Genomic DNA, 222,774 nt, shown 5'->3' with positions numbered 1-222,774 from the left:
CCGTCGCATCGCCGCCTTCGTCGACGCGCATGTCCTGCCGCTCGAAGCCGACCGCGCGAATTACGATGCGCATGAAAACATCCGCATCGACGTGCTCGACGCCGTGCGCGAGAAGGCGAAGGCCGAGGGCCTCTGGTGCCTCCAGTTGAAGAAGGAGACGGGCGGGCAGGAACTCGGCCGCATGGGCATGGCGGTCTGCTACGAGGCGATGAACCGCTCGCTCTTCGGCCCTGCCGTCTTCAATTCCGCCGCGCCCGATGACGGCAACATGATGGTGCTCGAAGCCGTCGGCACGCCCTATCAGAAGGAGCGCTGGCTGCAGCCCATCGTCGAGGGCAAGGTGCGCTCGGCCTTCGCCATGACCGAACCTTCGCCCGGTTCCGGCTCCGATCCGTCGATGATGCTGACCAAGGCCGAGAAGCACGGCGACAAATATGTCGTCACGGGCAAAAAATGGTTCATCACCGGCGCAGAGGAGGCGCAGCATTTCATCCTTCTCGCCCGCACCTCGGACGACCCGCGCAAGGGCCTCACCGCCTTCCTTTTCGACCGCGACCAGCCGGGCTGGAAGATCGACCGCCGCATCGAGATCATGGGCCCGGAGGAGCATGGCGGCCATTGCGAACTCACCTTCGACGGTCTCGAGATCCCGGCCCGCGACGTGATGCTGAACGAGGGTGACGGCCTCAAGGTCACGCAGATCCGGCTCGGGCCGGCACGGCTGACGCACTGCATGCGCTGGCTGGGCCTGTCCAAGCGCTGCGTCGAGATCGCCACCGAATATGCGGCCCGCCGCGAAGGTTTCGGCCAGCGCCTCGCCGACCGCGAGAGCGTGCAGTTGATGCTCGGCGATCTTGCCATGAAGATCGAGATCGCCCGGCTTCTGGTGATGAAGGCCGCCTGGGCGCTCGACCAGGGTTCGTTCGCCCGCAAGGAAGTCTCGATGGCCAAGATCCAGGTGGCGAACGTCCTCCATCAGGCCGCCGACACGGCGTTGCAGATTAACGGCGCCCGCGGCTATTCCAAGGACACGGCGATCGAGTGGATCTACCGCTACGCCCGTCAGGCCCGCCTCGTCGACGGCGCCGACGAGGTTCACAAGATGGTGCTGAACCGGCACCTGAACGAAGAGGGCCAGGATTTCTGGCGTTGGCCCGTCGAGGCCTGATCGGCCTGAGAAATGAAAAAGCCCGGCATCGCTGCCGGGCTTTTTTTCTTGGCTTATTCCGCCCGCGCGGCCCAGTCGGGGATCGAGCCGACTTCGACGCCGAAGAACGTCGTCAGCACCGCATAGCCGAGCGTCGAGATGACGACGATGGCGGCGAGGTTGAGCCAGATGCCCTGCGTCGCCATTTGCGGGATCGTCACATGGCCCGAACCGAAGACGAGCGCATTGGGCGGCGTCGCCACCGGCAGCATGAACGCCATCGAGGCCGCGAGTGCAGCCGGCACCGCCAGCATCAGCGGGTTCTCGCCGAGCGAGATGGCGAGCGCGGCCACGAGCGGCAGGAAGGTCGCCGCCGTCGCCGTGTTCGAGGTGAACTCCGTCAGGAGCAGGATCACGCCCGCCACCAGCACCACGATGCCGATCAGCGGCAGCACGCCGGCGATGGTGCCGACCTGGCCGCCGATCCACTGGTCGAGCCCGGTCGAGACGACCGCCGCGGCAAGGCTCAGCCCGCCGCCGAACAGCACCAGCACGCCCCAGGGCAGACGCAGCGCGTGCTTCCACTCGATCAGCGCGCCGCCCTTGCCGTCGCCGGCCGGCAGCACGAACAGCACCAAAGCGGCGAGAATGGCGATCGACGTGTCGTTGAGGCCGGGAATGTAGTCGTCGAGGATGGTGCGGAACACCCAGGCAAATGCGGTGACGACGAACACGACGGCGACGCGCTTTTCCGGCACCGACCAGGCGCCCAGCTTGGCGATCTCGGAGCGGAAGAGCTCGGCCGCGCCCGCGACCTCGCCCTTGTCGAGCCGGATCGTCAGCTTGGTCAGGAACAGCCAAGCGGCCAGAAGCATCAGCACCGCCACCGGCACGCCGATGATCATCCAGCGGCCGAAACCGATGTCGTAGCCATAGGTCTGGTTGAGCGCACCGGCCAGAAGCGCGTTGGGCGGCGTGCCGATCAGCGTCGCGACGCCGCCGATCGAGGCCGCGTAGGCGACGCCCAGCAGCAGGGCGAGCGGAAATTTCGACTTCGCTTCGCCGGTGTCGTCCTCCAGGAGGCCGACCACGGAAAGCGCGACGGGCAGCATCATCACGACGGTCGCGGTGTTCGACACCCACATCGACACGAAAGCGGTCGCGAGCATGAAGCCGGCGACGATCCGGCCCTGCTGCGTGCCGGTGCGCGCGACGATGTTGAGCGCGATGCGCCGGTGAAGGTTCCAGCGCTCCATGGCGAGCGCCAGGATGAAGCCGCCCATGAAGAGAAAGATGATCGGGTCGCCATAGGGCGACGTCGCCGCACCGCCCGTCGTCGCGCCGGTGATCGGGAACAGCGCGATCGGCGCCAGCGCCGTCGCCGGCACCGGGATCGCCTCGGTGATCCACCACACGATCATCAGGCTCGCCACCGCGACCACGCGCCAGCCTTCGACCGAAAGGCCTTCGGGGGCGGGAAGGACGAGGAGAAGGATGAAGAGAGCCAGTCCCGCGAAGATCGGGATGGGCTTCAGGGGAAATCGTTCGTTTCCGGTCGCAGCTTCGCTCAAGCTCGGATGCCTCCTTAAGGTTGCGTTGCGCCCGTATTCAACAGGAAGCGCGTGGGATCAACCCCATGGGTCGAACCGACCTCAAGCGAGACCCGCATCGCGAACCGGCTTCAGGTAGCTGCGGCTGACCGGAATTTCGCTTCCGTCCGCCAGATGGAGATACAGTCTGCCGTCCCTCCGCGCGCTGCGCAGCACCGCGTCTTTCGCCACCCAGTGGGAGCGATGGACCTGCAGGCCGTCGGCTCCGTCGGTCTCGGCTATGGCGTCCGAAAGGCGCATCAGCAGCATGTGCCGCCCCTTCTCGGTCCGCACCTCGACATAGTGGTCCTGCACCGAAAGATGCGTGAGCCGACCGCGCACCTCCAGCGGCAGCCGGTCGAGAAGGCTCGGCCTTCGTGGCGCTACGGACGGAACCGGCTGCGAAGCGAGCGAGCGCGTGAAGGTCGCGATCAGAGCGGAGCCGACCGCCGCGATGACGGTCGCATAGGCAAGGAGCGGCCAGAAACCGATCGCCGACCCGCCGAAGACGAGGCGGTTGAAAAGCCAGACGAACAGCGCGATGGGCACGCCGCCCGCCGCGCCGAACAGCGCATAGGTCGGAACCGAACCGCGCGGATGCCACGCCCGTTCGAGGCCGGCGATGACGGCAACGCAGATCAGGTAGGTGACGACGACGGTCGCGCCCCAATAGCCGAGCCGTGGCAGGAGGGGCAGCGCCGAATAGGTGCCGAATGGTCCCGCCAGTCCCAGCACGGCCGACACGCCACACAGCGCGGCCCACAGAAGCGGCGCGCGCAGATGGCGTTGCAGTTCGCGTATCGTGAAGTGCAGGTCGTTGCTGGCCACGAAGCAATCCGGTCGTTGACGAAGTCGCCGTTGAGAAAAGGCCGCGGCCGCCGGAAAGGTCAAGCCATTCGATGCCCGGCAGAACAGGAGACGCCGTCTTGAACCTCGAACCGCTCGCCCAGGCCGATTTCGCCATCCAGCTTCATGTCGCGGCCGCGACGGGCGCGCTCGCCCTGGGGTCGGTCGTGCTCTTCCGCCGCAAGGGGGACCGCTTGCACAGGCTTGGCGGCCGCGTCTGGGTTGCACTCATGGTCATCGTCGCGCTGTCGTCCTTCTTCATCCACGAACTGCGCGTCTTCGGTCCCTGGAGTCCGATCCACCTCGTTTCGCTCGCCACGCTCTGGTTCCTGGCCGGCGGCGTCCGGCTTGCCCGGCAACGGCGCATCGTCGCCCATCGCCGAACCATGCAGGGGACGTTCTTCGGCGGCCTGATCGTCGCCGGCGGTTTCACCTTCCTGCCCGGCCGGCTGATGCACGAGGTCATGCTGACCGACCTTGACGGCTCTTGGGCGGCGGTGCTGGCAATCGTGATATGCGTCTGCGCGTTTTGGACCTACCGATCTTCGCAACGGACGCAGATATGAAAAAGGGCGGCCCGCAAGGACCGCCCCTTCATCAGATCCGCCGCATGGGATCAGAAAGGCGAATCCGGATAGTAGTACTGCTCCGCATTGTCGGCGGTGATCAGGACCGAGCCGATGATGAAGGTACCCGATACCGGTGCATTGCCGACGAAGTTCAGCGCGGTCAGCTCGATCGCCGTGCCGATCATCGCCGGCGGATAGGTCACGTCGGCCGGGACCATCTCGTCGCCGTCCATCACGCGCTGGATCATCTCCTTCATGCCGGCGCCGCCGAGCACCCACATCTCGCCTTCGCGGCCCGCCTGGTTGATCGCCTCGATGGCGCCGACGGCCATGTCGTCATCGGAAGCCCAGACGGCGACCACGTCGGAGTTGCGCGACAGCAGATCCTGCGTGACCTCGAAAGCGTCGTCGCGGTTCCAGTTGCCGTGCTCCATGCCGACGATCTCGATGCCCGAGCCCTCGATGGCTGCCTCGAAGGCCTCGACGCGCTCATTGTCGATCGTGGTCGGAATACCGCGCAGGACGATGATGTTGCCGCCCTCGGGCAGCTTCTCCTTGAAGAACTCGCCCGCAACGCGTCCGAAGCCCGGATTGTCGCCGGCGACGTAAAGGTCTTCGATGTTCTCCTGGCTGAGCCCGCGGTCGACGACCGTCACCCACTTGCCGGCTTCCTTGACGCGCGCGACGGGGCCGGTCAGCGGCTCGGATTCGAACGGCAGGACGACCAGCGCGTCGATGTTGCGCGTCGCCATCATGTCCTCGATATCGGAGACCTGCTGGCCCGGATCGGAGGCCGTCGACAGGACGAAGTCGAGATTTTCGTAGCGCTCTTCCAGCGCGTCGATGGTCGCCTGCGCGTGGAAGTTCATGCCGCCGGCCCAGCCATGCGTCGCCGCCGGGATCGAGACGCCGATCACGGCCGTCTCGGCGTCCTGCGCGTAGAGCGGGGTGGCAAATGCGACGCCGAGCGCCAATACGCCGGCCAATGCTTTCAGTTTCATGGTCTCTCTCCCTTGGTTAGCTCTGCTTTTCGAGCGCTTTTGCCCGTCACCGTTCCGCCTTGCGCTGGCGTTGCAGGACGACGGCCAAAATGATGATCACGCCCTGGATCGCCCCGTTGAGATAGGGACTGACCAGGTTCGCGAGATTGAGGATGTTGCCGATCAGGCTGAGAATGAGGACACCGACGACGGTGCCCCACACACGGCCGAAACCGCCCTTGAGAACCGTGCCGCCGATGATGACGGCAGCGATCGCCTCCAGTTCCCACAGAACGCCGGTCGAGCTCGAGGCCGAGCCGAGGCGCGGCACGTACATGATGGTCGCGACGCCGACGAGAACGCCGAGCAGAACGTAGGTCATCAGGCGGACGCGGTCGACATGGACGGCCGAATAGCGCGCGACCTGCTCGTTGGAGCCGATCGCCGCGCAGTGCCGGCCGAACGGCGTCTTGCGCATGATGATCTCGCCCAGGATCGCGACCAGCGCGAAGACGATGATCGGCCAGGCGACGCCCAGGATGCCGCCATAATAGACCGGCCGGTAGACCTCGCGCACCGCATAGTCGAGCGACAGCGTGCCGCCGTCTGCAAGCCAGGTGATCAGCGAGCGGAAGATGCCCATCGTGCCGAGCGTGACGATGAAGGCCTCAATCCGCGCCTGTGTGATCAGCAGCCCGTTGACGAGGCCCGCGACGAGCCCGACGACGAGCGCCGCCGCCATGCCGACGAGGATCACGCCCCAGCCGACGCCCATCGACGGCACCAGCGCGTTCATCACCAAGATCATCACCCCGGCGATGAAGGCTGCCATCGAGCCGACCGAGAGGTCGAGCCCGCCCGACGTGATGACGAAGGTCATCCCGACCGCGATGATGCCGATGAAGGCCGAGCGCGCGAGAACGTTGGTGACGTTGCCGTAGCTGAGGAAATTCGGGTTGAGGAATGCGCCGAGCGCGATCAGCGCCAGCAGGGCAATGACCGGCCCCCAGATGTGGAAGTCGATGCGCAGGCCCGACCGGGCGGGTGCGGCGGATGCGGTTTCGCTGGTCATGCTGCGGCCCTGCCTTCAAGTCCCATTGCGTGGCGCACGATCTGGTCCTCGTTGATTTCGTCAGCCTGAAGCACGCCAGTGATGCGGCCCGAGCGCATCACGACGACCCGGTGGGCGAGCCCGATGATCTCGGCCATCTCCGACGAGATGACGATCACGCTCTTGCCCGAGGCGGCGAGCTTCTGGATGAATTCGTAGATCTGCTGTTTGGTGCCGATGTCGATGCCGCGGGTCGGCTCGTCGATGATGACGATGTCCGGCTCGGCCAGCATGGTCTTGGCCAGAAGCAGCTTCTGCTGGTTGCCGCCCGAAAGATTCCCGACGCGGATGTCGCGGCTTGGTGCGCGCACGTCGAATTCGGAAATTGCCTTCGTCAGAGCCGCGTCTTCCGCCTTGGCGTCGATCGAATAGCGGCCGAACCGGTCGAGCGCGAGGAGCGTCAGATTCTCGCGCATTCCCTGCGTCAGCACGAGACCGCGCCCCTTGCGATCCTCGGTCAGGTAGACGATGCCCGCACGCCGCGCATCCTTGACCGAGCCGATCGCAATATCTTTGCCGCCGACCTCGACCCGGCCCTGCGCGTCCCGCACGCCGATCAGCCCTTCCATCAGCTCCGTCCGGCCCGCGCCGACGAGCCCGGCAAAGCCGAGAATTTCGCCGCGCTTCAGATCGAAGGAAGCGTCGCGGACGATGTTCCCGACCGAAAAATTCGTCACCGAAAGCACGACATCGCCATCGGCCGGGATATGCTTTTGCGGAAACAGATTGGAGAGTTCGCGGCCCACCATGGCCTGCGCCATCTGGTCCTCGTTCATCTCCCCGGCGCCCGCCACCGCGACGCGCGCGCCATCGCGGAAGACGGTGATCCGATCGGCGATCTTCGCCACTTCATCGAGCTTGTGCGAGGTGTAGAGGATCGCGGTGCCCGTCGCCTTCAGCCGCTCGATCTGGCGGAACAGCACTGCCGCCTCGCGATTGGTCAGCACCGCCGTCGGCTCGTCCATGATGAGCACGCGCGCATTGCGCGACAACGCCTTGGCAATCTCCACCATCTGCTTGTCGGAGACGGAGATGTCGGAGACGCGGGCATTGGGGCTCACCCGCGTCTCCAATTCGGACAGAAGCCGTTCCGCCTCCGCCCGCATCGCCTTCTTGTCGAGAAAGAAGCCGCGCTTCAGTTCCCGACCGAGAAAGATGTTCTCCTCGACGCTCAATTGCTCGGCGAGGTTGAATTCCTGATGGATGAGGATGACGCCCTGGTCCTCGGCATCTTCGCTGGACGAAAAGGCGACCGGCTTGCCGTCGAGCAGCAATTCGCCCTTGGTCGGCGCCAGATAGCCCGACAGGATCTTCATCATCGTCGACTTGCCGGCGCCGTTCTCGCCGATCAGCGCATGGACCTCGCCCGCATGCAGCGCCAGCCCGACCTCGTGCAGCACCTCGATCGGCCCGAAGGACCGTGAAACGTCGCGTGCCTCGAGGATCGGAGTGCCGCTCACAGCTTGACGAAGCTCCCGTTCTTTGCCGACGAACGAACGCAGGCGTCGATGAATTTCAGCCCTTCGACGCCGTCCTCGACGGTCGGATAGACGACGTCGGCCGGCACGGATTCACCGGCCGTTCTCGCGCGGATCGCGCGCGCGGCCTCGGCATAGATGTTGGCAAAGCCCTCGAGATAGCCTTCGGGATGGCCGGGCGGAATGCGGCTGACCCGTGCCGCTGCCGCGCCCGCGCCAGCGCCGTTGCGGGTGATGAGGCGCTTCGGCTCGCCGAACGGCGTGTACCAGAGCTTGTTCGGCTCTTCCTGGCACCATTCGATGCCGCCCTTGTCGCCGAAGACGCGCAGCTTCAACCCGTTCTCGCAGCCGGGCGCAACCTGGCTCGACCAGAGCATCCCGCGCGCGCCGCCGTCGAAACGCAGCAGGATATGCGCATTGTCGTCAACCCGCCGGCCCGGCACGAAGCGATGCAGTTCGGCGGCAAGCTCCTCGGTCTTCAGTCCGGTCACGAAGGACAGGAGGTTGTAGGCATGCGTGCCGATGTCGCCGATCGAGCCGCCCGCGCCCGACTGCGCCGGGTCGGTGCGCCACGCCGCCTGCTTGGAGCCCGTCTCTTCGGCGGCTTCCGTCAGCCAGTCCTGCGCATATTCGGCCTGCACCACGCGGATCGCGCCTAGGTCGCCATTGGCGATCATCTCGCGCGCCTGCCGCACCATCGGATAGCCGGTATAGTTGTGCGTCAGCACGAACAGCGCATCGCTCTCGCTTGCAAGCCTGGCGAGCTTCTTCGCATCCGCCAGCGTCGACGTCAGCGGCTTGTCGCAGATGACGTGAATGCCGCGCTTCAGGAATTCGCGCGCGATCGGAAAATGCATGTGGTTCGGCGTGACGATGGCGACGGCCTCGATGCCATCCTTGCGTCGCGCCTCGCGTGAAGCCATGTCGCGGAAGGAGCCATAGATGCGCTTGTCGTCGAGCCCAAGCGCACGGCCGGACTCCAGCGCCCGCTGCGGCGTCGAGGAGAGCGCGCCCGCGACGAGCTGGAACTCGCCGTCGATGCGCGCTGCAATGCGATGTACCGCGCCGATGAACGCGTCCTTGCCGCCGCCCACCATGCCGAGCCGGATCGGCCCTGCGCGTTTTTCGGAGGTTCCGGTGATCGCCATTATGCGCCGAGCCCCAGCATGCGCCGGTTGGCCGCTTCGTCGGTCCCGCCATCGGCGAAATCGTCGAACGCCTTTTCCGTCACGCGGATGATGTGGTGCTTGACGAACTCCGCGCCCTCGCGCGCGCCGTCCTCGGGGTGCTTGAGGCAGCATTCCCATTCGACCACGGCCCAGCCGTCGAAATCGTTCGCCGTCAGCTTGGAGAACACCGCGCCGAAATCGACCTGCCCGTCGCCCAGCGAGCGGAAGCGGCCGGCGCGGTTGACCCAGGGCTGAAAGCCGGAATAAACGCCCTGCCGACCGGTCGGATTGAACTCCGCATCCTTGACGTGGAACATGCGGATGCGCTCGGCATAGATGTCGATATTGTCGAGATAGTCGAGGCACTGAAGGACATAGTGCGACGGGTCGTAGAGCATGTTCGCGCGGGGGTGGTTACCGACGCGCTCCAAAAACATTTCGAAGGTCGTGCCGTCGAACAAATCCTCGCCTGGATGAATCTCATAACAGACGTCGACGCCGCATTCGTCGGCATGGTCGAGGATCGGCTTCCAGCGCCGCGCGAGTTCGTCGAACGCCGTCTCGATCAGACCCGCCGGGCGCTGCGGCCACGGATACATGTAGGGCCAGGCGAGCGCGCCGGAGAAGGACGCCATCGCGCCGATGCCGAGATGCTTCGACGCGGTCAGCGCCTTCTTCACCTGGTCGACCGCCCATTCCTGCCGCGCCTTGGGGTTGCCGCGCATCGCCGGAACGGTGAAGCCATCGAAGCCTTCGTCATAGGCCGGGTGGACGGCGACGAGCTGGCCCTGCAGATGCGTCGAAAGCTCGGTCACCTCGACGCCGTTCTCGCGCGCCTTGCCCGCAAACTCGTCGCAATAATCCTTGGAGGATGCGGCCTTGTCGAGATCGATCAGGCGCGCGTCCCAGCTTGGAACCTGCACGCCGGCATAGCCGGTGTCGGCCGCCCATTTGGTGATCGAATCCCAGGAATTGAACGGCGCTTCGTCGCCTGCGAACTGCGCCAGAAAGAGCGCTGGGCCCTTGATCGTCTTCATGCCTCTCCTCCCGGACGCCTCCACGCCCGTCTGCCGATTTTCGCAATTGCAGCGCAAAACTGCTGCGTTGCAGCGATGTAATCGATTGCATGAAACTAAAACAGAGAATGTAATGGATTACAAGCGGCTTTCGTCGCGCCGCTGAAATCGCCGATTGCCAAGTGCGGCGAAGCCTTGCACAAGCCCTTTCATATGAGGGCGGGAGAGAAGATGAAGGGGTTTGCCCAGAACAGTCCGAGGATCAGGGACGTGGCGGATGCCGCGGGCGTCTCGACGGCCACCGTCAGCCGCGCGCTGTCCGCGCCCGATCGCGTCTCGGCCGATACCCGGGCGATCGTCCTGAAGGCGATCGAGGAAACCGGCTACCGGGTCAATCACGCCGCGCGCAATCTGCGCCGCCGTCAGGCAGGCGGCATCGTCGTGCTCGTCCCGAACCTTGCCAATCCGTTCTTCTCGCAGATCCTGTCGGGCATCACCTTCGCCATGGCGACCTCCGGCTACAACGTCCTGATCGCCGATACGCGACAGGCGCCGAATGCCGAGCACCGCATTCTCGACTATCTCCACAACAACCGCGCCGACGGGCTGATCGTGCTCGACGCCAATTTGCCCGAAGACGTCCTGTCGGCCGGCGACACGCCGAACCACCACCCGCCGATCGTCTTCGCTTGCGAATGGCTCGACGCTGATCCGCGCCCGACCGTCACGATCGACAACGAGGAGGGCGCAAAGCTCGCCATCCGCCATCTCGCCGACCTCGGCCATACGCGCATCGGCCATCTGATGGGCCCGCCCGACAACATCCTGACCATCACGCGGGCGAAGGGCGCCCGTGCCGCGCTCGCCGAACTCGACCTTGCGATCCGCCAGGACTGGTTCTTCGATGGCGACTTCTCGCTCGCCTCCGGCGCCGCCGCCGCCCATGCCTGGCTGGCCCTGAACGACCGCCCGACGGCTGTCTTCTGCGCCTCCGACGCAATGGCCTGCGGCTTCATCGGCGAACTGCACCACAAGGGCGTGCGCGTGCCGGACGAAGTCTCGGTCGTCGGCTTCGACGACATCGAGATCGCCGCCCATTTCGTCCCCTCGCTCACCACCATCGCCCAGCCCCGCGCGCTGATCGGCGAGACGGCAGCGCGCAAGCTGCTGGCGCTCATCGCCGAAGGCCGCGAAAACGGCAGCGCCACCGGCGCATCCGATATCCTGCCCGTCCAGCTCGTCGCCCGCGAAAGCTCCGCTCCGCCGCGCTGAATCATCTGGGTTGGAAAACAATTCCCGAGTCGGACCGATAATCGGATCGAAATTCTCGGTGACGCCGGCAGATTGAACGGCGCATACCCCTCTCCGCGCCGTTGCATCGCCTATATTGAGCCTGGAAATTTCACTTTCTCAGGAGAGACGGCAATGCGCATCGCAGCTCTGGCCATGACCCTTGCACTCGGCGCCGCCGCGCCCGCCTTCGCCCAGACCGCAGAGGTGACGCCGCTCGTCACCGCCGAATGGCTGAAGACCAATGCCGGCGGCGAGAACGTCGTCGTGCTCGACATCCGCGACGAGATCGAAGGCACCGACCTCGGCGAGACGCCCTATATCGAGAACGCCGTCGTCGCGCCCTATGCCTCGGCCGGCTGGCGCACCGAAGTCGACGGCGTCCCGGGCCAGCTTCCGCCGCTTGAGAACATCACCAAGCTGATCGGCTCGCTCGGCATCGACAATGATGACCATGTCGTCATCGTGCCCTGGGGCACGGATTCGTCCGAATTCGGCGGCGCGACCCGCGTCTACTGGACCTTCAAGCATCTCGGCCACGACGCCGTATCGATCCTCGACGGCGGCTGGCGCCAGTACGACGCCGCCGGCCTGCCGCGCGTCGCGGAAGCCGCGACGCCGGAAGCGGCCGAATTCACCGCCGAAATCAATGACGACATCCTCGCCACGACCGAAGAGGTCCAGGCCGCGCTCGACGCCGGCGTCACCCTCGTCGACGGCCGCCCGGCCGAGCAGTATGAGGGCAAGTCGAAGAGCCCGGTCGTGCGCACCGAAGGCACCATTCCCGGCGCCGTGAACATCGAGCATTCCAAGCTCTACAGCGCCGAATACGCGACCTTCGCCAAGCCCGAGACCGTCGAAGCCCTGTCGACCGCCGTCGGCCTCGCCAAGGACCAGGAAAACATCGCCTTCTGCAACACCGGCCACTGGGCCTCGATCGCCTGGTTCGGCCTGTCGGAAGTGCTCGGCAACAAGCAGACCGCCATGTATGACGGCTCGATGGCCGAATGGACCGTCGACGAAAGCCGCCCGGTCGAGAACAAGTCGGGTACGTAAGAGCGGCGCGCGACGCCCCCTCCGGCCCTCCGGGCCACCTCCCCCGTAAACGGAGGAGGAGCCCCGTTGCGGACGGCCGCGACCTAAATCCTCCCCTGCGAAGCGGGGGAGGGGGACCGCCGAAGGCGGTGGAGGGGGCGCTGCACTAACGGCCCCTCCCTTGCCCAATCCGCCAAACAAGCCGAATGTGCTAAATGTCCGGCCCCGCCGGGCATTCGCTTTTTGACCGAGACCAACCGGACATCATGACCGACGCCGCCTTTCCCCGCCCGAACTACCTGCCACCCGCCATTCCCGACCGCGCGCCGATGCTCGTCGCGGCGACCGCGCTCGTCGCCGGCTTCCTGCTGATCGCCTGGCTGGTCGACCTGCGCCAGGCCTCGCTCTTCGTCCTCGGCGGCCTTCTCGGCGCGACGCTCTACCACGCCTCGTTCGGTTTCACCGGCGGCTGGCGGCGCATGGTCGTCGAAAAGCGCGGACGCGGCATGCGCGCGCAGATGCTGATGATCGCAGTCGCGGCGGTCGCGATGATCCCGCTTCTCGCCGCCGGCAGCCTCGGCGGCCAGGCGCTCGCGCCTGCGACCGCCCCGGTGGGCGTCTCGGTCCTCGTCGGCGCCGCGATCTTCGGCCTTGGCATGCAGCTTGGCGGCGGCTGCGGCTCGGGCACGCTGTTCACCGTCGGCGGCGGCTCCTCGCGCATGCTCGTCACGCTGGCCTTCTTCATCGTCGGCGCGGTCATCGGCACCGCGCACCTTCCCTGGTGGCTGGCGCAGCCTTCCCTGCCCGCCATCAGCCTCGGCAACGAGATCGGCATCGGCTCGGCGATCCTCGCCACCCTCGCCGCACTCGGCCTCGTCGCGCTGGTGACCGCGCTGATCGAGCACCGCGCCCATGGCAATCTCGAAGCCGAGCCCGCGCCGGCCCGGCCCGGCTGGACGTGGATACTCTCCGGCCCCTGGCCGCTCGTCGGCGCTGGCGTGCTGCTCGCGCTCCTCAACATCGCGACGCTGCTCCTTGCCGGCCACCCCTGGTCCGTCACCTTCGGCTTCGGCCTGTGGGGCGCAAAGGCGGCGCAGGTCGCCGGCATCCCGGTCGAGACCTGGGAATTCTGGAACTGGCCGGGACCGCAGCGCGCACTCTCGTCCTCCGTCCTCGCCGACACCGTCTCGGTGATGAATTTCGGCATCATCCTCGGCGCCGGCCTTGCCGCGAGCCTCGCCGGCAAGTTCGCGCCCAAGGTCGCCGTGCCGTTCCTGTCCATGCTGGCAGCCGCCATCGGCGGCATCCTGATGGGCTATGGCGCGCGGCTGTCCTTCGGCTGCAACATCGGCGCGCTCTTTTCCGGCATCGCCTCGGGCAGCCTTCACGGCTGGCTCTGGTTCGCCGCCGCCTTCGCCGGCTCATGGGTCGGCGTCTGGGCCCGTCCCCTCTTCGGCCTCGACGGATTCGCGAAGAAATGAGCGCCCGCAACACCGTCCTCTTCGGCGCCGCCCTCGCCGCCGCCACCGCGGCGATCGCCGTCGATCACGTCAACCATCCGGTCCAGCGCGCACCAGCGCCCGTCGCGGGTCAGGCCCAAACCGGCGCCGCCCCCTGCGCCGCGGCAGCGCCATGTGCGGCAGCAGCCCCGTGTGCAGCGGCAGCCCCTTGCGCTGCCGGCGCGCCGCTGGCCGCACCTCCACCGCCGCCCGCTCAAGCACCCTGCGCCGCTGCCGCTCCATGCGCGGCCGCCGCACCGCAGGCCCTGCGCGCACCGCCACCGCCGCCCGCCGCACCACAGGCAGAAGCACCCCAACTCGCGCCCCCGCCTCCGCCGCCGACGCCCCTGCCGGACCCGAACGCGGAAGCGCCCGACCTCGTGGTGGACTGATGACCGACGCGAAAGCCCGCGCGCGCGACGAGATCGCCTTTTGCGAAGCGATCCTCGCCAAGGGCGGGCAGAACGTCCTGACGGAAACCTTCCGCGACGCATCCGGCGTCACGGTCTGGGATCATTACCCGCAAGGCGACGTCTTCGACCCCGCCTCCGGCGCGCAATGGTTCTACCACTGCCACCCGGCGGAAGAGGGAGCGGCCGAGCACGGCCATTTCCACTGCTTCCTGCGGCCAGACGGCATCGCGGGCCCGATCCATCACCTCGCCGCCATCGGCGTCGATGCTTACGGAAAACGCCTGCGCATCTTCACGGTCAACCAGTGGGTGGTCGGCGACGACTGGCTGGACGCCGAAGCGACGATCCCGCTCGCCCGCCGCTTCGACATGCAGATGCCGCGCCCGTCCTATCTCGTGAACCGCTGGCTGACCGCGATCTTCGCCGCCTATGAGGACGAAATCGCGCGCCTGATCGCCGAGCGCGACCGCGTCCTCGCCGCCCACGTGCCGCCGCAGGGCATCGCTGCGCGCGAAGACCGCGCGCTCGAAGTCACCTCCGAGCTACTGCTCGCCGAGCTTCATTGACGGGTCGTATTCGACGCCCGGCACGTCCTTGATCACCGCCTGCCCGCACCGCATCGCCTTGGCCTCCGCGTCATAGGCATAGGTCGGCGAGCCGTGGAGATGCCAGCCCCTGGCGAGCGCGTTCGATACCTTGTGGCAGAAGCTCGAATCGTCGGGTCCGGTCAGCAATCGATAAAGCCGCATGGGTCTTCCTTATTTTCCAGCCTTGGCGAGCAACCGCTCGGCCTGTTCCAGATGAAGCCGCTCGACCATCTTTCCGTCGAGCGAAATGACGCCCCTGTCGCGATTTTCCGGCAGGGCGAAGGCAGCGCGGATAGCTTGCGCCTCCGCAACCGCCGCCTCGCTCGGCGAAAACGCCGCATTGGCCGGATCGATCTGCGCGGGATGAATCAGCGTTTTGCCGTCGAAACCCATATTCGCGCCCTCACGGCACTCGGCGCCGAACGCGTCGAGATCGCGAAAATCGTTCGACACGCCGTCGAGAACGTCGAGCCCGCCCGCGCGCGCCGCAAGCACCATCTGCATCAGCCAAGGCGTCAGGTATCGCCTGTCCGGGGTGGCCAACACGCCGGTATCCTTGACGAGATCATTGGTGCCCGCGACGAGGCAGGCGAGCCGCGCCGCATTGTCCCGCCCGAGTTCGGCGATGGCGCCGAGATTGAGCATCGCGCGCGGCGTTTCGATCATCGCCCACAGCCAGCATTCGGTATCGCCCCGATCGAGCAGCCGGTCGGCGTCGAGAACGTCGCGCGGCCCGTCGACCTTGGGCAGCAGCACCGCATCGGGCGAAGCCTCGCGCGCGGCGCGCAGATCGTCCCGCCCCCATTCGGTGGAAAGCGCGTTGATCCGCAGCACAGTCTCTTTCGCGCCCGCTCCCCGCTCCGCGATGAACCGGCACGCCGCCTCCCGCGCCTCGATCTTCTGCGACGGCGCGACCGCATCCTCGAGGTCGATCACCACCGCGTCGCAGGCAAGCGTCGCGATCTTGGCGAGCGCCTTGGCGTTTGTGGCGGGAACATAAAGCACCGAGCGGCGTGGGCGGTTGGGTCGCATGGTCATGCCGCTTTGTGGCTTAGCATCGCAGTCACTGCAAGGGCTTGCCCACACCGTGCGAACCTGATTCCTTCCTGCCAAACGGGAACCCATTCATGCACCGCGACATCGTCATCGTCGGAGGCGCGATCGTCGGCGCATCCATCGCCTATTTCCTGCGCGAGGAAGGCTATCGCGGCACCATCGCCGTCATCGAGCGCGACCCAAGCTTCGCGCAGGCCGCGACGACGCTCTCCTGCGCCTCCATCCGCCAGCAATTCTCGATCCCCGAAAACATCCGCCTGTCGCGCTTCACGCTCCGGTTCTTTCACGAGCTTCAGGCCCGGTTCGGAGCTTCGGCCGACATCGCCTTCCGCGAAAAAGGCTATCTCATCCTTGCCAGCGATGAAGGCCGCGACATCCTCGCCGCCAATCATCGCGTGCAAATAGCCGAGGGCGCAGACATCGCGCTCCTGTCAGCCGCCGAACTCGAAGCCCGCTTCGCCTGGCTCTCGGCCGATGGCGTCGCCGCCGGCGCCTATGGGTTGAGCGGCGAGGGCTGGTTCGACGCTCACGCTTTGCTCGCCCTTCTGCGCACCGCGCTCAAATCCCGCGACATCGACCTCGTGAAGGGCGACGTCGCCGACATCGCCCGCAGCGGCGACCGCATCACCGGCGTCACGCTCGCCAACGGCACCACCATCGAGACTGGCCTTGTCATAAACGCTGCCGGCCCCAATGCCGGAAACGTCGCCGCACTTGCCGGCCTCGGGCTTCCCGTCGAGCCACGCAAGCGCTCGGTCTTCGTGTTCGAAGCCGCGGATCGGTTTGACGACATGCCGCTCCTCGTCGATCCGTCCGGCGTCTATGTCCGCCCCGAAGGCTCCGTCTACATCACCGGCGGCGCCGAAGACGCCGCGACGGACGGCCCGGCCGATCCCGCGGATTTCGAGCCCGACTGGCCGCTCTTCGAAGAAAGAATCTGGCCGGTCCTGGCCACGCGCATCCCTGCCTTCGAGGCGCTGAAGCCCGGCCGCGCCTGGGCCGGACACTACGACTACAACAGCCTCGACCAGAACGCCGTCATCGGCCCCCATCCCGACGTCGCGAACTTCCTCTTCGCCAACGGCTTTTCCGGCCACGGCCTGCAGCAGGCGCCGGCCGTCGGCAAGGCGCTCGCCGAATGGATCGTCCACGGCGAATACCGCTCCATCGACTGCACCGCCTTCGGCTACGCCCGCATCGCCGAAGGGCGGCCGTTCCGCGAATTGAACGTGATCTGAGAGGCTTTGCGTTGCCGCGCCGCTTTGTGTAAAGCAGGCGCAACAATCGAAACGAATATGGACTTCGGAAGATGGAAAAGTTCACGAAACTGACGGGCGTCGCCGCCCCCCTGCCCATCGTCAATGTCGACACCGACATGATCATCCCGAAGGATTATCTGAAGACGATCAAGCGCACCGGCCTCTCCAAGGGCTTGTTCGCCGAGATGCGCTTCAACGAGGACGGCACCGAGAACCCGGACTTCGTCCTCAACAAGCCGGCCTACCGCAATGCGCAGATCCTCGTCGCGGGCGACAATTTCGGCTGCGGTTCCTCGCGTGAACACGCTCCGTGGGCATTGCTCGATTTCGGCATCCGCTGCGTGATTTCGACGTCGTTCGCCGACATTTTCTACAACAACTGCTTCAAGAACGGCATCCTGCCGATCACGGTCAGCCCGGAAGACCTCGACAAGCTCCTGGACGACGCTTCGCGCGGCGCCAACGCGACGCTGACGATCGACCTCGAGGCCTGCGAGATCCGCGGCCCCGACGGCGGCATGATCAAGTTCGACCTCGACGCCTTCAAGCGCCATTGCCTCCTGAACGGCCTCGACGATATCGGCCTGACGATGGAAAAGGCGCCGTCGATCGAAGGCTTCGAGAAGAGCTACGCCGAGACCCGTCCCTGGGCCTGACCGCACATATGGCGCCCTTTGTCCCCAAGCGTCTGGAGCCGGTCGCCTTCGGCCTGTTCCTCACATTCTTCATGACCTTCATCATCACCGGCATCTCGACGGTGCTGGTGGCGAGCGTGGATGCGCCCGGCTTTGCGGCGCTCTGGTTCCGGGCATGGATGTCGTCCTGGGCCGTCGCCTTCCCCGCCGTCCTCGTCGTCGCGCCCTTCGTGCGGCGCATCCTGCGGGTCATCGTCCGGCCCGCCTGAACCGTGAAAACCGCCCCTGAAGGCGGATTTCCTTGTTCCGCCACGAAAAACGGCTAAACCGTCGCCAAAGCTCTCCAATCGAGGATCGCACGCGTGACGAACCAGACCCTGACCCGCTTTCTCGTCGAACAGCAGCGCCAGCAGGATGCACTCCCCGGCCAGCTTCGCCTCCTGATCGAAATCGTCGCCCGCGCCTGCAAGGCGATCAGCCATTCGGTCAACAAGGGCGCGCTCGGCGGCATGCTGGGCGATCTCGGCAGCGAGAACGTGCAGGGCGAAGTCCAGAAAAAGCTCGACGTCATCGCCAACGAAATCCTGCTCGAGGCCAATGAATGGGGCGGCCACCTCGCCGCCATGGCGTCGGAGGAAATGGAATCGATCTATGCGATCCCGAACCGCTTCCCGCGGGGCGAGTATCTCCTGCTCTTCGATCCGATCGACGGCTCGTCCAATATCGACGTCGACATCTCGGTCGGCACCATCTTCTCGGTCCTCAAGGCCCCGGCGGGCGCGGAAGGCCGCGAGATCGACGAGCACGACTTCCTGCAGAAAGGCGCGACGCAGGTCGCCGCCGGCTACGCCATCTATGGCCCGCAGACGCTGCTCGTACTGACCGTCGGCACCGGCGTCTACGAATTCGCGCTCGACCGCGACATGGGCTCCTGGCGCATGACGCAAAAGGACATCAAGCTGCCGAATGGCTATGCCGAATTCGCCATCAACATGTCGAACTACCGCCACTGGGCCCCGCCAATGCGCCGCTATGTCGACGAGTGCCTGGCCGGCAAGGACGGCGCGCGCGGTAAGAATTTCAACATGCGCTGGACCGCCTCCATGGTGGCGGACGTCCACCGCATTTTGAAGCGCGGCGGCATCTTCATGTACCCTTGGGACGCCCGCAAACCCGAGATGCCCGGCAAGCTGCGCCTGATGTACGAGGCCAATCCGATGGCGTTCCTGATCGAGCAGGCCGGCGGCGCCGCCTATGACGGGCGCACCCGGATCATGGACATCGACGCGACGGCGCTGCACCAGCGCGTCGGCGTGGTGCTCGGCGATCCCGACGAAGTCGCCCGCGTCGTCGACTACCACCGCGAGGCGGACGCCGTGCCCACCCCCGCACCGGCCGCGCCGCGCGCCTGATCGGGGAACCGATCGGCATCGCCGGGCTTAAACCCCTGCCATGCCGATCGCCCGCCGCCTGCCCGAACTCGCCCTTCTTCGCATCAAGTCCCTTTTCGCGCGCTGTCGCCGCGTGCGACCGCTGGCGCGCCTCGCCGCCCTGCTCGGCACGTTGGGCGTCGCCGTCCTCGCCGCGCTGACCTTCATCCCGGACCACATCCTCTTTCGCCAGAGGCTCGCCTTCTCGATCCTGGAGATGAGCAGCGCCCGCGAGATGATCGCGCTCGACCAGCGCACCCATGACGGCCTGACGCTGCGCTCCTGGTACGTCGCACCGCAGGAAGGGCGGCCGGTCATCGTCTATTTCGCCGGCCGCGACGGCGACATTCTGCGCAAGCCCGCTCACTTGGTGGAGCGCGTCGAGGACGGGTTCGGCCTCGTCCTCGTCGGCTATCGCGGCTATGGCGGCAATCCCGGCCTGCCGCGCGAGATCGACATGCACCGCGACATCCAGGGCCTCGTCGCGCGCCTGCGGTCCGACAATCTCGCCGGCAGCGGCCTGGTCTTCTACGGCTATTCGATGGGCTCCGCCTTCGCCGCCAATGCCGCCGCGCAGGTCGATCCGCTGGCGGTGATCCTCGAGGCGCCGCTGTCGAACTTCCTCGCCGCCGTGCGCCAGCAGGCCGGTTACGTGCCGGGCTTCCTCGTGCGAACAAGGCTCGACAATCTGTCGCGCATTCCGCAGATCCGTGCGCCGATCCTGCTTCTGGCCGGCGGCCGCGATGCGGTGACGCCACCCTCCTTTGCTCATGCACTGGCCGCCGCAAATCCAACCTTCGCGTCCGTCGAGACCTTCCCCGAGGCCAATCATTTCAGCATCGTCCGTCACGGCGGCCGCGAGGCGATCGGCGCCTTTCTCCAGGCGATCGAGAACCGGACGATGGCGTCGGCGGCCGCGTCTGGACCAGTCCGTAGCTGACGGAAAGGCTGGACGGATCGGCGCTCGCGCAATATCAGCGACGGCGACACAATCTGTCGCGGCGCATGCGTGCCGGGCAATCTTTCACGATCGGAGGTTCTTCATGGCATCGCGCAAGCTTCTTCTTCTCCCCGGCGACGGTATCGGCCCCGAGGCCATGGCCGAGGTCCGCAAGCTGATCGCGGTCATGAACGACGAGATGGGTGCCGGCTTCGAGATCGAGGAAGGCCTGGTCGGCGGCGGCGCCTACGACACGCACGGCCAGTCCATCTCCGATGCCGACATGGAAAAGGCGATGGCGGCCGATGCCGTTCTGTTCGGCGCCGTCGGCGGGCCGAAGTGGGACGGCGTGCCCTATGACGTGCGCCCCGAGGCGGGCCTCCTGCGCCTGCGCAAGGACATGGAGCTCTTTGCGAACCTGCGCCCGGCGATCTGCTATCCCGCTCTGGCGCAGTCCTCGTCTCTGAAGCCCGAAGTCGTCGAAGGCCTCGACATCCTCATCATCCGCGAACTGACCGGCGGCGTCTATTTCGGCGAGCCGAAGACCATCACCGATCTCGGCAACGGCCAGAAGCGCGCCATCGACACGCAGGTCTACGACACGTTCGAGATCGAGCGCATCTCCGGCGTCGCCTTCGAGCTCGCGCGCACCCGCCGCAACGAAGTCTGCTCGATGGAAAAGCGCAACGTCATGAAGTCGGGCGTCCTGTGGAACGAGGTCGTCACCGCAACCCACAAGGCGAAATATTCCGACGTCAAGCTCACCCACATGCTGGCCGATGCCGGCGGCATGCAGCTCGTGCGCTGGCCCAAGCAGTTCGACGTCATCGTCACCGACAACCTCTTCGGCGACATGCTCTCCGACGTCGCCGCGATGCTGACCGGCTCGCTCGGCATGCTGCCCTCCGCCTCGCTCGGCGCACCGGACGCCAGGACCGGCAAGCGCAAGGCGCTTTACGAGCCCGTCCACGGCTCGGCGCCCGACATTGCCGGCCAGGGCATCGCCAACCCGATCGCGATGATCGCCTCCTTCGCCATGTGCCTGCGCTATTCCTTCGAGATGATCGCCGAGGCCGATCGTCTCGAGGCGGCGATCTCCGCCGTGCTCGACGACGGCATCCGCACGAAGGACATCGCGTCCGAAGGCATGGACACCGTCTCGACCTCCGAGATGGGCGACGCCATCGTGGCCAAATTCCGCGCCGCTTCGGCCTGATTCCAAGCCGCGCCGGTTTGGCGAAACAAACAGGTCGCGCATGGCGCGATCCGCGGCAAAGCGATCCTTTCCGGCCGATTGACCCCTGATCGGCCGGAATGCTATTCCAACGGCAACTGTCCGCGCCCGCCACGCGTTTGATCGCGAAGCCGCCCGAGCGCTCCTCACAACAGCCTCAAGGATGATCATGCAGACCGCAGCACTTGCCGTGACGACCGACGAGGCTCACGCGTTTCCGATCCCGGCGAACACCTATGCCGAGCGCGTGGTCTCGGTCACGCATTACACCGACAGCCTGTTCTCCTTCCGCATCACGCGCCCGGCCGCCTTCCGCTTCCGCTCGGGCGAGTTCGTCATGATCGGCCTGCCCAATGCCGAGCGCCCGGTCTTCCGCGCCTATTCGATCGCCAGCCCCGCCTGGGACGAGGAGGTCGAGTTCTATTCGATCAAGGTGGCCGACGGCCCGCTGACCCAGCACCTGCAGAAGATCCAGCCGGGCGACACGGTGCTGATGAAGCACAAGTCGACGGGCACGTTGGTGCTCGACGCGCTGACGCCGGCCAGGCGCCTGTGGATGGTCGCGACCGGCACCGGCTTTGCGCCCTGGGCGAGCCTCCTGCGCGATCCGGAAACCTATGAGAAGTTCGACGAGATCGTCGTCACCAACACCTGCCGCGACGTCGCCGATCTCGCCTATGGCGACCAGCTCGTCGCCTCTCTCGAAAACGACCCGCTGATCGGCGAACTGACGGCCGGTCGCGTCAGATATGTCGCCACCACCACGCGCGAGACCTCGCCGCAGATGGGCCGCATCACCACGCTGATCGAGAATGGCGACCTCTTCCGCATCGTCGGCTGCGCGCCCTTCGACCGCGAAACGGACCGCGTCATGATCTGCGGTTCGATGGCGATGCTGAAAGACGTCAAGGCGCTGGTCGAGGCGCATGGGCTGGAGGAAGGCTCAAACAACAAGCCGGCCGATTTCGTCGTCGAGCGCGCCTTCGTCGGCTGACGGGATTCCACTTGGGTCGGCAGCGGAACCGCCAATCGGACCGCACGTTTTCCTTGACGCTCAAGGAGAACAATTATGAGAATCGACGATATCCGCGTCTCGCGCGCCGCCAGTGACGGCGGTTCCGCAGAAGTCTTCCTTCGCGACGACGATGGTGCGGAAATCCGCGTCGGCCTGCCGCTCGGCCCCGCCTCCAGCGACGACCGCGCCTCAATCCTCGACGAGGTGCGCAGCCTCTTGAATGCCGCCGTCGAGGCGATCGGCGCGACCACCGCGCTTCCCGACGGGCTGACGCCGGCCAACGGCAACGAGGAGGTTTCCCTCGATTCGCTGGACATGCCGAATGACGGCCGCCCGCTCGAATCGCTCGAGGAAGACGACGACAATGCCTACCAGGAATCGGATGAGGCGCTGCCCGACGAACGAGCCGAGCAAGCCCTTGCTGCAGGCCTGACGCGCGGACGCTTCGGCGATCCCGCCTAGCGACAGTTCACGTTCGGACCTTGTCGCGCCGGTGATGGCGGATACCGCAATCCGCTTCGCCGCATCTTGCCTCAGGCAGGCTCGACGCTTTTGGTCGTGCGCATGACGAGAGCGTCGCCGAGTTCTTCGGCAAGCGTCGTCAAAGCCGTCGGCACGGCTTCCTGTTCGATCGGCGTCATCAGGAAGCCGAGTTCGCCGACCGCATCCTGATCCTGATTGCGCTTGGGGGTGTCCAGCATGCCGGGCACTCTCTTTTTAACATATGTTAGTCGCCTTCAAACGCAGCTATAGGCGGAATGATCCCGCCCTCAAACCGCCGAAGCGCGTTTTTCACGCAAAAGTCAGGGCTGCGGACGCAAAAGGCGCCCGGATGGGGCGCCTCTGCAACAGTCGGCGAAAGCCTGGGTCAGCCAATGGCTGGCAGATGTTCGAGCAAATCTTCCATGTGGATCGGGAATTTGCGCACGCGATGGCCGGTCGCGGCGAACACCGCATTGGCAATCGCCGGTCCCGCGCCGCAGATGCCGAGTTCACCGATACCCTTGGAGCCCAGCGGATTCGAGTTCTCGTCGAAGCCTTCGATCATGTGAACGTCGAGCCGCGGCACGTCGCGATTGACTGCCACGTGATACTCGGCGAGGTCACGGTTCATGAACGCGCCATAGCGCTCGTCCATCAGGCTTTCTTCCATCAGCGCCGCACCGATGCCGAAGATCATGCCGCCCATGAGCTGCGAGCGGGCAGTCTTTTCGTTGAGGATGAGGCCGGCATCGAAGACGCCGGTCAGCCGCCGCAGCCGGATTTCGCCGGTCACGGCATCGACGGCCACTTCGGCGAACTGCGCGCCGTAGGAATACTGCGCCATCGTCTTGTATTCCTTGCCCGGCTTCGCCGCGCCCTTGGCGGAAATTCCGCCCGAACCGTCGCCGAGTTGCGCGATCGGCAGCGAGCGGTTGCCGAGGGCGATGTTCGCGCCATCGATCCGCAGCTCCTTCGAATTCGTGCCCTTCCACTCGCTGTCGGCCTTGGCCGCGCGCTTGAGAAGATCGTCCTTCAGCGCCTTGGCGGCCTCGAACACGGCCGTGCCGGTCGAACCCGCGCCGAATGAGCCGCCCGAACCGCACGTCTCGGGGAAATCCGTATCGCCGAGCTTCACCGTCACATGCTCGGGCGCAACGCCCATCGCCTCGGCGGCGATCTGCGTCAGGATCGTATAGGTGCCTGTCCCGATATCGGTCATGTCGAGCCGCACCGTCAGATGACCATCGGTCGAAAGCTCGATTTCGGCCTCGGCCTCCTGCATCAGGTTTGGTCGGATGGCAGCAGCCATGCCGTGACCGATCAGCCAGTCGCCTTCGCGACGCGAAACCGGTCCCTTCCAGCCGAATTTCTCCGCGCCTTCCTGCAGGCAGCGGCGCATCTTGCGCGTGGAAAAGGGCTTGCCCGAATGCGGGTCCTTTTCCGGCTCGTTGCGTACCCGGAACTCCACCGGATCGACCCCGCAGGAATGCGCCAGCTCGTCGATCATGCTCTCGAATGTCAGCGTCCCGACCGCTTCACCCGGCGCGCGCATCGAATCCGCCTTCGGAATGTCGCCCTCGACCACGCGATGGCTGGTGCGCATCGCCTTGGTGGCATAGCTCGCGCGCGTCGGCGAGGCGGCTGCCTCGGCAAAGGGGTAGTCGCGGGCCATGATCGACAAGGTGGCATGGTCGATCGCGACGATCTTGCCATTGGCGTCGGCACCCAGTTTCAGCCTTTGCCGATGACGGGGCCGGTGCGGCCCGTTGGAAAAGACGTTTCGGCGGTGCTGCGCGATGCGCACCGGCTTTCCCGTCAGCTTTGCGCCATGCGCGGCGAGGATCGCCTCGTTGTGGACGCCGAGCTTCGAGCCGAACCCGCCGCCGATATAGGGCGAGACGATTCGCACGTCCTCGGGGTCAATGTCGAACGTGTTGGCGAAGGCCTTGCGCCCATCGCCGAGGATCTGGATCGACATGTGGACGGTCAGCTTGTCGCCATCCCACTGCGCCACCGTCGCATGCGGCTCCATCGCGGCGGCATGCTGGCTCGGCGTGTGGAACTCGCCCTCGACCTGATGCGCTGCCTTCCCATATTCGGCCTCGAAATCACCCGCCTCGGTGTCGACCTCGGGCGTGCCGTCCAGCTCGTCCGGCTTGACCGCCTGATCTTCGTGCTTTTCGGGGTTGAAGACACCATCTTCCGCCGCGATTTCGCAACGGACGAGCGAGGCGGCATGCCGTGCCTGCTCGAATGTTTGCGCGACGACAAGCGCCACAGGATAGCCGAGATGGCGAATCGCGTCGGTTCGCATCATGGCATGCGATTGCGCGAAGCGGCCTCCTTTTGCGCGCTCGCCGAACGGGATCTGCTTCGGCGTGTTTTCATGCGTCACGACAGCCTCGACGCCCGCACAAGCCTCGGCCGCCTTGGTATCGATGGACACGATGCGTCCTTTCGCGACCGGCGATTCCACGATGAAGCCGATGAGGTGAGGCTTGTCGCCGCGCCAGTCCGCGGCATAGGTCGCCCGTCCCGACACTTTCAGCGGGCCTTCGACGCGGTCGAGCGGCTGGCCGATCAGGCCCTTGAACTCGTGTTCGCTCATGCCGCCTTCTCCTGCTTTTGCGTCATCTCGGTGAGGCTGGCGACGATCAGCCGGCGCATCAGCGGAATCTTGAAATCGTTGTCGCCCTGCCCCTTCGCCTCGGCGAGTTCGGCGTCGGCCGCTTCTTCGAACAGCGCCCGCGAAGGCTTCTTGCCTTCCAGCACCTCCTCGGCCCGCGCTGCCCGCCAGGGCTTGTGCGCGACGCCGCCGAGGCCGATCCTGATTTTCAGGAAATGCCCTTCCAGAAGATCGAAGGCGATGCCGATCGAGACGACCGCGAAGGCGTAGGACGAGCGGTCGCGCACCTTGCGGTACATCTGGAATTCCTGCGCCTTGTGCAGGACGACATGCGTGATGAGTTCGCCCTGGCCAAGCTGATGATCGACATGCGGCGTATCGCCCGGCAAGCGGTGCAGCGCATCCGCCGGGATGGTCCGCACGCCGCCCTGTGGCAGCACCGTCTCGATATCCGCGCCGAGCGCGACCATCGCCACTGCCATGTCCGACGGATGGACGGCAATGCAGTTCTCGCTCGCGCCGAGGATTGCGTGGAAGCGGTTCAGGCCGCCGATCGCGTCGCAGCCCGAGCCGGGTTCGCGCTTGTTGCAGGCGCGCTGCGTGTCGTAAAAGTATTGGCAGCGCGTGCGTTGGAGGAAATTGCCGCCGGTCGTCGCCCGGTTCCGCAATTGCTGCGTCGCGCCCGACAGGAGTGCGGTCGAGAGAAGCGGATATTTCTCCCGCACCACCGGATCGGCCGCAAGCGCGCTGTTGGTCACCGCCGCGCCTATGCGCAGCCCGTTCTCCGTCTCTTCGATTTCCTCATGCGGCAGGCGCGAGACGTCGACCAGCGTCTCCGGTCGCTCGATCTCGTGCTTCATCAGGTCGACGAGATTGGTGCCGCCACCGAGGAATTTGGCGTTCTTCGCACTGGCGGCGGCGACTGCCGCCTTGTCGTCGGAAACGCGGGAATAGCTGAACGGCGTCATGTCCGCGCCTCCGCAACTTCCATGATCGCATCGACGATGTTGTTGTAGGCACCGCAGCGGCAGAGGTTGCCCGACATGCGCTCGCGGATTTCCTCGTCGATCAACTCGACCTTTTCCTTGGTTACCACACTTGGCTCACCGCGCTTCAGTTCGTCCAGGAGAGCAGTCGCGGAGCAGATCTGCCCCGGCGTGCAATAGCCGCACTGGAACGCGTCGTGTTTGACGAACGCGGCCTGCAGCGGCGACAGCGCCTCGCCATCGGCCATGCCCTCGATCGTCGTCACCTCGTCGCCTTCATGCGCGACGGCGAGCGACAGGCACGAATTGATCCGCCGCCCGTTGACGATCACCGTGCACGCGCCGCACTGGCCGTGGTCGCAGCCCTTCTTGGAGCCGGTCATGGCAAGGTTTTCGCGCAGGAGGTCGAGGAGGCTCACCCTTGGATCGATCTTCAGATCGTGGGGCGTGCCGTTGACGGTCAGTCGTAACGGGTGCATCCGCTGCCTTTCGTGGTTCCGCGCGCAAGGCGCGCGGCGATGGGTGGCACAGGCATGGCGCGGACGGGACGTGAGGCTCGTCTGCCATTTCGTTGGCCGAGGCGGGAAATCGGGAAAATCGCCTCGTTCCCCGGTACCGTCGTGCCCGATTGACACGCGCCATGCCTGCTTCGACGGACTAACCGCCAAGCGCCGGTCAATGTTCCTGCGGAAATTTTAAACTGCTTGGATCACCAGTTCGAAAGTGATCAGAACGGCGACATCGCGGGCAAGCCGGCCATGGCCGACCGCCCCGTCGAGACCGACGATGGCGACGTCGAGATGGCAGCGTCCATCCTGATACCGACCATCGGTGACGAGGAGTTCGGTCGCGTAGGACGCGACCTCCGGGCCGTCCTCGAACAGGGCCCCGACCGTGCTTCCGACCCCGAAAATTCGGGCTCGTTCGACCGAATTTCGAACGCAAACTGCCTCGATCGAGGCAAGAACGGGCTCATTCGGGCGCAGAACGAGCGCAAAACCACCCGGTTTGGAGGTGGTTTCAGCCCGCTTTGGAGCGAATAATCGGAAATTGGTCTCGGAATTATCCCCGACCTCGAACCGCGCACCGTCCATTTCGAGGCCGGTGACGACGCAGTCCGAGGCGACGATGCTGTTGAGCGGCAGGAGGTGACCCATCCGCCCCGCCCACTCTCCATGGCAGTGCAGGAATGGCTCTCCATCGCGGATTCCGACGATCGCGCCGGCCCGCTCGATGGTCGCCGCTTGAAGCGTATGGGTCTGCGAATACCAGGCGACATGATCGGCATCCGGCGCGGCGCCGGGAATGACGTAGTCGAGCGGCGCAAGGGCTAAGCCCGAAAGGTCTACATAGCCGGAAAACCCTTGCATTCCATGAGCTTGGGCTATCGCGTCATTGACCGTCAGCCCGGCCTTTAGATGCAATTCGACCGGCTCGATCCGGCACGGAACGGCGACCGCGCGCTCCGCCGCGACAGGTCCGGGCTGGCGCATCGTCCGCATTCAGACCGCCAACCCCGCATTGACGAACCCGCCATCGACCGCCAGCACCTGCCCATTGACGTAACTCGCCTCCTCGGAGAGCAGAAACGCCACCGCCTGCGCGATTTCGCGCGGCTGGCCATAGCGCCCCTGCGGCACGCGCTCGCTCCATTGCCGACGCACGTCCTCGGTATGGACCGAACGGGCGAGCGGCGTGTCGATCGGGCCGGGCGCGACGGCGTTGACGCGGATGCCGTGACGGCCGAGTTCGGTCGCCATGATCATGGTCATCAGATTGACCGCGCCCTTCGACGAGCCGTAAGCGACGCGGCCCTTGTTGCCGGTGAGGCCGGAGACCGAGCTGATGTTGACGATCGACCCCGACGCGCCGGCGGCAAGCCATTGCCGCGCGGCGGCGCGCGCGACGATGAAGGAGCCGGTCAGATTGACGTCGACGATGCGGCGGAAATCGGCGACTTCAGTGTCGACGGCCGGCTTGTCCATGCCGATGCCGGCCGAATTGACGACGCCTGTAAGCGCGCCGGCCTTGGCAAAAGCCTGTTCGACATCCGCTTCGTCGGCGACATTCCCAGCAGCGCCTGAAGCCTTCGGCCCGAGCTTTTCGCAGGCGGCGTCGATAGCATCCTGCTTCAAGTCGAAAAGAAAGACGGGAATGCCGCGCTCGACGAGGATCGCGGCGGTGTCGAGGCCGATGCCAGACGCGCCGCCGGTGATGAAGACCGCGCCCGCCATCAGCTTGCCTTCGCGGTGAGGGCGGCAAGGTCGCCGCGCTTTTCGAGTTCCTCGCGGATCAGCTTCTTGGCGATCTTGCCATAGGCCGATTTCGGCATTTCGTCCCAGAAGACGAAGAGCTTCGGCATCTTGTAGCGCGCGATCTTCGGCTCGAGGAAGGCGCGCATGTCGATGGTCCTCGCGTCGGCGCCTGGCCGGGCGACGCAGACGGCAACGCCGATCTCGCCCCACATCGGATCGGGCACGCCGAGGACGGCGGTCTCGGAAATCTCCGGATGGGTCAGTATCTTCTCCTCGATCTCGCGCGGATAGATGTTGGAGCCGCCCGAAATGTACATATCCGAGGCGCGGCCGGTGAGGTAGACGAAGCCGTGCGCGTCCATGTGACCGAGGTCGCCGGTGCGGAACCAGCCATTACGGAACGACTTGGCGTTGGCTTCCGGATTGTCCCAATAGCCGGCGAAGACAGCCGGTCCGACGACGCAGATCTCGCCCGTCTCGCCAATTCCGACCGCCTCGCCCGCATCGTTCTGGATCTCGACCTCGATGCCGGTGCGCTCGAAGCCGCACGAGCCGATCCGCGCGAGCGAATCGTCAACCGAATGATGCGCGGGCGGCAGGACGGTGATGTTGCCGGTGACCTCGCCGAGGCCGAAATACTGGACGATGACCGGACCGAGCTTCTCCAGCGCCTTGATCTGATCCGTCCGGTACATCGGCGCCCCGGCATAGATGACGTAGCGCAGCGAGGAATGATCGAAACGGTCGACCGACGGGTCCTCGACGAGCAGTTTCAGGATGGTCGGAACGGTGAAGGCATTCGACACCTTCCACTTTTCGACCAGTTGCCAGACGGTTGGAACATCGAGCTTGTCGGTCGGCAAAAGCACCGTCTTTACGCCATGCGCGACCTGCGCGAGTTGGTGAACGCCGGCGCCATGCGACAGAGGCGCGACCACGATCGAGGCGTCCTCATGAGTCGTTCCGGGCATCAGGTCGCAAAGGTGATTGGTGACGACGAAACCCATCTGGCCATGCGTCAGCACCGCAGCCTTGGGACGTCCGGTCGTGCCGGAGGTGAAGAAGAACCAGCATGGATCGTCGCGGTCGACGACGGCCATCGGGACTTTCCGGCCTTCGTTGCGGGCGACGATGGCGTCGTAATCCTCGCCGAATTCGGCCTCGCCGATGGCAATGAAGAAGCGCGCGTCCGGCGCCTGCTCGCGCACGGCCTGCGCGTGGCCGGCGAAAGGGGCGGCGCAGATCATGCCGACCGCACCGCTCGCATTCGCCAGATAGGCAACCTCGTCTGGCGACTGCCGGTAATTGGTCGGGACCCACACCGCGCCGATGCGAAAGCAGGCGAACATGGATTCGAACATCTGGTTGTTGTTGGCCGACTGGACCAGCACCCGGTCGCCCTTCTGAACACCGAATTCCGTTGTCAGGGCATACGCGAAAGCCTCGACGCGCGCCTGCATCGCCGCCCAGGTCCATGTCTCATCGCGCCAAACGAAGCCGATTTCATCGGGGTGCCGCCGGGCAGACTGGGCGAGGAAATTCGCAAGGTTCATCGCGCGGGTGGTGACTGGTTTCATCGAGGAATCCTGAAGGCTCATGCGGTTTTGCGCCCGGCCTCTGGCACGGGCGTGAAATAGACGGACTGGCGCTGGGCCAGCTTCTGCTCGACCCGGGTGGCCTCTGCGGCCAGCAGTGCACCGATCTCGGCCTGCCGGGGTCCTTGCAGGCGGCTGTCGATCGCGGCGATGGAAAGCGCCCCGATCGCGCGGCCGAACGGATCGCGGATGGCGACCCCCACCCCCCAGGAATTGGCGACGATCAGGCCGGGATTGAGGGCATAGCCCTGCGCGCGCGTCTCGGCGACGTCGGCGCGGATGCGTTCGGGCGGATAGAGCGGGTAGCTTGCCGCCAGCACCGCCGCATTGGCTTCCAGCACGGCTTCGATCTCCGCGTCGGGGAGGGCTGCCAGAATGGCGAGCGAGCCCGCGCCGCAGCCGAGCGGATGCTCGAAGCCCGTCTGGAGCGCGTGGGTACGGACTGGATAGGTGCCCTCCTCGCGGTGCAGGCAGACCGAGACGAGGTCGCGGCGGACCGAGACGAAGGCGGAATCCTGCGTCTGGCGCGACAGGCGCACGACGCTGTCCATGGCGAATTGCAAAAGGCCGTAGCGCGGCGCGGCGAGCGAGCCGAGAACATAGGATTCGGCGCCGAGATAATAGCGCCGCGTCGCCTCATCCTGTTCGACGAAGCCGGCGCGTATCAGTGCCAGCAGCAGGCGGCGGGCGGTCGGCTTGTTGAGCCCGGATTCCTCGACCAGCGACGACAGGGCTGCGCCGCGCCCGGCATGACGCCCCACCAGGGCCAGAAGGCCTAGCGCCCGATCCACGCTCTGGGCTCCGCCGAAATCCAACCGATGCTCCTCCCGTCCCGCATCAGCGCGGTCCACATCATGGATAGGCAGCGTAGTCAGCTCCTCGCCGGCTGTAAAGCCGCAACGAATTTCGCCTTGCAATCTCGCCCCGCATCCGTATCGTCACTCCGTTCGCGGCAGGATGCTGCGGTCCATATCGTGGACCACATCGTCGGCGGGAGAGAGAAACCCGGCGGTGTGGTTCAATTAACGGAGGAAAACCAATGAACTTCCTGAAGACGGGCGCGACCGCGCTCACCTCGGTTCTGGCGGGTCTCGCCATGATGTCGGCCGCATCGGCCGAGACGTTCCGCCTGTCGCACAACACCGGCGACACCACGACCTGGCATCGCGGCGCCGAGAAGTTCAACGAACTCGTCAAGGCGGCGACCGGCGACGAGATGGATGTGCGCACGTTTCCGAATGCCCAGCTCTCCGGCGGCGACCAGATGCGCCAGGCCGAAATGGTCGGCCGTGGCGCAATCGATTTCGTGATGACCTCGGCGATCAACGTGACGCCGCTCGAGCCGCAGATGGCGGTCTTCTCGCTGCCCTATCTCTATTCCTCCTACGAGGAAGTCGACGCCACGGTCGATGGCGCGCCGGGCGACGCGATGAAGGAAATCATGCTCAAGCACAACATCGTCGTGCTGGCATGGGGCGAGAACGGCTTTCGCGAGGTGACCAACAGCAAGCAGCCGATCACCAAGCCGGAAGACCTGGCCGGCCTCAAGATGCGTGTCGCGGGTCCGATGTATATCGACGTGATGAATGCGCTCGGCGCCAACCCGCAGCAGATGCAGTGGACGGAAACCTTCACCGCGCTTCAGCAGGGCGTGGTGGACGGCCAGGAAAACCCGGTCGGCGCGGTGATCATCCCGCAGCGCGTCTATGAAGTGCAGAAATACCTGACCACCTGGAAATATTCGTACGACCCGGTGTTCCTCGGCGTTTCCAAGCAGCTCTGGGATTCGTGGGACGCGGAAACCCAGGAAAAGATGCAGACGGCGGCCACCGAGGCGATGGCCTATCAGAAGCAGATCACGCGCGAGGACACCGACAAGGGCCTCGACACGCTGCGCGAGAACGGCATGGAAGTCTACGAGCCGACGGCCGAAGAACTTCAGGCCTTCCGCGATGCGACCAAGCCCGCCTTCGACACCTGGGCCGAAAAGGTCGGCACGGACCTGGTGCAGACCTTCCAGGATGCGATTTCGGCGAATTGAGCTGAGGCTTGACGGGCAGAGGGAAGCGCCTTGCCGCGCCCCCCTCTGCCTTGGCGGGCATCTCCCCCGCATGGGAGGAGATCACGCGGTGTCGTCGACGAGACTAATCTCCCCCCTCGCGGGGCGTCCGAAGGACGGGCCGAGACAAGTGGCTCGGGCCAGGGCGGGCGGCAGCCCAGAGGGGGGCGCCATGGAGCGCCTCCATTTCCGATCCGCGAAACGAAAGCGAGCGCATGAACTTCATCCTGCGTGACTTCGAGAAGATCGTCTGCGTGGCGATCTTCGCGGCCATGACGGCCCTCGGCTTCGTCAACGTCGTCGTGCGTTACTTGACGAGCTATTCGCTGGCCTCGTCCGAGGAACTCCTGACCAACGGCTTCCTGCTGCTGACCATTTTCGGCGCGGCGATCGCCGCGCGCAGCGGCGACCATCTGGCAGTGACGCTTCTCTACGATCTCGTCCCGGCGCCGGCGCGCAAGGCGATCCTGCTGCTTGCCACGGCTCTTTCGGCGCTGCTTCTGGCGCTGTCGGCCTGGTTCTGCTGGCAACTCGTCACCAACCAGATGTCGAGCGGCATCCGCTCCTACGCCCTGCAGATTCCGGCGTGGTACTACAGCGTCGGCCTGCCGTTCGGCTTTGCGCTGATCCTGATCCGCTACCTGCAATATGCGCAGGAGGTGTGGACCGGCCGCGCCGGGACGGAGGTGGCCAATGGCTGAGATGTTCGACATGGGCGCCGGCACACAGATGGTCATCGTCTTCTTCGTGCTGCTGTTTCTCAAGGTTCCCGTTGCCTTCGCGCTCGGCCTGTCGGCGATCTATGCGATGTGGGTTCTGGGCTTCGGGCTCGACCTCGTCGGCGATCTGATCGCCACCGGCATCGCCAAATTCTCCCTGCTCGCCATCCCCTTTTTCATCCTCGCCGGAACGTTGATGGGCTCACTCGGCATCGCCGAGCGCATGATCCGCTTCTTCCGCGTGCTGATCGGCGGCCTGCCGGGTGGCATGGGCGTGGTGGGAACCGTCGTCTGCCTGTTCTGGGGCGCGGTCTCGGGCTCGGGCCCCGCATCGGTGGCGGCGATCGGCCCGCTGATCATCAAGGGCATGCACGAGGACGGCTATTCGCGCTCCTTCGCCGCCGGTCTCGTCTGCACCGGCGCAGCGCTGTCGATCGTCATCCCGCCCTCGATCGGCCTCGTCATCTACGGCGTCATCGCCGAAACCTCGATCTCGCAGCTCTTCATCGCCGCGATCATTCCCGGCCTCTTCCTCGGCGTGCTGATGCTGGCGACGCTGCCCTTCGCGAAGAAATCGTCGCCAGCGGCCGGCAGCCCCAGCGTCGAGGCGCTGATGCCGATGCCGGACGCCGGCCTGCCCTATGGAAAGCGCCTGTGGCGCTCCTTCATCGATTCCTTCTGGGGCCTGGTGACGCCGGTCGTCATTCTCGGCGGCATCTATTCGGGCGCCTTCACGCCGACCGAAGCGGCGATCGTCGCGACGGTCTATGCGGTCCTTGTCGGCGGCCTCGCCTATCGCACCTTGACCATCACGAGGCTCTACGAGGCGACCGTCGCGGCGAGTGCGTCCTCGGCGGTCGTCATGCTCGTCGTCGCCTATGCCAGCCTCTTCGGCTGGGTCGTGACCGTGGACGATCTGGTCGGCCAGTATTCGAGTGCGCTGCTGGGCCTGTCCGACAATCAATGGGTGATCCTCGCCGTCATCATGCTGATCCTCCTGATCGCCGGCATGTTCATGGACGCGATCACCATCATGTTCATCGCGCTGCCGATCTTCCTGCCGGTGTCGCGCGAACTCGGCTGGGACCCGGTCTGGTTCGGCGTGCTGGTGATGGTGAACCTCGCCATCGGCCTGTTCACGCCGCCGGTCGGCATCAATCTCTATGTCGCGGCCAACATCACCAAGCTGCCGCTGGAGCGGATCGCCTATGGTGCACTGCCGTTCCTGCTGACCTGCACCATCGGCCTTGCCATCATCGCGGCCTTTCCGCAGATGTCGCAGTTCCTCGTCAATGTCCTAAGGTAATGAGCGTTTCCAATGGGTTGTAGGGCGGGCCAGAATGACGCAGGCACAATTGCATGGCTGCCATGCAATTTGTTGCATTGCACCATCGAGGCGGTGCTCCTATCTTCGGATTGTCAACGGCCAACCTCCTCCCTGGCCCGAGACAATGACTGCGGTGCACCTCCTCCCGCACCGCACGAAATCAGGCCCGTCGGATCTCCTCCCCCGACGGGCCTTCTTTTTTGCCGAAATTCCAGTCATCGCCGGCCGCTCTTCGGGGTGGCTCTCGCGCGCGTTCGGCTTTATGAACGGCGCCGACGCAAGATTGTGACCGTGCGCAGCCGCCGCAGCGATGTTTCGTTGCCCGGTCGCGCGATGAGGAGATTCTGATGCCCCCCTACCGTTCCAGAACCACCACCCATGGCCGCAACATGGCCGGCGCGCGCGGACTGTGGCGCGCGACCGGCATGAAGGATTCCGATTTCGGCAAGCCGATCATCGCGGTGGTGAACTCGTTCACGCAGTTCGTGCCGGGCCACGTCCACCTTAAGGACCTCGGCCAGCTCGTCGCGCGCGAGATCGAGGCGGCCGGCGGCGTCGCCAAGGAGTTCAACACCATCGCCGTCGACGACGGCATCGCGATGGGCCATGACGGCATGCTCTATTCGCTGCCGAGCCGCGAGATCATCGCCGATTCGGTCGAGTACATGGTCAACGCGCACTGCGCCGACGCTATGGTCTGCATCTCGAACTGCGACAAGATCACGCCCGGCATGCTGATGGCCTCGCTGCGCCTCAACATCCCGACCATCTTCGTTTCCGGCGGGCCGATGGAGGCCGGCAAGGTGAAGCTGTCGGACGGCAAGATCCACGCGCTCGACCTCGTCGACGCGATGGTCGCCGCCGCCGACGACACGATGTCGGACGAGGACGTGGCCGTCATCGAGCGCTCGGCCTGCCCGACCTGCGGCTCGTGCTCGGGTATGTTCACCGCCAACTCGATGAACTGCCTGACCGAGGCGCTCGGCCTGTCGCTGCCCGGCAACGGCTCGACGCTCGCCACCCATGCCGACCGCAAGCGGCTGTTCCTCGAGGCCGGCCAGCGCATCGTCAGCCTCGCCAAGCGCCATTACGAGAGCGACGACGCGACCGCGCTGCCGCGCAACATCGCCTCGAAGGGCGCGTTCGAGAATGCGATGGCGCTCGACATCGCCATGGGCGGTTCCACCAACACGGTCCTGCACATCCTCGCCGCCGCGCATGAGGGCGAGATCGACTTCACGATGGACGACATCGACCGGCTGTCGCGCAAGGTGCCGTGCCTGTCGAAGGTCGCGCCGGCGAAGTCGGACGTCCATATGGAAGACGTTCATCGCGCCGGCGGCATCATGGCGATCCTCGGTGAACTCGACCGCGCGGGGCTGATCCACCGCGACCTGCCGACCGTTCACGAGCCCACGCTTGGCGATGCGATCGACCGCTGGGACATCGCGGTCACCGACAATCCGGCCGCGCTCGAGCTCTTCTCGGCCGCGCCCGGCGGCGTGCCGACGCAGGTTGCGTTCAGCCAGAGCGCGCGCTGGAACGAGCTCGACCTCGACCGTGAAAAGGGCGTCATCCGCGACGCGCAGCACCCGTTCTCCAAGGATGGCGGCCTCGCGGTGCTGAAGGGCAACGTCGCGCTCGACGGCTGCATCGTGAAGACGGCGGGCGTCGACGAATCGATCCTGAAATTCTCTGGGCCGGCGCGCGTCTTCGAAAGCCAGGACGACACGGTCAACGCGATCCTGACGAACAAGATCAATCCGGGCGACGTCGTGGTGATCCGCTATGAAGGGCCGCGCGGCGGGCCGGGCATGCAGGAAATGCTCTACCCGACCAGCTATCTGAAGTCGAAGGGCCTCGGAAAGGCCTGTGCGCTCCTCACCGACGGCCGCTTTTCGGGCGGAACGTCGGGGCTGTCGATCGGCCACGTCTCGCCGGAAGCGGCCGAGGGCGGCACGATCGGCCTGGTGCGCGAAGGTGACCGGATCGAGATCGACATCCCGAACCGCACCATCCACCTTGCCGTCGACGATGCCGAACTGGATGCACGCCGCAAGGCGCAGGCCGAAGCGGGCTGGAAGCCGGCCGAGAAGCGCAAGCGCAACGTGACGCCGGCACTGAAGGCCTACGCCGCCTTTGCAACGAGCGCCGCGAAAGGCGCGGTGCGGCAGGTGCCGGAGATCGACTGAACCAGCGCCGCGGCGGGCGACTTTCCTTTTGAAAGCCCGCCCGCCAGACGCTAGACGAAAAGCCCATGCCGGCGGGAGGATTTCGCACGGCATCGATTTCAAGGAACGACGCAGCCCGGAAGGCTGCGCCATCAACAGGGAGGACTACGCATGAACCTGACCAGAACCCACCTCGCCGGGCTGACCGCGCTTCTGGCCGGCTCGCTTCTCGCCGGCTCGGCGCTGGCGCAGACCGAAGTGAAGCTCGGCTACGCACTCGCCGTCGATTCGCATTACGGCGTCGCCGCCAACAAGTGGCAGGAAGTCGTCGAGGCCGGCACGGACGGCCGCTACACCTTCACCCATTTCCCCTCGTCCGGCCTCGGCGGCGAGCGTGAAGTGCTCGAAGGCCTGCAGATCGGCACCGTCGAGGCAACGATCGTCTCCTCGGGCACGCTGTCGAACTTCGTGCCGGAAGCCGGCGTCTTCGACATTCCCTTCCTGTTCCGCAATCTCGAACATGCCCGCGCAGTGATGGACGGCGAGGTCGGCGACGAGCTTTTGACCAAGTTCGCCGATGCCGGCATGATCGCTGTCGCCTGGGGCGAACAGGGCTTCCGCCACATCACCAACAATCGCGGCGCGATCGACGGCCCGGACGACATGGCCGGCCTGAAGCTGCGCACGATGGAAAACCCGGTGCACATCACCGCCTTCGAGACGCTGGGCGCGGCGCCGACCCCGATGGCCTGGCCCGAAGTGATCGGCGCGCTGCAGCAGGGCACGATCGACGGACAGGAGAACCCGCTTTCGGTCATCACTTCCGCCAAGCTTTCGGAGGTGCAGAAGCATTTGACGCTGTCGGGCCACGTCTATTCGCCGGCCATGCTGCTGGTCTCGCCGGATCTGTGGAACGCCATGTCGGACGAGGACAAGGCCGTCTTCACCGATGGCGCGACCCAGGCCGTCACCGCCATGCGCGGCTTCGTCGACGAGGTCGAGGCGAGCGGCGTCGAGGAACTGCGTGCCGCGGGCATGGAAGTCGGCGAACTCTCCGACGAGCAGAAGGCGCAGTTCCAGGAAGCGCTGGCGACCGCCTATGAGCAGTATTACGGCCAATACGACCGCGCCCTGATCGAAAAGATCACCGCGGTCGAGTAAAGCCCGTGCATTGACCGGGCCGGCTCCGACCGGCCCGGCTTTCACCCTCGTAGGGATGCGCCCATGCGGACCGCCGAAACCATCTTCGTCGAAGCGAACAAATGGGCGCTCGTCCTGATCCTCGCCGCCATGTCGGCCATCGTCTTCGCCAACGTCACCCTGCGCTACACAACCAATTTCTCGATCGTCTGGGCCGAGGAGGTCGCGCGCTATCTGATGGTGTGGATGACGTTTCTCGGCGCGGGCCTGGCGCTGCGCACCGGCGGCCTCGTCGCGATCACCAATCTGCATGACGCCATGCCCGACAAGCCGCAGCGTGCCCTGCGTGCCATCATCGTCGCCGGCCTCCTGGTCTTTTTCGCGGTGATGATCTGGGTCGGCTATTCCTATGCGCTGCGCATGCGCTTTCAGATGACGCCTGCGACCCGCATCCCCTTCTCGGCCATCTATGCGGCAATGCCGATCGGCTTCGCGCTGATGACGATCCATCTCCTGCTCATCGCCCGCCGCTTCATCGGCGACAACGCCTTCGACCGCATCGCCGGCGTCGACGAAAACTCGGCTGCCGGTGGCTGACGCATCATGACCACGATCCTCTTCTCCTCGTTTCTGATCCTCCTCGTCATCGGCTTTCCGATCGCGTTCGTGCTGGCGATTTCGGCCTTCCTGGCGGTCTCCTTCGGCTCGAACTATCCGATGCTCGTCATCGTCAAGGAGATGTTCTCGGGGCTCGATTCCTTCCCGCTGATGGCGGTGCCGTTCTTCGTGCTGGCGGCCGAGCTGATGACCGGCGGCGCGATGACGATGGTGCTGCTGCGCTTCGCCGCGCAGTTCGTCGGCCATCTGCGCGGCGGGCTCGGCTACGCCAACGTCATGTCGTCGGCGATGTTCTCGGGCATTTCGGGCTCGGCGCTCGCCGACGCCGCCGGACCCGGCGCGATGATGACGCGGATGATGGAACGGAGCGGCTACGACAAGGCATATGCCGGCGCGCTGACCGCATCCTCCGCCGTCATGGGGCCCATCATCCCGCCCTCGATCATCATGATCATCTACGCGCTGCAGGTGCAGGAGGTTTCGGTCGGCGGGCTCTTCGTCGCCGGCATCGTGCCCGGCCTCATCATCGCGCTGGCACTGTGCGGGACAAATTTCCTCGTCAGCCGCAAGCGCGGCTACAAGAGCGACGAGCCGCGCCCGCCGGTGCGCGACATGATCCGCACGACCATCCACGCCATCCCCGCCCTGCTCCTGATCGTCATCATCATCGGCGGCATCCGCTTCGGCGTCTTCACGCCGACGGAAGCCTCGGTCGTTGCGGTGTTCTATGCGCTTTTGTGCGGCATGTTCGTATACCGCACGCTGAAGATCCGCGCCTTGCCTGAGATCATCCTGCGCGCCGCGCTGGTCAGCGTCTCGGTCCTGCTCATCCTCGCGGCCGCGCGCGCATTCGCCTGGGTTCTGATTATCCAGAGCGTGCCGCAGACGCTCGCCGCCGCGATCATCGCGATGGAATTGTCGCCGATCGTCTTCCTGCTCGCCGTCAACGTGCTGCTGCTCGCCTTCGGCCTGTTCATGGACCCACTGCCGGGCGTCATGGTGCTGGTGCCGATCCTGGCGCCGATCGCGACGACGCTCGGCATCGACCCGACCCATTTCGCCATCGTCGTGATTCTGAACCTGACGATCGGCCTGATCACGCCGCCGGTAGGGAGCCTCCTTTTCGTCGTCTCATCGGCGGTCGATCTGAAGGTCAGCCGGCTGGTCCGCGAGATGCCGCCCTTTCTCGCGACGCATCTGATCGTGCTCCTGCTCATCACATTCATCCCGGCCCTCTCGACCTGGGCGCCGCGCGTGAGCGGATTTTGATCGCCGTCACCAATTCGCCATCTTGACGGGAACTTAATTTCACGGAAAGCATTACAACGACATAAAGCGTGAAATGGCGCGAGGAGGCTTCATGACCGCGACGAACGTCCAGTTTCCCGAACCCGTCGTGCTGCGAACCGGCGACCGCGTGCTCGAAATCCGCGATGCCATGCAGGCGGCACAGACGCTCGCCGAGGCGTGGCCGGCGACGCGGGGCAAATGGTATCATGCCGCCAATCGCGCCTGCCGCAGCGCTGTCAGGGGCGAAACCTCGCCGCAGCTTGCGCGCAACATGTTCGTCCAGGCGGTCGATGAATCGCGCCTCGGCGCGTGAGCGTATCGGCCCTGACAGATTGTCGCAGACGGTTTTGCATGGCTTCCATGCGATTTTTTCGATTGCCGAAATAAATCGGAATACCTAGATAAGGGAAGTCGACGGATCGACCTCCTCCCCGATCCCGAGACGTCGGCGACGCACCTCCTCCCGCGTCGCCTGGAAATCGGCCCGCCGGACCTCCTCCCCCGGCGGGCCTTTTTTGTGCGCGGTCCGCGGCGCGGCTTACGCCCTCTTAAGGGTCTGCCGACATAATCGCGGCATGGCACGACGCAGGAAATCGAAGTCCGGAAAATGGATCGTCACCGGCGCGCTCACGGCAGCGCTGGCGGGCGGGGCCTATCTCTGGCTCGGCGACGACGCGGCGCGACGGATGCACGATGCGGCGCAAACGCCACCGGCGAAGATCGAGCGGCCGGCGGAGAAGAAGGCGGTGCGACCGCCGGCGAAGGTTCAGCGTGCGGCGCTGCCGAAAGCTTCCGTCGAGCAGGGGCCGAAGCCGGTGGCGCCGGTCTCGATGCCCGTCGACCGGCCACGCAAGGCTGCCATCCCGAGGCCTTCCCTGGCCGTCGGGAACTAGCGCGGCGGGCATTCTGGCGAATGCCGCGATGCCGCCCTAGTATTCTTTTCCAGCCGCATTTGTGCGACGCCGGACGATACCGTCCGGCTGCAAAATGCTAGTCCGCGTTTTCCTCGATCTTTTCCATGTCGTCGTCCGACAAGCCGAAATGATGTCCGATCTCGTGGATCAGGACATGACTGACGATGTCGCCCAGCGTCTCCTCATTCTCCGACCAGTAATCGAGAATGGCGCGGCGGTAGAGGGTGATGCGGTTCGGGCCTTCGCCCGATTGCGGGTTCCATCGCTCGGCGATGCCCTTGCCCTCGAACAGGCCGAGCAGATCGAACGGCGTTTCGAGCGCCAGATCGTCCATGATCTCGTCGGTCGGAAATTCCGCGATGAGAATGACGATCTCGCCCGTCAGTTGCCTGAAGGTTTCCGGAAGGTGTGCGTAGGTTTCCAGCGCCAGCAGTTCGAACTCTTCCAGCGAGGGGGAGAGCTGATCGTGCCAGGCGCGCGTTTTGTAGATGCGGCCCATGCAGCGCCATATAGACCTTTTGCAGGCCGATTTCGACCCCCGCCGGAAATCAGCGCCGTTCGTCGTCTTCGAGCGCCCGCGCCTCCGATGGCAGCATGACCGCGATGCCGTCGCGGATCGGATAGGCAAGCCGCGCATGGCGCGAGACGAGCTCCTGCCGCGCCTCGTCATATTCCAGGCCGCCCTTGGTCAGCGGGCAGACCAGAAGCTCCAGCAGCTTCGGATCGGTGAGGCGGCTGCGGACGGGGGGATGGGTCGTCACTGGAGGCTCCCGCCGCCCAGATCCCCGTCGCGGGCGAGCGCCATCTCGGTGATCGCGATCAGCGTCTCGGCGCGGGTCTTGAGATCCGGCGCTTCGAGCAGCGCCTGCTTTTCCGCCGCGCCATAAGGCGCCATCATCGACAGCGCGTTGACCAGCGACCGGTTTTCGGCCCGCCGGATCGAATCCCAGTCCGCCTCGAGGTCGTTCGCCTGCAGATAGGCCTGGAAAGCGCGCAGCAGCGCGGGACGGTCGAGTTCGCTCGTGTCCGACGCCTCGTCGAGATCGGCGACGAAGGGCAGGATGCGGCACTGCCGGTAGGCGGTCTTGACATGCGCCTCGTGGTCGAGCCGAAAGCGGCAGACGCCCTGGAGCGAGATCAGATAGCGGCCGTCCCCCGTCTCGGCGAAGGATGTCAGCCGGCCAAGGCAGCCGACCTCGCAAAGCTGCGGCTCTCCATCCTCGCGCAGGCTGCCGTCGAGCGCGGGCTGGATCATGCCGACGAGGCGGCTCTTGGACAGGATCGCGTCGATCATCGCCAGATAGCGCGGCTCGAAGATGTTGAGCGGCATGCGCCCGCCCGGCAGGAGCAGTGCGCCGGCGAGCGGAAACACCGGCACCATCTCCGGTATGTCCCTCGCGCTGCGATAACGTGCGTTTCCCGCCTGCACGGCTGCTCCCTCATTGGCCCGGGCCGGTTCCACTCGGCCGGTTCCGCTTCCACGATTTATGTGGTGCAGCGGCGGTGAACCTCAAGGCCGGAGGATCAGGAGAAGAGCACGGAGGAGAGCTTGCGCCGCGCGGCAAGCGTCGCCGGGTCGGTCATGCCCCAGGCCTCGAAGAACTTGAGGAGCTGCGCCCGCGCGCCGTCCTCGCGCCATTCCCGGTCGGCCTTGACGATGGCGAGGAGCGATTCGGTCGCTGCCGCCCGGTCGCCGCGCGCGTTCTGGATCAAGGCGAGGTCGAAGCGCGCCTCGTGGTCCGCCGGATCGGCGGCGAGGCGGCGTTCGAGCGCTGCCGGATCGCCGAGCCCGGCGACCTGCGCGTCGAGATCGAGCCGCGCCTTGACGGCGAGCATGTCGGCATGGCCGGCCTTGTCGGCGGGAACCTGTTCGAGCACCGACAGCGCATCGTCCTTCTGGCCGGCGTCGAGGAGAAGCGTCGCGAGCGCGGCGCTGGCCTGCGGATGGCCGGGCTCCTCGGCGAGGACGGCCGAATAGATGCCGACAGCGCCCTGCAGATCGCCCGCCGCGCGCGCCTCGCCGGCCGCCGCCAGCGCATCCTCGATCGCCGCGCCGGCATTGCCCGGGCCGGCCACCTTGTCGATGAACTCGACGATCTTGCTTTCCGGCACCGCGCCCATGAAGCCATCGACCGGCTGGCCGTCCTTGAAGGCGATGACGGCGGGGATCGACTGGATGCCGAGCTGCCCGGCGATGGAGGGGTGGTCGTCGATGTTCATCTTGACGAGCTTGACCCGTCCCTTGGCGGCCGCGACGACCTTTTCCAGCGCCGGCTGGAGCTGCTTGCAAGGCCCGCACCATGGCGCCCAGAAATCGACGAGAACGGGCTGCTTGCGCGATTCCTGCACGACGTCGGCGCCGAAGCTTGCGGTCGTCGTGTCCTTGATCAACCCGTCCGCCGGCGCGGCTTGGGCGCCGACGAGACCGGCGCCCCCTTCCATGGAGGCGGCGAAGTCGGGCTGTGCGGGATCGCGGTGCATGGGAACTGTCCTTTCAAGATAAGCGTGCGCGGCGCGGCGTGTCGTCAATGTGGCGAAACGGCCGAAACATTCAAGATCAGCGGCTCATGTCCGGCGGCGCGCAGGAATTTGACGAGGTCGTCGGCGCGGATCGAGGTGGTGGCGGTGTTGACCAGCGGATGGGCGTTGATCGTCTCATGCGCCATCAGCGCGGCATCGAGGACGAAGGTGACGTTGCCGCCCGCATCGTTGATCGCTCCGAAGGCCGTCACCGCGCCGGGAATGACGCCGAGATACTCCATCAGCTTCTCCGGCTTGCCGAACGAAACGCGCGACGACGCGCCGATGACGTGGTGGACCTGTTTCAGGTCGACCTCGGCCGTCTCCTCGACCGTCAGGAGAAAGAAGCGATCCTTCTTGTCCTTGAGGAAGAGGTTCTTCGTATGCCCGCCCGCGATCTGCCCGCGCAGCGACTGCGATTCATCGACGGTGAAGAGCGGCGGATGCTCGACGGTCTCGACCGGAATGCCGAGTTCGGCAAGCATGTTGAAGAGGTCGTCCTGTGTCTTCGGCATGGGTGCTCGCAAGGGGAGTTCGAGATGCGTCCTCATAGTCGGCGAGGCTCCGTTGCGAAAGCTGGTTCGGCGATATTTCCCTGTTGCAATCACAATCGAGTTCGGCCATATAAGCCCCGTTCCCGGCGATGCCGGGTGCGAGCGGGTGTAGCTCAGGGGTAGAGCACAACCTTGCCAAGGTTGGGGTCGAGCGTTCGAATCGCTTCACCCGCTCCAGTTATCCCCACCGAAAAGCCGCGGTTCTCCGCGGCTTTCGTGTTTTCAAGGCTCAGTTTTCGTCGATTTCCCGCGCGAGTGCGTCCAGATGCGCCTGCGCGGCGCTCGATGCTGCGCGCTCGATGGCGCGGTAGCGGGTGACGAGGGCAAGGCCGAGCGGGGTGAGTTCGGCGCCGCCGCCACCGGAACCGCCCTTTTGCGCAAGGATGACCGGCCGGCCGAAAAGCTGGGTCAGTTCCTCGACCAGCGACCACGCCTGGCGGTAGGACATCTTCATCTCGCGCGCGCCGGCCGAGATCGAGCCCGTGGCCGCGATGTGCTCCAGAAGCGCGATCTTCCCCGGCCCGATCCGACCTTTCGGCGGCAGGTCGATGCGCAGGCTGAGGCGCGGCGGTTCCAGCATGGCTCAGCTCTCCTTCAGGCGAACGGTCTTGACGATGGCGTGGACGGCCATGCCCTCGGCCAGATCGAGCCGGGCGGCCGAATGACGGGTGATGCGGGCGGTGAGACGGTCGCCATTGCAATCGAGATCGACCAGAAGGTCATGCGCATGCGCGGGTCGCAGCCCAACGACGCGGCCCGCAAAGACGTTGAGTGCGCTGATGCCTTCGGGCGGCTGCGTGGCGAGAAGGATGTCGGAGGCGCGCACGAAGATCGGCACACGGTCGCCGGGCCTGTGGGTGGAGGGCGGCAGGTGCCACAGGCCCGCGGGCGAGCGGAAGAGCGACAGGCCGCTTGCCGCGTCGAGGCGTTCGAAGTCCAGCACCAGACGCGAGCCGCCTTCGTCTCCGGCAGCACCCGGCAGAAGGTCGAGCCCGGCAAGGACGTCGCGCGCCGGGCCCGTCGCGCTGACGCGGCCGCGATCGAGCACGACGATATCGGTGGCGAGCCGGGCGACCTCGGCGACGGAATGGCTGACATAGACGATCGGCACGCGCGCTTCATCGCGCAGACGCTCGATGAAAGGCAGGATTTCCGCCTTGCGGGCGTCGTCGAGCGAGGCGAGCGGCTCGTCCATCAGGATCAGGCGCGGACTGGCAATGAGCGCGCGTCCGATGGCGACGCGCTGCTTCTCCCCGCCGGAAAGCCTGGCCGGCTTGCGGTCGAGCAGGTGCCCGATGCCGAGAAGATCGACCGCCTCGGAAAAATCGCCGTAGCGCTCGGCCTGCGGCACGAAGCGACGGCCATAGACGAGGTTCTGGCGCACGGTGAGGTGCGGGAAGAGGCGGGCATCCTGGAAGACGTAGCCGATGCGGCGCTTGTGCGGCGGCAGGAACGTGCCCGTTCCGGTGTCGACCAGCACACGGTCATCCGTCGATATCCGGCCCGAATCGGGTCGCACCAGCCCGCCGATCATGTTGACGACGGACGTCTTGCCCGACCCGGACGGGCCGAAGAGGGCGGTCAGGCCACCGGCCGAGCGGAACGCGATGTCGAGCGCGAAATCGCCCATGGTGTGGCGCAGCGCGACGTCGAGGCTCATGCGCCCTCCATCCGGCGCGACACGCGGCGCGCCAGGATTTCGCTGGCGACGAGCGCGGACATGGCGACGGCGATGGCGATGAGCGTCAGGCGCATCGCGCCGGTGCCGCCGCCGGGAACCTGCGTGAATGTGTAGATGGCGGACGGCAAGGTCTGCGTCTGGCCGGGAATGTTGGAGACGAAGGTGATCGTCGCGCCGAACTCGCCCATCGCCTTGGCGAAGGCGAGGATGGTGCCGGCGATGATGCCGGGCAGCGCGAGCGGCAGGGTGATCGTGGCGAAGACGAAGGCCGGATGGGCGCCGAGCGTGCCGGCCGCCTGTTCGAGCTTTGGGTCCACCGCCTCGATGGAGAGCCGGATCGCCCGCACCATCAGAGGAAATGCCATGATGGCGCCGGCCAGCGCGGCGCCGGTCCAGCGAAACGAGAAGACGAGGCCGAACACCGTTTCGAAGAACTGGCCGAGCGGCCCGCGACGGCCGAATGCGAGCAGCAGGAGATAGCCGGTGACGACGGGCGGCAGGATCAGCGGCAGATGGACGAGGCCGTTGAGCAGCGCCTTGCCGGGGAAGGACCATCGGGCGAGCGCATAGGCGACGAGGATGCCGAAGGGCAGGCTGAAAACGGTCGCCCAGGTCGAGACCCAGATCGACAGGCGCACAGCGGTCCATTCGTCAGGTGAAAGCTGCAGCCACTCCATTCCCGGTCAGTCGCCGGCGAGGACGGTAAAGCCCTGTTCCTCGAAGATGCCCCGCGCTTCATCGCCCTGTAGATAATCGAGGAAGGCGGCGGCGTCGGGATTGGCGCTCGCGACCGTCAGCGCGGCGGGATAGATGATCGGGTCATGACTGTCTTCGGGGAAGGTCCCGACGACGCGCACGCCGGGCTCGGCCGTCGCGTCGGTCTGGTAGACGATGCCGAGCGGCGCTTCGCCGAGCGCGACGAGTTGGAGCGCGGCGCGGACGTTCTCGGCTTGCGCGACCTTGTCGGCCACGTCGTCCCAGACGCCAAGCGTTTCGAGCGCGGCCTTGCCGTAGCGGCCGGCGGGAACGGCGTCGATATTGGCCATGGCAAGTCGTCCATCGCCGAGCGCGCCGGCAAGGTCGAACCCGGGCGCGATGGAAAGCTCGACCGAGGAGTCTGTCGGTGCGACGAGGACAATGCGATTGCCGAGAAGGCGGCGCTCGCTTGCCGTGTCGATGAGGTCGCGATCGGCGAGATAGGCCATCCAGTCGAGATCTGCGGAGATGAACAGATCGGCCGGCGCGCCTTCCTCGATCTGCCTGGCAAGCGCGGAACTGCCGGCGTAGGAAACCGTGGCTTGCCTGCCCTCTTCCTGCGACCAAGACTCACTGATCGCGTCGAGAGCGGTCTTGAGGCTGGCGGCGGCAAAGACAGTGACCGGTTCCTGCCCGCGCGCCGGCAAAGCGACGCACAGGGAAATCGCAATGGCCGCAAGAAATCTGCGCATCTGAAACCTCCCACCGCAATGGCGATGGTGTCAGATGAACATAACGTATCGCTTCGTGCAAGGCATCGAGGAGCCGAGGGCGACGGTCGATATGTCCGGACCGGCTCAGCGGTCCGGAATGATCTCGATTTCCGAGCGCCGCGCCTTGACGGCCGGCAAGCCGAGGATGAACTCTGCGAGATCGTGCGGCAGCGACAAAGTAACGTGTTCCTTGCCGTCGCTTTCGGTCTCGGCGAGATCGGCGATCATGCCGCCGGCGACCGTGTTGTTGGTCTTCGGGCTGATCAGAATGAAGGCGCCGGTGTCGCGGCAATCGGAAAAACGGTCGAAGATTGCATCTTCCGCAAAGTGCAGGCGGACCCGGCCAATGGCATTGACGGGCAGCGCGGTCGATTTCGTCCAGCGTCCGGCGCCGAGATCGTAAGCCTCGTCGATGGACACGCGGACGCGCTTCATCCGGCCGGCAGCCTTGAGCCAGAGGCGCGCGCCATCCTTCAGGCCGTCCGTTTGCAGCGTGACCAATGTCGCCGTGAAATCGCGGCCGGTGAGCGGCGTGGCATCCGCAGCCGTCAGCACGTCCCCCCGCGCGGCGTCGACCTTCCGGTCGAAGACGAGGGTGACGGCAGCGCCGGCTTCGGCGCGTTCCACGTCCCCGTCGAAGGTGACGATGCGCGCAACCGAGACCGTCTGACCCGACGGCGCGACCACGACGCGGTCGCCGACAGCGACAGAGCCGGCCGCGACCGTGCCCTGATAGCCGCGAAAGGTTTCGCCCGGGCGCGAGACACGCTGGATCGGCATGCGGAAGGACAGGCCCGAAAGCTGCGCCGTCGGGGCCGTCTCCAGAGCTTCGATCAATGTCGGGCCGGAATACCAGCCGAGATTTTCACGCGCCGACGTGACGATGTTCTCACCCTTGAGCGCGGAAAGGGGGATTGCGGTGATCGCCATCTCGCCGAGCCGGGCGGCATAGGCGCGAAATTCGAGTTCGATATCGTCGAAGACAGCGCGATCGTAGCCGACGAGGTCGATCTTGTTGACCGCAAGCACCACCTGCCGGATGCCCATCAGATGGACGATGGCGGCATGGCGGCGCGTCTGTTCGAGAAGGCCGGCGCGCGCGTCGACCAGAAGCACCGCGAGGTCCGCCGTCGAGGCACCGGTCGCCATGTTGCGCGTGTATTGCTCATGGCCGGGCGTGTCGGCCACGATGAAGGCGCGCCTCGGCGTCTGGAAATAGCGGTAGGCGACGTCGATCGTAATGCCCTGTTCCTGCTCGGCCTTGAGCCCGTCAAGGAGCAGGCCGAAATCGGGCAGTGACAGATCGTTCTGCTTCGAGCCTTTGGCGATCAACGCCGCGCGGTGATCCTCGGCGACGGATTTGGTGTCCCACAGCAGGCGGCCGATCAGCGTCGACTTGCCGTCGTCGACGCTGCCGCAGACGAGAAAGCGCAGCCGGCGGCCGTCTTCATGATCGGTGGCGACGGGCTCGCCGTCACGCTCGAACTCGGATTCGAGCGGCAGGATTTCGGCGTCGAGGCTCATGGTCAGAAATATCCTTCGAGCTTCTTCTTTTCCATCGATCCCGCCTCGTCGCGGTCGATGGCGCGGCCCTGGCGCTCGGAAACGGTTGCGGTGGTGATCTCGTCGATGATGTCGTCGATGGTCTCGGCTTCGGAGAAGATGCCGCCGGAAAGCGCGAAGCAGCCGAGGGTGCGGAAGCGGATCGAGCCTTCCTGGCGCACCTCGCCGGGCCAGAGTTCCAGGCGCTCGTCCTCGGCGAGGATGATCATGCCATCGCGCAGCACGAAGGGCCGGCGTTTGGCGAAATAGAGATTGACGATCGGGATTTCCTCGGCCTTGATGTACTGCCAGACGTCGAGCTCGGTCCAGTTGGAGAGCGGGAAGACACGGACGCTTTCGCCGCGCGCGATGCGGCCATTGTAGAGGTTCCACAATTCGGGCCGCTGGTTGCGCGCGTCCCAGCGATGGTCGGGTGAGCGGAAGGAGAAGATGCGTTCCTTGGAGCGCGAGGCGTCCTCGTCGCGCCGCGCACCGCCGAAGGCTGCGTCGTAACGGCCGGCATCGAGCGCCTGGCGCAGCGCCTCGGTCTTCATGACGTCGGTGAAGTAGGAAGAGCCGTGCTTGAACGGGCTCAGCCCCTCGGCCGCGCCACGCGGATTGGTATGGACGTTGAGGTCGAGGCCGAGGTCGCGCGCGGTCTGGTCGCGAAAGGCGATCATCTGCGAGAACTTCCAGCCCGTATCGACATGGAGCAGGGGAAAGGGGATCGGTTCGGGCCAGAAGGCCTTGCGCGCGACATGCAGCAGGACGGACGAATCCTTGCCGACCGAATAGAGCATCACCGGCCGCTCGAACTCTGCCGCGACCTCGCGGAAGATATGGATCGCTTCGTTCTCGAGGGCCTGGAGATGCGGCGAAAGGCGGCTGGAGTGGCTGTTGTCGTCGGTGGTCTGGAGGCGGGCTGCTGCTGCGGTCATGTTGCGGGCACTTGCACTTTCGGGGAGGAGATCGGGGTGATCGGCGAGGCGGCTTCCTTGACGTGGAGCCCGCATTCGCGGGTCTGGTCCTGTTCCCACCACCATCGGCCGGCGCGTTCGGGCTCGCCGGACTTGATCGCGCGGGTGCACGGCTCGCAGCCGATCGAGGGATAGCCGCGCGCGTGGAGCGGGTTGAGCGGCACGTCATGGCGCGCCGCATAGGCATTGATCGCGTCGAGCGTGACGTCCGCGAGCGGATTGACCTTGAGAAGGCCGCGCTGCGCGTCCCATTCGACGAGCGGCGTTTCCGCGCGCGCGCCGGACTGTCCGCGCCGCACGCCGGTGATCCAGATTTCAGCCCGATCGAGGGCCAGCGAAAGCGGGCGCAGTTTGCGGATGTCGCAGCAGGCGTGACGCGCCTCGACGCTGTCGTAGAAGCCGTTGAGGCCGTAGCGCGCGGTGTAGGTCTCGATGTCGATGGGTGCCGGGCGGTAGCGCTCGATGGCAAGGGCGAAGCGGCGCTCGGTCTCGTCGATCAGCGCGCGTGTCTCGTCGAACAGGCGGCCGGTGTCGAGCGTGACGATCTCGATCGAGCCCGCCGTACCGGAACGCGCGATGGCCGCCGTAATGATTTGGTCCTCGATGCCGAGCGAGGTCGTGAACACCTTGCGGCCGGCAAAGCGCGCCACGCGTTGAAGCCTCGCTTCCAGATCGAGGGAGCTGAGTTCGTCGGCGAGGGCGGCAATGGCGGCAGGTGCGTGCGTCATGCCTGCAAAGATGCGGGATCGGGCCGCGCCGCGACAGGAAACGGGCTCTCATTTTGCCGCGGATGCGAGCAAATTCGAACCCGTTTCGCCGCCAGCGCGCAATTGCCGGCCTCAATGGGCGGGGAAGAGCTTCCATGCGCGCGGCCTGAACGCGATGCGCGTGCCCTCCGCGACCGGGCTGTCGGCCGGCAATTCGATCTCGACCCGGTGGCCGGGGCCGCCAACGGCAAGCTCGATGCGCCGGCGCGCCTCGACGCGGCGCGTGGCGGTGACGGTGCCCGCGATGCAGCCGCCGCAGCCTTCCAGCACGTCGATGTCGTGCGGGCGGAAATAGAGCTCGGCCGGACCGGCTGGCGCATTGTGCGCCTCGAGGCCGATGGTCCGGTCCTCCAGCCACACCTGCCCGTCCTCGACACGCACCGGCAGCCGGCTCGATTCGCCGATGAAGCCGTAGACGAAGGGCGAGTTCGGCGTGTCGTAGATGTCGTCGGCCGAGCCGACCTGCTCGATCCGGCCGCGGCTCATGACGACGACACGGTCGGCAAGTTCCAGCGCTTCCTCCTGGTCGTGCGTGACGAAGACGGTGGTGTGGCCGGTGCGGTCGTGGATCTCGCGCAGCCAGCGGCGCAGATCGCGGCGCACCTGCGCGTCGAGGGCGCCGAAGGGTTCGTCGAGGAGCAGCACCTTCGGCTCGATGGCGAGCGCGCGGGCGAGCGCGACGCGCTGGCGCTGGCCGCCGGAGAGCTGGTTGGGGAAGCGCTTCTCGAGGCCCGAAAGCTGGACGAGGTCGAGCAGTTCGAGCGCGCGGCGGCGGATTTCCGATTTCGGCGGACGGGTGGCAGCGGGCCGCACCTTCAGCCCGAAGCCGATATTGTCGAGGACGTTCATGTGCCGGAAAAGCGCGTAGTGCTGGAAGACGAAGCCGACATTGCGCTCCTGCACGCTCTTGCGAGAGGCGTCCTCGTCGCCGAAATGGATCGCCCCGCCGGTCGGGAAGTCGAGCCCGGCGATGAGGCGCAGGAGCGTCGTCTTGCCGGAGCCGGATGGTCCCAGAAGCGCGATCAGTTCGCCGGAGCGGATGTCGAGCGAGACGTTGTCGAGCGCATGGAAGCCCGAGAAGGTCTTGTCGATGGAGTTGACGCGAAGTTCCATTGAGGGATTCCCGATTAATGTCCGCGCAGGCCGTCGCCGCGACCGTAGACGCGTTCGAGAACGGCTTTGAGGACGAGCGTGACGAGGGCGAGGACGGCAAGGAGCGAGGCGACCGCGAAGGCGGCGACGAAATTGTACTCGTTGTAGAGAATCTCGACCTGCAGCGGCATGGTGACGGTCTCGCCGCGCAGCCGGCCGGAGACGACCGACACGGCGCCGAACTCGCCCATGGCACGGGCGTTGCAGAGGAGAACGCCGTAGAGCAGGCCCCATTTGATGTTGGGCAGCGTGACCAGCCGGAAGGCCTGCCAGCCCGACGCGCCGAGCGAGATCGCAGCCTCCTCGTCGCCGGTGCCCTGGTCCTGCATCAGCGGGATCAGTTCGCGGGCGATGAACGGGAAGGTGACGAAGATCGTCGCCAGCACCACGCCCGGAACGGCAAAGAGGATCTGCAGCCCGTAGGAGTTGAGGAGCGGGCCGAAATAGCTCTGCGCATTGAAGAGCAGCACGTAGACGAGGCCGGCGATCACCGGCGAGACCGAGAAGGGCAGGTCGATGAGCGTGATGAGGAACGCCTTGCCCTTGAACTCGAACTTGGCGATTGCCCACGCGGCCGCGACGCCGAAGACGAGATTGGCCGGCACGGCGATGGCCGCGACGAGCAGCGTCAGCCTGATCGCGGCGAGCGCATCCGGCTCGACGATGGAGGCGAGCGCCACCTGCCAGCCGCGCCGCAGCGCCTCGGCGAAGACGGCGACGAGCGGCATGAAGAGAACCAGCGCCAGAAAGGCGACGGCGATCGAGATCAGCACCCATTTCGCCGCCGGGCTCTCGCCGGTCGGATCGCGAAAGGGCGTCTCGGGGGTGGCTGCGAACGAGCCCTGCAAGGCCAGACTATCCGCCATAACCGAACCTCCTGCGGCTCCAGGCCTGGATGAGATTGATGGTGAGGAGCACCACGAAGGCGAGCACCAGCATGATCGCGCCGATGGCGGTCGCGGCCGGATAGTTGAATTCCTCCAGCCGGATGACGATCAGCAGGGGTGCGATCTCCGAGACGAACGGGATGTTGCCCGCGATGAACAGCACCGAGCCGTATTCGCCGACGGCGCGGCCGAAGGCGAGGGCGAAGCCGGTGAGGATCGCCGGCAGGAGGCCCGGAAGAATGACCCGCCAGACCGTCTGGAACCGGTTGGCGCCGAGCGTCGCGGCGGCTTCCTCGACCTCGCGGCTGATCTCCTCCATCACCGGCTGGACGGTGCGCACGACGAAGGGCAGGCCGATGAAGATCAGCGCGATCACGATGCCGGTCGGCGTATAGGCGATGCGGATGTCATAGGGCTGAAGCCACTGCCCGACCCAGCCATTCGGCGCGTAGATGGCGGTGAGCGCGATGCCCGCCACCGCCGTCGGCAGCGCGAAGGGCAGGTCGACCGCCGCATCGATCAGCCGCCGGCCGGGGAAACGGTAGCGCACCAGCACCCAGGCGACGATGACGCCGAAGACGACATTGACGCTCGCCGCGAAAGCCGACGTCCAGAACGAGGTTCGCAGCGCGGCGACGACGCGCGGGTCGGTCGCCAGCCGCCAGAACTCGGTCCAGCCGAGCGACGCCGATTTCCAGCCCAGCCCCGCGAGCGGGATCAGGATCAGGAGTGAGAGATAGAAGATGGTGAAACCGAATGTGATCCCGAAACCCGGGATCACGCTCGGCTCCTTCCAGCGCCAGCGCGCCGGCGCTGAAAGCACCGCACTCATCGATCAGCGACCCGGCAGGTAGATCTGGTCGAAGACGCCGCCGTCGCCGAAGAAGCGCGGCTGCGCCTCCCGCCATCCGCCGAGATCGTCGATGGTGACGAGTTCGAGATCGGGAAAGCGCTCCAGTTCGGCCGGTTCCACCACGTCCGGTTTTGCCGGGCGGTAGAAGTTGCGCGCCGCGATGTTCTGGCCGACATCCGAATAGAGATATTCGAGATAGGCGGTCGCGACCTCGCGGGTGCCCTTGGCGTCGACATTGGCGTCGACCACCGCCACCGGGGGCTCGGCGAGGATCGAGAGAGACGGGACGACGATGTCGAACTGGTCGGGCCCGAGCTCCTCGATGGCGAGGAAGGCCTCGTTCTCCCAAGCGAGCAGCACGTCGCCGATCCCGCGCTGGACGAAGGTCGTGGTCGAGCCCCGCGCGGCGCCGTCGAGGACAGGCACGTGCTTGAAGAGTTCGGTGACGTATTCGGTCGCCTTCGCTTCATCGCCGCCATGTTCCTTCAGTGCCCATGCCCAGGCGGCAAGGAAGTTCCAGCGCGCGCCACCCGAGGATTTCGGATTGGGCGTGATGACCTCGACACCCTCGCCGACGAGATCGCCCCAATCGGTCAGGTTCTTCGGATTGCCCTTGCGCACCAGGAAAACGATGGTCGAGGTGTAGGGCGCGTTGTTGTTGTCGAGCGTGCCGCGCCAGTCTTCGCGGATCTTGCCGGTATTCGACACGATGGCGTCGATATCGGCTTCGAGCGCCAGCGTGACGACGTCCGCCTCGAGCCCGTCGATGACGGTGCGCGCCTGGCTGCCCGAGCCGCCATGCGTGGTCTGGATGTTGACCGTTTCCCCTTTTTCCCCCTGCCAATGCTCGGCAAAGGCCGCATTGAACTCACGGTAGAGTTCGCGCGTCGGATCGTAGGAGACGTTGATGATGGTCTGTTGCGCATAGGCGAAACCCAATCCGCCAAATTGCACCGATGCGGCCAGAGCCGCCGTGAAGAGAAGATGTCTTCGCGTGAACATGTCGACTGCCTCCGTTGACAGCCCCAATCCTACGCATGTCGCCGCCCAGCGGAACGCAGCCCGCGACCAAACTTGGCGGGCTTTGCGAATGGTCGTTCCAAATTGCGGCGGAATGACGCAAAAAGCGCGCCGGAGTTCAGGCGCGTGCGAAGACGTCCTTGAAAGTCGAGACAGGCGCGTTGCGGTCGGCAAGGCCGTAGATCTCGTCTATCAGGCCGTGTGCGGCGCCGGCATCGAAATCGGCGAGGCCCAGAAGCTCCACCGCCTTGACCGTCAGTTCTTCGCGGTCGAGCGGATTTTCCGGATCGCCCTTGCAGGCCTCGCGGCGCTCCTCGAGCCAGACGTCGCCGACGCGCGCCTTGACGCTTGCTCCCCAGGCCGCCGGATAGGCGGCTTCGATCGCCGGGTCGACGTCGAGCGACGTGATGGCGCGCAACTCGCGCGCAGCGGCGCGGTGATCGCCGTCGAAGGACGATGTCGTGACGGCGCCGGCTCGGATCGCCTCGGCGACGCAGTGCTGGAGCGAGAATTTTGCGCCATAGGGCTCGGTCGGGTCCGGCCGGTCGCACACGTCGAGCGCAGCGCGATAGGTTTCGACGCGGATCTCATCGGGCATCGCGCCGTCGAGACGCGCATTGAGCGCCAGCGCGGCGTCGATGGCCGGATGCGTATGGCGGCAGCAGGGCCATGGCTTGATCGAGGTCTGGACGAGTTCCCACGGGCCGTCCGCATCGGCCAGCACGGCATCGGGAACAGGGTCCGGGCAGAGTGCCGCGAAGAAGCCCTTCTCGCCTTCCAGGATCGTGTCGGCGCCGGTGAAGCCTTCGCGTGCCAGAAGCGCGGCGATGACGCCGGATTCGGCCGCCCGCGCCGTGTGAAGGTGCTTGCTCATCGCCCCCGCCGACAAGAATTCCCAGACGCCGCCCGATTGCGTGCCGGCATTGCCGAGCGCCCAGACGGCCTCATCTTCGGAAAGGTCAAGAAGATGGGCAGCCGCCATCGCCGCGCCGAACGTGCCGCAGGTCGCGGTGTTATGCCAGACGCGGTAATGCGCCTTGCCGACCGCATTGCCGACCCGGCAGCAGGCCTCGTATCCGTGAAGCACCGAAATCAGGAAGTCCCGGCCGCTCGCCAGCAGCGTCTCCGCCAGGGCGGCAGCGGCGGGCACGACGACGGTGCCCGGATGGGTGACGGACGTACGATGAAGGTCGTCGAGTTCGAGAATGTGCGCCAGGCCGCCGAAATAGAAGGCGCGCCGGCCGGCATCGGGCGTCGACCACGATGACAGCGTCGCGATCGCCTTGGCAGGCGCGGTGTCGCGCGCGGCGAGGGCGCAGGCGAGCGTGTCCACGACGAAGCCGGCGGCGCGTTCGAGGTCGGCGTCGGTGACGGGCTTGCTGCGGATCAGCCGGACGAGTTCGCGGGTCAGCGTCATGGGTCAGAATTCCGTGGTCGAGATCATGATGAGGCGATCGTCCCTATCGCGGGCTTCCAGCGCAAGACCGGTCTCGCCGGCCACTTCCGCAAGACGGATTTCGGTGCCGCAGAAGACCGGTGACATCGCCCGGAACGAAAAGGCGGACGGCCGCTTGCCGGCGATCCTGCGGGCGCGCTCGAAGAGCAGCATGGCGACCAGCGGGCCATGGACGATCAATCCGGGATAATGCTCGACGCCCGTCACATAAGGCTGGTCGTAGTGGATGCGGTGGCCGTTATAGGTGAGCGCGGAGAAGCGGAAGAGCGTCACCTCGTCGGGCGTCACGGTTTCCTCGGACAGAACCGGCTTGTCGGCGCGCGGGGCGGGCGGTTTGGGCGCCGCCGGGTCCTCCGCCTCGCGATAGACGATGTCGTGCTCCTCGGTGGCGACGACATTGCCGCCCTGCACGATCTCGTGCCGCACGGTGACGAAAGCGAGCGGGCCGGAGCGGCCCTGCTTTTGCGTCACCGACAGGATGGTCGAGCGCTTCTCGGCCTCGGCCCTGAAGGCAAGATCGCCGGGAAAGGTGAAGCGCCCGCCGGCATACATGCGCCGCGGCAGCGCGATCGGCGGCAGGAACCCGCCTTTCGCCGCGTGACCGTCGAGGCCGGTCTCATCGCGCGGGGTCGCTTCGAGAAAATAGAACCAGTGCCAGAGCGGCGGCAGGCTCGCATCACCTTCGGCGAACGCGGTGGACCAGTCGCCGAGCATGGCGCGGGCGCGCGTCGCGGGCGAGCGCACGATGTCGTCTGTGACGCTGCGGGTCCGGCCGACCCAGTCTCTGGTATCCGTCATGATCGCCTTCAGAACGAGCGGGGCAGGCCGAGCACTTTCTCGGCCACGTTGGAGAGGATCAGATTGGTCGAGATCGGCGCGATCTGGTAGAGGCGCGTCTCGCGGAACTTGCGTTCCACATCATATTCCTCGGCGAAGCCGAAGCCGCCATGCGTCTGCAGGCAGGTGTCGGCGGCGCGCCACGAGGCTTCTGAAGCCAGCATCTTGGCCATGTTCGCCTCCGGCCCGCACGGCTCGCCGCGGTCGAACATTTCGGCGGCGTGGCGCACGGCGAGGCGCGCGGCGTGAAGCTCGACGTGGTTGCGCGCGATCGGAAACTGGATGCCCTGGTTCTGGCCGATCGGGCGGCCGAACACCTTGCGCTCCTTGGCGTAATTCGTCGCCCGCTCGATGAACCAGCGGCAATCGCCGATACATTCGGCGGCGATCAGGATGCGCTCGGCATTCATGCCGTCGAGAATGTAGCGAAAACCCTTGTGCTCCTCGCCGATCAGTGCGTCGGCCGGAATTTCGAGATTGTCGAAGAAGATTTCCGTCGTCGCGTGGTTGATCATCGTCGCGATCGGCGTGATCCGCATCTGCTCCTTCGGCGCCGCCTTCATGTCGACGATGAAGACCGACAGCCCGTCCGTGCGGGAGGGAAGCGAGCCCTTCGGGGCGGTTCGGGCGAGGAGGATCATCAGGTCGGAATGCTCGGCCCGGCTGGTCCAGACCTTCTGGCCGTTGACGACATAAGTGTCGCCGCGCCTCTCGGCCGTCGTCGCGATCGACAGCGTGTCGGTGCCCGCGCCTGGTTCGGTGACGCCGAACGCCTGCAGGCGCAATTCGCCGCTCGCGATCTTCGGCAGGTATTTCTGCTTCTGCGCCTCGCTGCCATGACGCAGCAGCGTGCCCATCGTGTACATCTGGGCGTGGCACGCGGCCCCGTTGGCGCCGGAGGCATGGACTTCGGCGAGGATGGCCGCCGCGGCACGCAAGGGCAGGCCGCTGCCGCCATATTCCGCCGGGATCAGCGCGGCGAGCAGCCCGGCTTCGGCCATCGCGGTGACGAACTCGGTCGGGTATTCGCGGGCCCGGTCGACCTTGCGCCAATAGGCGTCGGGAAAGCGCCGGCAGAGCGCGCGCGTCGTCTCGCGAATGGGCTCGAGGTCGTCGTCGGAAATGGGCTGAACGGAATCCATCGGTCTCACTGAAGTGGGGCTCGGAGCCTGCAAACTGTGCCCGATCGGGCTCTAAGGCAAAGATAATTTCCTTTTAGCGACGATAGGTTTTCATTATATCGTGCCGGCATGGACATGCGGCATCTGCGCTATTTCATCGCCATCGCCGAGGAAGGTTCGCTGTCGAAGGCGGCCGAGCGGCTGAACGTCGCGCAGCCGGCGCTGAGCCAGCACATGCGCAATATCGAGGAGGACCTGAAGGTCACGCTCCTCTTCCGCTCCTCGCGCGGCGTGCAGTTGACCGAAGCCGGCAAGCGGCTTCTCGAGCATGGCCGGCTGGTGGTCGAATCCTTCGAGCAGCTCTTCGACATCGTCGGCGGCACGGAGGTCGAACTCTCCGGCGAGGTCCGGTTCGGCCTGCCGGGAACGGTGAGCCAGGTGCTCTCCGCGCGGCTGATCGACGAGGCTTCGCGGCGCTACCCGAAGATCAGGCTGAGGATCGCCGAGGCGATGAGCGGCTTCATCTTCGACTGGTTGCGCGAGGGCAAGGTCGACATCGCCGTCCTTTACCGCGCCCGCGAGACGCGCGGACTTGCATTGACGCCGGTGCTTTCGGAAGAACTGCGCCTGTTCGCGGCCCCGGGCATGGCCGTCGGCAATCGGCGGCCGGGAGCGGACGCCGTGCGCTACGCCGATGCGATCGCCCTGCCTTTGATCGTCCCGAGCCCCGGCCACGGCCTGCGCGACCTGCTCGACGAAATGGCGCTCAGCCATTGCGAGACGCCGCTCAACGCCCGCACGGAAATCGATTCCTATGCGCCGATCAAGACACTGGTCGAACAGGGACTGGGCTATTCGATCCTGCCGGCGATGGCGATCAAGGCCGAGACGGAGGCCGGAAGGCTGGTGTCGTGGCGCATCTGCGAGCCCGATCTGCGCCGCCAGCTTCTGGTCGCGACGCCGGCCGACCGGCCGATGAGCAGTGCGACGAAGGCGATCGAGAACCTGACGATGGAGATGCTGTCGCGGCTCGTCGGCGAAGGCGTCTGGGACGCAAGGTTCCTCGGCGCCGTCAAGGCGCCCGCCGGCTCATGACGCCTTGCGGCCGCGCTTCGGACTGAATTCGTCGCGCAGTTTCTCGGTATGGCTGCCAAGCGGCGGCACGGGGCCGGGCGCGCGCACCTCGCCATCGAAACTCGCCGCGCGCGAGAACATGCGGATCGCGCCACCGGGCACGGCCAGGTCGACGAAACGCGCCTGCGGATGATCCTCGATATCGGCCACTTCCGACACCTTGCCATAGGCGATCGACGCCGCCTGCAAGCGCTCGACGACCTCGTCGCCGGCCAGCCGCCCGAGCGCGTCCTGAACGGCGGCGTCGGTGTCAGCCCTGCGCGCCACGCGGTCGTTGTTGGTGGCGAAGCAGGGGTCGGCCGCCAGATCCGGGCGGGCGAGGACGGCAATGCAGAGCTTTTGCCATTCGACATCGTTCTGGATCGAGATCAGGAAGGATTCGCCATCGGCCGCGTCGAAGATGCCGTAGGGCGCGATGGACGGATGGGCGAGGCCGAGCCGCTTCGGAGCCGAATTGCCGTAGCGATGCGCGATCCACGGCACGTTCATCCAGTCCATCAGCGAATGGAAGAGCGACACCTCGATATGGGTGCCCTCGCCTGTCCGTCCGCGCAGGATCAGCGCCTCGAGAATGGCCTCGTAGGCGTGCATCCCGGTGGCGATGTCGCAGACCGAGACCCCGACCCGGGCCGGGCCGTGTTCGGTTCCGGTGATCGAGGACAGGCCGCTTTCGGCCTGGACGAGAAGATCGTAGGCCTTGCGCGTCGCCATCGGTCCCTCTGCGCCGTAGCCGGAGATCGAGCAGGTTACGAGGCGCGGATTGGCCGCGCGCAGCAAATCGTGGCCGAGCCCCAGCCGGGCCGCCGCGCCGGGCGCGAGATTCTGGATGAAGATGTCGGCACCAGCGAGCATCTCGCGCACCATGGCGACATCGTCTTCGGCGCGCAGGTCGACGACGCAGCTTTCCTTGCCGCCATTCAGCCAGACGAAATAGGATGACGAGCCTTCGGCGAAGCGGTCGTATTTGCGCGCGAAATCGCCCTCGGCGCGCTCCAGCTTGATGACGCGTGCCCCTGCCTCCGCCAGCCGTTCGGAGGCATAAGGGGCTGCGACCGCCTGTTCGAGCGCGACGACGAGAAGACCGTCGAGTGGCCTCATACGATTGTACCTCCGATTTTTCCGGCTTCGATGGTGGTCGCCAAAGCCCTCCGGCGCCAATACTTATGCGCTATCTGGCCTATAACATTCTGTTTTGACGGGAGCGACGGAGCTGCTGCTATGCCGATAGGAGGAGCGTGGACATGACGGACGGACGACGCAAGGTCGCCCTGATCACCGGCGGCGGAACCGGCGTCGGCGCGGCATCCGCCCACGCGCTGGCGGCACGCGGCTTCGACGTCGCGATCAATTACAGTCGCAGCGCGAGCGAGGCGGAAACGACGGTCGGCACCGTGCGCGATGCCGGCGCGCAGGCGATCGCGATGCAAGGTTCGGTCGCCGACGACGCCGACTGCCGGCGGCTGGTCGCGGATACGCTGTCGCGGTTCGGACGGCTCGACGCCCTCGTCAACAGCGCCGGCGCGACGCAGTTCGCCGCGCTCGACGACCTCGAGGTGCAGAATGCGGAGGATTTCCAGCGCGTCTATGCTGTCAACCTGATCGGCCCCTACCAGATGATGCGCGCGGCGGCAGATCCGTTGCGCGCAAGCGGAGCGGGCGCGGTGGTGAATGTCTCGTCCATCGCCGGCGTCAACGGCAATGGCAGTTCAATCGCCTACATCGCCTCGAAGGGCGCGCTGAACACGCTGACGCTGACCATGGCGCGGCTTCTGGCGCCGAAGGTGCGGGTGAATACCGTGCTGCCGGGCCTTCTCGACACGCGGTGGCTCGAGGCGGGGCTGGGCAGCGAGGCCTTCGCGAAGGTGAAGGAGAGCTTCGCCGCGCAATCGGTGCTGGACGACATCTGCACAGCCGACGATGTCGCGGACGCCATCGCCTTCCTCGTCTGCGACGCCCGCAAGATGACGGGCCAACTGATGCCGGTGGATGCCGGCTTCCTGCTCGGCCGCGGCGCGAAGGTCTCGAAATGAACCCGTTGTCGGACATTCCGACTTAGCCTAGCTTCTGCACGGACGCGCCGGAACGGAGGAACAGATGGCCTATCCGCAGACCCGCCACGAGGTGCATTACGGCAGCCGGGTGGTGCGCGCCTTCGTCGACCGGCCGGCGCATATCGACGCGATGTTCCGAGCCGCGGTCGCCGCCTCGCCGGAGCGCGACGCGATCGTGATGGACGCGAAGCGCATGAGCTATGCGGCGCTCGATGCGCGTGTGGAGGCCGTCGCCGCCAATCTGGTCGCGCAGGGACTGGGAAAGGGGGACCGGGTCGCGCTTCTTCTCGACAACGGCTTCGCCTTCCTCGAATGCGTGCTGGCTGCGGCGCGGGCGGGCCTGATCGTGGTGCCGATGAACACGCGGCAGCGGCGGCCGGAAATCGAGTTCGTTCTGAACCAGTGCCGCGCTGCGGCACTGGTCTATGACGCCGAGCACGCCGCCAACCTTCCGACCGAGGATGCGGTGCCGGATCTGCGGGCGCGCTTCGTTGTCGGGCAGGGACCGGACGTGCCCTACGAGTATCTGGCGCGGCTGGCCGCTGTCGCGTCGTTCCCGCAGGTGGCCGAAGACGACGTCTTTTGCCTGCTCTACACATCCGGGACGACGGGACGGCCGAAGGGCGCGAAGCTGACCCACTTCTCGACCATCCACTCGACGATCAACTACGCCTCCGCGCTGGCGCTGACCCCGGCCGATGTCGGGCTGCTCGCCGTTCCGGCCTCGCACGTCACCGGTCTCGTCGCCGTTCTTCTGACCATGATCCGTGCCGGCGGCACGACGGTGATGCTGCCGGCCTTCAAGGCGCGGCATTTTCTCGAAGTGGCGGCGCGCGAGAGGGCGACCTTCACCATCATGGTTCCGGCCATGTACAATCTGTGCCTGCTCGACCCCGACTTCGCCGGCTTCGACCTGTCGCACTGGCGCATTGCCGGCTTCGGCGGGGCACCGATGCCGCAGGCGACGATCGACCGCCTTACCGACACGGCGCCTTCCCTCAATCTCGTCAATTGCTACGGCTCGACCGAAACCACGTCTCCGGCGACGATCCTGCCGGTCGGCGACATCGCCGCACATCCGAAATCGGTAGGCAGGCCGGTCGCCGGTTGCGACATCCTCATCGTCGACGAGCACGGCCGCGAAGTGGCGCCGGGCGAAAGCGGCGAACTGATGATCGCGGGCGCGATGGTGGTGCCCGGCTACTGGGAAAATCCGGAGGCCGACGCCGCCGGCTTCATCGATGGCTACTGGGTGTCCGGCGATGTCGGCTCGGTGGATGCGGAGGGGTATGTGCACGTCTTCGACCGCAAGAAGGACATGATCAACCGGGCCGGCTTCAAGGTCTATTGCATCGAGGTCGAGAGCGTCCTGTCGCGCCATCCGGCGGTGATCGAGAGCGCGGTCGTCGGCCACCCCGATCCGGTTCTCGGCGAGAAGGTCCACGCCTTCATCGTCGCGCGGCCGGGGGCTGCGGATACGCAAGCCATCCGCGCCTACTGCGCCGAGCGCCTGTCCGACTACAAGGTGCCGGACGCGATCACGTTCCTCGAAGCCCCCCTGCCGCGCAACCCGAACGGCAAGATTCTGAAGACGTCGCTGCGCCAGATGCTGCCGGCGGACGATGTCGCTGCCGCGCGTTGACAAGTCGCGAGGCCGGGTGTCAATGTTGGAATGTCGGACATTCCGATAAGTGCCTCTGGGAGGAGGCGGCGACGCTTGCAGGCCGGGAGAGGCGCACTTCCGAGACGGAAATGACGCGCGATCGGGCCTTGATCACGTGAAGGCGGGAAAAGACCCGCAATCTGTCACTCAGGGAGGAAACATGACGAAACTCGCGAAATTGGCGGTGCTTGCCTCCGCCACCTTGTTGTCCGGCGCCGCACTCGCGCAGACCAATCTGATGATCTCGGCCTCGCTGCCGCAGGTTCATTTCTGGGTCGGCCAGCACATGGACCCCTTCGCCGACGCCATCGAGGCCGAGACCAATGGCGAGATCGCCTTCACGCGGTTCTATGCGGGCGAACTGACCTCTGTCGGCCGCGAGCTCGACGCGCTGCAGGGCGGGACAGTCGCCGTCGCGGCGCCGCTGCTGGCGCCCTATCACGAGGGGACCTTTCCGCTTTCCGACGTGACCCAGCTTCCCACCATCGGCACCAATTCCGAGCTGATGACGCGGGCCTTCCTGAAGCTGATGGACGACGACACCGAACTGGCGGACGGCAAGACCTTCTATCAGTACGAGATCGAGCCGAAGGAAATCCGCGCCTGGCCGGTGGCGACGACCGCCGCCTATGCGATTTCCTTTGCCGGCGAAAATCCGGATTCGGTCTCCGGGTTGAGCGGCAAGCCGATGCGTGCCGGGTCGGCGCTGCACACCATCTTCCTCAACGAACTGGGCGTCACGCCGGTGACGATGCCGTCTTCAGCATCCTATGAGGCGCTGTCGCGCGGGACGGTCGAAGGTACGATCCTGTCGATCGGCGACTGGCGCTCCTATTCGCTCCAGGACGTGCTGACCCACACGATCACCGGTGTCGCCGTCGGCCACTGGGGCAGCTATCTGGCGATCAACAACGCGACCTGGGAGACGCTGACGCCCGAGCAGCAGGAAACCTGGGACCGCGTCGCGCGCGACATCGCCATGCAGAACGCCGCCGGCATCGACGCACAGGACATCGAGGTGCAGGAAGAGGCCGCGGGCGCAGGCTCGGTCTTCACGCCGATCACCGACATGTCGCAGGAAATGCAGGACCACATCGCCATGGCTTCGACCAACACCTGGCAGACCTGGGTCGAGCAGACGGAGGCTGCCGGTCACCCCGGCCGCGCCACCGCCAAGCGCTGGGCCGAACTGGTGGTCGAGGAGGGCGGCGAACTGCCCGCGGGCGTCGCCGAATTCCTCGAGCTTTGACGTCTTGAAGGCGGCGCTCCGGCGCCGTCTCCTTCCCTCGACCAACGGATGATGCCAAGTGTCGCACAGCCTCGCCTTGTGGTTCGTCGCCTTCTGGTTCGCAGCCTTCCTCCTTCTCGGGCAGAACGTCGCCACGGTGCTGTTCGGCGCCGGCCTTCTGGGCATGTATCTGTGGGTCGGACTGCAGCTCTTCCAGGGCATTTTGGGCCAGGACATCTTCTTCACCGCCTCGTCCTATTCGCTGTCGATCATCCCGCTCTACCTCCTGATGGCGCAGCTCTTGATGCGCGGCGGGCTGATCGTCGATCTCTTCCGCGTCGGTCATCGACTGTCCGGCTACCGGCGGTTTCCGCTCGGGGTGGCGACGCTGGTGACGGGTGGCATGCTGGGCGCGGTGTCGGGATCGGGTTCGGCCAGCGCGGCGGCGCTGGCGACGCTCGCCGGTCCGGAGCTTGAACGCGTCGGCTATACCCGCCGCTTCGCGATCGGGCTTGCGGCCGTCGCCGGCTCGCTGTCGGCCGTCATACCGCCGAGCCTGATCGTCATCATCTACGGATCGATCACCACAGTGCCGATCGGCCAGCTCTTCATCGGCCTTCTCGGACCGGGCCTCCTGTGCATGCTGGTCTATGTCGTCTGCACCCGCCTGTTCGGCGAGGTGACGCCCGGAGCAACAGAAGGGGTCGCGCCGACCGGGCCCGATCACGTCGGCGGATCGAGCTTTGCGGCGAGCGCCTTCCTCGTCTTCCTGATGGTGGTCGTCTTCGGCGGCATCTATGGTGGCGTCATCACGGTCGGCGAGGCAGGCGCCATCGGCGCCTTCACCGCGCTCGTCGGCCTGACATTCATGCGCCGCATCGGCATCGGCGATCTGGCCCATGCACTCGCCGATTCGGTCAAGATCACCGCGATGCTGATGATGCTGGTGATCGGCGCACAGATCTTCGCCCGCTTCCTGTCGATCTCGCGCGTGCCGCGCGAATTGCTCGCCCTTGCCGAGCCGCTTCTGGCGAGCCCCGGCATCATCGCGGCGCTGCTCCTGTTCCTGCTCTTTATCGCCGGGATGATCCTCGAATCGGCCGCGGTCATCCTTTTGATCGTCCCCATCGTCCTGCCGATCCTGCAGGCGGCGGGCATAGATCTCCTCTGGTTCGGCGTGATGGCGAGCTTCATGATCGCGCTCGGCCTCCTGACACCGCCGGTCGGCCTGTCCGCCTATGCGGCATCGGCCGCTGCGCGCTATCCGGTGGCGCAGGTGTTCCGGCCGGCGACCCAGTTCGCCGTCGTCGCGGCGATCGTCGTCGGCGGCGCGATGATCCTCGTGCCGGGCCTCGTCACCTGGCTGCCGAGCCACATCCGCTAGGAGCTTTCGATGAACCTCTATCGCGGCCTTGGAAAGTTCGAATGGGGCATGGCCTCGATCGGAGCGGGCCTGTGCCTGTTCGTGATGATGATGATCACCGTGATCAGCGTCTTCGGCCGCTACGTGCTCCAGACCGACCTCGTGCCGGGGGCCTACAACATCATCGAGCGGGTGGTCTTCCCGCTATTGATCTTCTGGGCACTGCCGCTGGCCCACCGCGAGGGCGTGTTCCCGAAGCTCGAAATCCTCGCCGACGCCCTTCCCTTTGCGGCCCGCAAGCTTCTCGCGCTCTTCGTCGTCGCGATCGAACTCGCGATCTTCCTTCTTTTGACCTGGTATGTCGGCAAATTCGCCTGGGCGGGCTTCACGAGCGCCCGCACCATGCAGATCGGCTCGGACTACTATCCGCTCTGGCCGCTCTTGATGATGGTGCCGCTGGCCTTCGGGCTGATGATCATCGAGATGATCGCGACGCTCGTTCGAGACGGCCGGGCGCTGGCGCGCGGGCGCGAGGACGATGCCGCGAGCGGGAACGCCCCTACGGGGTGACGCCCGGCTCGATGCGCTGGTCGATGCTGAGCCCGGCGAGTTCCCAGCCGCGTTTCAAATCCGCGACATGCTTGCGCATCCACAATTCGGCATGGGCTCCGTCGCGCCGTTCGATGCCCGCCACCACCTCGCGATGGGCATCCACCAGCCGGCGTGCCGCCTGCGGCAACTGCATCTGGAAGGTCTCGAAGGCGGGGTAAAGCAGGAGCCCGACCGGCTCGCGCGACAGGAGCAGAACCTTGTTCGCGGCCGCCGCCGAAACAAGCGAATGGAATTCGAGGTCGAGCTTGCCGGGCGAGATGCCGCGCTCGACGATGGCGGCAGTGGCGTCGAGATTGGCCTTGAGGGCGGCGATCTGCGCGTCGCTCGCCGCGTCCGCCGCAAGCTGCGCGGCCAGCGGCTCGAGCACCATCGCGACTTCCCACAATTCATGGAACGTCACCTCGTGCATGACGAGCGCCCGCGTCGTGCGCGGGGCGAGATCGGCCGAATGCGGCACCGTGACGAGAAGCCGCTTGCGCCCCTCGCGCCGCACCAGTCCCTCGCTTTCGAGCTGGCGGATGCCCTCGCGCACCGTCGAGCGGTTGACGCCGAACTTCGCCGCGAGCTCGATTTCGCTCGGCAAGGGCTCGCCTGGCTTCAGCGCGCCCGAAAGAATGTGCTTCTGCAGTTCCGTCGATACGGCCTGGTAGGCCGGCGGCACTTTCAGTTTCTCGATTTCCAACGCGTCCCGCTCCGCACTCGATCCGGATTCGATCTAGCATGAATCCGGGTGCAGCAGGCAAGTTTTTGTCCGACAATCGGTCAGCTTGGAGTGAGGAGGGCGGCCGTGTCGGGCCGCCCTGCCGCGATCTATCGAATGGCCGTCGGGTTGATGATGGCCTGAACGCCGCCCGTCATCTTCGAATGGCCGAGAACGAACATGAATTCGGAGACGCCGTCAGCGACGAGTTCCTCGGTGTTCATGTTCTCCAGGATGTAGATGCCGTTCTTCGCGATCAACTCCTGATGGACCTCGAAGACGCCGGTGCCTTCCTCGAAGGGAATGACCTCCAGCCCCCAGGTATCGGCGCCGACCGCGATCACGTTCTGCTCGGCGAGCCAGCGCGCGCCGTCGAGGCCGAGGCCGGGTTCGGAGGTGATGTAGCGCTCATTGTCATTGCCGACGAGCGACAGCCAGCCGGTATAGAACAGCACCACGTCGCCCTCGCGGATCTCGACGCCCTGCTTTTCCGCCTGCGCCTGGATTTCGGCGCTGTTGAAGGCGGTGCCTTCGGCCAGTACCTCCTCGCCGAAATGGTCGGTCATGTCGAGCACGACGCCGCGCGTGACGATGTTCGGCACCTTCTCGATGCCGAGCTTCGTCAGCCCGTCGGCCTGCACGAAGAGGCTGTTCTTGTGGCAATTATAGTAGACGTTGTTGACGCCGATATGCCCCAGCCCGTCGATCTGCGAGCCGGTGCCGACATAGCCCATATAGATGTCGTCATTGTAGTTGGTGTTGGTCGGCCCGAGCCCGACGCCGCCGGTCTGGCCAGGCTGGTTGATGACCAGCGCCCAGGAGCGCGGACCGAAGGCGGGCGTGTCCTTGTTGACCTCGACGCCGAGCGAATAGGTCTTGCCTTCGGTGACGAGTTCGGCGGCCGCAAGCGCGAGTTCCGGCGACAGCAGATTGGCCGCGCCGATCTGGTCCTCCGGCCCCCATTTCGACTTGCACCATTCTGGCGCGTCGGGCGCGTTGGCGGGCCATTCCTCGGCGGCAGCGGCATCTGCCGGCGCCGCGCTTTCTTCCTGCGCGGCCTCGGGCGCCGCGTCGTCTTCGGTATCGGTGTCCTGCGCAAGCGCGCCGGTCGAGATCAGCGCCGCGGATGCGAGCGCCAGAAGGGGCAGGCGGTATGAATGCGAAAACATGTTCGTCCTCCCTGACGAAATCATGGCGGGGAGGCGGTAGCCGGCCCCGCAAGGCTAGTCGATTGGCATTTTCGTCTTCGTTCCTGTCTGTGCCTGCCCTCCTCGCTTCTCGTCAGATCGTGCGGCCGCCATCCACTTCGAGGATGACGCCGGTGATGAACTCGGCCTCGTCGGATGCCAGATAGAGGCACGCATTGGCGATGTCCTTCGGCGTCGACATGCGGCCGAGCGGAATGGTCGAGACGAATTTCGCGCGGTTTTCCGGCGTGTCCTCGACGCCCATGAAGGCGGACAGGAGACCGGTCGCGCCCATGACCGGAGCGACGCAGTTCACGCGGATCTTGTCGGGCGCAAGCTCGACGGCCATCGAACGCGACAGGAGGTTCACCGCGCCCTTGGTCGAATTGTACCAGGTGAGGCCCGGACGCGGCCGGATGCCGGCGGTCGAGCCGACATTGATGATCGCCCCGCCGCCCTGCGCGCGCATGACCGGAATGGTCGCCGCCGTCATGTGGAAGATCGACTTGACGTTGATCGCGTAGACCTTGTCGAACTCGTCTTCCGTCACCTCCATGATCGGCTTGTTGCGGTGGGTCCAGCCGGCATTGTTGACGACGATGTCGAGCCGGCCGCCCTGCGTGGCGGCTTCCACGGCACGCTTGATGTCGGCCGCCTTCGTCACGTCGCCGCCGACGGCGACCGCGCCATTGCCGCAGGCTTCGGCCTGCGCTTTCGCACCGGCTTCGTTCAGATCCATGATGGTGACGCGGGCGCCCTCACGCGCGAATGTCGCCGCGATCTCCGCCCCGAAGCCGGAGGCTCCGCCCGTCACCAGTGCCGTCTTTCCCTGCAAACGCATAATCAGTTCTTTCCTTCAAAATCGATGGTGGAGCGGCACGCCGCCGCCCGAAACGATGGCATCTAGTCGTGCTTGACGACGATGGTCTTGACCACGGAGAGGTCCTTCAGCGCCTCGAAGCCCTTCTCGCGGCCATGGCCGGACTTCTTCATGCCGCCGAAGGGAAGCTCGATGCCGCCGCCTGCGCCATAGGCGTTGACGTAGACCTGGCCGGCGCGGACCTTGCGAGCGACGCGGGTCGCGCGATTGGCGTTCTGGGTCCACACGCCGGCGACGAGGCCGTAATCGGTGCCGTTGGCGAGCGCCACGCCGTCCGCCTCATCCTCGAACGGGATGACGGAAAGAACCGGGCCGAATACTTCGTCGAGCGCCAGCGCATTGTCGCGCGGCACCTGGCCGAACATCTTCGGCGCGACATAGTAGCCGCCTTCGGGAACGCCATCGGCGATGCTGCCCTCGGCGATCACCTCGATGCCGTCATTGCCGGCATTGCCGCAGAAGCGCTCGACGCGGCGCTTCTGGCCGGGATTGATGACCGGGCCGAGGTCGAGGTCCATGTCCGGCGTGCCCGCGGTGAGCTTGGCGAACCGTTCGGCGACGGCGCCAACGATGCGGTCATAGCCGGATTTTTCGACCAAGAGACGCGAGCCGGCCGAGCAGGTCTGGCCGGCATTCTGGACGATGGCGTTGACGAGAGAGGGCAGCGCCGCGTCGAGATCGACATCGGCGAAGACCACTTGGGGCGACTTGCCGCCCAGTTCCAGCGTACAGCCGATATGGTTCTTGGCCGCCGCGATCTGCACCATGGTGCCGACTTCCGGGCTGCCGGTGAAGGACAGGAAGTCGAAGCCGCGATGGGCGGTGAGCGCCGCGCCGGCCTCCTCTCCCGTGCCCGGCACGATGTTGATCGCGCCTTCCGGAAAGCCGACTTCGGCGGCAAGTTCGGCCAGCCGCAACGGCGTCAGGCAGGCGTCTTCCGCCGGCTTCATGACGGTGGCGTTGCCGACCGCGAGCGCCGGGCCGAGCGTGCGGCCGAACATCTGCGCGGGATAGTTCCAGGGAATGATCTGTCCGGTGACGCCGTGCGGCACGCGCTCGGTCAGCGCCAGATAGCCGTTGAGGAACGGGATCGTGTCGCCATGCACCTTGTCGGCGGCGCCGCCATAGAACTCGAAATAGCGCGCGCAGGCGACGATGTCGGCGCGGGCCTGCTTCAGCGGCTTGCCGCAGTCGAGCGCCTCGAGCGCGGTGAGTTCGTCGGCATGGTCCTCGATCGCGCGCGACAGCTTCAAAAGAAGCCGCCCGCGCTCGACGGCGGTGAGCCGCCCCCAGGCACCTTCCTCGAAGGCACGGCGGGCGGCCTTGTAGGCACGGTCGACATCGCCCGCGCTGCCGGCCGCGATGCGCGCGACGACGGCGCCGGTCGCCGGCGCGTAGACGTCGACCGTCCCGCCCGTTTCGTTCGCGTGCCATTTGTTGTCGACGAAGATGCCCTTGGCTTCCATGATCTGGCCGGCGGCGGGTTTGGACTGGATGTTCATCAGTGAACGGCCTCCACGAGTTCGGACTGCTGGATCTCGCCGCGCTCGATCGTGACGATCCGCTCGGCGAAACTCTTGAGCAGGCCCGGATTGGATTCGGTGATGATCAGGGACAAGGACCTGTCCTGATCGCGCAAGGCCCGCAGGGCCTCCGCATAGCGATTGGCGAGAACCGGGGCTAGGCCCTGAAAGGGTTCGTCGAGTAGCACAAGCTTGGTGCCGAGCATCAGCGCCCGGCCGAGCGCCACCATCTTGCCCTGCCCGCCCGAAACCGAGCCGGCGGGGCGAGGGCCCATCTCCTTCAGCTCCGGCAGGATCGAATAGACGCGGTCGAGCCGGCGCTTCGTCTCGTCGCCAGACAGATTGGCCACGCGCGCGGGCAGGCGGATGTTCTCTTCCACCGTGAAAGCGGAGAAGAGGCGCCGATCCTCCGGCGCGTAGCCGATGCCGAGGCCGGGACGCTCATGCGCGGGGACCTTGTCGATCGCCCTGCCGTCGAGCACGATGTCTCCTGTCGAGGCGACGAGACCCATCGTCGCGCGCAGCGTCGTCGTCTTGCCAGCGCCGTTTCGGCCGACGAACGCGACCGTTTCGCCATGGCCGACCGTCAGGTTGACGCCGCGCAGGATCGGCGTCGAGGCGATCGAGACGTGAAGGTTCTTCAGATCCAGCATGATCAGCTCCCGATCACGGTGCGGATGACTTCGGGGTCGGTCAGAACTTCGTCCGGCGGGCCTTCCTTCTGGATGCGGCCCGAACTCCACACCGCGACGCGATTGGCGTAGCGCGAGACCATTTCCATGTCGTGCTCGACGAAGACGGAGGTGACCTTCTGCGCCCGCAAGGCGCCGATCAGCGTGTCCATGATGGCGAATTTCTCCGACGACGCGACGCCGGAGGTCGGCTCGTCCATCAGGAGCACGGCAGGTTTCAGCGCCAGAGCCAGCGCGATATCGACGAGCTTGCGCTTGCCTTCGGGGAGTTCGGACGCGACGCGGTCCTTGACGTCGGAACAGCCGACCTGTTCCAGGATCGCCTCGGCTTCGGCGCGCTGGGGAATGTCGGCAAGGCGCGTGAACATACCGAGCCGGCCCGCCCGGGACGCCGACGCCAGAAGCATGTTCTCCAGCACGGTCTGCTCGGCGAAGAGCTGCGGAATCTGGAAGGCGCGGGCGATGCCGAGCCGCGTGATGGCGCGGGGCGAGGAACCGAGCAGCTCCCTGCCCTTGAAGGTGACGCGGCCTGCCTGCGGCTTCAGATAGCCGGTGCAGATGTTGAGGAAGGTGGTCTTGCCGGCGCCGTTCGGGCCGATGATGGCCAGATTGTCGCCCTCGAAGACGTCGAGCGCGACGCCGTCGGCCGCCACCACGCCGCCGAAGCGGATTTCGATGTCGCGTGCGGACAGAAGCGCATTCATCGCACCGCCTCCTTGGCTTCGCCGAGCGGGCTCGGCTTCTCCCTCGTGCGCCGGCCGCGCCAGCGATTGCCGACATTGACGAGCGAACCGACGATGCCGGCGGGCGCGAAGAGGATGATGCCGAGCAGCATCAGGCCGAGCGTAAGCTGCCACGTATCGCCCAGATAGGCGGCGGCGGTGACGCGGATGAACTCGAACGAGAACGACCCGGCGAGCGCGCCCAGCACCTGTCCCGCACCGCCGAGGATGGCGACGAAGACGAACTCGCCCGAGCGCGTCCAATAGGCGTAGTCGGGCGTGGCGATGCCCTGGAAGACGCCCACCAGCGCCCCGCCGACACCGGCAAGCGCAGCCGAGGCGACATAGACGACGAGCAGGGTGCGACGCGGCGAGATGCCGAGATATTCGACCCGCGTCTCGTTGCTCTTGATCGCCTTCATGGCATGGCCGACCGGGCTGTCCATCAGCCGCCAGGCGCCGAAGATGGCGAGCGCGAGAAGGGCGAGGGAGACGTAGTAGATGCCAAACTCGTAATTGGCGCGCGACATCTCCTGTCCCAGCAGTGTGGGACGCGAAATCCGCAGCCCGTCCGACCCGCCGGTGATGTGGATGAACTTCTCCAAAAGCGAGAACAGCACCATCGAGAAGGCGAGGTTGAGCATGGCGAAGAAGATGTAACGGTAGCGCACGACGAAGATGCCGACGAAGAGGCCGGCGACCACCGAAGCGGCGAGCGCGGCGAGAAGCAGCAGGAAAAGCTCGCCCCCGCCCCCCATCCAGCGGCCGACGAAGCCGGCCGTATAGGCGCCGATGGCGAAGAACATCGCATGGCCGAACGAAACCTGTCCCGCCTGCAGCAGAAGGATGATGCCGATCACCGGCAGCGCCTTGGCGAAGACGATCGTCAGGAACGCGTCCCATTGCGGAAAGACCAGCGGATTGAGCGCGGCGAGGAGAACGATCGCAGGAAAGATCACGCGCATCAGCATCAGATCTTCCTCGCCGTCGTCTTGCCGAAGAGACCTTCGGGCCGGATCAGGAGAACGAGGACCATGATGAGGTAGGGCATGACGACCTCGAATTCGGGTGCGAAGAACACCGCCATCGACCGGCCGAGCCCGATGAGCAGCGCCGCGATGGCCGCACCCTCGATCTGGCCGAGACCGGCGGTTGCCGCGACGGCGAAGGACAGCACGATCATCTCCGCCCCCATGCCCGGAAGGACGGAAGTGGTGGGCGAGGCGAGCGCGCCGCCGAGCGAGGCGAGCGTCACGCCGATGACGAAGGTGAGGAAGAAGACGCGCCGCGCATTGATGCCGATCGCCGTCGCCGCCTCGCGGTCCTCCGTCACCGCGACGATGACCGAGCCGGCGAGCGTGTAGCGCAGGAAGAACCGCAGGCCGAACAGCACGGCGAGCGCGACCAGCGGCAGGAACAGTGTCTGGTAGGCGGTGTAGGTGATGCCGGCGACATTGACGTTGCCGAGCTGGCGCAGCGGATCGGAATAGAAATAGGGCTGCACGCCCCAGACGAGACGCTGGACGTTTTCCAGCATCATGAAGACGGCGAAGGTGACGAGGAGCTGCAGCGTCTCCTCGTAGCCGTAGATGCGCTGGAGCAGGAACCGCTCCATCAGCCCGCCGACCGTGATGCCGACCACCGCCGCCGCGACGATGAACATCGGAAAGGCGAGCCAGGGCGACAGGCCCATGCCGGCCATGGCGATGCCGAGGCTGGCGGCCGCGTAGGCGCCGAGCGCGTAGAACGAGCCATGCGCCACGTTGAGGATGCGCATGACGCCGAAGACGAGCGTCATGCCGACGGCGACGAGGAAGACGAGCGCTCCGTAGGCGATGCCGTCAAGCGCGGCGAGAACGAGAATCTGCAGGGACATGGGCCGTTCGGGGCCTTTGCACAAATGAGCGGGAACGATGCGGCCGCCGCGCCTTCGCATGCGGGGATGCGATGGCGCGGCGGTGCGGGAGGACTATTCCTCGTGCTTGTATTCGCTCGCCTCGGTCTCGATGAAGGACGCATCGAGCGTGCCGATCCATTCGAGCGAGTTTTCGCCGGGCGGCGCCATGATGCCTTCCGCGTCGAAGATCATCATGTCGTCGATGATCGGGAAGTCATAGCCCTCGACGGTGCGCGACACGCCCATCAACTGCGCTTCGAGCGCCTGGTTGTCCTCGCGGATGGTGAGCGGTCGGCCATAGCCCTTGAATTCGAGCCCTTCCATCGCCGCGATGACCTGGGCGCGATCCGGGAAGTCGCCACCATTGGCCTCGGCCGCCTTGTCGTAGGCCGCCTGCAACGCGGCGAAAGCCTGCGCCATGTGGAACACCGAGTAGATCGGGTAGGCGCCCGTCTTCTCCCTGAACTTGTCGACGAAGGCCTTCATGTCCTCGTCGTCCTTGGTCTCGGGATGCAGGAAGTAGTGGTCGCCGCGTGCGCCGACGATGACGCCATCCGGCAGAACGCCGCCCAGACGCTGGATCGACGATTCGGCCAGCGGCAGCACGAAGGTCGAGTTGTTGAAGAGACCGCGCTGGTTGGCCTGCTGCACGAACGTGTCGAGATCGCCGCCCCACGAGGTCGACAGGATGACGTCGGGCTGGGTGGCGAGAAGGCGCGAAATCTCGGCCGAGAAATCCGGTGCGCCGAGGCGCGGGAAGAGCTCGGCCACGATCTCGACTTCGGGCTTCAGCTTCTTCAGCGCCGCCGAGAACAGCTCCCAGCTATCGCGGCCCCAGGCATAGTCCTGGTTGACGACGGCGATCGTCTCGAAATCCGGCTTGGTCTTCAGGAGATAGAGCAGCGCCGCCATCATCTCGGGCGTCGCATTGGCCTGCGTGCGGAAATTGTAGGTCGATTCCTCTTCCTCGAAGATGCGCTGCGTGCCGCAATCCCAAAGGATGTTGAGGACTTCGAGATCTTCCATCAGCGGCGTCAGGTTGATGCAGTTGCCCGACGAGATCGAGGCCATCATCACGTCGACGTCCTCGTCCTGGACGAGGCGGCGCACTTCGGTGGTCAGCGCCTCGGCGCCCGCGCCTTCATCGACGAAGAAGAGCTGCACCTGCGCGCCCTGGATACCGCCGGCGGCGTTGATGTCCTCGGCAATCATCTGCGCCGCGGCCTGGGCCGGCACGCCGAACACCGACGCTGCGCCCGAGGTGAACGTCGTGATGCCGATCTTGATGTTTTCCGGCGCGTCCTGCGCCATTGCGGGTTGTGCCACGGCAAGCGCGAACGCGGCTGCCAGCGACGATAGGACGAGTTTGCCTTTCACGAATTCCTCCCAGAATTTGCGACGGCGCATCTGCTGCGCACGTTCCTCCACTTCAGGATGGTTCCCGGTTTGAAATTGGAACGCAAAGACAGATTTGCTTGAATCGCTATAACGGCTTCTTATGGCGGACCCGACGTCGCCCCCATGCCTGGCTTATGGCTTCCATATCGCTTTCCTATTGGCGCCGGGCGCCGTGAACGGCAATCCTGCGCGTCGGCACAAGGGAGGGACATCATGGCCGCCGTCACATCGGGATCGACGACACGCACACGCGCGACCGTGCTTCGCAACGCCCCCGCAACCCGCCCCTATGCACAGTCACGCCCCCTCTCGGTCGAGGAGATCGAACTCGACGCGCCGGGCCCCGGCGAGGTTATCGTCGCAATCAAGGCGGCCGGGCTTTGCCATTCGGACCTGTCCGTCATCAGTGGCGACCGACCGCGTTCGCTGCCGATGGCGCTCGGCCATGAGGCGGCCGGCATCGTCGAACAGCTCGGCGAAGGCGTGCGCGACCTCGAAGTGGGCGACCACGTGGTGATGGTTTTCATGCCATCATGCGGCCATTGCGTCCCTTGCGCGGAAGGCCGGCCCGCGCTGTGCGAACCGGGGGCGGCGGCAAACGGCGCCGGCACGCTGCTGGGCGGCGCGATACGGCTCAGGAGCCACGGCCAACCGATGTTCCACCATGTCGGCGTTTCGGCATTCGCCGGACACGCCGTCGTATCGCGCACCTCGCTGGTCCGCATCGACAAGGACATTGCCTTCGAGCATGCCGCGCTTTTCGGGTGCGCGGTGCTGACCGGCGTCGGCGCCGTCGTCAACACGTCGGGCCTCAAGGCCGGCCAGTCCGTCGCGATCGTCGGCCTTGGCGGCGTAGGGCTCGCCGCCTTGCTGGGTGCACGAGCCGCCGGTGCCTCCATCATCGTTGCAGCCGACCTGATGCCCGAAAAGCTGGCGCTGGCCCGCGAACTCGGCGCCACCCACACGGTCGATCCGCGCGACGAGGCAGCAATGGAGCACATCAGGACCATCACGCGCGGCGGTGTCGACGTAGCAGTCGAACTCGCCGGCTCCGTGCCTGCCCTCGAATTTGCCTACCGCATCACCCGGCGGGGCGGAACGACGGTGACCGGCGGGCTCGCCAATCCGGCGAGCCGGGTGTCGATCCAGCAGGTCTCGCTCGTCGCCGAAGAGCGGACGCTCAAGGGCAGCTATATCGGGAGTTGCATCCCTTCGCGTGACATCCCGCGCTACATCGAGATGTTCCGGCGCGGCATCCTGCCGGTCGACAGGCTCATGTCCGGCACCGGGCCGCTCGAAGGCATCAACGAGACCCTGGACGAGCTCGAGGCCGGCCGGGTCATCCGCTATATCTTCCTGCCTTGATGCCGGCGATCCAGCAGATATCTAGCCGGCGAACGATCTCGCGATGATGATCTTCTGGATATCGGACGTGCCCTCGTAGATCTGGCACACCCGCGCATCGCGATAGATGCGCTCGAGCGGGAAATCGGCCATGTAGCCATACCCGCCAAAGGTCTGCAGCGCCCCCGAAATGACCCGTTCTGCGGCCTCGGACGCAAACAGCTTCGCGATCGCCGCTTCGGTGAGGCACGGCTCGCCGGCATCCTTCATCCGCGCCGCATTCAGGACGAGCTGGCGTCCGGCCTCGATCTGCGTCCGCATGTCGGCGAGACGGAAGGCGACGGCCTGGTGCTCCATCAGCGTCTTGCCGAAAGAGCGGCGCTCCGCGGCATAGGCGACGGCGAGGTCGAAGGCGGCCTGCGCCATGCCGACCGATTGGGCGGCGATGCCGATGCGCCCCGTCTCGAGGCTCGACAACGCGATGCGGTAGCCCTCGCCCTCGGCACCGATCCGGTTTTCCTCCGGAATCTCGAGATTCTCGAATCGAAGCGAGCATGTGTCGGAGCAGCGCTGGCCAAGCTTTTCCTCGACTTTCGCAACGACATAGCCAGGCGCGTCGGTCGGTGTCAGGAATGCGGTTATGCCGCCCTTCGGCCCGGCATCTTCCATGCGGGCGAAGAGGATCGTCCAGCCGCCGATCTTGCCCGACGTGATGAATTCCTTCGACCCGTCGATGACGTAGCGGTCGCCCTGCCTGCGAGCGCGGGACTTGAGCGAGCCGGCATCCGAGCCTGCCTCGGCCTCGGTGAGCGCAAAGGCGCCGATGAACGCACCCGCCGCTGCGGGGCGCAGCACGCGCTCCTTCTGGTCGGCATTGCCGTATCGCTGCAGGATCGCGTTGAACGGAGCGTTGTGAACGCTCATGACCGTCGAGATCGCGCCATCGCCGGCCGCGATTTCCATCAGCGCCAAGGCATAAGACACATAGTCCGCACCGACGCCGCCATCGGCCTCGGGAACGGTCATGCCCATGAAACCGAGTTCGGCAAGGCCCGCAACGATTTCGGGCTCGATCGTCTTGTTGCGATCGCGCTGCGCCGCGCCGGGCGCCAGAACCTCGCGGGCAAAGGCGCGCGCGGTATCGCGGATCATCGTCTGTTCGTCGGTCAGGGTCATCGTTCAGCTCTCATTCGCCGGCAAAATCCGGCTTGCGCTTGGTCAGAAAGGCAGTGACGCCTTCGCGGAAATCCGCCGTTCGCGTGCCCGCCAGAAAGGCCGCGCGTTCGGCTTCGAGATGTTCGGCGAGTGGCCGCTCGAGCGCCTGGTCGGTCAATCGTTTGAACTGGCCGAATGCCCGCGTTGGACCACTGGCGACCCGTGCCGCGATCTCGTCCGTAGCAGCGCTCAGTTCGCCGGCCGCGACCACGCGGTTGACGATGCCTGCGGCAAGAGCCTGACCGGCATCGAGCGCCTCGCCCAGAAACATCAGTTCCGCCGCCTTGGCCCGCCCGACCTTGCGCGGCAGGAACCACGTCCCGCCGCAATCCGGCGACGATCCGACCTTGTCGTAGGCGACGACGAAACGCGTGCCTTTTTCGGCGATTACCAGATCCGCATTCAGCACCAGCGAAAGCCCGGCCCCGGCCGCGACGCCCTTCACCGCTGCAATGACCGGCGCATCGATCGCCCTCAGGCGCAGGAGCGCGGGATGAAGCGCATCGAGAAGAGCGTTGACCACTTCGGCCGAGCGGGTGAAATCCGCGCCGAACGCGGCGACATCGCCGCCCGCAACGAACGCCCTCCCCTCGGCGGCAAGGGTGACGGCGCGCACGCCGCCCGCCCGCGCCACATCTTCGACGGCGTCGCGAAACGCCTCGGCAAGCGGCACGTCCAGCGCATTGAGGACGTCGGGTCGGTTGAGGACGAGACGGACGATGCCCGCGGCGTCGTTTCGTTCGACCCTTACAAGCTCGCTCATCTGTTCCTCGCTCGATATCCGGGCCGCGCAGGTGCCGACGAACCTATTCTAGGGAATGGCGGCCGGGTCAAGCCGCGCGGCCCCGGCAACCGGCGCCCGCTCTTGACAGAGGCCGCGATTCTTGGCCCCTAGCGTCAGCAGGAAGCGGGAATTATGGCACAGAAAAAGGCCCACGAAGTCGACGGTTGGCTGGCGCGGCCGCAGGGCGCGTTTCCGGTCGTGCTGATCTATGGTCCCGACCGGGGGCTCGTTTCCGAACGCGCCACGCTTTACGCGCGCCAGGCCGGGTTCCGGCTTGACGACCCGTTTTCCGTCACGCGCCTCGACGCCGGCGAGATCGAATCCGACCCCGGGCGTCTCATGGACGAGGCCAATACGGTGGCGATGTTCGCCGACCGGCGGCTGATCTGGGTCAAGGGCGCCGGCACGCACAAGGCGCTGGGCGCATCGCTGAAGGATTTGTGCGCAAGCCCGCCGGAGGCGACCATTATCCTCGTCGAAGGCGGCGACCTGAAGAAGGGCGCACCGGTGCGCGCAGCCGTGGAGCAGGGTTCGGCCGGAATGGCGCTGCCCTGCTATGTCGACCAGGCGCGAGCGATCGAGGGCGTGATCGACGAGGTGCTGGGGAGGGACGGCATCACCATTGCGCCCGACGCGCGTCAGGCCCTCAAGGCATCGCTCGGCGGCGACCGGCTCGCCACCCGATCGGAGATCGAGAAGCTGGCGCTCTATGCCGGTCGCGACGGCCGGATCGAACTCGCTCATGTCACTGAGATCGTCGGCGATGTTTCGGCAAAGTCCCTCGACGACGCGACAGATGCGATTCTGGCAGGCGATGTCGCCGGCTTCGACCGCGCTTATTCGGGCTGGGTGAATGCGGGAAACGCGCCTTTCCAGCTCGTCTCAGCGGTGATGCGGCAGTTTCAGCAACTCGAGATGCTCCGCGCAGCAGTTGATGGCGGCGCAAGCGCCTCCACGGCAGTCGCGGCCGCGCGGCCACCTGTATTCTTTAGCCGGCGAAACAACGTCGAGAGGGCGGTTCAGAAGTGGACGTCATCGTCGATCTCGCGCGGGCTCGAAAGGCTGCAGGCGACGGTTCTTGCCATGCGAACTCGATCGCAACTCGATGAGCCGACCGCCCGCCAGGCGATGCTGGCAATCGCCATCGAGGCCCGGCGCCTGCGATAGGCAAGCCGGGTGTTTCACGTGAGTCCAGTCAGTGACGCTGCAGACGGTGGCAGATCGTGTCGAGTTGCTCGAGGCTCGAATATCGAATCTTGATGTCCCCGCCACGCTGGCCATGCGTGATAGAAACCCTCAGACCCAGCGCGTCGGACAACGTTTTTTCGAGCGCGATCGTGTCGGCATCCTTCTCGGCCGCGGCATGCCGCTCGGCCTTGGCCGATTCCTGTCTGGCGGGCTGCTGCGCCAAGGCCTCCGCCTGCCGCACTGACAAGCCCTCATCGACAATCCGCCGCGCAAGACCGGCCGGGTCGAGCGCCGTCACCAGCGTGCGCGCATGGCCCGCCGACAACGAGCCGTCGGTCACGAGCGACCGGACGTGATCAGGCAGCTTGAGCAGGCGCAACGTGTTGGCAACGTGGCTGCGGCTCTTGCCGATGACCTGGCCAAGATCGGCCTGGGTATACTGGTGCTCATCGATAAGCTGCTGATATCCTTGCGCTTCCTCGACCGCGTTAAGGTCTGCGCGCTGGACGTTTTCGATGATGGCAAGCTCGAGGGCGACCCGATCCGTCACGTCCCGAATGACGATCGGGACGGCCGTCAGCCCCGCGCGTTGCGCCGCCCGCCACCGGCGCTCGCCGGCAATGATCTCGTAGTGTCCGTCCGGCATCGTCCGTACGACGACGGGTTGAACGATCCCATGCTCGCGAATCGACTGCGTCAGATCCTCGAGATCGCTTTCCGCGAAGCTACGCCGCGGATTGCGCGGGTTGGGCGACACATGCTCGATCGGCGCCGTGCGGTCCGCACGAACCGGCAATTGTTCGGAGGGCGTCGCTGGCCTGTCGAGATCGCCGATAAGGGCGGCCAGGCCGCGGCCAAGCCGCTTTCGGGACAGATCTTCGTTCATCTCGCTCTCCCTTCAAGCGGCGCGCAATACGCGTTCGCGCCGGATCACTTCCGACGCCAATTGCAGATAGGCCTGACTGCCGGAACATTTGAGATCGTAGAGGATCGCCGGCTTTCCATAGGACGGCGCCTCGGAGACGCGCACATTGCGGGGGATCACCGTCTCATAGACCTTATCGCCCATATGGCTTCGCACGTCCTGAACGACTTGATTGGCAAGATTGTTGCGACCGTCGAACATGGTCATCACGATGCCTTGGATCGTCAGGCGGGGATTTAGGTTGGCCCGGACTTGGTCGACCGTATGCAGCAACTGACTGAGACCCTCGAGCGCGAAGAATTCACATTGGAGCGGGACCAGCACCGAATCGGCTGCGGCCATGGAGTTGAGCGTCAGCAGGTTCAGAGATGGCGGGCAATCGATCAGGATGTAGTCAAAAGAGCCCGAGCCCCCCTCCACCGATTGGATCGCTTTGCGCAGGCGCAGGGCACGGTCGGGCGCAGAGGAGATTTCCATCTCGACCCCGAGAAGGTCGAGCGTCGATGGCACGACCGACAGCCCCGGAACGGCAGTCTTGACCGCGGATTGCGCGATCGTCGCCTCACCTATCAGCAGGTCATAGGACGAAATCTCGCGCTCGGCGCGTTCGATACCGAGGCCGGTGCTCGCATTTCCTTGCGGGTCAAGGTCCACGATTAGCACACGCTCACCGATTGCAGCGAGGGCGGTCGCGAGATTGATCGCAGTCGTCGTCTTGCCGACGCCGCCCTTCTGATTTGCCACCGTGATGATCCGTGGCTGTGATCCCACCATGATCAATGCTCCAGACGCTGAACGTTGGACAATTCCAGAACGCGACTCATCGCGTCAACCATGCTAGGATGTTCTATCAGATCGAAGCGCCAATGGTCACGCGCTTCGCGAATTTCCTGTTGGAAATCGCGCCCCTTGGGATAGAGGGCGCGTGATTTTCCGGGTTCCAGCCATGTTTCTGTAAGCTCCAGAAGCTTGCCAAGCGGCGCGAGTGCGCGGGCCGAGACGAGTGCCGGTTGCAGCGCGCTAACGGCGGCCTCGATCCGTTCGGGTCGAACAACCAGATCGAGCCCTAGCTCCACACCCGCGGATCGCAGGAACGCCGCCTTCTTTCGGTTGCTTTCGACCAATGTCGTGACAAGGCCGTGCGGCGCCCCGAGGATTGCGATCACAAGACCGGGCAGGCCTCCGCCACTCCCAATGTCAGTCCAGTCCCTCTCGTCGCGTCGGAAGCGCCACAACTGGGCTGAGTCGACGATATGGCGATTCCAAAAGTCGGTCTGAGACCCTGATGCTGCAAGGTTGATCGCGCGGTTCCAGTGATGAAACAGTCTTTCGAACTCAACTAGCTGTGCAAAAGTTTCACGTGAAACCTCACCGGCAACCCGGCTCAGTTGATCATACTGCGTCATGCCGCGACCGTCTTGGGCGTTCGCTGCAAGTGGGCCAGGAGCAGGGAAAGCCCTGCTGGAGTCATTCCCTCGATGCGGCCCGCTTGCGCGAGGGTAGTCGGCCGAACGGAGCCAAGCTTGGCCTTCATCTCGTTGGAGAGCCCGAGGATCGAGTCGAAATCCATGTCCGGCGGTATAAGAATGTTCTCGTTCTTGCGGAGGTTATCGATGTCGGCGATCTGCCGCTGGAGATAGACCGAATAGCCGGCCTCGATTTCAACCAGTTCACAGGTCGTCCGGTCGACGCTCGCCAGATCCGGCCAGACGCGTGTCAGATCTTCAAACGCGATCGACGAATGCGCCAGAAGGTCGTACGCGCTTCGAACTTTACCATCGGCATTGACCGGCAAATCTTTCCTGATGGCCTCCGATGACGAGAGCTTCAGTTCGTCAAGTCGCGACTTCAACGCCGCCAGTCGCTTGGTGCGCAGGGCGAACATATTGGCCCGCTCGGTGCCCACGACGCCGATGTTCAAGCCAAGCGGGGTGAGTCGCTCATCGGCGTTATCCGCCCGGATAGACAAGCGATACTCGGCGCGGGACGTGAACATGCGATAGGGCTCCGTCACCCCCCGGGTCGTTAGGTCGTCTATCATCACGCCGATATAAGCATCCGACCGTGACAGCGAGATGAGCGCGGCCCCGGCAGCGCGGTTTGCTGCATTCATGCCGGCCAGTATGCCCTGCGCGCCCGCTTCCTCGTAACCGGTCGTTCCGTTGATCTGGCCTGCCAGAAACAGGCCTGAGCAGGCTCGCATTTCGAGACTGGACGACAAGTCCCTGGGGTCGATGTGATCGTACTCGATCGCGTAGCCTGGCTGCACGATCTCCGCAGCGTGCAGGCCATCCATGGACCGAATGAAGTCGACCTGCACGTCCAGCGGCATCGAAGTCGACACGCCGTTGGGATAGACAAGATCGCTGTCCAGCCCCTCCGGCTCCAGAAAGATCTGGTGGCCATCGCGGTCGCCAAACCGAACGATCTTGTCCTCGATGGAAGGACAGTATCGAGGCCCGACGCCCTCGATCGCCCCGCCATACATTGCGGAGCGGTGGAGATTGTCGCGAATGACCTTATGCGAGACGTCGTTTGTCCGCGTTATCGCACACTCGATCTGCGGCGTGGAAATTGATGCGGTCAGCGTGGAAAACGGCGTGGGTTCGGCGTCTGCCGCCTGCTTATCCAACGCGTCCCAATCGATCGAAGATCGTTTCAGCCGCGGAGGCGTACCGGTCTTCAAACGACCAAGGCGCGCACCAAGGCGGGCAAGCGTTGTTGCGAGGCCGGTCGTTGCCTGCTCTCCCATACGGCCGGCTACGGTCTGGTTCGTCCCGATATGGATGAGACCTCGCAGGAACGTGCCGGTCGTCAAAACCACCGCTCCACAAGCCACATAGCCTGCCTGCTTTAGATGAGCGCCGGCAAGATGATTGTCTCGAACCTCCAGATCGAGCACTTCATCGGCGATGACTGTCAGGTTTTCCTGCTCCTGAACCAGCTCGGAAACCGCGCGTGCATAGAGCTTGCGATCGGCCTGGGTTCTCGGTCCGCGTACTGCCGGGCCCTTGCTCCGGTTCAGCAAGCGGAACTGAATGCCCGCCCTATCGGCCGCACGCCCCATGATCCCATCGAGGGCGTCGATCTCGCGAACGAGCTGGCCTTTACCCAGTCCCCCGATCGCAGGATTGCAAGACATCACGCCCAGATTTTCCGGGCTCAAAGTGACCAGCGCCGTGACGGCTCCCATGCGGGCGGCAGCCGCGGCGGCCTCGACACCGGCATGGCCGCCACCCACCACAATGACATCAAAACGTTGATGCTGCTGTTTCACGTGAGTCATTTCCCTATGCAAAAACGTGAAAATATGTCGCCAAGCAAATCCTCGACGTCGATTGCGCCGGTCAACCGGCCAAGCGAATCGGCCGCGATGCGTAATTCTTCGGCAACGAGCTCAAATTCGGAGCTGCAATTCGCCCGGTCGAGAGCGGCAATACAACCTTCTAGATGAGCAACATGCCGCTGCCTTGAGGGCACCGTATCGAGGATTTTGGTTCGCGAATCAAGAATTGTCGTCAGCTCGGCCATCAGGCGGTCGATACCGGCACCAGTCCTGGTGGATATTGCAATGACGTCCGCCGAACATGACCGCTGGTCGGACTTGCTTTGAACAGGCAGGACCAGCTCTGCGTCCATTTCGGGCACCTGTTCCAAGCCGTCGTCGAGAAGGAGAACGAGATCGGCAGTTCGGGACGCGGTCCTCGCCCGTTCGACGCCAATCTGTTCGACCGGATCGAGGGTTGTACGAAGCCCGGCCGTATCCGTTACACGTACGAGCCTGCCCCCAATATCGAGACGAACCTCGATGAGATCGCGTGTCGTTCCAGGGATATCCGTCACAATGGCAACGTCGCGTTTCGCTAAATAATTGATAAGGCTTGATTTTCCGGCATTGGGGGCGCCGGCTACGACGATATGGAATCCTTCGTTGATGACTTCGGCGATTCTGTAGCCGTCTAAATGATGACGGATACGCAGCGCCAGAGCTTTGATCTCCAGACGTACGGCATCGCCAAACTCCGGCGGCACGTCTTCCTGGTCGGAGAAGTCGAGGTCGGCCTCGATGCGCGCCCAGATCGACAGAAGGTCCGCGCGCCACCCCTCATAAAGCCGGCGCTGAGCCCCGTCGGCATTGGACAAGGCAAGGCGCCGCTGCGCGTCCGTCTCGGCAACGATCAGGTCCGACAGCGCCTCGGCAGCCGTCAGGTCGATCCGACCATTGAGAAACGCGCGCATGGTGAACGCGCCGGCCTCGGCCGGTTCGAGGCCTGTCAGTTGCCCCAACCGCCGGAAAAGCGCGGCCGCAACGGCGCGGCTGCCGTGAAGCTGAATCTCGAGCACGTCCTCGCCGGTAAAGCTGGCCGGCGCCGGGAAATAAATGCAGAGCGCATCGTCGATCGGTGCGTCCGTTTCGTCGCGGATCGTCGAGAGCACCGCGCGACGGGGTTCGAGCGTCGGCCGACCGGTGAGGAGCGGAATGATGGCAGGCACATGCGGGCCGGAGATCCGAACCACGGCGACGCCGGCGGGCAGGGCGCCGCTCGAAAGCGCATAGATCGTCGTCGGCGCACTCATTGGTCACTCCAATGCGAAACGGCGGACATGAGCTGCCCGCCGGATCGATAAGCCTTAACTGGCAACCCCCGAAGAGGTCAGGTGTTCATGGAATCGAAGAAGTCGCCATTGGTCTTGGTCTGCTTCAGCTTGTCCATGAGGAATTCGATCGCGTCGGTCGTGCCCATCGGCGCAAGGATGCGGCGCAGGACGAAGATCTTCTGCAAATCCTGGCGCTGGACAAGGAGATCTTCCTTGCGGGTACCCGACTTGAGGATGTCCATGGCCGGGAAGATGCGCTTGTCGGCGACCTTGCGGTCGAGCACGATTTCCGAATTGCCGGTGCCCTTGAACTCTTCGAAGATGACTTCATCCATGCGGCTGCCGGTGTCGATCAGCGCGGTCGCGATGATGGTCAGCGAGCCGCCTTCCTCGATGTTACGCGCCGCGCCGAAGAAGCGCTTGGGGCGCTGCAGCGCATTGGCGTCGACGCCGCCGGTCAGGACCTTGCCGGAGGACGGAACGACCGTGTTGTAGGCGCGGCCGAGACGGGTGATCGAATCGAGCAGGATGACGACGTCGCGGCCGTGCTCGACGAGGCGTTTGGCCTTCTCGATGACCATTTCGGCGACTTGCACGTGGCGAACGGCCGGCTCGTCGAAGGTGGAGGAGACAACCTCGCCCTTCACCGAGCGCTGCATGTCGGTGACTTCTTCCGGCCGCTCGTCGATCAGGAGAACGATCAGATAGGCTTCCGGGTGATTGTGCGCGATCGAATGCGCGATGTTCTGCAGCAGCACGGTCTTGCCGGTGCGCGGCGGCGCGACGATCAGGCCGCGCTGGCCTTTGCCGAGCGGCGCGACGAGATCGATGACGCGGGCCGACATGTCCTTCGAGGTCGGAACCTCGAGCTCCATCTTGAAACGCTCGTTCGGATAGAGCGGCGTCAGATTGTCGAAATGGATCTTGTGGCGGATCTTCTCGGGGTCTTCGAAATTGATCGTGTTGACCTTGAGAAGCGCGAAATAGCGCTCGCCTTCTTTAGGCGAACGGATCGGGCCTTCTACCGTATCGCCGGTCTTCAGCGAAAAGCGGCGGATCTGCGAGGGCGAGATGTAGATGTCGTCCGGACCGGGAAGGTAGTTCGCATTGGCAGAACGCAGGAAACCAAAGCCGTCCTGCAGGATTTCGACCACGCCTTCGCCGATGATCTCGACATCCTGCGCAGCGAGCTTCTTCAGGATCGCGAACATGAGCTCCTGCTTGCGCATGACGCTCGCATTCTCGACCTCGAGCGATTCGGCAAACGCAATGAGGTCGGTCGGACCCTTGCTCTTGAGCTCTTGTAGTTTCATTTCCTGCATAGACGCACTCGGCTGGCGATGGGGGAAGTCGATTAGGACGTAGGAAGGCTGCGGCGCGGATATGCCGTCATGAAAGAAGCGGGCCGCGCGGCGAAAGGAAGGACTGTTCTCTTAGCGCTGCGCTTTTGAAAGCGCAAGCCGCGCATCCGAGCCTCAGAACGGCTTTACCACGACCAGGACGACGATGACAATCATCAACAGGGTCGGGCCTTCGTTCATCAGGCGCCAGTGCCGGGCCGACTTTTCGTTGCGGTCCTCGGCGAAGAGACGAACGGCCTTGGAGAAATAGCCGTGCAGCCCCGACATGGCGATGACCGCCAGGATCTTCAAGTGCAGCCAGCCGCCGGAAAAGCCAAAGCCCTGCCAGGCGAGCCAGAGGCCGAGGACCCAGGCGACCGTCATCGCCGGATTGATGATGACGCGCAAAAGGCGCTGTTCCATCACCTTGAAGGTTTCGGATTGCGGCGTGCCGGGGCCGATTTCGGCGTGGTAGACGAAGAGGCGCGGCAGATAGAGCATGCCCGCCATCCACGAGATGACGGCGATCACATGCACGGCTTTGGCCCAGAGATAAGCCTCCGCCGGGAACAGGAGGAGCGCGGCCGCGGTCAGGACGAGGAAGACGGCGAGCGCGATGCCGGCCCGCGTGCCCGGCCCGGCCCTGGTCGTCGTCTCGCTCACCGGCTCGCTCCCCGAACCTGCGCGATCATCGCCTTGACATGCTCGATCGGCGTCGGCGGCGTGATGCCGTGGCCGAGATTGAAGATCAGCGGGCCGCCGGCGAGATTGTCGAGAATGGCCGCTACGCCCTCACGCAGCGCCTCGCCGCCGACGACAAGCCGCAGCGGGTCGAGATTGCCCTGGATGGGCCCCTCGGCCTGCAGGCGTCGTGCCTGGCTCCAGGGAACGCTCCAGTCGAGCCCGAGCGCCGTCACGCCCGTCTTCCCCCGGTAGCCCTCGTAGAGCGCCCCTGCCCCCTTCGGAAAGCCGATGATCGGCACGTTGGGATGAACCGAGCGGACCTTGTCGACGATCCGCTTCATCGGCTGAACGCAGAACGCCTCGAACGAAGCTTCGTCGAGAACGCCCGACCAGGAATCGAAGATCTGGACGCAATCTGCGCCCGCCTCGATCTGGCGGATCAGATAATCGGCCGAGCAGTCGGCCAGAAGCGCGAGCAGCCTTCGCATCTCGGTCGGGTGCCGGTAACCGAACAGACGCGCCGGCGCCTGGTCCGGCGTGCCGTGCCCGGCGATCATGTAGGTCGCCACCGTCCACGGCGCGCCGCAAAAGCCGATCAGCGTCGTCTCCGGGGGGAGTTCTGCGCGGAGGCGCCGCACCGCCTCGTAGACCGGCGCCAGATGATCGTGCAGCCGGGACGCATCGAGCCGCTCGACCTCATGCGCCTCGATCGGCGTCATCAGCGGGCCGCGTCCCTCCTCGAAGCGCAGGTCGCGGCCGAGCGCATGCGGGATGACGAGAATGTCGGAGAAGAGGATCGACGCGTCGAAGCCGAAGCGACGGATCGGCTGCATCGTCACTTCGACGGCAAGATCGGTATTGTAGCAAAGGTCGAGGAAACTCCCCGCCTGTTTGCGCGTTTCCCGATACTCCGGCAGGTAGCGCCCGGCCTGTCGCATCATCCAGATCGGAGGCGGAAAGACGCTTTCTCCCTGCAAGACCTTCAGCATCTTCCGTTCGATCGTCATTCGCGGCCTTTCCGTCGAGCGTCTTAAAAAATTAAAGAAATTTTTAAGAACTCTTATGGTTCTTAGAGTCTGTTGGAATCGGGGTTTCCCGCTTCTCCCCGAACGCGTGCGCGTCGGCCAGTGGTTATATCGCCGCAAGGGCAATTGCGAAACCTGTTGATGGTCAACGGGGATCGTCACGATTTGTCGTTTCGGATCAGACGCTTGCGACGATCCCTGACGATCCGCCCGATCGTGCGGGGCTGTGCGATCCCAGCGTCTTGCCCACGCAATTTCCCACAGGCCCGATTCCGCCCCACAGTTTCGCGAATTGTGGAGAAACGGCCATCTGATACATTGGCCCGCGAACGGCCCTGCCGCTCTCCCGCTTTATGCACACTCGCCCACAGGGCAGGCAGAATCCCGTGAACAAACCGCAGAATTTCTTCCATCTCCACCTGATTTCGGATGCGACCGGCGAAACGCTGCTCGCGGCAGGCCGTGCCGCGGCCGCGCAGTACAAGAACGCGCGCGCGATCGAGCACATCTACCCGCTGATCCGGACCGACAAGCAGCTCGAAAACGTCTTCGTCGACATCGAGGAAGCGCCCGGCATCGTGCTCTATACGGTGGTGGACCAGGAACTGGCGGCGCGGATCGACGCGCACTGCCAGTCGCTCGGCCTGCCCTGCGTCTCCGTGCTCGAGCCGGTGCTGATGGTCTTCCAGTCCTATCTTGGAACGCCGGCCGGCCGCCGCGTCGGCGCGCAGCACGTCCTCGACGCGGATTATTTCCGCCGCATCGACGCGCTCAATTTCACCATGGAGCATGATGACGGCCAGTTGCCGCCGGACATCGAGGAAGCCGACATCGTCCTGATTGGCATTTCGCGCACCTCGAAGACGCCGACATCGATCTATCTCGCCAATCGCGGCATCAAGACCGCCAACGTGCCGATTGTCATCGGCGTGCCGATCCCGCCGCAGATCGTCGGCGCGAAGAAGCCGTTGATCGTCGGGCTGATCGCGACGGCGGAGCGGATTTCGCAGGTGCGCCAGAACCGCGTGCTCGGCGGAGCGGGGTTCGACCATGGCGACTATGTCGACCGGCTTTCGATTTCCGAGGAACTGGCTTATGCCCGTCAGATCTGCCACCGGCATGGCTGGCCGATGATCGACGTCACGCGGCGCTCGATCGAGGAAACCGCAGCCGCCATCGTCGCGTTGCGCAACAAGACCCAGCGCGAGGAGGCGTTGTGACGACGAACATCATATTGGCTTCGGCCAGCCCGTTTCGCGCGAAGATGCTGAAGGATGCCGGCGTCGAGGTGACCATCGAACGGCCGTCCATCGACGAGCGCGCGGTCGAGCAGGCCGTTGCGGGTGCGGGGCTCCGTCCGGACGATCTGGCGCAGATCCTCGCCGAGGCGAAGGCCGTCGACGTCAGCCAGAACCATCCGGGCGCCTTCGTCATCGGCTGCGACCAGACCCTGTCGCTGGGCGAAGAACTCATGCACAAGCCGACCGACATGGAGGACGCGCGCCGCCGGCTCCTGAAGCTTTCCGGCAGGACGCACCAGTTGAACAGCGCGGTGGTCATCGCGCAGGATGGCGAGGCGATCTGGCGGCACGTCTCCGTCGCGTCGCTGACCATGCGCGATCTCGATCCCGGCTTCGTCGGCCGTCATCTGTCGGCCGTCGGCGATGCGGCGCTGTCATCGGTTGGCGCGTACCAGATCGAGGGCAGGGGCATCCAGCTCTTCGACAAGATCGAGGGCGATCACTTCACCATCGTCGGCCTGCCGCTTCTGCCGCTGCTGGCGAAACTGCGCGAGCTGGGCGCGATCGATGGCTGACATGACCCGGGCTTTCGTGATCGGCCATCCGATCGCCCATTCCCGCTCGCCGATGATCCACGGCCATTGGCTCGCCGCGCATGGTATCGCTGGCGACTACCGCGCCATCGATGTCGCGCCGGCTGACCTCTCGGCATTTCTGGACCGCGTCCGGCGCGGGGAGTTTGCGGGCGGAAATGTCACCATTCCGCACAAGGAAGCGGTCTTCGAGGCCGTGGTCCACCGCGACGCGGCCGCAGGCGCCATCGGCGCGGTCAACACGCTCTGGATTGAAATGGGCGAACTCGTCGGCGGCAATACGGATGCCTATGGCTTCGCCGCCAACCTCGACGCGAACGCGCCGCAATGGCGCATGGCCGAAACGGCTTTGGTGCTCGGCGCCGGCGGCGCGGCACGGGCTGTGCTTCATGCGCTGCGCGAGGCCGGTATAGCCAAGGTGACGGTCGCCAACCGCTCCGCCGCGCGAGCCGGCGAACTTGCGCTTGCGTTTCCGGGCGTCAAGCCTGCGGGTCTCGATCAGGCGCCGGCGCTGCTTGCGAGGACCGACCTTCTCGTCAACACGACGTCGCTCGGGATGAAGGGACAACCGTCGCTCGATCTCGACCCCGACGCGCTCCCGGACCACGCGATCGTCACCGACATCGTCTATGCACCGCTGATCACGCCACTTCTGGCGCGCGCCGCATCCCGCAATTTGAAGACCGTCGACGGGCTCGGCATGCTCCTGCACCAGGCCGTGCCGGGATTCGAGCGCTGGTTTGGCGTCAGGCCGGCGGTCACCCCTGATCTGCGTGCCTTGATCGTCGCCGATCTGGAGGCGCAGCGATGATCGTCATCGGATTGACCGGCTCGATCGGCATGGGCAAGTCGACGACCGCGCGCTTCTTCCGCGAGGCGGGCGTTCCGGTGCATGATTCGGACGAGGCCGTGCACCGGCTTTATGCCGGCAAGGCGGCACCGCTGATCGAGGCCGCCTTTCCGGGTACGGTGAAGGACGGCGTGGTCGACCGCGCGCTGCTCGGCAGTCGCATTCTGGGTGACGCGGCGGCGCTGAAGACGGTCGAGCGCATCGTCCATCCGCTGGTGCGCGCCGACGCCGACGCCTTTCTGGCGGAACATCGGGCGGCAGGCCGGAAACTCGTGGTGCTGGACATCCCGCTCCTGTTCGAAACCGGCGGGGAAGGGCGCGTCGACCGAATCGTGGTCGTTTCCGCGCCTGCCGACATCCAGCGCGAACGCGTGCTCGCGCGGCCGGGGATGTCGGTGGAGAAGTTCGAGGCGATCCTTGCCAAGCAGGTGCCGGACGCCGAAAAACGAAAGCGCGCCGATTTCGTCGTCGAGAGCGGCGGCGGGCTGGAGGCAGCGCGCGCGGCGGTCGAGGCGATCGTGGCGGAACTCAAAGGCGAAGCGGCATCCGATGCGTGAGATCATCTTCGACACCGAGACGACCGGCCTCGACCCGAACGAGGACCGGATCATCGAATTCGGCGGCATCGAACTCGTCAACCGCTTTCCGACCGGGCGCAACTTTCACGTCTACATCAATCCGCAGGGCCGGCAGGTCCATCCCGAGGCGCTGGCCGTTCACGGCATCACCGATGCCTCGCTTGCCGACAAGCCTGTCTTTGCCGGCATTCTCGACGATTTGCTCGCCTTTCTCGAAGGCGCGCATCTCATCGCGCACAACGCGAATTTCGACGTCGGCTTCCTCAATGCCGAGTTCGGGCGGCTTGGCGTCGACATGGTCGAGCCGGCGCGCGTGGTCGACACGCTGGCGATCGCGCGGCGCAAGCATCCGATGGGCCCCAATTCGCTGGACGCGCTCTGCCGGCGCTACGGCATCGACAATTCGCACCGGACCAAGCACGGCGCGCTGCTCGATTCCGAATTGCTCGCGGAAGTCTATATCGAGCTGATCGGCGGACGGCAGGCGGCGCTCGTTCTCGACGTCCAGACAAACGCGGCCGGAGAACGGTCCGACGGAAGCGCTGCGATCGAAATCCGGCCGCGCCCCAGACCGCTTGCTCCACGTCTCGGCGCGGATGAGATCGCCGCGCATGCTGATCTCGTCAGAACGCTGGGCGACAATGCGATCTGGCGTGTGGTCGACCCATCCTACGCGGCGGCCGCGAACGGTTCCTGAAACGAAAAAACCCGGCTCAAAGGCCGGGTTTTCCATGTCGCGATCAGCTTCTTGATCAGGCGGTGCCGGTCGGCTGCGCGACCTTGGCGCGGGCCTGTTCCTCGGCCATGCGGCGCTGGAACATCTGCGCGAAATCGATCGGGTCGATCATCAGCGGCGGGAAACCGCCCTGGCGGGTGATGTCGGCGATGATCTGGCGCGCGAACGGGAACAAGAGGCGCGGGCACTCGATGAAGAGCAGCGGCAGCATGTGCTCCTGCGGGAAGCCGTCGATGCGGAAGACGCCGCCATAGACGAGCTCGGCATTGAACACGACATTCTTGTCGACCTCGGCCTTGGCATTGATCGTCAGGACGACGTCGAATTCCTTGTCGGCGATCGGGTTCGCATTGACGTTGACGTTGATGTTGATGCCGGGCGGCTGGGTGCGCGTGCGCAGCGATGCCGGCGCTCCGGGGTTTTCGAAGGACAGATCCTTCACATATTGCGAGACGACGTTGAAGGTCGCTCCCTGCTGCGCCTGCGCGCCGGGCTGCGCTGCGCCGCCGCCGTTCTGACCATTGGTGTTTTCGGGCGTTTCGGCCATGTCGTCGTTCCTCTCCTCGTCCGGATGGATGAACCGGACGGCTGTTGCTCCAAGAAATCGGGCGTTCGCTAACATGCACGCCCGATCGTGACAAGTTTAGCGAGGCGGCAGGCGCGGATCGGAGGGCGATCGCGTCGGCTGGTCTTCCTGTGCCGAAAGGTCGCTGTAATCATCGGAGTCGAGATCGACCACGCCGTCGCGGGCGCGGCGTCGTGCCTGCCAGGCAGCGCCGCTCTGGACCGTCGTGACGCGGATGCGCTCGCGCAGGAAGCGCCAGCCGAAATTGCGCACCGGTGGCAGGAAAAGGAGAAGGCCGACCGCATCGGTCACGAAGCCGGGGATGATCAGGAGGATGCCGGCGACGACGATCATCATGCCATGGACCAGGTCGCGGCCGGGCGAGCCGCCGCGGTCGAGCTCGGCGCGGATGCGCTGAATGGTATGGAAACCCTGGACGCGCACGAGAATAATGCCCAGAAAGGCCGAGGCGAAGATCAGCCCGAGGGTCGCAAGGACGCCGATCTGGCTGCCGACGGCGATGAATGTGGCGATCTCGACCAGTGGCAGGGCGAGGATGATCAGGGGAATCAGCGGCAATCGCACGATGGGGCCTCAAAAGCGGTTCGCCGCTATATAGGGAACACCTGTGCGCATTTGAATGCAGGCGACTTGCGATCTATATGCAAAAGATGGACGGCGCGCTTGATTTCGTGCTGGAGGACTTCACCTAGAGCGCTGAGGGGCGTGCGATGCGCGCCGGGCGATCTGAAATGTTGATCAGGCATGGGAACGGCCGGCCGACCGGCCAGCATCGTTTCCGGGCTTCAGTGTAACGACGAACAGGGTCTTGGCGGACGATATGGAATTTTTCGATTTCGGAACCATCTTCTTCCTCGTCGCCGCCGCGGTGATCTTTTACCAGTTGCGCAGCGTGCTCGGCCGACGGACAGGCAATGAGCGTCCACCGCAAGATCCCTATACGCGCCCCGACGCCGACAAGCAGGCGGCGCCCGAGAATGTCGTCTCGCTTCCGCGCCGCCGCATGGGCGACGCGCCGCCCGCGCCTGATTTCGCGGCGATCGACGCCATCGCGCCGGAAGGCACGCCCGTCAACAATGGCCTGCGCGCCATTCGCCAGGCCGACCCGAGCTTCGATCCCAAGCAATTCGTCGACGGTGCCAAGATGGCCTACGAAATGATCGTCATGGCCTATGCTGATGGCGACCGCAGGACATTGAAGAATCTTCTGTCGCGCGAGGTCCATGACGGCTTCGTGCAGGCGATCTCCGACCGCGAGACGCGCAACGAGAAGGTGCAGTCGTCCTTCGTCGGCATCGACAAGGCCGATATCGTCGCCGCCGAGCAGAAGGGCTCCGAGGCGCACATCACGCTGCGCATCGTCAGCGAACTCATTTCGGCCACGCGCAACGCCTCGGGCGAAGTGATCGACGGCGATCCCGAGACGGTGGTCGAGGTCAAGGACGTCTGGACCTTCGCCCGCGACACGCGCTCGCGCGATCCGAACTGGAAGCTGGTCGCGACCGAAGCGGAAGAATAGGACCGGGTCTGCTGGCATGAAGACGCCGGCTGCCCTCGATTTCCTGACATTCGACGACATTGCCGATTGGCGGGGCGACGACCATCGTGCCACCTTCGATGCCTTTCGCCGCTCGGCGTTCCGCCATCTCGAAAAGCCCTACAAGACCGGCTCGTTCGGCATTTCCGCCGATAATCTCGGGCCCGCCTTCGCGGCAGCGCGTGACGGTGTCGACGACGCTCGAGGGTTTTTCGAACATTATTTCCGCCCGGCCCGCATCGTCGCCGAGGGTTTCGTGACCGGCTTCTACGAGCCGGTGGTCGAGGCGAGCCCGGCGCGTACCGAGCGATTTCGCTATCCGATCCTGTCGCGGCCGGCCGACCTCGTCGATATCGATGACGAAAACCGACCGGTGGGCTGGGATGCCGGCATCGCCTTCGGCAGGCAGACGGCCGGTGGCATCGTGCCGTTCTTCGACCGCGGCGAGATCGAACGCGGCGCGCTTGAGGGGCGCGGGCTGGAGATCGCGTGGCTTGCCGAAAAGGTCGACCTGTTCTTCATCCACGTCCAGGGCGCGGCGCGGCTGGTGATGACGGACGGCAGCTTAAGGCGGGTCACTTACGCTGCGAAATCCGGCCATTCCTTCTCCGGACCGGGCAAAATCCTCGCAAATCTCGGCGAAATTCCGCTGAAAGACGTAACGATGCAGTCGATTCGGGCCTGGTTTGCCGCCAATCCAGACCAAACCGACGAGATTTTGTGGCAAAATCGCTCGTATATTTTCTTCAAGGATGCCCCTGTCGCCGACCCGGCGCTCGGCCCGATCGCCGCCGCGAAGGTGCCGCTGACGGCGGCGCGGTCGCTTGCCGTTGATCGCAGGCTGCACACCTTCGCGACGCCCTTTTTCGTCGAGGCGCCCGAGATGGATTTCGCGCGGCTGATGATCGCGCAGGATACCGGTTCGGCGATCGTCGGCCCGGCGCGGGGCGATATTTTCTGCGGTTCGGGCGATGCGGCGGGGGAGGTGGCGGGCGTCATCAAGCACGCAGCGAACTTCATCATGCTGGTGCCGGAGCGGCGCGCATGACGCGCCGCGCCAAGGGGTTGAGCCGGGAGGATCGTCAGCTTTGGTCGAAGGTCGCTCGGTCCGTCGCACCGATGCCTGGCAAGAGTTTTCCGGAAGAAATGGAGGAAGCGCTCGCTGCCGAGGACAAGGCATCGCCGGCCCTGCCGCCGGTGATCGCCGAGGCCAAGCATCAGGCGGAAATCCTGCGCCGCGAACCGGCGCAGCGGCCGGTGATCGACCGGCCGACCAAGAAGAAACTCGCCAAGGGGCGGCTCGCGATCGAGGGCAAGGTCGATCTCCATGGCATGACGCTGGGCGAGGCCCATGGCGTCCTGCTCGCCTTCCTGCACAATGCCTATGCGCAGGGGCGGCGGCATGTTCTGGTGGTGACGGGAAAGGGCTCGTCCATGGGCAGCGACGGCGTATTGCGCCGGCAGGTGCCGCAATGGTTTGCGACGCCGGCCTTTCGCGGTCTCGTTTCGGCGCATGAGGATGCGGCGCGCCACCATGGCGGGCAGGGTGCGATGTATGTGCGCCTGCGCCGGCGGCCCGGAGACGCGACATGACGCCCTTCGGCGAGAAGGTGCGCGCGATGCGCACCGAGCGCGGCATCGCGCAAAAGGAGATGGCGGCGGCGATCGGCGTCAGCCCGGCCTATCTGTCGGCGCTGGAGCATGGAAGGCGCGGCGTGCCGAACTGGGCGATGGTGCAGAAGATCATCGGCTTCTTCAACGTGATCTGGGACGAGGCGGAAGCGCTCGAGGAACTCGCCCGGCGCTCCGACCCGCGCGTTACGGTCGACACGGCCGGACTGTCGCCCGAGGCGACCTTGCTTGCCAACAGGCTGGCGGCACAGATTTCGACGCTGTCGCCCGACGATATCGATCGGATCGTCGCACTGCTCGACGAGATCGATCAGAAGAGCGCTTCGAGGTCTTCCAGCCGATCGTTGACCAGCCAGCCATAATAATTCTCTTCGGGCAGGCGCGGAGCTTCGCCGCGGGCGGCACGCTGGGCATTGTCGCGCTTGAGCCGATAGGCACGCTGCTCGGGGTTTCCGACATTGTAGAGCGTCGCCGTAATCCCCGGATTGCCCGATATGTCGAAGCCGGCGAGCCGCCTGTAGGCGTCGATCGACGTCTTCAGTGTCGCCGCGACATAGGCGAGCGTCAGGTCCGGGTCCATGATGGTGCGGTAGACGGCCTGCGGGTCCGATGCGTCGAGCTTAGGCAGGCCCGAGACCTGATGAACGAGATCGCTCATCTGGAGGGCGGTGAGCGGGTTGAGCTGGCCGATGCCGAATGTCTGGCCGGCATAGAAGGGCTGGAAGAAGACCGCGCCGAACCGGTTGTCCGGATAGGAGTTGCCTTCGACGGACCGGCCGCGGAAATCCCGCTCCCAGACCATCTCGCGGCAGGACCACAGATCGTAGCTGTCGGCTGCGACGGCATTGCATTCGGCAAATTCGGGCCGCCCGACGAATGTGGCGATGTTTTCTCCACCATGGGCGAACTGGAAGCTGGTCGACAGGTAGGAGACGGCCTTGACGTAATAGGTCTGCAGCCGGTCGTAGGCGTCGACATTGTAGGTGTGCTCGCCGATGATCGCGCCCGCCATGTGAACGGGGTCGATGCCGTAGCGCGCGGACACCTGGCGAATCTTCGCCCGTAGCGATTCGTCCTGCTGGAAGAGCCGCAGCACGCGCTGGTACTTCGCTTCATAGGTGGTCGACAGCGCCCGGGTGCGGCTGGCGGAGCCGCCCGGAACGGCCGGCTGCTCGACATTGCGATTGCCGGGCGGGACCTTCGTCACGGCATGCGCCTCGCCCACGCCAAGCGCGAGCGACAGCGAAACGAGAAGTCCGGCAAATGCTTTCATGAGATTCGGGGCCTCGGCCAAAGCGCCGCGAACATAGTGAGCGGCTATCGGCCCGTCGAGCGCAGATTGCGCCCGCCGGACCTTGCCGTTTCACTTCATCGCGAGGTGTTGCCGAAGCGCCTACAAGATGAAACGGGACAAATCTGTGTTCTTGGCGAGATCGCCGACATATTTGCGCACATATTCGGCGTCGATCGTCACCGCCGTGCCCGACTGGTCGGGCGCATTGTAGGAAATCTCGTCCAGGACCCGCTCCATCACCGTCTGCAGGCGGCGTGCACCGATATTTTCGACCGTCGAATTCAGGTCGACCGCGATGCCGGCGAGTTCGTCGATCGCATCGTCCGTGAAGTCGAGCGTGACGCCCTCGGTGTCCATCAGCGCGATGTACTGCTTGATGAGGCTCGCCTCGGTCTCCGTCAGGATGCGGCGGAAATCGTCCTTTTCGAGCGCGCGCAGCTCGACGCGGATCGGCAGGCGGCCCTGAAGCTCGGGCAGGAGGTCCGACGGCTTGGCGACATGGAATGCGCCGGAAGCGATGAAGAGGATGTGGTCCGTCTTCACCGGCCCGTATTTGGTGGCGACCGTCGTGCCTTCGACGAGCGGCAGCAGGTCGCGCTGGACACCCTCGCGGGACGGCCCGGTGCGGCTGTCGCTGCCGGCCACCTTGTCGATCTCGTCGAGGAAGACGATGCCATCATTCTGGGTGACGTCGAGCGCGCGGGCGATGACTTCGTCATTGTCGAGGAGCTTGTCGGACTCGTCATTGATCAAATGGCCGTAGGATTCCTTGACCGTCGTCTTGCGCGTGCGCGTCTTCTGGCCGCCCATCGCCTTTTGCAGCATGTCGTTGATGTTGAGCATCTGCGCGCCCGGCATGCCGGGGATTTCGAACCCGCCCATCGGCGTTCCGGCATCGGCGACTTCGACCTCGATTTCCTTGTCGTCGAGTTCGCCCGAACGCAGCTTCTTGCGGAAGGAATCGCGCGTCGCGGGGCTCGCCGTCTTGCCGACGAGGGCTTCGAGCACGCGTTCCTCGGCGTTGAGATGCGCGCGCGCCTTGACGTCCTCGCGCATCTTCTCGCGCGTCAGGCCGATGGCGGTTTCGACGAGATCGCGGATGATCTGCTCGACGTCGCGGCCGACATAGCCGACCTCGGTGAACTTGGTCGCCTCGACCTTGATGAAGGGCGCGCCGGCGAGCTTGGCGAGGCGGCGCGAGATTTCGGTCTTGCCGACGCCGGTCGGCCCGATCATCAGGATGTTCTTCGGCATCACCTCTTCGCGCATCTGGCCTTCGAGCTGCTGGCGGCGCCAGCGGTTGCGCAGTGCGATGGCGACGGCGCGCTTGGCGTCCTTCTGGCCGATGATGTAGCGGTCGAGTTCGGAAACGATCTCGCGGGGAGAGAATGTGCTCATGAGTTTTCGGTGTCCTGCGGTGCGTCCAGCGCCATCAGATGGGCCGGACCATAAAGTGAGTTTCGCGTGTCGATGTGGCGAAAGCCCGCCTTCTCGTAGGCGCGGATCGCGCGGGCATTGTCGGGGTGCGGGTCGATGACGAGCCGCGGCGCGCCTTCGGCGAAGAGCTCCTCGGCAAATTGCGCGATGATTGCGCTGCCATGGCCCTTGCCGATGAGATCGGCGGCGCCGATCGAGATGTCGAGACCGAGCGTGCCCATCGGCTGATCGGCATAGGGATGGTCGTCCTCCAGATGCGGATCGTAGGATTGGAGGTAGGCGACCGGCTTGCCGTCGAGTTCGACGATCAGCGGCTCGGTCGAGATGTCGTCCATCGCCGCCTCGATCTCCGCGACGCCCTTGGCCGGATCGCCCCACCATTCGCGCACATGCGGCTGGTCGAGCCAGGCGCGCAGCGTCGGCAGGTCGTCCGGCTCGACCGAGCGGAATGCGTAGCGAAGCCTATTCGGCATCCAGCACTTCCATGACAATATTGGAATTCGTGTAGACGCAAATCTCGCCGGCGATCTTCATGGCGCGGCGGGCGATCTCCTCGGCATCGAGGTCGGTGTCGGCCAGCGCGCGGGCCGCGGCGAGCGCATAATTGCCGCCGGAGCCGATCGCCATGATGCCCTGCTCGGGCTCCAGCACGTCACCATTGCCGGTCAGTGCCAGCGTGACCGACTTGTCGGCAACGAGCATCATCGCCTCGAGGCGGCGCAGGTAACGGTCGGTGCGCCAGTCCTTGGCAAGCTCGACGCAGGCGCGGGTCAACTGATCGGGATATTGCTCGAGCTTGGCCTCGAGCCGTTCGAGAAGGGTGAAGGCGTCGGCGGTTGCGCCCGCGAAGCCGGAAATGACGTTGCCCTTGCCGATGCGGCGCACCTTGCGGGCATTGCCCTTCATGATGGTCTGGCCAAGGCTGACCTGTCCGTCGCCGGCGATCACCACCTTGTTGCCCTTGCGCACGGTGACGATGGTCGTGGCGTGCATGGAAAGATTTGAATCTGACATGAGTGGTCCATATTTTTGTTTGCATGGAGATAGGACGTTGGTTGTGAGCGTTCAAACCGATCTGGTATGATTCGCCCACGGAACAGCGATACGGGTTCGAGGAGTTCGGAAATGGAATGGGAACAGCTTCTCGCGGAAGCCGCAAAAGTGCCGATGAGCGAAAAGGAAAAGGCCGAACAACGGCTCAGTTTTGCATATGGGAATACCCATATAGAAAACAGCCGCATAACGCGCGAAATGGTTGCAAGCGAAGCTGCCAAGATCGACGTCATTCGAAATGGATCGTGAGAGCCTTCCTGACCGAATGACGGTTGAGACGGACAAGGACGCAAGAGCGCGCCTGGAGGCAGCGAACGGCGTTCGGCAAACGGATTTCGTATTTACAACAATCGAGCGGAATCTTGCCAAGGATGGGAAGTTCAGACTCAGACCTTCTTTGCTTGGTGAACTGAACCGTTTGGCCGTTGAAGGCCTTACGCCTTATGCCGGTGTTCCCCGTCCTCACGGCATGTCCATTACTGGAAGCGGCCATACGCCTCCGGCGCCTGCCAAGGTGCAGGAACTGCTCGAAGAGTTATGCGACTACGTCAATGACAATTGGGACAAGAGTCCCGTTCATCTCGCCGCCTATGTTATGTGGCGATTGAACTGGATTCATCCCTATGACGACGGCAATGGACGAACTTCGCGGGCCGCGGCTTACATCGTCCTATCTCTGCGTCTCGGGACGAGGTTGCCCGGGTCGAATACTATCGTCGATCAGATCGTCCAGACGAAATCGGCCTACTACCGCGCACTCGAAGCTGCCGATGCTCGGTTTGACTCCGGCCAAATCGACGTATCGGACATGGAGTCCCTGATTTCCGCTTTGCTTGCCAAGCAGTTTGCCCTTATCCACGAGCACGCGAACAGTTCGCTGTCCTAATCGGAAAAGCTGGATCAGGATTCTAATATGGCCGACGGCAAGAGCGCGCGCAGCGCGACGATCGAGCGCAAGACGAAGGAAACCGAGATCACCGTCACGGTCGATCTCGACGGCACCGGCCGGTCGCAGATTTCGACCGGCGTGGGTTTCTTCGACCATATGCTCGACCAGTTGTCGCGCCATTCGCTGATCGACATGACGATCGAGGCCAAGGGCGACCTCCACATCGACGACCACCACACGGTCGAGGACACCGGCATCGCGATCGGGCAGGCGATTGCGAAAGCGCTCGGCGAGCGGCGCGGCATTGCACGCTACGCATCGATCGACCTCGCGATGGACGAGACGCTGACCAAGGCGGCGATCGACGTTTCCGGTCGGCCGTTCCTCGTCTGGAACGTTGCGTTCTCGGCGCCGAAGATCGGCACGTTCGACACCGAACTGGTGCGCGAGTTCTTCCAGGCGCTGGCGCAGAATGCCGGCATCACGCTGCATGTCCTCAACCATTACGGCGTCAACAACCACCATATCGCCGAGACCTGCTTCAAGGCGGTGGCACGCGCGCTGCGCATGGCGGTGGAGCCGGATGCACGGCAGGCGGGCATGATCCCGTCGACCAAGGGCACGCTGAAAGGCTGAGGCGATGGCAAGCTTTGTCGTGATGGAGCCGCCGGTACGCGACCCGGCAGAAAAGGCCGTCCTGGTCCGCGACGGGTTTCACTTTTTCGGCTTCCTGATCCCGTTCGTCTGGTTCGCGTTTCATCGCATGTGGCGCGAGGCGCTGATTGCGCTCGTCGCGGCCATCGCGCTTTCGGTGGCCGGGGCCTATGCGGGCCTTGGCGGGGCCACGGCCTGGCTGTCGCTGCTCGTCGGCGTCTATGTCGGGCTGGAAGGCGCAGCGCTGCGCATCGCCTCGCTGAAGCGATCCGACTGGAACGAATGGGGCGTGGTCGAGGCGCGCACCGCGGCGGATGCCGAAATCCGCTATCTGGCCGACCGTGACGTGATCGCTGCTGCCGAGACGCCGCCGCGCGTGATGGCGCCGTGGTCGCGCACCGCGCCTGCCGCGCGCCACAGCGGCCCGGCGCTCGGCCTGTTCGGCTATCCCGGAGCGAAGTGATGCGGGTTGCGATTATCGATTACGGGTCGGGCAATCTGCGCTCGGCGACCAAGGCCTTCGAGCGCGCCACGCGCGAGGGCGGCACGAATGCGCAGATCGAGCTGACGGACGATGCTGCGCGGGTGGCGAGCGCGGACCGCATCGTGCTGCCGGGTGTCGGCGCCTATGCCGATTGTCGCCGTGGGCTCGACGCCGTGCCGGGCATGGTCGACGCGCTGACGGAGGCGGTCATCGCCAAGGGACGACCGTTTCTCGGCATCTGCGTCGGCATGCAGCTTCTTTCGACGCGCGGGCTCGAGAAGACAACCACGAACGGTCTCGGCTGGATTCCCGGCGACGTGAAGGAAATGGAGCCGGCCGACCCGGCGCTGAAGATCCCGCAGATCGGCTGGAACACGATTCACGTGAAACAGGAACATCCGCTCTTTGCCGGCATCCCGACCGGCGAGGGCGGCCTGCACGCCTATTTCGTCCATTCCTACCAGCTTGCCGCAACCGACCCGGCGCAGGTGCTGGCGACGACCGACTATGGCGGCCTGGTGACCGCCGTCGTCGGCCGCGACAACATCGCCGGTACGCAGTTCCATCCCGAAAAGAGCCAGGCGCTGGGTCTCGCCCTGATCGCGAATTTCCTGAGGTGGAAGCCATGATCCTCTTTCCCGCCATCGACCTGAAGGACGGCCAGTGTGTGCGGCTGAAGCTGGGCGAAATGGATTCGGCGACGGTGTACAATCCCGATCCGGCCGCGCAGGCGAAGGCCTTCGAGGATCAGGGTTTTGAATGGCTGCATGTCGTCGATTTGAACGGCGCGTTCGAGGGCCAGTCGGTCAATGGCGCGTCGGTCGAGGCGATCCTGAAGGCGACGACGAATCCGGTGCAGCTCGGCGGCGGAATCCGTACGCTGGCGCATATCGAGAGCTGGCTGGAGAAGGGGCTTGCGCGGGTGATCCTCGGGACGGTTGCCGTGCGCGATCCTGATTTGGTGAAGGAAGCCTGCCGGCTCTTCCCCGGAAAGATCGCCGTCGGCATCGACGCCAAGGGCGGCAAGGTGGCGGTCGAGGGCTGGGCGGAAGCCTCGACCCTGGGCGTCGTGGAACTGGCGCAGAAATTCGAGGGCGCCGGCGTTTCGGCGATCATCTACACGGACATCGACCGTGACGGCGTGCTGACCGGCATCAACTGGGAATCGACCATCGGGCTTGCCGATGCGGTGTCGATCCCGGTGATCGCTTCGGGCGGGCTCGCATCGCTGGCCGATATCGTGCGCATGACCATGCCGGACGCGCAGAAGCTCGAAGGCGCGATTTCGGGCCGGGCGCTCTATGATGGGCGGATCGATCCCACGGAGGCTCTGGCAATCCTGAAGGGCGAAAAGGCCGTTCCGCCGGCCATGTTCGAGGAACCGCGCGAATGACCCTCAAGGCGCGCGTCATTCCCTGTCTCGACGTAAAAGATGGTCGTGTCGTCAAGGGCGTCAACTTCGTCGATCTGATCGACGCCGGCGACCCGGTCGAAGCGGCGAAGGCGTATGATGCGGCAGGCGCCGACGAGCTCTGCTTCCTCGACATCACGGCTTCGTCCGACAATCGCGAGACGATCTTCGACATCGTGGCGCGCACGGCCGAGCAGTGCTTCATGCCGCTGACCGTGGGCGGCGGGGTGCGGCAGGTCGCGGATATCCGCAAGCTGCTGCTCGCCGGCGCCGACAAGGTGTCGATCAATACGGCCGCCGTGAAGAACCCGGACTTCGTCGCCGAAGCCGCCGACAAGTTCGGCAACCAGTGTATTGTCGTCGCCATCGACGCCAAGAAGGTTTCGGGCGCAGGCGAGGCGGATCGCTGGGAGATTTTCACCCATGGCGGACGCGAGAAGACCGGCATCGACGCGGTCGAATTTGCGCGGAAGATGGTCGATCTCGGCGCAGGCGAACTGCTTTTGACCTCGATGGACCGTGACGGCACCAAGATCGGCTACGATCTGGCGCTTACCCGCACGATCGCGGACGCGGTGCGTGCGCCGGTGATCGCGTCGGGCGGCGTCGGCAATCTCGACCATCTGGTCGAGGGCGTGCGCGACGGGCACGCGACGGCGGTGCTCGCCGCTTCCATCTTCCACTTTGGTACCTATACGATTGCGCAGGCCAAGGCGCATATGGCACAAGCTGGATTGCCCATGCGGCTCGATCCCGCCGCCTGAGCCGTGGAGGGTAACGTGACCGATTTCACGCTCGCCGATCTCGAGCGCATCGTTTCCGAGCGCGGGCGTTCGGGCGCTGACGATTCCTGGACGGCGAAGCTGTTTGCCAAGGGGCCGGAGCGGGCCGCCAAGAAGATGGGCGAGGAAGCGGTCGAGGCCGTCATCGCCGCCGTCAAGGGTGACCGCAGCGAACTCGTGTCCGAAACGGCCGATCTTCTCTATCATCTGACGGTGGTGCTGGCGCTTGCCGACATCCCGCTTGCCGACGTGATGGCCGAACTCGAGCGGCGCACCGGCCAGTCGGGCCTTGCCGAAAAGGCGTCGCGACCGCAATGAGCGCGCGCAAGCGACCACGCAAGGAAAAGGCGGGCGGCATGGACCAGCTCACGCCGGACCAGTTCTATTCGCCCTATCGCCGCTTCTCGGCCGAGGAATGGGCCGGATTCCGCGCCGACACGCCGCTGACGCTGTCCGAGGACGAGATCCGCCGGCTTCGCTCGATGGGCGATCCGATCGACCTCGAGGAAACGCGGCGCATCTATCTGTCGATGTCGCGGCTCCTGTCGGCCCATGTCGAGGCGAGCCAGCTTCTCTTTCGCCAGAGGCAGATCTTCTTCCGGTCCGAAGCGGCGACCAAGACGCCCTTCATCATCGGCATCGCGGGCTCGGTCGCGGTCGGCAAGTCGACGACGGCGCGCGTCCTGAAGGAGCTTCTGCAGCGCTGGCCGTCGAGCCCGAAGGTCGATCTGGTGACGACCGACGGCTTCCTGCAGCCCAATGCGGAACTGCGCCGCCAGAATTTGATGGAGCGCAAGGGATTCCCCGAAAGCTACGACGTCGGCGCGCTGTTGCGCTTTCTCTCGGGCATCAAGTCCGGCGCCCGCAACATGCGCGCGCCGCTCTATTCGCACTTCACCTATGACGTGCTGCCGGGTGAGTTCGTCACCATCGATCAGCCGGACATCCTGATCTTCGAGGGCATCAACGTCCTCCAGACACGCGATCTGCCGAAGGATGGCAAGGTGGTGCCCTTCGTTTCGGACTTCTTCGACTTCTCGATCTATGTCGACGCCGAGGAAAGCCAGATCCGGCAGTGGTACGTCGAGCGATTCATGCGCCTGCGCGAGACGGCATTCCGCAACCCGGACGCGTTCTTCCATAAATATTCGCAGCTTTCCGAAACCGCCGCACTGGCGATCGCCGAAGGTCTCTGGTCGAACATCAATCTGAAGAACCTGACCGAGAACATCCTCCCGACGCGTCCGCGCGCGGATCTGATCCTGCGCAAGGGCGGCGACCATCTGGTCGAGGAAGTGGCGCTGCGACGCCTTTGACCGCCGCCATCTATATCGCGGCGGCGCTCGCCGAAATCGCCGGCTGCTTCGCCTTCTGGGCATGGCTGAAGCTCGACAAGTCGCCGCTCTGGGTCATTCCCGGCATGATCTCGTTGGCGGCCTTCGCCTGGCTGTTGACGCTTGTCGAAGTGGAAGCCGCCGGCCGCGCATATGCGACCTATGGCGGCGTCTACATCGCCGCGTCGCTGGTCTGGCTGTGGGCGTTCGAGGGCATGCGGCCGGATCGCTGGGATTTAACGGGCGCCGCGATCTGTCTCGTCGGCGCGGCGGTGATCCTGTTCGGGCCGCGCACGGTTTGAGTGGCGCCCCCTCCGTCCCTTCGGGCCACCTCCCCCGCTACGCAGGGGAGGAGTTGAGGTTGCGGACGGCATCAAGCTCGATCCTCCTCCGTTTACGGGGGGAGGGGGACCATGCGCAGCATGGTGGAGGGGGCGCATTGGTTGCGCTAAGCAGTCAACTGGTCACGCGCCTCATCGTCAGATTGATCCGGCCGCCATTCTTGAGAAGCGTCGAGGTGCCGGGATGAATCCGATCGACGCCGTGGAAGGCGAGGCGGCACTCTCCGCCGAGGATCACGACGTCGCCGGAGGACAGGCGCAGCGAACGCGTCGGATCGGAGCGCGCCGTTCCGCCGATGCGAAACAGGCAGTCGTCGCCGAGCGAGACGGAAACGACCGGCGCGGCAAATTCCTCTTCGTCCCTGTCCTGATGCAGGCCCATTTTCGCCGATGCGTCGTAGAAGTTGACGAGGCAGGCCTGCGGCGGCTTGTCAAATTGTGCCGCTTCGGCCCAAAGCTTCAGGAGCACTGACGGTATCGGCGGCCAGGGCGTGCCGGTTTCGGGGTGCGTCGGCTGGCAGCGATAGCCGCGCTCCTTGTCGGTGACCCAGCCGAGATCGCCGCAATTCGTCATCCGAACGCTCATTTCCTTGCCGGTGCGGGGCATGCGCGGGACGTAGAGTGGCGCGGCCGTGACGACAGCGCGGATTTCGGCGACGAGTGCTTCCTGCGCGTCGCGATCGAAATAACCAGGCAGGTGCCGGAACCCGGCCGGAAGGACGAAGCCAGCCATCAGTCGAAGCCGACCTTGCCGCGGTTCTTCTTGATTGTCGAGCGGCCGGATTTGGCCTTCAGACGACGCTCCACCGAGCCTTTCGTCGGTTTCGTCTTCCGGCGCGGCTTGGGCGGCGGCTCGGCGGCCTTGGCGATCAGTTCGGCCAGGCGCGCGCGGGCGTCGTCGCGGTTCTGCTCCTGCGTGCGGAAGCGGCCGGCCTCGATGACGATGACGCCGTCCTTGGTCGCGCGCTGGCCAGCGAGCTTGATGGTGCGCTCGCGCACGCGTTCGGACAGGGCCGGCGAATTGGCGGCGTCGAAACGAAGCTGGACGGCAGTCGCGACCTTGTTGACGTTCTGGCCGCCGGGCCCGGAGGAACGGATGAACTGCTCCTCGAGCTCGCTTTCGGCGATCTCGATGTTCGGCGCAATGGAAAGGCCGTCGCGTGCGGTCATATCTTCCAGACGATGATGTCGCCGGCGGGCTTCTTCGAGATGTCGGGCACGAGCGCGCCTTCTTCCGGATAGCCGGCGACGAGCAGGATCAGCGCCTTTTCGTGCTCGGGCCGGCCGCAGATCTCGTTGAGGAAGCCCATCGGCGAGGGCGTGTGGGTGAGCGTCGCCAGCCCGGCATTGTGGAGCGCGGCGATGAGGAAGCCGGTGGCGATGCCGACCGATTCGGGCACGTAGTAATGCTTCACGCGCTTGCCCTCGGCAGTGACTCCGTAGCGCTGCGCGAAGATCGCGATCAGCCATGGCGCGGTTTCGAGAAAGGGCTTGTTGGCGTCGGTGCCGATCGGGGCGAGCGCATCCAGCCATTCCTCGGAGGCGCGGCCGGAATAGAACTCGCGTTCTTCCTTTTCCGCCGCCGCGCGGATCGCCGTCTTCGCGGCCGGATCGCCGATGCACACGAAGGTCCAGGGCTGCTGGTTGGCGCCGGACGGCGCGCCGCCGGCGGTCATGATGCAGGTCTCGATCAATTCGCGTGGGACGGGACGCGCGGAGAAGTCGCGCACGGTGCGTCGCGCTTTCATCAGTGCCCTGAAATCCTGCGCACGCGCCATCATATCGGCGTCGTCGCGCTGGGTGAACTCAAGCGGTCGGTGCGGCGTGTGCTTCATGAAACTCCTTCCCGGCAGAGGAGATTTGCACCGGCACCGGCCAAAAGAAAAGGCCCGGTCGATGCCGGGCCTTCTGCTGGATGCCGAATGGTTATTCGGCCGCTTCCTGGTAGCGCGGTGCGGCGTCCCTGACGGTCGCGTCGACATGCTCCTCGAACTTGGTGAAGTTGTCGGTGAACATGCTCGCGAGCTTTTCGGCCTGGCGGTCATAGGCCGCCTTGTCGGCCCAGGTGGAGCGCGGGTCGAGGATCGAGGAATCGACGCCTTCGACGGCGACGGGAACCGCAAAGCCGAAATTCGCATCGGTGCGGAATTCGCCGTCGCGCAGCGAACCGTCGAGCGCAGCGGCGAGCAGCGCGCGGGTCGCCTTGATCGGCATGCGCCGGCCGACGCCATGGGCGCCGCCGGTCCAGCCGGTGTTGACCAGCCAGCAATCGACGTCGTGGCGGGCGATCAAATCCTTCAGGAGATTGCCATATTCCGACGGATGGCGCGGCATGAACGGGGCGCCGAAGCAGGTCGAGAAGGTCGCTTCGGGCTCGGTCACGCCCTTTTCCGTGCCGGCGACCTTGGCGGTGTAGCCGGACAGGAAGTGGTACATGGCCTGCGCCGGCGTCAGCCTGGCGATGGGCGGCATGACGCCGAACGCATCGGCCGTCAGCATGATGATGTTCTTCGGATGCGGTGCGACGCCGGTTTCGCTCGCATTCGGAATGAAGTCGAGCGGGTACGCGCAGCGCGTGTTCTCGGTCAGCGAGCCATCGTCGAAATCGGGCACGCGCGCCTCGTCGAGGATGACGTTTTCGAGAACGGTGCCGAAGCGGCGCGTCGTCGCGAAGATTTCCGGCTCGGCCTCGGCCGAGAGCTTGATCGTCTTGGCGTAGCAGCCGCCTTCGAAGTTGAAGATGCCGTCCTCTCCCCAGCCATGCTCGTCGTCGCCGATGAGCGTGCGGGTCGGGTCGGCCGACAGCGTGGTCTTGCCGGTGCCCGAGAGACCGAAGAAGACGGCCGAATCGCCATCGCGCCCGACATTGGCCGAGCAGTGCATCGGCATGACGGACTTTTCCGGCAGGAGATAGTTGAGCGCGGTGAAGACCGACTTCTTCATCTCGCCTGCATAGGAGGTGCCGCCGATGAGAACGATCATGCGCGAGAAATCGACCGCGATGACGGTCTCGGTGCGCGATCCGTGGCGCTCGGGATCGGCGCGGAAGGAGGGCAGGTCGATGATCGTCAGCTTCGGCACGAAGCCGGCAAGGTCGGCTGCATCCGGGCGGATCAGGAGGTTGCGGATGAAGAGCGAGTGCCAGGCATATTCCGTGACGACGCGCGTCGGCAGGCTGTGGGCAGCGTCGGCGCCGCCGATCAGGTCCTGCACGAAGAGGTCCTTGCCCTTCGCGTGCTCGAGGAAGTCGGCATGGAGGCGGTCGAACGCCTCGCGCGACATCTTCTTGTTGTTGTCCCACCAGATGCGCGAATTCGTCATCTCGTCGGCGACGATGAACTTGTCCTTGGGCGAACGGCCGGTGTGCTGGCCGGTGCGGGCGACGAGCGCGCCGTGGGCGGTCAGTTCGGCCTCGCCGCGCCGCAGCGATTCCTCGTAGAGCTCGGCGGCGCCGAGATTGTAATGGACCTTGCCGAGGTCTTTCAGACCGCTGGCATCGATCCCGCAGGCGGGATTGCGCTTACCGATTTCCGTCATCTGCTCCACCAAGAAAACCGCACCGACATAAAGCGAGGCCCCGCATGGTTGCCGCCGAAAACGGCAACTTCAAGCAGGGCTAAATGGTCCAGAAACAGAAAAGCCTAGCGATATCAAATCATTAATCGATTTAAAACTTTAGTCCTGACGTTTAATCGGTTATATCTTATTTAATCGAAGCGCGGCGTCGCCATATGCCGTGCAGCATGGCCGCGGGCACGGTCCGATCTGCGGCTGTGACACGCATGAAATCTGTGCCACATTTTGTACCAGATTTGTCCCGCAAGAGACGGCCCGCGTTTCTTTTGAGAGCAAGGGACAGCCGCCTATGAAGGAGCCGCTTGAGATGGCAACGATCGCGCTTGTCGATGACGACCGCAATATTCTCACGTCGGTCTCGATCGCGCTCGAATCCGAGGGCTACCGCGTCGAGACCTATACCGATGGTGCGTCCGCGCTCGAGGGCCTCGGCGCCCGTCCGCCAAATCTTGCGATCCTCGATATCAAGATGCCGCGCATGGACGGAATGGAACTTCTGCGGCGCCTGCGCCAGAAGACCGATCTCCCCGTCATCTTCCTGACGTCGAAGGACGACGAGATCGACGAACTCTTCGGCCTCAAGATGGGTGCCGACGACTTCATCCGGAAGCCGTTCTCGCAGCGTCTTCTGGTCGAGCGCGTCCGCGCCGTCCTGCGCCGGGCGAGTGCCCGCGAACCGGGCGCCAAGCCGACGACCCAGCAGGCCCGCTCGCTGGAGCGCGGCCAGCTCGTCATGGACCAGGAGCGCCACACCTGCACCTGGAAGGGCGAGCCGGTGACGCTGACGGTGACGGAATTCCTGATCCTGCATTCGCTGGCGCAGCGGCCCGGCGTGGTCAAAAGCCGTGACGCGCTGATGGATTCGGCCTATGACGAGCAGGTCTATGTCGACGACCGCACCATCGACAGCCATATCAAGCGGCTGCGCAAGAAGTTCAAGTCGGTGGACGACAGTTTCGACATGATCGAAACGCTCTATGGTGTCGGCTACCGCTTCCGCGAGGCCTGAGCCGCAGGGACCGGAGTACCGGATGTTGAATGGCGGCTGATACGGATCGACCCGTCAGGACGCTGCCGAGGGCAGCCAGGCCGAGCGTGGTGCGCTGGACGCGGTCCTGGCGTGCCGTGCGGCGCCTGCTTGGCCAGTACATGTTCTCGAGCCTGACCAAGCGCATCCTGTTCTTGAACCTCGCCGCGCTCGGCGTGTTGGTTGTCGGCATCCTCTACATGAACCAGTTTCGCGACGGGTTGATCGACGCCCGCGTCGAAAGCCTGATGACGCAAAGCGAAATCATCGCCGGCGCGATCGCCGCATCCGCGACCGTCGAGACCGATACGATCACCATCGACCCCGAACGACTGCTGGAGCTTCAGGCCGGCGAAAGCCTGCCGCCGGACCAGCGCGCGCTCGACAGCCTCGAATTTCCGATCAATCCGGAAAAGGTCGCGCCGGTGCTGCGGCGGCTGATCTCGCCGACCCATACCCGCGCGCGCATTTTCGACCGCGACATGAACCTTCTGCTGGATTCGCGTCACCTTTATTCGCGCGGCCAGATCCTGCGCTACGACCTGCCGCCGGTGGTGCCCGCCGAGCCGGGCTTCTTCGACCGCGTGCGTGTGATCTTCGCCGAGTTCTTCCGGCGCACCGACCTGCCGATCTATCGCGAGCAGCCCGGCGGAACGGGGACGGCCTTCCCCGAAGTCGTCGCCGCCGCCAACGGCACGTCGGGCTACCTCGTCCGCCTGTCCGAACAGGGCGAGCAGATCGTCTCCGTTGCGGTGCCGATCCAGCGGTTTCGTGCAGTTCATGGCGTGCTGATGCTGTCGACCCAGGGCGGCGACATCGATCGCATTGTTGCGGCCGAACGGCGAGCGATCCTGCGCCTCTTCGGTGTCGCGGCGCTCGTCACCGCGATTCTCTCGATGCTGCTCGCCTCGACCATCGCCAACCCCCTGCGCCGGCTTTCGGCGGCAGCGGTCCGCGTGCGCCGCGGCGGCAAGAACCGCGAGGAAATTCCCGATTTCTCCGACCGCCAGGACGAAATCGGCAATCTGTCGGTCGCCCTGCGCGACATGACCAATGCGCTTTACGCGCGCATCGAGGCGATCGAGAGCTTCGCCGCCGATGTCAGCCACGAACTCAAGAACCCGCTCACCTCGCTACGCAGCGCGGTCGAGACGCTGCCGCTTGCCAGGAACGACCAGTCGCGGGCGCGGCTGATGGAGGTCATCCAGCACGATGTCCGCCGGCTCGACCGGCTGATCACCGATATTTCCGACGCTTCGCGGCTCGATGCGGAGCTTGCGCGCGAGGACGCCGAACGCGTCGACGTGGAAAAGCTCGCCCGCGACCTGACGCGTCTTCTCTCGGAGCAGAGCCGCGCCCATGCCAAGGTGATCGCGGTCGACTTCAAGGTCGAGAAGGCGCCGCATCAGGGCAAGGGCTTCCTCGTCAACGGGCACGATTTGCGGCTCGGCCAGGTCATCACCAACCTGGTCGAAAATGCCCGCTCCTTCGTGCCCGAGGACGGCGGACGCGTATCGGTCACGCTGGCGCGTACACAGCGCTGGGTGCTGATCACGGTCGAGGACAACGGGCCGGGCATCCGCATCGAAAACATCGACCGCATTTTCGAACGCTTCTATACGGACCGGCCCTCCAGCGAGGCCTTCGGCCAGAATTCCGGGCTCGGCCTGTCGATCAGCCGCCAGATCATCGAGGCGCATGGCGGGACGATCACGGCCGAGAACATTCCCGGCGGCAAGCCGGGCGACCTTCGCGGCGCGCGTTTCACCGTCAGGCTGCCGGCGGAGGACTGACCGCGTGAACGGGAATGCGCACGGCACGCTCGTCCTTCTGGGCGACAGGGGCGTTTTGATCACCGGCCCCTCGGGAAGCGGAAAATCGAGCCTCGCGCTTGACCTCATCGCCCACGCCGAGGGATTTGCGAGGCTGGTCAGCGACGACCGGGTGCTCATCGAAAGCGGCCGGCAAGGGCGGTCCATTGGGCGGGCTCCGTCGGTCATTGCCGGCCAGATCGAGATTCGCGGCATCGGCATCGTCGCACGGCCCTTCGAGCCGCGTGCCGTGATCGACCTCGTCGTCGAACTTGTCGATCCCGAGAGCGTCACCCGCATGCCGGAGCCGACGGAATGCGATGGCGTGCCTCATCTGCGGGTCCCGTGGCGCTCCTGTGCGATGGCGCGGCAACATGTCGCCGCTGCGCTCGACCGGGCGAAATCGGGACTTTAGGCCACAGTCAGGTCTCAAATGACAAGAAATCTGCGTCGCCGCGGCGGATTCGGCCTTGTCAACCGCCCAAGTCGTGACAAGGATACCGACCCTGTCGAAGGGGAGAGACCGGCACAAGACTGAAACCAATCAGATCCGGTCGGCCGATACGGCATTCAGCACGACGCAAAGCTTACGGAGCACCAATTGACCGAAACACGCACCGCGCGCTGGGGCCGGCGGAAACGTGCAGACAGAACCATCGACACCCGGACATGCGCGGCATGATCGGCATCGTGCTCGTTACCCATGGTCGCCTGGCCGACGAGTTCCGCTCGGCGGTCCAGCACGTCGTCGGCCATCAGGAGCAATTGGAAACGGTCTCGATCGAGGCCGAGGACGACATGGAGCAGCGCCGGCTCGATATCGTCGAGGCCGTCCGCCGCGCCGATAGCGGCACCGGCGTCGTGGTCCTGACCGACATGTTCGGCGGAACACCTTCCAATCTGGCCATATCCGTGATGGAGCCGGGCAGGGTCGAGGTCATCGCGGGCGTCAACCTGCCGATGCTCATCAAGCTGACCAGCGTGCGCAAGGCGGACGACATGGTGACGGCGCTGGAAGAGGCGCAGAATGCCGGCCGCAAATACATCAATGTCGCAAGCCAGGTCCTGAACGCCAAATGAGCGAGACCACCGACCGCCCTTCCATCGTTCGCGGCCTGCCGATCGTCAACCAGCGCGGCCTGCACGCGCGCGCCTCGGCCAAGTTCGTCCAGACCGCCGGCGCCTTCGACGCGATCATCGAGGTCGAGAAGGACGGGACGACCGTGGGCGGCACGTCGATCATGGGGTTGATGATGCTTGCCGCGAGCCCCGGCTGCTGCATTCGCGTCTCCGCCAGTGGCCCCCAGGCCGAGGACGCCATGCGCGCGATCGAGGAACTCGTCGCCAACCGCTTCGGCGAGGAAATCTGAAATCTGCGCCGGCATAGCGGTTCATGACATAACGATGTCTTTATATCCCATTGCCGATCTGGCGGTGGTCTGCTAGTTAGCGCGCCATGTATGGCCGTGCGCGGCCGATGACCCTTCATCCAAATTTCAGATCGGGAGCCGTCCATGGCCGCCAATGATTACGTAGTCGCCGATATTTCGCTGGCCGATTGGGGCCGCAAGGAAATCGAGATCGCCGAGACCGAAATGCCGGGCCTGATGGCCTGCCGCGAGGAATTCGGCACCGACAAGCCGCTCAAGGGCGCGCGGATCACCGGCTCGCTGCACATGACGATCCAGACGGCGGTGCTGATCGAAACCCTGAAGGTTCTCGGCGCGGACGTCCGGTGGGCCTCGTGCAACATCTTCTCGACCCAGGATCATGCAGCGGCAGCCATCGCGGCCGGCGGCACGCCGGTCTTCGCGATCAAGGGCGAGACGCTCGAGGATTACTGGACCTACACCGACCGCATCTTCCAGTGGACGGACGGCCAGCCCTCCAACATGATCCTCGACGATGGCGGCGATGCGACCATGTACATCCTGCTCGGCGCGCGCGCCGAGGCGGGCGAGGACGTGCTGTCGAAGCCGGGCTCGGAAGAGGAGGAAATCCTCTTCGCGCAGATCAGGAAGCGTCTTGCCGAGACGCCGGGCTTCTTTGCCCGCCAGCGCGACGCGATCAAGGGCGTGACGGAAGAGACGACGACCGGCGTCAACCGGCTCTACCAGCTTCAGAAAGCCGGCCTGCTGCCGTTCCCGGCGATCAACGTCAATGACAGCGTGACCAAGTCGAAATTCGACAACAAGTATGGCTGCAAGGAATCGCTGGTCGACGGCATCCGCCGCGGCACGGACGTGATGATGGCCGGCAAGGTGGCGGTCGTTTGCGGCTATGGCGACGTCGGCAAGGGCTCGGCCGCCTCGCTCAAGGGCGCCGGCGCGCGCGTCAAGGTGACCGAAGTCGACCCGATCTGCGCCCTGCAGGCGGCGATGGACGGGTTCGAGGTCGTGACGCTGGAAGATGCCGCGCCCACGGCCGACATCGTCATCACCACGACCGGCAACAAGGACGTCGTCACGCTCGACCACATGCGCCTTTTGAAGGACATGGCGATCGTCGGTAACATCGGCCATTTCGACAACGAGATTCAGGTCGCCGCCCTGCGCAACCTGAAATGGACCAATGTGAAGCCGCAGGTCGACATGATCACCTTCCCGGACGGGAAGCGGATGATCCTGCTGTCCGAGGGCCGTCTCCTCAACCTGGGCAACGCGACCGGCCATCCCAGCTTCGTCATGTCGGCCTCCTTCACCAACCAGGTGCTGGCGCAGATCGAGCTCTGGTCGAAGGGCGAGCGCTACCAGAACGAGGTCTACGTCCTGCCCAAGCACCTCGACGAGAAGGTCGCACGCCTGCATCTCGACAAGCTCGGCGCGAATCTCTCGGTCCTGTCGGATGAGCAGGCGGCCTATATCGGCGTGACGCCGAAGGGGCCGTTCAAGCCGGAACATTATCGCTACTGACCGGCGCGGCGCGACACGCGGGCAACACCTTCGATTTTCTTCGGCGGCCTGACGGCCGCCGAAGTCGTTTCAAGGTGGGGCAAGCTTCACGCAGTCCGGGCGAGACGATACATTGTCCTGATTCGTGGGGACGAGCCGGACGCTGAGGGGTGGCCGGCGAAAAGGTGTAACTCCCACTGGCGGCTGAGAGGTGGGAACTTTGGGACGAGGCGAAGCGAAAGCAGGGCGGTTCGACGCGCGCCGGCGTGCGCGTGGTTTCGGCGTCCGGGCCGCTGCCGCCGCTCTTGCCGCGACGACAGCCATCGTGCCCGGAACCGCGTTCGCGCAGACCGGACTGCGGGTGAACGACGTCGCACAGTTCTCGCTTCTGGCAGGCGTCGTCTCGGCCGCCTTCATCTCGGCCTTCCTCCTGATTCGCGAGCGGGGCCGCATCGACCGCGAAAACCAGCAGCTCAAGGCCCGTCTCGCCGATCTCGGCACGGCGCTGCGGCGATCCGATGCGCTCCTCAATCTGCGCGACCAACGGGTCGTCGTCTGGGACGACCGCAATTCGCGTCCCGAACTTGTCGGCACGCTGCCCGCCGATGCGGGCGCGCCCGAAGACCGCGCGACCTTTCTCGCCTTCGGCCGCTGGCTGGCGCCGCAATCGGCCTCGGCGCTGGAACGCGCACTCGGCCAGTTGCGTGACAAGGGAACGAATTTCGAGCTCGTCATCGAGACGATTTCCGGATCGGTGATGGAGGCGCAGGGCCGATCGAGCCTGTCGCATTGCGTGGTGCGGTTCAGTGCCCTTTCGCGCCGCCAGCGCGAACTGGCCGAACTGCAGCTCGATCATCAGCGCGTGCTGCGCGACCATGAGACGATTCTGGCTCTGATCGACGCCCTTCCCGCGCCGTTCTGGCTGCGTGACGGACGCGGCAAGCTCGAATGGGTCAACAAGGCCTATGCGCGACTGGTCGACGGCGGCACGGTCGAGGCCGTTCTGCGCGACGAGCGCGAGCTGTTGTCGGAAAATGCGCGCGACGCGATGGCGCGCAATCGGGCGGCGCGCCCGGTCTTCGAACAGACCCTGTCGGTTGTGGTCGGGGGCGAACGGCAGATGTATGCCGTGACCGATTTTGCCGCGCCGGACGCGTCGGCCGGCCTGGCGCTCGACAAGACCGAGGTCGAGACGATCCGCGAGGAGTATCAGCGCACGATCATCAGCCACGCCGATACGCTCGACCAGCTCCAGACTGCGGTGGCGATCTTCGACGCCGACCAGAAGCTGCTCTTCTTCAACCAGGCCTTTCAGAAGCTCTGGGCGCTCGACCCCGCCTTCCTCGAAAGCGCGCCCGACCAGACGCTTCTGCTCGACCGGTTGCGCAGCGACGGCAAGCTGGCGGAGCAGCCCGAATGGCGGCGCTGGAAGGAAACGATCCTCGCGGCCTACCGCGCCATCGATCCGCAGGAGCATGTCTGGCACCTGCCCGATGGACGCACCTTGCGCGTCGTCGGCAATCCGCAGCCCAAGGGCGGCGTGACCTGGGTGTTCGAGAACCTCACCGAACAGCTCAATCTGGAAAGCCGATACCACACCGCGGTGCGGGTTCAGGGCGAGACGCTGGACAATCTGGCGGAAGGCGTCGCCGTGTTCGGCCCGGACGGGAAGATCCGCCTTGCAAATCCGGCCTTCTCGCATTTGTGGAACCTCGCCGAAGGCTTGGTGAAAACCGGCACCCACATCGCCGTGATCCGGGCTGCGTGCGAGGGCAACGCGATCGAGAGCCCCTGGAGCGACCTCGTTTCCGTGGTGACCGGCTTCGACGAGGAGCGTCGCGACCGGCACGGCCAGGCCGAGATGCGCGACGGGACGGTGCTGCGCTATGCTGTCATCCACCTGCCGAACGGGCAGGTGATGACGACCTTCGTCGACGTGACCGACAGCGTGAATGTCGAGCGCGCCCTGAAGGATCGCAACGAGGCGCTGGAGCGCGCGGACCGTCTGAAGAACGATTTCGTTCAGCACGTCTCGTATGAATTGCGCTCGCCGCTGACCAACATCATCGGCTTCACCGAATTGCTGGGGCTGGGCGGTACGGGGCCACTCAACGAACGGCAGCGCGAATATGTCGGCCATATCGGCTCGTCCTCGGCCGTTCTGCTGACCATCGTCAACGACATCCTCGACCTCGCAACCGTCGATGCGGGCATCATGCAGCTCGATATCGGGGAGATCGTCATCGACGAGGCGGTGCAGTCGGCTTCCGACCTGGTGGTTGAGCGTCTGCGCGAGCACAATATCAAGCTCGCCGTCGACCTGTCGCGGGCGCCCGCGACGCTTCATGCGGACGGCCATCGGCTGCGCCAGATCCTCTACAATCTTCTCAACAACGCCGCCAATTACGCGCCGGAAGGCTCGACCGTCCGCCTCGACGTCAGGGCATTGCCCGGCGATCTTGTGGAGTTCCGCGTCGGCGACGATGGGCCGGGCATGTCCGAGGAGGTTCTGGAGACGATCTTCCAGCGTTTCGAATCGCACGCGAATGGCGGGCGCAAGCGCGGCGCCGGACTGGGACTTTCGATCGTCAAGAGCTTCGTCGAACTGCATTCGGGAACGGTCGAGATTCGCACGGGCCGGGATCAGGGCACGACGGTGATCTGCCGGCTGCCCGCGATCGCCACGCAGAGCCGCGCGGCGGCGGAGTAACCCTTCATGGTCGATCGCCTGCTCGCCGACGAAGCCGCCACGCGCGAGGCCGGCAACGACATCGCCGCTGCCCTGAAGCCGGGCGATGTCCTGGCGCTGCATGGCGATCTCGGCGCCGGCAAGACGACGCTGGCGCGGGCGATCATCCGCTCGCTTGCCGGCGATCCCGAACTGGAAGTGCCGAGCCCGACCTTCACGCTCGTCCAGGCATATCCGGGCCGTCTTCCGGTCGCTCATTTCGATCTCTACCGCATCGGCGACCCCGACGAGATGCGCGAGCTCGGGCTTGACGAGGCGCTGGTGGAGGGCGCGGCGCTCGTGGAATGGCCTGACAAGGCGGGCGTTTACCTTCCCGAAACCACGATTCACGTGAAACTTTCGGAAGAAGGCTCGGGCAGGCGGCTGATCATCGACGGCCCCGACGCGGCGGTGGCGCGGTTCGACCGGACGTTCGCCATCCGCCGGTTTCTGGACGATTCGGGGCGTCGACACGCCCGGCGCGGCTATCTCGCGGGCGATGCCTCGGCGCGCTCCTACGAGACCATCGGCGGCGACGGCACGATCGAATTGCTGATGAACGCGCCGCGCCAGCCGGACGGCCCTCCGATCCGTGACGGCAAGCCCTACAGCCAGATCGCGCATCTGGCGGAATCCGTACTGCCTTTCGTGGCGATCGACGAGACGCTGCGCGCCCGGGGTTTTTGCGCGCCGCAGATCCGCGCGGCCGAACTTGATGCCGGCCTGCTCCTGATCGAGGATCTGGGCCGCGGCACGATCCTCGCGCCGGACGGCACGCCGATCGGCGAGCGCTACCGCGCGTCGGCTCAAATGCTGGCCGAATTGCATCGTCACGACTGGCCGCACGACATCGCGCTCGCGAGCGGCGGAACCTATCATGTGCCGGCTTACGACCGCGCCGCGATGGCGATCGAGACCGAGCTGCTGATCGACTGGTATCTGCCCTTTGCGGCCGGTCGGCCGGCCACCGATGACGAACGCGATGCGTTCCGCGCGGCTTGGCAGGCTCTTTTCGCTAGGCTCGACGAAGCGGAAATGGGCCTCGTCCTTCGCGACTTCCATTCGCCGAACATCATCTGGCGCGAAGGCGAGACGGGCACGGACCGGATCGGCATCATCGATTTCCAGGACGCGCTGATCGGGCCGACGGCCTATGATGTGGCATCTCTGGCGATGGATGCGCGCGTGTCGATTTCCGAGGAACTGGAAGCGGGCATCCGCAACGCCTATGTCGATGCGCGGGGCACGGATTTCGACCGCGCCGGGTTCGAGGAGGCCTATGCCATCATGGCGGCGCAGCGCAATTCCAAGATCGTCGGCATTTTCGTGCGGCTCGACGTGCGCGATGGCAAGCCGCAATATCTGAAGCACCTGCCGCGCATTCGAGATTATCTGGAGCGGGCGACGCGGCACCCGGCGATGGCCGAGCTGCGGGCGCTCTATCGCGCGATGCAGGTGCTGCCGGAAGGAGCGTCATGAACATCTCCGGCATGAAGGCGATGGTCCTGGCCGCCGGCCTCGGCACGCGAATGCGCCCGATCACCGACACGATCCCCAAGCCGCTGGTCAAGGTCGCCGGACGTACATTGCTCGATCGCGCGCTCGATGCGCTGGAAGAGGCCGGGGTCGGATCGGCGGTGGTCAACGTCCACCATCTGGGCGATCAGGTCGTCGCCCACTGCGCTGCCCGCGCGCATCCGCGGATTGTCGTTTCGGACGAACGGGAACGGCTGCTGGATTCGGCCGGCGGGATCGTCAAGGCGTTGCCGCTCTTGGGTTCGGCGCCGATCCTGCTCCTGAACGCAGACACGTTCTGGATCGACAGCGACCGGTCGAGCCTTGCTTCGCTCGCCGGCGGGTGGGACGCTTCGCGCATGGACATGCTGTTGATGCTCGTCCCGGTCGGGGACACGACCGGTCATGGAAGCAAGACGGACTTCGTGATCGATGCGGACGGACGCCTCGCGCGCGCCAAGGGCGATCCCACGGGGCTCGTCTATGCCGGTGCCGCGATCATCGATCCCGCGATCTTTGCCGGCGTCACACCTGAACCGCATTCGCTCAACCTCTATTTCGACCGGGCCATCGAGAAGGGTCGGCTCTACGGTCAGGTGATGGATGGTCACTGGATCACGGTCGGAACGCCCGGCGCGATCGGCGAAGCCGAGGCGGCGATCAGGATGCGGCAGCCGGCGCCGGCATGACGGGCACGCCGAACGTCCTGAACATTCCGGCCGCAGCGCCGTTTCTGGCGACCCTGATCGATGCCCTGCTGGATGGAAATTTGGTGGACGGCTTTCGTCATGACGGATCGCCGCTCGCTCTGGCCGATGTGACGATCTACGTGCCGACGCGGCGTGCCGCGCGCGAACTGCGGTCGAGCTTCGTTGATCGGCTCGGCGGCCAATCGGCGATCCTGCCGGTGATCCGGCCGCTCGGCGAATTCGAGGACGATGGCTGGCTTTCGGGCGAGGGGGCACTTTTCGACCTGCCGCCGCCGATCGAACCGCTGGAGCGCATAGTCCGGCTGGCGCCACTGGTGCAGGCCTGGAAGCGCCGGTTGCCGGCGCATCTGGCCGCGCTCTACGGCGAGGACCTTGCCATCCCGGCATCGCTCGCCGATGCGCTCTGGCTTGCACGCGACCTGTCGGCGCTGATCGACGAAATCGAGACGGAGGGTGGCGACTGGTCGCGCCTGTCCGAACTCGTGCCCGCCGATCTTGCCGGCTGGTGGCAGATCACGCTCGAATTCCTCCAGATCGTGACGAAGGCCTGGCCCGACTATCTTGAGGCCGTCGACCGCTCGAATCCGGCTCAATATCGCGATGCGCAGATCCGCGCCGAAGCACGACGCCTGGCCGCGCGTGCGAACCGGGGACCCGTGGTCGCCGCGGGCTCGACGGGCTCGATTCCGGCGACAGCCGAGCTTTTGCATGCGATCAGCCGCCTGCCGCAGGGCGCGGTCGTGCTGCCGGGGCTCGACCGGTCGATCGACGCCGCGAGCTGGGAGGCGATCGGCCGCGAGAACGCACCACCCTCGATCCATGGTCACCCGCAGACGGGACTGAAAAAGCTTCTTCAGCGCCTCGGCGTCGATCGACGCGAAGTCGTTGACATCGGCAGGGCGTCGCCTGGCCGGCAAGCGCGGATCGAACTGATCGGACAGGCGCTTCGCCCGGCCGAAACGACGGAAGCCTGGGCGCACGAGCGCGACATTCTCGATGCGGCGATGGCTGCGGGCGCGCTCGACGGCGTGACGCTGATCGAGGCGGCAAACGAGCGCGAGGAAGCGCTGGCGATCGCGATTGCGCTGCGCCTCGCGATCGATATGCCCGACCGCACGGCCGCCCTCGTGACGACCGACCGCGAACTCGCCCGCCGTGTCGCCAACGAGTTGCGCCGATTCGGCATCGTCGCCGACGATTCCGCCGGAACCCTTCTGTCGAATTCGCCTCCGGCGGTCCTGATGCGGATCGCGGTCGAGGCAGCATTGCGACCCGGAGACCCGGTCGGGCTTCTGTCCCTGCTCAAGCATCCGCTGCTTCATCTCGGGTGCCCGCGCGCCGTCGTGCGGCGTGCAGCCGAAATCATCGATCTCGTCGCGCTGCGCGGGGGCACCGGGCGACCGGACGTGGCCGTGATGGGCGTTGATTTCGCGGCCCGGCTGGCCGCCCACGATACGGCCTCGCGCCGTCCGTTCTGGCTTGGACGGCTGGGGAGCGAACGGCGCAGCGAAGCGACGGACATCGCACACAAGATCGCCGACGCCGTGCGCCCGCTGTCCGTGCTGCGCGACAGCGCCGAGATCGACCTCGCGCAGGCTCTGCGCGCCACGGTCGAGACGCTGGAAGCACTTGCGCGCGACGAAACCGGCCGGCTCGACCCCGTCTATGGCGGCGAGGCGGGCGGGCGCCTGGCCGATTTCCTGCGTGGTCTTGCCGGTCTCGACGGCGCGCTGACCTTCGCTCCCGACGAATGGCCCGACATTCTCGCGGCGCTGATTGCGGGCGAGACGGTCAAGCCGACGCCGGCCGGCGATCCGCGCGTGTCGATCTGGGGCCCGCTCGAAGCGCGCCTGCAAAGCGTCGACACGATGATCATCGGCGGACTGAACGAGGGAAGCTGGCCGCGCAAGGCCGAACCCGACCGCTTCATGTCGCGCATGATGAAATCGGGCCTCGACCTCGAACCGCCGGAGCGGCGGATCGGCCAGTCCGCGCATGATTTCACCATGGCGATGGCCAATGGCGAGGTCGTCCTGACCCGCTCGGCGCGCGCGGGAGAGGCGCCAGCGGTCGCCTCGCGCTGGCTGCAAAGGCTGATGACCTGCGCCGGGCCGGATGGCGCTGCGGCCATGCGCGGGCGTGGGCGCGAAATCCTGCTCTGGGCGCGGCTCCTGGACGAGCGGCCGGAGGTCGCCTTTGCCAGACGGCCGGAACCGAAGCCGCCCGTCGACTGGCGCCCGACACGGTTTTCGGTCACGCAGATCGAGACGCTCCGGCGCGACCCTTACGCGATCTATGCGGCCGAAATCCTCCGGCTGCAGCCTGTTGAACCCCTGCTGCGCGATCCCGGCGCCGCGGAGCGCGGAACGCTTTTCCACGACATCCTGCACGGATTTGCCGTCGCTGCGATCGATCCTTTTGCGGCGGATGCGACGGCGGAACTGCTGCGGATCGGCCGGGAGCAATTCGACAAGGTGGCGCTGCCGACCGACGTCGACGCCGTCTGGTGGCCGCGATTTGCGAAGATGGCAGGAAATTTCGTCGCGTGGGAACAGGAACGGCTCGGCGTGACGCGCCGGTTCGCCGAAGCGCGGGCGAGCGAAACGCCGATCGGCTCGACGGGCGCGACGCTGCGCGGCTTTGCCGACCGCATCGACCAACGACCGGCCGGAATGGCCGACATCGTCGACTTCAAGACGGGCTCGAACCCGTCGAAGGGACAGGCGCACACGCTGTTGGCGCCGCAGCTAGCGCTCGAAGCCGCGCTTCTGGCGCGTGGCGCGTTCAGCGACATCGGGCCGGCGACGCCGGCCGAACTCGCCTATGTCCGATTGAAGCCGAACGGCGAGGTCGACCACGACCCGATCCACGAATTCAAGAAAGAGATCAAGTCGGGACCGGAACTTGGCGAGGATGCGTGGCGCCGGCTCGAAGAGCTTGTGGCGCACTACCAGCGAGCCGAAGCCGGCTATCTGTCGCGCGCCCTCCCGTTCAAGGAAGGCGATGTCAGCGGCCGCTACGACCATCTCGCGCGCGTTCTCGAATGGTCCGCCGGCGGCGACGAGGGGGGCGAGGAATGAAATCGGACTTCATCGTTCCCGAGACGACGATCCGCGACCAGGCGCGCGCATCGGACCCGAAGAATTCGGCCTGGGTCTCCGCCAATGCCGGCTCGGGCAAGACGCACGTCCTGTCGCAACGTGTGATCCGGTTGCTGCTCGACGGCACCGACCCGTCGCGCATCCTGTGCCTGACCTATACGCGAGCGGCGGCGGCGAACATGTCGAACCGCGTCTTCGAGACGCTGAGTTCGTGGACCGCGCTGGACGATGCGACGCTCGCGGCGAAGATCGGCGACCTCGACCGGCGCCCGCCGACGCGCGAGCGGCTGGTTCGCGCGCGGCGGCTTTTCGCGGAGGCGCTGGAGACGCCGGGCGGCCTGAAGATCCAGACCATCCATGCCTTCTGCGAAGCGATCCTGCACCAGTTTCCGCTCGAAGCGAACGTCGCCGGGCATTTCGAGCTGCTCGACAACCAGATGGAAGCTGCGCTGATCGCCGAGGCGCGGCGCTCGATGATCGCGGGCGCGTCGGGCGGCAACGAGCCGGATCTGGCCGAAGCCTTCGCCGACATTCTGGACATCGGCGGTGAAGCGGGCCTCGAGGCGCTGCTGAGCGCCATCGTCCGTCGCCGTGACGATCTGCGCAGCTTCATCGCGCAAGTCGGCCCGGCACCCGAGAACCACGCGCCGCTTTTCGCCGCCTTCGGCTTCGACGGGCGCGAGACGGCCGACGACATTCTGGCGACCATCTGGCCGGACGGTCATTTCGGTCGGCCATTGGCCGAGCGCTTCGGCGACCAGGCGCTTGCGGCCGGGAAAGCCAAGGCGCAGCAATTCGCCGATGACCTTCTGGCCGCCTGCGATGCGGGTGACGCGGAAACGTGCCTGCGTGCCTTGCGCAAGACCTTCCTGACCAAGAAGGGACCGGTCTACGAGCCGCGCGCGACGAAGCAGATTCTTGCCAAGGGCGTGGCCGAGCATTTCGTCGGTTTCGACGAGGAATTCGCGCGCATGGCGGCGTCGGTGCAGGAGGCGCTCGACCGCGCGGCGCTGCTCGCCATGCTGAAGGCATCACGCTCCGCGCTGATCGTCGCCGACTGGCTGATCGCGCGCTACGAGCGGCTCAAGAGCGCGCGCGGATTTCTCGACTTCAACGACCTGATCCGGCGCACCGCCTCGCTGCTGGCACGCCAGGATGCGGGCGCGTGGGTGCACTACAAGCTCGACAAGGGCATCGACCACATCCTTCTCGACGAGGCGCAGGACACGAGCCCCGACCAATGGCGGGTGGTGAAGCGGCTTGCCGACGAGTTCTTCGCCGGCCAAGGAGCGCGCGATATCGAACGCACCGTGTTCGCGGTCGGTGACGAGAAGCAGTCCATCTACTCGTTCCAGGGCGCCGAGCCCGAGGCCTTCGCCGTATCGGGCCATGAATTCGCGCGGCATGTCGAGGCGGCCGAGCGCAGCTTCGAGCGCGTGCGGCTCAGCCATTCCTTCCGCTCGACGCAGGACGTGCTTTCGGCGGTCGATCTCGTCTTCGCGCGGCCTGAAACGCGCAAGGGCCTGACCCGCGACATCGAGGACATCGAGCACAGCGCCATCCGGACCGATGCGCCGGGACAGGTCGAGGTCTGGCCGTCGCTGGCGCCGCAGGATGTCGAGGCGCCCGACGACTGGACGCAGGCGATCGACCATACGTCGGCACCTGCGGCAAGGCTTGCCGAACTGATTGCGAGGACCGTGGCCGGCTGGCTGGCGCGGGGGGAGGCGATACCGGGCCGCAATCGCCGCATGACGGCAGGCGACGTGATGGTGCTGGTGCGCAAGCGCGGCAATTTCGTCCACGCGCTGTCGCGCGAACTGAAGAACCGGCACGTACCGGTCGCCGGCGCAGACCGGCTCGTCCTGGCCGATCACATCGCGGTGCAGGATCTGATGGCGATCGGTCGCTTCGCGCTCCAGCCGGAAGACGATCTTTCGCTTGCCGCGCTCTTGAAGAGCCCGATCTTCGGCATCTCCGAAGAAAAGCTCATGGCTCTCGCCCACCCTCGCAAGGGTTCGCTTTATGCCGCCGTTCGTGCGGAGGCCGAAGCCGACGTGGAACTGCGCCTCGTGCGCGACCAGTTGCAGGTCTGGCGCGACGAAGTCGGCTTCATGCCGGCCTTCGAGTTCTATGGCCGGGTGCTGGGTCGCGACGCGGCGCGCGCGCGGATCGTCGCCCGGCTTGGGCCGGAAGCCGGCGACGTCGTCGACGAGTTCCTGAGCTTCTGCCTCGCCGCCGAGCGCAGCGGCGCCGCCGGGCTCGAAGCCGTGCTGGCCCTTCTCGACGGGGGCGGGCCGGAGATCAAGCGCGAGATGGACCAGGCGCGCGGCGAGGTGCGGATCATGACCGCTCACGCCTCGAAGGGGTTGGAGGCGCCGGTGGTGTTCCTCGTCGACAGCGGCTCAGTGCCGTTTTCCGACAGCCATTTGCCGATTCTGATGCCCTTCGATCCGCCACGCGGCTCGTGGCAGGGCCAGGGTTTTCTCTGGCGCGTCGGTGGCGAGACCGGTAACGGCTTTTCCCGGCAGATCGCGGCGGTGGCGCGCGAGAAGGCCGAGGAGGAATATCGCCGGCTGCTTTATGTCGGCATGACGCGGGCGGAAGACCGGCTGATCGTCTGCGGCTATGAGGGCAAGCGCGCGCCGGCGGACCTGACCTGGCATGGCATGGTGAGCTCTGCACTGGCCGGATCGCCGCATTCGCGCCCGGAGCCGCACCCGGTGTCTGGCGAGGAGATCATCGTCTACCGTCAGACCCCGCGCCGGCCGCTGGTGGTGGAGGCCGCCGAAGCCGCGAACGAGCAGGTGACGCCGGTGCTGCCTGCCGCCCTGCATGGCAAATTGCCGCCTGCGTCGATCCTTCCGCGTCCTCTGGCCCCGTCAGGCGTCGGCGCCGTCATCGAGCCGGCCGGCGAAACGGTCGCGACGCGGGAATCGCCGATCTTTCAGGCCGGGACCGAACCGTCGCGGGCGCTTGAACGTGGCTCTGCAATCCACCGCCTGCTGCAGTCCCTGCCGGACGTGCCCGAAGACGAGCGCGCGCCTTCGGCACGGCGCTATCTGGAACGGTTGGGGCAGGGCTGGAGCGAAGCGGAGCGCGAGCAGATGTGGTCCGGGATCGCGGCGATCCTCTCCGACCCGGCCTTTGCCGGCGTGTTCGCCCCAGGCTCGCGGGCCGAAGTGTCGATCATGGGCCGCGTCACGGTCGGCGGCGCCGAGCGCGCTGTTTCCGGCAAGATCGACCGGCTGGTCGTCATCGGAGATGAGGTGCTGATCGTCGACTACAAGACCAACCGGCCTGCGCCGCGCACGCTCGCGGAGGTTCCGCCCGGCTATCTGGCGCAGCTTGCGCTTTATCGTGCCCTGCTGCGCCCGCTCTATCCTCAGCACGCCGTTCGAGCGGCGTTGCTCTTCACCGAAGCGCCGGTGCTCATCGACGTGCCCGAAGCCGTGATGGATGCCAGCCTTGCCGGCATTTCGGCCGACACCCGATCGGGCTAGGCCCTCAGGTCGCAGTCGACGACGATGTCGCTTGCGAGCCCGTAGACGAAGGTTTGCGGGCGCTTGGCCTGCGCGAGCAGAGAGACGGGGCTCGTCGTCAGGCCCGACGGTCCGGCGCCGATGATCAGCGGCGCGATGCCGACGTGAAGCCGGTCGATCAGATCGGCATCCATGAAGTGGCCGATCGTGATGCCCCCGCCTTCGATCATGATCCGCCGGAAGCCGCGATCGATCAGGCCGGCGATGATCGATACCGCATCGAGCCCCTCGGCGGACATGGCGACCTTCAGTGTTTCGACGCCGGCGGGCCGTTCCCGCTCGCAGGCCTGGACGACGAGGCAGCGCTCGCCTGCCATCACCGCGGCATCGTCCGCCAGTCGCCCGCGCGGGTCGATGACGACGCGTGCCGGGTTGTCGCCCTTGACGAGGCGGACGGTGAGCCGCGGATTGTCCTGGATGGCGGTGTTGGCGCCGACGATCACGCAATCGGCCAGTGCCCGGCAACGGTGCAGGTGCTTGAGCCCCTCGGGCCCGGACACATCGGCTGCATCGCCATCGACAGTGGCGACGCGGCCATCGAGCGACTGGCCGATCTGGGCAAAGACGAGCGGCCGGTCGCCCTGGCCGAGAAGTGGCGCGTAGAGGTCCCATCCGGCGCGCTCGGCCGGCGTCCAGGAATCGGATCGCTTCGGCTGGCCGCTTCTTCGGGCCGCAAGAAGCGCCTCCCAGACGCGGTCCGTAACCGTCGCGCCAGCGACGGGCATCGGCGTCTCGGCGCGACGGGCCGTTACCGGCTTTTCGATGCGTTCATGCTGGTTCATCGCTCTCCGTTTCCTCCTGCGCCGGCGCGTCGAATGCGTCGATGAAGCGCTTGCGGAACGTATCCATGCGCCAGACCGGAGCGCCGGGCCCTGGAACCGCTCCTTCGTCGAATGACCAACTTTCGATTGAATCCAATGTGGCGCGGTCGCCGATGAAGTGAACGGGGACGTCGCGATTTTCTTCGTCGCCGGAAACGAAGGTTGCGGGCTGGTGGTCGCCGAGGACGACGATCAGCGGCGCAGGTCGTTCCTGGCTCCTCCGTTCGATGAAGGAGGCGATCGTGCGAAGGGCATAGTCGATCGACAGGCCGAACTGCGTGCGTACGCGGTCGCGGTCGCGCCAGACCGTCTCTGGACTGTCGCCGGAGCGTGCCTGGTCGTTGAAGATCGTGCCGTCGCCGATCGCGTCCCAATCGACGAGTTGCGGGATCGGGGTCCATGGCGCGTGCGAGGAGATCAGCGCGATTTCGGCGAAGACGGGCAGGCGGGCGGGTTCGTCGAGCACGAGCCGTTCGAAGGCCGAGAGCGTGTACTGGTCGGGCATCGTGACCCAGTTGAAGGGCAGGCCGCGATAGCCGAGATCGTCTTTCGCAAGGATGCGGTCATAGCCGAAATAGCTGCCCTCCGGCCATGCCATGGTGATGGCCGGCATGATTGCGACGCTCTGCCAGCCCGAGTCGGATGCGAGCGCCATCAGCGACCTGCGCGAACTGGCGAGCATGGCGCGATAGCGGCCCTGGCTGTCGATCCACAGGCCCGAAAGGACGCTGGCATGGGCAAGCCAGCTCTGGCCGCCGACCATGGGAGCCGTCATATACGCCGACCGGATTTCCATCCCGGCGCGTTCGGCGCCCTGTTCGAGTTCGGCGAGCGCCGACTTCGTCGAAGCGGCGTAGAGGGGATTTTCGAGCGTCGAGCGGCCGTAGGACTCGACGAAGACGAGGAACACGTCGCGCCCCGCGAGCCCCCGCAGGAGCGGTCGGTCGTCAGCGACGTCGTCCGAGCGCGCCTCGACTTCGAGCGCGGCGATCTGCTCCTGCGCGGAACGTGCGGCGCTGACATGGGTGGCAAGAAGGTTGCTCGTCGCCGTCGAGGCGCGACCCGTCAGGGCAAGGGCGGCCGCGAAGATGAGGAGGATGGCGAGCATCGGAACGGTGCGCCGCGCCGAAAGGCGGGCAAAGACGCCGGTTGCCCACCAGATCGCGGCGATGACGGCCGCAAGGGCAAGCGTACCGCCAAGAAGATAGAGCACCGCCGCGAACGTCCCGCTGGTTCCCGAGGCCAGCATCCATCCTGCGTGGAGCAGCGGCAGGTCATAGGCAAAGTTGAACGGCCGGTTGAGCGAGGCGTAGAGGCCGAGATCGGCACATTTGACGAGGATCGCGATGCCGAGCAGTCCGGTGAAGATCACCCGCAGGGCCGGCATGACGCTGCTGTTGCGCGGCAGGGCGGCAAGAAGCCCGGCAATCAGGGCGAGTTCGACCGGAAACCGGGCCATGCCGGCCAGAACGGCATCCTGCGGCCGTGCCGGCATAGCCAGGATCGCGAAGACGAGCGCGCAGGCGGCCGCGACCGCCAGAAGGCGCGGCCGCTCAGCCTGCCGCGCGGCGCGCATAGACGTCTCCTGAACGACCTTCGTGAACTGCCGCAGCAACCCGGAGGCGGATGTCCGCCGCATCGACCCAGGAGGGCGACAGGAACCTCAGCTTCTCGCCGGTCATCAGGTTGAATTCGTAGGTGCCGAGGCTCTCGAGCCTGGCGATGCAGGCCTCCGCGACATCGGCCATCGATGGCAGGAATTCGAAGGCGAGTGCCGGCACCGGCCGCGACAGTCCGGCAAGGACCTGATCCTCGAAACCCTCGACATCGATCTTGATGAAGGCAGGTTCGCCATGCTCCGCGATCAGCGCATCGAGGGTGATCATCTCGATCGGCGCCGTCTCGTCCCAGATCACGGCATCGAAGCCCGGATCGCCCTTGACGGCGCGGTCGATATCCCCGCGCAGCGAGGACACGGTGGGATGCAGGCTGGAAACGGACATCGACGAGCGGCCGACATGCGGGCCGACTGCGAGCGGCAGGACGGTGATGTCCGCAGGAAGGGTATGCTTGAGGAAGCGGTAGAAGAGCGGTTGCGGCTCGAGCGTGATCACTTTGGCGCCGGTGCGGCGAAGCGCTCGCGAGCGGTTGCCGACATGTCCGCCAATGTCGAAGGTGACGTCTCCGGGACCGGCGAACTGGCGGTAAAATCGCCCGGTGCGGCCGATCCGGTGCGGCCGCGAGTAGTAGATGATCAGCGACCGCGCCAGCCCGGCGGCGCTGCGAAGGCCGCTCATGAATCCACCGGCCGGCGCAGGAGATGGAGAGTGTCGACGGCGAACGACCAGGCGAGGAGGACGAGCGCCCCGGCCGCGATCCAGACCGAATGGGGAGGCTGGACCTGCGGCAGGAGGAGCAGGCCGAGTGCTGCGATCTGGATCACGCAGACGGCCTTTCGCCGCATGGAGTCGGGCAGCGGAGCCTCAAGCTTCGGCGTCAGCCGGCCGGCAAAGAAGAAGGCGTATCGCATCGCGCCGATCAGCAGCACCCACGCTCCGGCCTTGTCGTTGGTGAAGGCGAGCGCGGACAGGACGAGGACGAACAGCGCGTCGATCTCGAGATCGAACCGGGCGCCGAAGGTGGAGGAAAGCCCGGTGCGTCGCGCCAGCCAGCCGTCGACGCCGTCAAGCGCTAGGATAACGAAGGCGAGCCCGCCGATCAGGAACGCGGCATCGCCGCTGGGCGCCGGCGCGAACAGGGTCGCGGCGACGAGCGCGACGAGCCCGGCGCGAAACAGCGTCACGATATTTGCGGGGCCGAATGCCTCGTGTGGATGGCTGGCGGTGATGCGGGTGATGATGCAGGCGGCCACGACGAGGTAAAGCACGATGCTCGCCGCGCCCCAGCCGAGGCCGAGCGCGTCGAGCCCCATGGCGGCCAGCGCCGTCGCCGCGCCGATCGCCTGAACCCAAAGCCCGGCTCGTGCCGCCAGACCATGCGGCAACCCAACTCGCGCAATTCGGGTCGAACTGGTCGTCATCGCTTGCTCCTAGCCTGCAAGTATGGCGCGTGCTTTGCCGGCTGCAAGCCCACCCTTCGCTCTAGACCTTTGACTTTGCTCAACTCTGCGTCATTCTCTTGGCGTCCAACTGGATGAGATACGACGATGGGCTACGATCGGATGTCCCGCATCCTGCATTGGCTGACCGCGCTGATCGTTCTGGCGATGATCCCCGTCGGCCTGGTGATGACCAATGTCGATGATCGGGCCGTTCAGGACCCGCTCTTCCTCTTCCACAAGAATGCCGGGGCGTTGCTGCTCGTGCTTCTCGCAGTGCGGCTGGTCTGGCGCGCAACTCACCGCGCGCCACCCTTGCCCGACAGCCTGCCGGCGATCCAGAAGTTCGCAGCCCGCGCGACGCATGCCGCGCTCTACCTGCTGCTGATCGTCATGGCGGTGAGCGGCTATGTGCGGGTTCGGGCCGGGGGCTTCCCGGTCGAACTGTTGGACGCGATCGGCGTGCCGAGTTTCGTGCCGCGCGACGATGCGCTGGCGCAAACGGCCAAGTCGATCCACGCCCGCGCCAAGTTCGGCATCGGCCTTCTCATCGCGCTCCATGTCGGCGCGGCGACCTATCATGGCCTCGTTCGCCGCGATGGCGTCTTCTCGCGGATGTGGCCGCCTACGGCTTCGGCTGAGCGAGTTCCTTGAGGCGCTGCGCGCCCGCGGCGATGTCCGCTTCGCTCGGCGAGACGCCGGCCGCCAGCAGCCGCCGCGCGATCATGTGGTCGGCAGCGCGGTTGATCGAATCGACCGCGAGCAGCCTCGGCCCTGAAAAATGCCAGACGGAGAACGCGTTCTCTTCGGGGTCTCCGGACGTGACGAACCGGTCGGCATCGAAGGATAGACCGGCCGTCTGCAGCTTGATGTCGCCCTGGTCCGACCAGAACCACGGCACGTCGCGATAGGCACCCGCCTTGTCGGTGATGGTGCGCGCGGCGTGCTTGGCCTGATCGCTGGCGTTTTGCACGGATTCAAGCCGCACCGGACGTGCCGCATGCCAATGATGGAAGCTGGCAGCGTCGCCAAGCGCGAGAATGCGCGGATCGGCGGTGCGCAGTGCCTCGTCCACGACGATGCCGTTGGCGATTTCGAGCCCGGCCTCCGCTGCAAGCTCGACATTCGGCACGACGCCCGTGCCGAGAATCACCAGATCGGCCGCAACATGCGAGCCATCGGCGAGCCGCACGGCCGTCACATGGCCGTTCGATCCCTCGATGCCGGCGACGCCGGTGTCGACTCGCAAGTCGATGCCAGCCTGCCGGGCGCGTGCGTCGGCATAGGCCGAGATCGCCGGCGCCACCGAACGGCCGAGAACGCGCGGCGCCATTTCGAGGAGCGCCACCTTCTTGCCGAGGCCGGCGAGCGTGTGGGCAATCTCCATGCCGATGAAGCCGCCGCCGACCACCACGGCCGACTGCGCAGCCTCGGTCGCCTGACGGATGCGGCCGGCATCCGCGAAGTTGCGCAGCGCGAAGACGCCGTCGAGCGCGAGGCCATCGAGAGGCGGCAGGCGCGGACGGGCGCCGGTGGCCAGGATGATGTGCGAGAAAGGCAGCGACGTGCCGTCGTCCAATGCAACGGTCGAGGCCGCTCGGTCGATCGCAGCGACGCGGCGGCCGAAGACGAGATCGACCTCATTGTCGCGATAAAAGCTTTCCGGCCGCAGCATCTGCGATCCGCCTTCGGGCGTCTTCAGGAAGGTCTTCGAGAGCGGGGGCTTGTGGTAGGGCAGTTCCGTCTCGTCATTGACGAGCGCGATACGACCGGAATACCCCTCCTGCCGAAGGCTTGCCGCGGCCTGCGACCCGCCATGCCCGGCACCGACGATGATGACCCGATCTTCCACGCGCGCTCAACTCCGCTTTCTGTCCGCCTGCTATGTGCGACGGGACGGCGGCATGTGCAAGGCGGCAGCCACGTCAGGCGGGCAGGGCCAGGACGTCGAGATGGCCGACCGTGCAATGGGCGCTCGATGCAGCCGCAAGCCGGCGCCGGAGCCAGGCATCGGCCGATGCGACGTCGAGTTCGCGCGCGGCATCCGCGATCCCGGTGACGAGCGCGCGCTGCAGTTCAGTCTCCGCCGGCCCGAGTTTCCAAGGGCTGTCGGCGATCGTGACGCGATAGCCGCGTCTGCGCATTGCCTCGGCGAGGTGGGATGCACCCGAAGGGCCGAGCGCGGGGCCAAAGCCCTTCTCGCCGCGCTGATGCGCGTTGAAGGCATTTCGGATCGTCGCATCGTCCGGGTCTGCCGGGCTCCATTCGAGGACGCCGTCATAGCTGAGCGCGGCGTAGAGGCCCGTTCGGGACGCGGCGAGCCGGTCTGCAAGGGCGTCGATCCAGCCGGCGCTGGCGAGGTCGAACAAGGCCGACGCGGTGACGAGCGCGGCGCCGTCGAGGGGGATGTCGTCGGTGCGGGTGAGGTCGAGTTCCACCGTCTCGACGCCCGGGCCGGATCGTCGCGCGGCCTCGGCGAGAAGGGCCGGATCGTGGTCGACCAGACGCCAGCGTGCCGGTACTTCGCCGATGGCGCGCAGGGTCGAGCCGGTGCCCGAACCGAGATCGACGATGACGGGGTCGGGTTGCTGCGCGAGGAACGCGCGAACGTCTGCCAGCATCGACGCATCGCGTGCGGCGTTGTCGGCGCTTTCGCGCAGATCGAGCCATGCCGTGGAAAAGCTCATCGGCCGATCTCCTGCAGGGCGCGGGCGATGATGGTGATCGTGTCCGACCAAAGCGGTAGACGCTCGGCGGCCCGGCGGGCGCCTTCGCCAGCGCTGGCATAGGATGCGTCGTCGGTGAGGAGTCGCCGCAAGGCATCCGCGAAAGCGGCCGGATCGTCGGCAGGCACGAGTGCGCCGGCGTCGGGCGGCACGACTTCGGGCACGGCACCGACCGCACAGCCGACCACCGGCAAGCCCGCGGCGAGCGCTTCGGCATAGGCCATGCCATAGCCTTCGTGGCGCGTCGCGAGCACGAAGATCCCTGCTCGGGCGTATTCGGGATCGAGATCGTTCAGCGGGCCGGTGAATTCGATGCGGTCGGCGAGGCCGGCATCCGAGATCATCCGATCGAGCCGCGCGCGCCAAGTTTCGTCGCGCGAGGGCCCGACGAACCGGGCGTTCCAACCCAGATCGGCGATCTTTGCGAGCGCCTCGACGAGAATGTCGTGACCCTTGCGCGGGACGATGGACGCGACGCAGAGGAGACGTGTTCGATCTCTCTCATAGGTAAGCGTAGGGTTACGTTCCGTGCCGGGCGGAGCGACCTGCAGGGCCGATGCAGGCACGCCGAAATGGTCCATCAGCCGGCGTCCGGTGGTCTCGCTCGTACAGATGATCGCCGCCGCATGGCGCAGTGCGGCGCGCTCGTCCGCCTCGAACCGGGCTGCCTTTTCGGCTGGCAGCCCGCCTTCATCGGCAAGCGGATGATGGACCAGTGCGGCAAGGCGCAATCGGCCGGCTTGGCCGGCCATGAGGTCGGGAAGCCGGGCAAAGGCGAGGCCGTCGACCAAAACCAAGGCATCACCCGGCAGGTTCGCAAAGGCCTCTTCGGCCGCGCGGTGGGTTGCGGCGTCGGTGTCGGGATAGCTGCCGGGCAGCGAGACGATCTCGACCGTCCAGCCGAGCTCGCGGAGCCCGTCAGCGACTTTCCGGTCGTAGCCATAACCGCCGGTGGGCGTGTCGATATCCCCCGGAATGACGAAATGGAGATGCGGCCTCGTCACAACTCGCCTTCATACCAAGCGCGCGCGACGTGGCTCTCGTGAAGCTGGACACGGATCTTCACGACGCGGCCACTATCGCCAAGACCCTTGGTGCGAACGGTCGTCGCGAGTTGGTCGAAGATATGCTTGCACAGGAATTCGGTCGTCGTGATCTTGCCCTTGAAGGCATCGATTTCGTCGAGATTGCCGTAGCGCAGTGGGTCGAGCGCGGCTTTTAGTGCATCGGTCGCAAGGCCGATGTCGACGGTCAGGCGGTTTTCGTCGATGTCGCGCGTATAGAAGGCGGCGTCGACGACGAAGGTCGCGCCGTGCATGTTCTGCGCCGGGCCGAAGACTGGCGAGGGCAGGCTGTGGGCGATCATGATGTGGTCGCGAACTTCGACGGCAAACATTCAGGGTCCTTCGACTGTTGGAGCATAGCTGATACGGTGGCAAAGCGTCGCCGGATCGGCGAGGATCTTCGCATAGTCGCGGTCGAGTGTGGCGAACGGGCTCGTACGGGAGATCAGCGCATCGAGCGCATCGTCGCTGGCGAGGAGATCGAGCGCCTTGGCAAGCCGCCGTCTGAAATCCCAGCGCGGCGCGCGCTCGGCAGGGATCGAGCCGACCTGCGAGGAAATGATTTGCAGGCGGCCGGCGTGAAACGCGCCACCCAGCGAGAGCGCGACGGGCTTGTCGCCATACCAGCTCGCTTCGACGATGCGTGCGTGACTGCCGGCGCAATCGACGGCGCTCTGCAGCCCTGCATCGCTGGCGCTCGCATGGATGGCGACGTCGCAATCGGCCGGCGGGTGCGAGGCGAAGGGAATGGCGAGCCGCTCGGCGAGCACGCGTCGCGCCGGATTGACGTCGACCAGCGTGACCTCGGTTCCGGGAATGCGGCTGCAAAGCCATGCGCAGAGCGCGCCGACGACACCCGCGCCGATCACCGCGATGCGGTCGCCCGGCGCCGCGCGCGCGTCCCAGACGATGTTGAGCGCCGTTTCCATGTTGGCGGCAAGCACGGCACGGGCAGGCGGGAGATCGACGGGAAGCGTCGTCAGGTCTGCGTCCGGCACCGCGAAACGGTCCTGATGCGGAAACAGGCAGAATGCGATTTCTCCTCTACGCGGGCCGGACGCGATGCGCCCGACATTGGCGTAGCCATACTTGACCGGATGGGGAAAATCGCCGGACTGGTGCGGGCCGCGCATTCGCTCGTGCTCGGTTTCCGGCACTGCGCCTTGAAAGACGAGCGATTCGGTGCCGCGGCTGATCCCGGAGAAAAGCGTTTCGACTTCGACCAGATTGTTGCCGACGGGCAACTCTTCCTGCCGCAGCGCACACATACTCGTCCCGGTGATCCACAACGCTGTCGGCATTTTTCCTCGCTTCGGCCAAAAAGCTAGATGCTTTCCGGCACTTGGCAAGGCGCAACCCCCACGAAAGGCGAATCGGCTGAAAGTTATGCTCTATTGCAATGCAACAGGTGACTGCTAGATTCGTTATAACATGATGACAACAGCCCCGACCGGTCAGGCAAATCGCCGGCCGAGGCTCTGGGGGCCAATCCATGTATTATCAGTTCTACGAATTGAACCATGCCGCGCTGCAACCGGCGCGCGCCTTCGCCGACGCGGTGAAGCTGCTCTATTCCAATCCGCTCAATCCGATGTCGCACACGCCCATGGGGCGCACGATCGCGGCCGGCGCGGAAATGTTCGAGCGGACGACGCGGCGCTACGGCAAGCCGTCCTTCGGCATCACGCAAACCAAGGTCGGCTTCGACCAGGTGGCGGTGAGCGAGCGTGTGGTCTGGAAGAAGCCGTTCTGCGACCTGATCCATTTCGAGCGCGATCTGCCGAGGAACCGCAAGGCCGACCCCAAACTGCTGATCGTCGCGCCGATGTCCGGTCACTACGCGACGCTCCTGCGGGGCACGGTCGAGTCGATGATCCAGCATGCCGAAGTCTACATCACGGACTGGACGGACGCCCGCATGGTGCCGGTCGCTGACGGGCGGTTCGACCTCGACGACTATGTCGACTACATCATCGACATGCTCCACCATCTCGGCCCGGACACGCATGTGATGGCGGTCTGCCAGCCATCGGTGCCGGTGCTCTCCGCCGTATCGATCATGGAGGCGCGTGGCGACCGCTTCGCGCCCGCCTCGATGACGCTGATGGGCGGGCCGATCGACACGCGCCGCAATCCGACCGCCGTCAACAAACTGGCGGAGGAAAAGGGCATCGACTGGTTCCGCGACAACGTCATCATGCAGGTGCCATGGCCGGAGCCCGGCTTCACGCGCAACGTCTATCCCGGCTTCCTGCAATTGTCGGGCTTCATGAGCATGAACCTCGACCGCCACATCATCGCGCACAAGGACTTCTACATGCACCTCGTCAAGGATGACGGGGACTCGGCCGAGAAGCATCGCGACTTCTATGACGAGTATCTGGCGGTGATGGATCTGACCGCGGAGTTCTACCTGCAGACGGTCGACACCGTGTTCGTGCAGCACGCGCTGCCGAACGGCACGATGCGCCATCGCGGCGAACTGGTCGATCCGAAAGCTGTCAAGAATGTCGCGCTTTTGACCATCGAGGGCGAGAACGACGACATTTCAGGCCTCGGTCAGACGCAGGCCGCTCACGATTTGTGCGTCAACATTCCGGATGACATGCGCGCCCACTACATGCAGCCGAAGGTCGGCCATTACGGCGTCTTCAACGGCTCGCGCTTCCGCTCCGAAATCGTGCCGCGCATCGTCGACTTCATGGCGAGCAACCCAGGCGCTGCCAAGCGCGAGCGGCCGAAGCCGCGGATCGTCGCCAACAAGGGCTGATCAGCCGAAGGCAAGCAGGGCCGCGAGCCCGATGGTGCCGACGAGAATGCGCCAGATGGCGAAGGGCGTGTAGCCGCGCTTCGCCACGAAATCGAGCAGATAGCGGACGACGAAGACGCCCGCTATGAAGGCCGTGACGAAGCCCGCGCCGATGAGCCAGAAATCGTCGACGGTGAGGATGTCGCGGTTCTTGTAAAGGTCGTAGGCAAACGCACCGACCATGGTCGGCATCGCAAGAAAGAACGAGAACTCCGCCGCCGAGCGCTTGTCGGCGCCCATCAGCAGCGCGCCGACGATCGTCGCGCCCGAACGCGACGTGCCGGGGATCATCGCCAGGCACTGGATGAAGCCGATCTTGAGGCAGACCGAAAGCGGAAATTCGGCGACATGGGTGTATTCCGGCTCGACGTGACGCCGGTCGATCCAGAGCAGCACGAAGCCGCCGAGGATCAGCATGACGCAGATCACCATCGGCGTCTCGAAGAGCACCGTCTTGATGAAATCATGGGCCAGCGCGCCGATCACGGCCGCCGGCAGGAAGGCGAGCAGGATGCCGCCGACGAAACGCTGCGTCTCGCGATGTTTCGGCAAGGTGACGGCCAGATGCCACAGCCGCGCCGAATAGACGGTCAGGATGGCCATGATCGCGCCGAGCTGGATCAGCACCTCGAAGCTGCGGCCCGTCGACTCGAAGCCGAGGAAGTGTCCCGCGAGCAGCAGGTGACCGGTGGAAGAGACCGGGATGAATTCCGTCAGCCCTTCGAGAATGCCGAGAAGGGCCGCGACGAGAAGGGATTGCTCTTCCATGAAAACTCCGGGGCAGGCCTGTCTCAAAGGTTCGCTTGTCAGGCGGGCCGCGCTTGCCTATAGCTGCCCGCGCATCGCCGCTTTCGAACCCGAATCTGCGCCGAGGATTAGCCACCGGGCCATCAAAAGGCCAGACTTTTCGGGCCGGTCCCCCTGCGACATACCCACCGAGTGCCCATGCTGACCCTGTTCCACCATCCGCTTTTCGCGTCCTGCCGTTTCATTCGCCTAGCCTTCGGCGAATATGGCGAGGACCTTTCGCTGATCGAGGAAAAGCCCTGGGCGCGGCGCCGGGAATTCCTGCAACTGAACCCGGCCGCGACGCTGCCCGTCCTGCTCGCCGAGGCCGACGAGCCCATCGTCGGTGCATCGGTGATCGCCGAATATGTCGACGAGACGCGCGGCGCGCTGAAGCGGGACAAGCGGCTGATGGCCGAAAACCCGATCACGCGCGCCGAAATCCGCCGCCTGGTCGATTGGTATCTGGTCAAGGCCGATGGCGAGGTGACGCGGCATCTGGTGCGCGAGCGTGCGCTGAAACCGCATATGCCGCCCGAGCATGGCGGCGGTTCACCCAATTCCACCGCCATCCGGGCCGCGCGCGCGAACATCCGCCAGCACATGAAATACACCAACTGGCTCGCCGGCACCCGCAACTGGCTCGCCGGCCCGCGCCTGACCTATGCGGACCTTGCCGCCGCGGCGTCGATTTCGGTGCTCGACTATATGGGCGAGATCGACTGGAGCGAGCACGGCGCGGCCAAGGAATGGTACACGCGGATGAAGTCGCGCCCCTCTTTCCGACCTCTGCTCGCCGACAGGTTCCGCGGCCTCACCCCGGCCTCGCACTATGCGGACCTCGATTTCTGACATGACACCCCCCCGAAACCCCGTTCCGGCGGCGCGTCTTCGGGAGTTCATCGAGGCCGAGGCGAAGACGCTCGGCTTCGACGCCGTCGCGGTGACGCGGCCCGATGCGATTGCTGAGGCGGGTCCAAGGCTGGGCGCCTTCGTCGAGGCCGGCCGGCACGGCACGATGGAGTGGATGGCCGAGACGCTTCAACGCCGCGCCCATCCCAATGCGCTGTGGCCCGAGGCGCGTTCCGTCATCATGCTCGCCATGAACTACGGCCCGGACGAAAACCCGCTGGCGCTGCTCGACCGACGCGACCGGGCGGCGATCTCGGTCTATGCGCGCAACCGCGACTATCACGACGTCATCAAGGGCAAGCTGAAGACGCTGGCGCAGAAGTTTTCCGCCCGCACGGGCGAGGACGTGAAGGTCTTCGTCGACACCGCGCCGGTGATGGAAAAGCCGCTCGCCGCGGCCGCGGGCCTCGGCTGGCAGGGCAAGCACACCAATCTCGTCAGCCGCGAATTCGGCTCCTGGCTCTTCCTCGGCTCGATCTTCACCACCGCCGAACTGCCTGTCGATGCGCCGGAGATCGATCATTGCGGCTCGTGCCGGGCCTGCCTCGACATCTGCCCGACCAAGGCGTTTCCCGCGCCCTACCAGATCGACGCGCGGCGCTGCATTTCCTACCTCACCATCGAGCACAAGGGCCCGATCCCGCACGAGTTTCGCGCCGCGATGGGCAACCGCATCTATGGCTGCGACGATTGCCTCGCCGTGTGTCCCTGGAACAAGTTCGCGCAGGCGACGCGCGAGGCGAAGCTCGCGGCCCGCGACGACCTCGCCGCGCCCGCGCTGGCTGATTTGCTCCGGCTCGACGATACCGCCTTTCGCGAAAAGTTCGCCGGATCGCCGATCAAGCGGATCGGCCGCGACCGCTTCGTCCGGAGCGTGCTGATCGCGGCTGGAAATTCGAACGATCCGGGTCTTCTGCCGCTGGTCGAAAGCCTTCTTGCCGATCCGTCGCCCCTGGTTCGCGGCGCGGCGGTTTGGGCCTTGTCGCGGCTGGCAGGGCGGGAGAGGTTCGATCGCCTGCGTCTGGCATCGATGGAGCAGGATGACGATGTGAAAGCGGAATGGGTGGACGCGATGGAGCCGGCATGACGAAGACCTTCCTGATCTTCGGAGCCGGCTATTCGGCGCGCGCTTTCGCGCGACAGGCGGTCGAAGATGGACACCGGGTGATCGGCACGACCCGCAGCGCCGACAAGTTCGCCGATCTTTCGGCGCTCGGCATCGAGCCGCTGATCTTCGAAGGCACGACGCTGAGCGGCGATCTCGTACAGGCGATGGGCGAGGCGACGCATCTCGTCGTCTCCATCGCGCCGGACGAGACGGGCGATCCGGTGCTTCGCGCCGCCAGTGACGCGATCCGCAGGCAGATGCCGCGGCTGCGCTGGATCGGCTATTTGTCGACCGTCGGCGTTTATGGCGATCATGACGGCGGCTGGGTCGACGAGGATGCGGACTGCCGGCCGGTGTCGAAACGCTCGGTGGCACGGGTTGCATCCGAGAACGCCTGGCGCGAACTAAGCGATGAAATCAGCAGGCCGCTCGCGATCCTGCGCCTGTCCGGCATCTACGGCCCCGGCCGCAATGCCTTCGTCAATCTGGCGGAAGGCAAGGCGAAGCGCATCGTCAAGCCGGGCCAGGTCTTCAACCGCATCCATGTCGACGACATCGCCGGCGCGCTTGCCCTTCTGGCCGAGAGGGAGGCGGACGGTATCTTCAACGTCACAGACGACGAACCCGCTCCGCCGCAGGACGTCGTCGCCTATGCGGCCAATCTGATGGGCATCGACGCGCCGCCGGAGGTGCCGTTCGACGCCGCGACCATGACGCCGATGGCGCGGTCCTTCTATGGCGAGAACAAGCGGGTCTCGAACGCGAAGGTGAAATCGGCGGGATATTCGTTTCGATTCCAGACCTATCGCCATGCTCTGGACGCCATGTGGCGCGATCACACTTGGCGACAGAAGCCGCCGCGTTAGGATTTCGCTAACCTTGCCGGACGCAGGCTCGGCTGGAAGCAAAGCGGGGAGAATCACCGATGCGCGCGAGGAACTGGATCAAGGCCGCCTGTGTCGTCCTTTCGATGACGGCTGCGACGAGCGCCGACGCGCAACTGGCGAAGGATCTCTTCGGCAACCAGCCGCTACCCGCCGCCACCGAGGCGCGCGTCTATGGCTCCTACTCGAAGGGCTGTTTTGCCGGCGGCATGGCAATCGCCAATGATGGCCCCAACTGGCAGGCGATGCGTCCGTCGCGCAACCGCCGCTGGGGTCACCCCGACATGGTGCGGCTCGTCGAGCGCCTGTCGCGCGACGCGACCGCCGATGGCTGGCCAGGTCTCCTCGTCGGCGACATATCGCAGCCGCGCGGGGGGCCGATGCTTTCGGGCCATGCCTCGCACCAGCTCGGCCTCGATGCCGACATCTGGTTCCAGCCGATGCCGCAGCGCCGCCTGTCGGCATCGGAGCGCGAGAATCTCGAATTCGTCTCCATGCTGCGCGACGGCGAACTGACCGTCGACGACCGCAAATGGTCCCCTGCCCATGCCGGTATCCTGCGCCGTGCGGCGAGCTATCGCGAAGTGGAACGCATCCTCGTCCATCCGGGCATCAAGAAGAAGCTCTGCGAGACGGTGACGGGCGATCGCTCCTGGCTCGGCAAGGTGCGCCCGTTCTGGGGCCACGATTCGCATTTCCACATCCGCATCGGCTGCCCCGCCGGCTCTCCCGGCTGCCGCCCGCAGGAAGCGATCGGCCGCGGCGACGGCTGCGATTCCTCGCTCGCGTGGTGGTTCACGGACGAGCCGTGGCGCCCGGCCACCGGCCCGCAGCAGCCGCGCGCGCGCGACGTGATGCGCATGGCCGACCTGCCGCGCGAATGCTCTGCCGTCCTGCAGGCACCCGCCCCGCAATCCGAGGCCATGGTGACCATCGGCGGTCCGGGCAGCACGATCGTCCAGACCGGCGCGCCGCCGATCGCCGCGAACGCTTACGCACCGACGCCGGAGAGCGCCATACCGGTGCCCTTCCCGCGCCCCCAGCCTTGACTTGGCCGGCCGCGTGTGACCTTCAAATAGCCTTGATTTGAACAGCGACACGCGGCAGCCGCCCTGATGATTTCTGAAATCGACGCCGCCGGCGTCTTGCAGTTCCCCGTTCTCGTCGGAGATATCGGCGGCACCAATGCCCGCTTCGCCATCCTGCCGTCGCGCGAGGCGGCCGCGATCGAATTTCCGACCGTCGCCACGGCCGATTATCCCGACATCGACGTTGCGCTCGAACGCGCCATCCTGACGCGGACCGACATCAAGCCGCGCTCTGCGGTGCTCGCCATCGCCGCGCCGGTTACCGGCGACGAGATCCGGCTGACCAATTGCCCCTGGACGGTGCGCCCCAAGATCATGATCGACCGGCTCGGTTTCCGGGAAGTCGTGATCCTCAACGATTTCGAGGCCCAGGCGCTGGCCGTCGTCGCGATCGGACCGGAGCATCTGGAAAAGATCGGCGGCGGCGATGCCGACCCGGAGGCGAGTCGCGTCGTGCTGGGTCCCGGAACCGGCCTCGGCGTCGCGGGCCTGGTGCGCGCCGGCAATGTCTGGGTGCCGGTTCCCGGCGAAGGCGGCCATGTCGACATGGGCCCGCGCACCGCACGAGATTTCGCGGTGTTCCCGCATATCGAGCGCATCGAGGGCCGTATTTCCGGCGAGCAGATGCTGTGCGGGCGCGGCCTCGTCAACCTTTACCGTGCCGTCGCCGCCGCCGACGGTAAGCCGGCCGAGTTCACCTCGCCGGCGGGCATCACCGCTGCGGCCCTGGCGAAGTCCGATCCGGTGGCCGAAGAGGCCCTCGACATTTTCGTCACCTGCCTTGGCCGGCTTGCCGGCGACCTAGCGCTGATCTTCATGAGCCGCGGCGGCGTCTACCTGACGGGCGGCATCGCCCAGAAGATCGTGCCGGCCCTGAAACATGCCCGCTTCCGTGCGGCCTTCGAGGACAAGGCGCCGCATTCGGCCCTGATGCGCGATCTACCGGTGTTCGTCATGACTCACCCGCTCGCCGCCCTTGCCGGCCTCGGCGCATTCGCACGCACGCCAAAGGCGTTTCATATCCGCACCACCGGGCGTCATTGGCGCGCGTCGTGAGCCGCGTGCGGCGGATTGGCGATTGCATCGCGGGTTCCAAGGGGGCATAGGCAGGCGGCCTGCGCGCAAGCGGCGGGCGACTAGACGGGATTTCGACCACTTGGCAGAGGCCCAGACCACGAAGCGCAAGGCGGAGCCCGGCGAAATCGTCGCGGTGATGCGCCGGATTCTGGCCGAGAACGGCCGCGAATACCTGCCGCAATACGCCCTCGCCACCCTGTGCCTCGTGGCCGTCGCCGCCACCACGGCGTTCAGCGCATGGATCATGCGCGACATCATCGACGAGATCTTCTACCGCGAGAACTACTCGCTCGTTCCCTATATCTGCGGCGCGATCATCGCCGCCTTCGCGATCCGCGGCATCGCCAGCTATGGCCAGGCGGTGATCCTCGCCCGGATCGGCAACAATCTGGTCGCGCGCTACCAGCGCCGCCTGTTCGACCACCTGATGCGGCTCGGCCTCGACTTCTACTCGAGTGCCCGCTCCGGCCAGCTCGCCGCCCAGATCAGCCAGAACGTCACCGGCATCCGCGACATGCTGTCGATCACGCTGACATCGATCGCGCGCGATCTCGTCTCGCTGATCGGGCTCGTCGCGGTCATGGTCATGCAGGACCCGCTCCTGTCGGTGATCGGCCTCCTGATCGGTCCGCCTCTGGTCTACGCGGTCAACTACCTCATGCGCCGACTGCGCCGCGTCACACGTGAATCCGTCGAGGTCAATTCGCATCTTTTCGGCGCGATGCAGGAGACCGTGCAGGGCATAGCCATCGTCAAGGCCTTCACGATGGAAGAGCAGCTTTCGCGCAAGCTGGCCGAACTGGTGGCCTCGGCCGAGAACCGCGCCAACAAGATCGCGCGCGTCTCCGAGCGGCTGACCCCGATCACCGAAATGCTCGCCGGTTTCGCCATTGCCGGCGTCATCGGCTACGCCGCTTACCGTGCCTCGTCGGCCGGCCAGTCGCCCGGTTCGGTCTTCGCCTTCATCACCGCGCTTCTCCTCGCCTACGACCCCGCGCGCCGGCTTGCCCGCGTGCAGGTCAATCTGGAGCGCTCGCTGGTCAATGCGCGGATGATCTACGAACTGCTCGACCAGGAGCCGCCGCAGCGCGATGCGCCCGGAGCGAGCGAACTGGTCGTCGGCGCCGGCGGAATCGCCTTCCGGAACGTGTGCTTTTCATACGGCGCCGACAAGCGCGTGCTGGACGACGTGTCCTTCGAGGCGGAGCCCGGCAGGGTCACGGCCATCGTCGGCTCGTCGGGCGCCGGCAAGTCGACCATCGTCGCGCTCGTCCAGCGCTTCTACGACGTCGATTCCGGCCGGATCGAGATCGACGGGCAGAACATTGCCGGCGTCACCAAATCCTCCCTGCGCGCGCGCATCGCCTATGTCTCGCAGCATCCCTATCTCTTCGAAGGCACGATCCGCGACAACATCCGCTACGGCCGTCCCGACGCGAGCGACGAGGAAATCGAAACGGCGGCGCGGCTCGCCAATGCCGACGATTTCATCCGCGAAAGCGCCTCCGGCTACGACACGCTGGTCGGCGAGAACGGCGTCACGCTTTCGGGCGGCCAGCGCCAGCGCCTGTCGATCGCGCGCGCGATCGTGCGCAACGCGCCGATCCTGCTGCTCGACGAGGCGACCTCCGCGCTCGACAACGAGTCCGAGGCGCGCGTGCAGGACGCGCTCGACACGGTGATGAAGGGACGCACGACGATCGTCATCGCGCATCGGCTGTCGACGGTCGTCAACGCCGACAAGATCGTCGTGATGGAAGAAGGGCGCGTGGTCGAACAGGGCACGCATCGCGCTCTCATTGCCGACCCGGCCGGACTTTATGCACGCTTCCATCGCCTTCAGGGCGAGCGCAGCCTCGACCTCGTCGCCGATCAGGAACTGGAGGAGAAAAGCGCATGAGCGATATGGGTCTCGTCGTCGTCGGCGCCGCCGGCCGCATGGGCCAGGCGATCATCCGCGCCATTGCCGCCATCGAGGGCGTCAAGGTGGTCGGCGCGCTCGACCGCAAGGGCGCGCCCGCCATCGGTCGCGACGCCGGCGAACTGGCAGGGGTCGGGCAGATCGGCGTTGCGATTACCGACGACCCGCTGCCGCTCTTCGCCAGCGCCGACGGCGTGATCGATTTCTCCGCGCCTGCCGCAAGCGTCGAATATGCCGGCTATGCCGCGCAGGCACGCATCGTCCATGTCATCGGCACGACGGGATGCTCGGCGCAGGACGACGCCGCGATCGAAGCGGCCGCGCGCCACGCAACGATCGTGAAGTCCGGCAATATGAGCCTCGGCGTCAATCTTCTGGCAGCATTGGTCGAACAGGCCGCCCGCGCATTGCCCGCGGCGGACTTCGACATCGAAATCCTGGAAATGCACCACCGCCACAAGGTCGATGCCCCCTCGGGCACGGCGCTTCTGCTCGGCGAGGCGGCGGCCAAGGGCCGGGCGATTGCATTGGCCGAGAACTCCGTGCGCACGCGTGACGGCCATACCGGCGCGCGAGAGGCGGGCACGATCGGCTTTGCGACGCTGCGCGGCGGCTCGGTGGTCGGCGACCATTCGGTCCTGCTGGCGGGAACGGGCGAGCGCATCACGCTCTTCCACCACGCCGAGGACCGCTCCATCTTCGCGCGCGGCGCGGTGCAGGCCGCGCTTTGGGCGAAGGACCAGAAGCCCGGCCTCTATGCGATGCGCGACGTCCTCGGCCTCGACGGCTGACCAAGGGTCAACGGCCCGGCGGGCGATTCTTGCAACGCCCGTCGGTTTATCCGTTGACACCATCTTCCCGCCCGCTTACATCGGCGGCGCACCTAGCCCAGGTGGCGGAATTGGTAGACGCGCACGGTTCAGGTCCGTGTGCCGCGAGGCGTGGAGGTTCGAGTCCTCTCCTGGGCACCACTTTATCTTGAAAAAGCAAGATAAATCAGCGACTTGGCATTTGCACGGTTGCTTTAATCCACCAATCCAACCACCTTGAGATAGAAAGTTGTAGCCGTGCTTGCGTTCGCGATCCGGCTGCGCCAACCTCGGCGCTATGCGCAGGAGGCACAAGCATGGCATCAAGGCAGGCGAAGATCGCAGTTGCGATGGACTACATCGGCGAGCAGCTATCCCTCATGATCGAACGGAACTACGACGAGAGCGGCAACGCATTCCACACGCAAGGCACGTTCACGGCGATGCTTGAGGCGTATCGGGCCTGCGAGATCGCAGCGGCCTATGAAGAACGCATTGAGGAAGAAGCTCGACGCAACAGCTACAGCAGCTCACTCGCCAAAAATCTGGACTAGGCTCGGCGACATCGGCGCGCCGGAAAACGCACACTGGCTGTGGATTTGCGTTTTGGTGGATTCGATCGTCGACATTTTGCGTTTAGCACTCTGGCGGATCGTCGAACTGATCCCAGATCCACACCACGAACTCGGCCTTTTCTTCGACAGATGCCGCTGCCCAGGCGGACCATAATCGGTCACGGCTCGACGGCCTCTGCCGGCCCGTCGCTGCGAGCCAGGCGGCATGGAGCGAGAGTTCTCCGGCATTCATCCGCTCGATGAGATCAGTACGGCCGAGACGGATGATTTCGCGGTGCTTGTAGACGTTGCGCTCGCTCATCTCCACCTGGCGCGCAACGTCCTTGACAGTCTTGCGTTTCGTCGGCGGTCGATCGGGCACCTGCAAATTTGCAGCTCGCATTCGTCATCTTTCGCGTTCGAGCGGCATCCAGATTCGGATCATGGAGACCGCGACGATTGAGCCCACGAACCCCGCCAGTATCAAGCCGATCAATAGCCATACCATCCGCGCAGATCCTTCATGCAGCAGCACCCACAGGCACTGGCTCCGACATCACCGGCATGATCGGTGATCCGATCAGATCGTCCCATTGGTGAACGGTCTGCGATGACATGTCGTTCGGACCTATAATGGCGTGCTGGATGAAACCGCCGATGGCATGCGCCATGATCGGCTCCGATGCTTCGCCGCATGACAGATCGAGCAGCTCACGCCGGCCGGTTTCGAATGCGCTGATCACGCGCTCGATCGTGAAGTCGGCCGGCGCAGGCAGAAGTGCTGCATCAAAGCCGAATGCGAGACGTCCCTCCGTCCAACGATAGATCTTGCCCGCCTCAAGCCCGAGGTCGGCATAGTCACAGTGATTTGCTCGAAACAGCACCTCAGCACGCAAGGCCGATTCCGACCACCCGGCAATGAGGATTTCGCCGGTATAGCCCGCCAGCCATTCGTCCAGCTCCAGGAATACGCTCGGCAGGCACGCCTTGAGCTCGTCGAAGGAATGCACGTTCCTCGCCGCGCATAGCTCCAGGAAGAACGGGAACGCCGCGCGCACGCCCCGGCTGGAGAAAACCGCGTCGACACCTGGTACCCGCCAGACCTTGTTGGCGGCACCGGTGAGCACGCCGGTGCTCGGATCGTAAAAGGCGGCATCGGTAAAAAGGTGAATGGCTTCCGGTTGGAAAATGACTGCCATCGCGCTCATGCGAAGATCTCCGGTTGAGTTGAAAATGAAGCCGTGCCCGTCCGGCCGCCATCCTTGCGGAAGCCGATCGCCTTGCCGATCGCGCCAAAGATGCCGCCGAACCCGCCCCCACCTGATTTAGTGTCGAACAGTCCATCGAAGGCCATGTCGAGAAGCTTGCTGCTGATCTTGCTCAAAGCGTCCGAGAAGATATCGGCAGCGCGCTTGCCCTGCATGAACCCGTCCACGATGCCGCGCGAAAGGTCCTTCTGGAAGTCGCTCATCTCCTGCGCCTTACGGCGGATATCGTCCTGCGTTTCGCCGAGCTTGGCGGCTTCCACCGTTGCCGTAGCGAACTGATCCGCCAGCGCGGAGATTTCGCTGCGCAGCTGCGGCGTGATCTCGACGCCAGCCTCTTTCGCAGCATTGAGCAGGTCCAGCTCCGCACGCGCCTTTTCGATGGCGTAGCCATAGTCCTCGACGAGCGGGTTCAGCTGGCGCTGGACTTCGGTTTCCGAAATCATGGCGGCCGTGCTGTCCGATATCCGCTGCGCCAGGCGCTCATATTCGTCGGCGCGTTCTTTAGCTTCCTTCTTGGGCTTCTTGCCCTCGTCGGAGCGGGACGCGTTGCCGGCAAGGTTCGCCTCGGCAATCCGGGCGATCTGCTGTTCGGTCAGTTTGACCCCATCATCGAGCGCTTGCTTGCGAACGCGGGCGATCTCATTTTCGAGCGCCAGTTGATCCTTGCCGAGCTGCGCTCGGCGCAGCTGCTCCTTCTCGAACTGCGCCGCGGCCTCTCGATCGATCCGATATTGGCCATCCTCCTGACGGCGGCGCAGGCCAGTTTCCTGCAAACCGGACTGCGCCAGTCGTTCATCGAGCAGATTGGCAACAGCAAGTGCCTCGATCAGGGAGGCGGTTAGGACGCCGACCCGATCTGCAACCGTCTGAAATCGCGGGTTCGCGTTTGCCAAAGCGAAGAGCGCCAGCTCCACTTCCTTCGCCGCCGCGGGGTTCGCGGCCAGGCGGTTCTTCAGCTCGATCAGCTGGGCGAGTTGATCGGGACTGACCACCTCAATATCGGCCATGTTCTCAAAGGTTGCAGCGAGATCGCCGATCTCCTTCTGCATCTCACCCATCAGCCCCTCGACCTTGGATGCAGCGTCCTCGACAGCTCGCGTTAGCGAGTTTTTGATCTTCTCATCGAGGACCGGAACCATGTTCTCGACGGCAGGCGCCACCTCTTTTGCTCTGGCGCGGACCTCCTCGAGGGCTTCCGCATACGTTCGGGCCCCAATCGCGGCGTCTTCGGATGACTCGCTGAATGACACGAGCGACGCGACCACGGCTCCACCGATGAGCAGGCCGACCGGACCCGCCGCCGCACCGAGTCCGGTGAATGCCAGCGAAAGGCCGGCCATCGTTCGCGCCGCAGTTAGCGCTCGCGTGAAGTTGATCAGAGCTGTGCTGGCTAGACCAAGTGTCGAGATCATCCGCAAGAGCGAGCGGCCGACCAATGCGCCTGCTATGACGGCTGCGAGCTGAAGAGCCACGTCAGCGGTCGAATCGAAGTTGTCCGCCATGATCACGAGCGCTTCGGAGATCTTGGCCGAGACGCCGACGGCCTGGTCGCCCTTGCCGACATATTCCAGCATGGCGTTCTGCAGCAACTGGATGCCGTCCGAGATCGTGGCGGGCATGGCCTCGGCTTCCTTGCGAAGCCGCTCCATCTGCGACGATAGCGCCCGCACCACGTCCCGGCCGGTGATCTTGCCCTGCTGCCCCAGCGCGCGCAGCTGGTTGACGCCGACGCCGAGCCCTTCGGCCAACGCTTCAGCAACACGCCCGCCCGACTGGATGACTGTGTTGAGGTTGTCGCCGCGCAGCTCGCCGAGCGCCATGGCTTTCGCCAGTGCGTCCATGACCGACGCCGCCCGCTGTCCCTTGGCACCGGAGATGACGAGCGCGTTATTGACTGCTTCGGTGTAGTTGAGCGTTTGATTGGTCGAATAGCCCAGCTCGCGCATGGCGGTCGAATTGAGCAGGTATCCCTCAGCCGTCTGCTCAAGCGAGGAATAGGTGCGGCGCGCCACATCGCCGAGCCGCTCCATGACTTGCGCACCCTCTTCCATGCCGCCAGCCGCGAGGCGCACGCGACTGTTAAGGTCGGTCCAGGTGTCGGTGAGCCGCACGAGTTCGCGGGCGCCGAGCGCCGCGCCGATGCCGGCGAGAGGCGCGATGAGCGATTGAGCCATGTTCTTGCCGATGCCGTCGAGCCGACGGTTCGCCGCCATCCAAGTCTGCTCAACCCTGCGAGCGGCCTGCCCGTTCACGCCGTGCATTTTCTGCAAGTCACGCATGAAGGGCTTCATCTCCATGCGCATCACGGCTTTGAGTTCGTCGAGAGTCACGGCCATATCGGTTCGCTTTCCGCTGCTGTTTGGGGATGGCGGCGACGGGCAAGGGCACCCGCCGCCGCCGTTCGCGCTTCGTGTGCTCCGATTGAAGACCGGCGTTCTGAAGCGAAAACCGGCCGTCAACACACGATGCAGCGGATTCCTTACGCTGTCGGGAAACTGCCGTGGATGAGCGCCTCCGGACGCTTCACAGCGAAGGCGAGCCGCTGCTCACCAAGGATGGTCAGCAGGTTGCGGATGAAATCATCATCCACATAGCCCAGCTCGACGACCGCATCTTCGCGATCATAGATCGTCGCGGCAGTCTCGAACGCGCCGACCATGAATTCGCCTGCCGGCATGGCGTTCGTCCAGACGACCGGAAGACGCCACACACGCTCCGGAACGTTCGCCAGCGGCCCGCCCGAGATGTAGCGCCCTTCCCCGTCCTTGATGCCGAGCATCGCAAACCAGTCCGATGTATTGAGAATGATCCCACTGGCAGGCAGCAACGCTATTTCCGCCTGCTCAATCGCATGGAGAAGCGTATCAAAGCGCGTGTCTCCGGCCACGTTGCGGGCGGTATCATAGGCGGTCGCCTGTGGGATAAGCCCCAGCAGATTCTGCCCGACCCCATCTCCCAGAAGAAGCTGGGCTTCTTCGATCAGGGCGAGACCGTAGCGGAGTTCCGTGTCGATCGTCGTCTGAATGAGCGGCGCATCCGCAAGGATCTGGCGCGAAGCCTTCACCCAATGCGCGATGGTCTTGACCTTCGTGTCCTTGAAGTCGAACGCGATGTTGGATTTTGGCTTCAGCGCGCCTTCCGCGACCATCGCAGCGCTGTTCGTGAACCCGGTTTGACGCATGTACTCGACGGCGTTGCTGGAGGTGCGGCCCTTGCCGACAAGATCGCGGATAGTCAGCCGCTGTTTCGGCAGCATGAGGATGCCGCTCTCGCGATCGGGCGCAACCAGTGCGCCTGCGGAGGTCGGTGCTGACGTGATCGCCTTGACCTCGATGCGGGCTTTCGCACGCCTGTCCTCATAGACACTGGCGAGTTCGCTGGATTTTTGCGCCACTTCCGCGCCAGCGGTCAGCTGCGTGCCACCACCGAGACCGCCAAAGGTGCGACGTGCTCCCTTCTGCTCCAACTCGAACAGGCGATGATGCAGCTCGTCATCTTTCTGAGTGTGCTTCTGAAGGATGTCATCGATCGTCTTGTTATGCTCCTCGAACGACTTCGTGAGCAGATCGAGTGGATCCTCCTTGCGATGCAGCGGTGCGCCGGCGGCGAGCAGAGCGGCGGCCGAGCGGGTGAAATATGCGAGCTTGTTCATTTTGCGGTCCTAAGATTTGCCGTGGCGAGGCGAATGCGCTCAGCCAGGTCGATTGCTTTTTGATGATCTTGACCGGCAAGCGCCGGCCATCCGCCAGCGGCAACGCGTGCCGCTGCCGCTTTCGGGAGCCCGCCTTCGCGGAGCATGTCGATCAGCTCAGATTTCGACTGGAGGGATTTGACGCCGTTGACGCGCGCGCGGCGATTTGCCGGGATCGGCGTCACCGATATTTCCCAGAGATCGAGGTCGGTGATTGTCCAGGAGCCTTCAGAGTTTCGCGTCCTGCCACCGTCTGGCAGGATGAAACCGATCGAGAAGCCGGAAACGTCACCGCCTTTGACATGGGCGTGCGTTTCGCGCCCGACTTGGGTGTCGAGATTGAGTTTTCCTCGAGCGAAAAGGCCAGTGGCATCTTCGCGTAGCTCCAACCAGCGCCCGACAGGCGAATCGCCTTTGTGGCACCAGAGCATTGCAGGCGTCGAGTTTTCCGCTTTGTGCTCTGCCAGCGTCCTCTTGAACGCACCCGGCGCGATGATGTCGCCGTAGCTGTCAGGGGAACCGCCGAACACACTGGCATAGCCTTCGATGATACCGGCGTCGGCATCACGAGCGCGGACTTCCAGAACCGGCGCAAGCCGGATTCCAGCGGAATTCTTAATGTTCAAGTGTGGAAACACGGCAGCACCTTCGAGGAATGACAAAGCGCGGGCATATCGCCCGTTTGATGCTTCGTGCCCGGTGTGGTGGCCGGTGCCGTCGAAGGTGGATCGTCGCTATGCGCCCCGGCGTGGCCAGTTGCGCTCTCGATCGAGCCGACTGAACAGGTACGCCGGTTCGATACCGTCGTCAATGCCTCGCTCCGCCGCCTTCCCGGCCCTCGCCTGTGATGCTGTGAAAAATCCCAGCCTCGATCCGATCGGCCAGCATTCGGAAGTTCTTGGCGGTCAAGGGTGAGCCATCGATCTTGCAGGCCTGGGCGGCAGCGTAGGTCAGCAGCCGATCGAGGACCATAGCCACCGGAGCTTCGGCTTCATCCACCATCATCTTCGTGGCCCGCTCCAGGATAAGATCGCAGGCCGCACGACGACGCTCCTCGATCTCACCTTCGACTGTGACTTTTCGCGGCTTCATGGCTTCGGCTCCTCGGGCTCAAAAATAAAAGAAATCGGGAAAAATTCGGGGGTTTCGCTTTCGCCCCGTTCAACAAACCTATGTTTTTCAATGGTTTGCGGAATGTCGTTTGCTGCCACGACGACTTTTGCGGCCTCGAAATTCGTCTGGTGAGAAATAAAATCTGCGAATGAGGGGGATGCGGGTCTAGCGGGATCGCGGTTTCCAGACTTTCGACCCACCCCCCTCTCGCGCGCCTTCGCCTTGTGTTTCCGGTTCGTCCGCCGGTGCTGCTCCTGCCAGCATTCAGGCGAGCAGAACCGTGAGTGCCGGCCACGCGGCTTGCGCACCTGAGGCACCGGCTTGCCGCACACGCGGCAGGGAACGTCGAAGATCATCGGTCGACCAGCGCGCGCCCTCGCCTGCTGTGCCGCCAGCTTCTCGGGGTTCGCCGCTCGCCACTCGCGACGCTTCGCCAGTTCGTGGACCTGCGTGCATTCGGCCGAGCAGCAAGCCGGCATCGGGCCACGAGCAGGGCCATCGAAGCTGCGCCCGCAGACGGTGCATGATCCGAACCGCATCAGCGTTCCCCCATCGCAGCCAGCCAGGCGGCGGCACGCTCGTGTTTTGGCAATCGGTTGATCTGCGCAGCGACACGACGATGACGCGCCGCCTCGGCAGCATCAGCTTTCGAAGCGCCTTTGCCGCCCACAATCGGAAGTAGCATTGACGCTTGGCCTGATGCCCTCTCTTCCCTCATCAGCCCCTTGCTGCCGTGTGTGTGGGTGTTGTCGGCTCCGATTTCGCTCGCGCGGTTCTCCTGGCTAGTTATTGGATAGTTGTATGGATAGTTACACTGAACCTCGTTCAGTGAGTTTGTGTCGTTAGGTTCAGTAAGGCACTGAACGTCGTTCAGTGCATCATGTGGCTGCGCACTGCTTTCGTTTCCGCTTTGTTGCTGAACCTCGTTCAGTGCTTTCGGGTCCTCGGATTGCAACCGGGGATGCAACCTGCCTTCACTTCTTACTGAACTACGTTCAGTACGTGGCGACGGCTTCTGAGTGTTGGTGGGATCCTTGACCGGCCCCTCAGTGCCTGGAGTCACTGAACCTCGTTCAGTACCTCGACCCGGCCAATCTGCGTGATATTCATGCCGCTTCCAGGTGCGCCCATTGCGCATGGATACCCTGAGCCATCCGGCCTGCGCAGCTCGAGCGATGTGCGTGCAAACCGCACGCTCCGAAAGGCCGGTCGCTTGCGCTATCTGCCGCGTCGTCGGATAACAGTGACCGGCGGAATTGCTCATGAAGCACGAGAGCGTCAGCAGGACATGCCGGGTTGTCGCCGGCAAACCTGACTGCATTATTCCGAGCCGCCATTTCGAGACTAGCGGCGCGGCCGATCTGGGCGCTTTATCAGCCAGCAGGGCTTCATCTGCCACCTGAAGCCTCCAACAACGCGCACTCGCGCTCCCGCCGGAGGAATTCCCGTTCTGTAGCGGCAAACCGATGCCACTGGAGCGCATAGTTTGCGCGACCTGTTTTTCCGCGGCTCCGCTTGAAAAAGGGTTCGTCGCCGGCACATAGCGCAACAATGGCTCGCCGCACCGTTGACGGACTGATACCGAGAGCGGTTGCGATCTGGTTCGTATCCGGATCTGGCAAATTCGCGCTTTGACAGGCCAGGATCACACCGCCCACGCGGACAGCGGACATAGGCAGATCTTGTGTGTAAAGCAGCATCCGAATGGCCGTGAGAAGTCTTTTACGCGTGGGCCGCATCGTTCGCGCCTCCTGCATCCGCCTCCCGCAGGGCACAGACAGCCTCGTGAGCCGTCAGGCCGAAGCGCCGGCGCAACGCCGGGACAATTGGTCGCTCGCAAGTGTTGCGATGGACCGCGTACCAGGACGCCGCCTCCGAGATCGCGGCGCTGCTTTCGTGACAGTGGCCCGTGGTCCCGCCGACAGGAAGGTTATTGCCCGCGCACATTTGCGACCCGTCTGCACACGTTCAGCGCGGCCTGGATGTCGGCCTGGCTCCAGCGAGATAGATGCCCCAGCTTGATCGGCGGCGGGATAGTCCCATCCCCAATACGTCGATAGAGCGAAGGGATCGAAATGCGCAGCATCCCGGCCACCTCTTTTGCGTTGAGCAAGGGATCGTGAGCCATCATTCGTCACTCACGAACGGATGGGCGTCGAGCGACTTGGATACGGATATGGCCTGATCCAATATCTCGCCTGCAAGCCAATCCAACTGGTCGAGGGTGCCCTGCTGGAATTGCAGCTTTACGCTCGTCCCTTCAACGGTCCCGCGGCGCGGATTTAGCTGCCAGTCCAGCTGTTGATAAAGAATGCTGCACATGTGCCGTAGCGACAGTGCTTCGCTTCTGATCCGGTCCGCGAACTCTATCTGCTCGGCTTCTGACGAGAGCCTTGCCAAGGGTGTGTCGGCCGGAATAGAATTCATCATCATCTTCGGAATCTTTCACAGGTTCGGGGTGACATGGCGCGACGAGGTTGCACCCTCAGTCGCGCCTTTTATTTTCATCGCTGAGCGTATCGCCCGAACAATCTCGCTGTTCTGCGAACTGCCGTTTTCTCGCGACTCCACTTCAATGAACGACTTAACGTCTGCTGGAAGCCGCACTTTCAGTTCAGATCGATTCACGTGTTTCCCTTTCAGAAACCATAATCGAAAAAGCACATACGGCGCTACTTGTGCCGATTTGCTAGTGGTACCAATCTGGGGTTATTGGTGTCAACGACCAATGTGCCACTTGTGCCGATTTAGGAACGCATCATGCCTAAAGCTCCGCGGGAGAACCGCGTGCCGATCATGTTTTCTACGCCAGAGCTTGAGGCGATCGACGACTGGCGATTCTCAAACAGAGTTGCCACCAGAGCGGACGCGATCCGGCGTCTGTGTCAGGTTGGTCTAGTTACCGCCGAAAAAATTCCACCGCTTGTGGATCTCGGTGACGAGATTGAAGCCTTATTTCTCGAAGTCGAAATGAAAGCGGCTAAACTGAATGGAGAGAGGGACGCAGCGGTCGCGCGTTCAATACTTATCGAGCTTTTACCGGTTACCGCAGAGATATCGAGAATACTTGGAAGCGTTTATTCAGAAATTATTAGATTAAGCAATGTTCTATATGCATCAGAGTCGCCAGCAAATATTGACGACATTATTCAAGCAATCCATGAGTACCGTCGAAATGTTGACCTCATATCTCATCAGAAGATTGGCGATCGGGAAGCCGAATAAGAAATTCTCCCCAGCTCTCCATCACCTTCCGGCGCTGGTCCAGATAATCCGTCCGCCGATAGGCGCGCTCGACAGACCCGCCGACAATGTGTCCCAGCACCGTTTCAGCCACCTCGTAAGGCGTTGTCGTCGCCTCCTCGATCCAGTCACGCAGCGACGAGCGAAAGCCGTGCGGGCGCGCGTCTAGCTTCGCCCGCTGCATATACATGCCCATGGTCATGTCGGAGATCACCCCACGGCGGACGCTGGGAAACAGGTATCCATCGCGGGCGTGCCGCCGCGCCTGGTCGATCACTGCCAGGGCTTCCGCTGACAGGGGCACTCGGAAGTCCGCAGTCGCATCCTTCCGCCCCTTCATCGCCTCGGCCGGGATCGTCCACACGTCGCCGTCAATCTGGCTTTCATGAATGTGACGCAGAGGGCTGGAGCGCGCGCCGGTCAGGATCAGCAGGCGCAGCGCGAGCTGCGTGGGCGTGCCATCGCTGAGCGATTGGTAGAACGCCGGAACGTCCTTCCAGGGCATGGCCGGGATGTTCTTCGATTTGTGCCGCTGCTTGCCGAGTAGGGCCCGCGCTTTATCGGTGGCTTGCAGATCGACGTCCAGACCCAGCGCCGCCGCATGCTTGAGACAGATGCCGAGACGGTTCATCGCCTTCCGCGCCGTCTCTGCCTTGGTGTGCCAAATAGGCGCCAACGCGTCCCGAATGTCCTTCTGGTCGAGATCCGCCACCGGCACCTTGCCGAGTTTCGGCAGGATATGCAGCTCGATCGGTGTGAACCATCGGCCGGCCTTGCCGTCACCTTTTAGCTCAGCCTTGCGCGCCTCGAACGCGTCTACTGCGATATCGTTGAGCAGATGGATGTTGCGGGCATCGGCGCGGCGTTGCCGCTCACGTTCTTTGATCGGATCCTTGTCGGACCGCACGACCGCCCGCCACCGCTCTGCCGCCTCGCGCGCTTCCTTGAGCGATACAGCTCCGGCTGCTCCTAACCCCATCTCCCTGCGGCGTCCGTGGATGGTATAGCGAAGAACCCATTGCCCGCCGCCATCCTCACGTTTATGAAGCCACAAACCCGCCCCGTCTGCGTATTTTCCGGTTCCGAGAGTTGCGACCGCGCGGGCGCTTAGCCGGTTCATCGCTCGCATGTATCGACCTTCCAGTTCACCTTTGCCAGTCCCCCCGCCAATCCACCTAGAAGAGTGCGGTTGGATGAAACCGGGTGCGAAAATCTGATACAGAACGAAACGGGAATGGCAAGCCGTCTCAACCACTTTGAGACAAGGTGAAACAAACTGAAAAGCCGTGGTATTACATATACATGCCTCTCCTGGGCACCACCTTTCTTCAAAGGTGGTCGAAGCGGCGGAAATCCTGCGATCGAATCATTCGGAATTCCGGCCCGACGGGCCGCTTCAGGCGATAGCGCTGCTTCCTTTCCTCTCATTTCGAAATTGTCGAAGTCAGCCTGCGAACGCGGCACTCGCTGTGCTCCCGACCAGGACTGATGCTCGGGTTTGTATGGCGGGCGGAATTGTGCTGTGACTTTTGGCAGGCGATTCCCCGCACGCTTGTGGCTTGAAGCAGGCTACGCGGCGCACCACATCTGGTTCAACGACGGTTCCAAGGAGACCCTAAATGGCCACGGTCAAGATCGACAAGAACAACTTCCAGGCAGACGTCCTGCAGGCCGCTGAGCCCGTGGTGGTGGATTTCTGGGCGGAATGGTGCGGCCCGTGCAAGATGATCGCGCCGGCGCTCGACGAGATCGCCAGCGAGATGGGCGGGAAGGTCAAGATCGCCAAGGTCAATATCGACGAGAACCCGGAACTCGCAGCCCAGTTCGGCGTGCGTTCGATTCCGACGCTGATGATCTTCAAGGGCGGCGAAGTGGCCGACATGAAAGTCGGCGCAGCGCCGAAGACGGCACTGTCGTCCTGGATCAGCGGCAACGTCTGATCGATCGGCAAGAGTTTTCGAAAGCCCGGCCAAGCGCCGGGCTTTTTCGTTGCGGGCGCGGTTCAGTGCGGAGGCGTGCCGTTCTTGTCGAGCACTTCGCCGGCCAGATAGAGCGAGCCGCAGATCAGGATGCGCGGCGGGATCTCGAGCCCGTTCCAGGTTTCGGCGAGAAGCCTGAGCGCGCTTTCGACCGACGAGACCGGCTCGGCCGACAAGCCCGCCTCCATGGCGCGTGCGGCAAGTTCGTCATTCGGCACGCCGGCGTCCGAATGTGCCACCGGAACGGTGAAAACGTGCCGCGCCATGCCGTGAAAGGCGCTGAAGTAGCCGGATTGGTCCTTGGTGTTGATCATGCCGGCGATCAGGAAGAGCGGGCGCGGGCGCCTCTCCTCCTGCTCGGCCATGGCCTCGGCGATGACCGTTCCGGCACCCGGATTGTGGCCGCCATCGAGCCAGATTTCGGAGCCGGCAGGGGCAAGATCGACGAGGTGACCGTCGGTCAGCTTCTGCATCCGCCCCGACCATTCGACCTTCTTCATCGCGCGATCGGCGACGCGCAGCGACCCGTCGAAGCCGGCAGCCTTGATGGCGGCGATCGCAGTGGCGGCATTGGCGAACTGGTGACGTCCGACGAGGCGTGGTGGCGTCAGGTCGAGAAGGCCGCCCTCGTCCTGGTAGATCATCCGCCCGTTTTCCTCATAGGCGATGAAATCCTGACCGTAGACGAGGAGCGGGCAGCCGAGCCGCTCCGCGGTGTCGACCAGCACGTCTCGCGCGGCGTCATGCTCCTGCGCCCCGATGACGACGGGCGCGCCGCGCTTGATGATCCCGGCCTTTTCCACCGCGATGAGCTCGACCCGGTCGCCCAGATAGGCCTCGTGGTCGAGCGAGATCGGCATGATGACGGAGACGGCCGGCCGCGCAATGACGTTGGTCGCGTCGAAGCGGCCGCCGAGGCCGACTTCCAGGATCGCCGCGTCGGCGGGATGCTCGGAAAAAAGCACGAATCCGACCGCCGTCAGGATCTCGAACACGGTGATCGTCTGGCCCTGATTGGCCTCGGCCACGCGGGCGATGGCGTCGGCGAAGATCGCGTCATCGACGAACTGGCCGCCGCCCGCCTCGCCCAGCCGGTATCGTTCGTGCCAGCGCACCAGATGCGGCGAGGTGTGCACATGGACGAGCCGTCCGGCGGCTTCCAGAAGCGCGCGGGAGAACGCGGCGGCCGAGCCCTTCCCGTTCGTGCCGGCGATGTGGATGACAGGCGGCAGCCGATCCTGCGGATTGTCCAGTTTTTCGAGCAGTCGCCGGATGCGCTCCAGCGACAGGTCGAAGCCCTTCGGATGCAGCGACATCAGCCGCTCGATCTGCTGCCCGGCGGTCAGGAGGGTCATGGCAGGTATCCGGACCGGAGGATCAGGCGGGGGCGCGGCTGTCGGCGAGTTCTGCCGCCGGGGGCGTCATGTCGGCTAGTGCCGGCATGTCTGCGGCGGGCGCATGCGTCAGGATTTTCAGGAGACCGGCGATGGTCGCCTTCAGTTCCAGCCGCGAGACCACCATGTCGACCATGCCGTGATCCATCAGATACTCGGCGCGCTGGAAGCCTTCGGGCAGCTTTTCGCGGATCGTCTGCTCGATGACGCGCGGGCCGGCAAAGCCGATGAGTGCGCCCGGCTCGGCGATGTGGACGTCGCCCAGCATCGCATAGGAGGCGGTCACGCCGCCGGTCGTCGGGTTGGTCAGGACGACGATATAGGGCAGGCCGGCTTCCTTGAGCCGGTCGACCGCAACGGTCGTGCGGGCAAGCTGCATCAGGGACAGGATGCCTTCCTGCATCCGCGCACCGCCGGAAGCGGCGAACAGCACCAGCGGGCGCTGCTGCTCGACCGCGGTCTCGAAGCCGCGAATGATCGCGTCGCCCGCGGCCATGCCGAGCGATCCGCCCATGAAGGCGAAATCCTGGACGGTCGCGACGATCGGCAGGCCGTCGATCGTGCCGGTGGCGTTGACGATCGCGTCGTCCATGCCGGTCTTGGTCTTGGCGTCGCGCAGGCGATCCGTATAGCGCTTCTCGTCACGGAACTTCAGCGGATCGACGACGGCCTTGGGGTTTTCGATCGTCTCGTAGTGGCCGTTATCGAAGAAATAGCGCAGGCGCTCCTTGGCGGAGATCTTCATGTGGTGTCCGCTCGACGGGATCACATACTGGTTGCTCTCCAGATCCTTGTGAAACACCATCTCGCCGCTCTCCGGGTCCTTGATCCAGAGATTTTCGGGCATGTCGCGCCGGCCGAGCATCGAATTGATCTTGGGGCGGACGTAATTGTTGATCCAGTTCATCGCGGAGCCTTCCGTTCTATCTGGAAAATGGGGTGTCAGACGGCCTGTGCAAGGCGCGCGGAGCGAACGCCCTGCGCGAGGCCGGACACGAGGGTCGCGACGGCTTCGGCCGGATCGGCGGTCTTCTCGCCTTTCGGGCCGAGCACGTTGGCGACCGCGTTGACGATCGCCGTGCCGACCACGACGCCATCCGCCGAAGCGCCGATGGCGCGGGCCTGCTCGGCCGTCTTGACGCCGAACCCGACGCAAATCGGCAGATCGGTGTGGCCCTTGATACGCGCGACAGCGCCGGCGACCTTGGACGTATCGGGCAGGGCCGAGCCCGTGATGCCCAGCATCGACACGTAGTAGACGAAGCCCGACGTGTTCTCGAGCACCTTGGGCAGACGCTTGTCGTCCGTCGTCGGCGTCGCCAGGCGAATGAAGTTGATGCCGGCCTTCAGCGCCGGGATGCACAATTCGCCGTCCATCTCCGGCGGCAGGTCGACGACGATCAGGCCGTCGATGCCGGACGCCTTGGCATCGGCGAGGAATTTCTCGACGCCATAGATGTAGATGGGGTTGTAGTAGCCCATCAGGACGATCGGCGTCGCATCGTCATCCTTGCGGAAGTCCGCCGCCATCTGCAGCGTCTTCTTCAGAGTCTGGCCGGCCTTGAGCGCCCGCAGGCCCGCCGCCTGGATTGCAGGGCCATCGGCCATCGGATCGGAAAACGGCATGCCGAGTTCGATGATGTCCGAGCCCGCGCGCGGCAGTGCCTTCATGATCGACAGCGAGGTGTCGTAATCCGGGTCGCCGCCCATGAAATAGGTCACGAGGGCGGGTCGGCCTTCGGCCTTCAGGTCGGCCATGCGGCGGTCGATGCGAGTGGTCATATGATTAGAGCCCCATGCCCAGGATCTTGCCGACGGTGAAGATGTCCTTGTCGCCGCGGCCGCAGAGATTCATGACGATGATCTGATCCTTGCCCATCTTGGGCGCGCGCTTGACGACTTCCGCCAGCGCGTGGGCGGGTTCGAGGGCGGGGATGATGCCCTCGAGCCGCGTCAGGAGCTGGAAGGCCTCCAGCGCCTCGTCATCCATGATCGGCACGTATTCGACGCGGTTGGTCTCTTTCAGCCAGGAATGCTCCGGCCCGATGCCGGGATAGTCGAGGCCGGCCGAGATCGAGTGACCGTCCTTGATCTGGCCGTCCTCGGTCTGCAGCAGATAGGTGCGGTTGCCATGCAGCACGCCGGGCGCGCCGGCGGTCAAAGAGGCGCAATGCTCTTCGCCGTCGAGGCCCTTGCCGCCGGCCTCGACGCCGACGATCTTCACCGATGCGTCGTCGAGGAACGGGTGGAACAGGCCGATGGCGTTGGAGCCGCCGCCGACGGCGGCAATCAGCAGGTCCGGCAGGCGGCCTTCGGCGGCCATCATCTGCTCGCGCAGTTCCTTGCCGATGACGGACTGGAACTCGCGCACGAGTTCCGGATAGGGATGCGGGCCGGCGGCGGTGCCGATCAGGTAGTAGGTGTCCTCGACATTGGTCACCCAGTCGCGCAACGCCTCGTTCATCGCGTCCTTGAGCGTGCCGTGGCCGGACGAGACGGGGATGACTTCGGCGCCCAGAAGCTTCATGCGGAAGACGTTGGGTGCCTGCCGCTCGACATCGGTCGCACCCATATAGACGACGCAGGGCAGGCCGAAGCGGGCGCAGACGGTGGCCGTCGCGACGCCGTGCTGGCCGGCGCCGGTTTCGGCGATGATGCGCGTCTTGCCCATGCGGCGTGCCAGCAGGATCTGGCCGAGGCAATTGTTGATCTTGTGCGAGCCGGTATGGTTCAGCTCGTCGCGCTTGAAGTAGATCTTGGCGCCGCCGAGATGCTCCGTCAGGCGTTCGGCGAAATAGAGCGGCGAGGGCCGGCCGGTATAGTGCGTGTTGAGATGATCGAGTTCGGCCTTGAAGGCCGGATCGGTGCGCGCGACCTTCCAGTGCTCTTCCAGATCGAGGATCAGCGGCATCAGCGTCTCGGCGACGAAGCGGCCGCCGAAAATGCCGAACATGCCTTCCGGGTCGGGGCCCGCGCGGAAGGAATTGGGCGCAACGGGACTGTTCATGTCGTCAACTCCCTTGAAGCCGGCAGGCCGGCGAGGGCGGCCTCGACCGCCTCGAAGAATTTCGCGATCAGCGCCGGGTCCTTGACGCCCGGAGCGCTTTCGACGCCGGACGATATGTCGATGCCGGGCGGGTTCGCCTGCCGCAGCGCATCGGCGATGTTGCCGGCGTTGAGGCCTCCGGAAAGCATGTAATCGAGGCCGGGGTCAAGGGCGGCGAGAAGCCGCCAGTCGAACGAGACGCCATTGCCGCCGGGAAGGTCGGAGCCCTTGGGCGGCTTGGCGTCGAAGAGGAAGCGGTCGGCGGTGCCGCGATAAGGCGCGACCGCGTCGAGATCAGCGGCATCTCTGACCGAAAAGGCCTTCATCACCTGCAGGCCGTAGCGCGCTTTGACCTCGGCAACGCGCGCCGGCGTCTCATGCCCGTGAAGCTGGAGCATGTCGGGCGACATGGCGGAAACGATCGCGTCGAGCGTGGCATCGTCGGCATCGACCGTGACGGCGACTGACTTCGCCTTGCCCCTGACGCGGGCAGCCAGACGCCCCGCTTCGGCAGGGCTCACGTGGCGCGGGCTCTTTTCGAAGAAGATGAAGCCGACATGCGAAGCGCCGCCGGACAGCGCCGCATCGACGGCGTCATCCGTCTTCAAGCCGCAAATCTTGATGTCGAGGGTCATGGCCGGGCAAGTGCCATGGAATCGCGGCGAAGTCGAGGAGCGGGCGCTATTCGAAGCGGATCGCCTGCAGCGCGCCGCCATTCTTCTTCAGCCAGGCGCGGGCCTCGTCGGTGCGGGGGCAGAGCTCGCGGCAGAGCGCCCAGAATTTCGGACCGTGGTTCATTTCCTTCAGATGCGACACCTCATGCGCGACGAGGTAGTCGATCACCGTCTTCGGCGCCATCATGATGCGCCAGGAAAAGGATAGGGTGCCGTCCGAGGTGCAGGAACCCCAGCGGCTCGTCGTGTCGCGATAGCGCACGGTTTTCGCGCGGCGACCGACAGAGGCCGTGTGCTTGGCGACGAGGATCTCGATGTCGCGTTTCGCCTCACGCTTCAGGAAGTCCGCGAGGCGCCGTTGCAGGTGGGCGCCATCGCCATGGACGATGAGGGCCGGTTCGCCCTCGACTGCGTCGACCGTCACCGTGCCGCGTCCCGGCTGGTGGACGATCAGATGCGGGACACCGCGCAGGGGCAGCTTGACGCCAGGACGCAAGGCCGCGTCGTCCGGCAGCTTCGCCAGTCGCGTTTCGAGCCAGCCTCGGTGCCGATCGAGGAACCGGTCGACCTCGCGCGGATCGATGCCCGGCGGCACGGTGACACGCAGCCCCTTGCCACCCGTCTCGATCCTGAGCGTCAGCCGTCTGGCACGTGCATTTTCGACGATGCGCAATGGCAGCGAGCGCGTGCCGATCTCGTGCATGCGCTCGATCGGGGCGGTCGGTGGACGGGGGCGGGATTTGAACAGGCCGAGAACCATGGTGCGAGCCTAGATGATTCGAGGCGGGTTGAACCACCAAATGAAAAAGCGGCGCCGCTTGCGCGACGCCGCTTCGATGTCATCCCAATCGCGGCCAATCAGGCCGGGTTGAGGATTTCGCCGTCCTGCGGCTTGTCCGGCGTGTTGCGCGAGCGCTTGGCCATGAAGCGGTCGAACTCTTCCTGGTCCTTGGCGCGGCGCAGTTCGCGGGCGTACTCGTCGAATTCGTCGCGCATCTCGTCGAGCTTGCGGCGCTCTTCATTGAGGCGGTCGAGTTCCTTGGTGCGCCAATCGTCGAAGGCGACATTGCCGGTGCGCGGCGCGCCCGTGCGATACGAAGCCTTGCGACAGGAGGAGAAGAAACCGTCCGTCGCGCGATTGACGTCGCCCTTGAAGGCGTCGAGGCGGTCGCCCCAGATGATGTAGGCGAGCATGGCGAGGCCGAGCGGCCAGAACACCATGAAGCCGATGACCATCAAGGCGATGGTGGCAGGCGTCCATGCAGGACGGATCAGTGCTTTCGTCATCGTCACCCGTTCCTTTTCGGTGGCTCGCAGCCCATCCGGCTGCTTCATTTCGAGATGGGAACGGGCCAAACCGACTTCAAGAAAAATCGGACATGGCGCGGTCAACTTCGCTTGCCGCGCGCGGCGATGCGGTCGAGGACGAGCACGAACAACCCGGCGAGGAGGCCCCAGAACGCGGCACCGATCCCGCCGATGGTGAGACCCGATGCGGTGACCGTGAAGGCAACGATGGCGGGGATGCGTTCGGCCGGGTCGGCCATAGCAAGGCCGAGTGCGTTGGTCAGCGGGGCCAGCAGCCCGATGCCGGCGACGAGCAGGATGAGGCTTTGCGGCAGCACGTCGAACAGCGCGACGAGCGATGCACCGAAGATCGCGAAGACGACATACCAGAGCGCGTAGAACGGTCCGGTGAGCCAACGCTTGGCCGGATCGGGATGAGCGTCGGGGTCCGTGCAGATCGCCGCCGAGATGGCAGCGAGGTTCGTCGTCAGCGCGTTGAAAGGTGCGGAGAGGAGCGAGATGAAGCCGGTCGTTCCGATCAAAAGTCCGGTCGGCGGATTGTAGCCGGCCGCGCGCAGGACAGCGATGCCGGCGAGGTTCTGCGAGGCCATCGTGACGAGGTAGAGCGGCACTGCAAGGCCGACGAAAGCCGTCAGCGAAAAATCGGGCGAGGTCCAGACCAGCGTTGAAAGCGCGAATGGTGGCAAATCGCCGACGCGTCCGAACGCAACGGCGAGCGCCCCGCCGCCGACGAGCACGGCCAGCACCGAAAGCGCCGGATTGAAGAGCCGCAGGACGAAGAAGGCGAGCAGAAGCGGCAGGACGAGGACGGCATCTATGCCGACGGCGCGCGCAGCACCCATGACGAAGGCGACGACGATGCCGGCAAGCATGCCCGACGCGACCGAGGACGGGATCATCGAGACGAGACGCGTCAGCGGGCGCACCAGGCCTGTGAGCGTCAGAAGGAGCGCAGCGCCGATGAAGGCGCCGACCGCCTCGGCCATCGAGAAGCCGGCGCTGGCGCCGAGAAGCGCTGCGCCTGGCGTCGTCCATGCCGTGATGACCGGCATGCGCGTCCACCAGGAGAGAAACGCCGCCTCGGCGGCCTTGGCGAGGCAGACGGCGGTGACCATGCTGGCGGTCTGCTCAGTCGTCGCGCCGACCGCAGCAGCGGCGGCGATGACGAGCGCCAGCGTCGAACCGAAGCCGACGATCGCTGCGACGAAGGAGGAGACGACCACCGAAAGCCGCATCAGGCGGAAATCCGCTCGCAGAGGCCTTCGGCAGCCTTCAGCATCAGCACAATGTCTTGCGGGCGCGACAGGCGATGGTCGCCGTCCTTGACCAGCGACAGCGTGACGTCGTCGGCCGGCAGGTGCTCGACCAGCTTCAGCGCATGGGTGTGCGGCACATCGGGATCGGCGAGGCCCTGGATGATCGTCACCGGGCAATGCGTGTCGATCATGCCGGTCATCACGCGGTTCGCGCGCCCGTCCTCGAACAGCGCACGGGTGTAGATGTTGGGCTCGGGCGAGTATTCGGAGTGCTCTTCCATATAGCCCTTCGTCTCGAGGTCGCGCCGATGCGCCTTCGACAGTTGGGGCTCCATCAGCTCGATGGTGAAATCGGGTGCGGGTGCAAGCAGGAGAAGCGCGCCGATGCGGCCGCCTTCGCCGGTCTTCTGCAACTCCTGCACCATGCGCAGCGCGACCCAGGCGCCCATCGACGAGCCGACGAGAACCTGCGGGCCTTCGGTCTGGCTGCGAAAGACGGCGAGGCTCTCGGCCAGCCATTTCGAGATCGTGCCGTCTGTGAATTCACCGCCGGATTCGCCATGGCCGGAATAGTCGTGGCGCAGGCTTGCGCGGCCCTCCTGGTCAGCCCACGCGTCGAGGGCTTCGGCCTTGGTGCCGAGCATGTCGGAGCGGTATCCGCCTAGCCAGACGATGCCCGGCGCGCGGCCCGGACGGCGACGGTAGGCGATGTCGATTCCGTCGACTTGCAGCGTGGCGGGCGCAGGGCGCTCCATGGTCGTCTCCTTGATTTCCGGCCGTTTCGCGCCATCTGATAGCATGGGAAGACGCCGCCGCCACTTTTTCGCGACCCCCGTGATTTTTCGCGCCGTCTGTGCTATTGACACGCCCCGTGGCGCGGCGACAGAAGCGCAAGCTTGTCCGCGACAGATGATTTCAGACCCCGAACGTCAATGATTTGAGGAGACTACGACCATTCGCAGACCGTTCAAAGCCGCGGCGCCGACCAAGGAAGGCCCGCGCTCCAACCGTGACATCCGTGTACCGCAGGTGCAGCTCATCGATGCCGAAGGCCAGAATCGTGGCGTCGTGTCGATCAATGAAGCCCTGATCCTCGCCGAGGAAGCGGGCATGGATCTCGTGGAAATCTCGCCGAACCAGACGCCGCCCGTCTGCAAGATCACCGATCTCGGCAAGATGAAGTACGCCAACCAGAAAAAGGCGGCCGAAGCCCGCAAGAAGCAGAAGACCATCGAGATCAAGGAGATCAAGATGCGTCCGAACATCGACACCCACGACTATGAGGTGAAGATGAGAGCCGTGCGCCGCTTCTTCGAGGAAGGCGACAAGGTCAAGCTCACGCTGCGCTTCCGTGGCCGCGAAATGGCGCATATGGAACTCGGCATGAAGCTTCTGAACCGCGTTCGCGAGGAAGTCACCGAGATCGCCAAGGTCGAGGCCGAGCCCAAGCTCGAAGGCCGCCAGATGATGATGGTGCTGGCGCCGCGCTGATCGATTTCAACGCGCGGCGGAGACTCTGACGAATCTCCGTTGCGCTTTTTTCGCCGCGCGTTTATAGACCGCGCGTTCGTGAGCCGTCCGGCAGGGCATGCCGTGTCGGCTCGAAATGCTTGAAGCTCACCTATATCGAGCGAAGCGAGAAGCAGCCGACCGGCTGCCGTCGACCATTCGACGCCCTCGCGGAGCTGCCGACGCAAGTCGGCGGGCGTGAGCGCATAATGATGGAGAAGCAAAATGCCCAAGATGAAGACGAAGTCTTCGGCCAAGAAGCGGTTCAAGATAACCGGGACTGGCAAGGTCAAGGCGGCTGCCGCAGGCAAGCGCCATGGCATGATCAAGCGTTCCAACAAGTTCATCCGCGACGCACGCGGCATGATGGTTCTCGCGGAACCCGACGCCAAGAAGGTGACCCGCAACTATCTGCCCAATGGCGGCGGCCTCTAAGGCCCTCGGACCGAAGAATTTAAGGAGATCATGACATGGCACGCGTCAAGAGGGGCGTTACGTCCCACGCCAAGCACAAGAAGGTTCTGAAGGCCGCCAAGGGTTTCTACGGCCGCCGCAAGAACACCATCCGCATCGCCAAGCAGGCAGTCGAGAAGTCGCTGCAGTATGCCTATCGCGATCGCAAGAACCGCAAGCGCAATTTCCGCGCGCTCTGGATTCAGCGCATCAACGCTGCCGTCCGCGAGCACGGCCTGACCTATGGCCGCTTCATCGACGGCCTGAACAAGGCCGGTATCGAAATCGACCGCAAGGTGCTGTCCGACATGGCGATCCACGAGCCGCAGGCGTTCGCCGCGCTCGTCGGCAAGTCGAAGGCTTCACTCGACTATCTCAAGGACACGACCCCGAACCAGTTTGAAAGCGTGGTTGCCTAACCAGCGCTTCCCGATTGTTCACGACTTGATTTGGGAAACCCGCGCTGGCATGGCTGGCGCGGGTTTTTCTTTGTGCGACGAACGGCCGGAATGTCCGGCAGGATGAATTGATGAGCGATCTGCAATCCCTTGAAACGAGCCTGATGAGCGACATCGCGTCGGCATCCGACGAGCAGTCGATCGAAGCCGTGCGCGTCGCGGCACTCGGCAAAAAGGGCTCGATCTCGGAAAAGCTGAAGACGCTGGGCGCGATGAGCGCGGACGAGCGCCAGACGATGGGCCCTGCGATCAATGGGCTGAAGCTGCGCGTCACCGACGCGATCACCGCACGCAAGATCGAGCTGCGCGACGCCGCGATCGACGCTCGTCTGGCCGCCGAAAAGCTGGACGTCACGCTGCCGATCCGCCAGGCGCCGGCCGAGCGCGGCCGCATCCATCCGATCAGCCAGGTGATCGACGAGATCACGGCGATCTTCGGCGACATGGGCTTCGCCATCGCCGAAGGCCCGGACATCGAGACGGACTACTACAACTTCACCGCGTTGAACTTCCCCGACGGCCACCCGGCGCGCGAAATGCACGATACGTTCTTTTTCCAGCCCGACGAGGCCGGGGAGCGCAAGCTGCTGCGCACGCACACCTCGCCGGTGCAGATCCGCACGATGGAGGCGCAGAAGCCGCCGATCCGCATCGTCATCCCCGGCAAGACCTACCGGCAGGATTCCGACGCCACGCACTCGCCGATGTTCCATCAGGTCGAAGGCCTCGTCGTCGACAAGACCGCGAACGTCGCGAACATGAAGTGGGTGCTGGAGGAGTTCTGCAAAGCCTTCTTCGAGGTGCCGTCCGTGAAGATGCGCTTCCGCCCATCCTTCTTCCCGTTCACCGAACCGTCGATGGAAGTCGACATCCAGTGCGACCGCTCGCGGCCGGGCGAAGTGCGTTTCGGCGAGGGCAATGACTGGATGGAAATCCTCGGCTGCGGCATGGTTCACCCGAACGTGCTGCGCGCCGGCGGGCTCGATCCGGACGAGTATCAAGGCTTCGCCTGGGGCATGGGCATCGACCGCATCGCCATGCTGAAATACGGCATGCCGGACCTGCGCGCCTTTTTCGATGCCGACGTGCGCTGGCTGTCGCATTACGGATTCAGGCCGCTCGACATGCCGACGCTGTTCGGGGGGTTGTCGAGCTAAGCGATGCCGACGCTTCTGATCTGGCACGGCTACAAGTTTCGCTTCTATGCCCTCGATGTCGACGAGCCGCCGCATGTTCACATCGTCAAGGACGGCAAATCCCTGAAGGTCTGGCTGCAAAGCTTGGAGATCGCGACGAACAAGGGATACAATGAACGCGAAGTGGCGCGACTGCTCGACGTCGTTGCCGAGCGTCGCGACGACTGGATTGGTGCTTGGAATGACTTCTTTGGCATTTGAGACAGACGAGATGCGCCCGGTCAGGGCGTGGTGCACGGATGAAGAGGTGCATGTCACGCTTGCCGACGGCCGCTCCATCGCGACTCCGCTCTGGTGGTATCCGTTTCTTTCCAACCTCGATCATGCGCAGCTTAACGACATCGAACTGATGTACGAGGGCGTCTGGTGGAAGGCCGTCGACGAAGGCATCTCGGTCAAGAGCATGTTTCTGGGCGCGAAGGCGCCGGGCGCACGTGCTCCGCAGAAGGTCGCCTGAAAGAATGACAATTCACTCCGGCTCCTGCCGTTGCGGCCTGATCTCCGCCGAGGCGAGCGCAGACCCCTTCTGGCGCTCCTATTGCCATTGCCGCGACTGCCGCAAGCAGACCGGCGCGCCGGTGATGGCCTTCGTCGCCTTCCGCGACGATGACCTGACCTGGCATGGCGAGCCGAAGACGTGGCGGGCCGGCGGGGTGGAGCGGCGTTTTTGCGAGCATTGCGGCAGCCAGATCGGCTATCGCGACGACAAGCTGCCGGGCGAGACCTATCTGTCGCTCGGCTTCATGGACGAGCCGGAGCGCTATGCGCCGACCATGCACGCCTTCGAGAAGCGGCGGCTGCCGTTTCTTCACATTGACGACGACCTTCCGCGCTTCGACGGCTTTTCGATCGAACGCTGACGACCCAACTGGACGAGACCTATGAAATTCACGCTTTCCTGGCTCAAGGACCATCTCGACACGAACGCCTCGCTGGCCGAGATCTGCGAGCGGCTGACCATGATCGGCCTCGAGGTCGAGGCCGTCGACGACAAGGCGGCGCTGAAGCCGTTCGTCATCGCCAAGGTGGTGAGCGCGGTCCAGCATCCTGACGCCGACAAATTGCGCGTGCTGATGGTCGACACCGGTGACGGGAAGCCGATCCAGGTCGTCTGCGGTGCGCCCAATGCGCGCGAAGGACTGGTCGGCGCGTTCGCGGCGCCCGGCTCCTACGTGCCTGGCATCGACGTGACCCTTTCGGTCGGAAAGATCCGCGGCGTCGAAAGCCACGGCATGATGTGCTCGGAGCGCGAATTGCAGCTTTCCGACGAGCATGACGGCATCATCGACCTGCCGGCCGATGCGCCTGTCGGGACGCCGTTCGCGACCTACGCCAAGCTCGACGATCCGGTGATCGAGATCAATTTGACGCCGAACCGACCCGACGCGACCAGTGTCTACGGCATCGCGCGCGACCTGGCCGCCTCCGGCCTCGGCACGCTGAAGACGCAGCCTGTCGCTCCAGTTGCCGGCCAGGGCGAGACGCCGGTCAAGGTGTCGATCGCCGATCCCGACCTTTGCCCCGGCTTCGCGCTGCGCTTCGTCAAGGACGTGAAAAACGGCGCGTCACCGAAATGGATGCAGCAGCGCCTGATCGCGATCGGTCTGCGCCCGATCAACGCGCTGGTCGACATCACCAACTACATGACTTTCGACCGCGGCCGCCCGCTGCACGTTTTCGACGCCGCCAAGGTCGCCGGAAACCTCACGGTGCGTGCAGCGGAAGACGGCGAGAAAGTGCTCGCGCTCGACGGGCGTGAATATGAGCTCAATGCCTCGATGTGCGTCATCGCGGACGACAACGGCGTCGAATCCATCGCCGGCGTCATGGGCGGCGAGCATTCGGGTTGCGACGAGGCGACGACCGACGTCCTGATCGAATCCGCGCTCTGGTCGCCGCTCAACATCGCGCGGACAGGCCGCGAACTCGGCATCATCACCGATGCGCGCTATCGCTTCGAACGCGGCGTCGATCCCGAATTCATGGTGCCGGGTATCGAGCTTGCGACCCAGCTCGTCCTCGACATTTGCGGCGGAACACCCTGCGAGACCGAAGTCGTCGGCTATGCGGGATATGAGGCCAAGCGCATCTCGATGCCGGTTGCCGAAGTCAAACGCCTGACCGGGCTCGACGTGGCGAAGACCGAATCCATCTCGATCCTCGACCGGCTCGGTTTCGCGCCGCAGGACAAGGGCGATGCGATCGAGGTTGCGGTGCCGTCCTGGCGGCCGGATGTCGACGGCAAGGCCGACATCGTCGAGGAAGTCATGCGCATTCACGGTGTCGACCGGATCGCACCCGCGCCGCTGCCGACCTTCGGCGCGGTCAACGGCAAGATGCTGACACCGATCCAGATCCGCACCCGCTCCGCCAAGCGCGCGCTCGCCGTGCGCGGCATGATGGAGGCGGTCACCTGGTCGTTCATCCCCGAGGCGCACGCGAAACTGTTCGGCGGCGGCCAGCCGGCGCTCAAGCTCGCCAATCCGATCGCAGCCGACATGTCGGACATGCGGCCCTCGCTCCTGCCGGGGCTGATCGCCGCCGCGCAGCGCAATGCCGATCGCGGCATGGGCGACGTCGCGTTGTTCGAGGTCTCCGGCATCTATGAGGGCGATGGCGCCGACCAGCAGCGCCGCGTCGCCGCCGGCATTCGTCGCGGGACGGCGAAGCTCGATGGTCAAGGCCGCCACTGGGCCGGAAATGCCGGCGCCGTCGGCGTCTTCGACGCCAAGGCCGACGCCTTCGCCGCGCTGGAAGCTGCCGGCGCGCCGGTCGACAAGCTGCAGGTCGAGGCGGGCGGGCCGGACTGGTATCACCCCGGACGTTCGGGCACGATCAAACTCGGGCCGAAGATTGTGCTCGGCACGTTCGGCGAGTTCCATCCCCGTACGCTGGAAGCGCTCGACGCGAGCGGGCCGCTGGCCGGTTTCGAGGTCTATCTCGACGCGATCCCCGAGCAGAAGGCGAAACCGACGCGCACCAAACCGCGCCTCGATCTCTCGCCTTTCCAGGGCGTGAAGCGCGATTTCGCCTTCGTCGTTGACAGGGGCGTCGAGGCGGCTTCCATCGTCAAGGCGGCCGCCGGCGCCGACAAGAAACTCGTGACGGACGTGCGCGTCTTCGACATTTTCGAGGGAGCATCCGTGGGCTCGGGCAAGAAGTCGATCGCCATCGAAGTCGCGATCCAGCCGACCGATCGTACGCTCACCGACGAGGATTTCGAATCGCTCGCGGCGAAAATCGTCGCCAATGTCGAGAAGACCACGGGCGGTGTCCTGAGGACGTGATCACATCGTCCTGGTGACGCGTCGGCTGGTGTAGAAGATGTGGCGGCCGATCGTGGTCAGACGTGTCTTGCGGGCGCCCCAGGAGGGCATCACGCTGGTCGCATGATAATGGGTGGCGCGCGCGACGGCGCCCGTCAGTGTGGCCATGCGGACCAGTTTGCGCGTCGCGGTGCAATCCGAGCCGCAAAGGATCTCGCCGGCGAGTTGTTTCGACTGCGCGTAGGTCGCGCTCTCGCGCGGACGATCCGAGATGCCGTCGCACGCAAACGAGAACTGGCAGGCATTGCGCCGGTGCCTGTTCTGGTAGACGACGCCGCAGACCGTATCGGGATAGGCGCGGCTCTTCACACGGTTGATGATGACCTGGGCGACCGCGATCTGGCCGGCGACGCTTTCGCCGCGTGCCTCGTGATAGATGGCCTGGGCGAGACAGGTCCTGTCAGCCGTTGGCCGACGCTTGGCAATCGGAATATCGAGCGCCGAGACGGCGGCACGGGCATGATAGGCAGGGTTCGCCGCTGCGGGACTGAACGGGAAAAGCATTGCGGCCAGCGCGGCAAGCGCGAGCGTTTTTCGGTTTCGCATGAGGACCCACTCCGTTAACGGAAGGGTAACGAAAGGCGCTCGCGTCTATTCCCGACTGCAAAGGAGAATGCGATGTTTCGCTGGGGCGTCCTGTCGACGGCAAAGATCGCGCGCGATCACGTGATCCCAGCCATTCTCGAATCCGAAAACGGTGTTCTGGCTGCCATCGCCAGCCGCGACGAGGCGCGCGCATGCGCCCTCGCGCAAAGGTTTAGCGCCCCGCACGCCTTCGGTTCATACGAAGCGCTGCTCGCCTCCGACACGGTGGATGGCGTCTACATCCCGCTGCCGACGTCCGATCACTTGGAATGGGCGATCAGGGCGGCCGATGCCGGAAAGCATGTGCTGGTTGAAAAGCCGCTGGCGCTGCGGGCGAGCGATATCCAGCAGGTGATCGACGCGCGGGACCGCAATTCAGTCGTCGTCTCAGAAGCCTTCATGGTGTTCTACCACCCGCAATGGATGAAGGTCCGCGATCTGATCGCGGCGGGCGCCATCGGACGGCTGCGGCACGTCCAGGGCGCGTTCTCCTACTTCAACCGCGACCCGGGCAACATGCGCAACCAGCCCGAACTCGGCGGCGGCGCGCTCCTCGACATCGGTGTCTATCCCGTCGTCACGACGCGGATCGCGACCGGCACCGAGCCGCTTCGCGTGCGCGCGACGGTCGAGCGCGACGGCGATTTCGGCACCGACATCTATGCGAACGTCACCGCCGATTTCGGCACGTTCGACCTGTCCTTCTACTGTTCGACGCAGATGGCATTGCGCCAGGAGATGGTGTTCCACGGCGAGGACGGCTTCATACAGGTCCAGGCGCCGTTCAATGCCGGCGATTTCGATCACCACCGGATCGAGCTGCACGACCAGCGCCGCGTGGAGGCACGCGTCTTCCGCTTTCCCGGCACCCGCCAATATCGGCTCGAGGTCGAGGAGTTCGCGCGGGTCGCATCCGGCGGCGCCGGCCAGGTGTTCGCGCTGGAGGAGTCGGTCTGCAATCAAAAGGTGATCGACGCCGTATTCGAGGCCGGCAAAGCGGATGGCTGGTCGAAAGTCTGAGGATCATCTCGCTGTATCGAAAATCGCCGGTCGGCGTCACTTGCGCCAAAAATGACCCCTTCTTATATACGCCGCACGGTCGCACCGGGCCTTCGCAAAGGTTCGGGCGCGGCATTTTCCAACGAACAGGGGCCGTCGTCCGGAACGCCTCGCATTGGGTCCAGACGGCCTGCTTAAGCGGAGAGAAGAAAGAAAATGGCTAAAGTAATCGGTATCGACCTTGGAACGACCAATTCCTGCGTCGCCGTCATGGACGGCAAGGACGCGAAGGTGATCGAGAACGCAGAAGGCGCGCGCACGACGCCCTCCATCGTCGCGTTCACCGGTGACGGCGAGCGCCTCGTCGGCCAGCCGGCCAAGCGCCAGGCGGTCACGAACCCCGAGAACACCCTTTTTGCGATCAAGCGCCTCATCGGCCGCACCTTCGACGACCCGACGACGCAGAAGGACAAGGGCATGGTGCCCTACAAGATCGTCAAGGCCGCCAATGGCGACGCCTGGGTCAAGGCGGGCGACACCGATTACTCCCCCTCGCAGATTTCCGCGATGATCCTTCAGAAGATGAAGGAAACGGCCGAATCCTATCTCGGCGAGAAGGTCGAGAAGGCCGTCATCACCGTTCCGGCCTATTTCAACGACGCCCAGCGCCAGGCGACCAAGGATGCCGGCAAGATCGCCGGCCTCGAAGTCCTGCGCATCATCAACGAGCCGACCGCGGCCGCGCTCGCCTACGGCCTCGACAAGAAGGACGGCAAGACCATCGCCGTCTACGATCTCGGCGGCGGCACGTTCGACATCTCGATTCTCGAGATCGGCGACGGCGTCTTCGAGGTGAAGTCGACCAATGGCGACACCTTCCTCGGCGGCGAGGATTTCGACATGCGCCTCGTCGAATACCTTGCGGCGGAGTTCAAGAAGGAACAGGGCATCGACCTGAAGGGCGACAAGCTGGCCCTGCAGCGCCTGAAGGAAGCGGCCGAAAAGGCCAAGATCGAGCTGTCCTCGTCCGCGCAGACCGAGATCAATTTGCCCTTCATCACCGCAGACCAGACCGGTCCGAAGCACCTGACGATGAAGCTCACGCGCGCCAAGTTCGAGAGCCTCGTCGACGATCTGGTGCAGCGCACCGTCGGCCCCTGCAAGGCGGCGCTCAAGGATGCCGGGCTCAATGCGGGCGAGATCGACGAGGTCGTCCTCGTCGGCGGCATGACCCGCATGCCCAAGGTGCATGAGGTCGTGAAGCAGTTCTTCGGCAAGGAGCCTCACAAGGGCGTCAACCCGGACGAAGTGGTTGCCATGGGCGCGGCGATCCAGGCGGGTGTCCTGCAGGGCGACGTCAAGGACGTGCTGCTGCTCGACGTGACCCCGCTGTCGCTCGGCATCGAGACGCTGGGCGGCGTGTTCACGCGCCTGATCGAACGCAACACGACGATCCCGACCAAGAAGGCGCAGACCTTCTCGACGGCCGAGGACAACCAGTCGGCCGTGACGATCCGCGTCTTCCAGGGTGAGCGCGAGATGGCCGCCGACAACAAGGCGCTCGGCCAGTTCGATCTCGTCGGCATTCCGCCCGCACCGCGTGGCGTGCCGCAGATCGAGGTCGCGTTCGACATCGACGCCAATGGCATCGTCAACGTCTCGGCCAAGGACAAGGGCACCGGCAAGGAGCACCAGATCCGCATCCAGGCTTCTGGCGGTCTGTCCGACGCCGACATCGAGAATATGGTCAAGGACGCCGAGGCCAATGCCGACACGGACAAGAAGCGCCGTGCTGCCGTCGAAGCGAAGAACCAGGCCGAAAGCCTGCTGCACTCGTCCGAGAAGTCGCTGAAGGATTATGGCGACAAGGTCTCTGCCGAGGATCGCAAGGCGATCGAGGATGCGATTGCGGATTTGCGCAGCGCGACCGAAGGCGACGATGCCGAGGCGATCACCGCCAAGACCAATCATCTGGCGGAAGTCTCGATGAAGCTCGGACAGGCCATGTACGAGGCCAGCCAGGCGGAAGCCGCTGAAGCCGATGCCAAGGCCGATGCCCAGAAGAGTGGCGAGGACGTGGTCGACGCCGACTTCGAGGAAATCGACGAGAACGACGACAAGAAGAAGTCGGCCTGACCTGATCGGCCGACGAAGCGGAAACCCGGCCGTGCGCCGGGTTTCTTCGTTTTTAGCTGCGCGCTGTTGCTGAAATGCGCATGGAGAACGGCGCCGCCTATGGCATACCGGCCGCAGGCTTCCTAAATCGGGCAGCTAGGCGCCGCGCTTCGGCTCGAAGCGGATGCGCCATTCCTTCGCCCAATCGTGAGACTGAACCAGGGATGACCATGAAGGCCGACTATTACGAGACCCTCGGAGTGCAGAAGGGCGCTGACGAGAAGGAATTGAAGGTCGCCTTTCGCAAGCTGGCCATGCAGTATCACCCCGACCGCAATCCCGGCGACCACGAGGCGGAGAAGAAGTTCAAGGACATCAACGAAGCCTATGAAGCGCTGAAGGACCCGCAGAAGCGTGCGGCCTATGATCGCTTCGGTCATGCCGCGTTCGAACAGGGCGGGTTCGGCGGTGGCGGAGCGGGCTTCGGTCAGGCCGGCGGTTTCGCCGATATCTTCGAGGACATCTTCGGAGAGATGATGGGCGGCCGCCGACGCGGCGGCGCCAACAATCGCGGCGCCGATCTGCGCTACAATATGGAAGTCACGCTCGAGGAAGCCTTCGCCGGGAAGACCGCCCAGATCAGGGTGCCGTCCTCCATGGCCTGCGACGAATGCGCGGGCTCCGGCGCACGGCCGGGGACGCAGCCCGTCACCTGCTCGATGTGCGGCGGCGCGGGCCGGGTTCGGGCGCAGACGGGCGGTTTCTTTTCCGTAGAACGGACCTGCCCGCAATGCCAGGGACGCGGCCAGACCATTCAGGACCCGTGCCGCAAATGTGCCGGCCAGGGCCGCGTCACCGAGGAGCGTGCGCTCTCGGTCAACATCCCTTCGGGCATCGAGGATGGCACCCGCATTCGCCTTGCCGGCGAGGGCGAGGCCGGGCTGCGTGGCGGGCCGTCCGGCGACCTCTACATCTTCCTGTCTCTGAAGCCGCACGAGTTCTTCCAGCGCGACGGCGCGGATCTTTACTGCAAGGTTCCGATCTCGATGACGACGGCTGCGCTCGGCGGCGCGTTCGAGGTCGCGACGCTCGATGGCACGCAGACGCGGGTCAAGGTGCCCGAGGGCACCCAGCATGGCCGCCAGTTCCGCATGAAGGGCAAGGGAATGCCGATCCTGCGCCAGAACCAGGTCGGCGATCTCTACATTCAGGTCGCGGTCGAGACGCCGCAGAGCCTTTCCAAGCGCCAGCGCGAATTGCTGGAGGAGTTCGAGGAGCTTTCCTCGACCGCGAACAGCCCGCAATCCTCCGGCTTTTTCTCGCGTATGAAGGATTTCTTCGAATCGTTCGGCAACTAGGCTGAGCGCAATTGCGACACACGATCCCGTGTGAGCGACATGTTTGTCCTTGTTCGGTCACGCTTAGCCTGTAGTCTCCCGCCACTGCCAAATGGAGGGACGACGCCGCGATGAAGACCGGGCTGCAGAAGCTGACGCGCCATTTCGACGAAGAACTGAAGTTCCTCAAGGGCTGGATCGACCAGCCGCGCGCCGTCGGCGCCATGCTTCCGACCAGTTCCGTCACCGCGCGGCGCATGGCCTCGGTCATCAACCCCGAATCAGGCCTGCCCGTTCTCGAACTCGGACCCGGCACCGGCGTCATCACCAAGGCGATCCTGGAGCGGGGCGTTTCGCCGCAAGACCTCTATTCGATCGAGCATTCGGCCGATTTCGTCGAACATCTCAACGAGCAGTTCCCGCAGGTGAACGTCATCAAGGGCGACGCCTTCGATCTTGATGCGACGCTCGGCGACAAGAGCGGCCTTCAGTTCGACGCCATCGTGTCCGGTGTGCCGCTGCTCAACTTTTCCGTCGACAAGCGCGTCGCCTATGTCGAGGACCTGTTGCGCCGCGTACCGCCCAGCCGCCCCGTCGTTCAGCTCACCTACGGGCCGATGTCGCCGGTGCCGGCTGGTAAAGGCGACTACGTCGTCGAACATCTCGATTTCGTCATGCGCAATTTCCCTCCGACCCAGCTCTGGCTCTATCGACGTCCCTTGGTCTGACACTTTGACAGACGCGGCGCGCCCCGGTAATCGCGTTGGCAGCGATTAAGAGGGTTCATGCAGGCAGCACCACGCATCCTTGTCTTTGCAGGGTCGATCCGAACCGGCGCCTATAGCGGCCAGACGGCCGACGTGGCGCAATCCGAACTCGGCGCGCAAGGCGCCGACGTCACCCGCATCTCGCTCGCCGACTACCCGATGCCGATCGTCGACCAGGATCTCGAGCGCGAGCACGGCGTCCCTGAAAATGCGCTTCGGCTCGCGCGCCAGATCGCGGCGCATGACGGGCTGCTGATCGCGAGCCCCGAATACAACTCCTCGATCCCGCCTCTGCTTAAGAATGCAATCGACTGGGTCAGCCGCGTCCATGCCGACAATGGCAAGCCGTTCAAGCCTTACGCGGGCAAGGTGGCGGGGCTCTGCTCGTCGTCGGACGGCAATTTTGCCGGCATTCGCGGGCTCTACCATCTGCGCGCCGTCCTGATGAATTGCGGCGTCGAGATCGTCACGCCGCAATGCTCCGTCGCGCGGGCGGGCGAGGCGTTCGACGAACATGGCCGCTTCAAGGACGAGCGCACGCGCAAGGCCATGGAAAACGTCTGCCGCACCTTGATCGACCGCGCGCGCCTGCTTTCACCGAGGATGAGATGACGACAACCGACAACCGCCTCATCGTCGGTCTCGACGTGCCGACGATCGCTGACGCCGAGCGGATTGTGCGCGATCTCGATGGGATCGTGGGCTTCTACAAGATCGGCTACCAGCTCGTCTTCGCCGGGGGGCTGGAATTTGCCCGCGACCTCGCCGCTGAAGGGAAACAGGTTTTCCTCGACATGAAGCTGCTCGACATCGACCACACGGTCGAGAAAGGTGTCGAGAACATCGTCAGGATGGGCGTGACCATGCTGACGTTGCATGCCTACCCAAAGGCAATGCGCGCGGCGGTGGCCGCCGCGCGCGGCAGCGACCTCACCCTTCTCGGCGTGACGGTCCTGACCTCGATGGACGCCGCCGATCTCATGGACGCCGGCTATCGCGACGACCCGGAGACGCTGGTCGCCCGACGCGCCGAGCAGGCGCGTGACGCAGGCATGGGCGGCATCGTCTGTTCGGCTGCGGAAGCCGCGCGGGTGCGCAGTATCGTCGGCCCTTCGATGGCGGTCGTCACGCCCGGCATCCGCCCGGCCGGCGCCGACCATGGAGACCAGAAGCGTGTCGTGACGCCCGCCGACGCCTTGCGCGCGGGTGCGAGCCATCTGGTCGTCGCGCGTCCCATCATCGCCGCATCCGACCGCCGCGCCGCGGCGATCGCCATTCTCGATGAAATGAAGACCATCCAAGGGAGATGAACATGGCCAAGGGTTACTGGATCGCACATGTCGATGTCCGCGATCCCGAGCGCTACAAGGATTACGTGTCGACCGCCAAGCCGGCCTTCGAGCGCTATGGCGCGAAGTTTTTGGCGCGCGGCGGCACCTACCACGCCATGGAGGGCAAGGGTCGCAGCCGCAACGTTGTCATCGAGTTCGCCTCGATCAAGGACGCGCTCGACTGCTACAATTCGGCTGAGTACCAAGCCGCCAAGGCGATCCGCCAGGAAGTGGCGGATGCCGAGATGACCATCATGGAAGGCTACGACGGGTAACTACCCCTCCAGCGCCTCGACAAGCCGTTCCGCCCCGTCGCGGAACGGATCGACGGCCGGCAGGCCCAGTCGCGCTTCGACTTCGGCGAGATAGGCGCGGGCGTCGGCCTCCGACATCGCCGCAGTGTTGATCGAGATGCCGACCACCTTGCAGCCGGGATTGACCATCTTCGCCATGGTCAGCGCGAGATCGCGCAGCGCCTCCAGCGACGGCAGCTTGTAGCCAGGCAGGCCGCGCATGTGATCGCGCGTCGGCTCGTGGCAGAGCACCAGCGCATCGGGCTGGCCGCCATGGATCAGCGCCAGCGTCACGCCCGAATAGGAAGCGTGAAACAGGCTGCCCTGTCCCTCGATCAGATCCCAGTGGTCGGCATCGTTGTCGGGCGTCAGCCACTCGACCGACCCGGCCATGAAATCGGCGATCACCGCGTCGAGCGGCACGCCTTCGCCGGTGATCAGGATGCCGGTCTGGCCTGTGGCGCGGAAGGTCGCCTTGAGGCCGCGTTCGCGCATGACCTTTTCCATCGCGAGCGCCGTGTACATCTTGCCGACCGAGCAATCCGTGCCGACGGCGAGGCACCGCTTGCCGGTGCGCTTGACGCCGTTGGCGATCGGATAGTCGACGGTCGGAATGCGCACGTCGATCAGCTTCGTGCCGTGGCGCTCGGCGGCTTCGACAAGTTCGGGCACTTCGGCAAGAAGATCGTGCAGGCCGGACGCGACATCCATGCCGGCCTCGATCGCTTCCTTCATCACCGCGATCCAGCTTTTGGAGATGACACCGCCGCGATTGGCCGCGCCGATGACGAGTGTCTTCGCGCCCGCGGCCTTCGCCTCGGAAATCGTCATGTCCGTCAGCCCGAGATCGGCCTTGCAGCCGTCCATGCGGAACTGGCCGACCGAGAGGTCGGGACGCCAGTCCTTGATGCCATTGGCGACCTTGGCTGCCAGTGGATCGGGCGCGTCGCCCAGGAAAAGGAGATAGGGGGTCTTGAGCATTGCAGGCCTCGGGGTTCGCGACAGGCTCGTTGTCGCATCTCACCGGGCAGGCCTCAAGGGCGAGACCGGATCGGCTTTAGGGCCAGACATGTCATGGCCGGCGTTGCTCACCTTGGCAGCGCTGCCAATAATCGGTTTCCATCGCCTCCTTGCGATGTTACGAGGGTGGAAAGCAGGAGGGGAGGTCACGATGATCGATCTGACGGGTCGAACGGCGCTGGTGACGGCCGCCGGGCAGGGCATCGGCCATGCAAGCGCACTTGCTCTGGCGCGGGCCGGCGCGACGGTCGTCGCCACCGACATCAATCCCGAGGGGCTCGCATCGTTCGACGGCGTGCCGCGAACTACCGCGCGTCGGCTGGACGTGCTCGACCCGGACGCCATCACGGCGCTGGCCGGTGAGATCGGCCAAGTCGACATCCTGTTCAACTGCGCCGGCGTGGTCCATGCCGGCACGGTTCTCGATTGCACGGAAGACGAATTCGACTTCGCCTTCGCGCTCAACGTCAAGGCGCAGGTCCGCATGATCAAGGCGGTGCTGCCGAGCATGCTGGAGCGCCGCGACGGCTGCATCATCAACATGGCGTCGGTCGCTTCGAGCGTGAAGGGCGTGCCCAACCGGTGCCTCTACAGCGCTTCCAAGGCGGCGGTGATCGGCCTGACGAAATCGGTCGCGGCCGACTATGTGGCGCGAGGCATCCGCTGCAACGCGATCTGTCCGGGAACGGTGGACAGCCCCTCGCTGCACGAAAGGCTGAGGGCGCAGGGCGACTACGAGGCGGCGCGCACGGCCTTCATCGCGCGCCAGCCGATCGGACGCATCGGAACGGCTGAGGAGATCGCCGATCTCGTCGTCTATCTGTCGGCGGCAAGCTATACGACCGGCGCGATCCACCTGATCGACGGCGGCTGGGCGATTTGAACAACAGGGAAGGGAACGACGCATGAAATTGCTGCGCTATGGCGAGCCGGGGAAGGAGAAGCCGGGGCTTTTGGATGCGGACGGTCGCATCCGCGACCTCTCGGGCAAGATCGCCGACATCTCGGGCGACGCGCTGACGCCGTCAGGGCTTGAAAGCCTTGCCAAGATCGATCCGGCAAGCCTGCCGCAGGTCGATGGCAATCCGCGAATCGGTCCCTGCGTCGGTGATGTCGGCAAGTTCATCTGCATCGGGCTCAACTATGCCGACCATGCGGCCGAAAGCGGTGCCAAGGTTCCGCCGGAGCCTATCATGTTCATGAAGCCGCGCTCGGCGATCGTCGGGCCGAACGACGAGGTTCGCATCCCGCGCGGGTCCGTGAAGACGGATTGGGAGGTCGAACTCGGCATCGTCATCGGTAAGACGGCGAAATACGTGTCGGAAGCCGACGCGCTTTCGCATGTCGCCGGCTACTGCGTCGTCAACGACGTGTCGGAACGCGAATACCAGCTCGAACGCCACGGCACCTGGGACAAGGGCAAGTGCTGCGACACGTTCGGGCCGATCGGTCCGTGGATGGTGACGGCCGACGAGATTGCCGATCCGCAGAACCTCGGCATGTGGCTGGAGGTCGACGGGCACCGCTACCAGGACGGCTCGACGAAGACGATGGTCTACGGCGTCGCCCACCTCGTCTCGTACCTGTCGCAGTTCATGACGCTTCACCCCGGCGACGTCATCGCCACCGGCACGCCGCCCGGCGTCGGCATGGGGCAGAAGCCGCCCGTCTACCTGAAGGCTGGGCAGACGATGCGGCTCGGCATCGAGGGGCTGGGCGAGCAGCGCCAGGTGACGGCCGCCGACTGATCGGCACACCGCAAGAACGGACGAAATGAAAGGCCGGTGCAGGGATGCACCGGCCTTTTCGCCGCTTCTCCTGGGAGGAAGTCTATTCCTTCACGGCGCCCGTCATCGACGACACGTAGTAGTCGACGAAGAACGAATAGAGGATGACGACCGGCAGCGAGCCGATCAGCGCGCCGGACATCAGCGCCCCCCATTCATAGACGTCGCCGCGCACGAGCTCCGTCAGCACGCCGACCGGAACGGTCTTGTTCTCCGAGGACGAGATGAAGGTCAGCGCGTAGATGAACTCATTCCACGACAGGGTGAAGGCGAAGATGCCGGCCGAGATCAGGCCGGGAATGGCCAGCGGCAGGACGATCTTGGTCAAGATCTGCCAGCGGCTCGCGCCATCAACGAGGGCGCTCTCCTCGAGTTCGAACGGGATCGAGCGGAAATAGCCCATCAGGAGCCAGGTGCAGAACGGAATTAGGAAGGTCGGATAGGTGAGGATCAGCGCCAGTCGCGTGTCGTAGATGCCGAACTGGAACACCATGAAGGCGAGTGGGATGAACAGGATCGACGGCGGCACGAGATAGGCGAGGAAGATCATCAGCCCCGTCACCCGCGCGCCGGTGAACCGCACCCTCTCGATCGCATAGGCGGCGAAGACGGACGCCGCCAGCGACAGGATCGTCGAGAAGACCGACACGATCATCGTGTTCCACAGCCAGCCCGGATAGGAAGTCTGGAACAGGAGATACTTGATGTGGTCGAGCGTTGGCCCGACGACCCAGAACGGGCTGTAGTCGCGATAGTTCGTGAGCTGGTGGTTGGGCTTCACCGCCGTCACCGCCATCCAGTAGAACGGGAACAGCAAGACGAAGACGAAGACGAAGAGCGGCAGGTAGACGACGACGATGCGGCGCATCAGCGTGTCGTACTGGTTCATGCCGACGATATCGTCTTCTGTGGCTTTTGCCTCGATTGCGTTGTCGGTCATGGTCATGTCCTCAATCGGCTCCGCCCTGCTGCCATTTGCGGCGTTGCAGGCCGAAGAAACTGAACAGGATCGCGCCGAGCAGGAACGGGATCATGGCCACGGCGATTGCCGCGCCTTCGCCGAGCTGGCCGCCGGGTATGGCACGCTGGAAGGAGAGCGTCGCCATCAGATGCGTCGCATTGACGGGCCCACCGCGCGTCAAAACGTAGATCAACTGGAAGTCGGTGAAGGTGAACAGCACGGAGAAGGTCATCACGACCGCGATGATCGGCGTCAGAAGCGGCAGCGTCACATAGCGGAAGCGCTGCCAGGACTTGGCGCCGTCGAGCGCGGCCGCCTCGTGCAGCGATTGCGGGATCGTCTGCAGACCGGCCAGGAGACAGATCGCGACGAAGGGAATGCCGCGCCAGACATTGGCGGCGATGACTGAGGCGCGCGCCAGGTTAGGGTCGCCGAGGAAGTTGATCGGTCGCTCGATCAGGCCCCAGTCCATCAGGACGAAGGAGATGATCGAGAATTGCGAATCGAAGATCCACCAGAAGGCGAGCGCCGACAGCACGGTCGGCACGACCCACGGCAGCAGGATGATGGCGCGAAAGAAGTTCTTGAACCGCAGATGCTGGTTCAGGACGAGCGCGAGCCAGAGGCCCAGTACGAATTTCAGAACCGTCGCGACGAAGGTGTAGAGCAGCGTGTTGAAGACCGAGAGCCAGAAGACGTTGTCGTTCCACAGCCAAACATAGTTCTCGAGACCGATGAAGACGCCCGGTCGACCGGTCGAGGTATCGGTGAAGCCGAGCCAGACGCCGAGGCCGAGCGGATAGGTCAGGAAGCACAGGAGAAAGGCGGCCGCTGGCAGCATGAACAGAAGGCCGAGCCCGTTGCGGCTTTCGCTGAGCCGCGTCAGCATCGATGTTCTGGGTCGCGATACGGCGATTTTTCCGCCTTCCAGGGTCGTGGACATTGGCCGTTGATCTCCGTCACAGGGTCGACTTGGCCCGAATGGGAAGCACCGGGCTCACGCGAGCCCGGTGCCGACCGCGTCAGACGCGGTAGTAGCGGTTGATGCGCCGTTCGGCGTTTGCGATCGCGTCTTCGGGCGTGCGCTGGCCGGTCACGGCTTCGGCGAACATGTCGACAAGGACATAGTCGGCCATCACCGCCGCGGACGCATAGCCGAGCGGGCCGGGCCAGCCATTCGGGCGCAAGCTCGCCGACGCCTTCGAGTAGGGCTCGTGGATCGGCGAGGACGTCCAGACCGGGTTCGACTCGTATGCCCGCAATGGCTGGCAGCAATAGGCGCTGGCGCCCTCGATCCACGCATTCATGTTGTCGGCTTCGTACATGAAGGCGAGATAGGCCTTGGCCGCTTCCGGATAGGGCGTGTGGTTGAAGATCGCCAGCGTCGACGTCTGGTGCAACTCGACCGATTCGCCGACCGGTCCGACCGGCAGCGTCGTGGTGCGGATGTCGTCGGCGATCTCCTGCATGGCCGGGTCGTTGCGCGCTGCGTAGTAGAGCGACACGCCATTGGCGACGAGCGAGCACTGTCCGGCCAGGAAAGCGCGGTTGTTGTTGATGTCGAGCCAGCTTTCGGTGCCGGGAATGAAGGTCGCGTAGAGCGCCCGCGCATATTCGATGGCAGCCAGAGTCTCCGGGCTGTTGATGGCCACCGCTCCGCTTTCGTCGACCATGCGTCCGCCATGGCTCCACAGCAGCCAATGCGCGTAGTTGTTGCCGTCGCCGACGGCTTTGCCGTGCGGGAAGCCTGCAGGTGTGCCATTGGCCTGCAGCGCCGTGCAAAGTTCCAGGAAGCCGGCTGTGTCGTTCGGGAATTCCGAGAACCCGGCCGCCTCGACCTGGCTTGCGCGATAGCAGATCGCGTTGCCGATGGCGCAGAGCGGCAGGGCGATGAAGCTGTCGTCGCGACGAGCATAGCCTTCGAGACCGGGATACCAGCCGCCATGCGCTTCGCCGAGCGCGGTGCCGAGCTCGGTCACGTCGACCAGCTTGTCGGGATATTGGTGCACGTCGTCGAACCAGCCCATGACGAGATCGGGGCCGGAGCCGATATTGGCGGCGACTGCCGCCTTGGGCCGCACGTCCTCCCAGCTTTCCTGATCGATCCGGACCTCGACGCCGGTCGCCTCGGTGAAGGCGCGTGTGTTGGCGTTCCACGCCTCTTCCTCGGCCTTGACGAAGGGAACCCAGCGCAGGAGCCGCAGCGTCGCGCCGGCTTCGGGCGTGTAGGTGGGAATGGCGTTTTGGGCGAAAGCGCGCCGCGGCATGGTTATGCCACCGAGCGCGGCCGTTCCGATAAGTCCGGCGGCACCTGTCATGATCTGTCTGCGATTGAACGTCATGTCATCTCCTCCTTCTTGTTTCGGACGTATCGGGACCTCCGCCCTTCTCGCCCGCTCCTCTGCCTCAGTCCCTAAGTCGTATCCCGCTGCCCGCGTCGAAGAGGTGCACCGTGCGCGGATCGATCGACACGTTCAGCGTTTCGCCCGGCGCAAGCATCACCCGCTCGCGAAAGACGCAGGTCACCTGCGTTTGACCGATGAGCCCGACGATCTGGCTTTCCGAGCCGGTCGGCTCGATGACCTGAACCTTGAGTTCGACAGGACCGCCCAACGAAAAGGATTCCGGCCGGATGCCGTACACCAGCGCCTTTCCGCGTGCGGAAGCGAGATCTGCGGGCGCAGGAAGCGCCACGCCGTCATCGGTGACGAAGCGGGCCGCGTCTGCCTCGTCGAGACGGCCGTTGAGAAAATTCATCGCCGGCGATCCGATGAAGCCGGCGACGAAGAGGTTGGCCGGATTGTCGTAGAGGTCGAGCGGCGCGCCGACCTGCTCGACGATGCCGTCATGCATGACGACGATCTTGTCGGCCATCGTCATCGCCTCGATCTGGTCGTGCGTGACGTAGACGGTCGTTGTGGTCAGTCTCTGATGCAGGTTCTTGATCTCGGTGCGCATCGACACGCGCAGCTTGGCGTCGAGATTGGAAAGCGGCTCGTCGAAGAGGAAGACCTGCGGATCGCGCACGATCGCCCGGCCCATCGCGACGCGCTGGCGCTGCCCCCCGGAAAGCTGGCGTGGGTAGCGGTGAAGCAGGTTCGACAGGCCGAGGATTTCGGCTGCGGGCTTCACCCGTTCCTCGATTTCGCTTTTCGAGGCTCCTGCGAGCATGAGCGAGAACGACATGTTGTCGGCGACGGTCATGTGCGGGTAGAGCGCGTAGTTCTGGAACACCATGGCGATGTCGCGCTCTTTGGGCGGCAGGTCGTTGACGATCCTGTTGCCGATGCGGATCTCGCCGGACGTGATGTGCTCGAGACCGGCCAGCATGCGCAGAAGCGTGGACTTGCCACAGCCCGACGGGCCGACGAGAATGACGAATTCGCCGTCCTCGATATCGATGCTGACGCCCTTGATGACGGGGTGATTTCCGAAAGACTTGCGTACGTCGTCGATTTCGACTGACGCCATTGGAGATCCTCCCTGATGTCCCGTTGCGCCTGCCTGTTCCGCGGGCGCGCTATCCGCGTCCGACGAACGGCATCGCGTTCGCCATGACGGTTAAGGTCAGTACGTTCGTGCCGAGCGGCAGACCGGCCATGTAGACGACCGCATCGGCGACATTGCGCGGGTCGATCGTCGCCTCGGCCCTGATGCTGCCGTCGGCCTGCAGGACGCCCTTCGAGATCGTGTCGGTCATCTCGCTCGCCGCATTGCCGATATCGATCTGGCCGCAGGCGATGTTGTGCGCACGCCCTTCGAGTGACGTCGCCTTGGTCAACCCGGTGATCGCGTGCTTTGTCGCCGCATAGGGCGCCGAGTTCGGGCGTGGCGTCGTGGCGGAAACCGATCCGTTGTTGATGATGCGCCCGCCCTTTGGCGATTGCGTCTTGAAGAGGCGCACCGCGTGCTGGGTGCACAGGAATGCCGATGTGAGATTGGAGGCGAGGACCGCGTTCCAGTCGGAAAAGTCGATCTCTTCCAGCGGCAAAGGCGGAGCATTTATCCCGGCATTGTTGACCAGGAGATTGAGCCTGCCGTGAACCGAGACGACTTCCGCGAAGAGATTCTTGACCGCGGCCGGATCGGCGAGGTCCGCCACGATGCCGGTGACCGCCAGCCCTTTGCTGACCAGCCGCGCGGCAGCGTCGTCCAGGATCTGGCCGCGCCGGCCCGTGATGACCACCTGCCATCCGGCTTCCGCCAGGGCCGTCGCGATCGCAAGGCCGACGCCAGTTCCGCCGCCCGTCACCAGCGCGACAGAAGAGGAATTCCGGTCATGGCTAACCATGCGGCAAAACCCGCACTGTCGGTGTCATGGCACTCCTCCCGGTACAACCTGACCGTTCACGAATGTGCGGGCGGGCAACCTGGAGCAAACGGGTAACGCATCGCCAAATTGCTGGCAAGTAATTTTTGGCAGCGCTGCCAAATAGTGGTAGCCGTGCCTGGACGTTGCGGTTAGGGTGTCGCCACCATGGACCAGGACGACGATCACAAGCACCGGAACGAGGTCACGCTGCGCGAAGTCAGTGCGGCCGTCGGCCTTGGAATGAGCACGATCTCGCGGGTCCTGCGCAATCACGGCTCCTTCTCGCAGGCGACCCGGGACCGCGTGATGAAGGCGGTCGAGGAATTGGGCTATGTGCCGAACCGGATCGCCGGAACGCTTGCCTCCTCGGGCTCCAACCTCGTCGGCATCGTCATCCCGTCCCTGCACAACATCGTCTTTCCGGACCTGCTGAGCGGCGCTGCGGTGACGCTCGATCCGATCGGCTTCCAGACGGTCATCGCCGTCACCGACTACGATCTCGACCAGGAGCAGAAGGTCATCCAGTCGATGCTGGCCTGGCGCCCCGCCGCCTTCCTGGTAGCCGGCCTGGAGCATACGCCGCGCACGCGCGCCATGCTGAAGAACAGCGGCGTGCGCATCGCCGAATTGCTGGATACCGATGGCGAGGGCATCGACATCGTCGTCGGCTTTTCGCAGCGCGAGGCGGGCGCCGTGAGCGGACGCCATCTCGTCGAGCGCGGTTACCGGCGGATCGGCTATGTCGGCCCGCAATTCGCATGCGACCCGCGGGCGCGAAAACGCTTTGCCGGCTTCAGCGAGGTCCTCGCCGAGGCGGGCGCCAGCGTCGTGGAAACGGAACTCATCGGCCGGACGTCCTCGACGGAAGCCGGCCGTGCCGCGCTCGAGCGGATGCTGGCGCGCACCCCCGATCTCGACGCGGTCTATTTTTCGAATGACGACTTCGCGGTGGGCGGCCTGTTCCACTGTTTCGCCAACGGCATCTCGGTGCCCTCGCAACTTGCCATCATGGGCTTCAACGGCCTCGACATCGGCCGCTTCGCACCGCAGCCGCTGACGACCCTGCGCACGCCGCGCACCGAGATCGGCGAGATCGGCGCCCGCATGGTGATGGAGCCGGGAGGCGCGAAGGTCGTCGACGTTCCGTTCGAACTTGTCAGGGGAGCCACGACCTGAGCGGTCGATGCGGGGAGGCATCGGGCGCATCCGAATCATCACAAGGGAGGAAACCAAGATGATCGCAAGAACCGTTCTGGCACTGGGCGTCGCGCTTGCCGCGGCGGCGGGGACCATTCCCCATGCAGCCGCGCAATATCCGGACAGGCCATTGACCCTGATCGTGCCGTGGGGCGCGGGCGGCGGCACCGACGCCACAGCGCGCATCATCGGCGCGGGCCTCGAACGCGAGCTCGGCCAGCCGGTCAGCGTCGTCAACCGCACCGGCGGATCGGGCGTGGTCGGCCATTCGGCCATCGCCGAGGCCGAACCGGACGGCTACACGATCGGCATCGCCACGGTCGAGATCGGCATGATGCACTGGCAGGGCCTGACGGAACTGACCTACGCGAACTATACGCCCCTCGCACTGATGAACGAGGATGCGGCCGGGGTGCAGGTGCTGGCCGATTCCGAATACGACACGCTCGAAAGCCTCCTGGAGGCGATCGCCGGATCACCCGCCGGCACCTTCCGTGCCTCGGGAACCGGGCAGGGCGGCATCTGGCATCTCGCCATCGCGGGGCTTCTCAATGATCGCGGCATCGATCCGGCGAGCGTACCGTGGGTGCCGAGCGACGGCGCCGCGTCCGGCCTTCAGGATTTGATGGCAGGCGGCGTCAATCTCGTCCCCGTCTCGCTCGTCGAGGCGCGCGGCCTGATCGAGGCTGGCCGCGTCAAGTCGCTCGGCCTGATGGGCCCCGAACGCGCCGACCTGTTCCCCGACGTGCCGACCTTGTCCGAGGCCATCGGCTCGGACTGGCAGATCGGCGCATGGCGCGGGATCGTCGGCCCGCAAGACCTGCCGGAGGACGTCGCCACCCGCCTCATGGATGCGCTTGAGGCGGTCTACAACAGCGAGGACTACCAGAACTTCATGGCCGCCCAGGGCTATGGCGTGCGTTGGGCACGTGGTGATGAGTTCGGCACCTTCATGGAACAGGCCGACGCCTCACTTGGCGAGACGATGGAGGCCGTCGGTCTCGCCCAGTAATCCGATCGACGAAAGCCTGCCGGCCATCGGTCGGCAGGCGGTCGCCACGCTTCCCATCGATCTGGTGGAGACCTTCATGCGGTTCAGCGACACGATGCTCGGCACCGTGCTCCTCTTTCTCGGAGCCGCGATAGCGGTTTATGCGCGCACTTTGCCCGCCGTGCCGGGACAGCAATATGGCGCCGCGGCCTTCCCGACGCTGATCGGGCTCGCGATGGTCGCATGCGCACTCGTCCTGTTCGCCAAGGGCTGGCAGCAGGGGCGCGTGGCGCTCGTCACACGTACCGAATGGACGCGTCAACCGGGCGCGTTGCTCGCTGTTTTCGTCACCGTCCTTTGCGTCATCGCCTATATCTTCCTCGCCCGCCCTGTTGGTTTCGTGCCGGTTTCCTTCGCGATCCTGCTCGTCCTTTTTCGATTGCTGTCGGTCTCGTGGGGCAAGGCGATCTTCTTCGCCGTCGCGGCGACGCTCGTCACCGATTATGTCTTCCGCAGCCTGCTGCTGGTCCCATTGCCGTTCGGCGTCATGCCGCGGCTGCCCTGGTAGGAGGAGGTCGACATGGACGCGATACTCCAGGCATTCGGGCTCGTCTTCACCTGGCAGGTTCTGACCACGGTCACCGCCGCAGCTCTGTTCGGCCTCCTCGTCGGCGCGGTGCCGGGCCTGACCGCCACGATGGCGACGGCGCTTCTGGTGCCGCTGACCTTCTTCATGGACCCGATCCCCGCGGTCGGCGCGATGGTGACCTGCGCGGCGATGGCGATCTTCGCCGGCGACATTCCCGGCGCGCTGTTGCGCATGCCCGGAACCCCCGCTTCCGCCGCCTACACCAACGAAGCCTATGCGATGACGCGCAAGGGCGAGGCGGAAACCGCACTCGGCGCCTGCGTCCTCTTTTCGGCAATCGGCGGCCTGTTCGGCACGATCGTGCTGATATTTGCGGCGCCGGCGCTGGCCGAGTTCGCGCTGAACTTCTCGTCCCAGGAATATTTCTGGATGGCGATGCTCGGCCTGACCTGCGCGACCTTCATCGGCGCCGCGTCGCCGGTCAAGGGAATGGTCAGCCTGCTGATCGGCCTGCTCGTCGCGACGGTCGGGCTCAAGAACGCGTCGGGCGTGCCGCGCTTTACCTTCGGCTCGACCGACCTTATGGCCGGCATCGACTTCATACCGGCCATGATCGGCCTTTTCGCCGTCTCCGAGGTCATGCGGACCATGGCGGCCGGCGCGCCGTCCTGGGACAATGTTCAGGTCAGGGTCGGCAACATCTTTCGCGATTGGGGCGGCATGCTGACCCGCTACTGGCGCCAGCAGATCCGCGGCAATGTCACGGGCACGGCCATCGGCATCCTGCCGGGCGCCGGGGCGGATGTGGCGGCCTATGTGAGCTATGCCGTCAGCAGGCGTTTTTCGCGGACGCCGGAAAAATACGGCACGGGCCATGTCGAGGGCATTGTCGAGGCGACATCCTCCAACAATGCCTCGCTGTCGAGCGCCTGGGTGCCCGCGCTCGTTTTCGGCATTCCCGGCGACACGATCACCGCGATCGTGATCGGGGTCCTCTACGTGAAAGGCCTCAATCCGGGGCCGACACTTTTCCTTTTCAACCCGCAGACGATCTACGCGGTCTTCCTGATCTTCATTCTCGCCAACCTCTTGATGATCCCGCTCGGCTGGATGGTGATCAAGCTGGCGCGAGGTCTCTTGCGCACGCCGCGTTCGATCCTGATGCCCATCATCCTCGTCTTCTGCATCGTCGGCGCTTTCGCCTCCAACAACGCGGCCTACGGCATCGTCATCATGCTCGTTTTCGGATTGCTCGGCTTCTTCATGGAGGAAAACGACATCCCGATCGCGCCCTGCATCCTCGGCATCGTGATCGGCCCCATTCTCGAACACAATTTCATCACGACGATGATCAAGTCGGACGGTTCGCTCTTGACCTTCGTCAATCGTCCGATCGCCGCGGTTCTGGCAGTCGCGCTGGCTCTGATCTGGGTTTCCGTAATCTACACGACGTTCCGCGGCAGGCGCGCAGGGTCGACTTGAGGACGCAAGGGTGTTGTGTCGACGTCTTGCGCATTGTACGAATGGCAGCGCTGCCAAAACTGCTCCGGCAGTTCTTGTCGGCGACAGTGAAGGGGAGGTTCAATCATGACGACGGGTGAAGGTGCAAAGCTGAGGTCGCGCGCTTGGTTCGACAATCCGCTGAACCCGGACATGACGGCGCTCTATCTCGAGCGCTATCTGAACTACGGCCTCTCGCAGGAGGAACTGCAGTCCGGAAAGCCGATCATCGGGATCGCGCAGACCGGGTCCGACCTGTCGCCCTGCAACCGCCATCACCTCGAACTCACCAAGCGCGTGCGCGAGGGCATTCGCGAGGCCGGCGGCATCGCGATCGAGTTTCCCGTCCATCCGATCCAGGAAACCGGCAAGCGGCCGACCGCATCGCTCGACCGCAACCTCGCCTATCTCGGCCTGGTCGAGGTGCTCTACGGCTATCCGCTCGACGGTGTCGTCCTCAATATCGGCTGCGACAAGACGACCCCGGCCATGCTCATGGGCGCTGCGACCGTCAACATCCCGGCCGTCGCGTTGTCGGTTGGCCCGATGCTCAATGGCTGGTTCCGCGGCGAGCGCACCGGATCGGGCACCATCGTGTGGAAGGCGCGCGAGATGATGGCGGCCGGCGAGATCGACTATGCGGGCTTCATCAAACTGGTGGCCAGCTCGGCGCCATCCACCGGCTATTGCAACACGATGGGCACGGCGACCACGATGAACAGCCTTGCCGAGGCGCTCGGCATGCAGCTTCCCGGTTCTGCCGCGATCCCGGCACCCTATCGGGATCGCCAGGAAATGGCCTATCTGACCGGCAAGCGCATCGTGGCGATGGTCGCGGAGGATCTGAAACCGTCCGACATCCTGACGCGCGACGCGTTCATCAACGCCATCCGCGTGAATTCCGCCATTGGTGGCTCGACCAACGCGCCGATCCATCTCAACGCTCTCGCGCGCCATGTCGGCGTCGAGCTGACGATCGAAGACTGGCAGACCTATGGCGAGGAAGTGCCGCTTCTGGTCAACCTCCAGCCCGCCGGCGAGTATCTGGGCGAGGATTACTACCACGCCGGCGGCGTGCCGGCCGTCGTCGCGCAACTGATGGCCAACGGCCTGATCGCTGCGGACGCGATGACCGTCAATGGGCGGACGATTGGCGAGAACTGCCGCGAGGCCGCGATCGAGGACGACCGCGTCATCAGGCCATTCGGCAAGCCGCTCAAGACGAATGCCGGTTTTCGCGTCCTTCGCGGCAATCTGTTCGACAGCGCCATCATGAAGATGTCGGTGATCTCCCAGGAATTCCGCGACCGTTACCTGTCCGATCCCGCGCAACCGATGGCGTTCGAGGGACGGGCGATCGTTTTCGACGGACCGGAGGACTACCACCACCGGATCGACGATCCGGCGCTCGGCATCGACGAAAACTGCATTCTGTTCATGCGTGGCGCGGGCCCGATCGGTTACCCGGGCGCCGCCGAGGTGGTGAACATGCGCGCGCCGGACTACCTCATCAAGCGCGGCATCCACGCCCTGCCCTGCATCGGCGACGGACGGCAGTCGGGAACGTCCGGCTCACCCTCCATCCTCAACGCCTCGCCGGAAGCGGCGCTCAATGGCGGGCTGGCGCTGCTCAGAACCGGCGACCGCGTCCGGATCGACCTGAAGAACGGCAAGGCCGACATGCTGGTCGACGACGCCGAGCTGCAGGATCGCCGCACCGAACTCGCCCGCCGGGGCGGATATGAAATTCCCGCCCACCAGACACCGTGGCAGGAAATCCAGCGCGGCCTCGTCTCGCAGCTCGAGACCGGCATGGTCCTTGAGCCGGCCGTCGCCTATCGCCGGCTCGCCCAGGGCGGCGTCGACGGCAAGCAGCCGCTGGTCCCGCGCGACAATCACTGATCGGTCGAAACGAAGGAGGGCGCCGATGCGCATACTGGTTCTTGGCGGCGCGGGCATGATCGGGCGGCGGCTGGTCGAAACGCTTGTGGCGGGCGGCGAACTCGGCGGACGCCGGATCGAGGCGATCCACTCCTTCGACGTCGTCGATGCAGGGGTGCCGTCGCAGCTGATCTCGACCAGTGCCGGCGACATCGCCGATCCCGCGACGATCTCGAGCCTCGTCGCGGCCCGGCCTGACGTCATCTTCCATCTGGCGTCGATCGTCTCCGGCGAGGCGGAGGTCGAGTTCGAGAAGGGCTACCGGATCAATCTCGTCGGCATGCAGAATGTGCTCGAGGCGATCCGCCTTGCGGGTGACGACTATCGGCCGCGCCTCGTCTTCACCTCTTCGATCGCCGTCTTCGGCGCGCCCTTCGAAGAGCCGATCCGCGACACGTTTCTTCATGCGCCGCTGACGAGCTACGGAACGCAAAAGGCGATCTGCGAACTGCTGTTGTCGGACTACAGCCGCAAGGGATTTGTCGATGGCGTGGGCATCCGCCTGCCCACCATCGTCGTTCGTCCCGGCAAACCCAACAAGGCGGCGTCCGGCTTCTTCTCCGGCATCATCCGCGAGCCTCTGGCCGGCATCGAGGCGGTGCTCCCGGTCGGAGACGGCGTGCGGCATTGGGTGGCAAGCCCGGCCGCGGCGGTCGGGTTCCTGCTGCACGCCGCAACGCTCGATACCGCAATTCTGGGCGACCGACGCTCGCTGACCATGCCGGGCCTGTCGATCACGGTGGGCGAGATGATCGAGACGCTGCGCGAGATCGCCGGCAACGACACCGCGGCGCTGATCAAGCGCAGGCCGGACGCGGCGATCGTCAAGATCGTCGCCGGCTGGCCGCGCGACTTTTCGGCCGAACGGGCGACATCAGTGGGCTTCGTGGCCGATACCGATTTCGGGGCGATCGTGAAGGCGCACATCGCCGACGAACGCGCCCGAAAACAGGCGACCCAAGGAGATGCCGCATGAGCAGCACACGTGAACGGATCGGCATCGTCGGCGTCGGACTGATGGGGCACGGCATCGCCAAGAACATCATAGAGGCCGGCTATCCGATGACCGTCATGGGGCATCGCAACCGCGCCCCGATCGATGATATGCGCCAGCGCGGAGCAGGCGAGGCGGACACGGTCACCCAACTTGCGGCCGTCAGCGACATCGTCTTCCTGTGTCTTCCGGGCAGCCCGCAGGTCGAGGTCGTCGTCACGCAGATATTGAAAGACAAGGGCGCCGTTCACACGATCGTCGACTGCTCGACCTGCGACCCCGTATCGACGCGCAGCCTTGCCAAGGCCTGCAATGAAGTCGGCATCGCCTTCGTCGATGCGCCGTTGGCACGAACGCCCAAGGAGGCATGGGAGGGCCAGCTCGACACGATGGTGGGGGCAAGCGAGGCGGACTTCGCCCGCGTCGAGCCGATCCTGAAATGCTGGGCGGGGCGCATCATGCGCGTCGGAGAGGTGGGGGCCGGCCACACGGTCAAGCTGCTCAACAATTTCGTCGCGCTCGGCTACGCCGCGCTTTACGCGGAAGTGCTGGCGATCGGGGCCCGCAACGGCGTCGAGGCCGCGACCTTCCGCGGCATCATCGATGGCGGCCGTATGGATTGCGGCTTCTTCCAGACCTTCATGCAGTACGCGGTCGACCGAAACCGCGACGCGCACAAATTCACCTTGCGCAACGCGCACAAGGACATGCGCTATCTGACCGGCCTTGCCAGCGAAAGCGGCATTGCCTCGCATATGGCGTCGAGCGTGAAGAACAGCTTCGCCACGGCCGAAGGGATCGGACGGGGCGACGACTACGTGCCGATGCTTGCCGACATCGTCGCCGAATTGAACGGCATCACTCGCAAGGAAGAAGGCGACCGCGCATGAACCGCATCGATCTTGAGGGACGCAAGGCCATCGTTACGGGCGGAGCGCGCGGTATAGGCTTTGCCACTGCCGAGCGGATGATCGCCAGCGGGGCGGCCGTCGAATTGTGGGACATCGATGCGGCAGCCATAGACGAGGCGACCCGTTCGCTCGGCGATCAGGCGAGCGGTGCGGTGGTCGAACTGACCGATGAGGGCGCAGTCGCCGCCGCAGCGCGCAGAAGCTTCGAGGCGAGGCCCGTCGATATTCTGGTCAACAATGCGGGCATCACCGGCGGCAATGCGAAGACCTGGGACCTTGCGCCGGATGTCTGGCGGCGGACGGTCGAGGTCAATCTTGTCGCTCCCTATCTGACCTGCCACGCGCTTGTGCCGCTCATGATGGGCTCGGGCTATGGCCGGATCATCAACGTCGCATCGATCGCCGGCAAGGAAGGCAATCCCAATGCGTCGCATTATTCGGCCTCGAAGGCGGGCCTCATCGCCTTGACCAAGTCTCTCGGCAAGGAACTGGCGGGATCGGGCATATTGGTGAACTGCGTGACGCCTGCCGCCGCCCGCACCGCCATCTTCGACCAGATGACGCAGGAACACATCGACTACATGCTCGCCAAGATTCCGCTCCACCGTTTCGTCGAGCCTGCCGAGGTGGCGGCGATGATCGCCTGGCTCGCCTCGGAGGACTGCTCGTTCACGACCGGTGCGGTATTCGATATCTCGGGCGGACGGGCCGTCTACTGACCGCACGCCCGCAACGCCGCATCGTCATAGAAGTGTCATAAAACCCGGCAAGATCACGATCGCTGGGGCGCGTCGAATTTGAGAGAAGATCGCGGCCCATGACGATTTCCACATCCTCCGGCGCGTCCGCGCGCCTGCTATTGCCGACCCGCGAGTTGAAGGTCGCAGCGATCATCCTGGCGGTGGGAGCAATGGCAAGTCTTGCGGTGCTGGCCGCAGACCAGTTGTGGGGGATCGACCATTACGATCTCGTCCGCGACCCCAACGCGATCGCCAACAACCCCAACTATTTCGGCCTCGTCTCAAATCTCGGCATCGTCCTGTGGATGGTCGGCGCTGTCGGTGCGCTGCAGGCACACGTGGCGTTGAAGGGTGGACCCGGCCGCAATTTCGGCAGCCTCCTGCTTTTCGGGGGCGCCTTCTCCGCCGTGATGGGGCTCGACGATCTTTTCATGCTGCACGAATCGATCGCGACGTTCGGCATCCCCGAAATCGTCGTCCTCGTCCCGCACGCGCTGCTGCTGGCGATGCTGTGCCATCAGGCCTGGCTGCTCCGATCGGCAACGCCCTGGCTGCTGCTCGCGGCCTGCGTCGGCGCCTTCGGTCTTTCGATGGCGGTCGACGTTTACCCGGTCGATTTCGGCGGACAGGTCTTCATCGAGGAGAGCTTCAAGCTTCTCGGCATCATGTTTCTGACAGCCTATCTCGTGATGACGAGCCAGAAGGCGCTGCGCGCCTAACGGGCCGCCACGAGCAATTCCGTATCCGTCCTGCCGTGCACGTTGGCATGGCGGACGGTCAGTTGGCCTGCCGCGTAGTAGATCAGGAACGAGCCGATCGTATAGGGATAGAGGATGTCGACCTCGACGAACGAGCGAATGAGAAGCAGGACCGCCAGCCCGAACAGGACGTAGGCTGCCTGATCGCTGGCGCGTGACAGAAGGCGCCCCAGATGGGCGAAGAGCACGCCGCCGATGAGGACGCAGATCAGTGCGAAGCCGACCGCGCCGAGTTCAACCAGGGCCTCGATGTAAGTGTTGTGGAAGTGGAAGCCGGTCCGGGTTGCGATGTAGAACTCCGCCCAAAGCCGTTCGGCCTCGCCGAAGCCCTGCACCCAGTAGCCCTGATAGCCGACGCCCAAAACCGGCGCCTGCGCGATGGAGGCGAGACCTTCCGACCACAGATAGGTCCGTCCCGTCAGTGTCGCATCCTTGCCGAAGATTGCCAGCACCGCATCGAGCGCGCCGGCATTGAGGGCGACGACGATACCCCCGGTGGCGACGATCGCCAGGGCGATGAAGAGCACCTTGCGTGCGGCAGGCGAGAACAGGAGCACCGCGCGCATACCCGCCATCGCGGCGAGGGTCAGCACGATGCCGATGAGCGATGTCGCCGATTGCGAGGCGACGAGCGCATAGGCCGAGACGCCGCCAATGGCCATCGCGACGAGCCGGGTGACGACGGCCGCGTCGAGCAGAAACACCGCCACGAAGGCGAAATAGACGCCGAGCGATGCGTAGAAACCGAGCTGGTTCTTCGAGGAGAAGGCACCGACGAAACTGTAGGTGCCGTCGAGCGGATCGAAATGATAGCCGCCGAAGGCAAAGGAATAGGCAAGCACCAGCGTCGCACCGGCAAGGACGCCGAAGCTCAGCGTCCGCGCCCCGATGACACGCGCCGCGATCAGCGCGCAGACGATGTGCGTGGCGTATTGCACGCTCGCCCGCGCGCTCGTCCCGGGTGCCAGCGACCAGAAGGTGGACAGGCAGGCGAGCACGCCGAACGCCAGTATCCAGTGATAGCGCGCATAGTTGCCGAGCACCCGGCGATAGTCGATGAGGACGAGCGGCAGCCACAATGCGTAATAGGCAAGGACGGCAGCCGGGCCGAAGCGTGTCGAGTAGGCGAAGACGAACACCGACAGCGAAATTGCCACGACGCCATAGGCGAAATTGCGCTCCGGCGAGACGAAGGATGCCTTGGCGACCCGCATCTGCCCTAGCTTGGCTGCTCGACTGCGGCAGCCGCGACCGGCTCGATCTTCACCTTGACCACGTCGCCCGGCAGGACCGGCGTGTGCTCCTGCGCGGGCATTTCCTGCGGCTCGCCATCGATCTCGCGCACGATGACGTAGCTGATGTCGGGCTCGGCGGCGCCGACCGCACCGGCGGCCTCGGGCGCGATCGACAGGGCTTCCTGCATCAGGCTGTTGCTGGTCAGGATTTTCAGATTGGCCGCCTCCAGATTGGCTTCGGCCTGCTGGAGTTCCTGCGCGACTTCCGCGTCGCGGTCGTTGCGCAGCGCGTTGGCGTCCTGCGTCGCCTGCGCGATATCCTGCTTGGCGCGCAGGGCGGCGGTTTCCATGTCGAGTACCCGGCCCTCGAGGTCGGCGACTGAACGGCCGATGGACAGCACGCGCTCGTTGACGACGAGACCGCGGTCGGCCAGGTCGCCGATGCCGGCAAGCTGCTCGCGCGACAGTTCGATCTGCTCGTTCTGGCTGGTGATCTTCCGTTCGAGTGCGACGATCTCGTTTTCGAGCAGTTCCTTGAGGTCGTCGATCGCGGCGAGCTGGCGCTCGAGCCGTTCGGCGCGGGCATCGCGGAAGGCGGTTTCGTCCTCGATCAGCTTCTGGCCCTGCTCGGTGCCGCTCAGTTCCTCCGGGAATTGAATCTCTGCGCTTCCCGTCGTCTCGGCTTCGAGCCGCGCCTTTCGCGCGATCAGCCGCATTCGGTCGGCGCTGAGCACGTCGACGTCGCCGCTGGCATTGATGAAATCGCGCTCGATCCGCTGTCCGGTCTCGGCCGAGCGGCGCATGCCGCCCGCAATGCTGACGGCTTTCAGCACGGTGAGGTTGGGATCGAACGGATAGCGACCCGGCGTCGCCACGTCGCCGGAGAGGAAGAACGGCCGGTACTCGGCAAGCTCGACGGAGGCTTCCGGGCGATCCATGAGGCCGAGCTTCTGCTGCAGCGCGTCGCCGATCTCGGTCGCGACATCCGCGGTCGTGCGCCCGTTCGCCTCGACTTCGCCGACGATGGGCACCGATATGACGCCGGCGGGGCCGACGACATATTCGCCGCTGATCGACGACCAGTCGCGCACGGCGCCTTCGGCCGTCTGCCATTCGACGATGCGGATGTTGAGCTTGTCCATCGTGCCGAGCATATAGCCTTCGGCGGTCGCGAAAGTGACCGAACCGGAAAGGACGCAAAGCGCGCCGGCAAGGCCGCGGAATATCGAGGGGCGCAGCATGATCAATAGCTTCCGCGCGCCGCCACCACGACGGGCACGGTCCTGAGGATGATCTTCATGTCGAAAACGATCGACCAGTTTTCGACATAGTGCATGTCGTAGGCGACGCGCTGCGCATAAGACACGTCGTTGCGGCCGCTGATCTGCCACAGGCCGGTGAGACCGGGACGCGATTTCAGATAGTAGCTCGCCGCCTTGCCGTAGAGCTCAAGCTCTTTCTTCACGACGGGTCGCGGGCCGACGATGCTCATGTCGCCAATGAGGATGTTGTAGATTTGTGGCAGCTCGTCGAGGCTGAGCTTTCGCAGGACGATTCCGACCCGCGTGACCCGCGGATCGTCCTTCAGCTTGCGGGTCGCCAGCCATTCGTCCCGCGCCTCGGGACAGCGGACGAAATGCGCTGCGAGGACTTCCTCGCCATTGGGCACCATCGTGCGAAATTTCAGGCAGTCGAAGACCCGTCCGTTTCGGCCGATTCGTCCATGGCGGTAGAATACGCTGCCGCCATCCGACAGTTTGACCAGCATGCCGAGCATGAGGAAGAGCGGACTGAACACGACAAGCGCGGCGAGCGCGCCGAAGACGTCGAAGACCCGTTTCCACGCGCCGCCGATGGCAGGCGGCTCGTCACTGCCAAGCCGCCGCTTTTCTTCTCTGTTGGCCGTGGATGAAGCGAGTTTCATACGGATCTCCAAATGCACGAACATGCGAAAGCCTGTTTCGCATTGCACCATAAACATGGGAGTGGAGATAAGCGCGTTGTGTGCCCACAATCGGACGACAGGCAAATATTGAATCATAATTTGTGACGTGAGGATATTGTAAGGCATTCCGGAAATAGAAAGTCGCAACCGAAAATTGAAACCATCCGACTGATATAAATCAGGCGCCTTACATCATAATCTATATATCGACTTGTACTTCCGGTTTTGCGGTCACCCGGCGAAAGCCGTAAATCAATACCGATATTGCGTTCGATGCCAGCGCGGAATTATCTATCGCAATGCAGCATAGGTCGAGCGCATCCGGCGCTTTTGATTGCATGGCCTCGACGAAGTGACTATAGACGATCAAGGCATGCGGGGGCGCGCAAGAGGCTTGGTGCCAAATCAGGCTAGGGGCCCTGCGCCGCGTTGCATGTCGGCTTGGCTTCTTGGGGTCGTCGATGTCGTTCTCGTTGTTCCTGCGTGGATTCTTGGTAGCGATCGCAATTTTTGCGGTCGTTACGTATTTCCTGACGCAGTCCGTCTGGACGACTATCATCAATACGATCATCTGCGCGGCCTTGATCCAGATCGGCTATGTGATCGGCGTCCTTTGGATGGTCGGGCGCACGAAAGCCGGACCGGCCAATGACGCCCAGGATGAGCGGGCCGATTCGCCCGGCCTCGATCCCGCATCCTCCAAGAAGCCGGGGCGCATCGGCAGTGTCCCAGGCTCGCGGCACCCCTAACGTTCGTCCTAGACGCCTGCGGCCAGCACCGTCTCGCCACAGTTCTGACCGATGTCTCGCCCTCGAATGAAACGAGAGGTGAGCATTTGATGCCATCGCGCCCCAACGAGCCGATCGCTGCCGATGTCTGCGTCGTCATCGCTGCCATGAATGCGGCGGCCACGATCGGCCGCGCGGTTTCCTCCGCACTAAACGAGCCGCGGGTGAAGGAGATCGTGATCGTCGATGACGGATCGCGTGATGATGCGACGATTGGGGCGGCGCAGGCCGGCGACGATGACACCGGGCGGGTCAGTGTCATTCGGCTGGACGAAAATCGTGGGCCCGCTCACGCGCGCAACGTCGCGATCGCCCGTTCGAAGGCGCCTTTCCTTGCGATCCTCGATGCCGACGATTTTTTCATCGCCGGCCGCTTCGACGAAATGCTCGACGGAGAGGATTGGGATTTCGTCGCCGACAACATCGTCTTCGTCGATGAGCGCCAGGCGGGAAGCCTGCCCGAAATTCCCGCCTTCCAGGCCGAGCCGAGCTTCATCGGGTTCAAGGCGTTCGTTGACGGAAACATCTCCCGCAAGGGTGCCGAGCGGGGCGAGATCGGGTTCTTGAAACCGGTCATGCGGCGGTCCTTTCTCGACCGGCATGGCTTGCGCTACGACGAAACCCTGCGGCTGGGCGAGGATTTCGACCTCTATGCGCGCGCATTGGCGCTCGGCGCGCGTTACAAGGTGGTGCGCCATTGCGGTTATGGTGCCGTCGTGCGCGCCGGCTCGCTCAGCGGACGGCACCGGACACTGGATCTGAAGCATCTCTACGAGGCCGATCGCGGCATCCTGGCCTCGATTCGCCTCGAACCGGCCGACGAGCAGGCGTTGCGTCGTCATGAGCGCCATATCCGCGGTCGATATGAATTGCGCAACTTTTTGGATCGGAAGGGGCAGGCCGGTCCCTTGCGCGCCGGGCTCGAACTGCTCGCACGACCATCGGCCATTCCGGCGGTCGTCGGCGGCATCGCATCTGACAAATGGCAGGCAGCGCGGAGCGGCGGACCGATGCGGGGACCTGCGCAGGTCGAGCAACCGCGTTTCCTGCTGCAGGCCCGCAAGGTCTCTCAGAAGTAGTCGCGGCGGACCTCGTCGAGAACGGAAACGAGCCGGTCCTTGCGAGCCTGAAGGATAGCGCCGTCGCTCAGTCGCGGTTTGGCGCGGGCGGCGCGCCACAGCCCGAGCGCGGCCGGGCTCCCGAGCAGGTTTTTCGCCAGAGACCGCAGGCCCGTTGCCTGCGTTGTCTGCCGTTCTGCGAGCAGGAGATCGCCGCCGCGAACTGGTGCCTCCTGCTCCCTTTCCGAATAGTCGACACCCCAGAAGCGCGCTCCCTTGGTGATCGCCTCGGCGCGGGAGGAGAGCGCGATTCGGCGCGGCGCATAGGTCAACTCGAGCGAGCGCGCCCAGTCGTTCCACTTGAAGCTGTTGATGCTCGCCGATGTCGACACGGCGACCCACGGCACCCGGAATGCGTCGGCTAGAATCGCCGCATGCATGGATTCGGCGATGACCAGATCGGCGCCGGCGATCTGCCTGATCACATGCTTCGCCTCCCCGCACGGGTCGACATAGCCAATTCCGGCAAGGTCGCAAAGTTGCGGCCACAGTCCGCCAATGGTCGATTCCCAATGCGGCACGAACACCGTGCCGCCAATCTTCTCGATCGATCGGAACTCCGGCATTTCGGTCACCATCACCGCCGGGTCGATGATCCCGAGCGATGGATCGTGGCCGAGCTTTTGCGCAGTCAGCGGCCCGCGTAGCGCGCGTATGTCCCAGTCGGGACCGGACATGTCCGGCATTTCGCCATAGCCGAAACCGCTGCCGATCACGAGCTTTCGTCCGGAGGGCGGCAGCAGCTTTGCGTTGAGCACCGTGCCGACTCCGACGAGGAGGACGTCGTCGGCGACGTCGCGAAAGCCCGGCAGCAGAAAATCCCAGAGCCACAGGTTCAGATCGTCGCCGAAATTGCCGTGCGCGGATTCCCAGTAGAACGGGGTCATCGCGGGCCGGCCTTCGGCAGAAACTTGCCGGCGGCAAGTCGCATCGCGCTGGTCACGATGCGCGGGTCGCGCCAGGCCCAGCCGGCGAGCTGGCGAAATTGCGGCGTCTTGCGCTCGCGAAGCAACCGCGCCTGTCCCCATAATGCCTGCTGCCGGGCGGTTTGCTTGTAAGACGCGATCGACGCGCGATCCTGCGCATCGTGCGAAAACCGCGTCTCGAGCCTGTCGAGCGCGACCCAGGTATTGAACTGCTGTCTGAGGAAGAGTGGGGAGCCGCTGTCGACGCCGTGAAAGATGTTGACGCCTTCGCCGCGCGTCGCACCGATGGCGTCGGACAGGATGGTGCGCCGGGCAGTGCGCACGCATTCGTAGAAGAAGAGCACGTCCTCGGCCGCCAGCCGCAGGGCGGCCTCGAAGCGCGTGGAGCGGAATAGCGGCGCGCCGATCACCATCGCAGACAGGTGCATGAAGCTCCAGTTCCGGAGCATCACGCTGGCGATGTCGGGAATTTCCACGACAGGCGGATCGTCGCTGAGGCGGGTGATTTCCGTCACGTCCGCAAGCGCGGAGACGCCGAAATGGTAGTGGAAGGCCTCGCCGCCCGAAATCGACGCGAAATAACAGTCCGCCTCAAAACGTGACAGGTTTTCGACGGCGATCTTGAGATGATCGGGCGTCCATTCGTCGTCGGAATCGAGAAACGCGACATAGTCGCTGTCGGCCGAAACGGCGTCGAGGCCGGCATTTCGCGCCGCGCCCGGACCGGCATTCTTCTGGGTCACGACGCGGATGCGCCGGCGTTCCTCGGCACTGAGTACGGCGAGTTCGGGCTCGAGCGGAGAAGGCGATTCGTCGTCGACGATGATGATGTCGAAACATGTATGCGACTGCGCGAACACCGAGGCCAGTGCCCGGCGCAATATGCCCGCTTCGCGCTGGTAATAGGGAATGACCACGCTGCACTTCGTCATCTTTTCGTGCCTTTTCTGACGATGGAAGGTTCGCACGACGCAGCGATCTGGCCGCGTCTGGATGCCGATTTCACCGGACCTGCCTGACTGGTCCCACGACCAGTACGAAAGAGAAATTGCCGATGGCGCCAGTGATCTCGCTGCGAACGGTGACCAACAATGTCGGTTGGAGCATCTTCTCGAAGACCAGCACTTTCGGGCTGAAATTTGTCACGGTTCCGATCCTGGCCCGGCTTCTGAGCCCGGAGGAATTCGGCATCGTCGCCGTCGCGCAACTGGTCGTACTGTTCCTGACCATGGTCGGCGGCGCCGGTCTGGCTGCCGCATTGGTGGTCGAGCGCACCCATGACGAAACGACGGTGCATTCGGTTTTCTGGACCAATTTTGCGATGGCAATTGCCATGGCGCTGGCGCTTTTCGTGTTCGCCGAACCGCTGGCGGCGATGATGGGCGCGCCGGGGGGCGGCGGTGTGGTCCAAATCATGGCGCTGATCATCCCGATCCTGCTTTGCGGCGACGTCGCCTATGCGCTGCTCGCCCGCCGCATGGCCTTCGACAAGGATGCCTTCTGGAGCGTCCTGTCCGAATCTGCCGGGGCGCTGTGCGCCGTCGCGCTGGCGCTGGCGGGGTGGGGCATGTGGGCGCTGGTCGCTCAACTGTTCCTGTCGGCGATCCTGCGTCTCGGAGGTCTCTTCTACGCCACCGGCTACCGGCCGCGCCTCGTCTTCTCGCTTGCCCGGGTTCGCGCACTGTGGGGCTACAGCGCGGGGCTGATGGGGTCCGAAATCTTCAACTTCGTCACGTTCCAGTCGCCGCTCGTGATCGTCTCGCGCTTTCTCGGCATCGCGGAGGCGGGGGCCTATTCGGCCGCGAACCGCTTCGCGAGCATTCCGAACCAAATTGTTCTGGCGGCGCTGATGGGCGTGCTCTTCCCGACTTTCAGCCACATCGCCGACGACCGGGAACGACGCACGCGGGCGCTTTTTCTGTCGACGCAGGTCTGCAGCCTCGTCCTCGCGCCGATGATGTTCGGCATCTGGGCGATCGCGGAGCCGGGCATGTACGTGATCTTCGGCCAGCAATGGGCCTGGGCCTGGCCGGTGCTCGGCCTGCTGGCGCTGTCGAAAGGCATATTGGCGCCGTGCAGCACCTACATTCCCTATCTGAAGGGCGTCGGCAAAAGCCATGTGCTCTGGTGGGTCGCCGTCACCCGCGCCGTACTCGTCAGCGCGGCGGTGGCCTATGGTGCGATTTCGGGCGGGCTCGTCCAGGCGATGATCTGGCTTTGCATTGCGAATGCCGCAACGCTCGTCTTTTATTGCTGGACCGTGTTCCGAACCGACGACGTTCCTTTCCTGCGCAATTTTCTCGCTACCTGCCGGCCGATGGCAAGCGCCCTCGTAATGGCCGTCGCTGTTCGGGTCCTCGTCGACCGATTGCGCGAATCGGATTTCGGTCCCGTCGTCCAGATAGCGATCGGCGCCGCTGCCGGTGCCATGATCTACGCAGTGCTCATTCTCCTGACGGAACGGGCACTGCTTCGCGATTTATTCGGCATGGTCGCGAAATTCCGCAATCGGGCGCAACCCGACCCGGCATCCTGATTCACGTTACCGGACGCATGTCGCAGTGCAGCATGCGGATGCTGGATTTGGGCCGACAATGCGCGTGGCCGGCAGAGGGCGATACTAACGCGGCCTCACAATTCGTTATCCCGGCCGGCGCTGCTTTTGGGCGTGCAGCCACATTCTCATCCGGTCGCGAGGCTATTTGCATTGCAGCAAACGCTTCATCGGGAGGTTTCCGCAGCGGCCCTTGGGAGGGGGCGGCGAACGAAGAGGTAAAGGACCCATGGCTCACGAACCGACCCGGCTGCGCACCATCGCTGCTTCAACGATCATTGCCGCGCTCGCGTCAGGCACGACCATTGCCCATGCCGTCGAAGGTGGCGCCTCCTTCATCGAGGAATTCGACGATCTCACTTCCGAACGCTGGTACGTTTCCGATGGCTGGTCCAACGGCGATCATCAGAATTGCACCTGGTCGAAAGATCAGGTCGCGGTGGAAGATGGCGTCCTGCGGCTCGGCTTCGCTGCCGAGCGTTACAAGGATCGCGAGAACGTCTGCGGAGAAGTGCAGACGAATGAACGTTTCGGCTACGGCACCTACGAGGTGCGGATGAAGGCAGTGGAGGGTTCGGGTCTCAACACCGGGTTCTTCACCTATATCGGCCCCGTCCACAAACAGCCGCATGACGAGATCGATTTCGAGGTGCTCGGCAAGGACCCGTCGAAGGTGCAGGTGAACCAGTATGTCGATGGCGAGAATGTCGGCGACGAGAAACTGGTCGAAGTGACTGGCGGCGCGGCCGACGACTTCAACGACTACGCCTTCGTCTGGGAGGAAGGCCGCATCGCCTGGTACGTCAATGGCGAACTCGTCCACGAAGCGACCGATCCGGACAAGCTGCCCAGCCACGCGTCCAAGATCTATCTGAGCCTTTGGGGCTCGGACACGCTGACATCCTGGATGGGGGCGTTCGAAGCGCCCGGCGAGCCGGTGGCGGCCGAAATCGATCGCGTCGCGTTCACCGCGCCCGGCGACGAATGCCAGTTCCCCGAATCCGTCGCCTGCGCGGACTGAAACCGGCATGCTTCACGTGCTCTATCTCGTTCATGATCTGACCGATCCTGCCGTCAGCCGACGCGTGGCGATGCTTGAGGCGGGCGGAGCGCGTGTGGCCGTCGCGGGGTTCAGGCGCGACGACCGCACGGCTCCGACGCGGCTTGGCGGGTCCGTCCCGATCGATCTTGGCGTCACGCGCGATGGCAAGTTCGCCCAGCGCATCGCGGCCGTCGCCGGCGCGGCATTGGCCTTGCGCGCGCGGCTCGCCGCCGTCGATCAGCCCGACATCATCATCGCCCGGCATCTGGAAATGCTGGCCTTGGCCGACCGTGCGAAGGGGCTTTTCCCCGCTCGCCCGGCCATCGTCTACGAAAGCCTCGACATTCACCGACTGCTATTGGCCGGCAATGCGGTCGGCCGTGCCATGCGCGCCGCCGAGCGTCGTTTCGCACGAAGCGCGCAACTTCTCTTGACGAGTTCGCCGGCCTTCCTGCGCGATTATTTCGAGCCCCATGGCCAGCTCGACGCGCCGGCGCTGCTGCTTGAAAACAAGGTCCTCGATCTGAACGGACGATCCCTGGCGCCAACGCGCCCGGCCGGTGGCGAGCCATGGAAGATCGGCTGGTTCGGCGCGCTGCGTTGCGCGCGGTCGCTCGACACGCTGATCGATCTGACGCGTCGTCTCGATGGCCGTGTCGAACTCGTCCTGCGCGGTCGTCCCGCCTATGACGCCATTCCCGATTTCGACGCTCTGGTCGAAGCCGCGCCTCATGTCGCCTTCCACGGCCCCTATCGAAACCCGGACGATCTCGAGGCGATTTATGGCGAGGTTCACTTTAATTGGGCCATCGACTTCTTCGAGGAAGGCCTGAACTCCGAATGGCTCCTGCCGAACCGTCTTTATGAAGGCGGTCGCCACGGCGCGATTCCCATTGCACGCGCCGGCACCGAGACCGCCAGGTTTCTCGCAGATCGCGGCATCGGCATCGTGCTCGACACATGCTCCGCCGACGAACTGGTGCGCGTCTTCTCAAACCTTGACGCGGCCGGGTTTGCGGCTCACCGCGCACGGCTCGATGCCATCGATCCCGCAACCTGGACGGCGACGCGCAGCGACTGCGAAGCCCTCGTGTCGCGACTGTCGAGCCTTCGCCTGCAACCGGAATTGAGAGCGGCGGCATGACCTTGCAGGAACTGGCACAGCGCGTCATGACCGATGAACCCGGCACCGAATTGCCGCGCACGATGGTGGTCATCCCGTGCCTCGACGAGGCCGTCCATATCGCCGACCTCATCGCAAGATTGATGCCGTCGGCCGAGCGTCTCGACATGCCGATCCTGGTGGTGGACGGTGGCAGCAGCGACGGCACGGTGAGCCTCGTCGAAGACCTTGCAGCGCGCAACCCGCGCGTCCGGCTGATCGAAAATCCACGCCGCATTCAGAGCGCCGCAATCAACATGGCGGTCGCCGATCATGGCGAGACTTACGACTACTTCATCCGCATCGATGCCCATGGCGGCTACCCGGACGATTACTGCGACAGGCTCGTCGAGGAAGCGGTGCGTACCGGCGCAGATTCGGTCGTCGTGGCGATGAAGACGGCGGGCGAGGTGCCCTTCCAGCAGGCGACGGCGCTGGCGCAGAACTCGCCGCTGGGCAATGGTGGATCGAAGCACAGGGCGGGCGCGACGGGCCGCTGGATCGACCATGGCCACCACGCCTTGATGTCGGTTGCCGCGTTTCGCGCCATCGGCGGCTATGACGAGAGTTTCAGCCACAATGAGGACGCCGAACTCGACCACCGGCTGAACGTCGCCGGCTTCCAGATCTGGATGACCGACCGCACCTTCATGACCTATTTTCCGCGCACGACGCCGGATGCGCTTTTCAGGCAGTATTTCGCTTATGGGCGCGGGCGGGCCAGAAATGTCCTGAAGCACCGATCCGTCCCGAAGATGCGCCAGATGATCCCGCTTATGGTGGCGCCGGCCGTTGCCGGGGCGTTGCTGGCCGTCGTCAGCCTTGCCGCCATTGTGCCGGCTTTCGTCTGGATCGGGGCCTGCCTTGCCTATGGCGGCTGGCTCGCCCTGTTCCGCGGCGAGCGAAACGGGCTGTTGGCAGGCGTCTCGGCCATGATCATGCATCTCGCCTGGTCTGCCGGCTTCTGGCTTCAACTCGTCTCGCCAGGACGCAAACGATCGGGTGCCCGATGACCGAAACGTTGTGCATCGACATCGCGGTCTGCACCTACAGGCGCCCGCAGCTTGCCGACACGCTGCGCTCACTTGGCGCGCTTGTGGTTCCGGACGGTGTGACGCCCCGGTTGATCGTCGCAGACAACGACATCGGGCCGAGCGCCGAGCGCATCGTCGGCGAGATGGCTGGGCGCTTGCCGTTCCCGGTCGTCTATGTTCACTGCCCGGCGTCCAACATTTCGCTCGCCCGCAACGCCTGCCTCGACCATTCGCAGGCGGAATGGCTGGCCTTCATCGACGATGACTGCAGCGCTTCGCCGGACTGGCTGGCTGCGCTCGCCACCAAGGCGCGCCAGACGGGGGCCGACGCGGTTCTGGGCCCGGTTGCCGCGATCTATGGCGACGCGGCGCCCGCCTGGATGCGGCGCGGCGACTTTCATTCGACCAACCCGGTCTTCGTTCGCGGCAAACTGTTGACCGGCTACACCTGCAACGTCCTGATGAACGTCGCGGCTCCGTCGCTTAAGGGCCGACGGTTCGACCTGGCTCTGGGCCGTACCGGCGGCGAGGACACCGAATTCTTCACCGGCATGGTGCGCGATGGCGGGCGCCTCGCATTTGCCGAGACGGCACTCGCGAGCGAACCCGTCCCCGCCGACCGTGCGCAGTTCGGCTGGTTGGCAAAGCGGCGCTTCCGCACCGGCCAGACGCACGGACGGCTGCTCGCGAAGGCCAGCGGCGGCACGAGCGGCAAGGCCGTCGCGCTCGCCGCAGCCAAGGCTGCCTTCTGCGCCGGTGGCGCCGTCTTGACCGGGCTTCGGCCCGTCGCGCGCAATCGATACGCGCTGCGCTCGATCATGCATGGCGGCGTGGTCAGCGGTCTTCTCGGCGTGCGAGAAATCACCCTTTACGGCGACGCTTCCGCCGGCACCGAAAGGGAGCGCGACCATGCAGCCTGACGTCAGTTTCGTGATCGCGGCTTACAATGCGGAGCAGACCATCGCGCGCGCGGTCGAAAGTGCGCTTGCACAGGAAAAGGTGTCGGTCGAGATCATCGTGGTCGACGACGCGTCGGCCGATGCCACGATCGAGCGCGTTCGCGCGATCGCCGACCACCGGATCGTGCTCGTCGAAAAGCGCGTCAATGGCGGGCCAGGCGCGGCGCGCAACGCCGGCTTCGCGCTCGCCAGAGGCCGCTACCTTGCCGTGCTCGATGCGGACGATACCGTGGCGCCGGGCCGCAGCGCCCGTCTCCTTGCGCGCGCCGAAGATGCCGGAGCGCAGATCGTCCTCGACGACCTGCTCGTCATCGACGAGCGCGGCGCGCCACCTTCGTCGCGCCCGATGTTCGGCCGCGAACGCCTCGAAGCTCAGCCGACCGTGACGCTCTCCTCCTTCATCGCCGGCAATCTGATGTTCGACGCCGAGTTTTCGCTCGGCTATCTCAAGCCGGTCTTCGCGCGCGAATTCATGCGCGCGCATGCCATCGTCTATGACGAGGGGCTGAGGATCGGCGAGGACTACCTGCTCGTCGCCGACGCGCTCGCGCATGGGGCGCGCTGCGTCATCGAGCCAGAGCCCGGCTACGGGTATCACCTCGTCGACGGTTCGGTCTCGCGCGTATTGAAGCCGCAACACGTCGCGGCGATCCTTGAAGGCGACGAACGCTTCCTGTCGCGCCATGCGCTGGACGACGAGGCCAAGGCCGCCCAGGCGCGCCGCACGCGCAGTCTTCGCGAGGCGGCCACGTTTCTCGACATCGTCGCCCATCTCAAGGCGCGTTCGGCGCATCGAGCGGTGCAGGCGGCTTTTTCCGATCCGGCCGCGATCCGCCTCCTGAAGATGCCGATCATGGCCCGGCTGCGCCGCCTTGCCGGGCGGCGGTCCGCCATGGCGGCGGACGGATAGGAGTTCGAGGGCGACGAAACGGGCGGGGTGCTCAAACCGATGGAATGGAAGACCAGATGAAAAAAGTCAGAAAAGCGGTGATCCCGGTTGCGGGCCTCGGCACGCGGTTCCTGCCCGCGACGAAGGCGATGCCGAAGGAGATGCTGACCGTCGTCGACCGTCCCGTCGTGCAATACGCCGTCGACGAGGCGCGCGAGGCGGGGATCGAGCACATCGTCTTCGTCACCGGCCGCAACAAGCACGTCATCGAGGATCACTTCGATATCCAGCCCGAACTGATCGAAACGCTGACCCGGGCCAACAAGAGCGCCGAACTCGCCGCGATCGAGGCACTTCAACTCGATGCCGGCCGCGTCAGCTTCACGCGCCAGCAGGCACCGCATGGTCTCGGCCACGCGGTCTGGTGCGCGCGCGACCTGATCGGCGACGAGCCCTTCGCCCTCCTGCTGCCGGACATGGTCTCGTTCGGCGTTCGCGGATGCCTCGCGACGGCGATGCAGCTTTACCGCGAAGCAGGCGGCAACGTGCTGTCGGTCGAGCAGTGCAATCCGCTCGAGACGGCCAAATACGGCATTGTCGGCAAGGGCGGTCCCGTCGGCGCCGGTTTCGCGATCACCGAAATGGTGGAAAAGCCCGAACCGTCGCAGGCGCCGTCGAACTTTTACATCAACGGCCGCTACATCCTGCAGCCGGAAATCTTCGATCTGCTCGAAACGCAGGAGCGCGGCGCGGGCAACGAAATCCAGTTGACCGACGCCATGGCGCGCCTTGCGCGCGTCCAGCCCTTCCATGCAGCGCCCTTCAGCGGACGCATGTTCGACACCGGTTCCAAGGCAGGCTTCATCGAGGCCAATGTGGCGATGGCGCTTGCGCGTGACGACCTCCGCGATCTGGTCCTCGGACCGATCGCGGAGCTCGTCGCCTCGCATGCCGACGAAGCTTCCCGCATCAACCGCTCGGCCTGAGCCGGGCCAGAAAGCGAGACGCGCCGCAGGCGCGACCCCTTATGCACCACAGCAATACCCCCCTGGATACCCGCCGGCTGACAAGGCCGGCGGATTCCGACCAGTTCATCGATCTCGACCGCCTGCTTGCGATGGCGCGCCGACGCCTGTCCCTCGTCGCGCTTTGTGCGGTGCTGGGACTGGTGCTGGGAGGCGTGTTCCTGCTGGTGACACCGCCGACCTTCACGGCTGCGACCCGCATCCTGCTCGACGAGAACCTGACCAAGTTCACCGAGGAACGGGAAGCCCGGCCGGCGCCCAGCCAGGCCGATTCCATGGTCGCCAGCGAGGTCGAAATCCTGAAATCGGCACGGCTCGCCCGCGTGGTCGTCGAAACGCTCGACCTGCACGACAATCCCGCGTTTCTCGATCCGCCGCAGTCTCCGCAGGGCTGGCTGCGCAGTCAGGTCCGCTCGCTCGCACGCCTGCTTTCAGGCAGTGCAGGTGCCGGTGAGCCGTCGGAAGAGGCGCGCATCGGGCGTGCTTCCGCGATCCTCCAGCAGAACCTGGTTGCCGAACGCGTCGGGCGCAGCTTCGTCATCGAGGTCAAGTACAGCGCCAAGGATCGCGAGATCGCCGGATCGGTCGCGCGCGCCTATGCCGAACAATATCTGTCCGACCAGCTCGACGCGAATTTCGACGCAACGCAGCTTGCCGTCACCTGGCTCCAGGGGCGTCTCGATCAGCTGCGCACCGACTGGCTGTCCGCCTCGATGGCGGCCGAACAATTTCGTGCGGAAAACGGCCTGACGGCCGCCCGCGGCGAACTCGTTTCGGAACAGCAATTGTCCGACCTCAACAACCAGCTCGTCCTGGCGCAGGCCGAGACGGCCAATGCGCGCGCCCGCTACGATCAGTACAAGGCGATCATCGATAACGGCGAGGAGAACGCAGTCGACAACGCGATCATCCCCACGGACCTGGCGCAAGGTTCCGTCCTGACCGACCTGAAGACACGCTACCTGTCGATCACCGAGCGTGCACAGGAGATCGAGGCGCGGTTCGGCGAGGATCATTCGCAGGCCGTCGCCCTGCGCAATCAGGGCGGCGAGCTCCGCCGCCAGATTTTCCAGGAGCTGCGGCAGGTCACGGAAAGCTACCGGACCGAATTTGAGGTGGCGCGCACCCGCGAGGCTTCGCTGCGCGAAAATGTCGGAACGATGAGCGGCGAGAGTTCGGCGACCGGCCAGTCGATGGTCAAGCTGCGCGAATTGGAGCAGCAATCCTCCGCGCTCGGAAAGCTCTATGAGACGTTCCTCGCCCGCTACGAGGAGGCCTCGCAGCAGCAATCCTTCCCGATCGCCGAGGCCCGCGTGATTTCGCAGGCGAACAACCCGGTTTCGCCCTCGAGCCCCAGCAAGACGCTCGCCCTCGGTCTCTTCGCGACGCTCGGCCTGATGGCCGGGGCCGGCATCGGCGGATTGCTGGAATTCCGCGAACGCTTCCTGCGCACCGGCGACGACGTCCGCGACGGGCTCGGCCTCGATTTCCTCGGCTACCTGCCGCTGTTGGGCTCGACCCGATCGATGCGAGCCCAACCCAGCACGCCGACTGGCGAGCCGAGCGCGCTCGACCATACCGGGTCGAGCCTCTTGAGGATCGCCGTCTTTTCCCCTGCCTCGCTTTTCGCCGACACCCTGCGCAGCGCCAAGCTGGCGAGCGATGTCGTGCTGCATGACAAGCCCTCGAAGGTCATGGGCTTCGTGTCCGTTCTGCCGCGCGAGGGCAAGACGACGGCGGCCGCGAACTTTGCCGGACTGCTGGCGGCCAATGGCGCCCGCACGGTCCTGATCGACGGCGATCTGCGCAATCCGGGCTTGAGCCGCCGGCTCGGATCGCAGCCCAAGGCGGGACTGGTCGAAGCGCTCGTCGGACGCGTTGCCTGGCAGAACGCGCTTCTGGCAGACCAGAAGACAGGCCTGTCGATCCTGCCGGCGGTCCTCCGCGGGAGGCTGTCCCATACCAGCGAACTGATCTCCGGCCAGGCGATGGGCACGATGCTCGAGGAAATGCGCAGTCATTTCGACTATATCGTCATCGACCTGCCGCCGCTCGGTCCCGTGATCGACGCCCGCGCCTTCGCGCCGCTCGCCGACGGTTTCCTATTCGTCACCGAATGGGGCGGGACCCCTCGCGCGCTCGTCCGCCAGACCCTGCAGGGCGAACCGCAGATCGCCGCCAGGACGATGGGCGTCATCTTGAACAAAACGGACATGAAGCGCCTGCCCAAATACGGATCGGCGGGTGGCGCGGAGCGCTACTTCCATCGCTATGCCGCCTATTATGGCGAGCAGAGCGGTTAGTGGCGGTTCGAAAGAAAGCGCCCGCGATTTTGCCAGATGCGCAGCGCGGTCAGCCGCCCGGTCCTGAATGCGCCGGTGTCGAGATTCATCCGACGGCCGATGCGCTCGGCCGTGTCGACAGGCGTGTGGCCGTGGACGACATAGCGCGGCAGACGGTGCGACGCCTCGTGGAATGCCTTGCGGATGAAGAGCAAATCCTCGTCGCGCTGGTCCTCGAGCGCGACGCCGGGCCGGATGCCGGCATGGACGAACAGGAAATGGCCGGTGTCGATCAGGATCGGCATCGCACGCAAAAGGTCCGCGTGATGCGCCGGGACGGCTGCCCGCACCCTGGCGGCGATGCGTGCGGGATCGGAGCCCAGCGCGCGCAAATCGCCGGCTTCGATGCCGTAGGAGGCAAGCGTCGGCAACCCGCCGACCGTCAGCCAGTCGGCGAGCGCGATGCGGTCGTCGAGGAAATCGAGCATGAACCGTTCATGGTTGCCCATCAGGCAGATGCGGTCGAAGCCGGGCGGCGGCGGCCGCGACAGATGTTCCATCACGTCGCGCGAGCGCGGGCCGCGATCCACATAGTCGCCGAGCATGATGATCAGCTTTTCGCCGCCAAGCCGCGATGCGTCATCGGCGATGACCGCCTCCAGCGCCAGCAACTCGTCGAGGCAGCCATGCACGTCGCCGACGGCGTAGACGACGAACCCCTCGATATCGAGGCGAAGCCGCGCCGGACCGCGCCTTTGGCCCGTTTCGGAAGACCCGGAAGAGAACAGCTTTGGCAGCTTCCAGCCTGTCATGCCTTCAACTCGTGCCCGGACACGTCCGCTTCAGCCTGAGGCGCGGCTGGCCCATGCAAGACCGGAGAAGTCGATGTTGCAGACCCATCCTGCACCTTACGCCGTTCCACCTGTTTCGAACTCCATGTCGCAGCGTGTCGCGATCGCGCGAACGCTGTGCATCGCTTTTATGACCTTCGTCCACGTGCAGCCCGGCATAGCCGAGAACGTCTACGATCGCGAGGCCGGGTTTTTCGACATCGTCTATTTCGTCCTCACGCGGCTGATCGGCCTGAGTTCCGTCTCCCTGCTCGGCATCGTCTCGGGCTATTTCATCGTTTCCAGTCTCGTCAAGGCGGGCCCGGCCCGCGTCGTCGCCGCCAAGCTGCGCACCCTCGTCGTTCCGCTCGTTTCATGGAACGCGCTGATGCTTGCGCTGCTCGTCGCCTATGGCATGCTTTCGGACAATTGGCGCGACATGCCGCAGGCGACGCCACTCGGCATCGCCAATGCCTTTCTCGCACTGACCGAATGGCCGCTTGTCGTCCCGCTCTGGTTCCTGCGCGACCTGTTCGTCTGCTGTCTCGTGTCGCCGCTTGTGCTGATCGGCCTGCGCCGGTCGGCGCCGGCGGTGTTCGCCGTGCTGGCCGCCTATACGCTGTTCGGCACAGACTGGTATCTCATGCAGCGGCCGCAATTGCTGCTGTTCTTCGCCATCGGCATGTGGCTGCGCCTGGCCGATATCGGCGAATGGTCGCTCGACCGCGCGCTGCGACCGCTCCTGGCGGGCCTCGCCATCATGGTGGCGATCTTCCTCGCCTTGCGCATCGGGCGCGTGTCGATCGGTGAGATGAACGAGACGCTGCGCATCGTGCTGGACACGCTGCTGCGCGTGACCATGGCCGCCGGATGCTGGCTTCTGACGGACGTTCTGCGCCGCTCGCACATCGGATCGCTGTTGATTCGGTTCGAGCCGTACGCGTTCTTCCTCTTCTGCAGCCACGCGATACTGTTCAAATTCGGCGGCATCCTGTTGCGACGGGTCTTCGGCAATTACGGCTCCGATCTGTTTGCGATCTCGTTCTTCCTTCAGCCCGTCCTTGCCATCGTCGCCGCCATCATCGGCATGCAGCTCGTCAGCCGTTTCGCGCTGCCGGCATTTCTCTTCAATGCCGGCAAGGGGCCGGTGATCGCCAAGCGCGCCGGGCCTGCCCCCGATCGCAAATCGGTCGCTCCGCAGATACGATGATCTCGAAGCAAGAGGCAAAGTGCACATGAACCTGTTCAAACCCTTCCGCAGCCGGTCCGCCTCGCGTGACGAGGACACGGACAGGCAGCGCTTCGACCGGCTTTCGGCGGCGATCGCGTCGCTTCGCGAGGAAGTCGTGCAGGAACGTGACGGCTTGCGTCGCCGCTACGAGCAGCGTCGCGACGATGCAGCATTCGCATTCGACGCCTTGGACCGAAAACCTTCGAGGGCCAGACTGGCCGACGAACTCGATCGCCAGAGCGCGGCATTGCTGAACTCGGAAAAGCGCCTGAAGACGCTCGACCGGCAGCGCGATTTTCTCGACAGGTTCGACGTTCTTTTGGGCGAATTTCGCGCTGGTAAAGCGCCGACTTGTGGCGCATATCTAAGTTCGACTCACTGCAAATGTAAGCTGCTGCTTTTTCTTCAGAAATCTTCATAGATCGGTTCTCGGATCGCCAAATATCTGCATCAGGATGACTCAAAGCCAACTGCGCGGTTTGGAGCCCCACCCGCAGTCACAAAAAAAGCCCGGCAGAGCCGGGCTTAAAGACGTCCTCGATATTTGATTATGACAGATGTGCTAAGCGCGCTCGTTCATAAAACTGAGCTTTGAGCAGCTCTTTCGGAAACGCCGGTTCGACCTCGATCTGATCCAACGACTTCAGGAGCGCGGTATGATGCTTCCCAGTTTCGATCGAGAGCGTCGCCAGGCTGACGTACCGTTCCGCAAAACGCTCGACACTTTCTGGGACCAAAGCGATCCGCCGTCGGCCTTGGGTCGGCTTATTGCAGATGAAAGTCTCAATCATACCGTTGTTGATCAGCGCGTTGACCACCGTGATTCTGGTTCTGATGGTCTTTCCAGCCTGACGTTTCGTCATCCCATGATAGCGACGGGAAATCACCCGTGCGACCTCTTCGGGGTCGACGAAAATCGCCCTGTAGGCTCGCTCGGCGGGATTGATGCGGACGTTGATCAGCTGTGAGCTAAACAACATTCGCACGATGTCGTACTCATGGCACTCCGTCGTACGAGCCGCGCCTCGAATGTCCAGGAACCGATCGTCCTCGAGGCAGAGCGCGGAACCATTCGCTGTGAGCCTGCCCAGAAATACGTCAAGCCGCCTCTTCGGAAACACATGTTGGGTAAGTGGCCCATCGCCGGGCTTTACGAGCGGTTTGAGGAATTCTTCGCCAAGTAACCGGCGATCATAGCGAGGAGGCAGGTTCAAATACCTGACGGCGGCCTGCCAAGGCATCGACTCCGCGACCAACTCCAGGAATGTGTCCGAGGCTTTGGCGTCGAACAATACTCGCTCGTTATAGAATTCGCTCGACGCGTCGGAAACGAACCCGCCCTTTTCCAAAAGGCGTCGTAGGCGATTGGGGTGCGTCTTTCTCTGCTTTGCCGCCGTTCGAACGGAGTGGATCAAACGCCGACTGACTTTTCGCCCCATGCAGATATCACCTTCGCCTAGCGGCATGGTCGCTACGGAAAAATCGTACAAGATTTCACGAAGCGGGTCATAAACGGCATCGGAAGCTGTTCGCAGATAATTGTTCAGAGCAGGCCAGGCCTCCGCCGGCGTGACTGGCGGCAGATCGCGGGCATTGCGGACGCGCTCGAACAGTGCCCGGACAGCTTTCGGACCGTTGCAGGTTACACCAAACCCATGCCTTTGCGCGGCACAAACCTCCGATGTATCGAGAGACGAGACATACCGGCCGGGAAAGAGTTCGGTAGCTCCGACGAGTTCACAAACGCGTCCGGCCGCGTCGATGCGAAACAAGTCAAGCCAGTGCGCCGGATCGCGGCGACCTCGAAGACGCTCATCGACGTACGCCTCGAAGCGGCAATCGCTATCCGTTAGGTGCGCAGAAGCCGTCGCGTTGTTCGCGCTTGCGATGATGCGGGCAAAATCAAGTTCCGATACACTTGCCCGGGTGACCAATGGCGAACGGTGTACGGGACAGTTCCTGTACGAGGTCATAATCCATGCAGCACGAAGGTAAGGACGAACGGGGGGCGGCCCGGCTCCGTCGGTAGCGTCACTAGCGATGCAAAGCGGACAGAAACGTAGCCGCTTGAAATCGAGGCCTTGGACGGCGAGGGGTTCCTCTCTGAAGACGTACCGATTCCGCTCCTTCCGAATGAAAATCCGCGCTTCAATGGCGTCGGCATCGGCGCGGGTGGCTTTAGCGAGGTGCTCGATCGCCCCACGATCCCCCAGTGCCAAGGCACTGGGGCTCGCTCCGATATCGCGGCAGAACTCTCTGGGAGGCCGACCGTTCAGCATAGCGACGCGCGAGACATAGCTCATCGTCGTCTCGTCGTCGTTGAGAGATAAGGTCAGCGCCCTTGGCAGGTGATCAACCATTTCTCCTCACCCTGTTCGGTTTGCGTTCGGCACCACGTCCTTGGTCCGACAGCGCCAGTTGCAGCGAACTGCCAACGTCGATGTCCCTCCAATCGGCAGCGGTGAATACGTTTCTGTCTTCCGAGCAGCCCGTCCTGATCTTAAAGATGCGGGCGAAATGCCCGTTATCAACGGTGCCCGTTCCTTCGCGCAAAGCCTCCAAGGTCGCGTCTTGGACGATTTCAATAGCAGTGCCGTACTGCCTCTCGGCGGCGTGAATGACCTTGCGAGAAAGGGTGATAGCGTCTGCGCCGAGCGAAAGCTCGGCTTTCCGTTTGACCAATGCCGTCAGGCGCTGGGCGAACTGGGCGGCATCCGCGTCGACGTCGAGCGAGGTAAAGTTGACGATCAGACAACGGCGTTTGATCTGCGTGTCTTCCTCAATGAACGTCGCGATTTCCGGCGTTCCGGAAACGATCACAGACACCGGCCACTGCGGCCATTGAACCAAGCTCTTAATTGTGTCCCGGACCTTCTGCGCTTCCTTGACATAGCCTTTCTTCGCGACGTGCTGGAGTTCGTCGATATGGACATAACGAACTTTGCGCAGTTGGAGGCGCTCGCGAACGAGCTCCCACACGACGTACTCCTTCAAGTCCCGACGGATGGGATATCCAAGCGCTCTGAGAACCTCGATTCCAAGCTGCTTCAGCGTACACGGAGACGGAGCCTTGATTGAAATCAGTGGACTGTCAGCGTCGATGTCCTGCCAGTCCCCAAATTCCACCGTCCGCGCGAAGATGCGTTCAAGCGCGCGGGTTTTACCCGCGCCCGACGCTCCGAGAAGCGCGAGCATCCTGCCCTCCGAGAGCCGGCCTACGCATGCTTCGCCGACGGCGTCGGCCGCCCGCGCACTGTTTTCTGTCAAGCGGTACATGGCGTCTGCTAGATCTTTGTCGCGCTCGCTGCCCAGGTAGGCCTTGAAGATGTCCCGTGCGATGGTTTCGATGTCCCGCGCGCCTTCGACTTTGGTCGTCTGCATGGTCAGTCCTCCAGAAAGAAATCGGCGATGTTGGTTTCGTCGACGGTCGTTTCCGCCAGCTCTGCGTCGTCGGTTGCGACCGGCGCGGGCGCGACATCGGGGTGATCCCCATCGTACTCCTCGAAAAACGCGTCCTCGGTCGAGATGTCGGGATCGCGATGGAACTTCGAAGCGACTGAGGCGAGTTCGCGGAGCTTGTCGCTCGAATAAACAAGGGGCATCAGTTGCGCCCGCTGTCGCGCCATGTCGGCGAAAGCAGTGATGTCAGCCTTCGCTTCGTCAGCAATCGGTTTCATCTCCGCAGCGCCTTTAGCGAACGCCTGCCGCTCGGACGAGCGGCGGTTCAGCCAATCGTCCAGACTGACGCCATCGAGATCGTCGCGCTTGGCGGCAACGCGGATCCACTCCTCGTCGATCTGCACGAAAATCCGGCCGATGTCGGTCTGGTCGAACCTGATCTTGACGTCGCGCGCGCCTTCCTTCTTGTGAAGTGTGTGGACGCGATCGTGCGCGTAGATGACGCCGAAGACCTCGATCCCTTCGCGGCGCAGCCTCCGATCCATCGAAACCCCGAAGACCTGGCCGACCTTCTCGCGATCGAGCATCGGCACACCGAAGCGCTCGGTCAGCCGTTGCCAGCATGCGAAAGGCGTCTCGCCTGCCAGTCCTTCGTGCGGTGTGTGGTGGTAAACGTCGACGATATACCGCACCAGAAGCCTGTAAAGCTCTTCCGGATCGATCACGGCATTGGCTTCCGCGTCATAGTCGCCCTTCGCCACGACGTTCTCGAACGTCCTTCCGTCGAAGTTGGAGACGAACTGCCGATGAATCGTCGAGAACACCCGTTCGATACGCGCTCGCATTTCCGGCACTCCAGCCGGGCAGAACATCGCTTCGGCATGAACGTCGCTGATGGCGGCACGTGTAATGTCGGCGACATAGGCGGGTCCGGTGTCGGTTACCACCGTTGTAAATTGGCCAGACATCGGCCAAGGCGACTTACAGCCGGCCGCCAGAGCGATAGGCGACTTGTCGAGCATTGCCATCCGCATCGTCGCCAAGGCGTCGGATGCGGTGGGAGACTTCTTGATCGGATGCACGGCAAGGACGCTGCGGGTGGCACAGTCGGTCATCACCGACACCCAGATGCGCGAACGCTTCGCCGCGGCGCGTTCTTTGGGAGAGAGGTCCTTCCAACGGTCCGCCTGCTGTAGAATGGTGTGAAGCTGGACGTTCCATTCGTCCATTTCGGTGCGTTCAAGCGGCCGCATGACGGAAACACCGAGGCCGATGGCCGCAAATTTGTTGCGCGCCTTCGCCTGGCCCTCGCGGGCCGCTACGACTTGGAAAACGTTAAGCTTCGAGATTTGGCGTGACAGCGCGGTTCGTCCGGGCGTCGCTAGAGGTTCTTCACCCTTGTCGATGCGCACCATGTTCAAAAGGTCGATCTCGCGTCTGAGAACCTCGTAAAGCATCTTCTTGGTAGGTCTTCTGCTGTCGCCGTAGCTTGCCGCGACACGAACGAGCGCCGCCCTTACGTCGGGATCAAATCTGTCGACCCTGTTGCCGCTACGTCCGTACCGGTCGTGCAGAACGATCGGATCGAAGCCCGCACTCTCATACTTGCGAAGCCATCGACGCAACGTCGTGGGCTTCGGGGGGACACGAGCTTCCACTACTCCACCGCAGCGTTGGGAGGTGTCGAGACGTAGAATGTGCGCACCCGCGATCTTGGGGGCGATCTGCTCGATAGCCTTCAACATCAACGCTTCGGAGCGGGTGGATTGCCCTCGGCGTTCCAACTCGTGGAATTGGTCGCACCAGTCCTGCTTCCAGAAAATCTTTCTCTGGTGCGCTTCGGATAGGGTGGAAATTCCGATTTCGCCGGGACCGCGCCCCTCGATTTTCGACGGCGCGTAAAAGTCCGGGTGCCGCTTGAGAGCCCCGCGATCCCAGAGGCTGGCGATCTCTTCATGCGAGAAGTGGACGCAAAGATCGGGGGTCGCGAAACGACGTAGTACGTGGCCCTCCTTGTTGCTGGACACCGGGGTGTAGTCCACGCCATCGATCGAGATATTGTCGTGGATGCTAAAATGCATCCGAACCGTTTGCGGCTGATGATTGGTCATTGTCGCCTCCTTATTTGTCCTGATGATTGTTGATGCGGTGCACGCGGGTTTCGTAGGTGAGGGCTCCTCCGTTTGTGCATCCGATGACGCCGAGCCCGAAAAGTCGGGCGGCGGCATAGAAACCTTCGGATGTTGAAAGGCCGGCCGCCTGGAGGATGTCGGCCAGGGGCGCGACGCCGTGTACACTCGCTAGGAAGTGCTGTAGTTCGGCGACGACTTCGACGTTCGCGACGCGATTGGCGTGCAAAACCAGTCTGGCGTTGTCCGCCTTGATGCGAGTGATATGCCGCTCGGTGCGCAAAAGGATGCGCGCGTCGAGCGTCGCCGTCGCGCGGATGCGAGCCAACACGTCGCGGATGCCGCTCTTATCGACGTCTTTCTCGTATTTCACGGCGATTGCGTGCTTCGATCCGTCACAGAGCGTCGCGACGAAATCGAAGTAGTGCTGCCTCAACGAGCCATCGGCGGCCTTGAAGGAAATGGGACCGACTTGCTCGCGAAGCGCCGCCACCCGGGGGTCGGCGAGCAAGATGTAAGCGGCGTCCCGTTCGAGGGCGCTTTCGTAGTGAATCTCGCGATCGTCCAGTGGGCTGATGATCGTCCCACGGAACGAACCCCTCGAGCGCATCGCGATGGGCCGTCCGGCAAGCGAGACCTTCGGCGATGCGCGCAGTACAATGGGCTCCCGGCCTTCATCGCGCCGGCCATCATGGCATCGTTGCTTTCGTGGCGCGGTGCGATCGTCCTGGAAGCCATCCAGATCACCACGGAGCGACGCCTTGCCTTCGCAGTCGCGGACATCATTATCTTTTTTCATAGGACACAATCCCTCGCTGTCCGAATGAGGTCGGACGCAGCTGTCTTGATGAAGCCGCTCCGGGCCGACCTGAACGCAGGCCACGGAAGGGCGGTTTTTCGGGAAGAATGGGACCGGTAGATTGGGACGGCCGCGATGTCAGCGCACGAAGCTCGAATCCATCGTCATCGGCGGGGGCATGCGCGACAGCCGGTGCCGACAACGCACGCCGGACAAACTGACGCGAACATACTTTCGCAAGTCACGCTAAAAGCGAGCTACGAAACAAGACCGCAGATTAATTTGGAAACCGAAGTGTCGACGCGCGGCGGTTGCTGCCGCTTACCAGCCTATCGCTTACAGACGTATCGATAACGAGGCGATCATGACGGACACTCGATCGAACAAAGGCAGACAATGTCTGTACCTGTCCGGGACAACGACGTCAAGTCGGATCGGGTCAATCTGTGCAGCTATCGATCCATTTGGCGTGGGTCTGATATAGGCGGCGTTCCCCGTGCTCGTTTCCGGGCGTCTTCGACATTGCGCAGGGGCGGCGCGAAACCGCTCGAACTGCGGACGATAAGGCACGTTCTCGGCACCACCGGCAAGGTGGGGATAAGTCGTGCCGCACCTTGACGGTAGTTCGCCGACCGGCTTAACTGCATCAAGGTTCTTTTCCTAAGCGGACGACGGGAATTGAACCCGCATGCCGAGGTGCCTAACCACGGTTTTACCAGCAACGTCCGCATTTGGGAGTGGTGTCGGTTGCAGCCGATTCCGCTCCCTTTCTTTTACTTCCCGTCAGTCCATCAGTTTTTTCCTCCCTGTCTCCGTAATCGTGTAGTGACGACCGTCCCGAACCACCGAACCGCTGTTCCGGAGTCGGGTCTTGGCTTTCTCGGCCGCGGATCTCGTCCAGCCCAGCCGGGTAAGCAATTCCGTGAGGTCTCCCGAGTCGAGGGGGTTTTGCGATGCCGTCAAG

The 222,774-nt window shown here is 64.9% G+C and carries 225 protein-coding genes, 3 tRNA genes and 1 pseudogene (2 of these 229 only partly in view); 113 read left to right on the top strand and 116 right to left on the bottom strand.

The window, feature by feature from the left end:
- On the top strand, positions 1–1,168 hold the 3' portion of the coding sequence (locus ALII_RS0116300; RefSeq protein WP_024588299.1) for an acyl-CoA dehydrogenase family protein. 38 nt of this gene lie to the left of the window's left edge; only the last 1,168 of its 1,206 coding nucleotides appear in the window; the start codon falls outside the window, past its left edge; it ends in the stop codon at positions 1,166–1,168.
- A 53-nt stretch (positions 1,169–1,221) separates the two neighbouring features.
- Here ALII_RS0116300 and ALII_RS0116295 read toward each other — a convergent pair whose 3' ends face one another.
- Both ALII_RS0116295 and ALII_RS0116290 read right to left on the bottom strand, forming a co-directional pair.
- Positions 1,222–2,718, bottom strand: a complete 1,497-nt coding sequence (locus ALII_RS0116295) for a DASS family sodium-coupled anion symporter (RefSeq protein ID WP_024588298.1) — start codon at positions 2,716–2,718, stop codon at positions 1,222–1,224.
- Positions 2,719–2,799: 81 nt separating this feature from the next.
- On the bottom strand, positions 2,800–3,564 hold the full coding sequence (locus ALII_RS0116290) for a LytTR family DNA-binding domain-containing protein (RefSeq protein WP_024588297.1): 765 nt from the start codon (positions 3,562–3,564) through the stop codon (positions 2,800–2,802).
- Positions 3,565–3,662: 98 nt separating this feature from the next.
- Here ALII_RS0116290 and ALII_RS0116285 point away from each other — a divergent pair, with 98 nt between their 5' ends.
- Positions 3,663–4,148 carry a DUF2306 domain-containing protein gene (locus ALII_RS0116285; RefSeq protein WP_024588296.1) on the top strand — a complete coding sequence of 162 codons (486 nt, stop codon included), beginning with the start codon at positions 3,663–3,665 and terminating at the stop codon, positions 4,146–4,148.
- Between the two features lie 50 nt (positions 4,149–4,198).
- Here ALII_RS0116285 and ALII_RS0116280 read toward each other — a convergent pair whose 3' ends face one another.
- From ALII_RS0116280 to ALII_RS0116260, 5 genes are read right to left on the bottom strand one after another with little or no spacing between them, the layout of a single operon-like run.
- On the bottom strand, positions 4,199–5,152 hold the full coding sequence (locus tag ALII_RS0116280) for an ABC transporter substrate-binding protein (RefSeq protein ID WP_024588295.1): 954 nt from the start codon (positions 5,150–5,152) through the stop codon (positions 4,199–4,201).
- Positions 5,153–5,198: 46 nt separating this feature from the next.
- Positions 5,199–6,203 (bottom strand): ABC transporter permease, encoded by a 1,005-nt coding sequence (locus ALII_RS0116275; RefSeq protein ID WP_024588294.1) that lies wholly within the window; start codon positions 6,201–6,203, stop codon positions 5,199–5,201.
- Positions 6,200–7,702 carry a sugar ABC transporter ATP-binding protein gene (locus ALII_RS0116270; protein WP_024588293.1) on the bottom strand — a complete coding sequence of 501 codons (1,503 nt, stop codon included), beginning with the start codon at positions 7,700–7,702 and terminating at the stop codon, positions 6,200–6,202. Before ALII_RS0116270 ends, ALII_RS0116275 begins: the two co-directional genes overlap by 4 nt.
- Positions 7,699–8,868, bottom strand: coding sequence for a Gfo/Idh/MocA family oxidoreductase (locus tag ALII_RS0116265; protein ID WP_024588292.1), 1,170 nt, complete (start codon positions 8,866–8,868; stop codon positions 7,699–7,701). Before ALII_RS0116265 ends, ALII_RS0116270 begins: the two co-directional genes overlap by 4 nt.
- On the bottom strand, positions 8,868–9,926 hold the full coding sequence (locus ALII_RS0116260; protein ID WP_024588291.1) for a sugar phosphate isomerase/epimerase: 1,059 nt from the start codon (positions 9,924–9,926) through the stop codon (positions 8,868–8,870). Before ALII_RS0116260 ends, ALII_RS0116265 begins: the two co-directional genes overlap by 1 nt.
- A gap of 210 nt (positions 9,927–10,136) precedes the next feature.
- Here ALII_RS0116260 and ALII_RS0116255 point away from each other — a divergent pair, with 210 nt between their 5' ends.
- From ALII_RS0116255 to ALII_RS0116240, 4 genes are all read left to right on the top strand, one after another.
- A complete protein-coding gene (locus tag ALII_RS0116255) occupies positions 10,137–11,177 on the top strand; it encodes a LacI family DNA-binding transcriptional regulator (RefSeq protein WP_029660631.1) in 1,041 nt (346 codons plus the stop codon).
- 153 nt (positions 11,178–11,330) lie between these two features.
- A complete protein-coding gene (locus tag ALII_RS0116250; RefSeq protein ID WP_024588289.1) occupies positions 11,331–12,251 on the top strand; it encodes a sulfurtransferase in 921 nt (306 codons plus the stop codon).
- 245 nt (positions 12,252–12,496) lie between these two features.
- Positions 12,497–13,711 (top strand): YeeE/YedE family protein, encoded by a 1,215-nt coding sequence (locus tag ALII_RS0116245; RefSeq protein ID WP_024588288.1) that lies wholly within the window; start codon positions 12,497–12,499, stop codon positions 13,709–13,711.
- A gap of 409 nt (positions 13,712–14,120) precedes the next feature.
- Entirely contained in the window at positions 14,121–14,708 is a 588-nt protein-coding gene (locus ALII_RS0116240) for a hypothetical protein (RefSeq protein WP_024588287.1), read from the top strand.
- Here the strand turns inward: ALII_RS0116240 and ALII_RS0116235 are convergent.
- Entirely contained in the window at positions 14,685–14,891 is a 207-nt protein-coding gene (locus ALII_RS0116235; protein WP_024588286.1) for a DUF1737 domain-containing protein, read from the bottom strand. The genes ALII_RS0116240 and ALII_RS0116235 overlap by 24 nt on opposite strands.
- A gap of 9 nt (positions 14,892–14,900) precedes the next feature.
- On the bottom strand, positions 14,901–15,767 hold the full coding sequence (locus tag ALII_RS0116230) for a CoA ester lyase (RefSeq protein WP_024588285.1): 867 nt from the start codon (positions 15,765–15,767) through the stop codon (positions 14,901–14,903).
- A gap of 89 nt (positions 15,768–15,856) precedes the next feature.
- Between ALII_RS0116230 and ALII_RS0116225 the strand changes: the two genes are divergently transcribed.
- From ALII_RS0116225 to ALII_RS0116190, 8 genes are all read left to right on the top strand, one after another.
- Entirely contained in the window at positions 15,857–17,023 is a 1,167-nt protein-coding gene (locus ALII_RS0116225; protein ID WP_024588284.1) for an FAD-binding oxidoreductase, read from the top strand.
- Positions 17,024–17,094: 71 nt separating this feature from the next.
- Positions 17,095–17,700: a 3-isopropylmalate dehydratase small subunit gene (leuD, locus tag ALII_RS0116220; RefSeq protein WP_024588283.1), complete on the top strand. Its 606-nt coding sequence runs from the start codon at positions 17,095–17,097 to the stop codon at positions 17,698–17,700.
- 8 nt (positions 17,701–17,708) lie between these two features.
- Entirely contained in the window at positions 17,709–17,948 is a 240-nt protein-coding gene (locus ALII_RS0116215) for a DUF2798 domain-containing protein (RefSeq protein ID WP_024588282.1), read from the top strand.
- A gap of 93 nt (positions 17,949–18,041) precedes the next feature.
- On the top strand, positions 18,042–19,091 hold the full coding sequence (locus ALII_RS0116210) for a class 1 fructose-bisphosphatase (protein ID WP_024588281.1): 1,050 nt from the start codon (positions 18,042–18,044) through the stop codon (positions 19,089–19,091).
- Positions 19,092–19,131: 40 nt separating this feature from the next.
- Complete coding sequence (locus ALII_RS0116205; protein ID WP_024588280.1) at positions 19,132–20,049, top strand: alpha/beta hydrolase; 918 nt, start codon at positions 19,132–19,134, stop codon at positions 20,047–20,049.
- Positions 20,050–20,152: 103 nt separating this feature from the next.
- The gene (gene leuB, locus ALII_RS0116200) at positions 20,153–21,265 is read left to right on the top strand and encodes a 3-isopropylmalate dehydrogenase (protein WP_024588279.1); all 1,113 of its coding nucleotides are present in this window, start codon (positions 20,153–20,155) and stop codon (positions 21,263–21,265) included.
- A gap of 187 nt (positions 21,266–21,452) precedes the next feature.
- Complete coding sequence (locus ALII_RS0116195; RefSeq protein WP_024588278.1) at positions 21,453–22,277, top strand: ferredoxin--NADP reductase; 825 nt, start codon at positions 21,453–21,455, stop codon at positions 22,275–22,277.
- Between the two features lie 75 nt (positions 22,278–22,352).
- Entirely contained in the window at positions 22,353–22,760 is a 408-nt protein-coding gene (locus tag ALII_RS0116190) for a hypothetical protein (protein ID WP_024588277.1), read from the top strand.
- Positions 22,761–22,831: 71 nt separating this feature from the next.
- Here ALII_RS0116190 and ALII_RS22730 read toward each other — a convergent pair whose 3' ends face one another.
- From ALII_RS22730 to ALII_RS0116150, 8 genes are all read right to left on the bottom strand, one after another.
- Complete coding sequence (locus ALII_RS22730; RefSeq protein WP_161632275.1) at positions 22,832–22,999, bottom strand: hypothetical protein; 168 nt, start codon at positions 22,997–22,999, stop codon at positions 22,832–22,834.
- A 167-nt stretch (positions 23,000–23,166) separates the two neighbouring features.
- Entirely contained in the window at positions 23,167–25,389 is a 2,223-nt protein-coding gene (locus tag ALII_RS0116180; RefSeq protein WP_024588276.1) for a xanthine dehydrogenase family protein molybdopterin-binding subunit, read from the bottom strand.
- Positions 25,386–26,375 (bottom strand): xanthine dehydrogenase family protein subunit M, encoded by a 990-nt coding sequence (locus ALII_RS0116175; RefSeq protein ID WP_024588275.1) that lies wholly within the window; start codon positions 26,373–26,375, stop codon positions 25,386–25,388. The genes ALII_RS0116180 and ALII_RS0116175 overlap by 4 nt, the downstream gene beginning before the upstream one ends.
- Entirely contained in the window at positions 26,372–26,872 is a 501-nt protein-coding gene (locus tag ALII_RS0116170; protein ID WP_024588274.1) for a 2Fe-2S iron-sulfur cluster-binding protein, read from the bottom strand. Before ALII_RS0116170 ends, ALII_RS0116175 begins: the two co-directional genes overlap by 4 nt.
- Positions 26,873–27,088: 216 nt before the next feature.
- Positions 27,089–27,895, bottom strand: a complete 807-nt coding sequence (locus tag ALII_RS0116165) for a DUF296 domain-containing protein (protein WP_024588273.1) — start codon at positions 27,893–27,895, stop codon at positions 27,089–27,091.
- Positions 27,896–28,627, bottom strand: coding sequence for an SDR family oxidoreductase (locus tag ALII_RS0116160; protein WP_024588272.1), 732 nt, complete (start codon positions 28,625–28,627; stop codon positions 27,896–27,898).
- Positions 28,627–30,225, bottom strand: coding sequence for an acyl-CoA synthetase (locus ALII_RS0116155; RefSeq protein WP_244437448.1), 1,599 nt, complete (start codon positions 30,223–30,225; stop codon positions 28,627–28,629). Before ALII_RS0116155 ends, ALII_RS0116160 begins: the two co-directional genes overlap by 1 nt.
- A 17-nt stretch (positions 30,226–30,242) precedes the next feature.
- Positions 30,243–31,058: an IclR family transcriptional regulator gene (locus ALII_RS0116150; protein WP_024588270.1), complete on the bottom strand. Its 816-nt coding sequence runs from the start codon at positions 31,056–31,058 to the stop codon at positions 30,243–30,245.
- A 224-nt stretch (positions 31,059–31,282) separates the two neighbouring features.
- Between ALII_RS0116150 and ALII_RS0116140 the strand changes: the two genes are divergently transcribed.
- The 9 genes from ALII_RS0116140 (at position 31,283) to ALII_RS0116100 (ending at position 40,460) form a co-directional block, all read left to right on the top strand.
- Positions 31,283–32,284 carry a DctP family TRAP transporter solute-binding subunit gene (locus tag ALII_RS0116140; protein WP_024588268.1) on the top strand — a complete coding sequence of 334 codons (1,002 nt, stop codon included), beginning with the start codon at positions 31,283–31,285 and terminating at the stop codon, positions 32,282–32,284.
- Positions 32,285–32,517: 233 nt separating this feature from the next.
- Positions 32,518–33,003, top strand: a complete 486-nt coding sequence (locus tag ALII_RS0116135; RefSeq protein WP_024588267.1) for a TRAP transporter small permease — start codon at positions 32,518–32,520, stop codon at positions 33,001–33,003.
- Entirely contained in the window at positions 32,996–34,327 is a 1,332-nt protein-coding gene (locus ALII_RS0116130; protein WP_244437447.1) for a TRAP transporter large permease, read from the top strand. The genes ALII_RS0116135 and ALII_RS0116130 overlap by 8 nt, the downstream gene beginning before the upstream one ends.
- Before the next feature lie 368 nt (positions 34,328–34,695).
- Positions 34,696–36,540 carry a dihydroxy-acid dehydratase gene (gene ilvD, locus ALII_RS0116125; RefSeq protein WP_024588265.1) on the top strand — a complete coding sequence of 615 codons (1,845 nt, stop codon included), beginning with the start codon at positions 34,696–34,698 and terminating at the stop codon, positions 36,538–36,540.
- Between the two features lie 150 nt (positions 36,541–36,690).
- Entirely contained in the window at positions 36,691–37,680 is a 990-nt protein-coding gene (locus tag ALII_RS0116120) for a TRAP transporter substrate-binding protein (RefSeq protein ID WP_024588264.1), read from the top strand.
- Between the two features lie 63 nt (positions 37,681–37,743).
- Positions 37,744–38,256: a TRAP transporter small permease gene (locus ALII_RS0116115; protein WP_024588263.1), complete on the top strand. Its 513-nt coding sequence runs from the start codon at positions 37,744–37,746 to the stop codon at positions 38,254–38,256.
- A gap of 6 nt (positions 38,257–38,262) precedes the next feature.
- Positions 38,263–39,546, top strand: a complete 1,284-nt coding sequence (locus tag ALII_RS0116110) for a TRAP transporter large permease (RefSeq protein ID WP_024588262.1) — start codon at positions 38,263–38,265, stop codon at positions 39,544–39,546.
- Between the two features lie 91 nt (positions 39,547–39,637).
- The gene (locus ALII_RS0116105; protein WP_161632274.1) at positions 39,638–39,880 is read left to right on the top strand and encodes a DUF982 domain-containing protein; all 243 of its coding nucleotides are present in this window, start codon (positions 39,638–39,640) and stop codon (positions 39,878–39,880) included.
- A gap of 262 nt (positions 39,881–40,142) precedes the next feature.
- Positions 40,143–40,460, top strand: a complete 318-nt coding sequence (locus ALII_RS0116100; RefSeq protein ID WP_024588260.1) for a hypothetical protein — start codon at positions 40,143–40,145, stop codon at positions 40,458–40,460.
- A gap of 97 nt (positions 40,461–40,557) precedes the next feature.
- Here ALII_RS0116100 and ALII_RS0116095 read toward each other — a convergent pair whose 3' ends face one another.
- The 5 genes from ALII_RS0116095 to ALII_RS0116075 form a co-directional block, all read right to left on the bottom strand.
- On the bottom strand, positions 40,558–40,980 hold the full coding sequence (locus ALII_RS0116095; RefSeq protein ID WP_024588259.1) for a metallopeptidase family protein: 423 nt from the start codon (positions 40,978–40,980) through the stop codon (positions 40,558–40,560).
- A 49-nt stretch (positions 40,981–41,029) separates the two neighbouring features.
- Positions 41,030–41,242 carry a Trm112 family protein gene (locus tag ALII_RS0116090; RefSeq protein WP_024588258.1) on the bottom strand — a complete coding sequence of 71 codons (213 nt, stop codon included), beginning with the start codon at positions 41,240–41,242 and terminating at the stop codon, positions 41,030–41,032.
- Positions 41,239–41,910 (bottom strand): LON peptidase substrate-binding domain-containing protein, encoded by a 672-nt coding sequence (locus ALII_RS0116085; RefSeq protein ID WP_024588257.1) that lies wholly within the window; start codon positions 41,908–41,910, stop codon positions 41,239–41,241. The genes ALII_RS0116090 and ALII_RS0116085 overlap by 4 nt, the downstream gene beginning before the upstream one ends.
- A 95-nt stretch (positions 41,911–42,005) precedes the next feature.
- Positions 42,006–42,923 carry a thioredoxin gene (gene trxA / locus ALII_RS0116080; RefSeq protein ID WP_244437453.1) on the bottom strand — a complete coding sequence of 306 codons (918 nt, stop codon included), beginning with the start codon at positions 42,921–42,923 and terminating at the stop codon, positions 42,006–42,008.
- Positions 42,924–43,006: 83 nt separating this feature from the next.
- Positions 43,007–43,516: a prolyl-tRNA synthetase associated domain-containing protein gene (locus ALII_RS0116075; RefSeq protein ID WP_024588255.1), complete on the bottom strand. Its 510-nt coding sequence runs from the start codon at positions 43,514–43,516 to the stop codon at positions 43,007–43,009.
- A gap of 141 nt (positions 43,517–43,657) precedes the next feature.
- On the opposite strand from ALII_RS0116075, the gene ALII_RS0116070 reads away from it, so the two are divergent.
- Positions 43,658–43,732: transfer RNA gene (locus tag ALII_RS0116070), tRNA-Gly, on the top strand.
- A 52-nt stretch (positions 43,733–43,784) separates the two neighbouring features.
- Here ALII_RS0116070 and ALII_RS0116065 read toward each other — a convergent pair.
- The 14 genes from ALII_RS0116065 to ALII_RS0116000 all read right to left on the bottom strand — a co-directional run bounded on the left by ALII_RS0116065 (position 43,785) and on the right by ALII_RS0116000 (position 57,338).
- Positions 43,785–44,135, bottom strand: a complete 351-nt coding sequence (locus ALII_RS0116065; RefSeq protein WP_024588254.1) for a LysR family transcriptional regulator — start codon at positions 44,133–44,135, stop codon at positions 43,785–43,787.
- 3 nt (positions 44,136–44,138) lie between these two features.
- On the bottom strand, positions 44,139–45,215 hold the full coding sequence (gene modC / locus ALII_RS0116060) for a molybdenum ABC transporter ATP-binding protein (protein ID WP_024588253.1): 1,077 nt from the start codon (positions 45,213–45,215) through the stop codon (positions 44,139–44,141).
- Complete coding sequence (gene modB / locus ALII_RS0116055) at positions 45,212–45,913, bottom strand: molybdate ABC transporter permease subunit (protein WP_024588252.1); 702 nt, start codon at positions 45,911–45,913, stop codon at positions 45,212–45,214. The genes modC and modB overlap by 4 nt, the downstream gene beginning before the upstream one ends.
- Positions 45,914–45,919: 6 nt before the next feature.
- On the bottom strand, positions 45,920–46,684 hold the full coding sequence (modA, locus tag ALII_RS0116050; RefSeq protein WP_024588251.1) for a molybdate ABC transporter substrate-binding protein: 765 nt from the start codon (positions 46,682–46,684) through the stop codon (positions 45,920–45,922).
- 105 nt (positions 46,685–46,789) lie between these two features.
- Positions 46,790–48,229 carry a GTP-binding protein gene (locus ALII_RS0116045; protein ID WP_051375923.1) on the bottom strand — a complete coding sequence of 480 codons (1,440 nt, stop codon included), beginning with the start codon at positions 48,227–48,229 and terminating at the stop codon, positions 46,790–46,792.
- A gap of 2 nt (positions 48,230–48,231) precedes the next feature.
- Complete coding sequence (gene cysD / locus ALII_RS0116040) at positions 48,232–49,185, bottom strand: sulfate adenylyltransferase subunit CysD (protein WP_024588250.1); 954 nt, start codon at positions 49,183–49,185, stop codon at positions 48,232–48,234.
- Positions 49,182–49,952, bottom strand: a complete 771-nt coding sequence (locus tag ALII_RS0116035) for a phosphoadenylyl-sulfate reductase (RefSeq protein WP_024588249.1) — start codon at positions 49,950–49,952, stop codon at positions 49,182–49,184. The genes cysD and ALII_RS0116035 overlap by 4 nt, the downstream gene beginning before the upstream one ends.
- Positions 49,953–50,063: 111 nt before the next feature.
- Positions 50,064–51,104 carry a sulfate/molybdate ABC transporter ATP-binding protein gene (locus tag ALII_RS0116030; RefSeq protein WP_024588248.1) on the bottom strand — a complete coding sequence of 347 codons (1,041 nt, stop codon included), beginning with the start codon at positions 51,102–51,104 and terminating at the stop codon, positions 50,064–50,066.
- Between the two features lie 14 nt (positions 51,105–51,118).
- The gene (gene cysW, locus ALII_RS0116025) at positions 51,119–52,009 is read right to left on the bottom strand and encodes a sulfate ABC transporter permease subunit CysW (RefSeq protein WP_051375922.1); all 891 of its coding nucleotides are present in this window, start codon (positions 52,007–52,009) and stop codon (positions 51,119–51,121) included.
- Positions 51,999–52,862 carry a sulfate ABC transporter permease subunit CysT gene (gene cysT / locus ALII_RS0116020; protein ID WP_024588246.1) on the bottom strand — a complete coding sequence of 288 codons (864 nt, stop codon included), beginning with the start codon at positions 52,860–52,862 and terminating at the stop codon, positions 51,999–52,001. Before cysT ends, cysW begins: the two co-directional genes overlap by 11 nt.
- A gap of 3 nt (positions 52,863–52,865) precedes the next feature.
- Positions 52,866–53,885 (bottom strand): sulfate ABC transporter substrate-binding protein, encoded by a 1,020-nt coding sequence (locus tag ALII_RS0116015; RefSeq protein ID WP_024588245.1) that lies wholly within the window; start codon positions 53,883–53,885, stop codon positions 52,866–52,868.
- A gap of 136 nt (positions 53,886–54,021) precedes the next feature.
- Positions 54,022–55,320 (bottom strand): MmgE/PrpD family protein, encoded by a 1,299-nt coding sequence (locus ALII_RS0116010; protein ID WP_024588244.1) that lies wholly within the window; start codon positions 55,318–55,320, stop codon positions 54,022–54,024.
- 3 nt (positions 55,321–55,323) lie between these two features.
- Positions 55,324–56,157 (bottom strand): acyl-CoA dehydrogenase, encoded by an 834-nt coding sequence (locus ALII_RS0116005; RefSeq protein WP_024588243.1) that lies wholly within the window; start codon positions 56,155–56,157, stop codon positions 55,324–55,326.
- Positions 56,158–56,165: 8 nt separating this feature from the next.
- Positions 56,166–57,338: an acyl-CoA dehydrogenase family protein gene (locus ALII_RS0116000; RefSeq protein ID WP_029660625.1), complete on the bottom strand. Its 1,173-nt coding sequence runs from the start codon at positions 57,336–57,338 to the stop codon at positions 56,166–56,168.
- A 108-nt stretch (positions 57,339–57,446) separates the two neighbouring features.
- Here ALII_RS0116000 and ALII_RS0115995 point away from each other — a divergent pair, with 108 nt between their 5' ends.
- Positions 57,447–58,412, top strand: coding sequence for a LysR substrate-binding domain-containing protein (locus ALII_RS0115995; RefSeq protein ID WP_024588241.1), 966 nt, complete (start codon positions 57,447–57,449; stop codon positions 58,410–58,412).
- Here the strand turns inward: ALII_RS0115995 and ALII_RS0115990 are convergent.
- Positions 58,407–59,549 (bottom strand): CaiB/BaiF CoA-transferase family protein, encoded by a 1,143-nt coding sequence (locus tag ALII_RS0115990; protein ID WP_024588240.1) that lies wholly within the window; start codon positions 59,547–59,549, stop codon positions 58,407–58,409. The two genes, ALII_RS0115995 and ALII_RS0115990, sit on opposite strands and share 6 nt — an antisense overlap.
- A gap of 143 nt (positions 59,550–59,692) precedes the next feature.
- Between ALII_RS0115990 and ALII_RS0115985 the strand changes: the two genes are divergently transcribed.
- From ALII_RS0115985 to ALII_RS0115965, 5 genes are all read left to right on the top strand, one after another.
- Positions 59,693–60,481, top strand: coding sequence for an SDR family oxidoreductase (locus ALII_RS0115985; RefSeq protein ID WP_024588239.1), 789 nt, complete (start codon positions 59,693–59,695; stop codon positions 60,479–60,481).
- A gap of 64 nt (positions 60,482–60,545) precedes the next feature.
- Positions 60,546–62,144 (top strand): class I adenylate-forming enzyme family protein, encoded by a 1,599-nt coding sequence (locus tag ALII_RS0115980; protein ID WP_024588238.1) that lies wholly within the window; start codon positions 60,546–60,548, stop codon positions 62,142–62,144.
- Between the two features lie 181 nt (positions 62,145–62,325).
- Positions 62,326–63,414, top strand: coding sequence for a C4-dicarboxylate ABC transporter substrate-binding protein (locus ALII_RS0115975; RefSeq protein WP_024588237.1), 1,089 nt, complete (start codon positions 62,326–62,328; stop codon positions 63,412–63,414).
- A 58-nt stretch (positions 63,415–63,472) separates the two neighbouring features.
- Entirely contained in the window at positions 63,473–64,777 is a 1,305-nt protein-coding gene (locus ALII_RS0115970) for a TRAP transporter large permease subunit (RefSeq protein ID WP_024588236.1), read from the top strand.
- A 9-nt stretch (positions 64,778–64,786) separates the two neighbouring features.
- Complete coding sequence (locus tag ALII_RS0115965) at positions 64,787–65,326, top strand: TRAP transporter small permease (protein WP_024588235.1); 540 nt, start codon at positions 64,787–64,789, stop codon at positions 65,324–65,326.
- Here the strand turns inward: ALII_RS0115965 and ALII_RS0115960 are convergent.
- The 9 genes from ALII_RS0115960 to ALII_RS0115920 form a co-directional block, all read right to left on the bottom strand.
- Positions 65,316–66,050 carry a GntR family transcriptional regulator gene (locus tag ALII_RS0115960; protein WP_024588234.1) on the bottom strand — a complete coding sequence of 245 codons (735 nt, stop codon included), beginning with the start codon at positions 66,048–66,050 and terminating at the stop codon, positions 65,316–65,318. The two genes, ALII_RS0115965 and ALII_RS0115960, sit on opposite strands and share 11 nt — an antisense overlap.
- Positions 66,051–66,178: 128 nt before the next feature.
- A complete protein-coding gene (locus ALII_RS0115955; RefSeq protein WP_024588233.1) occupies positions 66,179–67,237 on the bottom strand; it encodes a cyclase family protein in 1,059 nt (352 codons plus the stop codon).
- A 112-nt stretch (positions 67,238–67,349) separates the two neighbouring features.
- The gene (locus tag ALII_RS0115950) at positions 67,350–68,096 is read right to left on the bottom strand and encodes a glucose 1-dehydrogenase (protein WP_024588232.1); all 747 of its coding nucleotides are present in this window, start codon (positions 68,094–68,096) and stop codon (positions 67,350–67,352) included.
- Between the two features lie 62 nt (positions 68,097–68,158).
- Positions 68,159–69,637: an aldehyde dehydrogenase family protein gene (locus ALII_RS0115945; protein WP_024588231.1), complete on the bottom strand. Its 1,479-nt coding sequence runs from the start codon at positions 69,635–69,637 to the stop codon at positions 68,159–68,161.
- Complete coding sequence (locus ALII_RS0115940; RefSeq protein WP_024588230.1) at positions 69,637–70,311, bottom strand: ATP-binding cassette domain-containing protein; 675 nt, start codon at positions 70,309–70,311, stop codon at positions 69,637–69,639. Before ALII_RS0115940 ends, ALII_RS0115945 begins: the two co-directional genes overlap by 1 nt.
- A 2-nt stretch (positions 70,312–70,313) precedes the next feature.
- Positions 70,314–71,054: an ABC transporter ATP-binding protein gene (locus ALII_RS0115935; RefSeq protein ID WP_024588229.1), complete on the bottom strand. Its 741-nt coding sequence runs from the start codon at positions 71,052–71,054 to the stop codon at positions 70,314–70,316.
- Entirely contained in the window at positions 71,051–72,043 is a 993-nt protein-coding gene (locus ALII_RS0115930) for a branched-chain amino acid ABC transporter permease (protein WP_024588228.1), read from the bottom strand. Before ALII_RS0115930 ends, ALII_RS0115935 begins: the two co-directional genes overlap by 4 nt.
- A complete protein-coding gene (locus tag ALII_RS0115925; RefSeq protein WP_024588227.1) occupies positions 72,043–72,948 on the bottom strand; it encodes a branched-chain amino acid ABC transporter permease in 906 nt (301 codons plus the stop codon). The genes ALII_RS0115930 and ALII_RS0115925 overlap by 1 nt, the downstream gene beginning before the upstream one ends.
- Positions 72,949–73,041: 93 nt before the next feature.
- The gene (locus tag ALII_RS0115920; RefSeq protein WP_244437446.1) at positions 73,042–74,346 is read right to left on the bottom strand and encodes an ABC transporter substrate-binding protein; all 1,305 of its coding nucleotides are present in this window, start codon (positions 74,344–74,346) and stop codon (positions 73,042–73,044) included.
- Positions 74,347–74,580: 234 nt separating this feature from the next.
- On the opposite strand from ALII_RS0115920, the gene ALII_RS0115915 reads away from it, so the two are divergent.
- On the top strand, positions 74,581–75,732 hold the full coding sequence (locus ALII_RS0115915) for a zinc-dependent alcohol dehydrogenase family protein (RefSeq protein ID WP_024588225.1): 1,152 nt from the start codon (positions 74,581–74,583) through the stop codon (positions 75,730–75,732).
- A gap of 21 nt (positions 75,733–75,753) precedes the next feature.
- Here ALII_RS0115915 and ALII_RS0115910 read toward each other — a convergent pair whose 3' ends face one another.
- Together ALII_RS0115910 and ALII_RS0115905 are read right to left on the bottom strand one after the other, a co-directional pair.
- Entirely contained in the window at positions 75,754–76,887 is a 1,134-nt protein-coding gene (locus tag ALII_RS0115910; RefSeq protein WP_024588224.1) for an acyl-CoA dehydrogenase family protein, read from the bottom strand.
- A 10-nt stretch (positions 76,888–76,897) separates the two neighbouring features.
- On the bottom strand, positions 76,898–77,689 hold the full coding sequence (locus ALII_RS0115905) for an enoyl-CoA hydratase-related protein (RefSeq protein WP_024588223.1): 792 nt from the start codon (positions 77,687–77,689) through the stop codon (positions 76,898–76,900).
- A gap of 153 nt (positions 77,690–77,842) precedes the next feature.
- Between ALII_RS0115905 and holA the strand changes: the two genes are divergently transcribed.
- Positions 77,843–78,877 carry a DNA polymerase III subunit delta gene (gene holA, locus ALII_RS0115900; RefSeq protein WP_024588222.1) on the top strand — a complete coding sequence of 345 codons (1,035 nt, stop codon included), beginning with the start codon at positions 77,843–77,845 and terminating at the stop codon, positions 78,875–78,877.
- A gap of 28 nt (positions 78,878–78,905) precedes the next feature.
- On the opposite strand, the gene ALII_RS0115895 is transcribed toward holA, so the two are convergent.
- The 8 genes from ALII_RS0115895 to hemE all read right to left on the bottom strand — a co-directional run bounded on the left by ALII_RS0115895 (position 78,906) and on the right by hemE (position 87,453).
- Positions 78,906–79,784: a ParB/RepB/Spo0J family partition protein gene (locus ALII_RS0115895; protein ID WP_024588221.1), complete on the bottom strand. Its 879-nt coding sequence runs from the start codon at positions 79,782–79,784 to the stop codon at positions 78,906–78,908.
- 12 nt (positions 79,785–79,796) lie between these two features.
- Complete coding sequence (locus ALII_RS0115890) at positions 79,797–80,597, bottom strand: ParA family protein (protein ID WP_029660619.1); 801 nt, start codon at positions 80,595–80,597, stop codon at positions 79,797–79,799.
- 2 nt (positions 80,598–80,599) lie between these two features.
- Positions 80,600–81,229: a 16S rRNA (guanine(527)-N(7))-methyltransferase RsmG gene (gene rsmG / locus ALII_RS0115885; RefSeq protein WP_024588219.1), complete on the bottom strand. Its 630-nt coding sequence runs from the start codon at positions 81,227–81,229 to the stop codon at positions 80,600–80,602.
- Complete coding sequence (gene mnmG / locus ALII_RS0115880) at positions 81,226–83,100, bottom strand: tRNA uridine-5-carboxymethylaminomethyl(34) synthesis enzyme MnmG (protein ID WP_244437445.1); 1,875 nt, start codon at positions 83,098–83,100, stop codon at positions 81,226–81,228. The genes rsmG and mnmG overlap by 4 nt, the downstream gene beginning before the upstream one ends.
- 5 nt (positions 83,101–83,105) lie before the next feature.
- Positions 83,106–84,401: a tRNA uridine-5-carboxymethylaminomethyl(34) synthesis GTPase MnmE gene (gene mnmE, locus ALII_RS0115875; RefSeq protein ID WP_024588217.1), complete on the bottom strand. Its 1,296-nt coding sequence runs from the start codon at positions 84,399–84,401 to the stop codon at positions 83,106–83,108.
- A gap of 77 nt (positions 84,402–84,478) precedes the next feature.
- On the bottom strand, positions 84,479–85,744 hold the full coding sequence (gene rho, locus ALII_RS0115870) for a transcription termination factor Rho (protein ID WP_024588216.1): 1,266 nt from the start codon (positions 85,742–85,744) through the stop codon (positions 84,479–84,481).
- Between the two features lie 153 nt (positions 85,745–85,897).
- Entirely contained in the window at positions 85,898–86,425 is a 528-nt protein-coding gene (gene hemJ, locus ALII_RS0115865) for a protoporphyrinogen oxidase HemJ (RefSeq protein WP_024588215.1), read from the bottom strand.
- A complete protein-coding gene (hemE, locus tag ALII_RS0115860) occupies positions 86,422–87,453 on the bottom strand; it encodes a uroporphyrinogen decarboxylase (protein ID WP_024588214.1) in 1,032 nt (343 codons plus the stop codon). Before hemE ends, hemJ begins: the two co-directional genes overlap by 4 nt.
- A gap of 371 nt (positions 87,454–87,824) precedes the next feature.
- Here hemE and ALII_RS0115855 point away from each other — a divergent pair, with 371 nt between their 5' ends.
- The 5 genes from ALII_RS0115855 to dnaQ are packed head-to-tail and all read left to right on the top strand — an operon-like array spanning position 87,825 to position 91,430.
- Positions 87,825–88,691: a pyruvate, water dikinase regulatory protein gene (locus tag ALII_RS0115855; protein ID WP_244437444.1), complete on the top strand. Its 867-nt coding sequence runs from the start codon at positions 87,825–87,827 to the stop codon at positions 88,689–88,691.
- On the top strand, positions 88,688–89,287 hold the full coding sequence (locus ALII_RS0115850) for a Maf-like protein (protein WP_024588212.1): 600 nt from the start codon (positions 88,688–88,690) through the stop codon (positions 89,285–89,287). Before ALII_RS0115855 ends, ALII_RS0115850 begins: the two co-directional genes overlap by 4 nt.
- Positions 89,280–90,116, top strand: coding sequence for a shikimate dehydrogenase (locus ALII_RS0115845; protein ID WP_024588211.1), 837 nt, complete (start codon positions 89,280–89,282; stop codon positions 90,114–90,116). Before ALII_RS0115850 ends, ALII_RS0115845 begins: the two co-directional genes overlap by 8 nt.
- Positions 90,113–90,712 carry a dephospho-CoA kinase gene (gene coaE, locus ALII_RS0115840; RefSeq protein ID WP_024588210.1) on the top strand — a complete coding sequence of 200 codons (600 nt, stop codon included), beginning with the start codon at positions 90,113–90,115 and terminating at the stop codon, positions 90,710–90,712. The genes ALII_RS0115845 and coaE overlap by 4 nt, the downstream gene beginning before the upstream one ends.
- Positions 90,705–91,430 carry a DNA polymerase III subunit epsilon gene (gene dnaQ, locus ALII_RS0115835; RefSeq protein ID WP_024588209.1) on the top strand — a complete coding sequence of 242 codons (726 nt, stop codon included), beginning with the start codon at positions 90,705–90,707 and terminating at the stop codon, positions 91,428–91,430. Before coaE ends, dnaQ begins: the two co-directional genes overlap by 8 nt.
- Positions 91,431–91,485: 55 nt before the next feature.
- Here the strand turns inward: dnaQ and secB are convergent, their stop codons facing one another.
- Both secB and ALII_RS0115825 read right to left on the bottom strand, forming a co-directional pair.
- A complete protein-coding gene (secB, locus tag ALII_RS0115830) occupies positions 91,486–92,016 on the bottom strand; it encodes a protein-export chaperone SecB (RefSeq protein WP_024588208.1) in 531 nt (176 codons plus the stop codon).
- Between the two features lie 96 nt (positions 92,017–92,112).
- On the bottom strand, positions 92,113–92,619 hold the full coding sequence (locus ALII_RS0115825; protein ID WP_024588207.1) for an FxsA family protein: 507 nt from the start codon (positions 92,617–92,619) through the stop codon (positions 92,113–92,115).
- 256 nt (positions 92,620–92,875) lie between these two features.
- On the opposite strand from ALII_RS0115825, the gene ALII_RS0115820 reads away from it, so the two are divergent.
- The 4 genes from ALII_RS0115820 to ALII_RS0115805 are packed head-to-tail and all read left to right on the top strand — an operon-like array spanning position 92,876 to position 95,586.
- The gene (locus ALII_RS0115820) at positions 92,876–93,574 is read left to right on the top strand and encodes a Tim44/TimA family putative adaptor protein (protein WP_024588206.1); all 699 of its coding nucleotides are present in this window, start codon (positions 92,876–92,878) and stop codon (positions 93,572–93,574) included.
- Positions 93,575–93,590: 16 nt separating this feature from the next.
- A complete protein-coding gene (locus ALII_RS0115815) occupies positions 93,591–94,640 on the top strand; it encodes a murein transglycosylase A (protein WP_024588205.1) in 1,050 nt (349 codons plus the stop codon).
- Positions 94,637–95,185, top strand: a complete 549-nt coding sequence (locus ALII_RS0115810; protein ID WP_024588204.1) for a Smr/MutS family protein — start codon at positions 94,637–94,639, stop codon at positions 95,183–95,185. Before ALII_RS0115815 ends, ALII_RS0115810 begins: the two co-directional genes overlap by 4 nt.
- Complete coding sequence (locus ALII_RS0115805) at positions 95,182–95,586, top strand: helix-turn-helix domain-containing protein (RefSeq protein ID WP_024588203.1); 405 nt, start codon at positions 95,182–95,184, stop codon at positions 95,584–95,586. Before ALII_RS0115810 ends, ALII_RS0115805 begins: the two co-directional genes overlap by 4 nt.
- Here ALII_RS0115805 and ALII_RS0115800 read toward each other — a convergent pair.
- The 4 genes from ALII_RS0115800 to hslV form a co-directional block, all read right to left on the bottom strand.
- Positions 95,535–96,497, bottom strand: a complete 963-nt coding sequence (locus tag ALII_RS0115800; RefSeq protein WP_024588202.1) for a DUF1402 family protein — start codon at positions 96,495–96,497, stop codon at positions 95,535–95,537. The two genes, ALII_RS0115805 and ALII_RS0115800, sit on opposite strands and share 52 nt — an antisense overlap.
- 120 nt (positions 96,498–96,617) lie before the next feature.
- Entirely contained in the window at positions 96,618–97,916 is a 1,299-nt protein-coding gene (gene hslU / locus ALII_RS0115795; protein ID WP_024588201.1) for an ATP-dependent protease ATPase subunit HslU, read from the bottom strand.
- Positions 97,913–98,428: a GNAT family N-acetyltransferase gene (locus tag ALII_RS0115790; protein WP_024588200.1), complete on the bottom strand. Its 516-nt coding sequence runs from the start codon at positions 98,426–98,428 to the stop codon at positions 97,913–97,915. Before ALII_RS0115790 ends, hslU begins: the two co-directional genes overlap by 4 nt.
- Positions 98,418–98,969 carry an ATP-dependent protease subunit HslV gene (gene hslV / locus ALII_RS0115785; protein ID WP_024588199.1) on the bottom strand — a complete coding sequence of 184 codons (552 nt, stop codon included), beginning with the start codon at positions 98,967–98,969 and terminating at the stop codon, positions 98,418–98,420. The genes ALII_RS0115790 and hslV overlap by 11 nt, the downstream gene beginning before the upstream one ends.
- Before the next feature lie 111 nt (positions 98,970–99,080).
- Between hslV and ALII_RS22890 the strand changes: the two genes are divergently transcribed.
- The 10 genes from ALII_RS22890 to ALII_RS0115735 are packed head-to-tail and all read left to right on the top strand — an operon-like array spanning position 99,081 to position 104,864.
- Positions 99,081–99,257 carry a hypothetical protein gene (locus ALII_RS22890; protein ID WP_173401414.1) on the top strand — a complete coding sequence of 59 codons (177 nt, stop codon included), beginning with the start codon at positions 99,081–99,083 and terminating at the stop codon, positions 99,255–99,257.
- Between the two features lie 16 nt (positions 99,258–99,273).
- The gene (locus tag ALII_RS0115775) at positions 99,274–99,894 is read left to right on the top strand and encodes a Fic family protein (protein WP_024588198.1); all 621 of its coding nucleotides are present in this window, start codon (positions 99,274–99,276) and stop codon (positions 99,892–99,894) included.
- 27 nt (positions 99,895–99,921) lie between these two features.
- On the top strand, positions 99,922–100,533 hold the full coding sequence (hisB, locus tag ALII_RS0115770) for an imidazoleglycerol-phosphate dehydratase HisB (protein ID WP_024588197.1): 612 nt from the start codon (positions 99,922–99,924) through the stop codon (positions 100,531–100,533).
- A gap of 4 nt (positions 100,534–100,537) precedes the next feature.
- A complete protein-coding gene (locus ALII_RS0115765) occupies positions 100,538–101,014 on the top strand; it encodes a DUF2628 domain-containing protein (protein WP_024588196.1) in 477 nt (158 codons plus the stop codon).
- Positions 101,014–101,664, top strand: coding sequence for an imidazole glycerol phosphate synthase subunit HisH (gene hisH / locus ALII_RS0115760; protein ID WP_024588195.1), 651 nt, complete (start codon positions 101,014–101,016; stop codon positions 101,662–101,664). The genes ALII_RS0115765 and hisH overlap by 1 nt, the downstream gene beginning before the upstream one ends.
- Positions 101,661–102,428 (top strand): 1-(5-phosphoribosyl)-5-[(5-phosphoribosylamino)methylideneamino]imidazole-4-carboxamide isomerase, encoded by a 768-nt coding sequence (gene hisA / locus ALII_RS0115755; protein WP_024588194.1) that lies wholly within the window; start codon positions 101,661–101,663, stop codon positions 102,426–102,428. Before hisH ends, hisA begins: the two co-directional genes overlap by 4 nt.
- Positions 102,425–103,210: an imidazole glycerol phosphate synthase subunit HisF gene (gene hisF, locus ALII_RS0115750; protein WP_024588193.1), complete on the top strand. Its 786-nt coding sequence runs from the start codon at positions 102,425–102,427 to the stop codon at positions 103,208–103,210. The genes hisA and hisF overlap by 4 nt, the downstream gene beginning before the upstream one ends.
- Positions 103,211–103,225: 15 nt before the next feature.
- Positions 103,226–103,546, top strand: coding sequence for a phosphoribosyl-ATP diphosphatase (locus ALII_RS0115745; protein WP_024588192.1), 321 nt, complete (start codon positions 103,226–103,228; stop codon positions 103,544–103,546).
- 38 nt (positions 103,547–103,584) lie between these two features.
- On the top strand, positions 103,585–104,544 hold the full coding sequence (coaA, locus tag ALII_RS0115740; protein WP_024588191.1) for a type I pantothenate kinase: 960 nt from the start codon (positions 103,585–103,587) through the stop codon (positions 104,542–104,544).
- A complete protein-coding gene (locus ALII_RS0115735) occupies positions 104,541–104,864 on the top strand; it encodes a YnfA family protein (protein ID WP_024588190.1) in 324 nt (107 codons plus the stop codon). The genes coaA and ALII_RS0115735 overlap by 4 nt, the downstream gene beginning before the upstream one ends.
- Positions 104,865–105,018: 154 nt before the next feature.
- On the opposite strand, the gene ALII_RS0115730 is transcribed toward ALII_RS0115735, so the two are convergent.
- The 4 genes from ALII_RS0115730 to ALII_RS0115715 all read right to left on the bottom strand — a co-directional run bounded on the left by ALII_RS0115730 (position 105,019) and on the right by ALII_RS0115715 (position 108,440).
- Positions 105,019–105,636 (bottom strand): alpha-ketoglutarate-dependent dioxygenase AlkB, encoded by a 618-nt coding sequence (locus ALII_RS0115730; RefSeq protein ID WP_029660616.1) that lies wholly within the window; start codon positions 105,634–105,636, stop codon positions 105,019–105,021.
- Complete coding sequence (gene arfB / locus ALII_RS0115725) at positions 105,636–106,073, bottom strand: alternative ribosome rescue aminoacyl-tRNA hydrolase ArfB (RefSeq protein WP_024588188.1); 438 nt, start codon at positions 106,071–106,073, stop codon at positions 105,636–105,638. The genes ALII_RS0115730 and arfB overlap by 1 nt, the downstream gene beginning before the upstream one ends.
- On the bottom strand, positions 106,070–106,738 hold the full coding sequence (locus ALII_RS0115720) for a nitroreductase family protein (RefSeq protein WP_024588187.1): 669 nt from the start codon (positions 106,736–106,738) through the stop codon (positions 106,070–106,072). The genes arfB and ALII_RS0115720 overlap by 4 nt, the downstream gene beginning before the upstream one ends.
- Before the next feature lie 91 nt (positions 106,739–106,829).
- Positions 106,830–108,440 (bottom strand): phosphoenolpyruvate carboxykinase, encoded by a 1,611-nt coding sequence (locus tag ALII_RS0115715; protein WP_024588186.1) that lies wholly within the window; start codon positions 108,438–108,440, stop codon positions 106,830–106,832.
- Positions 108,441–108,786: 346 nt separating this feature from the next.
- Here ALII_RS0115715 and ALII_RS0115710 point away from each other — a divergent pair, with 346 nt between their 5' ends.
- The 11 genes from ALII_RS0115710 to addA all read left to right on the top strand — a co-directional run bounded on the left by ALII_RS0115710 (position 108,787) and on the right by addA (position 125,765).
- Positions 108,787–109,488 (top strand): response regulator transcription factor, encoded by a 702-nt coding sequence (locus tag ALII_RS0115710; protein ID WP_152529658.1) that lies wholly within the window; start codon positions 108,787–108,789, stop codon positions 109,486–109,488.
- A 29-nt stretch (positions 109,489–109,517) separates the two neighbouring features.
- Positions 109,518–111,299 carry a sensor histidine kinase gene (locus tag ALII_RS0115705; RefSeq protein WP_024588184.1) on the top strand — a complete coding sequence of 594 codons (1,782 nt, stop codon included), beginning with the start codon at positions 109,518–109,520 and terminating at the stop codon, positions 111,297–111,299.
- A 4-nt stretch (positions 111,300–111,303) separates the two neighbouring features.
- Entirely contained in the window at positions 111,304–111,732 is a 429-nt protein-coding gene (locus tag ALII_RS0115700) for an HPr kinase/phosphatase C-terminal domain-containing protein (RefSeq protein ID WP_024588183.1), read from the top strand.
- A 263-nt stretch (positions 111,733–111,995) separates the two neighbouring features.
- Positions 111,996–112,397: a PTS sugar transporter subunit IIA gene (locus tag ALII_RS0115695; protein WP_024588182.1), complete on the top strand. Its 402-nt coding sequence runs from the start codon at positions 111,996–111,998 to the stop codon at positions 112,395–112,397.
- Complete coding sequence (locus tag ALII_RS0115690) at positions 112,394–112,687, top strand: HPr family phosphocarrier protein (protein WP_024588181.1); 294 nt, start codon at positions 112,394–112,396, stop codon at positions 112,685–112,687. Before ALII_RS0115695 ends, ALII_RS0115690 begins: the two co-directional genes overlap by 4 nt.
- A 144-nt stretch (positions 112,688–112,831) precedes the next feature.
- Positions 112,832–114,229 carry an adenosylhomocysteinase gene (gene ahcY / locus ALII_RS0115685; RefSeq protein ID WP_024588180.1) on the top strand — a complete coding sequence of 466 codons (1,398 nt, stop codon included), beginning with the start codon at positions 112,832–112,834 and terminating at the stop codon, positions 114,227–114,229.
- A gap of 190 nt (positions 114,230–114,419) precedes the next feature.
- Complete coding sequence (locus ALII_RS0115680; protein WP_029660615.1) at positions 114,420–116,918, top strand: PAS-domain containing protein; 2,499 nt, start codon at positions 114,420–114,422, stop codon at positions 116,916–116,918.
- Positions 116,919–116,924: 6 nt separating this feature from the next.
- The gene (gene tsaE / locus ALII_RS0115675) at positions 116,925–118,415 is read left to right on the top strand and encodes a tRNA (adenosine(37)-N6)-threonylcarbamoyltransferase complex ATPase subunit type 1 TsaE (protein ID WP_024588178.1); all 1,491 of its coding nucleotides are present in this window, start codon (positions 116,925–116,927) and stop codon (positions 118,413–118,415) included.
- Complete coding sequence (locus ALII_RS0115670; protein WP_024588177.1) at positions 118,412–119,140, top strand: nucleotidyltransferase family protein; 729 nt, start codon at positions 118,412–118,414, stop codon at positions 119,138–119,140. Before tsaE ends, ALII_RS0115670 begins: the two co-directional genes overlap by 4 nt.
- Positions 119,137–122,241, top strand: coding sequence for a double-strand break repair protein AddB (gene addB / locus ALII_RS0115665; RefSeq protein WP_024588176.1), 3,105 nt, complete (start codon positions 119,137–119,139; stop codon positions 122,239–122,241). Before ALII_RS0115670 ends, addB begins: the two co-directional genes overlap by 4 nt.
- Entirely contained in the window at positions 122,238–125,765 is a 3,528-nt protein-coding gene (gene addA / locus ALII_RS0115660) for a double-strand break repair helicase AddA (RefSeq protein ID WP_029660614.1), read from the top strand. Before addB ends, addA begins: the two co-directional genes overlap by 4 nt.
- Here the strand turns inward: addA and ALII_RS0115655 are convergent.
- Genes ALII_RS0115655 through ALII_RS0115640 form a run of 4 tightly spaced genes read right to left on the bottom strand, consistent with a single transcriptional unit; the run spans position 125,762 to position 129,665 of the window.
- Entirely contained in the window at positions 125,762–126,586 is an 825-nt protein-coding gene (locus ALII_RS0115655) for a RibD family protein (protein ID WP_244437443.1), read from the bottom strand. The two genes, addA and ALII_RS0115655, sit on opposite strands and share 4 nt — an antisense overlap.
- On the bottom strand, positions 126,573–128,201 hold the full coding sequence (locus ALII_RS0115650; protein WP_024588175.1) for a hypothetical protein: 1,629 nt from the start codon (positions 128,199–128,201) through the stop codon (positions 126,573–126,575). The genes ALII_RS0115655 and ALII_RS0115650 overlap by 14 nt, the downstream gene beginning before the upstream one ends.
- Positions 128,179–128,922, bottom strand: coding sequence for an FkbM family methyltransferase (locus ALII_RS0115645; RefSeq protein ID WP_024588174.1), 744 nt, complete (start codon positions 128,920–128,922; stop codon positions 128,179–128,181). Before ALII_RS0115645 ends, ALII_RS0115650 begins: the two co-directional genes overlap by 23 nt.
- Complete coding sequence (locus ALII_RS0115640) at positions 128,919–129,665, bottom strand: CDP-alcohol phosphatidyltransferase family protein (RefSeq protein WP_081719015.1); 747 nt, start codon at positions 129,663–129,665, stop codon at positions 128,919–128,921. Before ALII_RS0115640 ends, ALII_RS0115645 begins: the two co-directional genes overlap by 4 nt.
- A gap of 126 nt (positions 129,666–129,791) precedes the next feature.
- On the opposite strand from ALII_RS0115640, the gene ALII_RS0115635 reads away from it, so the two are divergent.
- Entirely contained in the window at positions 129,792–130,337 is a 546-nt protein-coding gene (locus tag ALII_RS0115635) for a cytochrome b (RefSeq protein WP_024588172.1), read from the top strand.
- Here ALII_RS0115635 and ALII_RS0115630 read toward each other — a convergent pair.
- From ALII_RS0115630 to ALII_RS0115610, 5 genes are all read right to left on the bottom strand, one after another.
- Complete coding sequence (locus tag ALII_RS0115630) at positions 130,309–131,535, bottom strand: FAD-dependent oxidoreductase (protein WP_024588171.1); 1,227 nt, start codon at positions 131,533–131,535, stop codon at positions 130,309–130,311. The genes ALII_RS0115635 and ALII_RS0115630 overlap by 29 nt on opposite strands.
- A gap of 73 nt (positions 131,536–131,608) precedes the next feature.
- A complete protein-coding gene (locus ALII_RS0115625) occupies positions 131,609–132,370 on the bottom strand; it encodes a class I SAM-dependent methyltransferase (protein ID WP_024588170.1) in 762 nt (253 codons plus the stop codon).
- Positions 132,367–133,413 (bottom strand): glycosyltransferase family 4 protein, encoded by a 1,047-nt coding sequence (locus ALII_RS0115620; protein WP_024588169.1) that lies wholly within the window; start codon positions 133,411–133,413, stop codon positions 132,367–132,369. The genes ALII_RS0115625 and ALII_RS0115620 overlap by 4 nt, the downstream gene beginning before the upstream one ends.
- Positions 133,410–133,805: a 6-carboxytetrahydropterin synthase gene (locus ALII_RS0115615; RefSeq protein WP_024588168.1), complete on the bottom strand. Its 396-nt coding sequence runs from the start codon at positions 133,803–133,805 to the stop codon at positions 133,410–133,412. Before ALII_RS0115615 ends, ALII_RS0115620 begins: the two co-directional genes overlap by 4 nt.
- Positions 133,806–134,774 carry a zinc-binding alcohol dehydrogenase gene (locus tag ALII_RS0115610; protein ID WP_051375921.1) on the bottom strand — a complete coding sequence of 323 codons (969 nt, stop codon included), beginning with the start codon at positions 134,772–134,774 and terminating at the stop codon, positions 133,806–133,808. It lies immediately after the preceding gene.
- A 191-nt stretch (positions 134,775–134,965) separates the two neighbouring features.
- On the opposite strand from ALII_RS0115610, the gene ALII_RS0115605 reads away from it, so the two are divergent.
- On the top strand, positions 134,966–136,243 hold the full coding sequence (locus ALII_RS0115605; RefSeq protein ID WP_024588166.1) for a polyhydroxyalkanoate depolymerase: 1,278 nt from the start codon (positions 134,966–134,968) through the stop codon (positions 136,241–136,243).
- Here the strand turns inward: ALII_RS0115605 and ALII_RS0115600 are convergent, their stop codons facing one another.
- Positions 136,244–137,050: an undecaprenyl-diphosphate phosphatase gene (locus ALII_RS0115600; protein WP_024588165.1), complete on the bottom strand. Its 807-nt coding sequence runs from the start codon at positions 137,048–137,050 to the stop codon at positions 136,244–136,246.
- Between the two features lie 177 nt (positions 137,051–137,227).
- On the opposite strand from ALII_RS0115600, the gene ALII_RS0115595 reads away from it, so the two are divergent.
- The 9 genes from ALII_RS0115595 (at position 137,228) to ALII_RS0115555 (ending at position 145,421) form a co-directional block, all read left to right on the top strand.
- Positions 137,228–137,920 (top strand): glutathione S-transferase family protein, encoded by a 693-nt coding sequence (locus ALII_RS0115595; RefSeq protein ID WP_024588164.1) that lies wholly within the window; start codon positions 137,228–137,230, stop codon positions 137,918–137,920.
- A 1-nt stretch (position 137,921) separates the two neighbouring features.
- A complete protein-coding gene (queG, locus tag ALII_RS0115590; RefSeq protein WP_029660609.1) occupies positions 137,922–139,067 on the top strand; it encodes a tRNA epoxyqueuosine(34) reductase QueG in 1,146 nt (381 codons plus the stop codon).
- On the top strand, positions 139,064–139,954 hold the full coding sequence (locus tag ALII_RS0115585; RefSeq protein WP_024588162.1) for an SDR family oxidoreductase: 891 nt from the start codon (positions 139,064–139,066) through the stop codon (positions 139,952–139,954). The genes queG and ALII_RS0115585 overlap by 4 nt, the downstream gene beginning before the upstream one ends.
- Positions 139,955–140,013: 59 nt before the next feature.
- A complete protein-coding gene (gene mepA / locus ALII_RS0115580; protein ID WP_024588161.1) occupies positions 140,014–141,021 on the top strand; it encodes a penicillin-insensitive murein endopeptidase in 1,008 nt (335 codons plus the stop codon).
- Between the two features lie 66 nt (positions 141,022–141,087).
- Positions 141,088–142,116: a glucokinase gene (locus tag ALII_RS0115575; protein WP_024588160.1), complete on the top strand. Its 1,029-nt coding sequence runs from the start codon at positions 141,088–141,090 to the stop codon at positions 142,114–142,116.
- Between the two features lie 157 nt (positions 142,117–142,273).
- Positions 142,274–144,037, top strand: a complete 1,764-nt coding sequence (locus tag ALII_RS0115570) for an ABC transporter ATP-binding protein (RefSeq protein ID WP_051375928.1) — start codon at positions 142,274–142,276, stop codon at positions 144,035–144,037.
- Positions 144,034–144,849 carry a 4-hydroxy-tetrahydrodipicolinate reductase gene (dapB, locus tag ALII_RS0115565; protein ID WP_024588158.1) on the top strand — a complete coding sequence of 272 codons (816 nt, stop codon included), beginning with the start codon at positions 144,034–144,036 and terminating at the stop codon, positions 144,847–144,849. Before ALII_RS0115570 ends, dapB begins: the two co-directional genes overlap by 4 nt.
- A gap of 95 nt (positions 144,850–144,944) precedes the next feature.
- A tRNA-Leu gene (locus tag ALII_RS0115560) sits at positions 144,945–145,029 on the top strand.
- Between the two features lie 155 nt (positions 145,030–145,184).
- Positions 145,185–145,421: a hypothetical protein gene (locus ALII_RS0115555; protein WP_035449984.1), complete on the top strand. Its 237-nt coding sequence runs from the start codon at positions 145,185–145,187 to the stop codon at positions 145,419–145,421.
- 82 nt (positions 145,422–145,503) lie between these two features.
- Here the strand turns inward: ALII_RS0115555 and ALII_RS0115550 are convergent, their stop codons facing one another.
- The 11 genes from ALII_RS0115550 to ALII_RS22075 all read right to left on the bottom strand — a co-directional run bounded on the left by ALII_RS0115550 (position 145,504) and on the right by ALII_RS22075 (position 154,100).
- Complete coding sequence (locus tag ALII_RS0115550) at positions 145,504–145,809, bottom strand: hypothetical protein (protein ID WP_152529651.1); 306 nt, start codon at positions 145,807–145,809, stop codon at positions 145,504–145,506.
- Between the two features lie 133 nt (positions 145,810–145,942).
- On the bottom strand, positions 145,943–146,629 hold the full coding sequence (locus ALII_RS0115540; protein ID WP_024588155.1) for a hypothetical protein: 687 nt from the start codon (positions 146,627–146,629) through the stop codon (positions 145,943–145,945).
- Positions 146,626–149,025 carry a tape measure domain-containing protein gene (locus ALII_RS0115535; RefSeq protein WP_024588154.1) on the bottom strand — a complete coding sequence of 800 codons (2,400 nt, stop codon included), beginning with the start codon at positions 149,023–149,025 and terminating at the stop codon, positions 146,626–146,628. Before ALII_RS0115535 ends, ALII_RS0115540 begins: the two co-directional genes overlap by 4 nt.
- A gap of 143 nt (positions 149,026–149,168) precedes the next feature.
- On the bottom strand, positions 149,169–150,341 hold the full coding sequence (locus ALII_RS0115530; protein WP_024588153.1) for a phage major capsid protein: 1,173 nt from the start codon (positions 150,339–150,341) through the stop codon (positions 149,169–149,171).
- On the bottom strand, positions 150,338–151,006 hold the full coding sequence (locus ALII_RS0115525; RefSeq protein WP_024588152.1) for an HK97 family phage prohead protease: 669 nt from the start codon (positions 151,004–151,006) through the stop codon (positions 150,338–150,340). The genes ALII_RS0115530 and ALII_RS0115525 overlap by 4 nt, the downstream gene beginning before the upstream one ends.
- Positions 151,007–151,187: 181 nt before the next feature.
- On the bottom strand, positions 151,188–151,472 hold the full coding sequence (locus ALII_RS0115520) for a hypothetical protein (RefSeq protein WP_024588151.1): 285 nt from the start codon (positions 151,470–151,472) through the stop codon (positions 151,188–151,190).
- Positions 151,469–151,849, bottom strand: coding sequence for a hypothetical protein (locus ALII_RS22490; RefSeq protein WP_152529650.1), 381 nt, complete (start codon positions 151,847–151,849; stop codon positions 151,469–151,471). The genes ALII_RS0115520 and ALII_RS22490 overlap by 4 nt, the downstream gene beginning before the upstream one ends.
- Before the next feature lie 182 nt (positions 151,850–152,031).
- Positions 152,032–152,892, bottom strand: a complete 861-nt coding sequence (locus ALII_RS22080) for a helix-turn-helix domain-containing protein (protein ID WP_161632273.1) — start codon at positions 152,890–152,892, stop codon at positions 152,032–152,034.
- A gap of 531 nt (positions 152,893–153,423) precedes the next feature.
- Positions 153,424–153,624 carry a helix-turn-helix domain-containing protein gene (locus ALII_RS0115510; protein WP_024588150.1) on the bottom strand — a complete coding sequence of 67 codons (201 nt, stop codon included), beginning with the start codon at positions 153,622–153,624 and terminating at the stop codon, positions 153,424–153,426.
- On the bottom strand, positions 153,621–153,926 hold the full coding sequence (locus ALII_RS0115505) for a hypothetical protein (protein WP_024588149.1): 306 nt from the start codon (positions 153,924–153,926) through the stop codon (positions 153,621–153,623). The genes ALII_RS0115510 and ALII_RS0115505 overlap by 4 nt, the downstream gene beginning before the upstream one ends.
- Before the next feature lie 12 nt (positions 153,927–153,938).
- Positions 153,939–154,100, bottom strand: a complete 162-nt coding sequence (locus tag ALII_RS22075) for an Arc family DNA-binding protein (RefSeq protein ID WP_280113770.1) — start codon at positions 154,098–154,100, stop codon at positions 153,939–153,941.
- Between the two features lie 153 nt (positions 154,101–154,253).
- Here ALII_RS22075 and ALII_RS22790 point away from each other — a divergent pair, with 153 nt between their 5' ends.
- Complete coding sequence (locus ALII_RS22790; RefSeq protein ID WP_152529647.1) at positions 154,254–154,718, top strand: hypothetical protein; 465 nt, start codon at positions 154,254–154,256, stop codon at positions 154,716–154,718.
- Here ALII_RS22790 and ALII_RS0115500 read toward each other — a convergent pair.
- The gene (locus ALII_RS0115500; protein WP_024588148.1) at positions 154,678–155,865 is read right to left on the bottom strand and encodes a site-specific integrase; all 1,188 of its coding nucleotides are present in this window, start codon (positions 155,863–155,865) and stop codon (positions 154,678–154,680) included. The two genes, ALII_RS22790 and ALII_RS0115500, sit on opposite strands and share 41 nt — an antisense overlap.
- A gap of 490 nt (positions 155,866–156,355) precedes the next feature.
- Here ALII_RS0115500 and trxA (ALII_RS0115495) point away from each other — a divergent pair, with 490 nt between their 5' ends.
- A complete protein-coding gene (gene trxA / locus ALII_RS0115495) occupies positions 156,356–156,676 on the top strand; it encodes a thioredoxin (protein ID WP_024588147.1) in 321 nt (106 codons plus the stop codon).
- Between the two features lie 62 nt (positions 156,677–156,738).
- On the opposite strand, the gene ALII_RS0115490 is transcribed toward trxA (ALII_RS0115495), so the two are convergent.
- The 9 genes and pseudogenes from ALII_RS0115490 to ALII_RS0115450 form a co-directional block, all read right to left on the bottom strand.
- Positions 156,739–158,070 carry a folylpolyglutamate synthase/dihydrofolate synthase family protein gene (locus ALII_RS0115490; protein ID WP_024588146.1) on the bottom strand — a complete coding sequence of 444 codons (1,332 nt, stop codon included), beginning with the start codon at positions 158,068–158,070 and terminating at the stop codon, positions 156,739–156,741.
- 106 nt (positions 158,071–158,176) lie between these two features.
- A pseudogene (gene accD, locus ALII_RS0115485) lies at positions 158,177–159,016 on the bottom strand (acetyl-CoA carboxylase, carboxyltransferase subunit beta); the annotation flags it as partial.
- A 35-nt stretch (positions 159,017–159,051) separates the two neighbouring features.
- On the bottom strand, positions 159,052–159,891 hold the full coding sequence (gene trpA, locus ALII_RS0115480; protein WP_024588144.1) for a tryptophan synthase subunit alpha: 840 nt from the start codon (positions 159,889–159,891) through the stop codon (positions 159,052–159,054).
- Positions 159,892–159,895: 4 nt separating this feature from the next.
- Entirely contained in the window at positions 159,896–161,116 is a 1,221-nt protein-coding gene (gene trpB / locus ALII_RS0115475) for a tryptophan synthase subunit beta (RefSeq protein WP_024588143.1), read from the bottom strand.
- Entirely contained in the window at positions 161,113–161,790 is a 678-nt protein-coding gene (locus ALII_RS0115470; RefSeq protein ID WP_024588142.1) for a phosphoribosylanthranilate isomerase, read from the bottom strand. The genes trpB and ALII_RS0115470 overlap by 4 nt, the downstream gene beginning before the upstream one ends.
- A gap of 46 nt (positions 161,791–161,836) precedes the next feature.
- Positions 161,837–162,589: a M48 family metallopeptidase gene (locus tag ALII_RS0115465; protein WP_024588141.1), complete on the bottom strand. Its 753-nt coding sequence runs from the start codon at positions 162,587–162,589 to the stop codon at positions 161,837–161,839.
- Between the two features lie 98 nt (positions 162,590–162,687).
- Entirely contained in the window at positions 162,688–163,116 is a 429-nt protein-coding gene (locus tag ALII_RS0115460) for a DUF2852 domain-containing protein (RefSeq protein ID WP_024588140.1), read from the bottom strand.
- Between the two features lie 101 nt (positions 163,117–163,217).
- Positions 163,218–164,372, bottom strand: a complete 1,155-nt coding sequence (locus ALII_RS0115455) for a benzoate/H(+) symporter BenE family transporter (RefSeq protein WP_024588139.1) — start codon at positions 164,370–164,372, stop codon at positions 163,218–163,220.
- Complete coding sequence (locus ALII_RS0115450) at positions 164,372–165,148, bottom strand: alpha/beta hydrolase (protein WP_024588138.1); 777 nt, start codon at positions 165,146–165,148, stop codon at positions 164,372–164,374. Before ALII_RS0115450 ends, ALII_RS0115455 begins: the two co-directional genes overlap by 1 nt.
- 199 nt (positions 165,149–165,347) lie before the next feature.
- On the opposite strand from ALII_RS0115450, the gene infC reads away from it, so the two are divergent.
- The 8 genes from infC (at position 165,348) to pheT (ending at position 171,296) form a co-directional block, all read left to right on the top strand.
- Complete coding sequence (gene infC / locus ALII_RS0115445) at positions 165,348–165,884, top strand: translation initiation factor IF-3 (RefSeq protein ID WP_024588137.1); 537 nt, start codon at positions 165,348–165,350, stop codon at positions 165,882–165,884.
- A gap of 243 nt (positions 165,885–166,127) precedes the next feature.
- Positions 166,128–166,337 (top strand): 50S ribosomal protein L35, encoded by a 210-nt coding sequence (gene rpmI / locus ALII_RS0115440; RefSeq protein ID WP_024588136.1) that lies wholly within the window; start codon positions 166,128–166,130, stop codon positions 166,335–166,337.
- Between the two features lie 35 nt (positions 166,338–166,372).
- Positions 166,373–166,774 (top strand): 50S ribosomal protein L20, encoded by a 402-nt coding sequence (gene rplT, locus ALII_RS0115435; RefSeq protein ID WP_024588135.1) that lies wholly within the window; start codon positions 166,373–166,375, stop codon positions 166,772–166,774.
- 110 nt (positions 166,775–166,884) lie between these two features.
- Positions 166,885–167,970 (top strand): phenylalanine--tRNA ligase subunit alpha, encoded by a 1,086-nt coding sequence (gene pheS, locus ALII_RS0115430; RefSeq protein ID WP_024588134.1) that lies wholly within the window; start codon positions 166,885–166,887, stop codon positions 167,968–167,970.
- A 3-nt stretch (positions 167,971–167,973) separates the two neighbouring features.
- Positions 167,974–168,210 (top strand): DUF4160 domain-containing protein, encoded by a 237-nt coding sequence (locus ALII_RS0115425; protein ID WP_024588133.1) that lies wholly within the window; start codon positions 167,974–167,976, stop codon positions 168,208–168,210.
- The gene (locus ALII_RS0115420; protein ID WP_024588132.1) at positions 168,191–168,466 is read left to right on the top strand and encodes a DUF2442 domain-containing protein; all 276 of its coding nucleotides are present in this window, start codon (positions 168,191–168,193) and stop codon (positions 168,464–168,466) included. Before ALII_RS0115425 ends, ALII_RS0115420 begins: the two co-directional genes overlap by 20 nt.
- A 4-nt stretch (positions 168,467–168,470) precedes the next feature.
- On the top strand, positions 168,471–168,869 hold the full coding sequence (locus ALII_RS0115415) for a GFA family protein (RefSeq protein ID WP_024588131.1): 399 nt from the start codon (positions 168,471–168,473) through the stop codon (positions 168,867–168,869).
- Between the two features lie 21 nt (positions 168,870–168,890).
- Positions 168,891–171,296: a phenylalanine--tRNA ligase subunit beta gene (gene pheT / locus ALII_RS0115410; protein WP_024588130.1), complete on the top strand. Its 2,406-nt coding sequence runs from the start codon at positions 168,891–168,893 to the stop codon at positions 171,294–171,296.
- Here pheT and ALII_RS0115405 read toward each other — a convergent pair whose 3' ends face one another.
- On the bottom strand, positions 171,297–171,881 hold the full coding sequence (locus ALII_RS0115405) for a cell wall hydrolase (RefSeq protein ID WP_024588129.1): 585 nt from the start codon (positions 171,879–171,881) through the stop codon (positions 171,297–171,299). It lies immediately after the preceding gene.
- Between the two features lie 72 nt (positions 171,882–171,953).
- Between ALII_RS0115405 and ALII_RS0115400 the strand changes: the two genes are divergently transcribed.
- The 7 genes from ALII_RS0115400 (at position 171,954) to ALII_RS0115370 (ending at position 178,744) form a co-directional block, all read left to right on the top strand.
- Positions 171,954–172,940, top strand: a complete 987-nt coding sequence (locus ALII_RS0115400; protein ID WP_024588128.1) for a Gfo/Idh/MocA family oxidoreductase — start codon at positions 171,954–171,956, stop codon at positions 172,938–172,940.
- 195 nt (positions 172,941–173,135) lie between these two features.
- A complete protein-coding gene (gene dnaK, locus ALII_RS0115395; RefSeq protein WP_024588127.1) occupies positions 173,136–175,055 on the top strand; it encodes a molecular chaperone DnaK in 1,920 nt (639 codons plus the stop codon).
- A 209-nt stretch (positions 175,056–175,264) separates the two neighbouring features.
- A complete protein-coding gene (gene dnaJ, locus ALII_RS0115390; RefSeq protein ID WP_024588126.1) occupies positions 175,265–176,392 on the top strand; it encodes a molecular chaperone DnaJ in 1,128 nt (375 codons plus the stop codon).
- Positions 176,393–176,502: 110 nt separating this feature from the next.
- Positions 176,503–177,099 (top strand): phospholipid N-methyltransferase PmtA, encoded by a 597-nt coding sequence (pmtA, locus tag ALII_RS0115385; RefSeq protein WP_024588125.1) that lies wholly within the window; start codon positions 176,503–176,505, stop codon positions 177,097–177,099.
- 57 nt (positions 177,100–177,156) lie between these two features.
- On the top strand, positions 177,157–177,750 hold the full coding sequence (locus ALII_RS0115380) for an NAD(P)H-dependent oxidoreductase (protein WP_024588124.1): 594 nt from the start codon (positions 177,157–177,159) through the stop codon (positions 177,748–177,750).
- Complete coding sequence (gene pyrF / locus ALII_RS0115375) at positions 177,747–178,448, top strand: orotidine-5'-phosphate decarboxylase (protein ID WP_024588123.1); 702 nt, start codon at positions 177,747–177,749, stop codon at positions 178,446–178,448. The genes ALII_RS0115380 and pyrF overlap by 4 nt, the downstream gene beginning before the upstream one ends.
- Positions 178,449–178,450: 2 nt before the next feature.
- Complete coding sequence (locus tag ALII_RS0115370; RefSeq protein ID WP_024588122.1) at positions 178,451–178,744, top strand: DUF1330 domain-containing protein; 294 nt, start codon at positions 178,451–178,453, stop codon at positions 178,742–178,744.
- On the opposite strand, the gene dgcN is transcribed toward ALII_RS0115370, so the two are convergent.
- A complete protein-coding gene (gene dgcN, locus ALII_RS0115365) occupies positions 178,745–179,743 on the bottom strand; it encodes an N-acetyltransferase DgcN (RefSeq protein WP_024588121.1) in 999 nt (332 codons plus the stop codon).
- Positions 179,744–179,933: 190 nt separating this feature from the next.
- Between dgcN and ALII_RS0115360 the strand changes: the two genes are divergently transcribed.
- Together ALII_RS0115360 and ALII_RS0115355 are read left to right on the top strand one after the other, a co-directional pair.
- The gene (locus tag ALII_RS0115360) at positions 179,934–180,665 is read left to right on the top strand and encodes an SDR family oxidoreductase (RefSeq protein ID WP_024588120.1); all 732 of its coding nucleotides are present in this window, start codon (positions 179,934–179,936) and stop codon (positions 180,663–180,665) included.
- Between the two features lie 22 nt (positions 180,666–180,687).
- Complete coding sequence (locus ALII_RS0115355; RefSeq protein ID WP_024588119.1) at positions 180,688–181,530, top strand: ureidoglycolate lyase; 843 nt, start codon at positions 180,688–180,690, stop codon at positions 181,528–181,530.
- Between the two features lie 82 nt (positions 181,531–181,612).
- Here the strand turns inward: ALII_RS0115355 and ALII_RS0115350 are convergent, their stop codons facing one another.
- The 5 genes from ALII_RS0115350 to ALII_RS0115330 form a co-directional block, all read right to left on the bottom strand.
- The gene (locus ALII_RS0115350) at positions 181,613–182,515 is read right to left on the bottom strand and encodes a carbohydrate ABC transporter permease (RefSeq protein ID WP_024588118.1); all 903 of its coding nucleotides are present in this window, start codon (positions 182,513–182,515) and stop codon (positions 181,613–181,615) included.
- Positions 182,516–182,519: 4 nt separating this feature from the next.
- Complete coding sequence (locus ALII_RS0115345) at positions 182,520–183,419, bottom strand: sugar ABC transporter permease (RefSeq protein WP_152529655.1); 900 nt, start codon at positions 183,417–183,419, stop codon at positions 182,520–182,522.
- Between the two features lie 133 nt (positions 183,420–183,552).
- Positions 183,553–184,872, bottom strand: coding sequence for an ABC transporter substrate-binding protein (locus ALII_RS0115340; RefSeq protein ID WP_024588116.1), 1,320 nt, complete (start codon positions 184,870–184,872; stop codon positions 183,553–183,555).
- Between the two features lie 64 nt (positions 184,873–184,936).
- Entirely contained in the window at positions 184,937–186,001 is a 1,065-nt protein-coding gene (gene ugpC / locus ALII_RS0115335; RefSeq protein WP_024588115.1) for a sn-glycerol-3-phosphate ABC transporter ATP-binding protein UgpC, read from the bottom strand.
- Positions 186,002–186,050: 49 nt separating this feature from the next.
- Positions 186,051–186,821 carry an SDR family oxidoreductase gene (locus tag ALII_RS0115330; protein ID WP_024588114.1) on the bottom strand — a complete coding sequence of 257 codons (771 nt, stop codon included), beginning with the start codon at positions 186,819–186,821 and terminating at the stop codon, positions 186,051–186,053.
- Between the two features lie 186 nt (positions 186,822–187,007).
- Between ALII_RS0115330 and ALII_RS0115325 the strand changes: the two genes are divergently transcribed.
- From ALII_RS0115325 to ALII_RS0115285, 9 genes are all read left to right on the top strand, one after another.
- The gene (locus ALII_RS0115325; RefSeq protein ID WP_024588113.1) at positions 187,008–188,018 is read left to right on the top strand and encodes a LacI family DNA-binding transcriptional regulator; all 1,011 of its coding nucleotides are present in this window, start codon (positions 187,008–187,010) and stop codon (positions 188,016–188,018) included.
- 58 nt (positions 188,019–188,076) lie between these two features.
- Positions 188,077–189,051, top strand: a complete 975-nt coding sequence (locus ALII_RS0115320) for a tripartite tricarboxylate transporter substrate binding protein (RefSeq protein ID WP_029660604.1) — start codon at positions 188,077–188,079, stop codon at positions 189,049–189,051.
- Positions 189,014–189,598, top strand: coding sequence for a tripartite tricarboxylate transporter TctB family protein (locus ALII_RS0115315; RefSeq protein ID WP_024588111.1), 585 nt, complete (start codon positions 189,014–189,016; stop codon positions 189,596–189,598). Before ALII_RS0115320 ends, ALII_RS0115315 begins: the two co-directional genes overlap by 38 nt.
- Before the next feature lie 12 nt (positions 189,599–189,610).
- A complete protein-coding gene (locus ALII_RS0115310; RefSeq protein ID WP_024588110.1) occupies positions 189,611–191,101 on the top strand; it encodes a tripartite tricarboxylate transporter permease in 1,491 nt (496 codons plus the stop codon).
- Between the two features lie 105 nt (positions 191,102–191,206).
- On the top strand, positions 191,207–193,021 hold the full coding sequence (locus tag ALII_RS0115305; RefSeq protein WP_024588109.1) for an IlvD/Edd family dehydratase: 1,815 nt from the start codon (positions 191,207–191,209) through the stop codon (positions 193,019–193,021).
- Between the two features lie 25 nt (positions 193,022–193,046).
- A complete protein-coding gene (gene denD, locus ALII_RS0115300; RefSeq protein WP_024588108.1) occupies positions 193,047–194,036 on the top strand; it encodes a D-erythronate dehydrogenase in 990 nt (329 codons plus the stop codon).
- Positions 194,033–194,944, top strand: coding sequence for an NAD(P)-dependent oxidoreductase (locus tag ALII_RS0115295; protein WP_024588107.1), 912 nt, complete (start codon positions 194,033–194,035; stop codon positions 194,942–194,944). Before denD ends, ALII_RS0115295 begins: the two co-directional genes overlap by 4 nt.
- On the top strand, positions 194,941–195,684 hold the full coding sequence (locus tag ALII_RS0115290; protein WP_024588106.1) for an SDR family NAD(P)-dependent oxidoreductase: 744 nt from the start codon (positions 194,941–194,943) through the stop codon (positions 195,682–195,684). The genes ALII_RS0115295 and ALII_RS0115290 overlap by 4 nt, the downstream gene beginning before the upstream one ends.
- A gap of 98 nt (positions 195,685–195,782) precedes the next feature.
- Positions 195,783–196,424, top strand: a complete 642-nt coding sequence (locus ALII_RS0115285; RefSeq protein WP_051375917.1) for a hypothetical protein — start codon at positions 195,783–195,785, stop codon at positions 196,422–196,424.
- Here ALII_RS0115285 and ALII_RS0115280 read toward each other — a convergent pair.
- From ALII_RS0115280 to ALII_RS0115270, 3 genes are read right to left on the bottom strand one after another with little or no spacing between them, the layout of a single operon-like run.
- Positions 196,421–197,677, bottom strand: coding sequence for an O-antigen ligase (locus tag ALII_RS0115280; protein ID WP_051375916.1), 1,257 nt, complete (start codon positions 197,675–197,677; stop codon positions 196,421–196,423). The genes ALII_RS0115285 and ALII_RS0115280 overlap by 4 nt on opposite strands.
- Before the next feature lie 5 nt (positions 197,678–197,682).
- Positions 197,683–198,939 carry a polysaccharide biosynthesis/export family protein gene (locus ALII_RS0115275; RefSeq protein WP_024588105.1) on the bottom strand — a complete coding sequence of 419 codons (1,257 nt, stop codon included), beginning with the start codon at positions 198,937–198,939 and terminating at the stop codon, positions 197,683–197,685.
- Positions 198,940–198,941: 2 nt separating this feature from the next.
- Entirely contained in the window at positions 198,942–199,622 is a 681-nt protein-coding gene (locus ALII_RS0115270; protein ID WP_024588104.1) for a sugar transferase, read from the bottom strand.
- A gap of 512 nt (positions 199,623–200,134) precedes the next feature.
- Here ALII_RS0115270 and ALII_RS0115265 point away from each other — a divergent pair.
- Both ALII_RS0115265 and ALII_RS0115260 read left to right on the top strand, forming a co-directional pair.
- On the top strand, positions 200,135–200,392 hold the full coding sequence (locus ALII_RS0115265) for an exopolysaccharide production repressor protein (RefSeq protein ID WP_161632272.1): 258 nt from the start codon (positions 200,135–200,137) through the stop codon (positions 200,390–200,392).
- A gap of 89 nt (positions 200,393–200,481) precedes the next feature.
- Complete coding sequence (locus ALII_RS0115260) at positions 200,482–201,510, top strand: glycosyltransferase family 2 protein (RefSeq protein ID WP_024588102.1); 1,029 nt, start codon at positions 200,482–200,484, stop codon at positions 201,508–201,510.
- On the opposite strand, the gene ALII_RS0115255 is transcribed toward ALII_RS0115260, so the two are convergent.
- Positions 201,501–202,436, bottom strand: a complete 936-nt coding sequence (locus tag ALII_RS0115255; protein ID WP_024588101.1) for a polysaccharide pyruvyl transferase family protein — start codon at positions 202,434–202,436, stop codon at positions 201,501–201,503. The two genes, ALII_RS0115260 and ALII_RS0115255, sit on opposite strands and share 10 nt — an antisense overlap.
- Positions 202,433–203,407 (bottom strand): glycosyltransferase family 2 protein, encoded by a 975-nt coding sequence (locus ALII_RS0115250; protein WP_024588100.1) that lies wholly within the window; start codon positions 203,405–203,407, stop codon positions 202,433–202,435. The genes ALII_RS0115255 and ALII_RS0115250 overlap by 4 nt, the downstream gene beginning before the upstream one ends.
- Before the next feature lie 122 nt (positions 203,408–203,529).
- Here ALII_RS0115250 and ALII_RS0115240 point away from each other — a divergent pair, with 122 nt between their 5' ends.
- From ALII_RS0115240 to ALII_RS0115205, 8 genes are all read left to right on the top strand, one after another.
- The gene (locus ALII_RS0115240) at positions 203,530–205,011 is read left to right on the top strand and encodes a lipopolysaccharide biosynthesis protein (protein WP_024588099.1); all 1,482 of its coding nucleotides are present in this window, start codon (positions 203,530–203,532) and stop codon (positions 205,009–205,011) included.
- A 247-nt stretch (positions 205,012–205,258) separates the two neighbouring features.
- A complete protein-coding gene (locus ALII_RS0115235) occupies positions 205,259–206,050 on the top strand; it encodes a glycoside hydrolase family 16 protein (protein WP_024588098.1) in 792 nt (263 codons plus the stop codon).
- Positions 206,051–206,057: 7 nt separating this feature from the next.
- Entirely contained in the window at positions 206,058–207,215 is a 1,158-nt protein-coding gene (locus ALII_RS0115230; RefSeq protein WP_024588097.1) for a glycosyl transferase family 1, read from the top strand.
- Between the two features lie 26 nt (positions 207,216–207,241).
- Entirely contained in the window at positions 207,242–208,246 is a 1,005-nt protein-coding gene (locus ALII_RS0115225; protein WP_024588096.1) for a glycosyltransferase family 2 protein, read from the top strand.
- Complete coding sequence (locus ALII_RS0115220; protein ID WP_024588095.1) at positions 208,243–209,187, top strand: glycosyltransferase family A protein; 945 nt, start codon at positions 208,243–208,245, stop codon at positions 209,185–209,187. The genes ALII_RS0115225 and ALII_RS0115220 overlap by 4 nt, the downstream gene beginning before the upstream one ends.
- Positions 209,177–210,136, top strand: a complete 960-nt coding sequence (locus ALII_RS0115215; protein ID WP_024588094.1) for a glycosyltransferase family 2 protein — start codon at positions 209,177–209,179, stop codon at positions 210,134–210,136. The genes ALII_RS0115220 and ALII_RS0115215 overlap by 11 nt, the downstream gene beginning before the upstream one ends.
- A 56-nt stretch (positions 210,137–210,192) precedes the next feature.
- Positions 210,193–211,101 carry a UTP--glucose-1-phosphate uridylyltransferase gene (locus ALII_RS0115210; protein WP_029660599.1) on the top strand — a complete coding sequence of 303 codons (909 nt, stop codon included), beginning with the start codon at positions 210,193–210,195 and terminating at the stop codon, positions 211,099–211,101.
- Between the two features lie 41 nt (positions 211,102–211,142).
- A complete protein-coding gene (locus ALII_RS0115205; RefSeq protein WP_024588092.1) occupies positions 211,143–213,443 on the top strand; it encodes a polysaccharide biosynthesis tyrosine autokinase in 2,301 nt (766 codons plus the stop codon).
- Here ALII_RS0115205 and ALII_RS0115200 read toward each other — a convergent pair.
- Complete coding sequence (locus ALII_RS0115200) at positions 213,440–214,234, bottom strand: metallophosphoesterase (RefSeq protein WP_029660598.1); 795 nt, start codon at positions 214,232–214,234, stop codon at positions 213,440–213,442. The genes ALII_RS0115205 and ALII_RS0115200 overlap by 4 nt on opposite strands.
- 73 nt (positions 214,235–214,307) lie before the next feature.
- On the opposite strand from ALII_RS0115200, the gene ALII_RS0115195 reads away from it, so the two are divergent.
- Both ALII_RS0115195 and ALII_RS0115190 read left to right on the top strand, forming a co-directional pair.
- Positions 214,308–215,462, top strand: a complete 1,155-nt coding sequence (locus ALII_RS0115195) for an acyltransferase (RefSeq protein ID WP_024588090.1) — start codon at positions 214,308–214,310, stop codon at positions 215,460–215,462.
- A 25-nt stretch (positions 215,463–215,487) separates the two neighbouring features.
- Positions 215,488–215,904 carry a hypothetical protein gene (locus ALII_RS0115190; protein ID WP_024588089.1) on the top strand — a complete coding sequence of 139 codons (417 nt, stop codon included), beginning with the start codon at positions 215,488–215,490 and terminating at the stop codon, positions 215,902–215,904.
- A gap of 127 nt (positions 215,905–216,031) precedes the next feature.
- Here the strand turns inward: ALII_RS0115190 and ALII_RS22070 are convergent, their stop codons facing one another.
- The 6 genes from ALII_RS22070 to ALII_RS0115160 form a co-directional block, all read right to left on the bottom strand.
- Positions 216,032–217,843, bottom strand: a complete 1,812-nt coding sequence (locus ALII_RS22070; protein ID WP_024588088.1) for a TniQ family protein — start codon at positions 217,841–217,843, stop codon at positions 216,032–216,034.
- Complete coding sequence (locus tag ALII_RS0115180) at positions 217,836–218,864, bottom strand: TniB family NTP-binding protein (RefSeq protein WP_024588087.1); 1,029 nt, start codon at positions 218,862–218,864, stop codon at positions 217,836–217,838. The genes ALII_RS22070 and ALII_RS0115180 overlap by 8 nt, the downstream gene beginning before the upstream one ends.
- 2 nt (positions 218,865–218,866) lie before the next feature.
- Positions 218,867–220,993 (bottom strand): Mu transposase C-terminal domain-containing protein, encoded by a 2,127-nt coding sequence (locus ALII_RS0115175; protein WP_161632271.1) that lies wholly within the window; start codon positions 220,991–220,993, stop codon positions 218,867–218,869.
- A gap of 10 nt (positions 220,994–221,003) precedes the next feature.
- Entirely contained in the window at positions 221,004–221,810 is an 807-nt protein-coding gene (locus tag ALII_RS0115170; RefSeq protein ID WP_152529645.1) for a hypothetical protein, read from the bottom strand.
- A 663-nt stretch (positions 221,811–222,473) separates the two neighbouring features.
- Positions 222,474–222,539, bottom strand: a tRNA-OTHER gene (locus tag ALII_RS22475).
- 54 nt (positions 222,540–222,593) lie between these two features.
- Positions 222,594–222,774: the 3' portion of a hypothetical protein gene (locus tag ALII_RS0115160; RefSeq protein ID WP_152529644.1), read on the bottom strand. The gene runs 323 nt beyond the window's last position; the window shows 181 of its 504 coding nt (coding positions 324–504); the start codon falls outside the window, past its right edge; the stop codon is at positions 222,594–222,596.

The organism is Aliihoeflea sp. 2WW (assembly GCF_000497755.1).
Classification (GTDB): Bacteria; Pseudomonadota; Alphaproteobacteria; order Rhizobiales; family Rhizobiaceae; genus Aliihoeflea.
This window is presented reverse-complemented; position numbering and strand designations above follow the sequence as displayed.

Excerpts from the sequence above, each read along its gene's own strand:
- ALII_RS0116280 (WP_024588295.1), bottom strand. The coding sequence starts at position 5,152 with ATGAAACTGAAAGCATTGGCCGGCGTATTGGCGCTCGGCGTCGCATTT.
- ALII_RS0116275 (WP_024588294.1), bottom strand. The coding sequence starts at position 6,203 with ATGACCAGCGAAACCGCATCCGCCGCACCCGCCCGGTCGGGCCTGCGC.
- ALII_RS0116265 (WP_024588292.1), bottom strand. The coding sequence starts at position 8,868 with ATGGCGATCACCGGAACCTCCGAAAAACGCGCAGGGCCGATCCGGCTC.
- ALII_RS0116260 (WP_024588291.1), bottom strand. The coding sequence starts at position 9,926 with ATGAAGACGATCAAGGGCCCAGCGCTCTTTCTGGCGCAGTTCGCAGGC.
- ALII_RS0116255 (WP_029660631.1), top strand. The coding sequence starts at position 10,137 with ATGAAGGGGTTTGCCCAGAACAGTCCGAGGATCAGGGACGTGGCGGAT.
- ALII_RS0116250 (WP_024588289.1), top strand. The coding sequence starts at position 11,331 with ATGCGCATCGCAGCTCTGGCCATGACCCTTGCACTCGGCGCCGCCGCG.
- ALII_RS0116245 (WP_024588288.1), top strand. The coding sequence starts at position 12,497 with ATGACCGACGCCGCCTTTCCCCGCCCGAACTACCTGCCACCCGCCATT.
- ALII_RS0116240 (WP_024588287.1), top strand. The coding sequence starts at position 14,121 with ATGACCGACGCGAAAGCCCGCGCGCGCGACGAGATCGCCTTTTGCGAA.
- ALII_RS0116235 (WP_024588286.1), bottom strand. The coding sequence starts at position 14,891 with ATGCGGCTTTATCGATTGCTGACCGGACCCGACGATTCGAGCTTCTGC.
- ALII_RS0116230 (WP_024588285.1), bottom strand. The coding sequence starts at position 15,767 with ATGACCATGCGACCCAACCGCCCACGCCGCTCGGTGCTTTATGTTCCC.
- ALII_RS0116225 (WP_024588284.1), top strand. The coding sequence starts at position 15,857 with ATGCACCGCGACATCGTCATCGTCGGAGGCGCGATCGTCGGCGCATCC.
- leuD (WP_024588283.1), top strand. The coding sequence starts at position 17,095 with ATGGAAAAGTTCACGAAACTGACGGGCGTCGCCGCCCCCCTGCCCATC.
- ALII_RS0116215 (WP_024588282.1), top strand. The coding sequence starts at position 17,709 with ATGGCGCCCTTTGTCCCCAAGCGTCTGGAGCCGGTCGCCTTCGGCCTG.
- ALII_RS0116205 (WP_024588280.1), top strand. The coding sequence starts at position 19,132 with ATGCCGATCGCCCGCCGCCTGCCCGAACTCGCCCTTCTTCGCATCAAG.
- leuB (WP_024588279.1), top strand. The coding sequence starts at position 20,153 with ATGGCATCGCGCAAGCTTCTTCTTCTCCCCGGCGACGGTATCGGCCCC.
- ALII_RS0116195 (WP_024588278.1), top strand. The coding sequence starts at position 21,453 with ATGCAGACCGCAGCACTTGCCGTGACGACCGACGAGGCTCACGCGTTT.
- ALII_RS0116190 (WP_024588277.1), top strand. The coding sequence starts at position 22,353 with ATGAGAATCGACGATATCCGCGTCTCGCGCGCCGCCAGTGACGGCGGT.
- ALII_RS22730 (WP_161632275.1), bottom strand. The coding sequence starts at position 22,999 with ATGCTGGACACCCCCAAGCGCAATCAGGATCAGGATGCGGTCGGCGAA.
- ALII_RS0116180 (WP_024588276.1), bottom strand. The coding sequence starts at position 25,389 with ATGAGCGAACACGAGTTCAAGGGCCTGATCGGCCAGCCGCTCGACCGC.
- ALII_RS0116175 (WP_024588275.1), bottom strand. The coding sequence starts at position 26,375 with ATGACGCCGTTCAGCTATTCCCGCGTTTCCGACGACAAGGCGGCAGTC.
- ALII_RS0116170 (WP_024588274.1), bottom strand. The coding sequence starts at position 26,872 with ATGCACCCGTTACGACTGACCGTCAACGGCACGCCCCACGATCTGAAG.
- ALII_RS0116165 (WP_024588273.1), bottom strand. The coding sequence starts at position 27,895 with ATGCGGACGATGCGCCAGCCCGGACCTGTCGCGGCGGAGCGCGCGGTC.
- ALII_RS0116160 (WP_024588272.1), bottom strand. The coding sequence starts at position 28,627 with ATGGCGGGCGCGGTCTTCATCACCGGCGGCGCGTCTGGCATCGGCCTC.
- ALII_RS0116155 (WP_244437448.1), bottom strand. The coding sequence starts at position 30,225 with ATGAAACCAGTCACCACCCGCGCGATGAACCTTGCGAATTTCCTCGCC.
- ALII_RS0116140 (WP_024588268.1), top strand. The coding sequence starts at position 31,283 with ATGAACTTCCTGAAGACGGGCGCGACCGCGCTCACCTCGGTTCTGGCG.
- ALII_RS0116135 (WP_024588267.1), top strand. The coding sequence starts at position 32,518 with ATGAACTTCATCCTGCGTGACTTCGAGAAGATCGTCTGCGTGGCGATC.
- ALII_RS0116130 (WP_244437447.1), top strand. The coding sequence starts at position 32,996 with ATGGCTGAGATGTTCGACATGGGCGCCGGCACACAGATGGTCATCGTC.
- ilvD (WP_024588265.1), top strand. The coding sequence starts at position 34,696 with ATGCCCCCCTACCGTTCCAGAACCACCACCCATGGCCGCAACATGGCC.
- ALII_RS0116120 (WP_024588264.1), top strand. The coding sequence starts at position 36,691 with ATGAACCTGACCAGAACCCACCTCGCCGGGCTGACCGCGCTTCTGGCC.
- ALII_RS0116115 (WP_024588263.1), top strand. The coding sequence starts at position 37,744 with ATGCGGACCGCCGAAACCATCTTCGTCGAAGCGAACAAATGGGCGCTC.
- ALII_RS0116110 (WP_024588262.1), top strand. The coding sequence starts at position 38,263 with ATGACCACGATCCTCTTCTCCTCGTTTCTGATCCTCCTCGTCATCGGC.
- ALII_RS0116105 (WP_161632274.1), top strand. The coding sequence starts at position 39,638 with ATGACCGCGACGAACGTCCAGTTTCCCGAACCCGTCGTGCTGCGAACC.
- ALII_RS0116100 (WP_024588260.1), top strand. The coding sequence starts at position 40,143 with ATGGCACGACGCAGGAAATCGAAGTCCGGAAAATGGATCGTCACCGGC.
- ALII_RS0116095 (WP_024588259.1), bottom strand. The coding sequence starts at position 40,980 with ATGGGCCGCATCTACAAAACGCGCGCCTGGCACGATCAGCTCTCCCCC.
- trxA (WP_244437453.1), bottom strand. The coding sequence starts at position 42,923 with ATGGAAGGGGGCGCCGGTCTCGTCGGCGCCCAAGCCGCGCCGGCGGAC.
- ALII_RS0116075 (WP_024588255.1), bottom strand. The coding sequence starts at position 43,516 with ATGCCGAAGACACAGGACGACCTCTTCAACATGCTTGCCGAACTCGGC.
- ALII_RS0116065 (WP_024588254.1), bottom strand. The coding sequence starts at position 44,135 with ATGCTGGAACCGCCGCGCCTCAGCCTGCGCATCGACCTGCCGCCGAAA.
- modC (WP_024588253.1), bottom strand. The coding sequence starts at position 45,215 with ATGAGCCTCGACGTCGCGCTGCGCCACACCATGGGCGATTTCGCGCTC.
- modB (WP_024588252.1), bottom strand. The coding sequence starts at position 45,913 with ATGGAGTGGCTGCAGCTTTCACCTGACGAATGGACCGCTGTGCGCCTG.
- modA (WP_024588251.1), bottom strand. The coding sequence starts at position 46,684 with ATGCGCAGATTTCTTGCGGCCATTGCGATTTCCCTGTGCGTCGCTTTG.
- ALII_RS0116045 (WP_051375923.1), bottom strand. The coding sequence starts at position 48,229 with ATGAGCCTCGACGCCGAAATCCTGCCGCTCGAATCCGAGTTCGAGCGT.
- cysD (WP_024588250.1), bottom strand. The coding sequence starts at position 49,185 with ATGACCGCAGCAGCAGCCCGCCTCCAGACCACCGACGACAACAGCCAC.
- ALII_RS0116035 (WP_024588249.1), bottom strand. The coding sequence starts at position 49,952 with ATGACGCACGCACCTGCCGCCATTGCCGCCCTCGCCGACGAACTCAGC.
- ALII_RS0116030 (WP_024588248.1), bottom strand. The coding sequence starts at position 51,104 with ATGGAACTTCGCGTCAACTCCATCGACAAGACCTTCTCGGGCTTCCAT.
- cysW (WP_051375922.1), bottom strand. The coding sequence starts at position 52,009 with ATGGCGGATAGTCTGGCCTTGCAGGGCTCGTTCGCAGCCACCCCCGAG.
- cysT (WP_024588246.1), bottom strand. The coding sequence starts at position 52,862 with ATGAGTGCGGTGCTTTCAGCGCCGGCGCGCTGGCGCTGGAAGGAGCCG.
- ALII_RS0116015 (WP_024588245.1), bottom strand. The coding sequence starts at position 53,885 with ATGTTCACGCGAAGACATCTTCTCTTCACGGCGGCTCTGGCCGCATCG.
- ALII_RS0116010 (WP_024588244.1), bottom strand. The coding sequence starts at position 55,320 with ATGACGCTGACCCGCGAACTCGTCCGGCTGATCCGCAGCAAGCCCGTC.
- ALII_RS0116005 (WP_024588243.1), bottom strand. The coding sequence starts at position 56,157 with ATGACGGATACCAGAGACTGGGTCGGCCGGACCCGCAGCGTCACAGAC.
- ALII_RS0116000 (WP_029660625.1), bottom strand. The coding sequence starts at position 57,338 with ATGGATTCCGTTCAGCCCATTTCCGACGACGACCTCGAGCCCATTCGC.
- ALII_RS0115995 (WP_024588241.1), top strand. The coding sequence starts at position 57,447 with ATGGACATGCGGCATCTGCGCTATTTCATCGCCATCGCCGAGGAAGGT.
- ALII_RS0115990 (WP_024588240.1), bottom strand. The coding sequence starts at position 59,549 with ATGAGGCCACTCGACGGTCTTCTCGTCGTCGCGCTCGAACAGGCGGTC.
- ALII_RS0115985 (WP_024588239.1), top strand. The coding sequence starts at position 59,693 with ATGACGGACGGACGACGCAAGGTCGCCCTGATCACCGGCGGCGGAACC.
- ALII_RS0115980 (WP_024588238.1), top strand. The coding sequence starts at position 60,546 with ATGGCCTATCCGCAGACCCGCCACGAGGTGCATTACGGCAGCCGGGTG.
- ALII_RS0115975 (WP_024588237.1), top strand. The coding sequence starts at position 62,326 with ATGACGAAACTCGCGAAATTGGCGGTGCTTGCCTCCGCCACCTTGTTG.
- ALII_RS0115965 (WP_024588235.1), top strand. The coding sequence starts at position 64,787 with ATGAACCTCTATCGCGGCCTTGGAAAGTTCGAATGGGGCATGGCCTCG.
- ALII_RS0115955 (WP_024588233.1), bottom strand. The coding sequence starts at position 67,237 with ATGTTTTCGCATTCATACCGCCTGCCCCTTCTGGCGCTCGCATCCGCG.
- ALII_RS0115950 (WP_024588232.1), bottom strand. The coding sequence starts at position 68,096 with ATGCGTTTGCAGGGAAAGACGGCACTGGTGACGGGCGGAGCCTCCGGC.
- ALII_RS0115945 (WP_024588231.1), bottom strand. The coding sequence starts at position 69,637 with ATGAACATCCAGTCCAAACCCGCCGCCGGCCAGATCATGGAAGCCAAG.
- ALII_RS0115940 (WP_024588230.1), bottom strand. The coding sequence starts at position 70,311 with ATGCTGGATCTGAAGAACCTTCACGTCTCGATCGCCTCGACGCCGATC.
- ALII_RS0115935 (WP_024588229.1), bottom strand. The coding sequence starts at position 71,054 with ATGAATGCGCTTCTGTCCGCACGCGACATCGAAATCCGCTTCGGCGGC.
- ALII_RS0115930 (WP_024588228.1), bottom strand. The coding sequence starts at position 72,043 with ATGCTGATGCGCGTGATCTTTCCTGCGATCGTTCTCCTCGCCGCGCTC.
- ALII_RS0115925 (WP_024588227.1), bottom strand. The coding sequence starts at position 72,948 with ATGTCCCTGCAGATTCTCGTTCTCGCCGCGCTTGACGGCATCGCCTAC.
- ALII_RS0115915 (WP_024588225.1), top strand. The coding sequence starts at position 74,581 with ATGGCCGCCGTCACATCGGGATCGACGACACGCACACGCGCGACCGTG.
- ALII_RS0115910 (WP_024588224.1), bottom strand. The coding sequence starts at position 76,887 with ATGACCCTGACCGACGAACAGACGATGATCCGCGATACCGCGCGCGCC.
- ALII_RS0115905 (WP_024588223.1), bottom strand. The coding sequence starts at position 77,689 with ATGAGCGAGCTTGTAAGGGTCGAACGAAACGACGCCGCGGGCATCGTC.
- holA (WP_024588222.1), top strand. The coding sequence starts at position 77,843 with ATGGCACAGAAAAAGGCCCACGAAGTCGACGGTTGGCTGGCGCGGCCG.
- ALII_RS0115895 (WP_024588221.1), bottom strand. The coding sequence starts at position 79,784 with ATGAACGAAGATCTGTCCCGAAAGCGGCTTGGCCGCGGCCTGGCCGCC.
- ALII_RS0115890 (WP_029660619.1), bottom strand. The coding sequence starts at position 80,597 with ATGGTGGGATCACAGCCACGGATCATCACGGTGGCAAATCAGAAGGGC.
- rsmG (WP_024588219.1), bottom strand. The coding sequence starts at position 81,229 with ATGACGCAGTATGATCAACTGAGCCGGGTTGCCGGTGAGGTTTCACGT.
- mnmE (WP_024588217.1), bottom strand. The coding sequence starts at position 84,401 with ATGAGTGCGCCGACGACGATCTATGCGCTTTCGAGCGGCGCCCTGCCC.
- rho (WP_024588216.1), bottom strand. The coding sequence starts at position 85,744 with ATGCAGGAAATGAAACTACAAGAGCTCAAGAGCAAGGGTCCGACCGAC.
- hemE (WP_024588214.1), bottom strand. The coding sequence starts at position 87,453 with ATGACGATCGAACGGAAGATGCTGAAGGTCTTGCAGGGAGAAAGCGTC.
- ALII_RS0115855 (WP_244437444.1), top strand. The coding sequence starts at position 87,825 with ATGCACACTCGCCCACAGGGCAGGCAGAATCCCGTGAACAAACCGCAG.
- ALII_RS0115845 (WP_024588211.1), top strand. The coding sequence starts at position 89,280 with ATGGCTGACATGACCCGGGCTTTCGTGATCGGCCATCCGATCGCCCAT.
- coaE (WP_024588210.1), top strand. The coding sequence starts at position 90,113 with ATGATCGTCATCGGATTGACCGGCTCGATCGGCATGGGCAAGTCGACG.
- dnaQ (WP_024588209.1), top strand. The coding sequence starts at position 90,705 with ATGCGTGAGATCATCTTCGACACCGAGACGACCGGCCTCGACCCGAAC.
- secB (WP_024588208.1), bottom strand. The coding sequence starts at position 92,016 with ATGGCCGAAACGCCCGAAAACACCAATGGTCAGAACGGCGGCGGCGCA.
- ALII_RS0115820 (WP_024588206.1), top strand. The coding sequence starts at position 92,876 with ATGGAATTTTTCGATTTCGGAACCATCTTCTTCCTCGTCGCCGCCGCG.
- ALII_RS0115815 (WP_024588205.1), top strand. The coding sequence starts at position 93,591 with ATGAAGACGCCGGCTGCCCTCGATTTCCTGACATTCGACGACATTGCC.
- ALII_RS0115810 (WP_024588204.1), top strand. The coding sequence starts at position 94,637 with ATGACGCGCCGCGCCAAGGGGTTGAGCCGGGAGGATCGTCAGCTTTGG.
- ALII_RS0115805 (WP_024588203.1), top strand. The coding sequence starts at position 95,182 with ATGACGCCCTTCGGCGAGAAGGTGCGCGCGATGCGCACCGAGCGCGGC.
- ALII_RS0115800 (WP_024588202.1), bottom strand. The coding sequence starts at position 96,497 with ATGAAAGCATTTGCCGGACTTCTCGTTTCGCTGTCGCTCGCGCTTGGC.
- hslU (WP_024588201.1), bottom strand. The coding sequence starts at position 97,916 with ATGAGCACATTCTCTCCCCGCGAGATCGTTTCCGAACTCGACCGCTAC.
- ALII_RS0115790 (WP_024588200.1), bottom strand. The coding sequence starts at position 98,428 with ATGCCGAATAGGCTTCGCTACGCATTCCGCTCGGTCGAGCCGGACGAC.
- hslV (WP_024588199.1), bottom strand. The coding sequence starts at position 98,969 with ATGTCAGATTCAAATCTTTCCATGCACGCCACGACCATCGTCACCGTG.
- ALII_RS22890 (WP_173401414.1), top strand. The coding sequence starts at position 99,081 with ATGGAATGGGAACAGCTTCTCGCGGAAGCCGCAAAAGTGCCGATGAGC.
- ALII_RS0115775 (WP_024588198.1), top strand. The coding sequence starts at position 99,274 with ATGACGGTTGAGACGGACAAGGACGCAAGAGCGCGCCTGGAGGCAGCG.
- hisB (WP_024588197.1), top strand. The coding sequence starts at position 99,922 with ATGGCCGACGGCAAGAGCGCGCGCAGCGCGACGATCGAGCGCAAGACG.
- ALII_RS0115765 (WP_024588196.1), top strand. The coding sequence starts at position 100,538 with ATGGCAAGCTTTGTCGTGATGGAGCCGCCGGTACGCGACCCGGCAGAA.
- hisH (WP_024588195.1), top strand. The coding sequence starts at position 101,014 with ATGCGGGTTGCGATTATCGATTACGGGTCGGGCAATCTGCGCTCGGCG.
- hisA (WP_024588194.1), top strand. The coding sequence starts at position 101,661 with ATGATCCTCTTTCCCGCCATCGACCTGAAGGACGGCCAGTGTGTGCGG.
- hisF (WP_024588193.1), top strand. The coding sequence starts at position 102,425 with ATGACCCTCAAGGCGCGCGTCATTCCCTGTCTCGACGTAAAAGATGGT.
- coaA (WP_024588191.1), top strand. The coding sequence starts at position 103,585 with ATGGACCAGCTCACGCCGGACCAGTTCTATTCGCCCTATCGCCGCTTC.
- ALII_RS0115730 (WP_029660616.1), bottom strand. The coding sequence starts at position 105,636 with ATGGCTGGCTTCGTCCTTCCGGCCGGGTTCCGGCACCTGCCTGGTTAT.
- arfB (WP_024588188.1), bottom strand. The coding sequence starts at position 106,073 with ATGACCGCACGCGACGGCCTTTCCATTGCGCCGAACATCGAGATCGCC.
- ALII_RS0115720 (WP_024588187.1), bottom strand. The coding sequence starts at position 106,738 with ATGAAGCACACGCCGCACCGACCGCTTGAGTTCACCCAGCGCGACGAC.
- ALII_RS0115715 (WP_024588186.1), bottom strand. The coding sequence starts at position 108,440 with ATGACGGAAATCGGTAAGCGCAATCCCGCCTGCGGGATCGATGCCAGC.
- ALII_RS0115710 (WP_152529658.1), top strand. The coding sequence starts at position 108,787 with ATGGCAACGATCGCGCTTGTCGATGACGACCGCAATATTCTCACGTCG.
- ALII_RS0115705 (WP_024588184.1), top strand. The coding sequence starts at position 109,518 with ATGGCGGCTGATACGGATCGACCCGTCAGGACGCTGCCGAGGGCAGCC.
- ALII_RS0115695 (WP_024588182.1), top strand. The coding sequence starts at position 111,996 with ATGATCGGCATCGTGCTCGTTACCCATGGTCGCCTGGCCGACGAGTTC.
- ALII_RS0115690 (WP_024588181.1), top strand. The coding sequence starts at position 112,394 with ATGAGCGAGACCACCGACCGCCCTTCCATCGTTCGCGGCCTGCCGATC.
- ahcY (WP_024588180.1), top strand. The coding sequence starts at position 112,832 with ATGGCCGCCAATGATTACGTAGTCGCCGATATTTCGCTGGCCGATTGG.
- tsaE (WP_024588178.1), top strand. The coding sequence starts at position 116,925 with ATGGTCGATCGCCTGCTCGCCGACGAAGCCGCCACGCGCGAGGCCGGC.
- ALII_RS0115670 (WP_024588177.1), top strand. The coding sequence starts at position 118,412 with ATGAACATCTCCGGCATGAAGGCGATGGTCCTGGCCGCCGGCCTCGGC.
- addB (WP_024588176.1), top strand. The coding sequence starts at position 119,137 with ATGACGGGCACGCCGAACGTCCTGAACATTCCGGCCGCAGCGCCGTTT.
- addA (WP_029660614.1), top strand. The coding sequence starts at position 122,238 with ATGAAATCGGACTTCATCGTTCCCGAGACGACGATCCGCGACCAGGCG.
- ALII_RS0115655 (WP_244437443.1), bottom strand. The coding sequence starts at position 126,586 with ATGAACCAGCATGAACGCATCGAAAAGCCGGTAACGGCCCGTCGCGCC.
- ALII_RS0115650 (WP_024588175.1), bottom strand. The coding sequence starts at position 128,201 with ATGCGCGCCGCGCGGCAGGCTGAGCGGCCGCGCCTTCTGGCGGTCGCG.
- ALII_RS0115645 (WP_024588174.1), bottom strand. The coding sequence starts at position 128,922 with ATGAGCGGCCTTCGCAGCGCCGCCGGGCTGGCGCGGTCGCTGATCATC.
- ALII_RS0115640 (WP_081719015.1), bottom strand. The coding sequence starts at position 129,665 with ATGACGACCAGTTCGACCCGAATTGCGCGAGTTGGGTTGCCGCATGGT.
- ALII_RS0115635 (WP_024588172.1), top strand. The coding sequence starts at position 129,792 with ATGGGCTACGATCGGATGTCCCGCATCCTGCATTGGCTGACCGCGCTG.
- ALII_RS0115625 (WP_024588170.1), bottom strand. The coding sequence starts at position 132,370 with ATGAGCTTTTCCACGGCATGGCTCGATCTGCGCGAAAGCGCCGACAAC.
- ALII_RS0115615 (WP_024588168.1), bottom strand. The coding sequence starts at position 133,805 with ATGTTTGCCGTCGAAGTTCGCGACCACATCATGATCGCCCACAGCCTG.
- ALII_RS0115610 (WP_051375921.1), bottom strand. The coding sequence starts at position 134,774 with ATGCCGACAGCGTTGTGGATCACCGGGACGAGTATGTGTGCGCTGCGG.
- ALII_RS0115605 (WP_024588166.1), top strand. The coding sequence starts at position 134,966 with ATGTATTATCAGTTCTACGAATTGAACCATGCCGCGCTGCAACCGGCG.
- ALII_RS0115600 (WP_024588165.1), bottom strand. The coding sequence starts at position 137,050 with ATGGAAGAGCAATCCCTTCTCGTCGCGGCCCTTCTCGGCATTCTCGAA.
- ALII_RS0115595 (WP_024588164.1), top strand. The coding sequence starts at position 137,228 with ATGCTGACCCTGTTCCACCATCCGCTTTTCGCGTCCTGCCGTTTCATT.
- queG (WP_029660609.1), top strand. The coding sequence starts at position 137,922 with ATGACACCCCCCCGAAACCCCGTTCCGGCGGCGCGTCTTCGGGAGTTC.
- ALII_RS0115585 (WP_024588162.1), top strand. The coding sequence starts at position 139,064 with ATGACGAAGACCTTCCTGATCTTCGGAGCCGGCTATTCGGCGCGCGCT.
- mepA (WP_024588161.1), top strand. The coding sequence starts at position 140,014 with ATGCGCGCGAGGAACTGGATCAAGGCCGCCTGTGTCGTCCTTTCGATG.
- ALII_RS0115575 (WP_024588160.1), top strand. The coding sequence starts at position 141,088 with ATGATTTCTGAAATCGACGCCGCCGGCGTCTTGCAGTTCCCCGTTCTC.
- ALII_RS0115570 (WP_051375928.1), top strand. The coding sequence starts at position 142,274 with ATGCGCCGGATTCTGGCCGAGAACGGCCGCGAATACCTGCCGCAATAC.
- dapB (WP_024588158.1), top strand. The coding sequence starts at position 144,034 with ATGAGCGATATGGGTCTCGTCGTCGTCGGCGCCGCCGGCCGCATGGGC.
- ALII_RS0115555 (WP_035449984.1), top strand. The coding sequence starts at position 145,185 with ATGGCATCAAGGCAGGCGAAGATCGCAGTTGCGATGGACTACATCGGC.
- ALII_RS0115540 (WP_024588155.1), bottom strand. The coding sequence starts at position 146,629 with ATGAGCGCGATGGCAGTCATTTTCCAACCGGAAGCCATTCACCTTTTT.
- ALII_RS0115535 (WP_024588154.1), bottom strand. The coding sequence starts at position 149,025 with ATGGCCGTGACTCTCGACGAACTCAAAGCCGTGATGCGCATGGAGATG.
- ALII_RS0115530 (WP_024588153.1), bottom strand. The coding sequence starts at position 150,341 with ATGAACAAGCTCGCATATTTCACCCGCTCGGCCGCCGCTCTGCTCGCC.
- ALII_RS0115520 (WP_024588151.1), bottom strand. The coding sequence starts at position 151,472 with ATGAAGCCGCGAAAAGTCACAGTCGAAGGTGAGATCGAGGAGCGTCGT.
- ALII_RS22490 (WP_152529650.1), bottom strand. The coding sequence starts at position 151,849 with ATGATCTTCGACGTTCCCTGCCGCGTGTGCGGCAAGCCGGTGCCTCAG.
- ALII_RS0115510 (WP_024588150.1), bottom strand. The coding sequence starts at position 153,624 with ATGATGGCTCACGATCCCTTGCTCAACGCAAAAGAGGTGGCCGGGATG.
- ALII_RS0115505 (WP_024588149.1), bottom strand. The coding sequence starts at position 153,926 with ATGATGATGAATTCTATTCCGGCCGACACACCCTTGGCAAGGCTCTCG.
- ALII_RS22790 (WP_152529647.1), top strand. The coding sequence starts at position 154,254 with ATGCCTAAAGCTCCGCGGGAGAACCGCGTGCCGATCATGTTTTCTACG.
- ALII_RS0115500 (WP_024588148.1), bottom strand. The coding sequence starts at position 155,865 with ATGCGAGCGATGAACCGGCTAAGCGCCCGCGCGGTCGCAACTCTCGGA.
- trxA (WP_024588147.1), top strand. The coding sequence starts at position 156,356 with ATGGCCACGGTCAAGATCGACAAGAACAACTTCCAGGCAGACGTCCTG.
- ALII_RS0115490 (WP_024588146.1), bottom strand. The coding sequence starts at position 158,070 with ATGACCCTCCTGACCGCCGGGCAGCAGATCGAGCGGCTGATGTCGCTG.
- trpA (WP_024588144.1), bottom strand. The coding sequence starts at position 159,891 with ATGACCACTCGCATCGACCGCCGCATGGCCGACCTGAAGGCCGAAGGC.
- trpB (WP_024588143.1), bottom strand. The coding sequence starts at position 161,116 with ATGAACAGTCCCGTTGCGCCCAATTCCTTCCGCGCGGGCCCCGACCCG.
- ALII_RS0115470 (WP_024588142.1), bottom strand. The coding sequence starts at position 161,790 with ATGACCCTCGACATCAAGATTTGCGGCTTGAAGACGGATGACGCCGTC.
- ALII_RS0115465 (WP_024588141.1), bottom strand. The coding sequence starts at position 162,589 with ATGGTTCTCGGCCTGTTCAAATCCCGCCCCCGTCCACCGACCGCCCCG.
- ALII_RS0115460 (WP_024588140.1), bottom strand. The coding sequence starts at position 163,116 with ATGACGAAAGCACTGATCCGTCCTGCATGGACGCCTGCCACCATCGCC.
- ALII_RS0115455 (WP_024588139.1), bottom strand. The coding sequence starts at position 164,372 with ATGCGGCTTTCGGTGGTCGTCTCCTCCTTCGTCGCAGCGATCGTCGGC.
- ALII_RS0115450 (WP_024588138.1), bottom strand. The coding sequence starts at position 165,148 with ATGGAGCGCCCTGCGCCCGCCACGCTGCAAGTCGACGGAATCGACATC.
- rpmI (WP_024588136.1), top strand. The coding sequence starts at position 166,128 with ATGCCCAAGATGAAGACGAAGTCTTCGGCCAAGAAGCGGTTCAAGATA.
- rplT (WP_024588135.1), top strand. The coding sequence starts at position 166,373 with ATGGCACGCGTCAAGAGGGGCGTTACGTCCCACGCCAAGCACAAGAAG.
- pheS (WP_024588134.1), top strand. The coding sequence starts at position 166,885 with ATGAGCGATCTGCAATCCCTTGAAACGAGCCTGATGAGCGACATCGCG.
- ALII_RS0115425 (WP_024588133.1), top strand. The coding sequence starts at position 167,974 with ATGCCGACGCTTCTGATCTGGCACGGCTACAAGTTTCGCTTCTATGCC.
- ALII_RS0115420 (WP_024588132.1), top strand. The coding sequence starts at position 168,191 with ATGACTTCTTTGGCATTTGAGACAGACGAGATGCGCCCGGTCAGGGCG.
- ALII_RS0115415 (WP_024588131.1), top strand. The coding sequence starts at position 168,471 with ATGACAATTCACTCCGGCTCCTGCCGTTGCGGCCTGATCTCCGCCGAG.
- pheT (WP_024588130.1), top strand. The coding sequence starts at position 168,891 with ATGAAATTCACGCTTTCCTGGCTCAAGGACCATCTCGACACGAACGCC.
- ALII_RS0115405 (WP_024588129.1), bottom strand. The coding sequence starts at position 171,881 with ATGCGAAACCGAAAAACGCTCGCGCTTGCCGCGCTGGCCGCAATGCTT.
- ALII_RS0115400 (WP_024588128.1), top strand. The coding sequence starts at position 171,954 with ATGTTTCGCTGGGGCGTCCTGTCGACGGCAAAGATCGCGCGCGATCAC.
- dnaK (WP_024588127.1), top strand. The coding sequence starts at position 173,136 with ATGGCTAAAGTAATCGGTATCGACCTTGGAACGACCAATTCCTGCGTC.
- dnaJ (WP_024588126.1), top strand. The coding sequence starts at position 175,265 with ATGAAGGCCGACTATTACGAGACCCTCGGAGTGCAGAAGGGCGCTGAC.
- pmtA (WP_024588125.1), top strand. The coding sequence starts at position 176,503 with ATGAAGACCGGGCTGCAGAAGCTGACGCGCCATTTCGACGAAGAACTG.
- ALII_RS0115380 (WP_024588124.1), top strand. The coding sequence starts at position 177,157 with ATGCAGGCAGCACCACGCATCCTTGTCTTTGCAGGGTCGATCCGAACC.
- pyrF (WP_024588123.1), top strand. The coding sequence starts at position 177,747 with ATGACGACAACCGACAACCGCCTCATCGTCGGTCTCGACGTGCCGACG.
- ALII_RS0115370 (WP_024588122.1), top strand. The coding sequence starts at position 178,451 with ATGGCCAAGGGTTACTGGATCGCACATGTCGATGTCCGCGATCCCGAG.
- dgcN (WP_024588121.1), bottom strand. The coding sequence starts at position 179,743 with ATGCTCAAGACCCCCTATCTCCTTTTCCTGGGCGACGCGCCCGATCCA.
- ALII_RS0115360 (WP_024588120.1), top strand. The coding sequence starts at position 179,934 with ATGATCGATCTGACGGGTCGAACGGCGCTGGTGACGGCCGCCGGGCAG.
- ALII_RS0115355 (WP_024588119.1), top strand. The coding sequence starts at position 180,688 with ATGAAATTGCTGCGCTATGGCGAGCCGGGGAAGGAGAAGCCGGGGCTT.
- ALII_RS0115350 (WP_024588118.1), bottom strand. The coding sequence starts at position 182,515 with ATGACCATGACCGACAACGCAATCGAGGCAAAAGCCACAGAAGACGAT.
- ALII_RS0115345 (WP_152529655.1), bottom strand. The coding sequence starts at position 183,419 with ATGCTGACGCGGCTCAGCGAAAGCCGCAACGGGCTCGGCCTTCTGTTC.
- ALII_RS0115340 (WP_024588116.1), bottom strand. The coding sequence starts at position 184,872 with ATGACGTTCAATCGCAGACAGATCATGACAGGTGCCGCCGGACTTATC.
- ugpC (WP_024588115.1), bottom strand. The coding sequence starts at position 186,001 with ATGGCGTCAGTCGAAATCGACGACGTACGCAAGTCTTTCGGAAATCAC.
- ALII_RS0115330 (WP_024588114.1), bottom strand. The coding sequence starts at position 186,821 with ATGGTTAGCCATGACCGGAATTCCTCTTCTGTCGCGCTGGTGACGGGC.
- ALII_RS0115325 (WP_024588113.1), top strand. The coding sequence starts at position 187,008 with ATGGACCAGGACGACGATCACAAGCACCGGAACGAGGTCACGCTGCGC.
- ALII_RS0115320 (WP_029660604.1), top strand. The coding sequence starts at position 188,077 with ATGATCGCAAGAACCGTTCTGGCACTGGGCGTCGCGCTTGCCGCGGCG.
- ALII_RS0115310 (WP_024588110.1), top strand. The coding sequence starts at position 189,611 with ATGGACGCGATACTCCAGGCATTCGGGCTCGTCTTCACCTGGCAGGTT.
- ALII_RS0115305 (WP_024588109.1), top strand. The coding sequence starts at position 191,207 with ATGACGACGGGTGAAGGTGCAAAGCTGAGGTCGCGCGCTTGGTTCGAC.
- denD (WP_024588108.1), top strand. The coding sequence starts at position 193,047 with ATGCGCATACTGGTTCTTGGCGGCGCGGGCATGATCGGGCGGCGGCTG.
- ALII_RS0115295 (WP_024588107.1), top strand. The coding sequence starts at position 194,033 with ATGAGCAGCACACGTGAACGGATCGGCATCGTCGGCGTCGGACTGATG.
- ALII_RS0115290 (WP_024588106.1), top strand. The coding sequence starts at position 194,941 with ATGAACCGCATCGATCTTGAGGGACGCAAGGCCATCGTTACGGGCGGA.
- ALII_RS0115285 (WP_051375917.1), top strand. The coding sequence starts at position 195,783 with ATGACGATTTCCACATCCTCCGGCGCGTCCGCGCGCCTGCTATTGCCG.
- ALII_RS0115280 (WP_051375916.1), bottom strand. The coding sequence starts at position 197,677 with ATGCGGGTCGCCAAGGCATCCTTCGTCTCGCCGGAGCGCAATTTCGCC.
- ALII_RS0115275 (WP_024588105.1), bottom strand. The coding sequence starts at position 198,939 with ATGCTGCGCCCCTCGATATTCCGCGGCCTTGCCGGCGCGCTTTGCGTC.
- ALII_RS0115270 (WP_024588104.1), bottom strand. The coding sequence starts at position 199,622 with ATGAAACTCGCTTCATCCACGGCCAACAGAGAAGAAAAGCGGCGGCTT.
- ALII_RS0115260 (WP_024588102.1), top strand. The coding sequence starts at position 200,482 with ATGCCATCGCGCCCCAACGAGCCGATCGCTGCCGATGTCTGCGTCGTC.
- ALII_RS0115255 (WP_024588101.1), bottom strand. The coding sequence starts at position 202,436 with ATGACCCCGTTCTACTGGGAATCCGCGCACGGCAATTTCGGCGACGAT.
- ALII_RS0115250 (WP_024588100.1), bottom strand. The coding sequence starts at position 203,407 with ATGACGAAGTGCAGCGTGGTCATTCCCTATTACCAGCGCGAAGCGGGC.
- ALII_RS0115240 (WP_024588099.1), top strand. The coding sequence starts at position 203,530 with ATGGCGCCAGTGATCTCGCTGCGAACGGTGACCAACAATGTCGGTTGG.
- ALII_RS0115235 (WP_024588098.1), top strand. The coding sequence starts at position 205,259 with ATGGCTCACGAACCGACCCGGCTGCGCACCATCGCTGCTTCAACGATC.
- ALII_RS0115230 (WP_024588097.1), top strand. The coding sequence starts at position 206,058 with ATGCTTCACGTGCTCTATCTCGTTCATGATCTGACCGATCCTGCCGTC.
- ALII_RS0115225 (WP_024588096.1), top strand. The coding sequence starts at position 207,242 with ATGACCGATGAACCCGGCACCGAATTGCCGCGCACGATGGTGGTCATC.
- ALII_RS0115220 (WP_024588095.1), top strand. The coding sequence starts at position 208,243 with ATGACCGAAACGTTGTGCATCGACATCGCGGTCTGCACCTACAGGCGC.
- ALII_RS0115215 (WP_024588094.1), top strand. The coding sequence starts at position 209,177 with ATGCAGCCTGACGTCAGTTTCGTGATCGCGGCTTACAATGCGGAGCAG.
- ALII_RS0115210 (WP_029660599.1), top strand. The coding sequence starts at position 210,193 with ATGAAAAAAGTCAGAAAAGCGGTGATCCCGGTTGCGGGCCTCGGCACG.
- ALII_RS0115205 (WP_024588092.1), top strand. The coding sequence starts at position 211,143 with ATGCACCACAGCAATACCCCCCTGGATACCCGCCGGCTGACAAGGCCG.
- ALII_RS0115200 (WP_029660598.1), bottom strand. The coding sequence starts at position 214,234 with ATGACAGGCTGGAAGCTGCCAAAGCTGTTCTCTTCCGGGTCTTCCGAA.
- ALII_RS0115195 (WP_024588090.1), top strand. The coding sequence starts at position 214,308 with ATGTTGCAGACCCATCCTGCACCTTACGCCGTTCCACCTGTTTCGAAC.
- ALII_RS0115190 (WP_024588089.1), top strand. The coding sequence starts at position 215,488 with ATGAACCTGTTCAAACCCTTCCGCAGCCGGTCCGCCTCGCGTGACGAG.
- ALII_RS22070 (WP_024588088.1), bottom strand. The coding sequence starts at position 217,843 with ATGGTTGATCACCTGCCAAGGGCGCTGACCTTATCTCTCAACGACGAC.
- ALII_RS0115180 (WP_024588087.1), bottom strand. The coding sequence starts at position 218,864 with ATGCAGACGACCAAAGTCGAAGGCGCGCGGGACATCGAAACCATCGCA.
- ALII_RS0115175 (WP_161632271.1), bottom strand. The coding sequence starts at position 220,993 with ATGACCAATCATCAGCCGCAAACGGTTCGGATGCATTTTAGCATCCAC.
- ALII_RS0115170 (WP_152529645.1), bottom strand. The coding sequence starts at position 221,810 with ATGAAAAAAGATAATGATGTCCGCGACTGCGAAGGCAAGGCGTCGCTC.